Raw genomic sequence first — 227,413 nt, forward strand, 5'->3', positions numbered from 1 at the left:
CTTCGTCGGCAGCGTCAGATGTGTATAAGAGACAGGGCTTGGTCGGGGTGTGGGGGGATGTGGAGGGCGAGGATGTGGTAGTTGTCGGCGATTTCGATGCCGCATTCGCGGGCCATGGTGCTGGTGGGGTGGCCGCCGAGGAGTGCTGAGGTGAGGGTGTGGACGGCGTTGTGGTGTTCGGAGACGACGGCGCGGAGTTCGCGGACGTAGGCGCCGGAGACGGCGGTGGTCATGGTGTCGAGGATTTCGACGAGGAGTTTGGCGCCTTGGAGGAGGTTGGTGTAGTCGGTGTGGGTGAGGGTGAGGGTGGGTTCCCCGTCGCCTGCGCCTGTGCCGCTGTTGGTGCGGGTTTTGGTGGTGGCGTTGGTGACGACGAGGTCGAAGCCGATTTTGAAGCCTTCGTGGATGGCGTGGTGGATGGTGTCGATGGGGACGCCTTCGCGGGCCCAGGCGGCGGCGGCGTCTTTGAGGCGTTCGGTTTTTTCGGGGATGTCGCGGCCGTCGAGGAGGCTGATGGCGAGTTCGAGGCAGGTGCGGGTGATGGTGGTGATGTCGCCGTGGATGGCGTCGCCGGGGAGGGTGCCGCAGGGGGCGACGTTTTCGACGAAGTGGCCGACCATGTGCCGCGACAGCGACCACACATCCTTCAACGGCGACGACATCGGCCGTCCCGAAAAGGTGAGACTGGACCGGTTGGAGCTGTCGACGGTCATCACTGACTCCTTCTACTCCCGAACTATCTGTTCCGGCGGTTAACGCTAATCAGCAGGCCGGGAACCGAGGGTGCTTCGCGAATCGTCTGTGCGGAAATCGAAGCAGGTCGGCGGGCCGTTGTGATCGCTCACAGTCGCCAGGACGCGGATCGATTCCTCAATGCCACAATCGGCGGCAGGGCAGCGGTCGCAATCCGGGCCGGACCATGCCGTCCACGGTGACGGCCAGCCCGGAGTGCACCGCGGCGGCGGCGAACTCCCAGGCCTCGGCGCGGGTGGCGGCGTATTCGAGCACCATGTCGGCCTCGGGGCCGGTGCCGCCGAAGTAGACCGTGATCCGGCGAGTGGGAATGTCGGGGACCGTATCGGAGATGTCCATAGCCGTGCTCCTTTGCATCGGTGCAGGAACGAAGCTACGTACTCGCGGGTAACCCGAACAGGTTTCAGTGGGTAATTCATCGCGTAACACAGACCGCCGCGCGGCAAACTTGTGATTTCTCAGGACCGGCGGTGCCGATTTCGGGTTGCCTCGCGCGCGCGATAATCTCTTGGCTCATGGGCCATATCGCGGTCCGGCGGGCGCTGAGTGTCGCCGCCGGCAGTCTGCTGCTGTTCGCTGCCGCCACGACTTCCGCACCGGCGCAACCGATCTACCCGGCGGCGGATCCGGATCCGTTCTACGCCGCGCCGGCCGACATCGCCGAGCACAAGCCCGGCGACGTGCTTGCGACGAAACCGCTACCGCCGCTGGATATCTTCCCCGACACCGACATCACGCTGATCAAGTTCCGCTCGACCAATTCCGAGGGCAAGCCGATCGCGGCGACCACCACGGTCCTGACCCCGCACAAGCGCGCGGCAGACGGCCCGCTGCTGTCGTATCAGACCATCATCAACGGACTGGGCACCGATTGCGGTGTCTCCCATGTGCTCTACACCAAGAACCCGGATCTGATGGTGCGCGAGGCGCCCGCCTACAACGTGGTGTTGCAGCGCGGCTGGAGTATCGCGATGCCCGACCATCTCGGGCCGCAATTCGCCTACGGCGCAGCGCGTCTGGGCGGCCAGATCACCCTGGATGGCATTCGTGCGGTGCAGCACGCCGCCGATCTGAAACTCGAGCACAGCCCGGTGACGATGGCCGGCTACTCCGGCGGCGGCATGGCCACCGCGTGGGCGGCCGCGCTCGCGCCGGTCTACGCGCCGGAACTGCGCATCGCCGGGGCCGCGGCCGGCGGCGTGCCGATGAACATGGTGAAGATGCTGGAGGGCCTGGGCTACGGCTCGCATCCGGCCTTCGGCCTGGCGATGGCGGCCGGACTCGGCCTGGAACGCGAATACCCGGACCGGTTCCCGCTGTCGGAGCAGCTCAACGACAAAGGTCTGGCGGCGCGGCAGGTGATGGCCAACAGCTGCACCAACGGCCTGCTGGCCGCGGGCGCGGGCCACGGAGTGACCGAGTTCGCCAGAACCACATCGATGACCGAGGATCCGACCGCGCGCAAGGTGGTCGAGGACAACAGTCTCGAGCTCTACACCGACAGCGTGCCGAATATGCCGGTGTTCGAATGGCATTCGCCCATCGACGGCCTGATTCCGGTGGACTCGATCATCGAAACGGACCGGCGCTGGTGCCAGGCCGGGGTGTCGGTCCAGTCGGAGGCCATTCCGGTACCCGACCACCTCACCGCGGCCGTACTGGGCCTGCCGCAGGTCCTGAACTGGCTGGACGGTCGCATGCACGCTCAGCCGGTGCCGAGCAACTGCTGAGCGCGCCACCCCCACACCGCTCGCGCGCCACGAATTCGATATCGATGCGGACTCGCGCCGCACACGATCCGAACACGCCGCCCGGGCAACCGGATTCGCGCCGGTAGTCTCGAAACACCTGGTTCAGCGCCGAACTCGGGTTGGCAGCGCACGGGGACCAGCGGTGAGCTTCAGTGGGGTGCGTCATGCGAATTCGGCATGTTCTGGTCACGGTATTGCTACTCGGTTGCGGTCCCGTCGCGGGTACCGCGGCGGCACAGCCGCCGATTCCTCTGCCTCCCTTGCCCTTACCGGCGGTATCGTTACCGGGGCTGCCGACGCAGCCGTATGCCCAGGATCCGGCGGCCTCGAATCCGCCCGCGCCGGGTCTCGCGCAGTTGCAGCAGTGGATCGACGTCCTGATTCCGCCGCCGCCCATCCCGGTGGCCGATCAGGCGGCCGCGGGGGAGACCGGTGTCACCGCCGATCTGGCCCGGCTGCAGACGGCCGTCATGCCCTCACCGGTGGGCGATCCGCTGCTCGACGACTGGCCGTCCGATCTCGCGGGGCTGCGCCCCGGTGACGTGATCGCGACCCGGGACGTGACGACAACCGCCGCTCCGCTGCTCGTAGTGCCCGTGCGGCAGGCGCTGCAGCTGAAGTACCGCACGACCGACGCCCACGACGCGCCCTCGTACGCGACTGCGACACTGGCGATTCCGGCCGCGCCGTGGACGGGTCCCGGATCGCGGCCGGTGCTGGTCAACAATCTGCCGATCGACGCGCTGGGCCGGACCTGCACGCCCGGCTACACGCTCGCGCACGGCTTCACCGGCGATACCGGGACCACCGATTTCGTCCCGCCCACCACCCAGCTGGCGCTGCTGCGCGGGTACGCGGTGCTGATTCCCGATCACGAGGGCCCGCGGATGGCGTATGCCGAGCCCTTCGTGGCCGGTCACGCCGTGCTCGACGCGATCCGGGCGATGCGTGCGGCGCTGCCCGCCGAATTCGGCGCCAGCCGGTACGCCATGCACGGCTACTCCGGTGGTGCCATCGCCACCCGTGGTGCGGTGGCGCTGATCGATTCCTACGCACCGGAATTGGCGCCGGCGATCGTCGGTGCGGCACTGGGCGGGGTGCCGGCCGACTATCAGATCCTGTCGCAGAGCATGAACGCCAACTTCGCGTCGGGAGTCTTCCTGGCGGCCACCTTCGGGGTGGGGCGCGAGCGGCCGGAGATCCTGGCCCGGATGAACAATCTGGCCCGGTGGGCTGCCCTGTCGCCGCTCAAGGACACCTGCGCCGGCGTTTTCGCCGTCCCCGGCGTGCTGTCGCTGCCGATCGACATCGCCGCCGACACCCCCGATCCGCTGCACAGCGCGCTGGCCGACGACATCTACCGGGTGACGCGGATGCAGGGCATGAAATCCGCTGTGCCGCTGTACGTCTACAACGGCGAACAGGAGTTCTGGATTCCGGCGGCCGGCGCCCGCGAGTTCTATCGCGACCAGTGCTCGCTGGGAGTGGCGGCGGTGTACCGCAGCGTGCTCGGCGAACACATCATCGCGGCCGGATTGGGATATCCCGAGGCGATGGGCTGGGTCGATCAGCGATTGCAGGGTGTGCCGGCCCCCAGTGAATGCTGAACGGCCGCTTCGTTCATTCGCGCTGTCGTCGCGGAGAATTTTGTGCCGCGACCCCAGCCGCCCCCCGGGCGATTCATGAATTGTCATCGGATCGCCGGTGTTTCGGGTTCGAGGCGATTCCGTGGCCGTACCGTGACGTGAACGCGGCACCGGTTTTTGCGCGGACGGTGCCGCGTTCGGCAACCGGCGCACCCGCACCTTCCGGAAGGAGAGGAGGTCGGCACTGCGGACGCCGGACCGGCCACCGGTGAGCGGCTCCCGACTCGAAGCCGCCGCTCACGGCGCACAGCTCGACCCGCGGCACCAGGACTTCCAACCCCCTCCTCGACGCGGTCACTGTGCGTAGCAGTGGAACCGCCCGCCGGGTGCATCCTCACCCCAAGGCATCCGGCGGGCACACTTCGCGCGGGGACAGATTCTGGAGCGACCCGATGACACCATCCGCACCCAGCCTGGCGGCGACTCTGACCCGAAGCGTGCGCATCGAGGCGCCGGCGTCACATTCCGACACCACCGCCGAATTCGGCGCGGGGGTGCGCGAATGTCTGGCCCTGGCCGCCGATATGGTCGCCGAACCCGACCCGGAACCGGCGGATGCCGCGCGTCTGGCCGAACTGGTCGGCCGGGCCGGTGCGTGGGCGCGCGAGGGCATCGACCTCGACACCGTGCTGCGCGCCTACCACGAGGCGGTGCGAAACGCGTTCAGCGATATCGCCGGTGGCCGCGGTGACGGCGAGACACTGGTCGCCGACGCCGAGCAGGCGCTGCGCCTGCTGGAGACGGTGACCGTGGCGACCTCGGCCGCCTACCTCGACGAACACCGCTCGGCCGCACGCCATCATCAGACCGCGGCCCAGACCCTGGTCACCGCGCTGCTCAGCGGTCACGGCCGCGCGGCACTGGCCCGCCGCACCGGGATCGTGGTCGCACCCGCCTATCAGGTGGTGGCACTGTCGATCGCTCCCCACCCCGGCGAATCCGATCCGCGCCGCAACGCCGAAACCGTGGCGCGCCGCAAACTGCGCCGGCTGCAGAGCGCGCTGGCGCCGGTGCTGGGCTCGCGGGCGCTGTCGCTGCTCTCGGTCGACGGCGGCACCGTACTGGTGCCGGTCGAGGACCCCGATGCCTCCGCCCGCATCGATGCCCCTGTGCTGACCGCCGACACCCTGGATGTCCTGTCCGCGGCGGCCTCGGTGCCGCTCACCGCGACCGTCGTCGCGGGTCCCACCGCACGCATCCCGGAGCTGGCCGCCGAAGCCCACGAACTGCTGGAACTGGTGCGCGCACTGCGTCGCCCACCGGGCCTCTACGGGATCGCCGACGTGGCGGTGGAATATCAGCTGACCCGGCCCGGCCCGGCGCGTGCGCACCTGGCCGCGGTGCTCGGTCCGTTGCGGCCGCATCCGGAGCTGCTGGAAACCCTGCGCGCCTATGTGGATTCGGGCCTGGACCGCAAATCGACCGCGGTGCGACTGGCGATCCATCCGAACAGTGTGGCGCACCGGGTGCGGCGCATCGAGCGGTTGACCGGCATCGAGCTGGCCCGGCCGGACGGTATCGCGCGGGCGAGCCTGGCGTTGCTGGCATTCGATCTCGGCACCGATTCGCGCATCGAGGAGTACGCGTGAGAGTCGCCGATCGCGATCTGCTCCGCGAGCTGGAACCCGTCGCCGAACGCTGTCTCGCGGACCATCTGCGCAAGTCGCGCGCCTGGCATCCGCACGAATACGTGCCCTGGAGCGAGGGCCGTAATTTCGCGGCGCTGGGCGGAAACGATTGGGAGCCCGAACAATCGGCGTTGCCGGAGGTGGCTCGGGTGGCGCTGGTGACCACTCTGCTCGCCGAGGACGAGCTGCCCTCCTGTCATCGTGCGATCACCGAGACCTGCGGCGGCGACGGCGCGTGGGGACGGTGGGTGGGGTGCTGGACCGCCGACGAGAACCGCCATGCCATCGTGATCCGCGACTACCTGGTGGTGACTCGCGCGGTGGATCCCGTTGCGCTGGAACGCGCCCGGATGACGCGGCTGACCAGCGGCGTCGCCGGCTCGCAGGCCCCGCGGTTGCTGCGCGGGTTGGCCTGTGTGACACTGCAGGAGCTGGCCACCCGGATCAGTCACCGCAACACCGGCATCGCCTGTGGTGAACCGATCGCCGACCGGATGCTGTCGCGCATCGCCACCGACGAGAACCTGCATATGATCTTCTACCGCAACATCTCCCGGGCCGCCCTCGAGCTGGCCCCGGACGCGATGATGCGCGCGATCACCGAGGCGGTCACCGGTTTCCGGATGCCCGGCTCGGCCCGGCCCGGCTTCCGGCGCCACGCGCTGCTGCTGGCCGCCCACGGCATCTACGATCCGGCGCAGCATCTGGAGATGGTGGTGCGTCCGGTGCTGCGCAACTGGCACGTGTTCGAGCGCACCGATCTGACCGATGCGGGGGAGCGGGCCCGCGACGAACTGGCCGTCCATCTGGCCGCTCTGGAGAAGGCGGCCGACCGCTTCCGGGAACGGCGGGAACGAGCGCGCGCCCGGGAGACGGCGTTCGCGGACGCTTCGGCGGTGGTGCAGCGGTGATCACCCGTGCGGCGCTGGGCGCCGCTCTGGCCGTGGCCGCCGGCGCGATGGCGGCCGCTCCGGTGTGCGCCGATCCCGCCGCGCCCCCGCCCACGGCCCCGCCGGCGATCGATCCCGCCGTGACACGAACGGAACTGGTGCGCACCGAAACGCGCAAACCGGGCTGGGACCGGCTGTACGTCGCATCCGCCGCGATGCATCGGGTGGTGCCCATCGATGTACTGCACGGCGGCGGGAGCGAACCCCGGCCCACCCTCTATCTGCTCGACGGTGTCGAGGGCGCGGCGACTTCCGGGTGGCTCACCGACGGCGAGGCCGCGCGCTTCTTCGCCGGCAAACCGGTGGACGTGGTGCTACCCGGCGACGGCGTCGGCAGTATGTACGCCGACTGGGACCACTACGACCAGAACCTGGGCCTCAACCGCTGGGAGACCTTCCTCGTCGACGAACTGCCGCCGATCGTGGAGAAATATCTGCATTCCGACGGACGCCGGGCGATCGCCGGAGTGTCGATGGGCGCGCAGGCGGCGATGATGCTGGCCCAGCGTCACCCGGGCTTCTATCGCGCGGTCGCGGGTATCAGCGGCTGCTATTCGACCGCCGACGAGGTCGGCCAGGCCGTCACTCGCATCACCGTGGCCTCACGCGGCGGGAACCCCGAAAACCTGTGGGGCCCACCGAATTCGCCGGAATGGGCGGCGCACGACAGTTATCTGGGCGCCGATACCCTGCGCGGTACGCCGATCTATCTGTCGGCGGCCACCGGCCTGCCGAGCCCACCGGATCTGACCGCGATCGCCACCGCGCACGATGTCGCCGGTGCGCTGCGGTCCGCGGGCGGAGGCATCGCGCTGGAGGCGGGAGCGCGCACGTGCACCGAACGGTTCGCCGCGCGGCTCGCTGCGCTGAACATCCCGGCCACCGTGCGCTACATCCCCGCGGGGACGCATTCCTGGCCGGATTTCACCGCGGCCCTGCCGTCGGCGTGGGACGCGCTGGCCGCCGGACTCGGTATCGCGCGGACCTGGGGCCCGCGCTAGAAGGCCGGCGGCTCCGGATTCACTGCTGTGGCGGATTCACTGCTGTGGCCCGAACACCTCCAGCACCACCGGCGGCAGATCCTGCGGGCTGACCGTGCCCACCACCGCCACCCCCGCGTCGACGAAATCGGCTACGGCACGGGGCATATGGTCGGCCGACGTGACGACCACCGCATCGCCGGCACCCAGGGTGTGCATCATTTCCGCGGAGTTGACGGCGTTTTCGACGGTATCGCTGGCGCGTGACTCGATGTGGATCCGCTCCGGGGCGATGCCGTGGCCGACGAGCCAGCCGGCCATGGCGTCGGCTTCGGTGGTGCCACCGCGGGGATTCCCGCCGGTGACGATGATCGGCGAGGCCGGCGACACCATCGCCTGTACGAGCGCCGCCTGCAGCCGGGCGACGAGTTCGGGTCTCATACCGCCGTCGGGCAGCAATCCGTAACCGAGCACCACGATGGCGGTGCTCGGCCCGTGCGGGGCGGGCAGCGGCGGCAGCGGATCACCGACGGCGCGCAGCTGTTCGATGACGCCGGCCGCATCGGTGAGCGGATCGGCGGCGGCGGTGGGGAAGGCGGCCGCGGTGAGTGCGCCGACGGCCAGAGCGGCGGCGGCGAAAAAGCGAAAACCCTTGGGCCGCAGTGCAGTACGAAAGCCGAGCATCAAGACTCCAGACGACGTGGGGCCGTGCCACGTAGTCACGTGGACCGGACCGGACGGACAACTCCAGTGAGAATCCGATATCTGTTCGTGATTGCGTCGTAATTGGTTGTATCGCTGGATATTTCACGGTACGGCCGACATTGCTGCTGTGACTGCGCCGATATCGGGAAAAGCCTGACGCCACCGGGCAATTCGCCCGGCTGTGCAACTTCACTGCGGTCGGTTCGGCGGCTCGTGAGATTCCGAAGAGACTGTCTTTGTCCGTATCGGCGGCTCGTCGGCGACTTTAGCGTCTGAGTTCAGTTTCGGCCGCGCGGCTCGCTGTCGCGCATCGCAACAAAGAACGCCGATGTTCTGACGAAAGGTTCACCCATGAGACCAAACACCCGCCGCAGGTCGCTGAGCGCCGCGGTCGTCGTGGGGGTTTCGCTGTTGACAATGGGCTTCGCGGGGATCGGCGCCGACGCCGAGCCGGCGGTGGCGTCGAACGATCAGCAGCAGGAGCAGCAACTGGTCGACTTCATCGACCAGGGACTGAAGAATCCCGCCGCCCACCCGATCGCCGATTCCGGCAGCTCCGGCACCGGTTCGGCCTGCACCTCGGGCAGCGGCGCGGGATCCGGCAACGGGTCGGGCGACTGCTACGGCGGTTCCGGATCCAGCTCGGGCTCGTCGGGTGGAACCTCCAGCGACACCATCGGCTACGGCCCGGCGCAGAGCTCGTTCCTGGCTGCCTTCGGATACGGCCTGCTGCATCCGGACGTGGCCCCGCCGGGAACCAACGACTGGAATTGCAAACCCACCGCGGCGCATCCGGAGCCGGTGGTGCTGGTGCACGGCACGTGGGAGAACGCCTACGACAACTTCTCCTTCGTCAGCCAGCCGATCAAGGACGCCGGCTACTGCGTATTCACGTTCAATTACGGCAAATCCAATCTGATTCAGGGCGGCGGCCTGGGATCGGTGCTGCCGGGGGCGAACGGCACCGGGTTGATTCAGGATTCGTCCAAGCAGCTGGCGCAATTCGTGGACCGCGTGCTGGCGGCGACCGGGTCGCAGAAGGTGAATCTGGTCGGCCATTCCCAGGGTGGCGCGATGTCGCGGTGGTATCTGAAGTTCGACGGTGGTGCGGCGAAGGTGCATCACATGATGACCTTCGGCGCCACCAACCACGGCACCACCCTCGACGGCATCGGCGCATTGGGCCGGGCCATCAACAACTTCGGCATCGATGTGCTCGGACTGGTGGAGATCTTCGTCGGCCACTCCGGCATCCAGCAGACGGTCGGTTCGGATTTCGTCAACCAGCTCAACGCCGGTGGTGACACGGTGCCGGGTGTGGACTACACGGTGGTCGGCACCCGCTACGACGAGGTGACCACGCCGTACGATCTGACCTTCCTGCAGCCCGGGCCCGGTGCGACGGTCAAGAACGTCACCCTGCAGGACGGCTGCGAACAGGATCTGTCGGATCACCTGACGATGATGTATTCGCCGCGGGTGCTGTCGATCATCCTCAACACTCTCGATTCGGCTCAGACTCCCGCGCTGACCTGCAGCTTCAACCCGTGGCTGCTGGGCGGTGGCGGCAAGCTCTGAGTCGTCCGACCTGCCCGCCGGAACGCGGAAACCCTGAATTCCCATCGTGTTCCGGCGGGCCGCACGCCGCCGTGGGGTCCGGCACGGACCGAGGTACGCCGGCCTCGTCTCCGCGCACAGGAGTGCACACACCCACGGTGGTGGTCCCGCCGGGCGATGTCCTCACACAGCATCGCCCGGCGGGCCTCGTCGTCTCCGCGGCGATCGTTCTGTCACGAAGGAGTTCTCATGTTCGGAAAGGTGCTGCGCGGCAGCATCATTCCCGCCGTTCTGATGATGGCGGGCGCGGTGCTGGGGGCCGCGCCCGCCGGTGCGCAACCCGATCCGGTTGCCGCGGACGGGTCGGCGATCACCGGTAGCTGGCGGCTCGATCCGCGGACCGAGCAGTTGCGGGTGCATTCGGAGGCGATGAACACCGACATCATGGTGAAGGTGCAGACACCGGCCGACGACCAGTCGGCCGCGCCGGTGCTGTATCTGCTCAACGGTGGTGGGGGAGGCCAGGATTCGGCCACCTGGGAGCGCAATACCGATGTCGCGGGTTTCCTGTCGGCGAAGCAGACCTATGTGGTGCAGCCGGTCGGGGGCCGCTGGAGCTACTACACCGACTGGCGCGCGCCGGACCCGAAACTCGGTGTGTACAAATGGAAGACGTTCCTCACCGCGGAACTGCCGCCGCTGATCGACGGGCGTTACCGCACCACCGGCGCCAACGCGCTGGCCGGGTTGTCGACGTCGGGGACCTCGGTGCTGCAGTTGCCGATCGCGGCCCCGGGACTGTATCGCTCGGTGGCCGCGTATTCCGGATGTGCGCAGATCAGCGATCCGATCGGCCGGGAATTCGTCAAAATGGCGGTGCAGACGTGGGGCGGCGGTGACGTGGAGAACATGTACGGCCCCGACGACGACCCGATGTGGGCGGCCAACGACCCGTACGTGCACGCCGACGGCCTGCGGGGACTGAATCTGTTCATCTCCACCGGCACCGGTGTACCCGGGATGTACGACGTATACGGCGGTGACCACATGCAGCCCGGCCCGCGCGGATATCTCGATCAGCTCGTGATCGGCGGGGTGATCGAGGCCGCGGTGAACTGGTGCACGCACAATATGTCGACTCGCCTGGGGGAGCTGGGAATCCCGGCGACCTTCGACTTCGAACCGACGGGCACGCATTCGTGGGGCTACTGGCAGGACGCGCTGAAACGCTCGTGGCCCGTACTCGCCGCGGGACTCGGCATCGCGCCGTGAACCGGCATGTCACGCCGTGAAGGCGACGACGTCGGTGGGGCCGGTCTGCGCGTGGGGCACGCCACACCGGCCGGTACGGTGGCCCGGCAGTCGTAGACTGTGCACGAACCACATGACGAGGGGACGGTCGCAACGAATGATTCGGGCAGGTGAGTGGGTGACCAGCGGAGTCCTGCGGTGACGGCGGCGGCCACCGAGACCGCCTCCGGACCGGGCGCGGGGGAGACTCCACCGCAGCCGGTACCGGCGCTGGAGAAATTCGGATTCGCGGAGTTCCGCCGTACCGCCGCGATCGGCACGACGATCGGCAGCAGGGTGACGCGCCGCGTGCTGCGCCAAGGTCTGCGCCCGGCGAAGCGGCGACGGGCGATGGCCGAGGGGACGGTCGACGGCTTCGAGGCGCTGGGTCCGATGTTCGTCAAGCTCGGGCAGCTCATCGCGTCGTCGCCGGCCTCGTTCCCGGACGAACTCGCCGACGCGTGCCTGCGCTGCCTCGACGACGTCCCGCCGTTTCCGGCCACCGACGCGCGCGCGGTGATCGAGGCCGACCTCGGCGCCCCGATCGACCGATTGTTCCGGGAATTCGACGACGAACCGCTCTCGGCCGCCTCGGTGGCTCAGGTGCATGCCTGCGTCCTCGCCGACGGCCGCCCGGCGGTGCTGAAGGTGCAGCGTCCCGATATCGCCCGGCGCATGATCGTCGATCTGCGCGCCGCGTACCGGCTGGCCGGCAAACTGACCAAACGTTCGGAGAACGCCCGCATCGCCAACGTCGAGGGTGTGGTCCGCGATCTGTACGACACCACCGTCGCCGAGCTGGACTTCCGCAACGAGGCCCGCAATCAGGCGCAGGCGAGGGCCGATCTCGCCGCCTTCGGCGACAACACCGGTGTCGTCGTGCCCGAGGTGTACTGGGAGTACTGCGGACCGCGCGTGCTGTGCATGGAGCGGATGCGCGGGATGCCGCTCGACCGCTTCGACGACATCCGCGCCGCCCACCCCGATCCTGAGCTGCTGATCCGCCGGCTGGTCAAGGCGTGGGTGGAAAGTGTTGTGGTGCACGGCCTTTTCCACGGCGACGTGCATGCCGGAAATCTCTGGCTGCTCGACGACGGCCGGGCCGCCATGCTCGATTTCGGCATCGTCGGCACCATGACGCCGCAGTGGCGGGCGTTCGTGCGCGCGCTGTTCCACGCCAGCGCCATCGACGGTGACTTCCGGCCGGTCGCGCGGGCACTGCGGGAACTGGATCTGCTCGACGGCGACGACGGTGACGACGCCACCATCGGCCGGCAGCTGGCGACGGCGCTCGCGCCGGTGCTGTCGGGCAAACTGGCGCAGCTGGATATGGGCAAGGTCGCCGCCCGGCTGGTGGAATTCGGCAAACGCCGCGGCGCCTCGGGCCCGCAGCAGTTGCTGCTGATGGGCAAACAGCTCGGCTACTTCGAACGCTATGCGGTCGCGCTGGCTCCGGGCTGGCGGCTCGGTCAGGACCTGTACCTGTTCCGCAACATCTTCCCCGAGGAAGTGACCGCCAAGGTCGCCGCCGAGGGGATCGAACTCCCCACCGACTGAGCTCACCGGCGGGATCGGCACCACGAGAAGGAGTGCGCAGATGTCGCCGGAGCAGATGTCGCCGGAGGAAATGCCCGCGGTATTTCTCGGCCACGGCAACCCGATGAACGCGCTCGACCGCAACCGCTACACCGAGGCGTGGGCGGCCGTCGGGCGCGCCGCGCCGCGTCCGCGCGCGATCCTCGTGATCTCCGCGCACTGGTACACCAACGCGACCGCGGTCACCGCGATGCCACGCCCGCGCACCATCCACGATTTCTACGGATTTCCGGACGAGCTGTTCGCGGTCGAGTATCCGGCGCCGGGTCTGCCCGAACTGGCCGAACAGGTCGCCGATGTGGCCCGTCCGCAGTGGGTGGGCTGCGATACCGACAGCTGGGGGCTCGATCACGGCACCTGGTCGGTGCTGGTGCACGCGTTTCCGGATGCCTCGATTCCGGTGGTGCAGTTGTCGCTCAACGCCTTCGAACCACTGGACTACCACCTCGAACTCGGCCGCAAGCTCGCTCCGCTGCGCTCGGACGGGGTCCTGATCGTCGGCAGCGGCAATATCGTGCACAATCTGCGCGCGGTCGATTTCGGGCAGCCGGATGCCGGTTACGACTGGGCCGTGCGTTTCGACGAGGCGGCCCGGGAGGTGCTGATGCGCTCACCGACCGAGGCGGCCGCGCTCGACGCGCATCCCGATTTCGCCGCGGCCGTCCCGACTCCCGATCACTACCTGCCGCTGCTGTACATCGCGGGCCTGGCCGACACCGAACCGCTGGTGCCGATCGTCGACGGACATTGTGCCGGTTCGATTTCCATGGCCGCCTACCAGCTCGGCGGCACCTGCCCGCCGCAGTCTTCGGGCAGTGGCGCACCGGGGTTGCCGGCCGGAGTGCCGGCCCTCGACAGCAATATGTGACCTTTCACGCCCGGCGTTCGCCGAGAAGCAGGGCGACGACGGCCAGAGCGGTGTCGATGCGTGGTCGATCGCCGCCGAGCAGTGGCGCGTAGAGGTGCGCGTCGCAGATGCGGACGATGGCCTCGCCCAGTACGTCGGCGGCCAAGGGGAGCGCCAGATTTCCCTGCCGCTGTTCGCTGTCGAGCAGTTCGGCGACCATGCGCGCCGACGTCGATTCGATCCTGCCGGGAAGCAGCGCGAGCCGGATGAACAGTGCCGGTTCGCGACTCGTGAGGATTCGCAGCGGTTCGGATTCGGCGACCGCGACCATCACCCGTTCCAGGGTGTCGAGAACCAGTGCCGCACCGGATCCCGCGGCGTCGGCGAACACTTTGCGGTAGGTGCGTTCGGTGGCTTCGGCCAGCACGGTCGCGATGAGGTCGTCCCGGTTGCCGACGTGCCGGTACAGCGTCGCGCGTCCGATGCCCAGCTCGCGGGCGAGCACCGACATGTCGAGTTGTTCGCCCGCCAGGTACAGCTTCGTCGCCGCGTCGACGGCGCGACGTCCCTCGGAAGTAGCGATCATGTCGTCCATCTCCTCATACCGAGGCATGCCGTGCCGGCTCGGCGGCCGTATCGAGCTGGTTGACGAATCCTCGACTCTGAGACACACTTGCGCAGTGTCTCACACGGGATGGCGTGGATCACATTCTTCCGACTGCATTCATAGCCGTCCTGCTCGCCGCTGATACCCCGAGGAATTCGATGTCTACCGTTGAAACCGTCCGTGGACCCCTCGACACCGCCGCCCTGGGCAAGGTGCTGATGCACGAACACGTCTTCGTGCTCGGCGAGGAGATGCGGCAGAACTATCCTGACTATCCGAATCGGTGGGATGAGGACGCGCGGGTCGCCGATGCCGTCGCGAAGTTGCGCGAATGCGCCGCCCGCGGCATCGACACGATCGTCGATCCGACGGTGATCGGGCTCGGTCGCTACATTCCGCGGATTCAGCGGATCAACGAGCAGGTCGACATCAATATCATCGTGGCGACCGGCCTCTACACCTACAACGAGGTGCCGTTCCAGTTCCACTACACCGGCCCCGGCCTGCTGTTCGACGTCGCCGAGCCGTTGGTCGAGTTGTTCGTCAAGGACATTCGCGAAGGGATCGCGGGGACCGATGTGAAGGCCGCGTTCCTCAAATGCGCGATCGAGGAACAGGGCCTGACGCCCGGAGTCGAGCGGGTGATGCGTGCCGTCGGCCAAGCGCACGTGGAGACCGGGGCGCCGATCACGGTCCACACGAACGTCCACAACCAGTCCGGCCTGATCGCGCAGAAGGTGCTCGCGGAGGAGGGAGTGGATCTCGGCAGGGTCGTCATCGGGCATTCGGGCGACAGCACCGATCTGGACTATCTGTGCGCTCTCGCCGACGCCGGCTCCTACCTGGGCATGGACCGCTTCGGACTCGACGTCCTGCTGCCGTTCGAGCAACGAGTGGACACCGTGGTGCGACTGGTCGAGCGCGGCTACGCCGAGAAGATGGTCCTCGCCCACGACGCGGCCTGCTTCATCGACTGGTTCTCCGAGGAGGGCAAGGCCGCCGCGGTGCCGAACTGGAACTTCACCCACATCAGTGACGACGTGCTGCCGGCGCTCCGCGAGCGTGGCGTCACCGACGAGCAGATCGACACCATGCTCGTCCACAACCCGCGGCGTTATTTCGGTGCCTGAGTTCCGCTTCTGCGCGGGCCGTGATGTGTTGCGCGCCCAGCGAATTGCGAACACGGCCGATCGAGGAGATGTACTGATGACAATCGAACCCGCGGTGATCGAGATTTCGCGCCACGCCAATCCCTTTCCGCGAACCGGCGTCACCGAGCGCGACGGTGTCGCGCACTACACCGACCTTCCGGCGACGCTGCTGGAGATGCTGCACGCCCAGGTGGAGAGGCGGCCCGGCAGTGAAGCGGTCGTCGAACTCGCCGGGGATCGCCTGACGTATCGGCAGCTGTGGGAGCGTGCCGCCCGGGTCGCCGGGGGTCTGCGTGCGGCGGGTTTGGAACGCGGAGGCCGTGTCGCCGTGCGTTATCCGGCCGGCGTCGACTGGGTGCTCGCCTTCTGGGGCACGGTGATGGCGGGCGGCATCGTCGTCGCGGTCAACACCCGCTCGGCCGGGCCGGAGGTCGATTTCGTGCTGACGGATTCGGGCGCACGGATCGACCTCGCTCCCGGCGTACCGCTTCCCGACGGCGGTCCGGTTGTGACGCAAGATCTTTCGGCCGACGATATCGCGGCGATCTTCTATACCTCGGGCACTACGGGCCACCCCAAGGGCGTACCCACCACGCACGAGGCGTTCGTGACCAACGCCGAGAACATGGTGCGCTGCATCGGACTTCCCCGCGATATCGGTGAGGGTATGCGGACGCTGATCTCGGTTCCGCTGTTCCATGTGACCGGCTGCAATTCCCAGCTGCTGACCGCCGCCCACCTCGGCGGCACCGCGGTGATCATGCCGGCGCTCGGCGTTCCCGAGTTGATCGCCGCGCTCTCGACGGAACGGATCTCGTTCCTGGTGACGGTGCCGGCCGTCTATGCGCTGATGGTGCGGCACCCCGACTTCGGGGCGGCGGACACCGCCGCGGTGCGCTGGGTGGGCTACGGCGGCGCGCCGATCGCACCGTCGCTGGTGCTGGCATTGAAGGACGCGTTTCCCAACGCCGAGGTCTTCAACGGATACGGCATGACCGAGACCGCATCCCTGATGACGGTGCTGCCCGACGGGGACGCCGTCGACCACGCCGATTCGGTCGGTTACGCGGTGCCGTCCGTTCAGCTGGGTGTTGTCCCGCTCGGCGACGAGCCCGGCGTCGGCGAACTGGTGGTGCGCGGGGCGAATGTCACCGGCCGCTATTGGCATCGTCCCGACGCCGACGCCGCCACGATCGTCGACGGCTGGCTGCATACCGGTGACGTGGTCCGCGTCGACGACGCCGGGCGGGTGCACATCGTCGACCGGATCAAGGACATCATCAACCGTGGTGGCGAGAACGTCTCGAGCGTCGAGGTCGAAGCGGTTCTGCTCGCGGCGCCGGGCATCGCCGACGCCGCCGTCCTCGCCGTACCGGACGCCGTCATGGGAGAGAAGGTCGGCGCCGTCGTCGTCGCCGATCGTGACGGCATCGACATTCCCACGCTGATCGAGCACTGCCGGGAACGGTTGGCCGACTTCAAAGTGCCGCAGTACGTGACCGTGGTGGGTGAGCCGTTGCCGCGCAACGCGGGCGGCAAACTGCTCAAAGGCGTGCTCCGGGAACGGACGACGTGGGGCGACCCCCTGCGGTGAGGAATGCGAGACTGCCCACTCGCGCACGCGGAACTTCCTCGCCTAGCCGCACGCGATGTCCTGGCGGCGCTCACTACCTCGGCCCGGTGACGCCCGGCGGTGGCACTCCACTGTGATGACCGCCCGAAGTTCGGGCGCCGGCACGCCTGGGGCGCCTTGGCGGCCGGCCGTTTCGGCCCGGTGCGGCGGGGGTACTGCCGCCTCATGGGTTTCGAATCGGCGAATGTCGTGGACTTTCCGCAGGCAGACGTCTTCGAATGGTTCACCCGGCCCGGTGCGCTGACCAGGCTGGCGCCGCCGTGGCAACCGGTACGGGTGGTCCGCGAAGCGGGATCGCTGAAGGACGGGCGCGCCGAACTGGCACTGCCCGGCAACCTGCGCTGGGTGGCCCGGCACGATCCGGCCGCCTACGATCCGCCGCACCGGTTCGCCGACGAACTCGTCGCCGAGGGCCCCGCCTCGGCCTTCGCGTATGTGGTGCAGTGGCGCCACACCCACGGCTTCGAAGCCGTCGACGCGGGACGCACCCGGATCGTCGACGAGGTGGACACGCCTGTGCCCGCCGCCCTGCTGCGGCCCATGTTCGAGTACCGGCACCGGCAGCTCGCCGGTGATCTGGCGGCTCACGCCCGTGCCGCCGAGAACGGTCTGCGGTCGTCGACCATCGCGATCACCGGCGCCTCGGGACTGGTCGGGACGGCGCTGACCGCGTTCCTGCGGACCGGCGGGCACCGCGTGATCCGGCTGGTGCGCGGGCCCGCCCGCGAACCCGGCGAGCGGCAGTGGGATCCGTCCGCGCCCGCCGCCGATCTGCTGGACGGGGTGGACGCGCTGATTCATCTGGCCGGGGCGCCGATCGCGGGCCGGTTCACCGACGAGCACAAACGCCGCGTCCGCGACAGCCGCGTGGAGCCGACCCGCGCGCTCGCCGAACTGGCCGCGCGGACCGGACTGGCGACCTTCGTCGGGGCGTCGGCGATCGGCTACTACGGCTACGACCTCGGCGATCGCCCGCTCACCGAGGACAGTCCGGCCGGTGACGGATTTCTGGCCGAGGTGGTCTCGGCGTGGGAGGACGCCGATCGGCCGGCCCGCGAGGCCGGGGTGCGGGTGGTGCGGGTGCGAACCGGTCTGGTGCAGTCGCCGGCCGGTGGGCTGCTGCGCTTACTGCGGCCGTTGTTCGCAGCCGGACTGGGCGGACCGATCGCCGGTGGGCGGCAGTGGATGTCGTGGATCGGCATCGACGACATGATCGACATCTACCACCGCGCGCTGTGGGATACCGCTCTGGCGGGTCCGGTGAACGCGGTGGCGCCGCATCCGGTCCGCAATGCCGAATACACCCGCACGCTGGCCCGCGTCGTCCGACGGCCCGCGATCCTGCCTGTTCCGCAGGCCGGTCCGGCGCTGCTGCTGGGCGGGCAGGGCGCGCGGGAGCTTGCAGCGGCGAGCCAGCGAGTGGAGCCGACCCGGTTGCTGGCCGCCGGCCATCATTTCCGCACCGACCGTCTCGAGCCTGCCCTGCGGCACGTACTGGGCCGGCTCGAGGCGCCGGGGGAGTAGGCGGCGGGGAGCGGGGACAGCTGCCTCAACCCACCCAGAGCAGTCCGATGACGGCCGCGCAGCCGAAGACCAGCCACGCCGCGTAGTCGCCGACGTGCCCGCTGTGCAATCGGTGCAGTCCGTGCCGCACCGCGATCACTGCGGACGGTCGAGAATCGCTGTCGCCCAGCATATTACGATGATGGATGCCGAGCAGTGCCAGGGCCACCGCGGCACCGGCCGATACCAGGCCGAGGATCGTTCCGTGCAGCGTCCAGCTCAGATCCGGGGCCGACCGCACCGGGACGGCTCCCGACAACGCGCGGTCTCGATAGCCGATCCGATCGCAGAACTGCGCGGCCGCCGCGGCCACCTCACGGCCGAAGCGTCCCGGAAGTCCGCTCAGCACACCGGCACTCAACAGTGCGAACACCGCTGCGAGCATCGTCGCCGGAATGCGGCCGGGTGGGGTGTCGGCATCGGGAGTCTCGTGCGCGCCGGTGGTCTCGTCCGCCTCCGACGCCGGCCGCGGTGGACGGCCGACGCCGAAGAACACGCGCAGCCCCACCCGCAGCACCGCGGCGCCGGTCAGCGCCGACACCGCGATCACCAGCACAGTCAGCGGTACCGAATGTGCCGATTCCTCCAGCAGCGATTTGCCGAAACCGGTGCCCGACAGCGGAATTCCGCTCAACATGAGGCCGCCCAGCACGAATGCCGCTCCCACCACCCGGTGCCGCCGGGCGCGACCGTACAACCGCACCTCGTCGAGAGATCGATAGCGCGACAACAGGATTCCCGCCATCAGGAACAGCGCGCCCTTCACCGCGGCGTGCCCGGCCAGATATACCGCCGAGGCCGCCACGCCTTCCGGAGTCAGTGCGGCCAGGCCGAGCAGGAACAGTCCGATGTGCGCGATGGTCGAATAGGCGAGCAGTCGCTTGATATGGCGCTGCAGGACACACATCACGGTGCCCAGCAGCGCGGTACACACGGCCAGTACCAGCATCATGCGATGGACGCCCGCGGCCGGCAGCACGGTGTCGAACACCGCCCAATAGACCCGCGCCACACCGTAGATGCCCAGCGGCGCCATCGCGCCCGAGAACAGGACACACACCGGCGTGGGAGCGACCGCGTGCGCGTCGGCCAGCCAGAAATGGAACGGCACCGCCGCGGCTTTCACCAGCCAGCCCGTCGCGATCAGCCCGAACGCGATGAGTACCAGCGCATCCGGCGGCCGCTGCGACAGTGCGAGGCTCAACTGCGGCAGACCCAGCCGACCGGTCCGCGCGTAGAGCAGTCCGATGCCGAACAGGCACAGATAGGCGCCCAGCGAATTGACGACCGCGAAGTTCAGGCCGCCCTGCACGGCTTCGGGCTCCTCGATCTCGAGTCCGGTCAGGGCGTAGGCGGCCACGCTCATCAGCTCGAAGAAGACGAACATGTCGAACAGGTCGCCGGTGAGGGCATAGCCCGCCATACCCGCGGTGAACAGCAACAGCAGCGCCGGATAGTGCGCGCGCACGCTGTCGAAGTAGCGCCAGCCGAACAAAAGGGCCGTGGTCGCGAGCACGGCGATCAGCAGCACCATGGCCGCGCCCAGCCGGTCGGCGACCAGCACGATGCCGACCGCGAATCGCGGTCCGGGCCGCCACCCGCCGACCCAGGTCACCACCGCGCCCGACCCCGTCGCGGCAAGCAGCCACCCGGCCAGGATCGCGGTGACGAGGGCGGTGACCAGCGCGAGAGCGTCGATGAGGCGGCGGGGAGCGATCCGTCCGAGAAGCAGCAGCACACAGGCGCCGGCGATCGGCACCGTGACGATCAACGGCGGCAGCGCGCTCGCGGAACCGCCCATCAGCCGCGCAAGGCGTGCAGCTCATCGGGGACCACGGTGCCGTGCCGTTTGGCCACCTGGATCACCAGCGCCAGCAGCAGCGCGCTCACCGTCGCCGACACCACGATGTCGGTCAGCGCCATGGCCTGCACCACCGGGTCCACCACCGGCGAACCGGGCGGATTGGCCTGCCCGAAGATCGGTGCGCTCGCCTTCTGCTGATATCCGACGGCGAGCAGCAGCACATACGTACTCGACTGGGTTACCGATACGCACACCACGGTGTGGACGAGATGGCGGCTGCGCACCACGCCGAACAGCCCCATCAGCAGCACCCACGCCGCGACCAGATACGGGAATACGCTCATCTCGCCCCTTCGTCGGCACCCAGATACTCGTCGAGGAACTGGGCGAGCAGTACGACGATGCCGCTGCCCACCGCGATCCCGACCGCGCAGCTGAACAGCGCGACGGTGCCCGCGGAAAACAGGTGCCCGCTCGTGCCCTTCGGCAGGAAGTTGGACAGGAATCCGGTGCCGGCCGCCAGCCCGGCCGCGCCCAGTGCGAGGACCGCGCCCATGCCGACGGCTTCTCCCGTCTCGTACCAGACCAGCGGCCGGACCCGTCGCAGTGCCTGATAGTCGCCGGCCACGTACAGCAGATGCAGACCGGTGGCCAGCACCACGCCGCCCTGGAAGCCGCCGCCGGGGGTGAGGTGGCCGTGTACGACGACATCGGCGCCGATCAGCAGCGTCACCGGCAGCAGGATGTACCCGGCGAGGCGGGTGGCGGCCAGCAGCGGTGGACGCGAGGACGAGGTGATCGCCGGCCGCGGCGGCCGAGGCTGGGAGGTGCGCCGCAGCAGCGTGGCCGCCCCGACCACCGCCGCCACCAGAATGGCCTCCTCGCCGAGGGTGTCGAATCCGCGTTGATCGAAGTTGATGGAGGACACCACATTCGGACTCCGGCGCTGCAGCGCCTCCGCCGCTGTGGCGTCGCGATAGGGATGAAAGTCGTTGCCGAAGTCCGGAATTCGCAGCACCGCGAGGATCAGCGCGCCCCCGAGGCCGAGGGCCCCGGCGGCGAAGACCAGCAGGCGCGTCCGGGTGCTCACGAGCGTCTCCGCCTGCGCACCGACCGCACCGCCAGCAACACCATCAGCGGCACCACCGCGGTACCGACCGCGATCTGCGACAGCGCGACATCGGGGGCCCCGAGCGCCAGGAACAACGGCGACAGCAGTGCGCCGTAGACGCCCAGCGTCACCGCCTGGCGCTGCGGGTTCTCGGTCCACACCACGACGGTGGCCGCGACGGCCACCAGGACCAGCGCGAGGATGATCAGTACATTCATTCCCGTTTCCGTTCGGCCAGAACGACATTCAGCTTGCCGATCGCCGCCGTCGACACCGGTGCGGTGACCCACAACAGTGCCGCGGTGAGGGCGACGATCGCGGTGGTGAGACCGGGGCCGTAGTCCAGCAGCACCGCCAATGTCAGCAGCGGCCCGGTCACCGACGTGAGCATGCCGGGATAGTGCAGCCGCGCGTATACCCCGCGCGGTCGCAGCGCCGCCCACGACGCCGCCACCGCCACCACGACCGCCACGCCGAGGACGAGGGCGGCCGCGATCGCTGCGGGATCAGTCATCGCCCGCCCCGATCAGCCGGGTGAACACCAGGGTTCCGGCGAACGCCAGCAAGGCCAGCACCGTCGCCACGATCAGATAGTCGGGACGGTGGGCGGCGAGGCTGATGGTGATCAGAACCAGCACCGTCACCGTCCCGACCATCTGCATGCCGACCAGCCGATGGGCCGCGATACCGCGAGCGGACAACCAGATCCCCGGCGGCAGGGCGCCCGCCAGCAGTGCGATCGAGGCGACGGTCCACATCAGCGTCGCCGGTCCGGGGCGCGCACCGCGCGCTGCAGCGCGGACTCGGGCAGCGGCAGGGTGTGCAGCCTGATCCGGGAATGTTCGGGATCGGAGTAGACCACCAGGGAACCGGGGGTCGCCGACAGCAGAATCGTCGCGACGGCTTCCCGTCCGTCGCGCTGGGCTGTCGAACCGGTTGCGGGCAAGGGCAGTTCGGTGAAACGGCCGGCCGGCCGCCGACCCCGCGCCACCAGGGAGAGCGCTCCGGCACTGTCGCGCACCACCGCGAGCGCGGTCCGGGCCACCCACCGCGGCAGGTGGGCAGGCGGGCGCCAACTGCCGCCGATCGCGCGTCGCGCCGCACAGGCGGCCACCGCGCACGGCAGGGCCGGCACCGCGGCAGCGATCACCTCCTCCCACGCGGCGACGGTCACCGTGGCCTGCCAGATCAGCACACAGATCAGCCACCAGGCCGCCGCTTCTGCCACGACACCGCCGCGCCGCATCCGCACCTCCTGCCTCGGGGCCGCACATACCCGCTCGACCTGCGGGTACCCGGGGAAGTCGTGGCCAATCGCGAACTGCCGCCGACCCGGTACCCGGATGACGTTTGGTTCCCCGGATGCCCGGGTATCGGCGACGACGAGCGGTAAATGCGAGACGCGCCTGCGGGGCGGAAGGAGAGGACGTGTCCTTGAGCGAGTGGATTTCGCCAGCGACGGACCCGGCGCCCACGGGTTCGGTCGTCGGCGTGCGAGTACTCGCACAAGCGCGCCAGTTGCTCATGCTGCGCGCACTGGCCGAAACGGTCGCATTGATGGCCGAATTCGCACTCGACGAGGTAACCGACATCCGGGTGGCGCTGGACGAGATCGCCACCGCACTGATCGAACGCGCCGTCGCCGGATCGTCGATCGAATGCGATTTCGGCTACGACGGTGACCGGATGTCGGTCGCGGTGACGGCGGTCGCGGTCACCCCCGAGGCGTTGCACCGGGACGGCCTGGGCTGGCATGTGCTGACCTCGATCACCGACTCGCTCGAGGCCACCACCGCACCCTTCGATTCGGCGGTCGCGGGATATCCGGTGACGGTGGAATTCCGGCGATCGCGCCGACACGGTATCACCGCGTAAAGCCGCGGCGAGGGCCCGGCAATCACGCTGCCGGACCCTCGTATTCCGCGCCGGCGGTCCGATCGACCGCCGAATGTCACTTCGCCGGAGACAATTCGCGCATCGGGGTATCGAGTTCACTGCGATAGAAGTCGATGAATCCGTCCGGATCGGGTCCGGCGTTCTGCATCACCAGATGGTCGAATCCGGCGTCCACATATTGCTGTGCCACTTCCAGATAGCGTTTCGGATCGGAACCGCAGGCGAATTGCTCCAGAATGTCGTCGCGGCGCACGGTGGACGTCGCGGCGTCGAAATTCACCGGATTCGGCAACTCGCTCATCACTTTCCATCCGGTGAGCGCCCAGCGTGAGGTTTCCAGTGCGGCCTGCGCCGCGGTCCGTTCGTCGGCGGCCCAGGCCATTCCGACTTCGGCGTAGCCGCCGCCGCGCCCACCGGCACCGCGGTAGGTGTCCACGAGCCGCGCTTCGGGGTCGGTCGCGAACAGTCCGTCGCCGAGTTCGGCGGCGAGCCGGGCGGCGTCGGGACCGCCCGCGGCGACGATGATATCGGGCAGCCGCTCGGGCAGATCGAACACCCGCGCATCCGAAATCGACAGGTACTCACCGCGATACGTGCGATACCCGCCGCGCCACAGCAGCCGGATGATCTCGAGGGCTTCGCGCAGCATGCGCTGGCGAATATCGATCGGCGGGAATTCCCGGCCCACCACATGTTCGTTGAGCCGCTCACCGGATCCGACGCCGAGATCGAAACGCCCGTCCGACACCAGCGCCAAGGTGGCGGCGGCCTGCGCCACGATGGCCGGGTGATACCGGATGGTGGGGCAGGTGACACCGGTGACCAATCGGATGCGCTCGGTGCGTTCGGCGATGGCTCCGAACACCGTCCAGGTGAACGGGGAGTGGCCCTGATTGTCGAGCCACGGGTGATAGTGATCGCTCATTTCCACGAAGTCGAATCCGGCTTCCTCGGCGCGAATCGCCTGTCGGATCAGGTCGCGCGGTCCGTAGCCTTCCGACGCCAGTTTGTAGCCGATCTGCATTGCGGGGGCTCCTCACGTGCGTAGGACAAGTCGATTCCCGGCTACCCAGCCGCGCGGTCCGCAACCGTATGCCGACGGGCTATACAGGCCGCTCCGTCTTTGTTAGAAAGGTGATAGCGGGATTTGCCTCGAGAAGCGGGGCAATTCACATGTCGATTTTCGCCTGGGAGATCGCACATGAAGACCAACGCCACATTCCGAATCGGTCATCACCGTTCGCTTCCCGTCCCGGGTCGCGCCGAGGCCCGGCTCAGCGCGGTCATGCGCACCCACGGGGCCGCGGTGGTCTTGTCGGTACGCGGGGAGGCCGATGCGTGCACTCTCGATGATTGGCGACGTCTCATCCACGAGGGCGCGGCGCTGGCCGCGGCCCACGGCGGGCCGCTGGTCATCGATACCGGCGGGCTCGGCTTCCTGGGCTGGCGCGCACTGGTGGTGGTGGCCGAGGAGGCCGCCGACCGGCGTGGGCGTGGAGTCGTGATATGCCTGGTCAGCCGCACGCCGACGATCGCGCGGATGGCGGCGGTGGATCCGCTGACCGCCGAGTTGGCCATTCACACCACCGTTGTCGGCGCCCTGAGTCACCTGTCCGCCCCGCCCGCCGACGCGAAGTGAGCCGACACAATCGTTGTCGGAGCCGCAAGATCGTCGTAGCGTCGCTGGGGTGAGTGTTCCTCAGCATCTGCCCGCCACCGCGGGCGAACTGCGCGCCGCCGGTTATCAGCCGCGCGGAGTGAAATCCGAAATCCGCGAGAATCTCCTCGCCGCATTGCGATCCGGGACCGATCCGTGGCCCGGCATCGTCGGCTTCGACCGCACCGTCGTCCCGCAACTGGAGCGGGCGCTGCTGGCCGGGCACGATGTGGTGCTGCTCGGCGAGCGCGGCCAGGGCAAGACCCGGTTGCTGCGCACCCTGGTCGGGTTGCTCGACGAATGGACGCCGGTGATCGACGGCGCCGAACTCGGCGAACATCCGCTGGCGCCGATCAGCCCGGCGGGCAGGCGGCTCGCGGCCGAACTGGGCGACGACCTGCCGGTGGCGTGGCGCCACCGCAGCGAACGCTACGCCGAGAAACTCGCCACCCCCGACACCTCGGTCGGCGACCTGATCGGCGATGTCGACCCGGTGAAGGTGGCCGAGGGCCGCAGCCTGGGCGATCCGGAGACCATCCACTTCGGGCTGGTCCCGCGCGCTCATCGCGGCATCGTCGCCATCAACGAACTGCCCGACCTCGCCGAACGGATCCAGGTCGCGCTGCTGAACGTCATGGAGGAACGCGATATCCAGGTGCGCGGCTATACGCTGCGGCTGCCGCTGGATGTGCTGCTGGTCGCCACCGCCAACCCGGAGGACTACACCAACCGCGGCCGCATCATCACTCCGCTCAAGGACCGGTTCGGCGCCGAGATCCGCACCCACTATCCGCTCGACGTGGAGGCTGAGACCGCGCTGGTGCGCCAGGAGGCCGATCTGGTCGCCGAGGTGGGTGACCCACTGCTCGAGGTGCTGGCGCGCTTCGTGCGCCAGCTGCGGGAATCGCCGGCCGTCGATCAGCGCTCCGGCGTCTCGGCGCGCTTCGCGGTTGCCGCGGCCGAGACCGTGGCCGCCGCCGCACTGCGCCGGACCGCGCTGACCGGTGAACATCCCGCCGTCGCCCGCCCGGTGGATCTGGAATCGGTGCCCGCGGTGCTGCGCGGCAAGGTGGAATTCGAATCCGGTGAGGAGGGCCGCGAAACCGAGCATCTCACCCATCTGCTGCGCCGCGCCTTCGCCGAGACCGCACGCCGGCGCCTGGCTGGGGTGGATCTGCGGCCGCTGGCCGAGGCGGTGAGCGCGGGGCATCCGGTCACCACCGGCGAACGGGTGCCGGGCCAGGAGGTGCTCTCGGCGCTGCCCGAGCTGCCGGTGCTGGCGCGGGTGGCCGAGCGGCTCGGCGCCGAGTCCACCGATTCGCCGGCGCGGATCGCGGCGACCGTCGAATTCGCTTTGGAGTCACTGTATTTGAGCCGCCAGCTGGCCAAGGACTCCGACGACGGCACGGCGACCTACAGCTCATGACGACCCCCGACCGCTATTCCTACGGGCCCTATCACGACGGTCCCGACCCGCTGGCGCCGCCGGTCGATCTGCGGGAGGCGCTGGACCACATCGGCCGCGACGTGATGGACGGCAGCTCCCCGCGCACCGCCCTGGAGGAGCTGCTGCGCCGCGGCACCGGCCGCACGCCCGGCCTGGACGAGCTGACCCGGCGGTTGTGGCAGCGTCGCGCCGAGCTCACCCGGCAGCACCGCCTCGACGGCACCCTGCAACAGGTGCGCGAATTGCTCGACCAGGCGTTGGAGGCCGAGCGGACCGCACTGTTCCCCGACCCTTCCGACGATGCCCGCTTCGCCGAGGCCGAACTCGACGCGCTGCCGTCGAGCACCGCCGCCGCGGTGACCGAACTCGCCGACTATCAGTGGCGCTCGGAGACGGGCCGCGCCAACTACGAGCAGATACGGGAACTGCTCGGCCGCGAACTGCTCGACTCCCGCTTCCAGGGCATGAAGCAAGCACTCGAGAACGCCACGCCCGAGGATGTCGAGCGGGTGCGGCAGATGATGTCGGATCTGAACCAGCTGCTCGCCGCCCACGCCCGCGGTGAGAACACCGAGCAGCAGTTCGCCGAGTTCATGGCCGAACACGGCGAGTTCTTCCCCGAAAACCCCCGCAACACCGAGGAATTGATCGATGCGCTGGCCGCGCGCGCGGCCGCCGCGCAGCGGATGATGAATTCGCTCTCGCCGCAGCAGCAGGCGGAGTTGAGTGAACTGATCGGCCAGGCCTTCGGCGATCCGCGTATCGCCGAACAGGTTTCGGCACTCGATGCCGCGTTGCGCGCACTGCGCCCCGGCGAGGATTGGGATTCGGGGCAGCGGTTCCGCGGCCAGGACCCGCTCGGCCTCGGCGAGGGCGCACAGGCGATGCAGGATCTGGCCGAAATGGACGCACTGGCCGAACAACTCGGCCAGTCCTATCCCGGCGCCCGGCTCGAGGATATCGACCTCGACGCCCTCACCCGCCAGCTCGGCGCCGCCGCCGCCGTCGATGCCGCCCGCCTGGCCGAACTGGAACGCGAGCTGCGCCGCCAGGGCCTGTTCGAACGCGCCCCCGACGGGTCGCTTCGCTTGACGCCCAAGGCGTTACGCCGCCTCGGCGAGGTGGCGCTGCGCGATGTGATCGGGCGGCTGCGCGCTCAACGCGGACAGCGCGAGACGGTGACCGCCGGAGCGGCCGGCGAACCGACGGGCGCGACGCGGCCGTGGCGCTTCGGCGACACCGAGCCGTGGGATGTGTCGAAAACCGTGCGCAACGCGGTCCTGCGGTCGGCGTCGACCGGCAGCCGCCGGGTGTCGCTGTCGGTCTCCGATGTCGAGATCACCGAAACCGATCAGCGGTCCCGCGCGGCGGTGGCCCTGTGTGTCGACACGTCGTGGTCGATGGTGCAGGACGGACGCTGGCTGCCGATGAAGCGGACCGCGCTGGCCCTGCACCAGCTGATCAGTACCCGATTCCGTTCCGATGCACTGGAAGTCGTGACGTTCGGCCGCCACGCCACCACCGTCGACATCGCGGAGCTGACCGGTCTGGAAGCGGTGTGGGAACAGGGCACCAACCTGCACCACGCCCTGCTGCTCGCCGCCCGCCACCTGCGCCGACACCCCGACGCGGTCCCGGTGGTCCTGGTGGTCACCGACGGCGAACCCACCGCGCACCTGGAGCCGGACGGCAGCTCGTACTTCAACTGGCCACCCGACCCCCGCACCCTCGCGGTCACCATGGCCCAGGTCGACAATCTCGCGAAACTCGGTGCCTCGGTCTCGGTATTCATCCTCGGCGAAAACCCCAGGCTCGCAGCCTTCGTCGACCTGATGGCCCGCCGCAGCGGCGGCCGGGTGATCGCCCCGGATCTCGACGGCCTGGGCGCGGCGGTGGTCTCCGACTACCTCAGCGGCCGGCGCCGATAGCGTCGCCGAGGTGCGCGGTGGGCGAGGGCCGCGCACAGGTCACCCGCAACGGGTGAAGCGCCACCCGGGCCCGGGGCGTGAACTTGTCGCGTACCGCGGTCGCTGCTGTCCGGCAGGGAGCATGCGGTGGCGGGAAGCCGTTCGGAGGAAGCCGGACGCTGTCATCGAGGAGACGTCATGCCCGTGTGGGATGTGTTCTGGCTGATCATCATGAGTTTCGCGTTCGCCGCGTATCTGATGCTGCTGTTCTGGATCTTCACCGATCTGTTCCGGGATCGCGGCATCTCGGGCTGGGTGAAGGCGATCTGGGTGGTGTTCATGTTCGTGCTGCCGCTGCTGACCTCACTGGTGTATCTGATCGTGCGCGGTGGCGGCATGGCTGAGCGGTCGGCGCGGGCGGCGAAACAGGCCGAGCAGGCGCAGGACGCCTACATCAAGGAAGTGGCCGGAACCAATTCGGCCACCCAGATCGCCGACGCCAAACGACTACTCGACGAGGGCACGATCACCGCACAGGAATTCGAGCAGCTGAAGAGCCGAGCCCTGGCCTGAGCCGTACGGCGCCGGCGATCGAGAGGCGGTGCGGTGCGCTACGAATTCTCCGTCGACGGTGAGTTGTCCGGCGACATCTGCGCCGAATTCCCCGAACTGGCCCGCAGCGCGGTGGCCGCGCCCGGCACCACCACGCTGTTCGGCCCACTCGAGGACTACACCGCGATGCGCAGCGTGCTGGCGCGCATCGACGCCCTGGGGCTGACTCTGATCGAGATGCGACGCCTGCCGGATTGAGGCGCGCCCGTTCGAGGGGGCCGATCAGGAGTGGCCGTGGCCTACCTGCGGGCTGATCCGTCGCCATTCGCGTTCCCATTCGCCGGCCCGGCGCCGGTCCAGCGCGTAGCCGGCGCATCGCGCCAGCCCGTAGGCCAGGGCCCAGCAGGCGAGCAGGGCGGCGGTGCCGGTGGCGATGCCCTTGGCGACGGCGGCGTCGTCGGCGATCGGTGGCGTGGTGGGATCGCCCTGGGTGGTGAGCCACAACGGGATTCGGTCGCCGCGATGGGTGGTGCCGTCGACGTCGACCATCGCCTGGCCGGGATGCCCGTCCCGGCTCCACTGCGCCTCGGCTCGGAGCTGGTCGGCGAACATGGCGTTGGGCGCCGGCATCCGGATCGGATCGCTCGTAACCTCGGCTGTCACAGCCGTTTTCGTGGCGTTGTCGGCGTGGATGGCGGCGAGTTCGGCCCGGTACTGCGCGGTGCCGGCGACGACGGCCAGCAGGACCGCGGCGAGCGCGCTCACTACCAGTGCGAGCCGCAGCGCCTGTTCGACACGGTCGGCAGGGCGCATCAACGGCGAACGCGTCCAGGGCGCGACCCGTCCGGCCCGCAGCACCGCGAAGGTAGTACGCACCATCTTCACTCTCCCACCACGACCGGCAGAGGCACGCTCGGAGAATAACCGTTCGCCGCCCCGGCAAACGGCGTTCGGAGTGGATCTTCGCCACGCTCGGCCGCAGGTTTGACCCGGAGCTGCGGGGATATCGCTTGGTTGCGACCCGCATCGTGCGGGTGGTCCGGCAGATTCGGAAGGAGCACGGTATGAGTGGCATCGATAAGGCCAAGAACAAGCTCGAGGACGTCGCCGGTCAGGCGAAGGAGAAGCTCGGCGCGGCCACGGGCGATCCGGACAAGAAGAACGAGGGCAAGGCCGACCAGACCAAGTCGAACCTGAAGGACGCGGGCGAGAAGGTCAAGGACGCCTTCGACCACTGATCTCGTCTGCGGATCCACCTCGTCGCGAGGCCCGGACCGGTGCAGCACATGCGCCCGGTCCGGGCCTCGTCGCGTTCCGGGGCCGCTCGGGGCCTACGCGCTGGACCTGGGCTTACGCCGTTTCGGCTGTACAGACCGCTGCGTCTCTGTTATGAAGGTAGGGCGGGTCGATCTTCATGTGGTAGGACGCCCGCAGCGGGCTCGTGCCCGTTGCCCTCGGCTCCGGTTGGAGACCTCAATGAGCTCGAGCGCCGAATTACGTCCCGTACCCCCCGCCGATGAATCCGGCGCCCCCCACGTCGCCGAGGCACGTCTGTCCGCAGTCGTACGCACTCGCGGCCCGGCGTTGGTGCTGTCGTTCCGCGGGGAGGCCGACAGCTACACGATGCCCGGATGGAGCAAGCGCATCCGCTCCGCTGCCGAAAGCGGGATGCGCATCGTCGTCATCGACACCAACTGCCTCAGCTTCCTGTCCTGGCGTGCACTCTTGACGCTGGCCCGCGAGGCGGAGCGCTACCGGTCCGCCGGTGTGCATCTGTGCCTGGTCACTCAGTCGCGAACGATCATGCGGATCGCCGCGCTGGATGAGCAGACCCGGCAACTGCCCATCCATTCGACGGTCGTGAGTGCGGTCAGCCGCGCCACCTACGACGCGGCCGGGCCCGCGATCGCCGCTACCCCCGGTTGAGCCGCTACTCGTCGGGGAGCGGGAAGTAGGAGTCGTCGTCGGTACCGGATTCGCGCCGCACGATCTCCTCGACGGCTTCGGTGTCACTGGGGCCACCGGGTGATCCGGTGCGGATCGAATCCAGGCCCTCGGTCGCACCGGATTCGGGCAGCGTCGGCTCGGCGGAAGGCTTGGTCCCCACATCCGGTTCCTCTTCGGCCAGTCGTTGGGACAGTGGGCGTTCCGTGCGCTGTTCGCCGGCCGTCATGCCGTAGCTGTCGACGCCCGACCAGTCGTCGGGCGGTTCCACGATCTCGTCGCCGTCGTCGTTGCCCACATCGTCGGAATCCAGTCCCTCGGTCGAGGTGAGCAGATCTTCGTCGGGTTCGTTTGCAGCCATGTGCTTCGCGTGCCCGCAATCGCCCGCGGCAAACCGCCGGCGGCGCGCCCGATTCGTTTGGTCACCCGGGCGGCGGGTAGGCCGACGGTGGCCGTATCCAGCACAGATGCAGATCGAGGTGACACGATGAAAGCAGTGACGTGGCAGGGCCGCCGCAAGGTTTCGGTGGATGAGGTGCCCGACCCGCGGATCGAGGAACCGACCGATGCGATCATCGCCGTGACCTCCTCGGGGGTGTGCGGGTCGGATCTGCACCTCTACGAGGTGCTCGGCCCGTACATGAGCGCCGGTGACGTGCTCGGCCACGAACCGATCGGGGTGGTGGTCGACGTCGGCTCGGAAGTGCGGTCGCTGGCGGTGGGCGATCGAGTGGTGGTGCCGTTCCAGATCGCGTGCGGGCACTGCGTCATGTGCGATACCGGCTTGCCGACGCAGTGCGAGACCACGCAGGTGCGCGAATACGGCAGCGGCGCAGCCTTGTTCGGCTATTCCAAGCTCTACGGGCAGGTGCCCGGCGCCCAGGCGCAGTACCTGCGGGTTCCGCATGCCGATTTCACCCACATCCCGATTCCAGCCGGTCCCGACGACAGCCGCTTCCTGTATCTGTCGGACGTCCTGCCGACGGCGTGGCAGGCGGTGGAATACGCCGGCGTGCCCGACGGGGGCTCGGTGGTGGTGCTGGGACTGGGCCCGATCGGGGATATGGCGTGCCGGATCGCGGCCCATCGGGGATATCGGGTGATCGGTGTCGATCGGGTGCCGGAACGACTGCGCCGGGTGGCCGATCGCGGTATCGAGGTGGTCGACCTGGAACAGATCGGCGCCTCGATCGGCGATGTGATCCGCGACCGCACCGACGGACGGGGCTCCGACAGCGTGATCGACGCGGTCGGTATGGAGGCCCACGGATCGCCCGTCGCGGAGTTGGCGCAGCGTTCGGCCGGCTATCTGCCGTCGATGGTGTCGCAGAAGCTGATGGACACCGTCGGTGTGGACCGGCTGGCGGCATTGAACAGTGCGATCGACATCGTCCGCCGTGGCGGCACCATATCGCTGTCCGGGGTCTACGGCGGCATGGCCGACCCGTTGCCGATGCGCATCCTGTTCGACAAGCAGATTCAGCTGCGGATGGGTCAGGCCAACGTCAAGCGGTGGGTCGGCGACATTCTTCCGCTGTTGCAGGACGGTGATCCGCTCGGTGTGGAAACCTTTGCCACTCATCGGCTTCCGCTGTCGGAGGCGCCGCGGGTGTATCACGACTTCCAGCGCAAGGCCGACGGCATGGTGAAGGTGGTTCTCGATCCGGCGGCCGCGTGAACGCGCGGCGCGAGTGGGGCCGAAATGCCCGAAACGACCGGTGCCGCAAGATATTTCCGAGTCTGACCAGGACGTACGCAATCGTTCGCGAGACCGGTGCATAGACCCGGGAGGCCCGGGTAGTGCCTCTGATGTGACCGGGAAGTACGCCGGTCGCGATCGAGAAAAGTCCCTACTGCGAAGGAGGTCCGCAATGGCCGACCAGAACAATCCCGGACAGTTCGGCAACCGCAGCGACACCGAGGAACAGGCTCGCCGCGGCGGCCAGGCCAGCACGGGTAGTTTCGGCCAGCGCAACGCCGCCGATCCGCACGAAGCGGGGCGCAAGGGCGCCCAGGCGCAGCCGACCACGGCCAAGCAGGCCGGTGGTCAGCACAGTCACGGCGGTCGCTGACCCGAATCGCGACACACGGACTCGACAGCGTAGGCCGGATCAGAGGATCCGGCCTACGCGGCTGTCGAGACCCGTGCATCATGCGGTTGCGACGGGTGTGTGACAATGTCCGGGCTCGGATTTCCGCCACCCGAGGGGCAGCGAATCCAGAGCCCGGCAGCTATCGAATCAGCTGCCGCCCGCAGCGGGCGTCGATCGCGGAATTATGACGTTCTCGAGATTGTTCCACTTTTGTGGTTAACATCTGGCACTCAGATTTCGATGCTAGATATGTCGTTGATTGTGACGGCAGCGATCGGTCGGTTCCAGCGGCTCGGATCGGGTATCACGCGTTCGGCCGCGAGCATCGGCGCTCTGTGGCACAAGGATTGACCAGGCGGTTCGGCGACGTAGCCGATTCTCCGCGTAGGTAACGACTATCCCGCGAAACGAAACGGTGTGCGATGGACATCGATCAGCGTTACCGTCAGAGCAGTTCGACCACCATCACGGCAGCGGAACTGGCTACCTTGCTGCACAAGTCCGCGGCGGGGGACGCCGAATCCTTCGCGGCCTTCTATCGCAGCACCAACGCCCGCCTGATGGCCCGGTTGACCGCGATTCTGCGCAGTCCCGGTCTGGCTCAGGAAGTGAGCCAGGAGGTCTATCTGCAGGCATGGTCCGCGGCCGGTGATTACGACGCCGGGCGGGCCAGCCCGATGGCGTGGCTGATGATGTTCGCGCATCGGCGTGCGGTCGACCGGGTGCGCTCGGAGCAATCGCTGGCGGATCGGGAGCGCGCGTTCGGGCGCGGTCAGTATCAGCCCGAATGTGATGTGGTTTTCGACGAGGTGACGCAGCGGCTGGACGAGCGGTCGGTCGCGGGGGAGGTGCACCGGCTGGGGCATCGGCAGCGGGAGGCGATTCTGCTCGCCTTCTACGGGGGCCGCACCTATCCGGAGGTGGCGCAGGATCTGGGGATCCCGCTGCCCACCGCGAAGGCCCGGATCCGAGCCGGATTGAAAACGCTCGGTTCCAGACTTTCGGAGAAGTCGCGCGACGAGAAGAAGTGAGGACGCCGCTTCCCGGTAGTTGGCGTTTCTACCCCCTAGGGGTATATTGCGAGGTGTCGCCCAGCTGGCGGCGCCCGCCTCTTTCGGCGGTTATGATCTACTAGTTGCGTACGTAAGTAGTAGATGTTATCGAGCCTGTGGTCGCGTTCCCCAGCGGTGGGGTGACGTTCGGCTCGATGCTCGGCAGCACCGTGCGAAGGTGTTGCGCGACAGTGGCGATCGTGGCGAGGAGGCTGGGTTGGTGGATCGGTGTCCGACCCGGCGTGGACTCCGCCCTCCGGGCTGTTCGCCGCTGCGGTCGGTCGAGCGGCGGGCGCGGCTGCGGTGAGCTCCGTCCTCCGGTCGCGGCGGGGTGTCGCGGCCATGATCTTCGTCGCCCTGCTCACTCTCGTTGCGCTGCATACCGACTGCGTGGTCGCCGATGCCGAGACGGCCGCCACTTCCGCATCGTCCGCTGCCGCGAGATCCACACTGGCTCATCTCGGTTCGCATCTGCCCGGCTGGGACGACTGCTGTGCGCACGACAGGCACGTCGTCCTGGATTCGGTGCTTCCGGCGGATCCGGTGAAGCTGTGGCCGCCCGGTCACGTGTGGGATGCGGTGGCCGCGGTGACCCCCGCCCGATGGCACCATCACGCGACCGCCGTGCGCGGCCCGCCGGGTCCGCCGCCCCGCACCGGTCGCGACATTCTGACGCATCTCGGTATCGCCCGCCGCTGATCGGTCAGCGACAGGCCGCCTGCCCCGTGCCGGCGGCCGGTGTCCGCTGCCCGCATCCGTACCGCCCACATCGGGCGGAGATACCGAAAGCGACAGTCATGGACGACATCGTGCTCGACCACCCACAGCCGATTCCGGCAGCGCCGATCCCGGCGCACCGTCCGCGCGGCCTGGTCGGCAATACGCCGGTGCTCTGGATCGGCGAACCGCTGAGCGGCCACGGCCGCGGCTTCTGGGCCAAACTCGAAGGCGCCAATCCGGGCGGCATGAAGGACCGGCCCGCGCTGCACATGGTGCGCAGCGCCGAACGCCGCGGAGATCTGCGGCCGGGTGCGCGCATCGTCGAATCATCCAGCGGCACTCTGGGATTGGGGCTCGCGCTGGCGGGGATGGTGTACTCGCACCCGGTGACCGTGGTCACCGACCCCGGAATGGAACCGATGGTGGTTCGACTGCTGCGCGCCTACGGCGCACGGGTGGAGACGGTCACCGAACCGCATCCGGCCGGCGGCTGGCAACAGGCACGCCGCGATCGGGTCGCGGCGCTGCTGGCCACCGAACCGGATGCCTGGAGCCCCGACCAGTACAGCAATCCCGACAATGTGGACGGCTACGAATCGCTGGCGCTGGAGATGGTGCAGCAATTGGGCCGCGTCGACGTCCTGGTGTGCGCGGTCGGAACCGGCGGACACTCCGCGGGCGTGGCCCGGGTGCTGCGCCGCAACAATCCGCGGTTGCGGCTGATCGGTGTCGACACCGTGTCCTCGACGATCTTCGGCCAACCGGCCGGGCCGCGTCTCATGCGCGGACTGGGCTCGAGCATCCACCCCCGCAACGTCGACTACGACGCCTTCGACGAAATCCATTGGGTGGCACCCGCGGAAGCGGTGTGGGCATGCCGGACACTGGCCGCCACCCACCACGCCAGCGGCGGCTGGAGTGTCGGCGCGGTGGCGCTGGTGGCGGGCTGGGCCGCGCGCGTGCACGACACCGGCACCCGAATCGCCGCCGTTTTTCCCGACGGGCCGCACCGCTACGCCGACACCGTCTACAACGACGCCTACTGCGACGAGCACGGCCTGCTCGATGCCGATCCGCCCGTCGAACCCGACACGATCGGCCATCCCGCCGAGCGCGTGGTGACCTCGTGGACGCGCTGCACCACCGTCGTCGACCCCCGCACCCTCGACCCGGAGCCCGCCGCATGAGTGTCCTCGCCCGATTCCGCAGCTTCGACCCCGCGGCCCGGTTGCTGATGATCAACCAGTTCGGCATCAACCTCGGCTTCTACATGCTCATGCCGTACCTGGCCGGATATCTCGCCGGTCCGATCGGCTTGGCGGCGTGGGCGGTCGGGCTGGTGCTGGGCGTGCGCAACTTCTCCCAGCAGGGCATGTTCCTCGTCGGCGGGACGCTCGCCGACCGGCTCGGCTACAAACCGCTGATCGTGGCGGGCTGTCTGCTACGCACCGCGGGATTCGCGCTGCTGATTTTCGCGACGTCGCTGCCGATGCTGCTGATCGCCTCGGCCGCAACAGGTTTCGCCGGTGCGCTGTTCAATCCGGCGGTGCGCGCGTATCTGGCCGCGGAGACCGGTGACCGTCGCGTGGAGGCGTTCGCGGTATTCAACATCTTCTATCAGGCCGGCATCCTCGTCGGGCCGCTGGCCGGACTCGCCCTGCTGGTCACCGACTTCCGGGTGACCGCCGCGGCCGCCGCCGTGGTCTTCGCCGTGCTCACCCTCGCCCAGCTGTTCGCATTGCCGCCGCGGCGGGCGAGCGAGCCCGCGGTGCGCACGACGGTGCTCCAGGATTGGCGCACCGTACTGGCCAATCGCCGTTTCCTGGCCTTCGCGGTCGCGATGATCGGCTCGTATGTGCTGTCGTTCCAGGTCTATCTGTCGCTACCTTTGCAGGCCGAATATCTCAGTCCCGGCCACGCGCAGGCGCTGACCTCGGCGTTGTTCGTGGTGTCGGGTGTGGTCGCGGTGGCCGGGCAGCTGCGCATCACCGCATGGTTTCGACGCCGGTGGGGGACCGGCCGCGGCCTCGTGGTCGGCATGGGGGTGCTGGCCGCAGCCTTCCTCCCGCTGCTGCTGGTACCGGGCCCACGGCCCTTCGGCACGGTGGCTGCCGTTGCCGCGCTGCTCATTTCGGCGGCGATCCTCGCGGTCGGAACCGCGGCGGTGTTCCCGTTCGAAATGGATACGGTGGTCTCGCTGTCCGGCGGCGCGCTCGTGGCCACCCACTACGGGTTCTACAACACGGTGGTCGGAGTCGGGATCTTGACCGGCAACCTCGTCACCGGCGTAGTGCTGGACGCCGCCCGCTCGGCCGTACTCGACGCCGTGGTGTGGGCCGGATTCGCCGCCATCGGGGCACTAGCGGCGTTCGCGTTGGCCGCGCTCGACCGGAGCGCACGCGCGCAATCGGCTGGGGAAGAAAAAGTTCCGGCGGAGTCGGTGCGCGAATCCGCGTGACCTGCGCTGGCGGGTACTCGTCCGCCGCCACGGTGGCGGACGAGTACCGGGTCGGTCAGGCGCGCCGCAGTTCCAGCACCGGAATGGTGCGGATCCCTTCGGTTTTGCGGGCGTAGCCGGCGAATCCGGGATAGCGGCGGGCCTGTTCTGCGAAGATCCGGTCGCGGCGCTCACCGGTCACCTCGGTGACCGCCGCCGGGTAGCGCTCGGTGCCGCGTTCGATCTCCGCCGTCCCGGCGGTGGTCAGGTTGTAGTACCAGTCCGGATTGGTCGGAGCGCCGGCCTTCGACGCGAAAACATAGATGCTGTCCGGGTTCTCGTCGTCGGCCAGGTACATCATCGGTGTCACCAGTTCACGGCCGGATTTGCGGCCGCGGTGATGCACCAGCACCATCGGCGCGCCCTCGAAATCGCCGCCGACGCGTCCCTCGTTGGCTCGAAATTCCTCGATGATCGCGGTGTTCCAATCGCTCATGAGCTGCATTCTGCTGTCGAACCGGTGGCCGCGGCGGGAGGCGCGCACGTGGGAATACCGGCGGTGGCCGGTATGCGATGATCGGTCCGGTGTTCGTGATCCGATTCGTGGCGCGGTGCCATGGCTGAGCTGTACGGGCGGGCGGCCGACACCGCGGCGATCGCCGCCCTGCTGGACCGGGCCCGCGCGGGGGAGAGCGGTTGGCTGGTGCTGCGCGGCGAACCCGGAATCGGTAAGACCGCCCTGCTCGACCACGCCGCCGATCTCTGCGCCGACCTGAAGGTTCTGCGCGGCGCGGGGGTGGAGATCGAGGCCGAACTTCCGTTCGCCGGATTGCAGTTGCTGCTGCGGCCGGCGGTCGCGCATCTGCCCGCCCTGCCCGCGCGCCAGCGGGCGGCACTGGAGGCGGCGCTGCGCCTCGGCGACGATCCCGGCGGGGATGCGATGCTCGTCGGATTGGCGGTGTTGTCGCTGCTCACCGAATACGCCGGCGATACCGGGCTGGTCTGTCTGATCGACGACGCGCAATGGCTCGACCGGGCCTCGCTGGACACGATCCTGTTCGCCGCCCGGCGGTTGTACGCGGAGGGGGTCGTGATCATCCTCGCCGCCCGCGACGGCGCCGCGTTCGCGCGGTCCGCGGATCTGCCCGAACGCCGCATCACCGGGCTCGACTCCGACGCCGCGGCCGCGCTGCTCGACCGCCGCGAACTGCCCGCAGGGGTGCGCCGCCAGGTCCTGGCCGAGGCGCAGGGCAATCCGCTGGCGTTGCTCGAATTGGCCGACGCCGCACGCGACGACCGTCCCGGCGCGGCTCATCCCGGTGCGCTGGCGTTGACCGACCGCCTGCAGCTGGCCTTCCACGGACAGGTCAGCCGTCTGCCGAAATCGACGCAGGACGTGCTGCTGATCGTCGCGGCCGAGGAGTCCGGCGAAGTGTCGGCGGTCCTGCGCGCCGCGGCCGCCGTCGGTGCCGGAATCGACGATCTGGCCCCGGCCGAGGAGGCGGGACTGCTGGTGCGCGGCGAGACGGCGGAGACGATCGCCTTCCGTCATCCGCTGCTGCGCGCCGCCGTCTACCAGCGAGCGCCGCTGGGACAGCGAGTGGCCGCCCACCGTGCGCTGGCGGCCGCGCTCGACGGCCCCGCCGACGCGGACCGCCGTGCCTGGCACGCGGCCGCGGCGGCCACCGGCCCGGACGCGGAAGTCGCTGCGGCCCTGGAGGATACCGCCGCTCGCGCGCTCGCCCGCAGTGGCCACGAGGCGGCCGCCGCGGCCTACGAACGCGCCGCCCGGCTCACCGCGGACCCCGGACTGCGCGCGCATCGTGAGGCGCTGGCCGCCCAATCCGCGTTGAACGCGGGCGATCTGGAACGGGCCGCGGGGCTCGCGCGCCGGGTGGCCGGAAGAGCCGGTGCAACAGCGGAATTGCGGGCTCGGGTCGCGCACGTCGAAGGGCTCGCCCACTTCTGGCAGGGCCGTTTCGCCGAGGCGGACGCGCTGCTGCGCGCCGGCGCCGCACAGGTCGCCGACCGCGATCCCGCGCTGGCGGCGACGATGCTGATCCAAGCCCTGCACACCGGCTGGTACCTGGGCGAACGGCATGTCCGCGACTGTGTGGCGCAGTTGACCGCGGTGCCACTGGCCGGCACCGATCCGCTGCACCCGGTCGTGACCTATATGGCGAGCGTCCTGGATCGCCGCGACACCGCGGGCGCACCACCGGAATTGACACTGACATTGGAAGAGTCCGCGCGGCGGGGCCAGGTGCCGGACCAGGTGCGGCTGATGCTGTGTGGCGTGGCGATGGCAGGCGGCCAGGACGCCGACGTCTACGGGCCCGCCGAGGCGCTGAGCCGGGAGTATCGCGACGCCGGTGCCGCCGGCCGGCTGCCCACCACCTTGTTCTTCGCCGCCGAGGTCGAGATCTTCACCGGTCGTCTGCGCGATGCGCGAACCACCGCGGCCGAGGCATTGACCCTGGCCGCAGATCTGGGCCAGCGCCAATGGGTCAGCCAGCTCAGCAGCGTTCTCGCGCATATCCATGCGGTCGAGGGCGACGAGGAGCGGTGCCGCCACTACGCCGAGGGCGGACTCGCCGACAGCACGCCCGGATCCGTCTCTCCCGGTGCGGCGTGGGCGCATTGGTCGCTGGGGTTGCTCGAACTGGGTTCGGGCCGGGCCGAATCGGCGCTGTCGCGCTTCGAGCGGCTGACCCGGGATCCGCTGCGCCATCATTTGTGCGCGATGCGCTCGATCCCCGATCTGGTCGAGGCGGCGGTGCGGGTCGGCGCCGCCGACCGCGCCGAACCCCACGCCGATCGGTTCGCCGACTGGGCCACCGCGGTGCGGCGGCCGTGGGCCGAAGCGCTCGTATTGCGATGTCGCGCACTGCTGTCCGACGACGACAGCGCCGAGACCCACTACACGCGGGCGCTGAAACTGCACGACCGTGAGGCGCGTCCGGTGGAATACGCCCGCACCGCACAACTCTACGGCGAGTGGCTGCGCCGGGCCCGCCGCAAGAGCGAGGCGCGAACGGTACTGACCGAGGCGCTGGACATGTTCGACCGCATCGGCATGCGCCCCTGGGCCGAACGCGCCCGCAGCGAACTCGTCGCGACCGGTGCCGCGCCGAGCGGGCCTGGCGGGCAATCGGATTCGCGGTCGAGCGCGGCGGTCACCGGGCTCACCCCGCAGGAATTGCAGATCGCTCGCCTGGCTGCCCAGGGCCTGTCCAATCGCGATATCGCCGCCCAGCTGTTCCTCAGCCACCGCACCGTCGGCTACCACCTCTACAAGGCGTACCCGAAACTCGGAGTGACCTCGCGCGGTGAACTGAAAACCATTGCGGATCAACTGCGTTGACAACCGCGGACATGCCGGAGCCCCGGTGGTGACCACCGGGGCTCCGATCTCTACTTCCGTACGCGTGTGGCGGGGAGTAGTTGCACCAGTGCGGCGGTGAGCAGGCACAGCAGCGCCATCGGCACCAGGCTCGCGACGAACGCCGACACGAATCCGCCGGGCGCTGCGAGCCGGTCGTAGAAGACGATGCCGACCACCGCGATTCCGACCGCGCCGCCGACCTGCTGCGCGGTGGCCAGCACGCCCCCTGCGGCGGCGGCGTGCTGCGGCGTCACACCCGCCAGCACGATGCCCGGCATTGGCACCAGCGCCAGACCCATTCCCGCTCCCGCGACGATCATCCCCGGCAGCAGGTCGAGCACCGAGCCGTTGCCGCCGAGCTCGTGCGCGGTGATCGTGAGCAGCAGATATCCGGCGGCCTGGAGCACCGCGCCGACCGCGACGACCTGCCGGCCGAGGCGGGCGGCTGCCCGCTCCGACAGCATCGAGGTGAGCAGGTAGGCCCCGCCCAGGGCGAGGAACAGCAGGCCCGACCCCAGGGCCGACAGGCCGCGTCCCTGTTGCAGATACAGCGCCAGGAACAGGAAGAACGATCCCATGGTCATCTGGTAGCTCAGCGCGATGGTGGAACCGACCGCGAACGAGCGTTCGGCGAACAGGGCGGGATTCACCAGCGGTTCCCCGCCGCGGGCCGCCGAGCGCCGGGCGGCGGTGACGAAGACGGCGATCAGCACGGCGGCGGTGGCCAGTGAGAGCCAGGTCCACAACGGCCAGCCCTGCTCTCGGCCCTGGATCAGCGGCAACACCGCCGCCGCCAGCGCGGTCGCGATGAGGCCGACGCCGAGCCGGTCCAGGCGGGTGCCGCCGTCTCCGCGTGATTCGGGGACCAGCCGTGTCAGCACGGCGAGGGTGAGCGCACCCACCGGCACGTTGATCCAGAAGATGGTGCGCCAGCCCAGCCCGAACAGATCGGCCTGGATCAACAGCCCGCCGATGAGCTGGCCGAAGACCGCGGCCAGGCCCATGGCCAACCCGTAGGCGGCGAAGGCGCGCACCCGGCGCGCGCCGGTGAACACCACGCTGATGATGCCCAGGACCTGCGGCATCAGCAGCGCCATCCCGGCCCCCTGCGCGATCCGGGCGACGACCAGTTCGGCGGCGTCACCGGCCAGCGCGCAGGCCAGGGAGGCGAGGGTGAACACCGCCATGCCGAGGCCGTAGAGCCGGCGGCGGCCGTACAGGTCGCCGAGCCGCCCGCCGGTGATCAGCCCGGCCGCGACCGCGAGGCCGTAGCCGGCGACCACCCACTGCATGGTGGCGCTGCTCGCCTGCAGATCGGCCTGGGTGTCGGGGATGGCGACGTTGACGATGAAGAAGTCCAGTGTGGCCATGAAGATTCCGGCCAGCAGGACGAGCAGGGTGGCCCGTGCGGGCGGTGCGCTCGCCGGGCGGGTGCCACGGACGAGCAGGGTGGGTGTGGACATGGGTGTTCCTCGGGGATCGTGCTGCGGGACAAGGGGTTCGCTCAGCCCTTGACGAATTCCAGGAGATCGTCGTTGAACTCGGCAGCGTGCGAGGTGTACAGACCGTGACCGGCGGTCGGGTACTCCTTGTACACCGCCTCCGGCATCAGCTCGGCGGTGCGCCGGCCGGTGACCTCGGCGGGTGCGGAGAAGTCGAGGGCGCCGTGCACGATGAGCGCGGGAACAGTGATGCCGCGCAACGCTTCCCGGTTGTCGCAGTGGAAGACCGCCTGCTGCATCTGCAGCGTCGCCCACGGCGCGGTCGACAGGCACTGACGGTAGGTGATGTCGATGTGTTCGGGGGAGACGTCCGGATTCAGGTGGCTGTTGAAGTAGATCTGCGACTGCCGGGCCAGCCACCGGCCGCGGTCGGTGCGGATGCTGGCCACCAGCGCGTCGAGCATGGCTTCCGGGATGCCGCCGGGGTTGTCGTCGGTGGCCTTCATGAAGGGCAGGATCGCCGCGAGGAAAACCACTCGGGCGACACGGCTTTCACCGTGGCGGGCCAGATACCGGGCGATCTCCGCGCCGCCGGTGGAGTGGCCGACCAGGGTGGCGCCGCGCAGGTCGAGATGATCGAGCAGGGCACCGAGATCGTCGGCGGTGGTGTCGATGTCGTAGCCGGTGGACGGGCGGTCCGAGCGGCCGTGGCCACGGCGGTCCAGGGCGATGCAGCGGTAGCCACGCTCGGTGAAGTACGGAATCTGGTACTCCCACATCTCGGTGTTGAGCATGGCGCCGGCGACGAAGACGATCGGTTCGCCCGTGCCGTAATCCTCGTAGGCGAGGGTGGTTCCGTCGGTGGTGGTGAAGTACATGATCTGTCCTTTGCGGGGGTGAGTGTCGGGTGCCGGGAGGGGGATCAGGCGCCGGTGGGCACCTTGTCGAGGAAGCCGAGGATCTGGCGGATGCGGCCGTCGTCGCCGAGCGCGGCGACGTCGAAGCCGATCACCAGCGGCTCCTCACCCGGCCGGCCCAGATGCCAGGTGAAGCGGGCGATGCCGTGGTGGCTGTCGATCGGGCCGCCGAGCGTGAATTCCAGTCCGGCGAACTGCTGCTGGACCGCGGCGACGGCCGCGTCGAGTCCGGCGTGGCCGCGCACCGACACCAGCGGATCGGTGTATTCGGCGTCGTCGGTGAGCAGGTCGGCGATCTGCGCGGCACGGGCGGCGGAATCGGTCTCGTTCCAGACGGCGAGGTAGCGTTCGACCAGGTCGTTGATGTCGCTCACGGGATTCTCCTTCGTGGTGGTGACGTTCCGACCACAAAGTTATGGAGTTCCGGGCGACGGGGAATCTGTCGCGCTTAAGTACTTTCGACGGTAGTGCCGGGCGGTGTCCTACCGGTCGGCGGCGGGATCGCCGAGCCGCCGCGACGGGTCCAGGGTGGCGGCGGGTTGTCCGGTGGTGATGCTGTCGGCGAGCGTGGCGCCCAGGACCGGGGCCAGTTTGAACAGATTGTGCCCGGCGAGGAAGGTGGCGCCGCCGTCCTGCCAGGCGGCCAGCCCGTCCTCACCCCACGGCAGCCGGGTCACCCAGCAGTGCACATAACCCTCCGGTTCGGGTGCGAGTCCGGGTAGTGCGCGGTGGACGTAGCCCGCGGCGCGTTCGGCCAGCCCGGCCAGCGCCGTGGGATCGACCGAGCCGCCGTCGTTGCTGGGCACGGAATCGCTGAGTCCGAGCGCGTAGTGGGTGTTGCCGGGGAACGCGGCGGCATAGATGCCGGTTTCGCCGAATTCGCCGCTGCTGTCCTGCAGCGTGGCCAGTGTGGCGGGCGGCGCCGATCGCGGGCGGAAGGTCACCCGGACGTGCGCGGACAGCTGCACCGGCAGGGCGAGACCGAGCGTCCGAGCCAGCGGCGCGGTGCCGCGGCCCGCGCAGACGACGACGCTGCCGAAGTCCGAACAGGTTGTGCCGGTGCGTAATTCGACCGTTCCGGCGGCGGTGTGCCGCAGGGTGAGGACGTGGTCGGTGACCAGCGAATCGCGCAATCGTTCGGTGAGAGCGTCGATCGCGGCGACGGTGCGGATGGAGCCGCCGGTCGCGTCCAGCATGGCCGGTCCGTCGTAGTCGGCCAGCAGCGGCAGCCGGGTCGCCAGCTCCTCGGCGTCGATACCGCGGGCGTCGATTCCGGGCGTTCGCCGCAGGATCTCCAGCTTGTCGGCCACGCCGGCCCCGAGCGCGACCGCCCCGTCCCGCGAGATCAGTTCGGTGCCGAATTCGCCTTCCCAGTCGCGCCAGACGCGCCGCGCGGCCACCGCCATCTCGACCAGCCGGGGATCGGTGTGCGCATGGCGGAAGATGCGGGATTGACCGGCCGACTGGCCGCCGCCGGGCAGGCCCGACTCGTACACGGTGACCGACAACCCGGCCCGGCGTAGTGCGTGCGCGGTGGACAGGCCGACGATTCCAGCTCCGACCACGGCGACATCGGTTGCGGCACCCATCTTCGCGGACTACCCGCCCACACAGCCCGCAATCCCGGCCGGTGGTCGCGGGCTCAATACCCGCCGAGCAGCGCGCGGAGCCGGCCCAGTTCCTCGGGGCCGGCGGTACTGTGCCAGCGCGTCGGGTCGGCCGGTCGTCGACCCCACAGGAACAGCGCGCGCACGGCCGGATCGCTCTCCACCGTCGCCTGCCCCTCCGGCGGTACCAATTCGATGGAGTTGCCGTCCGGCTCGGCGACGACCAGGACGTCGTCGGTGCCCGGCGCCCGCAATCTGCCCTCGATGCGGCCCTCGGGACCGAAATCGATATTCCTGCTGCCGCGCGCGAGCAAGGGCAGACCCACATCGCGCACGCTGTGGCGAGTTATCCACGGCTGCATGAGCATATCGATCGCCGTGGCGTCGTCGCCGGTCATATCCCAGCGGTGCAGCACCATCTCCTGACGCATGTGCTCGAGAAAGAAGTCCGGGGCGACGGTTCGCCCGGTCCAGCCGATCGCCTCCAGCGGAGACAACGTGTCGATCACCTCGGCGGTCTCGACGAGTTGTTCGCACCGGTCCACGAACGCCGCCCACAACTCGGCGTCGGGCATCGCGCGGTAGGGCGCCTCACGCTCCTCGAAACCGCGGGTCGGCACCGGGCTGCCCGCCGCGTGAGCGGCGAGCACCCGCGCGAGTTCTTCCGCGTTACCGGTGTTGTGGATCAGGACATCGCGGACGGTCCAGCCCTCGCACCAGGTGCCCGCGTCGGGCCGGCGCGCCTGCACGGCACGGGCGAAGGCCTCCCATTCCGGCAACGCTTCGGCGGCACTGTGTGAAACCATCGGCATCTCCTCCGACCGGGCCCGCGGCGCCCGGCTGTCGTGGCGGACCCGTCCTGATTGGCGCATACCCCGCCGCCGCCGGAAGTCACCCGGTGATTCGCCGCTGCGGTCCGTATTCATCGATGATCCGGACTATTTCGGCCGCGACCAACCCCGGACGCTGGGTCGGCACCATATGTCCACAGTGCTCGGCGACGACATGCCTGCCGTGCGGCCGTGTCGCCCGCCGCCGATGTGCGGCATTGATCGCGGCACGCGACCGGGCCGAGATACCGAGGGAGGCGGAGTCGGCGGACACGATCGTGACGGCGATATCCCGGCGGTCGGGCCCGGCGTCGCGCAACTGTTCGAGATCCGCTGTGTGGCAAGCGAGTTCGGCGGCACGGGTACGCATCGCCGCCGTTGTGAAGCCTTCGGCGCGGAAGTCGGCGCGGGCGTCGGCGGGCAGCGCGGTGAGGGTGTCACGGTAGGCCAGTGGCAGTGCGCCGACCCGTGCGAGTGCGGCGCTGAGCCGCTGTCCGGTTCGTGCCGCCCGCCGCGACGCCGCGGTGAACAGATCGTCGCAGAATTCGTCGGTCGGGTCGAGCAGGACCGTGCCCGCGACGCGGTCGGGCCGGTGCGCGGCGGCGACCCGCACGATCGGACCGCCCCAGCTGTGGCCGACCAGCACGAACCGCGGTGCGGCGAAGCGTTCGGTGAGGTGATCGAGCAGATCGACGAGGTCGTCGGCCAGGCGTCGGAGGCCGCGCGGTGCGCTGTCGGGGGCGCTGCGGCCCAGACCGCTGCGGTCGTAGACCACGGTCGGCGCGTAGTCGTCGAATTCGCGCTGCACCGCCGCCCAGTAGGAGCGGGTGCAGGCGAGTCCGCTCTCGAAAACGACCAGGGCCGAAGGATTGCCGTCCCGCCCCGGCCGGTGCATGTAGTACAGCCGGCGTTCGTCGCGGGTGGGCGCCGTGCTCGCCGTGCCCTGGCTGTGCGGTGCGACCCGAGTCCCCTGCGTGCTCCCAATCACATTGGTTAGCCTAACCTCTCGCCGCCGACGCGCGGACCTTGACCCGCCTCGCGCACCCGCACCTGCCGCTCGTCCTGATCGGCCATTCTCTCGGTGCGGGCACCGCGGTGGTGGCGGTGGCCTCCGATGCTGCGGCGGTCGCGCACATTTCCGGAGTCGTTCTGCTCGGCACTCCGGAACAGGCTCCCGCACAAGGTTTCTCGACACCGCCGGTGCCTACCCCGGTACTGCACGGTGTCGACGATCGACGCGCGCCGCCGGCACCCATCCGCGCGTGGACGAATGACGCCCGCGACTGCCGGACCGTCGAAGTCCCGGATCCCGGGCACGATCTGCTGCACGAACCCGCCCCCCATCGGGTAACCGCGAGATCGTCGACTTCGTCCACGCCTGCGGTGCGGTGATGAGCGGGTCCCTCGCCACTTGGGCGCGACCCCGATCGGATCGGGTTCGGCGGCGCGATCCTGGGCACTCGCCAGGAGACCAGGAAGGGTGTCGATGGGATGAACCAACTGCAGGATCTCGTCACCGGCGCGGCCGGGTCGCCGTGGGTGTACTTCGCGCTGCTGGGCGTCTGCATCATCGACGCCTTCTTCCCGCCGGTCCCCAGTGAATCGGTGATCGCCGCACTCGCGGCCATCGGCAGTTCGACCGGGAAGCCCTCCGTCTGGTTGCTGATCGTCGCCGCCGCGATCGGCGCGATCATCGGCGACAACCTGGCCTACACGATCGGTCGCGCGATCGGCACGGATCGTTTCGCGTGGATGCGCAAGCCGAAGATCCGGCGGGCATTCGACTGGGCGCGCGGAATGCTCGACAAGCGCGCGGCCCTGCTGATCATCACGGGCCGCTACATCCCGGTCGGTCGCATCGCGGTCAACATGACCGCCGGGGCGACCCGTTATCCGCGCCGGAAATTCGTACCGCTGACGGTGATCGGAGGCATCAGCTGGGCGGCGTATTCGGTGGCGATCGCCAGTGCCTTCGGGCGCTGGCTGCGTGATCAGCCGCTGTTGGCGGCCGTGATCGGCATCGCCTGTGCGATCGTCCTCGGCTTCCTTGTCGACCGCATCGTGCGGCACTTCTTCCCGGGCACCGACGAGGACCGATCCGGCGCCGAGCACGACGACGACAGCCTGGGCGGGGACGACGCGGGGGAGAGGGCGGAAGCGCAGCGGCGACAAGCGTCGTGACTGCGCCCCGGGTCGGTCACGAAATCCGTCCGCGGGCGGATGAGCGCGGCCCCTGCGGCCCGTTACTGTCGGCACCGCGTCGATCGGCGCCGCGCTCGCGGCGGCGACTTGTTCGCGCACAGTCAGGGGAAGGCACGGACATGGACACGTTCACGCACGCCGGATTCGTCTTCGACGTCACCGACACGCCACCGCCCTCGGGCAGCGCGACGCCCGAAACCGTGGTGCTGCTGCACGGCTTTCCGGAGGATCGCCACTGCTGGGATGCGATCACGACGACCCTCACCGCGGGCGGCTATCGCGTACTGGCACCGGATCTGCGGGGCTACTCACCGGGGGCGCGCCCGGCCGCGCGGTCGGCGTACGCCACGGCGCGCATGACCGGTGACGTGCATGCCCTGGCCGACGCGGCCGGCGTCGAGCGCTTTCATCTGGTCGGCCACGATTGGGGTGCCGCGCTGGCTTGGTCCGTCGCCGCCGAGCGGCCCGACCGGCTGATGTCGCTGACCGCCCTGTCGGTGCCGCATCCCATGGCCTTCGCGCGCGCCATGGTCACGAGCAGCCAAGCCCTGCGGTCGTGGTACATGGCCGCCTGTCAGCTGCCGTGGTTACCTGAACTCGTGCTCTCCGCTCAGGGGGGCCGGGCGATGCGGCAGGCCCTGATCCGCGCCGGGCTCGATGCGGAGTCCGCGAACCGATACGCGGCACGCGCGGCGCATCGACGGGACATGCGCGGCCCCGTCAACTGGTACCGGGCACTGCCGTTCGCGCTGCGCGGCCCGGTCGGCCCCGTCGATGTTCCGACGCTGTTCTGCTGGGGCACCGCGGACCGTTACGTCACACGGGCCGCAGCCCAGGCGTGCGGCCGTTACGTCACCGGCCCGTATCGCTACGAGGCCCTCGACGGCGGCTCGCATTGGCTGCCCGAACAGGCCTCCGACCAGGTAGCCGCGCTGCTCCTCGAGCATCTGCGAGCGCCGGTCGCCGGCGCAGCCGGCCGTTCCTGACCCAGCTGCCGTTGCGGCGCCGATCAGTCGGGTGGTTCCTGGGCGTTCTCCTCGGTGCCGACGTCGTCGGCGACCTCCCGGGTCGCCATCCCGCCGTTGTCGCCCTCGTCCACCGGTCCGGGCCGCCCACCCCGCGGTTCGTCGGTGTCGTCGTCGTTCCGATGATTCGGATGGGACATGAATTCGTCCTTTCTCGAGGTTCGTAGCGGACTACCTCGACAGCCGTGCGGCAAACGCCTGCGGCGGAATGCACTCCGCCGCCGTGTGGACGAAAGATGCGTTCGGACCGATTGTCCTGGCTGGGGCGGGGTGGGAGGTATGTATGTGCACCGGAGCGAAATTCGCTCGCCGATCGAGTCGTTCTGCGTCACGCTCTCCCACATGGAAGAACCGCAACGCGGGATCCGCGCGCTCCACACGGCATCCACCGTCACCGTCTACCAGGCATACTCCCCGGGCATCGGCAGGCCCGCCATCGGCGATGGCCGCTTCCCGGCGGCATGGAAGCGGGACCGGATGACGTGGATCAAGCCGTCGTTCCTGTGGATGATGTACCGGTGCGGCTGGGGTATGAAGCCGGGTCAAGAGACCGTCCTCGCCGTGGAGATCTCACGCGGCGGCTTCGAATGGGCATTGCAGCATGCGTGCCTGTCGACCTACAAGCCTGGGCTGCATCCCGACCGCAGCACCTGGCAACGTCAACTGAAACGTTCTCCCGCCCGCGTCCAGTGGGATCCCGATCGGGATCTGTACCTGCAGCCCCTTCCGTACCGCTCGCTGCAACTCGGGCTCTGCGGTGACGCCGTGCGACGCTACGCCGACGAGTGGACAGTCTCTATAAGCGACATGACTCCGCTGGCTCGCGAGATTCATGGGCTGGTCAGAGACGGCGACCTCGAGTCCGCTGCCCGATTACTGCCTCGTGAACGCCCGTACCCCGTCGCGGACGAACTGCTGGCACATCTTCGTTCGTGACTGCGGATTCGCAAGCACGGGTGGGTGGGCCCACGCCTCGGGCACCAATCGTTCGATGGCGGCGAAATCGGCTGTCTGGCAAGTGATTTGCGCGGCGTTGGCACGCGAAGCGACAACCACCCCTCGGAATAAGTCGTCTAGAGCGAGATCAGTAGTACGCCGGCCGCGACGATCAATGCGGCCCAGACCATCAGGACGAGGACGGCGGACCGGGCGTCCTCGGTGTCGTTCGGCGCGGCCCGGCGGCGACGGTGGGAAGCGGTGATCGAAACGTTCACGAGCTCTCTCCTTCCGCGATCGGTCGGTACTCCAGGCCTACCCCGAACCTCAAGCGCCACAACATGTCTCGCAGAAGCGGCGTATGGGTTGTGTCACAACATCCGCGAACCCGATGGCTTCGAACGTCGTCCGGCCGGGTCGCCGATCTCACCAGCCGTTGATGTGCAGTACCGAGTCCAGATCCACACGGGGGCCGGGCCGGAAGTCGGTGCCCTTGGTGTAGGCGACCGGGAGTAGCACACCCTGGCGGACGTCGTCGGGAATGCCGAGAATCTTCGCGACCTCGCGCTCGTACTGCAAATGCAGTGTGGTCCAGGTGGTTCCGAGGCCCCGCGCGCGCAATGCCAGCGCCAGGCTCCACGCCGCCGGAAGCAGCGAACCCCACAGACCCGCCTGATTGTCGGGCAGCGCCCCGCTGGTGCCCGTGCTGATCGCACCGATCACCAGCACCGGGACCTCCGCCATCACCTCACGCAGATAATCCGAACTGGTGGCGATGCGGGCGGCGCTCTCGTCGGCGGGTTCGCCCCCGGCCTCCCGGTAGGCCAGATGTGAGCGCCGGTAATACTCCGCGACCTGGGCCTTGACCGCCGGATCGGTGAGCACGATCCAGTGCCAATGCTGCCGATTGCCTCCGGACGGTGCTTGCAGGGCCACCTCCAGCGCCTCGCGGATCACCTCCAGCGGCACGGGCCGCGTCAGATCCAGACGGCGGCGCACGGCACGCGTGGTGGTCAGCAATTCATCCGGGGTGAGCGGAAGCAGTTCGGTCACTACGGGTCTCCTTCTGGATCGGCGTATACCGTCCAAGGATGCCCGACCCGGGTTTTGTTCCCCGGATGTGCCGACGCGAAGGATCCGCACAGACGAATGGCGAAGCGCGCACTCCCGCCACACGGTGGGAGTACGCGCTCCGGAGAAAGGAATTCGCTGCCGCTAGTAATAATGCGCGCGGCCGGCGACCGGACGTCCGAACGCTCCGAGCAGGGCGAGAATCGCGCCGATGACGACGGCGATGATGCCCAGGGTCCAGAGGATCGGGATGCTGAAAACGAACCCGAGAACGAGGAGGATGACTCCCAGAATAATCATGTGAAACTCTCCCTTTGCCTTTTGTTATCCAGGCGCTGCCGCGTTCGGCCGTACTTCGATAACAAATCGCAGATACCCGGCTTCGACGGGCGTAAACAGAACGTATCGGGAGAGAATCCGGCCTCAGGGCGCTCGCGCCAGCCACCGCCAGCGCGGCAGTTCGGTGCCGACCGTCGCGACCGCCAGCGCGGTGACGAGGACGGCAACCCAGGCCGGCCAGGCGAACCAGGCGCCCAGCACCGCCGCGGCGATCAGCACCACCATCATCGCGATGGTGGCCCAGCCCGGAACGGCGACGAGCACCTGCTTCTTGTCACCGCGGGTCACGAAGATCGACGGCACGCCGATCAGGACGACCACCGCGATCACCGCCGCCGCCACGGACCACGACACCAGCGCCCACGGCGCCGCGACCCAGGCGATCAGTTCCGTGGCGACTCGTGCGATGGCCGGGCCGCGGCCCTGTTCGGTGAGATTCGGTGAGACATCCGCACGTTCGGACATGTCCCTCAGCCTCGCACGCCCGTATCCCGCACGCACGGCGAATGCGGTGCGACCGGCTCAGCCGGGCGTTCGCGCCCGGGAAACATGACAGGACTGATCAGGTAGGGGCGGCGGTTCGGGCCGGGACCGTTCCCGGTGACCGAGGCGAGGACGCGGCGGAAACCGTCGAGCATCGTGTTCAGTTCGTCGGGTGAAAGCCACAGCGTGCCTTGGCGGTAGCCGACCGAGTCGGCGACCGGATCGGCGCCGGGCTCGTCGAGATAGGCGTCGAATTCGGCGATCAGGACGGCCATGGCGGTGGCGAATCCACGGCGGTGGTCGTCGAGGGTCATGGCCGCGGCCGCCTTTTCGTCGATCGCGGGGCGGTCGGCGCGCAGCCGATAGGACCGCTCGACCGCACCGCGGACCCGCCGCTCATCGGCGACCTCCAGGATGCCGCCGTCGACGAGGAGACCGAGGTGCCGGTAGATCGTCGTCCGGGGCACATCAGGCAGACGGTCGCACAACTCGCCCGCGTTTCGCGGGGTGTTCCCGGACAACGCATGCACGATGCGCAGCCGCACCGGATGCAGAAGGAGGTCGGCAGGATCCATGGCTCAACTATCCCATTATTGGTACTATTTCCAAAGTTGGGATTGATTGAGAGGGGGCCCGGATGCGGGACGTGCCAGGCGAACGAATGACGGTGCGCGGCATCGAGTTATATGTCGAGCAGGGTGGCGCGGGGCAGACCTGCGTGCTCTTCGAATCCGGCGCCGGCGCCGGGCGGACCCTGTGGGATCCGGTGGTGTCCGTGCTCGGCGATACCGTGCGGACCGTCGCCTACGATCGGGCCGGTCGTGGCCGCAGTGCCCGGATGCAGCCGCCGCAGAGTCTCGACGAGATGGCGGCCACCCTGGTCGCGCTGGTCGAGGTGCTGGCACCATGTCGGCTGATTCTGGTCGGGCACAGCATGGGCGGGCTGATCGTGCGTCGCGCCGCGGAAAGTCTTGTGCCGCAACCGATCGGATTGGTTCTGGTCGATCCGACGCCGGAAGCGGCTCCCTTCTACGCGGACTGGGCGGCCACGGCGACGAGGACGGATCGTGTGCTCGCGGTGCAACAGTCGCTCGCTCGCTTTCGCCCGGTGATGCGCGCGCTGACCGGGTCCTACGGTCGCATGTTCCCTGCCGACACCTACGAGACCATGCTGCGGGAGGATTTCACTGCCGCCGGCATCACTGCCACCCGAAGCGAATTCGATGCCTTCGCCACCGGTATCGGCCCGTTCCGGGACAACCCGCCGCGGCCGCCGGGCGGCGAGGTCGTGGTCATCTCCGCGCTGCGGGCCGACCGGTGGCACGCTCGGCATCACGACACCATCCGCGAATACCAACGCCGATTCACCGATCGGGTGAACGGCCGGTTCGAGGACGCGGACTCCGAGCACATCGTGCCGGCCGAATGCCCGGATCAGGTCGCCGCCGCGGTGCTGCGGATGGCCGGAGCGCCGGAGCGCGCGGTGTGACGAACGGTGCTCAGGAACCGAACAACCGCGACAGCACCGTCACGACGCCGTCCTCGTCGTCGGCGGGTGCGAGGTAGCGGGCGCGGGCGCGAACGTCGGGGTGGGCGTTGGCCATCGCGAACGACCACCGCGCGGCATCGAGCATCTCGAGGTCGTTGAGGTAGTCGCCGAACACCGCGGTCCGGGCCGATGGGATGCCGAGTGTCTGCTGCAGTGACCGCACCGCGCGCCCCTTGTCCGCATCGCGGCTCATGATGTCGATCCAATGTTTACCGGACACCACGACCTGCTCGCGTGCGGCGATGGATCCGAAAACGTGCTCGGCTGTCCGCTCGGCGTCGGTGAAGTCGTAGATCGCCAGTTTCAGCACCTTGTCGGTCACCGCGGTGAGATCGTCGACGCGCTCTAGGCGGGCGTAGTACTTCGCCGCCTCGGCGACGAACGCCGGATCCGTGCGCTCGATATAGGCACTGTCCAGGCCGCACACCACCAAGCCGAGCTCAGTGGCGCCGGGTGCTTCCCGGACCGCCTGCACGACCTGTCGCACGATATCGACATCGAGGCAGGTCGCGGACACGGCGACGCCGGAATGGACTACCAGACAACCGTTCTCGGCGATGTAGGACACCTCGTCCGCAGCCCGCTCGAACAGCGCGGCGAGCGTCGCGTACTGCCGCCCGCTGGCCGGCACGAAGGTCACTGCGCGCGTACGCATCACCTCGAGCAGCGGCCAGAATGTGTCGGGCACGGTCCCGGCCTTCGTGAGCAGGGTGCCGTCCATATCGCAGACGACCAAGCGCACGCCGTGGTCGCCGGGCGGGATCGAGGACCACGACGGTGGCGCCGGGGCGGTCGAACCGCCCAGGGGGCCATCGTTTTCCGGTAGTTCGTCGCTCGCCGATCCGCTGCGCACCTATCCACTTTCGTCATGGACGACACCGCGGGCACGGTCGTCTCGCCTCTACTTGACCTGGTCAGTATGTACGGCGCCGGCTCGGCGGCGCGAAGCCCCCCGGCCGACCGGCGACCCGTGCCGCCGGTCGGATACGTCCCCTGGGGAGGTGCACAAAACCCTAATCTGTAGGGAAGTCAGGCGTTTTCACCATCCGGTGCACGCCGCCGCCCGAAGATACGGTGGAGCGCGGCGAGCACTGAGCCGCAGCGCCGCGCTCCATCTCGGCGGCGGCGCTCGTCGAGTGCGTCAGCGGGCCGGCATATGTGCGCGATAGGCGCGGGCGACCAGCGCGGCCCGGACCTGCAGCAACCCGGAGGGCGAGGTCGGGTCCACTCCGATCAGCCGGCCGATGCGTTTGAGCCGGTAGTCGACCGTATTGGTGTGCACCCGCATCTCGTGCGCGGTGCGCTGCCGATTCAGCTCGTTACCGCAGTGCCGCACCAGCGTCTCGGTCAGTTCCGGATGGTCGTCGAGCGGGTCGAGGAGGGTGCCGAGGATTTCCAGCGCCGGTCCGGGCCGCGTGAGCTGGTATTCGAGGGCGAGGTCGCGCATGCGGTAGAGGCCGGGCCGGCATCGCAGTGCGTGCACGGTGTCGAGCAACTCGTGCGCTTGGGTGGCCGCCGCGGGGACAGCGGCACGGGCGGCGTGGACCGCCGTGGCGGTGATCGGTGTCCGCGTGGCCGCGGCCAGCGTGTGCACGACGTGATCGAGACAGCGGTCGGAACCGACGACCGGATAGGGGACCAGCGCGGTGCCGCCGCTCGGCGACAGCTGGAACAGCACCGCGCCGTTGTTCATCCGTTCGAGGACGGCGCGGGCACGGCGCATGGTCCGTCGCGCCTGGACCGAAACGTCGGAACGGGGGCTGTCGCCGGACTGGGTCGGGAACGACATCGCCAGCACGTGGTAGCGGTCGGCGAGTTCCACTCCGCATTCCCTGGCCGCCGCGGCGGCGGATCGCCCGCCGAGCAACGCGGAGGTCACCGCGTCGCTGCTCGGCCGGTAGTCCTCGGCCGCGTCGGGAACCGCTGCCGAATAGGCATCCGCGATACCGGTTGTCACGATTTCCAGGGCGTCCAGCACGCGATCGACCGACGTCACGATCGTGTCGACGTCGTCGCCGGAAGTCCGCAGCGACCCCAGGTGCAGCCGGAATGCCTCGAACACCGTGTGCTGAACGGTCTCGAGGCTCAGCCCGCACCGGACCCAGCTGTCCGCGGCGGCGGTCAGCCGCGCGGCCGCGCCCGAACAGCTTCCGCCGAAGGACAATTCGTCCAGAACGTCGTGGCACCGGCCGGCGATCTCGTCCACCTCGACGGGCAGCTGCGCGACGGACGAAGGGGCCGCGGCAATCTCGACACCCATGGCAACCTCCACCTGCGTTCCGGTGCACATCACACGCGACCGGCTGTTCGACTCTGTCGCTGCCGACCCGGTGACACCACGTCGGCAACGGCGAGTATGTTACTGCACATTCACATGTTGCGGTAGCTGCGGAAAGCTTCATCAATCCAGGTGAAAGCGCAATTTGCTGTGTCAACGTGCGTGGCAAGTTATCATGAACTCGTCCAATGCCGCCGCCGGGGACGAATGGTCTCGCCGGTGGAATCCCTGGGCCGACGGCCACCGTCCGAGCGGCTCCGGCGCACGAACGGAGGTTCCGATGGGTTCGTTGAGTCCGACCCACTGGCTCATCATCGCACTGGTGGTCGTGGTGTTGTTCGGCGCCAAACGCCTGCCCGACACCGCCCGCGGCCTCGGCCGCTCGCTGCGCATCTTCAAAAGCGAAATGAGCGAGATGCACTCCGAGGATTCCGGCTCGCCGCGTCCCACATCGGCGCCCGCGGCTCCGCTGCCACCCGCGCAACCGGCGAATCCCGCAACCTCTGCCGTCGAGGATCGCCACCCGAGTTGACCACTATCGGCCGCGGCTCGTCGACGCGTTGTGGCCGCGCGAAACTGCGGGGGCGGGCATCATTCAAGGATGCGGTTACAGCAGTCGAGCGCTGCGGCCACGACCGAAGGGCGCCTCCGGCAGTGCGCGACATCCTCGCGGCGCTGACCTCCGTCTGGCGATCCGGTGGCACCGCCGGTGTCGCCACGGTGGTCCGCACCCGGGGATCGGCGCCGCGACCTGTGGGTGCGGCGATGGTTGTGGCTCCCGACGGCACCGTGGCCGGATCGGTCTCCGGTGGCTGCGTCGACGCCGCCGTCTACGAGCTGGCCGCCGAGGTGGCGCGGACCGGGCGGTCCCGGCTGCACAGCTACGGAGTCGATACCGATGAACTGTTCGGTACCGCCCTCACCTGTGGCGGTGAGATCGACATCTTCGCCGAGCCGATATCCCGGAAGACTTTTCCGCATCTGCCGGTGGTGATCGCCGCTGTCGCCGCGGACCGCCCGGTCGCGATCGCCACCGCCGTCGCGGATGCGGACCGCGCGCGGCGGGGCCGGCGGCTGATCGTCACCCCGGATGCGGTCCACGGCTCGCTCGGATCCGCACGAGCCGACGCGGCGGTGGCCGAGCGGGCTCGCGAACTGCTCGCGGCCGACCATGCCGAGCTGATCGGCCGCGCGTCGCTGGAGGCCGGCACGGACGTCTTCGTGAACGCCTTCGCCTCCCGCCCGCGGCTGCTGATCTTCGGCGCCATCGACTTCGCCGCCGCGCTGGCACAGCAGGGCGCGCTGCTCGGTTACCGGGTGACGGTCTGCGACGCCCGCCCGAGGTTCGCGACTGCCGACCGTTTCCCGGCCGCCGACGAGGTCGTCGTGAACTGGCCGGATCGCTACCTCACCGCACAGGCGCAGCGGAACACCCTCGACGGCCGGACCGTCGTCTGCGTCCTGACCCACGACCCGAAATTCGACGTCCCCTTGCTGCGGGTGGCGTTGCGGCTCCCGGCACTCGGTTACATCGGTGCGATGGGATCCCGGCACACCCACGACGATCGGCTGCGCCGGTTGCGCGCGGCCGGACTCACCGACACCGAATTGTGCCGGCTCGCCAGTCCGCTCGGTCTCGACCTGGGCGCTCGCAGCCCACAGGAAACGGCGGTGTCGATCGTCGCCGAGATCATCATGCGCACCCACGGCGGCGCCGGTCACCCGCTGACCGAGATCGGAGGACGGATCCATCACGACCACACCCCGTGACCATGGTCGAATACCGTTGTGTCACAACGAAACAACGCCGTGTCGCTCCCCGAACAGCCGGTACACCTCCACGGCATCGGCGCGCGGCAGATAGCGCATCGGCAGTCGCCGCTCATTCCAGGGTTTGGCGAACTCGGCGTAGAAGGTGGCCGGTTCGAAGTACTTGTCCTTCCCGCCCGCCATATACGGCGCGCACTCCTCCCGCGTGGCCAGGAAGACGACCTCGTCGGGCGCGCAGTGGTACAGCGCCGCCAGGCACATCGGGCACGGGTGGGCGATGGCGTAGACCGTGCAGCCGGTCAGATACTCGGTCCCCAATGTCCGGCATGCCTCCCGGATGGCGTGAATCTCCGCGTGATCGGTCGGATCATGAGTACGGGCAACACAATTGCTGCCCTCGGCGAGAATCGCGCCGTCCTTGACGATCACGGTCCCGAACGGCAGTCCACCCGCGGCGACACTGTCGCGAGCGATGTCGACGGCACGCTGTGCGAAATCCGCGGAACTCGTCGCCTCCGGCATCAGCGGACCGGCTCCGGGCGGATCGGGCATCCGACATCCTCCAGCCGTGCCGGTCCGGTTCCCTTGGCGGGGTCGGTCTTCCACGGCCAATCGTCGGAACGGAACGGCGCCAGCGGCGGCAGTATCGGTTCCCTTCCGCGCGCGGCCATTTCGCGTTCGATGGCCGCGCGCCCGCCGCCACCGAGCAGTTCGACGTCCATCAGGTAGTAGTCGCGGAAGAACACCATGCCCAGCGAGCGGTCGGCGACGATGCGGCCGAGCACGTCGAGCAACTTCTCGGGTGTGGTCTCGAATTCGGTCGTCTCGACCAGCAGCAATCGGTCGCCCATCGTCTCGGTGCCCATGAATTGGACGAGAACGCTGTAGAGGATGTTGTTCTGCCGCGCGACGTACAGCGAGTTGCTCACCGCATAGGTGCGCTCCCAGTCCTCGCCGAGGCTCGCCTTCCATTCGTCGAGGACCGACATCCAGTGGCCGACCTGAGCTCCCGAACCGATGCCGATCGACCGGGCCGAATACGGTTCGGTGTCGCGAATGAATTTTTCGACGTCGTCGTAGCTGTAACCGCCGCGGTCGAGGCATTCGTCCATGAAGGTGAGGTTGCGGTGCAGGATCTCGTGTAGCACCGCGCGGTCCTCGTCCGAGATCTCCAGCGCGCCGAGGCTGTCGAAGGCGGTGCGGTGCTGTGCCCGATACATCTCCAGCGGCGGACGCCACAGCTGATTCGCATACGCGTTGGAGATGTACGGTGCGACGATCTCGTAGATCGCCATGGTGCTGTGGCCCACCGACTTCGCGAGCTGGTAGACGATCGGCACCGGCGGTGCGACCTCCGGTTCCCGGCCGGGCCGGTACAGGATCATCTGCCCGCCCGCGCCGGTGAACAGCGCCAGGATAATGGGCACCTGATCGAGCATGTTCTGTTTGAATTTCTCCAGCGATGCGTCGTACAGCTGCAACATGGCTGTGTTCAGCGCCAGCACCGACTGTTCGGCGACGGTGCGGGCGCTCGCGGGCGGCTCGTCGGCGATCACCGGGCGCATGAAGGCCGGGACCGCGCTGCCGTTGGATTCGGTCATTGTCGTCACTTCTCCTTCTCGGTTGTGGGCCGGTGTCACGGCAGATGCCAGAACACGGAGGTCACCAGCCAGAACAGCACCGTCCAGAACGCCATCACGGCGGTGATGAGCACGGCGCCGCGGATCTCGATCGCCTTGCGCGGCGACCCGGGGGCCGGCTGCAGCCAGCGTTCGAGCAACGGATTCACATAACGCGGCATCGTCACGAACGTCATGACGAAGCTGGACAACAGATTTCCGATCAGCATGCCCAGCCACAGCGGCATTCCCGCGGGCGCCAATGCCAGCGAGAGCAGCACGACCGTCGGATACAACCCGACCCACACCGCGATCGACGTCTTCGTCTGCGACGGTGCGTGTGCGGGACCGTCCTCGTCGAAGGCGAACCAGCTGCCGAACGAGTTGTCGATCGTGCGTAATCGGAAGTCGCTGAACCGTTTTCCCTCGTCGAGCAGTCGCTGCCGCTCGCTGGAGGTCAGCCAGCGGTCCAGGTCGGCGGCGCTGTCGTAGCGGTAGAGCATCGTCCACTCGTCCTGCACGCCCTCGATCGGCCGGAAGATCTCCGAACCGCGGAAGCCGGGAAACCCGTTCTCCGCGTGGCGAAGTCGTTCCTGCCACGCCAGGAACTCGTCGATCTGCTCGGGAACGACTCGATGGGTCACCACCGCGGTGACGAGGGTGTCGGGCGGCGCGGCCGCGCCGGTGACGATCTGCTGCGTGGGCGGGCCGTCGAGATAGCGCCGCCCCTCGGCGAGGCTGTCCTGGCGGGTGGCGCTGTTGATCCACGCGCGCAGATTCGGAATCGAGTCGAACCGATAGATCAGCGACCACTGCGCCTGCGGGTGCGCGGGCGGATCGATCTCCGCGGCAATGAATCCCGGATACTGCGACGCCATGCTGTTGAGCCCGTGCTGCCAAGCCAGGAACGCCTCCTCGCAGCCGGGACGAACCTTCTCACCGATGATGACGGTGGCGGCGTGACCGGCCGGCGTCTCGCGGGGCATCGTGGTCTCCCGGCTCAGCCGGTGGAGGTCAGCCGGGATGCCCGCAACGCCGGGAAGATCCGGTCGGGCGTCAGCGGTAGCTCGCGGTAGCGGATGCCGGTCGCGTCGTGCACCGCGTTGGCCAGTGCGGGCGCCACGGGATTGACGCAGGATTCGGCGATGCCCTTGGCCCGCACCGGTCCCGCCGAATCGGTCGAGCCGACCAGGATCACCTCGGTGCGCGGAGCGTCGGCGTAGGTCGGGATGCGGTAGTTGCGCAGCGTCGGATTGGTGACGACGCCGTTGGTCATCAGATGGTGTTCGGTCAGGACGAAACCGACGCCTTGGACCACACCGCCTTCGATCTGCCCGCGGACCTGCTCCGGGTTGATCACCACCCCGGCGTCGATCGCCTGCACGCTGTAGAGGATGCGGATCTCGCCCGTCACGCGGTGCACCGCGATCCGGAATCCGTGTGCGTTGCAGGACAGGCTGCGCGGCGAGCCGTATGCCTTGCGCGATTCGGTCAGTCGCGCGCCCCGGCTCCGGGCGGCCACCGCGAGGTCGGCCAGCGGGACGCGGGTGTCACCGCAGCGCACGGCGTCGTCGTCCATGGCACACGATTCCAGGGCGACACCGGTGTGGGCGGCGGCGAAACGCAGGATCCGATCGCGCAACGCCGCCGCGGATCGCGCGACGGCGTTGCCGGCCACGAAAAGTCCCGCGCTGGCGAATGCGCCGGTGTCGAAACCGGTTCTGTCGGTATCGGATTGGACGAGCCGGATCCGCGCCGGGGTGGTTCCCAGCTCGGCCGCCGCGATCTGAACGTGCGCGGTCGAGGTGCCCTCGCCGAATTCGACTGTGCCCACGGCGATTTCGTAGATTCCGTCGTCACCGAGGGTGGCCAGCCCGACCGAGATGTGTTCGGTCGGGGGTGCGGTTTCGTGTATCGAGGCGGCGGTGCCGACGCCGATGGACCAGTCCGCGCCCAGCGCCTGCCCGTCCGGGTGCGCGCGCAGCGCGGCGTCGACGCGGTCGATACACGCGCCCAGCCCGTCCTCGGTGAAGGCGACGTCGTCGGCCTCGTCGTGTATCGACAGCAGCGCGTCGCCCGGGCGAACGATGTTGCGGCGCCGCAATTCCAGCGGATCCATGCCGAGCGCGACGGCCAGTTCGTGCATCGCCGATTCCATCGCGAAGACCGGCTGGGTCATGCCGTAACCGCGCAAGCCGCCGCTGGGCAGGGTGTTGGTGTAGACCACGTAGCCGTCGAACTTCTTGTTGGGGCAGCGGTAGGCGGCGACGGCCGAGCCCCCGGCGAACAGCGTCTCGCCGCCGTGGTTGCCGTACGCGCCGGTATTGGAGACGTTGCGGAAGTGGATCGCGGTCAGGGTGCCGTCGGCGCGCGCCCCCAGCTTCACGGTGATCTTCATCGGATGCCGGGTCGGGGCGCTGGTGAACTCCTCCTCACGGGTGTATTCCAGGCAGGTCGGCCGGCCGGTGTCCAAGGTTGCCAGCGCGACCAGGTCTTCGCTGAGCACCTCCTGTTTGCCGCCGAAACCACCGCCGACACGTTCGCAGAAGACCCGGATCTGATCGGGACGCAGGTCGAACAGGTGGGCGAGTTTGCCCTTGGCGACCCACGGCGATTGCGAACTGGTCCGCACGTGCAGCCGGCCCGCGTCCATCCAGGCGATCGATCCGTGCGTCTCCAGATGCACGTGCTGCACCCGTGGTGAGAAGTAGGTGCCTTCGTGAACGACGTCGGCCTCGGCAAAACCCGCTGCGGTATCGCCGATTTCGTCGTGCAGTTCGACGAGGATGTTGTGGGTCGGGTCCTGGACGAACGGATCGTCGCAGCCGTGCAGTTGTGGCGCGCCGAAGCCCATCGCCTGCTCGGGATCGAACACCGCGGGCAGCACCTCGTACTCGACGACGACCCGGCGGCAGCCCTCCTCCGCCGCGGCGACCGAATCGGCGAGGACCGCGACGACCCGCTGGCCGACGAAACGCACGACGTTGTCCAGGATGTAGGTGTCGTCGGGGTCGACGAGGTGGTCGGTGTGGACGGCGGTGGTGAACAGCTTGCGCGGCACGTCTTCCCAGGTGTAGACGCGTTGTACGCCCGGCACGGCCAGCGCCGCGGACTTGTCGACGGAGACGATGCGCGCGTGCGCATGGGGGGAGTGCAGCACTTTCAGATGGAGCATGCCCTCGGGTTCGGTATCCATCGTGTACTCGGCGCGGCCGGTCACCACGCCGGTGGCGGCCGGTGCGGCGACGCTGGTGCCGATGACGGCGCCCGGTTCCGCCACCTCGACCGCGCAGACGCCGTTGATCGCGTCCTCGACGGCCCGATAGCCGGTGCAGCGGCAGAGATTTCCCTTCAGCGCGTGTGGCAGGTCCTGCTTCTGTTCGTCGGTCAGGGCCGCCGCGGTCATGATCATGCCGGCGGTGCAGAAGCCGCACTGGAATCCGGGGGCGTCGCGGAACTGCCGCTGCATCGGATGCGGATTCTCGGGCGTCCCGAGCCCCTCGATCGTCGTCACCTCGTGCCCGTCCGCGCGGAATGCCGGTGTGATGCAACTGTGCACGGGACGCCCGTCCAGCCAGACGGTGCAGGCGCCGCAATCGCCGGCGTCGCAGCCCTTCTTCACCCCGAACCAGCCCAAATGCCGCAGGAAGGTCCGCAGGCACTGTCCGGGCCGCGGCTGCTGGGAGAACGTCTTGCCGTTGACGACGAAGCTCATCTCGCGCCTCCGAGTTCGGCCCGGAGTTCCTCGGCGTAGTGCCGGGCGAGGTGTCTGCGGTGCTCCGGTGTGCCGTTGGGGTCGGCGAACCATACGTCCGCCGGGATCGCGTCGATACGGTCCCGCACGGTGTCGGCGCCGGGCGCGGAATCGAAACGCAGGACAATCGGATATGCGGTTGCCGCTGTGATGCTGAGGGTCAGGTCGTCGGTGCCCGGCGTTCGGGTGGCGACCATGAATATCGTGGACCTGCCCAGCTTGGTCAGCGTGAATCGCCGGTGCGCGTACGATTTCCGTAACGCGTCGGCAGGGATATGAATGCTGCGCAGTATTTCGCCCGGCCCCAGCGCATTCAGGTGATCGCCGCCCACGAAATTCTCGGCCGCAACCGTTCGCTCCGTCCCGTCCGTCGCCCACAAGCGATAGGTCGCCTCGAGTGCCACGCTCATGGTGATCATCGGACCGGCCGGCAGCGACATGCAGATGTTGCCGCCCACGGTGGCGGCGTTCCATACCTTGAACGACGCCAGGAACGCATCGCAGCTGGTACGCAGCAGACTGCCGGCGGACCAGTCCTCCGGCGGAGCGAACTCGTGCAACTCCCTGATCGTGCACGTCGCACCGATTTCCAGACCCTCGTCGGCAGGCACCAGGGCGGGCCAGCCGAGCGCGGTGAGATCGACGAGCCGGCGCAAGGTAGGCTGCGGTTCGGAGAACAACCACGTCCCCCCGGCCAGCCACGCATCTCCGGCGTGCCAGTCGGAACCCGGTCGGGACGAGGGCCGGCGAATGACGTCCTCGACGGTGTTCAGATCCATACGAGCCTCCAAGACCCGCGACCGGCTCTGCTGGACATATCGACTCTAGAGTTTTACTCCGATACCGGTGGCGTTTCGCAATATTTCGCATTTGCCGATAAATTGCTTGGTATTTTCTCGCATATCCGATCAATGGTCTGTCGCGACGGATCGCCGAAACTCACGTCGCGATTCCGCCCGCGGGCCCCAGGAGCAGACCGCCGCGCCGCAATCCCTCGCCCGCGGCGAGACGGTGGCAGCGAGGCGGTGTCGAGTCCCTCCACCGCAGGCTCCGGGCTCATCCGAAAGTGGTTGGGCTCGGTCGGTTCCGGCGGACGCGCGGAGCCGCGCGTCCGAAGTCCCTTGCCGAGACGGTTGTTTGACGGCCCGAAAGCCGGTTATTTCCGAACTACAACAGTCCATCGATGTTGAGAATCGGTAGTAGCCATGATTGTATTCATCGGATTGATCATTCTGTTCGCCGCAGTGGTGGTCGGAATCGCCGCAGCACTGGCCAATTCTGGCGACACGCACGTGCTGGCGACCGAATTCACCGTCTTCGGAGCCCATTTCACTCCCACTCAGAACGAGCTGTTCGCCGCCGGCGCGGCCCTCGGTGCGGTCGGCATGCTCGGCTTGGGCATCGCCCTCACCGGGGCGTTCTCCTCGGCGCGCCGCCATGCGGAGATCCGGCGCGAACTGCGGCACTCGCGCCGCGAAATGACCGCCACCCGTAGGGATCTCGCGAAGACACCGCCGGCCCAGCCGGCCGTCGCGAAGACAGCGCCCGCGCAGCCGGCGGCCACGCCGAAACCGCGCCTGCGCAATCCCTTCACCCGGCGCGGCGCCGGAGTGTCGGGCACCGCACAACCGCAACCCTGACGCCGACTCGCCTCGGCGGTCACGAACGAAGGAACAGGCCTGGGATACGGTGCGTGCCAGCGTATCCCAGGCCTTCGTGCGCTTCCGGCGACTCACAACTCCGTTACGGACGCTTCGAACAGGAGGCGAGTGTGTTCGTCTCCGTCATCGCCCGCCGTGTTACGAACGCTGCACGAACCTGAGATAGAACGCGGCGAACACCAGCACGATGCCGACATTCACCAGCAGTCGTTCCCGGAAATGGTGCCGGAAGAACAGGATGTCCACGCTCACCACGACGGCCACGAGCGCGAGCACGTAGACAACGACGGCTGCCTGCCTTCCCATGGTCTCTTTCTACGCTTGGTTGCCGCGGCAGGAGGAAATTTCGGGGGAGGCCTCCTCGCTCCGCGTTTGCTCCGCGTCCGTGTTTCGACGCCGGGCGGTGGCCGGGGCGGCGTGAGTCGCTCGGGCAGTTGGCGGCTGACAGCCGCCGGTCGGCGGGACAGCTAATCAGCGGCATGCATAGCCGTGTTCCATCCTGGGCTGTGTGGATGTGTCGCGTGTCGCCCGCCACCGATGGACTGCCACAAATTTGCCAAGTCGCGTCGGTGGCTGCGCCCGCAGCTCGTGTTCGAGGTTTCGAAACCGGAAATCGTCATTCGATCGACGCACATGGATTCGACGTTTCTTCACTGTCCGGTCCCGGTTGGAGCTTAAACTACCTCAGCTGCAACGTGCACCACCATGCGAGAGGGTCGGGACAAACTCGAAGATATACACCCGGGAGGTGTGAAATGCCGGAGACTGGTCATCGGCGCATGTCACGTCCACTGTTGATTGCGAGCATGTTGCCGCTTGCGGTCTTTTTAGGCACGGGAGTGGCCACCGCGTCTCCCGGTGATCTCGTTCTCACTCCGGCCGATGCTGCGCATGCGCCCGCTGTGCCGCCGCTGGCAGTGGACTGGCAAACGGTGGCGCACGACGTGCAGGGGTTACTTCCCTTCCCGCTGCCATTGCCGCCCGCCGAGGGACCTGTCGTTCAGGACAATTCGGCTGTCGCCCCGCAGAACGCACCCGTCGACGATGCTTCGGCCCCGGCTGTGACGGCTGACGCACTGGCCGCCGCCACCGCGGCCGCGGTACCCGTCGATCCGGTGGCCGCCACACCGGTCCCGGTCGCGGATGCGCTGCCCGTCGAGGATCAGCATCCGATCGAGACGTTCTGCGAACAGGTTCCGGCCGATCCCGATCGCTGCGCCGCGACGGTGGTCGACGCGGGCGTCGGCGCGGCCATCGGCGCCGGCATCGGTGCGGCGGTGTCCGCGCCGCTCGCGATCCCGGCCGCGGCACTCGGTGCGGCCGCCGGCTTCGTCGTCGGTCTCCCGTTCCTGCCGACCGGCGTGGTGGTCGGACCGCTGGTCGGCGCTGCCGTCGGCGCCGCGATAGTCGCCGGTCCCGCGGCCGCGCTCGGCGGGGCACTCGGCGCGGCGGTCGGCGCGATCGTCGGGCTCACCGCGCCCCTCCCGCCGAACCCCGCCCCGACCGACGCGCCCGTTCCAGCCGACGCGCTCGTCTCCGCGGCGTAAGGCACTGTCATCGCTCCGGTCTCATCCCCCCGTGGTCGTCCCGACCGCGGGGGGATGAGGTATGCAGAGTCGCAGGGGAGACGTCATGCCAGAGGACATCGCCGGGTTGAGGATTCCCGACACTGCTGCGGTCGTCGAAGCGACCCGGCACATTCGGGAGACCACCAGCCCTCTCATCTATCACCATTCCAGGCGGGTATTTCTCTTCGGCCTCCTCCACGCCGACAGGCTCGCCCTGACGCCCGATCCGGAACTGTTGTACCTGGCGGCCATATTCCACGACAGCGGCCTGCTGACCCCTTTTTCCGACGCCGTTCAACGTTTCGAGGTCGACAGCGCCGACCACGCACGGAAGTTCCTTGTGGCGCACGGATTTTCGACCACCGCAGCCGAAAGGGTCTGGACTGCGGTCGCGCTGCACACCACGCCGGGCATTCCGGCTCGGATGGCGGCGGAGATCGCGGCCACGCACCTCGGCGTCCTCACCGATGTGGTGGGCTTCGGCATGGACGTACTGGACCACGACCAGCTGAGCGAAATCCTCGCGGCCCACCCGAGGGGGGATTTCAAGAAGGAGTTCCTGCGAACCTACGTCGACGGACTCCGGAACCGTCCGGAAACTACCGACGGCACAGTGAATTCGGATGTGCTCGAGCATTTCATCCCCGGCTTCCGGCGCACGACAACGGTCGAGAGCATCCTCGGCTCGCCGTGGCCGAGCTGACCGGCCGCCGCCACGGGCGACGCCCCGGAAAGGACTCCAGCATGCGAGCGATCACCGTGCGCGACCGTGATTCCGGTATCACCGGGCTCACGTTGACCGACATGCCCTACCCGCACGCCGCGGAGAACGATGTCGTGGTGCGGGTGCACGCCGCCGGCTTCACGCCCGGCGAACTCGAGTGGCCGACGACCTGGTCCGACCGCGCCGGTCGCGATCGGACGCCCACCATCCCCGGGCACGAGCTGGCCGGGGTCGTGGTCGAACTCGGCTACGGAACCACCGGTCTCGCCGTCGGCCAGCGGGTTTTCGGGCCGACCGACTGGGCGCGCGACGGATCGCTGGCCGAATACACCGCGGTGGAGGCTCGCAACCTCGCCCCGCTCGCGGCCGATATCGACTACACCGTGGCCGCCGCGCTGCCCATTTCGGGCCTGACCGCATGGCAGGGGTTGTTCGACCACGCGCACCTGACGTGCGGGCGGACGGTCCTGATCCACGGCGCCGCGGGCGGTGTCGGCTCGATCGCCGTGCAGCTCGCGCGCGAGGTGGGCGCACACGTGATCGGCACCGGCCGAGCCGGCGACCGTGACATCGTGCTCGGACTCGGCGCACAGGCCTTCCTCGACCTGGACGGCGACGACCTGCGGGACGCCGGTGCGGTGGACGTGGTATTCGACGTCATCGGCGGCCGAATCCTCGAGCGATCGACCGAATTGGTCCGTCCCGGTGGCACTCTCGTCACCATCGCCATGCCGCCCACCACGCAGCCCAGGGACGGGCGGGCCGTCTTCTTCGTCGTCGAACCCGACCGCGCGCGCCTGGCCGACCTCGCCGAGCGGGTCAGGAAGGGGCGGCTCGAGCCCATCGTCGGCTCCGTACGACCGCTCGCCGAGACCGCGTCCGCGTTCGCCCGCCGCCATCGCACGCCCGGCAGAACGATCATTCGGATCGCCGACGAATAGCGCCGATGTGCCGAGGAGCGCATTGACGTATTGACTGGCCGGTCATTAGTGTTGACTGCATGGTCAATAAGACGTCCGACGCACCGGTCGAGCCCGACCGTCTCGGCATGCTGGTGTGGGCCTATCTCGTGACTGCGGTCGCAACCGTTGTCGCCCTGGCGATTCTGTCGGTGACGGCCCCGCACGAGGCACCGCGCGAGGCGTGGGGGCACGCGGTGATCGTCGCGGCGTTCGCGGTGCTGCTGCCCTTGCGGTTCCGGTCCGCACGTCGTGGCAGCGTCACGGCGCTGCGTGCCGTCGGCGTAATCGCGGCCGCGCTGTTCCTGGTGAACGTCATCGAGGCGTTGCTACCGCACTTCGTCCCCGGGTGGATGCGAGTGGAGATGCTCGGCATCGCCGTGCTGATGGCACTGATCATCGTCCTGGTCGTTCGCGAGCGGATATGACGGCCGCGAATCAGCGCGCCCGGCAGCGGCTCAGCGCCGAGGCCCGCCGCCTCCAGTTGGAGACCGCCGCGATCGAGATCGTCGGACGGGACGGGCTGGCCGCGGCCACCGCCGATGCGATCGCACGCGCCGCCGGGGTGTCGAAAGGCTTGCTCTGGCACTACTTCACCGACTTCGACGACCTGATGGCACACGCCGCCCGGCGCGCGTTCACCTCGCTCGAAGCGGACGTAGCGGCCGATATCGACCTCGACGCCGATGTCGACGATCTGCTGCGAGCGGCGATTCGGCGCGCGGCGCAACTGCCCGCGACGCATGGCGCCGAGCTGCGAACGATCCGCCAGATCGTGCTCAATCTGGGCGCGTTCGGCGGCGGTGCCGCGCTTCGCGACCGCGAGTACAGCGCCCTGTATGCCCGGCAGGCCACACTCCTGCGGCGCGGTCAGGAACAGGGGCAGCTGCGCGCGGATCTCGATCCGCACCTGCTGGCGGTGACCTACCAGGGGATGGTCGACAGCATGCTCGAATACCTCGACACGAACCCGGACATCGACCCCCTCACCTACGCCGACCACGTCGCCGACGTACTCCTGGCCGGGATCACCCCGACGCGGAAACGATGAACCGGGCACGTTCCTCGTCGGATCACGAGACGGCAGCAACTCGGCAGCGCCGTCGAAACCCTCTCAGCGCATCGACCTAGCCCGCGACCGCACGCCGATAAGATTGCTGCGCTGAACTACGAAGCCGCCACGGCGCTTTACGCTCCGCCGACCGAGGCAGGCGCAACGCCCTGACACCTGTGGCCCTGGTGATCCGGGCCTCCGAGTTCGAACCCAAAGGTAGGAGCATTCATGAAAGTCTCCGTCATCGGCACCGGACTGATCGGCTCCCAGGTCATCGAGCGTCTCACCGCTGCGGGAAACGAGGCGACCGGACACTCCCGCTCGACCGGCCTCGACCTGCTCACCGGGCAGGGCCTCGACGGCGCGCTGGACGACGCCGAGGTCGTCGTGAACGTAACCAACTCGCCGACCTTCGACGACGCGTCCCTCGACTTCTTTCGCACCACGGTGACCAACCTGCTGGCCGCCGCGCAGGCCGCCGGTGTCGGGCACCTGGTGACACTGTCCATCGTCGGCGTCGACCGGGTGCCCGCCCTTGCCTACTACCGGGCGAAGACCCTGCAGGAGAACCTGGTCGAGGCAGGCCCTATCCCGTACTCGATCGTGCGCGCCACCCAGTTCATGGAGTTCATCGCGCCGACGATGGATTCGACCACCGAGGGCGACGCCATCCACCTGCCCGCCACCCCGATCCAGCCCATCAGCTCCGCGGAGGTCGCCGCCGAGGTCGCGGCGGTGGCCACCGGCTCACCGCTGCAGGGCATTCGCAACATCGCCGGCCCCGACGTCTTCGCTCTCGACGAACTCGGCCGCCTCACGCTGGAAGCCACCGGCGACCACCGCCACGTCGTCACCGACAACACCGCGGGCCTGTTCGCCGCGGTCGAAGGCGACGAGCTGACAGCGCCCCCCGACGCCCACCTGGCCGCCACCCACTACCGCGACTGGCTGCGCTCGCACTGACCGAATGCGCCTGCCGGGCGGAGATGATCGGCGCTCGTGGGTATTCCGGTGGCAGGTGCGCACCTCCGGCTTCCCGTCAGGCCCGGTCGGCGCGGTAGGCGTCGAGGATCGGTGCCAGTTCGTCCGGGGTGGCGCCGTGCAGAATGACTCGGTCTGCGCCGTCACCGAATTCGTCGCGGATGCGCCGGACGCACTGCTCGGGTGTGCCGGTGGCGGCGGAGGCGAGCCACTCGTCGGGGATCAGGCCGGCGATGTGTTCGATCTGGGCGGTGGTGGCCTTGCTGTCGATTCCGCCGCCGATCGACTGCACGATCGGGTCGTCGCGGAAGCGTTGCAGCACAGCGGGATCCCAGTCGTTCGTGCGGACCAGGAGGTCGCCGTAACCCTGGAGGTAGGTCGCGAGGCGTGCGACGGTCTTCTTCAGTCGCAGTTCCTCGGGGAGGTGGTCGCCGACGGGCAGGACCACCCCCGCACGGCGCCCGCGCTCCGCGCCGGCTATGCGACCCAGAAGTCGATCTCGCGGATCTGAGGGCTGTCGGGCTTCAGGTACCAGCTCTGCCAGGAGTCGCTGTCGACCAGGCCCTGCCATCGCAGATTCGGTGGTTGCAGGTGCCGGCGGAAGCGCCACCGGTACTGGTTGTAGACGGACATGATGTTCGTCGCGTACGCGTCGGCCAAGCCCGGCGTATCGCGAATGAGGAGCAGGTTCTCGTCGTTGGTCCCGCTGGCTTTCGGGCCCAGGTTGTGCGACCCGGTGAGCACGACGGGGTTCGCCCCGAAGGGGTCGATCACGATGACCTTGCTGTGCACCATCGCGAATGCTCGATCCAGCTTCTTCAATTCTTCGCGGAAGAACATGGTCGGCGCGTCGATGGCTGCGGGGAGCACGACGTCGAAGTCGGCCTTCTCGGTGTTGTCCTGATCGAACAGGTGCACCGGATTGGCCGTGGTGCTCGGGTCCTGATTGAGGACGCCGCGAATGTAGAGACGCCGGTCGTCGGGTCGTCCCGCGCGAGCCGTGTCCAGAATCGTGTTGAGCAGGGTGTCCTTCGGTCCCGGATTGAACATCAGGAAGAGGATGCCGGTCTCCGCGCCCGTGATGAGCGTGCGTGCGTCGTCGAGGTCGACCTGTCCGACGGTCGGGGTGAACCACAGTCGCACCCGGGCCGGATCCACCGTCTCGTCCCGGGGTGTGCTGTTGTCGGTGCGCAGGCTCGCCGGTGTGGCATCGCCCGCCTGCTCGAGCAGGTCCCACTGGTGCCGATACTGCTCGGCGAGGTCCGGGTCCTCGATCAGGAGCGAATTGTTGGCCTGAGTGCACAACCCGGTCATGGTCCAATTCTGGCTGCCGGTCCACACCCATCGCGGTGTGGATTCCTGGTCGCAGACGACCAGGAACTTGTTGTGTCCCAGAGCGCGCGGCGAACACATGCGATCGTGCAGGTCGATCTGCCCACGCAGTTTGTCGCGCGCCTCGGCGTTCTGATCGTCCCCCTTCTTCTTCACGCTCCCGTTCGCCAGTACGACGTGCGCATGCTCGCCCAGCTCGGCCAGGGCGGCTTCCAGCTGAGGATCGTCGAGTTCGTACAACGCCGCGTATACCTCGGATCCGTCCCCGGCGGCCTTGTCGAGCAGCGTGAACAACCGCGTGCCCAGTGGTCCGGCGAGGTAGTTCCGAAGTGGATCGCCGGTGGTCTCGAGTACGGTTTCCAGCTTCGCGTTCTGCAGTTCGTGGCCGGTGACCCCCAATCGGCGCGAGACCCACTGTGCGGCAACGATTCCGCGGTTGAATACCGCCTCGATATCGGGCGATGCCATATGCGTCAGGGTGATCTCGTCGGTCCAGTCGCTCGCCGCGTCCGGGTCGGGGCGCAGGTTGGCTTTGTCGTCCCCGACCATCGGCAGGACCCGATATGCCACCTTGTCGCCGGGATCGGCCATGTAGTCGGTCCATTGATATTTCTGAATCGGCCAGTTCGTGGACGCGCGACGTTCGCCGGCGGTGGCCTGGTCGTCGGTGAAGCCGACCCAAGTGCTGACGACCTCTTCGATGCCGTTGCGTCGCCGCATGAGCGCGAAACCGCGGCACCCCGGAATGAACCCGTCGGGTTTCCATGCGATCAGTGCGTCGTCGCCGTTGTGATGAATTCGTACCAACATGTCTTTCGCCCTTCGGAAGAGGATTACCAGGGCGAACAGATAAACGTAGTTCACGCCGGGAGTTCGCTTGTGGGGCGTAGTCGAAACCCGCCGTCGTCATCCGGACGCAAATCCCGGAAACCGGATCACCCGGTGATCCAAAAGGTGTGGTGCCCTTGAATTTTAGTGGCTGTCACACAGTGTGGGGAGAGCCATTTATACTCGAATCCGCCTGATATTTCCGTTTGAATCCGGGTAGCGTTCTACCCGAGATTTCGACCGTTCCGACTGTCATAGTGGGAATGGCGTGCGGTGCCGGGCGCCCCGTGCCGAGCGGTGCTATTTCGGGGCGATACCGGGTGATTCACATTGGGCGTCGCCGGTTAAGCTCTCATCGGGGCGAAGGTAGTTCGAGTACGCGGTTGTCGTAGGGGTTCGTTACGTACAGGTTGTGCGCATCATCTACAGCGATGCCCTGCGGCCGCTTGAGTCCGGTCATCTCCACCCTCTCGGGGTCGGTCGATCCGGCACGAAGCTTCACTACTCGGCCGTTCCAGGCGCAGACATACAGGGTGTCTTCCGCGTCGACGGCGATCCCGCTCGGTTTGTCGAGGCCGTCCAACGGCAGTGCCGTCGCGACCGTTGATCCTATGGTCAACTTCAATACGCGATTGCGGCCGGCTTCGACGGCGTACACGGTTCCCGCGGAGTCGATCGCGACACCCGTGACGTGGACGAGTTTCGGGAACGGAAGAGCGATCGCGGTCATCGACCCGGCCGGCAGCTTCCAGACGATACCGGTGCCGTTGTCGGAAACGTAGACGTCGCCCGATTCGCTGACGCCCAGGCCGAAGGGCTTCACCAGTTCCGGGAAGGGCAATATCGCCGGGACGATCGATCGTGGGCTCAACTCGAGAACGTGATGTCTGTCGCTGTCGGCGATATAAAGATTGTTTGCTCGGTCGACCGCCAGCGTGAACGTTATTCCGAGGTCGGCTATTTCGAGCATGGATGGCGCCGGCTCATCCTTCTGCCATCGCCACAGCCGGCCGAGGGCGGCGTTCTTGTCGACGACGTCGCCGCTCTTCTCGAACGTCGTGCCGGCCACGTACAGCGTTCCAGCGTGGTCGGCCGCGACACCGAGAGGTATGGAAACATCGTCGAAGGGAAGTGTGGCCGCGTTGGTCCGCGCGAGCGACTCGCGGCGTTCATACGCATGGTGCACGAGCGCGGCAACAGACGACAGCGCCAGGAACACGGCGGCTGCGAGGACGAGTGCGGTGTGTATTCGGCTGTGCGGGAAGGGCCGTCGCCCGTCGGCGGCGAGCCGGTCCTGCAACAAGGCATGCCGGAATTGGTAGACGCTGCCGACTTGGCGCAGCACGCCGCGGCGGTGGGCGACGCGGTAGAACTCCATGTCCCGCAACGGCATTCGACCGGCCAGCCACAACCAGACGGAGGTGATCGTGTGCCGGCCGGAGGCCGTGAGGAAATAGGAGATCACGAAGAAGGCGACGGCGAAGACGCCGATGTCCTCGGCGCCGAGCGTGGCGGTCCGGCTGATCGCGGTGTGGAGCCAGGTGGCCGCGCCGGCGGCGACCGCATAGGCGAGGCTGTAGACGACGGCCGCTCGTCGATCCAGTCGTAGCGACGCCAGCGGTCCGATCGGTCGGTCCAACGTGACCGGCCGATCCAGCGCGACCGCGAGTATTCCGACAGCGAGGCCGAACGGCAGACCGACGAGGAGGCAGTCTCGTGCCTTCTCCCCGGCGTCGGAAAGGTCGGCCGCGAACCAGAGCGCCACCGTTCCCGCCGCCCCGGCGATCGTGGAAACGATGAGCAGACGCAGGAGTCTGCCTCGCAGTCGCAGCTCCAGGCTCATCGGCCGCGGTTCCCACGGCAGGAATCCCACAACGACTGCGGGGCCGAGGGCGAGCCGGATACCGGCCTTCCCAGTGCGCAGAACCGGACCCCATCCGGCCGTGCCGCTGAGCAGCATGTCTTTAGCGAACGGTAGTACGACCGCGCCGGCGAGGGCCCCGGCCATGGTGACCGTGACCGCTGCGAAAATCCGGGGCTGGCAGAGCGTTGTCCGTACGGCGCCGGCTTCGAAGACCGGCCGCAGAATGTGACGGGCGAGTTGCACCGCGACTGCCGAGCAGATTCCGACGGTCGACCCCACTGCCAGCCACTCGCGCAGTGCGACGAGAACTGCTTCGCGTACGGACTCGTGCTTCACCACAACATGTTCGGTATACACGCCGATCGCAAAGATGAGTCCGAAAACCACCCCGACCACGGCCGCCGTGCCCGCGAACGGTCCGATCCTCGCCCGGACTCGCCGGGCGGCGGTGTCGGTGATGCGGGGCGATTCTCGAAGAGCAGCAGCCGGCGACCGTGCCGGCGGCACGCGGAGAAATCCGACGACGAGTGCGATGAGCAAGAAGCTTTCCGCGACGTATTGTCCAACGGCGACTGCGCTCTCGACCATCGCGGATCGATAGCTCACATCGGCCCATGCCCAGTAGCTCAGCCCGGTGGCGGTGAAGGCAGCGACGAATCCCAGGGCCATCACCATGGTGAAGCGTTCAGCCTGGCGGCGGAATCCCGGCCGCTCGCGGTCGAGGTCTGCCGGGCCGAAGAAGGCGATGACGACCGCGGCGAGCAGTCCCAGCCGAACTGCCCACTCGACACTCTCGTCCCATCTCATCGATGCGAAGCGATGGGTCGGCCATGACGCCACGATCGTCACTGCCATCACGAGTACCCCGACCGCGAGTCCCGACACCGCCGCGAACAATGGCGTCGGAATGGCGAGATGCCGCTTCCACCAGGCTAATTCGCGTTCGCCGGACCGATCGAGGTCGCCTGCCAGGAAGCGCAGTCGACGTTCGGCCTCGACCACCGCGTCGCCGTTGCGACCCGCGGGCGAGCTCTCGCTCGCATAGCCGGCGGGGATCGCCTGGTCGAGGAGGTGAGTCTCGACTGCCTCCCGGGAATCGAAGGCGGTGGCGTCGAGCAGCTCGCCGGGATCGGCGCGTCCGTCACTGTAGGCGGCCCGCGCCAGCGAGGTCATCAACGGTGTCGTCAATACCGAGGCCAGGCGATCCTGCGGATGGTCGTGGAGATGGGTGAGGATGGGATCCCACTTGTTTGCTCCCCGCCGCGGCGCCGACGTGACCCGCAGATAGGCCGCGACCTCCTCGAGTCCGAGCGGGGTCAATTCGATCACCGCGGCGGCGGTCACGACGTCGCCGGCAGCGTCGACCGCGGCCTCGTACTCCGCCGAGCGGCTGGTCAGCAGGAGCGGGTCGCCGACGGTGAGGGTGCGATTCAACGCGGTGATCACCTCGCCGCGCAGCTCTTCGGGGACTTCGTCGAGGCCGTCCAGAACCGGCCAGATCCGGCCCCGGATGATCAAATCGTGCGCCAGCGTCGATCCCGATGCGCCGCGGCCGCCGAGCAGTGGATAGTCCACGCACAACCGCGCTTCCATCCACGCCGCCAGGCTCGCCTCGCCCGGATTCCACGAGGCGACCGGCATCAATACCGGGACGGGATCGCCGGGGCTTCGGCGTCGCACCGCGGTGAGGGTGAATTGCATCGCGAGCACGGATTTGCCCGATCCGGGTTCGCCGAGGACCACCAGCCGCCGTGAGGGGATCCGCTCGAAGACCTCGACGATCTCGCAGAGCCGTCCTCCCAGTTCGATCGGGGTGTCGCAGCCTTCGACGCCGCGGATCACCTCCCAGTAATCCATCACCCCGTCTCGTCGACAGTTCTCCCAGTGCAGTTGCAGCGGCCGCGGGTCGGGCAGCCGGCGCAATCTCTCCTCCGCCTGCCACTGCTCACGCACCGCGCCGGCCAGCGCCTCCAAGGCGGCATCGGGATCGACGGTGGTCCGCTGTCCCGGCCATCGTGCCGCCACCGCGGTCAGCACGCCGATGACCGCGGTGATCAGGCCGGCGACCTTTCCGATGGTTTCCCATCCGGATGCGAGCCAGACCCACAGCAGCAGTCCGGTAACTCCGATCAGGGCGATTCCGGCAGGCAGCCGGCGCGCCCACGTGGTACCCACGACACCATTCCCTCGTTCGGAAAGGCCACCGGTACGTCCGAGCCGGCGGCTCGCCTCGGTGTGAAGCAATGTGCTCAGCGTGGCTCGCCCGCGTGTGTTCCACACGAGTAGTCCGCTACCTCAATCGCTCGCCCGGCCCTTCGCCCGGGCCCCCGACCGCGATCCGGTGTTCCGATGAGTAGGAGACTCAGGTCACAAATGCGGGCCGAGCCGCCAAGCTGGGCCGTATGTCCAACACAGTGATCGGCAGTATCGACAGCATCGCCGAGGAGATTCGCAACGGGGCCGACGAGGGTGATTCGCTGGGCCGGCTGCCCGACGATATGGCCAAAGGGCTGAAGGACGCCGGCGTCATCCGGATGCTGCAGCGCAAGAAGTACAACGGCTACGAGTCGCATCCGCGCGAATTCGCCGAGACGGTGATGAAGACCGCGAGCCTCTACGGATCCGCGGGCTGGGTGGCCGGGATCGTCGGCGTGCACCCGTGGCAGCTCGCCTTCGCCGATCCGAAGGTGCAGGAGGAGGTTCTCGGCGAGGACACCGATACCTGGATGGCCTCGCCGTATATGCCGGGCGGTGTCGCGGTGCCGGCCGACGGCGGATACGTCATGAGCGGGCGCTGGCAGTTCTCCTCCGGCACCGACCACTGTGACTGGATCTTCCTGGGTGCTCTGGTGGGCGATGCGGACGGCAAGCCGGTCATGCCGCCGCAGCCGCTGCATGTGATCCTGCCCCGCTCGGACTACGAGATCGTGGCGGACTCGTGGGATGTCGTCGGGTTGCGCGGCACCGGCAGCAAGGACATCGTGGTGAAGAACGCGTTCATCCCCGAGTACCGGGTGATGGATCAGGGCAAGGTCATCGACGGGAGCGCGGCCGCGGAATACGGCGTCACGGAAACGCTGTACAAGATGCCGTGGTCGACCATGTTCCCGCTGGGGATCACCTCGGCGACGATCGGCATCTGTGAGGGCGTGCTGGCCGCCGGCATCGACTATCAGCGAAATCGGGTGGGGGCCACCGGAACTCTGGTCAAGGACGACCCCTACGTCCTGCACGCACTCGGCGAATCCGCCTCCGAGATCGATGCCGCCCGGCAGCAGTTGCTGGCCAATGTCGACCGCATCTGGGACCTGGTCGACGCGGGCAAGGAGATCGATTTCGAAATGCGCGCCCGAGTGCGCCGGGACCAGATCCGGTCGGCGTGGCGGGCGGTCCGCGCCGCCGACGACATCTTCGACCGCGCCGGCGGCAACGCGCTGCGCATGGACAATGCGCTGCAACGATTCTGGCGCGATGCCCACGCCGGGCTGCACCACGCCATTCACGTCTCCAGCACGACCTATCACGCCGCCGCCATGGCTTCGCTGGGTGTGGAAGTGCCGCAGGGTCCCCTGCGCGTGATGATCTGACCGAGCCCGAACAGAACGCGAGTTATCTCATGATCGAAAGCGGTTGTCCATGACTGAAATCAAGGGGCTCGGCTATGTCCGGGTGCTCGCCACCGATATGGATCGCTGGCGGGAATTGGGCTTCGATGTGCTGGGATTCGCACCGGGATTCGGAGACGAGACGGATGCGCTGCATTTCCGCATGGACGAGCGCCCGTCGCGGATCACCGTCGAACGTGCCGATGTCGACCGGGTGAGCGCGGTCGGCTGGGAATTGCGCGACGGACCGGCGCTGCGCCGGCTGGAAGCGACATTGCGCGACGCCGGATACGAATTCACGCCCATGTCACAGGAATTGGCCGACCGCCGCAAGGTCGAAGCCGGTATCTGCATGACCGATCCGGGTGGCACACCGCTGGAGTTCTTCCACGGACCGGTCCTCGAACACAGTCCGGTCGTCACCAAGTACGCGCAGCGATTCGTCACCGGCGCACAGGGGCTCGGTCACGTGGTGATGCCGACCGCCAACTTCGAGGAGTCCTACGCCTTCTACACCGAAACGCTGGGCTTCCTGTCCCGCGGCGCATTCCGGATGCCCTCGCCTCCGGGGACCGGGCCGTTGCGCATCAGGTTCCTCGGCGTGAATCAGCGCCACCACAGCCTGGCGATCATGCCCGCGCCGGAAGGTCGCGACCCCGGGCTGATCCACGTAATGGTCGAGGTCGATTCGCTCGATGCCGTCGGACGGGCCCTCGATCAGGTGATGGCACGGGATTTCCCGGTGTCCTCGACGCTCGGCCGCCACACCAACGACAAGATGATCTCCTTCTACGTCGGGGTGCCCGGCGGCTGGGATATCGAATACGGGACCGCGGGCGAACTGGTCGACGAGTCCTACTACACCGCCGAGGAGATCACCGCCGACAGCTATTGGGGCCATGAATGGTTGTGGGCCAAGCAGATGAAGCAAGCATGAAAGGCCGATCGGCGATGAACTCCAGCGAAAACCACACAGCCGAGACGGACCACTCCGATGACATTCATGTGGGCCGACGGCTACTCCGACTATCACCCCGAACTGCCGGGCGGATCGGCGGCGGGACGCACCTGCGAGTGCAAGCCGTTCGACGCTTCCCGGCTCGGTGCGCACCGGTCGCGGCTGCGTCCCGGGGTGATGGAGGCATCCGGGCTGCCGATGCCGGTGACCGGCGCGGATTACAAGTGGCTCAACCTGATCGCGCGCACCCCGCGCAAGGCACTGTGGCGCGGCATGAAGGACATGGCGATCGGCGTGGGCGGGCTCGTGCTCAAACGTGAGTACATCGCGGAGTCGCGTGCCGCGTGCGTGGAACGTCATGCCGCCGGCGCACTCTCGGACGCGGCGATGCGAGACTGCTCGCAGCTTCGTGAATCGATCCGGTCCGCTGCGGAATCCGGAGATCTACGCGTGCTCGACAGCGCGGCGCGCTGAGCGGATATCGAGACACCGGGCCCCTGCCGTCATTCGACGACAGGGGCCCGTGCGGTATCTCTTCGATCGGTTCATCGGACCGGTTCGGTGTGCATCGCCTGTGTGCCCACGACCGTGAGCAGCGCGAGCTTCTCGGCGGTGTCGGTCCCGGCGCGTGGGGTGAACCAGAGCAACCGCTGGCGGCTGTCCTCGCTGAAGAGGCTGAGGCAGGTGAGGTCGAGCATGCCGACGGTACACGGTGACGATCCGCCCGATCGGCCAGCCCGCCTGATTCCAGGGGGCGGCGTGCGCGCAGGTGTTTCGCCCGCGAAAGTACCTGTGCCGCACCGCTACTCGTGACGGTCAGACGCGCACGGGCTGCGGACCCCGCCGCGGCGCCGCCAGCGCCACGCGCCGGATCTCGTTCGCCGCCAGCCGTACGTCCGAGACGACCGCGCTGGTTTTGATCGAGCGCGTCGGACCACACAGGGACACCGCCACGCGCCCGCGGTCGACATCGATGTCGAGCGCGGCCGCGACCACCGTTACTCCCAGCGCGCAGCCCTGCGAGTCCACCGCGACTCCGCTGCGATCGCGCACCTTCTCCAGTTCACGCTCCAGTTGCCGGCGAGTCCGCATGCTGTAGCAGGTCGGCGCGCTGGCAAAGGCGAGCTCCGGCCACTGCTCCGGTTCCATCGCTGCCAGCAACGCGTGCCCGGCCGCGGTGAACTCGACGGGCTGGCGAGCGCCGACCGCCCACTGGCGCCCCAGCGTCGGCCAGGCGCCCACCCGGTTCAGATGCAGGATCTCCGCGCCGGACAACAGGCTCAGATGTGCGGTCAGGCCCGTGCGCCGGTGCAGTGCGGTCATGACCGCCATCGCCACGTCGTTGACGCTGCGCTGGCGCACCACCTGCGACCCGAGCTCGAACATCCTTATGCCCAAAGCGTATTCGAAGCCGTGGCGTTCCACCCAGCCGAGTTCCACGAGCCGCTGCAGGATTCGATGCGCCGACGAGCGCGGGAGATGTGAGCGCCGGGCGATATCGGCCAGCGTCATGGGTCGCTGCCCGACGAAGGCCTCCAGCAGGGACGCCACGCGATCGATCATCGCGTTGGGGGTTTGTTCGAGCTGCACCGTTGCCACCTGTTGCCTCCAACCGCCGGACATGTGCAGAATATGACTACCTGTCAGATTCTGACAGGTCCGAGTCTAAGGAGGGCGCAGATGGATGTAAAGCAGATCACATCGATGTGCTCGAACGGATCGACGAATGCGAACCCCTCCAGGCGTTTTCCCGACCGCGTTACTGTGGATTGCGATCAAGGAGGAGAGAGGTCGTGAGCAAGTCGTCCAGGCCGACGCTGACCGAACGCCGCGCGGAGGAGTTGCGCCTGGCCATCGCGAATACCGCGCGCGATATGTTCGTCGCCGACGGTGACACCTCCGCGACCGTGGAACGCATCTGCGAGACGGTCGGCATCGCGCCGAGGACCTTCCACCGCCACTTCCCGGTGAAGGAAGACGTCATGGGGCCGCTGTTCCGGCGCAGCCAGGCGATCATCATCGACTTCCTGAAGAACGCGCCGGCCGACGCCGACGTCGCCGAAACACTGGCGCGCGCGTTCACCACCGAGGTGTACAAGCGCCGGACACCCGAATCCGACCGCAAATTCATGACGCTGATGATCCATACGCCGCAGTACCGTCTGCGCTGGCTGGAATGGGGCGAGCAACTCTGCGAGCCGATCACGGAATTCCTTTCGGCGAGAGTCGAACTCGGTGACGATCCGTTCCTGCGCAGACTCCCGGCGGAGCTGATCGTGCACACCAGCCGCCAGGCCTACATCCAGTGGGTCGACGAGGAGGTCGGCGGCGATTTCTCCGAGGTGGAGGCCCTGCAGCTGCGCGGTATGAAGATGCTGCTCGTCGGTCTGCGGGCGGTGATGGCGCAACCGTCGGTGCCGGTCCCGTAATCGCACGGCGGAACCGGCACCGATGCGGTGGCTAACGGGCGAGAAACGCCGAGACGGTCGCCTCCCACGCCTGCTTCTGCTCGATCATCACCCAGTGTCCGCAGTTCGGGAAGATGTGCACCTCGCCGTGGGGCAGGGTCCGCATCGCGATCAGCGACATGTCGACCGGGCTCACCCGGTCGTCGCGCCCCCACGTGATCAGCGTCGGAACGGAGATCCGGCGCAGATTCGCCCAGCCCGGCGTGACATCGGCGGCGCGTGCTGCCTCCGCCATGCGCGCCAGCGCCGCGCGGCCGTACATCCGCCGTGAATTCTCCAGGACGCCGGGTTCGGTGGCCTGCTCCCAGCGCTGCTCGATCAGTTCCTCGGTGAGCAGCGCCTGGTCGTAGACCATCGAGCGCAGCCAGGCGACCAAACTGTCGCGGGTCGGATTCTCGACGAACTCACTGAGCCGGATGATCCCCTCGCCCGGCTGCGGACTGAAGATGTTCGTGCCGATGCCGCCGATGGTGACCAGACGTTCGACCCGCTGCGGCGCGGCGAGAGCGAATTCCGTTGCCACGAAACCGCCCATCGAGTTGCCGATGATCCGGACGGTCTCGAGTCCGAGCCCGTCCAGGAACGCGGTGACCGCCAGCTGCGCCGACATCATCGGATGTGCCGCACCGAAGTCGTCGCTGACCCCGAATCCGGGGAACTCGAGCACCAGCGTGCGGTAATGCCGGGCGAAGGTCGGCACGTTACCGCTGAAGTTGCGCCAGCCGGTGACACCGGGCCCGGATCCGTGCAGCATCAGCAGTGGCGGGCCCTCGCCAGTGTCGCGGTAGCGCAGCACGCCGTGTTCGGTGGGCAATTCCAGTAGTTCGGGTACCGAGCGGGTATCGACGGAGGTCATATTCCGAGCCTGCCATCGCCGCGACGCGGCACTGCCGACATTTCCCGGTCAGCGGTCGATCGACGCGGACACGTGGCACCCTACGAGGATTGTGCGGTCGGCGATCGGGGTGAGACCGGAACCTTCCCCTGCTTCAATGGCCTCATGAAACCGGTGGAGCGGTGGGCGAGAGTCCTTGCGGGAGTGGGCAGTGTGGTTGCCGTCGGGCTCGTGGTCCTGTACGGGCTCGCGGTGTTCCTCGGTGGTATGCCCGACGAGGGCGCCCCGCCCGTCCCACAGCGGATCATTCTCGTCGTCAAAGCCGTCGTCATCGGTGTCGCGTGTATCGCGCTGTCGACCGGTGCGATCATCGGGCGGCCGAGGTCGATCCTCGCCGGGTGCGTGTTGTTCGTCGCGGATTTCGTTCTGCTGTACGTCTGGTACTCGAATGTTCTCGTTCCGCCCGAAAGCTTGCCCGTCGAGTCCGAGACCGGGGGATATCCACTCGAGTTCGTGCTCGCGGTATGGATGGTCTGGATGGTGCTCCCGATCGTGACAGCGCTGCTCGTCGTCGCCTGGAGTGGGGTGGCGCGTAGGCCGTCGTTTCGGTTGTCGGCGTAGATCGGCGACCCTCGCGGGCTCGGCCGAACCGTCATGGCGGTCGCCGTAGATCGCGTCCCCGGGCCCGGCGATTGTGCTTGAATGTGTCTAGAACCTGTTTCAGTCAGCGATGACGGCCCGGTGGTTGATATGCGTGCGACACGTCCCGATATCCCGGCGAATTTCGATGTCACGGATCCGGATATGTGGGCCCGGCGGGTGCCGGTCGAAGAGCTGGCGGAACTGCGTCGTGCGGCCCCGATCTGGTGGAATTCGAAGCCGCCGCACAGCGACGGTTTTCCGGACGACGGATTCTGGGTGGTGACCAAACACGTCGACGTCAAAGAGGTGTCTCGGCGCAGCGATGTGTTCTCCAACGCCGAGAACACCGCGCTGCCGCGGTACGGCGTCGAACTCACCCCCGAGCGGATGGAGATGCAGCGGCTCGTTCTGCTGAATCAGGATGCGCCGCAACACACCAGGATGCGCAAGCTGATCTCGAAGGGATTCACCCCGCGGGCCGTCAACGGGCTGCGCGCGGAGTTGTCCGCCCGCGCCGAGGCCATCGTGGCGGCGGCCGCCGAGGCGGGCGCGGGTGACTTCGTCACGCAGGTGGCATGCGAACTGCCGTTGCAGGCGATCGCGGAATTGATCGGCGTGCCGCAGGAGGACCGGATGAAGATTTTCCGGTGGTCCAACGAAATGATCGGTTACGACGACCCGGAGTACGCCGGCGTCGACCCGCTGGCCGCTTCCGCCGAACTCCTCGCCTACGCCTGGCAGATGGCCGAAGCGAGAAAGGCGCGGCCGGCCGACGATATCGTGACCGAACTGGTCCACGCCGACGTCGACGGCGAAGCGCTGACCTCGGAGGAATTCGGCTTCTTCGTCATCCTCCTGGCCGTGGCCGGCAACGAGACCACCCGTAACGCGATCACGCATGGAATGATCGCATTCCTCGAAAACCCCGGCCAATGGGAACTTTTCAAGTCACAGCGACCCAAGACCGCCGTCGACGAGATCGTCCGATGGGCGACGCCGGTGAGTACGTTCCAGCGAACCGCGCTCGAGGACACCGAACTCGGCGGCGTGCGCATCCGGAAGGGGCAGCGGGTACTGATCGTCTACCGATCCGCGAATTTCGACGAAGAGGTCTTCGACGCTCCGTTCACCTTCGACATCACCCGGGATCCCAACCCGCACTTGGCCTTCGGCGGAACAGGAGCGCACTTCTGCATCGGCGCCAACCTGGCCAGACTGGAGATCGACCTGATCTTCAACGCCGTCGCCGACCATCTTCCCGACATCACCAAGCTGGGCGACCCGCGGCGCTTGCGGTCGGGCTGGTTGAACGGCATCAAGGAATTCCAGGTGCGCTACCGGGGCGAGTGAAGGGTCCGTCTCCGACCGGCCGGATGGCATGGACGCACCGACCGTCGATGATTTTCGGCCGCACGCATCGTCTCTTCTGCGACTCGACAGAATGGATGAACCGATGCAGATCCTGGCCCGCCTGTGTATGACCGCCGATGGTTACGTGACGACTCCGGACGGCTGGCCGCCTCAGGTCATCGATCCGGTGCACGGTCCGGGCAGTCACGGCATCGCCGAATTCCTGCGTACCTGTGAGGCCGCGTTGATGGGCCGTACGACCTTCGAACCGGCGCTGTCCGCCGATCGCTGGCCGTGGCCGGATCTCGAGGTCTTCGTGCTCGGTTCGCACCGGCCCGAGGGCACCCCCGACGATGTGATCGTCGACGACGATCCGGTGCGGTTGCTGGAGAAGGTGCGTGCGGCCAATCGCGGCGGCGATGTCCATCTGATCGGTGGGCCCGCCACGATCGAGACCTATCGCGCGCTCGGTGTCCTCGACAAACTCGAGCTCGTGATCCTGCCGTTCTTCGTCGGCGGCGGCATACGCCTGACCGACTCGCTGGATCCGCGGACCGATCTAGAATTCGAGAGCTCGCGGCCGTTGGACGGTGGTGGCGTGGAGATCGTCTATCGAGTGCTGCCGGCCGCCGAACAGCCGTCGTAGCCCGGGGTCCTCAGGCGTTTCCGTATCTGGCGGGGCCCTCGTCGGCGGACTCGGCAGCGTGAACGGTGTGCAGAATCCAGTTGCCGCGGGCGCCGGATTTGGCGTCGTACAGCGAGGTGTCGGCCGCGTCGAGCAGCCATTCCGGGTCCTTGCCCGCGACCGGTGTGACGACGGCGCCGATACTGGCGGAAATGTGGAGCCTGTGCCCACCGACGATGAGGGGATGCGACAGCGCGCCGCGCAGGCGATCTGCGACAGCGGAGACCCGTCGCGTGTCGGCCGGGGGCGGGATGAGGGTGACGAATTCGTCGCCGCCGATCCGTGCGACCAGGCATCCGTCGTCCTGCAGGCTGTCGTGCAGGCGACGTGCGACGGTGGCCAGCACCTGGTCGCCGACGCCGTGACCGTATCGGTCGTTGACCTCTTTGAAGTGGTCCAGGTCGGTGAAGCACAGCCCCATCTGGTCGCTCTCGCCGGCTGTGGAGATCACTGCTCTGAGCGTGTCGAGCAGGTGGCGGCGGTTGGGCAGCTCGGTGAGCGCGTCGTGGCGCGCCTGGTAGTGGAGCTGCTCCTGGAGTTGGTGGCGTTCGGTGACGTCCTCACCGATGGCGAGCAGATAGTCCGGGCCGAAGGCGCTCCGGACATAGGTGATCGCGAATGTGGCCCAGCCGGTGCTGCCGTCCGCGCGCTGCAGACGCCGTTCGATCTTCGCGGTACCCGCCCTGGCCGGCACCAGGTCGTCGTAGACCATCTGGCGGATCGCGGCCTGATCATCGGGGTGGGCGAAGTCGTAGACGCTGATTCCGCGTAGCGAGTCGACCGGTACGCCGATCATGTCGGCCAGATGTGGATTGGCTTCCAGCAGAACACCGTTGGTGTCGCCGATAGCGATGGCGATGGAGGCGTGGTCGAACACGAGCCGGAACCGGCGCTGGCCTTCCTCGACATCCTCGGCCCGGATCGCTTCGGCCAGGAAGTGGTGGCCGTGTCCGAACGCGACGAGCAGGGCGGCCATGCGCCGGCCGGTGTCGGGGTGGTCGCTGAATTCCGTGAGCCTGTGCAGTACCGGGGCGGACACGACCGGTACCGCCGGATCGGTGAGCTGGGCACCCGCCAGCGCCGCTCCCGCTCGGGATCCGGCGGCCGCGTCGAAGATCTCCGCGGTCAGACTGGCGTGGAATTCTTCCAGCAGATCACGCAGAAACGAAATTTCTACATCGGCGTAGGAAGGGTGGGCGGTGATCGTCGCGAGCGCGCGCTCCCATTGCTGGGCGAGTGCCGTGCTCAGATCATCCACTCCAACTCCCCATGTCCGATGCGCTTGTGCTGCTACTTCGGGTGCCCGGCGATAGTCCCCCGGCTGGTACTGCTGATCGAGACGCTGCAGTCAAAGGTACTGCATGCCCGATTCGTCACGTCATCGGCGGACTCCTATGGGTGGTGGGCCTCGGCGAATATCGACCGGCCCTTGTAGCGCGAGGTGACGCATTGCCACACCCAGCTCGCCTGCACGCATTGGTCGAGGTCGTCGGCATAGTCGGTGACGGCGGTGGAAAGCGGCGGACCGAGTGTGGCGCAGCGGTCGAGCAGGTCGCGGCGCAGCCCGCGGAAGTCTGTGAATCGCTCGCGCACGATCTGCGCGGCGTCGAGTACGGCGTCGGCCAGTGTCGCCCCGGGCGTATTGAGCAGCAGAATCGAGATGAGGTTGAAATCGGAACGGTCCACGATGACCTCCTTCTCGAAGGAGAAGACATCGTTCATCAGGGCGCCGACTTCGGCGGTCAGGCGTTCCAGCGTGCGCAGGTCTTCGGCGAGGCCGGCGGCCGCGAGCTGCTCCCAGGGCAGGGTGGTGTCGCGTGCGAACTCGCACAGCTGGATCGCGGGGTACATTCCCGAGACTTCGTTGCGCAGGGCGATGTAGTCGTCGACGCTGAGCAGGTCACCGCGCGCCCCGACGTTCTGATCGCGGATCGCCGAGCGCAGATGGTCGATCGTCGATGCGCGGAATCGCTGCAACCAGACGGGCTCGGCTTGTTCGGTGAGGGTCGTCAAGAATTCGAGGCTCGCCTCGACGATGGGCGTGGAGTTGTCCGGCCGGATTCGGCCGGACTCGAATAATCGACACAGATGGTCGACTTCCCGCTGTGCCTGTGCTCGTTCGTCCTCGGACAGATGGCTGAACTTCTCGCGGCCCACCGTGTCGTTGAGTGCGAACAGGATCGCGTTGTAGACACCGATCGTCGTCATCCGCGGCAGGTCTATCGTGCGCGGATGTAGGTAGGGTGTCATCGAATTGTAGGCGGCACCACCGCTTTCCAGCCAGATCCGGTGTCTGCGACAGAACGTCTCGACCGCCTCGCACGCCTCCGCGCCGAACCGGTTCGGCGCGAAAGTGCCACAGTATTCAGCGATATCGCAGTCATCGGTGCTGAACAGAGTGCGCAACGACCATCGATCCCCGTGAAGAAGTGACCGGTACTCGGTGTGCATGGCGGCGATTTCCGATTCGATATGAGGCATGTACTGCACGAACGTCTCCCAACCAAGAACGGCATCAGCCGACCCGAAAGTGTCGCCGACAGTTGGCGATACCCGGTACCAGTATTTCATCGGACACCGGCCGCGCGAAGCGGATGCGTTTCAGAATTCGACGCTCTCGAAGAGGGAGGTCGACCCCGGCTCCCCATCGGGGGATGTGCTGAATACTTCGACGAATGGTTGCTCCCACCCTGTTCGACACACCGTTGCTCCATCGCCTTCGGCACTGCGAGCGGATTCTGATCGCCGGTGCCGGTGGTGGGTTCGACCTGCTCAGCGGTCTGCCGATAGCCTTCGCGCTGCACGAACACCTCGAGACGGTCTTCCTGGCCAACCTCACCTTCACACCCATCACACGCACCGACGCACGACCGGTAGCGGCTGGAGTGTTCGAAGTCGACGCCGTCACCGACTGTCCGATTTCCTACTTCCCGGAAAAGCACCTCGCGGTGTGGTTACGCGACCACGGCTACCCGGACCGGGTGTTCGCGATCCGCAAAGGCGGACCCGCCGACATCCGAGCGGCCTACGCATGGTTGGCCCGCGAGCTGAGCCTGGACGCAATCGTTCTCGTCGACGGCGGGACCGATCTACTCATGACCGGTGATGAAGCCGGACTCGGAACGCCGGTCGAGGACGTCACCAGCCTGCTGGCCGCCCACGCCCTCGACTTGCCGGTCAAACTCGCGGTCTGCGTCGGATTCGGTGTCGACACCTACCATGGCGTCTGCCACGCGCATTTCCTGGAAAACGTTGCCGCCCTGTCCAAAAGCGGCGCCTACCATGGGGTGTTCGCTCTCCTGCCCGGCATCGCCGCCACCGATGCATGGCTCGACGCCGTCGACTGGGTCCAGCGCCGTACTCCCGGCCGGGAGAGCATCGTCTGCGCGTCGATCACCGACGCCTCCCGGGGCGAATACGGGGACCACCACTCACTGACACGTACGCGTGCGAAAGGCGCCGAGCTGTTCATCAACCCGCTGATGTCGATGGTCTGGGGATTCGACCTCGACGCGGTCGCACACCGCGTTCTCTACCGCCACGACATCGCCCACGCGACAACACCATTCGAAGTCGCCGCCGCCATCGAAGCGTTCCGTGACCACATACCGCTGCGGCCACGGCGGACGATACCGGCTTGACTTCGCGGCCGCCTCTCGACTTCCGAAAGTCATTTCGCTCCGATCGCGTCGGTGGTCGCGAGTGGTGGGGGTCACTCTTGACCGTTCGAAGTCGGTGACGTTAGTTTCGAATCGACATGAACTTGGGGGGTGAAATGTCTTCTTCGACAGGACGTTTCGTTAGCAAATCAGTAGCTGTTCTTGCTGTCGTCCTCGGCATCTTCGGGATGCTGGCGGTCGCGGCGCCGGTAGGGTCCGCCGATCCGCTGGACTGCGGGGCGGTCGCTGCGCGGATCGAGGCGCACAATCAGGCTGCCGCGGTCCACAACGCGAGTCCGCCGAATCCGTCGGACGAGGCGGCGGTGGCGGCCTACAACGCGGAGGCCGAGCGCGGCAATGCCGAGATCCCGGAATTGCAGAGCCTGGCCGAGCAGTGCCGGGCCGAGGGGCACGACGTTCCGCAGGTCGGTGCGCCGCCGAAACCCGATGCGCCGCAACCGTGCCCGGCCGCGCTGATCATCGCCGCGGCCGCGCCCAACCCGAGCTGCCCACCGAGCCCTGCACCGGGGCCCGCGCCCGCGCCTTCGCCGAGTCCGGCGCCGGCGAATCCGCGCACGCCGTCGGTACCGTTGCCGCCGCGCTCATCGACCGGTCCGGCGCTACCGAATCCCGCAATGGCGTTGCCGCCGTTGTCGCGGATCATCCGCAATCCCGCGATCCCGCAAGGTGGCAGCTACAATCCGTCGACGTTGATCGGGAACCCCGCTCCGGCACAGCCGGTCCTGCTGCCCAACAGCATGGTGAACGGCCCCAACGCCTTCCGTGTCCTGCCCGCACCCGCGAATCCGTTGCAGGCGCCCGGCGCTACCGGTGGGATCGGGCCGGCGCCGGATATGACGGCCATGCAGCAGGAGTTCTTCGCCAACGCCTTCCAGATCCAGCGGGCCGCGCAGGGTGTGCCGCGCCCGAGCAACGCCACGCCGCAGGTGTTCGCGCTGCCGAACCCGGACGGCACCAGCCCGGTCGCCGACCAGACCCCGGTCGTCCTCATCGCCGGCGATGGCGGCAATGTGCTGGCCTCGCCGCTGGACGACTACAACCGCTCCGGCGGCCTCGTCGGCTACATCACCCCCGCCATGGTCGGCACCGGCGGTTCCCCCTCGATCAAGATCCCCGGCGCTAGCAGGCCGTATCAGCGTGGACATCTGTGCGCCAACGTCAATGGCTGCCCGGGGGACCTGCCTCAATTCCTCACTCCGGAACTCGGCGCGATCAACACCGGCATCATTCGCGACTGGGACGTCGAGATCAGCAAGGTCGTCAGCGGCGCCAGAGTTGCCGACGGGATCCCGCAGCAGAACGTATCGCTGGGCAAGATCCCGCTCTACGTCGGCGACAACGCCATCCCCGACTACATCCTGATGTGGGCGATCGGCGACAAGGGATGGAATCCCGGTCCCGTGCTGATCCAGAATTTCTGACAGGATCGAGACGATGACCGCCTTCGACGAGCTCACCACCCTCCTCCCGCCGCCACCGGCACGGCCGCCGGTGACCTGGGAAGCGACCGAGGCCGAGCTCGGCGTCGAGCTGCCGGCCGACTACAAGCGGCTCTACCACGCCTACGGTGATGTCCTGTGGTGCAACGCATTCCGGTTGCTGGGCCCCGCGCCCGACGAATGGGACGATCTCGCCGCCCGCACCCACCGGGCCCGCGGCGACCTGCTGCCCCCGGAACAGTTACTGCCGCAATGGCAGCCTCCGGTGCCGGCCGGGGTGTCGATCGAACCGGCACAGCTGATCCAGTGGGGCGCTCACGAGGGCGGGGACTATCTGCTGTGGTACCCCGGACCGGATCCGGCGGTGTGGACGATCATCCTCACCAACGTCCATCAATCCGCATGGTTGTTCACGGCCATGCCGGTCACCGACTTCCTGCTGGCCTGGACCACCGGGACCCTCGACCTGGCCGGCAACGACTACTTCGACGTCGGCCACTACCTCGACGGGGAGCCGCCCTACTACGAGATCGACAATCCCGCAGGAGATCTCGCGGACGGTGAGTCGATCCGGGTACAAGCCACACCCTGAACCGGCACTCCTCGTGTCGTATGCCGGGTGCAGCGCCGCGGGCGGCGCCATTACCTCATCCGTGCAACGATCACCCCGTGCGCCGACTCGCTTCCCGATAAGGTGCCGGTGTGGACGCCTACTCGAGTTCGGACGCGATGGCGCTGGCTGCTCTGGTGCGGTCGGGTGAGGCCGAGCCGGCCGAGCTGCTGGAGGCGGCGCGGGCGCGCGCGGCCGAAGTCAATCCGCGGATCAACGCGATCGTGGCCGACGTCGATCCGGCCCGTGCTGTCGAGGTGGACGACGCGCCTTTCGCTGGCGTGCCGTTCCTTATAAAGGACCTTCATCAACATCTCGCCGGCTATCCCACCAGTGGCGGTTCGCGGTCGCTCGCGTCGGTCCCGGCGACCGAGAATGCCACGGTGGTGCAGCGGTGGCTCGATGCCGGGCTGGTCATCTTCGGTAAGACCAATACCCCCGAATTCGGCGCCAAGGGAATCACCGAACCCGAGTTGTTCGGTCCGGCGCGCAATCCGTGGAACACCGAGCACACGCCCGGCGGGTCCTCAGGTGGCGCCGCGGCGGCGGTGGCCGCGGGCATCGTGCCGTGCGCGGGAGCCAGCGACGGGGGTGGTTCGATCCGAATTCCGGCCTCGGCGTGTGGGCTGTTCGGGCTCAAGGCTTCTCGCGGTCTGATCCCGGCCGGTCCCGTGCACGGTGAGTATCTGGGTGGAACCGCCGCCGATGGTGTCATCTCTCGTTCGGTGCGAGACACCGCCGCCATGCTCGATGTGCTGGCGGGCCCGACTCCGGTTGCGCCGTACCTGGCGGCACAGGGGCAAGGGAGCTATCTCGCGGAGGTGGAACGCGCCCCGGGGCGTCTTCGGATCGGCGTCTGCACAGCCAGTTCGGTCAATCCGGCGCCCCATCCGGAGGCTGTGGCGGCGGCGAACGGAGCGGCCGAACTACTGATGAGCCTCGGCCATGACGTGGTGGAGCTGCCCCGCGCTCCCTTCGATGACGCGGCGTTGGCCAAGGATTTTCTCACTACCTGGTTCGTCGAGTGTGCCTTCTCGGTGGATGAGGCCAAAGCCGCTGGGGGCGTGGGGGATTCGGGATTCGAGCTCGATACCCGGCTGATGGCCGCGCTGGGACGCGCGACCAAGGCTGTCGAGTTGACTCGCGCCGTCGAGCGGCGACACCAGTACGTGCGACGGCTGGCGGAATTTCACGAGTCCTACGACCTGCTGCTCACTCCGACCACAGCCACCCCGCCGCCTCGGATCGGGGCATTCGACCTCGCGCCTGCGCTGCGCACGGCACAGCGATTGCTGCTGACCGCCCGCGTCGCCGGGCTGCTGCGCTGGACACCGATCGTCCACCAGTTCATCAACGACAACCTGAGCTGGGTTCCCTACACCCAATTGGCGAACATCACCGGCCGTCCCGCCATGAGTGTGCCACTGCACTGGACTCCCGACGGGCTGCCGATCGGCGTCCAGTTCGTCGGCCGCCTCGGGGCGGAAGGACAGCTCATCCGGCTGGCCGCGCAGCTCGAGCAGGCCCAGCCGTGGGCCCACCGCCGCCCCGACCTCTGACCCGGCGTCTGCCGCCAGAGGCGGTGACCGTCTGTCGGCACGCCATCCGACGACATCGTCGGCCCGGAGAGCGGTAACTGCCTCGGGGGTACGCGAAGATTCCGATTCCATACCGGGGTTCGACGGTTCCGGGGAGCCCGAGGGCTATCGCAGAGGGTGTCGACTCTGTTTGAATCGATGTATGTGCCGGTGGATGGCGTACTGGGGCGAGCCGATCCTTGTCGAGGATCTGTTGTTTCGCCCCGAACATTCTCTGATCGACCAGAGTCTGCACTCTCGTCTGGGAGAGACCACCACCAACGGGGACGGCTTCGGTGTCGGCTGGTATGGCGAGGGTGCCGAACCCGCGGTGTACAAGGGGATCGAGCCGGCCTGGAACGATAAGAATTTGCGGGAGATAGCTGGTCAGGTGCGCACGTCGAGGTTGCTCGCTCATGTGCGGGCTTCGACTGGGACCGCGGTTCAGCGCAGCAATTGTCATCCGTTCCGGCACGGTCGATGGTTATGGGTGCACAACGGCGCCCTGCGTGGTTTCAGTGAAATCAGGCGCGATTTGTTGATGGCCGTGGATCCTGGGCTGTTCTCCGACATCGAGGGCTCAACGGACACGGAAGCATTGTTCTACCTCGCCCTGACCTTCGGTCTCGCCGATGACCCGCTCGGTGCCGTCGCGCGGGCGGTCGGCTTCGTCGAGGACGTTGGGCACGCACACGGTGTCGAGCATCCGGTTCAGATGACAGTCGCGACGACCAACGGTCAAAACCTCTGGGTCTTCCGGTATTCCAGCGAGCGCCGATCGCGGTCGCTGTTCTTCTCGACCGAACTCTCTCAATTGCGGGCGTTACATCCCGAAGTCGAGGTTTTGCGCGAACTGGGCGGTGAGACCCGCTTCGTGGTGTCGGAGCCGCTGCGCGATCTCGAGGGGGCGTGGAACGAGGTGCCCGAATCCTGTGCTGCGGTAGTGGGATCCGGCGCCGACGCGATCCGGCCCTTCGCGCCGATCTCACCCGTCTGAGGTCGGCACAGGCGCTGATGAGCGTCTGGTTCGTCACGCCGGCTGACGGACTTCGGTGGCGGCGCATCCTTCGGTGGTCGATCGTGCCATCTGCTTCAAGACCTGAGTGGGGCCTCCGATGCGCAATGCTTCGCGTTGTCGGACAGCGCCGTTGCCGTTCCGCAGAACTGTTGCCAACGCGCCACGCGTGAATTCGTAGTCGCCGGACTGTTCGAGAGCGGGGCGGATATGGGAGAGCAGATGTGCGATGGAGGCGGGCTTGGGCACGGAATGTCCTGTAGCTCTGCGGAACTGCGGATCGGACAGGCCGTCGTGGGCCGCGCGCCGGCATGCCGCCCGCAGATATGCCAGGTCGACGGGGTCCGATGTCCGTCCGCTGTCCACTGCCGCCACGGAGGTGATGACCAGTGCCCGGACGAGACTCGCCAGAAGTGCCGTTTCCTCGACCGTGGCCGGAACGTCGCTGATGCGGATCTCGATCGTGGGCAGATGCGAGGACAATCGCACATCCCAATAGACCATCGCTGCGTCGAGGATGTGCCCGTCCTCGACGAGCTTGGTGACCGTGTCGTCGTATTCGGCGGCGGACCGCAGGTACGGGGGCGGCCCGGCGCTGGGCCATCGCGCCCACAGTAGGTGGCGCCAGCTGGCGTATCCGGTGTCGATACCACTTGTGATCGGGGAATTCGCCGTCAGCGCCAACAGGGTCGGCAGCCAAGGACGCAGGTGATTGCTGACCTGCACCGCGACGTCGCGGTCGGGCACGCAGACGTGGACGTGGCAACCGCAGATCACTTGCTCGGCCAGTTCGCCGAAATGCGCCGCCATGCGACGGTATCTGGGAGTGTCGGTCATGGACCCGGGCGGCGGTCTCCAGATCGGCACTCCCACCGCCAGTGGCAGCGATCCTGCGCATGTCGCGGCCTGCGTGACCGAGAGTCGCGCCCGTCGAACTTCGCGGTGCAACTCCGGAATGCTCGCGCAGACCGGTGTGCAGGTCTCGATCTGGCACTGGGACAGTTCCAGTTGCAGTTCGGCATCCGGGGCGCGTGCCGCGACGTCGGTGTTGTTCAGCGAGGGGAGTCCGGTGGCCGGATCGACAAGAACGAACTCCTCTTCGACGCCGACGGTGAATGGGCGAATACTGTTGCTGTGCAATGGATCACGTGGCTCACTCGACACCATGGACGCCACGGCCACCTCCCGGATTATTGCCTGTCGATTCATGCGCGCTCGCCGAATTCGCCGCATCGTTCACTGCCGACAGTTCGGATAACCTGAGTGCGACTGTTCCTGATTCTCCGAGTGCGGTCTGTAATGCTACGAAGTTCGGTTGAACGGGTGTTTGAAACGAGTCCTGACGCTGATTCTCCGCTTCGTCGACCAGCGTGACGGCCACGCTGGTGGAATTTTGTCCTCCAGCTCCGGAATGTGAGGAACTCGAAGTTTACCGGAAAATTGCCCGTCAAACAGTGGGTTGGTTGAGGTCGTGGATTCTTCTTCGCCGAACTCGACCCGACTCCATCCCGCCTGGACGCCGAAGAACCCTGGGCGGCCGGTGCGGTAGGAGCGGTGCGAGAGGGTGTGGTTCGCCGGCATCTCGGCATATCGATCGCAGCTCAGCCGATCGTCGTTGTGGTCTACCACAATCGCCTGACGGCCGCTGATCCCAAAGATCACGTGACCCGGAGTAGTACTTCCTCACGAATCCTGCCCTGGTTACGCTGGTGAAATAGCCCAGCTAACCGGGGAGGAAGGAAGTTCGATCATGCCTGTCACCTCTCCATATCAGCAAGGCCTCACTGTATCCGGTCGGCCCGTATCGTTGCCGCTGAAAGACGTGCGGGCCTTGTCGCGGCAGATGGTCAGCCACTTCGTCGAAACCGTCGCGCCCTGTGGCACCTTGCCAGGTGACGCAATCCACGGCGACATCACCATCATCACCCGCGTGTGCCTGGAGCTGGCGGTCAGCATGCTGGACGGCAGCAACATTGCGGAAAAGACCGGGCAACTGAAGGACGCCGCGGCTCAATGGGCTCGCGAAGGTGTGCCCATCGGGACCATTCACCACGCCATTCACGAAGGCTTCAAGATCGGCTTCGACCTGGTGGTGTCCACCGCCTTGGCCAAGCAACGTGCCTCCGGCTCGGCCGATGCAGATCCGATGCTCAGCACGGCCGACTATCAGAGCATTCTCGATGCCGCCAAACTCGTCGTCGAGATGCTCGACACCATGACTACGGCGGTCTCGGTGGCCTATGTACGCGAATTGCGCGCAGTCGTGTCGGAGCACCACACCGCGGTGCATACGCTCACCTCGGCACTGCTCGGCGGGCACCCCACCTCCACGATGGCCCGCGAGTGTGGCATCGACATCGCCGGCCGCTATCGCGTATTGGCCCTCGCCATTCCGTCCCACCCCGACGAATCCAACCCGACGCTGAACGCGAAAGTCGTTGCCCGCCGCAAACTCCGGCGCCTGCAGGCAGAACTGGCCACCCACTGCGACGACACCGTGCTGTCACTGCTGTCGATCGACGGCGGCACCGTGCTCATCCCCGCCGATCGCATCACCAAGGGAGCCCTGGAAGAACTCATCGGGAATCTGTCGCGGGCGGCGCGCGTGCCCATCACCGCCACCATGGTCACCGCGGCTACCGACACCCTGCCCACGGCCGCGGATCAAGCCCACGAACTGCTCGACGTCGTGTCCCGGCTGGGATCGGTGCCGGGCCTGTATCACTTCGACGATCTGGCTCTGGAATACCAGCTCACCCGTCCCGGCCCGGGTCGCGACCATCTCGGGTCGCTGCTCGATCCGTTGGACGAGCATCCGGAACTGCTGGAGACATTGCAGGTCCATATCGCGCACAACCTGAACCGCCAACGCACTGCGCGGCTATTGAACGTGCACATCAACACCGTGGACTACCGGCTCAAGCGGATCGGGCAGCTCACGGGGTTCGATTCCACTCAGGCGAGCGGGCTGTGGCACCTGCGTTCGGCATTGGTTGCCCACACTTACCGCACGTGAGCACAGTGCCGGCGAGCGCAGAGTTACTCCGGTGGGTCGGTATCGACACCGATCGAAAATATATTGAAAAAGGCTCGACGCATTGGAAACAACATATGGATGACACCCGAAGAACCGAAGTCGACGGATTACGCGCGACATGGCTCTTGTTTCAGAACCACCTGATCTCCATCGTAGCCGTCCACGGGGCCTCCGGCGCCCCGCCGATTGTCTCGTTCGGCCCCGAGGAATTTCCGGATCTCGCACAAGCACGAGAACTTCATCCCGAATTGAATACATTGTGGGACGCGGTACGCCACGAATTCTGGACCAAACTGATTCCGCCACACCCAGGGTGCCGACACTGGCGATGGACGTGATCCTCGACAGACTTGCCTATTGACAGGCGGATCGCAACCGCATGCCGAACCGGTCCTTCCGAATGCCCGTTTCAGGTGTGGGTGCTCGACACCCCGCCGCCCGGCAACGACGCCGATGACGGCCCACAATGGCGTGGATCTCGAAACGGGCCCAGGTCATGTCTCCCACATCCACCGAGGCGTTCGCACCTTTTACGGTAGGCCACCTGGTCGGATCGTTGGGGTATGACACTGCGGATCCGTTTGCGACGCCGTAGGTTCCGGTTCGACGCTGCCCGGTCGCCGCGGGTTTCTCGTCCTGGCATTCCGCGTGGCCCTGGAGCCCCGCCGGCTCTCGACGGGATTCGTCCTGCCGGCTGCGGTCACCCTGCCGGGCGTCGGTGGCGCGAGCGCGGTCGTCGGACTCGGCCCCGACGCGCCTTCGTCGTTCGACGTCGCGCATTCTCGCGCGTGGGAATCGCACGGGCGGCGGCTGGATCTACTCTCATCGCGTCGATCGAGTGCGCCGCTGCGTCCCCGAATCCCGCACCCGGACTCCAGCGGCCGGGATATGAGGAGTCGCGGTGACCCGAGGCGATGTTCATCTGTGTGGCAGTGTGCCGCTGCCGGATGCGGAGGCCGTATTCGGTGCGGCCGCGCGGCGGCTGGGACCGTGGCTCAGCCGCATACCCGACGGCGAGACCGGCGAGCGGGACAACTTCACGGTCTGGCAGTTGCCGCGCATGGGGGCGCATCCGGATCTGGAGACGGCGCCGCCGCCGAGCCCGGAATACGGGCCCAGTGAGCGGGTGCGGCCCAAACCGGGCGTGGATCCCGCATCGATCGATTTCGGTGAGCTGGGTTACGCGCAGGCAGCGCTCGAGTCCTGGGGAGTGTTCCGCAAGCTGCGCGAACGCGGCGACATCGATGCCGGGGTGCGGTTCCAGGTCTGCCTGCCCACCCCGATCTCGGTGGTGGGCGCTTTCGTCGGCGATCCGCAGGACATCCTCGAACAGCGCTACGAGGCGGCGCTGCTCGCCGAACTCGGCCGCATCGCCGCGGAGATCCCACACGCCGATCTCGCGGTGCAGTGGGATTGCCCGGTCGAGTTCGCGATCTTCGAGGGGGTGTTCCCGTCCTGGTTCGGCGCCGACGACGACACCCGGCTGAGTGAGATCGTCGCCCGGCTCGTGCGCCTCGGCGCGGCCGTGCCCACGGAGATCGAACTCGGATATCACTTGTGCTACGGCGATTTCGGGCATCGGCACTTCGCCGAGCCCACCGACACCGGTCGTATGGTGACGGTGCTGTCGGGTGTGGTCGCGGCGCTGCCGCGCCAGGTCGACTGGGTACATATGCCGGTTCCGCGCTCACGCACAGACCGCGAGTACTTCGCACCGCTCGCCGGACTGCACCTGCCGCCGCGAACCCGGCTGTACCTCGGACTGGTGCACGCCACCGACGGCCGCGACGGGGCCCTGCGCCGCATCGCCGCCGCCCGGGAAATCGTCGACGCCTTCGGTATCGCCACCGAATGCGGATTCGGCCGCCGGCCCGCCGAACAAATCCCGGATCTGCTGGATCTGCATGCCGAACTGGCGGCCACGCTGCCGTGAGACCGCCGGCCGGACGGCTGCGGGGCCCGAATAGCCTGGGCGAGAGCACTTCCCACGCTTGGGAGCCAGATCCGCAAACCTGGTGAAACGGATCATATTCAATATCGGCGGGCATCGCACCGCTCCGCGTGCAGCCCGTTGAGAACGGAGTCACGATGTCGACAACCGAATCCTTCGATATCACGTCACCAGCGTTCAAACACGCCCCCTTCGAAATCCTCGCCGACCTGCGCAAGGACTCACCGATCGCGAAGGTAGCGCTGCCCGGCGGCGAATCCGGCTGGCTGGTCACCCGCTACGACGATGTGGAGGCGTTCTTTCGCGACTCCCGCCTGACCAACAACCCGGCCGACGTGTATCCGCCGGAGGTTCTCGCCATGGTGTTTCCGCACGGCGAATTCTCCGATGCGCTACTGCATTCGGTGATCTTCCAGAGCGACCCGGTCCACCACGCGCGCCTGCGCCGACTGGTCAGCGCGTCGTTCACGCCGCGATTCATCGAGACCTGGCAGCCACGCATTCAGCAGATCACCGATGCCCTGATCGACCGGCTGCCCGAACACGGTGAGATCGACTTTGTGCAGGAGATCGCCTTCCCACTGCCCATGCAGGTGATCTCGGAAATCCTCGGCGTACCCACCGCGGATCAGGAGAAGTTCCGGATCTGGTCCAATCTGTATGTCGACGCCATGGGCAATCCTGCGGCTGGGATGCAGATCAAGGACGAGATGCAGGAGTTCCTGCACTACCTGCACGCCCTGCTCGAGGCCAAACAACAGCAGCCCGCACCGGATCTACTAAGCCGTCTGCTGCAGGTGGAGCTCGAGGGAGATCGCCTGTCCCGCAAGGAAATCATAGGCATGGCCCAGCTGCTGATCCTGGCCGGTAACGAGACAACGACCGCGTTGCTCAGCAGCGCGATGCTGACCTTCTTCCAGCATCCGGAACAGGCGGAGGCGGTGAAGAGCGATCCCGCACTGCTGAAACAGGCGATCGAGGAGGTCATCCGCTACCGCGGTCCGCTGATGAACGCCAACGACCGCTGGGTGGCCGAGGACTTCGAATACCAAGGGCAGCAGCTGAAGAAGGGCGATCACATCTATCTGTGCGTCACCTCGGCGAATCGTGACGAATCGCGTTTCCCGGATGCGGCGACCTTCGACATCCGGCGCGAGGACAGTCAGCGCCACCTGGGCTTCGGCAAAGGCATGCACTTCTGCCTGGGCGCCCCGCTGGCTCGCCTGGAAGCATCCGTCGGCCTGAGCACGGTGCTGCGACGCATGCCGGATATCGCGCTCGCCGTCGGGATGGACGAAATCACCTGGCGCCCCGGAATCACCTCCAGCACTCTGGAGAAGTTGCCCGTGCGCTTCTGATCTCACTCGGTTGTGGGTGCCGGTGCTGATCGCTGAACCGGGCGGGCCAGGCGCGTCGGGGTGAGCCGGCCTCGCAGGGTCACCGATTCGCCGAGTTGCCAGTGCTCGGCTTCGGTGGCTGCGGCGGCGACAACCGTCTTATCCGAGGTGAGTAGCAGGGAGTCGCGTTTTGCCAGTTCACAGAGCCGGGCGGCTTCGTTGACAGCGTCGCCGATCACCGTGAATTCATAGCGCTGCCGAGCGCCGACATTGCCTGCGACGACCCGGCCCTCGGCGATACCGATCGCGGCGACGAAATCCGCGGCGTCGGTATCGAGCCGGGCGCGAATCGCGCGACCGCACGCCAACGCGGCACCCGCTGCGTCGGGAAGCGTGGCAGGCGTGCCGAATACGGCCAGCGCCGCATCCCCTTCGAACTTGTTGAGCAGGCCGCCGTGGCGCTCCACCTCGTCCACCACCACACCGAAGAAGCGATTGAGAATCGCGACCATCTCGGGCGCGGGCAGGGACGCGGCCATGGTGGTGGATCCGACGATATCGATGAACAGTGCGGCCGCCTCGACTTCGACACCGCCGAGCACCGCCTTCCCCGCCAGTGCGGCGTCGGCGACCTCGCGCCCGACATGCCTGCCGAACAGGTCCCGGATCTCCTCGCGTTCGCGCAAACCACCGACCATATTGTTGAACCCGCTCTGCAGTTCGCCCAGTTCGGTGCCGTCGTAGACCGCGAGCTCGAGATCGAGATCGCCCTTCTCCACCTCGCGCATCGCCCGGCGCACACCACTGATCGGGGCGACGGTCGCGGCCAGCGTCTGCGTCATCAGCAGCGAGCCGATCAACAGGGTCGCACCGCCCAGCGAGAGCACGCACACCGCCAGCCGGGCCGTGCTCACATAGTCGGTGCACAGCGCCAGCACCGCCAGCACCATCAGTCCCGCCACCGGCAGACCCGAACCGACCAGCCACATCAACAACGATCGCCCGAACACGCCGATTCCGCTGCGGGGGCGCGACTTTCGCGCCGAGAGCACCCGTGAGGTCACCGGTCGCAACGCGAATTCGATGATGAGGTAGGTACTCGCGCACACGACGATCGCGCTGAACGTGATCCCGAACGCGACCTTGGCGATCAGCCCGGGCTCGGCGAGTCCGGCGAGCAGCGTGAGCACGACCACTCCGCCGAACCAGAGCATCGCCTGGATCCGCACCAGTCGCCACGGCACCGCCGCGGCGGCGGCCTGTTGCCGCTCGGTGGGCACCACGTCCGGGTCGAGGGCCCAGCCCAGCGCGCGCAAACCGCGCACGGTGCCCCACCACACGCCGATCAACACTGCGACCACGGCGTACACCGGGGCGGCGACGGCATCGACCAGAACGATCTTCTCAGCGAAGACGGAAGGCCCGGGGAGTACGAAACCGATCAACGTGATCGACACGACGACACCGGCCAGGTTGGCCAGCACGATCGGTACCGTCAACAGCAATTGCACACGTAGCCGCCGAGTTCCCACGGCTTCGTCCTCGCGTCCCAGTAGTCGCGATCCCCATGGCGCTGCCGCGAGTGGGTTGTTGCTGCGCGCCATTCTCGGCCAGCCCTTTCCGTATCTATGTCGCACCGAGGGCCGGGTCGCCCGAAAACAGACATACCCTGCCTCGGCTTCGCCTTCTCGCGCTTTCCGGTGCAGGCAGGCCTCGTCACAGCACGACGCACCTGCCTGGGCGGCGAAAGCCTCTGCGGCACAGTGTGTTTCTGTGGCTCAACCGCTGCTCGGCAGGTTGCGGGGTAGTGCGGACTGTCTGCGCGGCGGGCCGTCGTGGTGTTCGGTTTCCCACGCCGTCCCCGGTCTCGCCGAGACGGTACTGGACCGGCGCGGATCCGGCTACATCCGCAGGTTCCCAGCCGCTAGCTTCTTGCTGACACCGCGGCGTAACGGGGGCTGATACGGCTCGATATGCATGCGAACGGTTGCGGTATCGGACTCGAGGGGGACTCATGCGTACCAAGTCACTGATTGTTGCCGGCTTCGCGGCGAGCATCGCCATCACCGTCAGCGGTTGCGACCCTGCCTCCACTCCCGGGTCGCTGTCCACAACCACTCCGGCGGCCCGAACTTCGCAGTCGGCAGCACAAACCGGGCAACCCGCTCAATCGAGACACGCGATCGAGCCCGGCGGCAGCGTCCCGGAGACGCCCGAGGCTACCGCCGTGCCGGCGACCGGAACCGCTGCCGCCGACCCGGCTACTCCCGCCGACACCGCATCCCCGAAGTGCGTGACCGCCCAACTCCGCCTGGACAAGGGGGTCGGCGGCCCGGTGGGAGGGGACTGGTTCCTGAGGTTCATCAACTCCAGCTCGCGAACCTGTGTCCTGCAAGGTTTCCCGGGCGTCTCGCAAACCAACGGCCCCAGCGATGACCCGGTGGGCGAGCCCGCCGTGCGGGACGAGGGTCCGCAGGCGCCCAAGCCCGCTCCGGTCACGCTCGCACCGGGCGGGGCAGCACAATTCGAGTTCATCACCTTTCCCAAGCAGATCAACGATTGCGAAGCCTTGCGCACCACCACCCTGCGCGTCTACCCGCCCGACAACACCGAATCGCTGTGGCTGCCCTGGGACAACCTGATCTGCCCGAGCCCACAGCGCATGCTCGTCGTCCGCGCGATCACGCCGCTGTAGGCGCCCCGAAGAAGGCCACCGTCGATGTCGGCGTACTTGTACCGCGTCGTGGGTCGGAAAACGAATTTCCCGGCGCGCCTTCGAGACTCGCGCCGCCTCAGGGCGCGCGGCGTCGTCTCCGGGCAGGACGACGGGCTGGTAAGCAGGCGGCCTGCCGATGCGTGCGTGCGTCAGTGGTCCGATCGGTGGACTCGCCATGTGCGTAGGGGTGCGCCTGTGAGCACGTCACCGTGGCCGACGCAGACGACATCGACGTCGAGTTCGGCCAACCGGCGGGCCGCTGTGTCGACGGCGGTGCTGTCGAGGTTGAACACACCCGGCATGGTGACACCACGCACATTGGCGAGCGTGTCGCCGGTGAACAGCACACGGTGTTGCGACAGATGGAGCGCCAGACTGCCCTCGGTATGGCCGGGAACTGCCAGAACCTCTGCGCCGCCGCCGAAATCGAGCACTTCGCCGCCGCGTAGCTCGCGGTGCACCGGGGCCGGGCGCGGGGGTGGGCCCGGTTCGAGAGCCTCGGCGATCGGGCGTTCCCACTCGCGCAGGACCGGAGCCGGCTGCGGACGTTCGCCCCGCACGATGTCGGCGTCGGCATGGTGCACCCAGATTTCGGCTCCCCACTCCGCGAGGTCTGCCGCCGAACCGATGTGGTCGTCGTGGGCATGGGTGAGAATTACCCGCTGCACCTGGTCGCGGGTGAATCCGCAAGTGTGCAGGCCCTTTTCGATATCCCTGGCGGTTCCCGGCAGACCGCTGTCGATCAGAGTCACCCCCTCGGGGTCGCTCCACACGTACACATTCAGGTCGTTGACCTGGGAAAACCGCAACGCGGTCAGCTGCGGCAGTACGGATACGATCTCCATGCACGGCACCCTATCGAGAGCCGACGGAGCCTTCCCACCTGATCTGCTCTGGGCAGAAATACCGAGCATCTCGAGGGCCCGCAGTACTGTTCCATTCCGGCGTTCTGTTTACGGAACGACGAGGCGGGATTCGTATTCGAGGGGAAGCGATCATGACCCGGAAACTCACTTCACCGCAGGCTGTCGCCGAACCGACAGTCGGACCTGGGGCTGACTTGACCGGCCAGGTGGCGCTGGTCACCGGCGGCTCGTCCGGACTGGGGCGCGCCATCGCAACGGGACTGGCAGCCGCCGGGGCAGCGGTAGTTGTCGCCGGGCGGCGCCGCGAGGCAAGCGAACGGGCCGCAACCGAGATATCCACTCGCACTGGCAAAATCGCCGAGGGTGCGTCCTGTGACGTGACCGACGAGGAATCCGTTCACCACGTCGTCCGGACCATACTCGACAGTCACGGGCGCCTGGATGTGCTTGTCACCAGCGCGGGTATCCAGGCCCGCGGCGGCCTCGACACGCTCGACGCCGGTACCTTGCGCGACTGTCTCGATGTCAATGTCGTCGGCACATTTCTGGCCTGCCAGGCGGTGGTGCCGACGATGCGACAAGCCGGATATGGTCGCATCGTCACTCTCGCCAGCGCCCTGGGACTGGTCGGAGCCGCAGGCCGTGCCGGCTACGCGGCGAGCAAGGGTGCGGTGGTCCAGCTCACCCGTAGCCTCGCCGCCGAACTGGCGGGTACCGGAATCTGCGTCAATGCATTGGCGCCCGGCCCGTTCCGCACAGCGTTGAACGACAACATCGACGACGATCCCTACGTCCGAGAATTTCTCGACCACCAAGTCCCGATGCGCAGGTGGGCTGACCCGGAGGAACTCGTCGGTGCGGCAGTCCTGCTCGCCAGTCCGGCAGCGTCCTATCTCACCGGTGCTGTACTACCGGTCGACGGTGGATGGACCGCGCACTGAGCACGTCATCCACTGATGAAGCCGCAATGCGCAGGCCGCTCGCCGGTTCGCGGGCGAGCCAGTCGAACGCATCCGTCGGGTGTGGTGTCGGCGCCGCACAGGGCGGACGCCGACATCGTTATCGACTATCGCCGGCCGGCCACCGTGCGATAGCAGGCCAGGTGCTCGCCCTCGGGGCCACGGCTCTCGCCCACCAGGTCGAACCCGGCCTTCTCCAATACCCGCACCGATGCCGGATTCACCAGTTCGACATTGGCGAAGACGGCGCGTACTTCCGGTGCGGCCAAGGCGAATTCGGTCAAGGCCCGAGTCGCCTCCGAGGCATAGCCCCGGTCGCGCCGCGAAGCCACGACGCCGTAGCCTATTTCGAGCTGCCCGTCATCCGGCGGCCAGAACAGTCCGATCCCACCGACCACCAGCCCGGTAGCGCGTTCGATGATCAGCCGCATCCCATAAGGCCCCAGCCAGGCCGGATGCTCGGCGAACAGGGCGGGGATCACCTTGTCGCCCTCGGAGGGAAAATCGTCCGCCCAGTCCGACTGCCGGTGGTCGCCGAGCACAGCGGCGGCTTCCGCGCTGGTCCATGAGCGCAGCACGAGACGGTCGGTGGTCAGACTTGTCGGATCGTTGGTGAGAATGCGAGACACGTACGGGTCCTTGTCATTCGAAGTGTGACCCGGCCCGCGCGTTTCACCCTAGGGCGGACCGGAAATAGACATGCTGAAACGGCTTGGGACAGCCATATTCATCAGCCTCCGGACACCTACTTGTGCGAATCTCGCGGAACCAAGATTAGCGCACACGCCGATCAGTCGAAGGCGCCGGCGGACGCACCGTCCGGCCGAGAACGGGCCACGCTCATCCGCCGAACGGTCACCACAGGGAGCGAATTCTCGAAATGGCGGCGGATCCCCTACGTCACCGCCGAACATTCTGAGACTCCGGCACGAGTTCTGAAACCCACAGGGTGACAGTGTGACTCGATCGTGCCGCAGCCTTTGGGGGAACCACCGTCGAGGACGCCAGTCGCGTCATCTGGGCATCGGCCCATGCGACGGTGCCCATCGCCGGAGGGATGGAAGATACCGCGGGTGCGTCACCGCCGACCCATGGTTACCGGAACCAGCACGCTCGCAACCGCTCTCGACGGGCTGACCGGACAGTGGGGCACCGGGGTCCCGGTCGTGAACGACGTGGCCGCCTAGGTGTGGGAGGTCCTCATGGTCCGGTGGGGCATGCTGCGGTGGTTACCGGCCTCGGGCGCATCCAGGCCCGTGTTAGTTTCTTGGCCGTGAGCCTCGAACCGGCCGCTGGCATCGAGCAGCGTCTGTCCGATTCCCCGTATGTGGAGCGGATATATCGGGCTGGGCCGGTCGCTGGGGTGGTGCCGGCGCGGATGCGATCGGTGGCGAATTCGAATTGGGAACTCGTCGTCTGGAGCGACCGTGGGGAGACGCATGTTTCGGTCCGCGGCCCCGAAACCAAGCCCACGGTGCTGGAGTTGGGGCCGAGCACGGGTGAAACGTTCGGGATCATCTTCCGGCACGGTGCGTTCCTGGCGCCGATGCCGGTGCCGGGGCTGGTCGACACTGCGGTGTCGAGTCCGCACACCACGGCCCGCTCGTTCGTGCTGCAGGGCGAGGAATGGGAAATTCCGGCCTACGACAACGCCGATGTTTTCGTCGACCGACTGGTTCGCGCGGGACTGCTGGTGCGTGATCCGCTGGTCACCGATGTCCTCCGCGGTGACGGGACCACATTGGTCACTCCGCGATCGGTGCAGCGGCGGGTGGCTGCGGCGACGGGGCTGACGCAGGGCGCGATCCGCCAGATCGAACGAGCCAGGCAGGCGGTGCTGCTGCTGCGGCAGGGGATGCCGGCGATCGAGGTCGCGCAGCGAACGGGGTACCACGACCAGCCGCACCTGGCGCGCTCGCTGACCCGGTTCACCGGCCGCACGGCCTCACAGCTGCGGCGCGCCGACAGCGAAGAGATGCTGTCGCTCCTGTACAAGACCGAGGTCGAGGTGCGCCCCTAGATTTTCTGGTGTCGCCGGGAGCGCCCGGCACACCGAATATGGGAGGCACGTCATGGCATTCACACAGATCTACGTCAACCTGCCGGTCACCGACCTGGAGGCGAGCAAGAAGGTGTACACGGCGATGGGGGGAACGATCAACCCGGACTTCACCGGGGACACCTCCGCCCAGGTGGTCCTCGCCGACGCGATCGTGGTGCAGTTGATGACGCGCGAGACGTTCGCGACCTTCACCAAGCGAGACACTGCGGACGGTCCCATCGAGGTGATCAACGCGCTGGCTGCCGGGACGCGTGAAGAAGTGGACCGCCTGGTCGACGCGGCGCTGGCCGCGGGTGCCACCGAACCGCGGGAGGCCCAGGACATGGGCTGGCTGTACAACCGGGCGATCGACGACCCGGACGGCCACTGCTGGGAACTGCTGGCCTACAACCCGGCCGGCGGGGGCGACGAGGCCATGACCGGCGAGAACTGACGTCGGCGGCGAGATCGAAAGACGACGCGGTTCTCATCACGCCCTGACTGGGAAACCGTGGACGCGCCGGGTCCGTGCTCATACTGGTGGCCGATGCGACTGCTCATCCCTCGGACGGAACCGCCCGGCGCAGTGAGGTCCCGACACCGCTGCGCGCGCACGCCCACGCATCGGCGTTCGGCTTCTACGGAGAGACCGAGGTCCCGGCGGTTGTGAGCCGCCGGGCTCGGCGTCTCGACCCGCCGCCGCGTCCTGCGTCCCGAACTCGGTGAGCCCCGAGGAGTTCGGTCCTGGCTCGCCCCACATCCGATGTCGCCCTACCGTGAAATCACCCGCCCCGTCGTCGAATACATCAAACGGGTCCGCCGCTCACGGCCCCGACGTCCGGACGACGTGGCTGATCTCGTCGAATTTCTGGCGTCTCCACGTGCCCGCCACATCACCAGCCAGACCATTCACCTCAACGGCGGCGCCTACACCACACGCTAGGTGGGGCGAGGCGGACCCACCGAGCTATACACCGCCGCACCCACCCTCGCTCGCCGACGAAGAAGCCGGTCCGCCGGCGACCCTGATCATCACGAGGCTTCTGGCCGCTGCGGCCGTCCGCCGGCCCGGGCGCGAACCGCAGCGGGGTCCTGGCTCCCGACTTCGTTCTTATCGGAGGCAGGGACGGCGTCGGCTGCTCGACAGCACTCTCCCGATGAACGGAATCCGGGACTCGTGTGGGCGTCGGCGACTCCTAGCGTGGCGGTGTCGTGGCAGGCGCGGCGTCGTCGTTCGCAGCAGGAGGTGGAAGTTGTTCTCGGAGCGGGCCTTTTTCTCGTTCATCGAATTGACCGATTCCGATCGGCATCGGGAATACAACGAATGGCATCAGCTGGACCATCGTCCGGAGAACCTTCTGCTTCCGGGGGTGGCATGGGGTGATCGCTGGGCTTGCCGTAACGGCGGCACCGGGGCGGCCGCGGAATTGGCGGGCACCGATTACGTGGCCATGTACTGGTTCCGGCCGCCGTACGAGGAGAGTGTCGCCGAGTGGACCAAGTTGGGGGAGGACTCCTTTCAGTGGGGGCGGGGCCCGATCATTCCGGGTGTTCGCCGTACGCTGCTGGCGTTCTTCACGCCGGTGAGAGGTTATGTCGCGCCGCGCGTATTGGTGTCGGCGGACGCGCTGCCGTTCCGGCCGAACCGCGGGCTGCATATCACCGTCAGTCACCTGGCCGATTCGCACAGTGTGCAGTCGCACGAGCAGTTCCGGTGGCAGGATCAGGTGCGGATTCCGGATCTGCTGGAATGCTCCGGGGTGGCGGGAGCGTGGACATTCGCCCTGCACACCGTGCAGAAGCACCCCACGCTGCCACTGGCCGAGTCTCGCCGGGAGTATTCGCCCGGTTCGTTGCGCATTCGGTTGCTGTATCTGGACGGCGATCCCGACGTCGTCTGCCGTGAGATCGCCGATAAGGAGCAGCAGTGGGATGGGTCGGGCCGTGGGGCACCGCGGCCGGAGGCCGAAGAGCTGATGTTCAGTGCGCCGGTGCACACGATCGTGCCTTGGCAGGACTGGTAAATGCTCCGGTTGCCGCCGAAACGGGAACCGGCGACGGCGGGGAACAGGGCCGACTGATGCGCATCGGAATCGTCGATGCTCTCCGAGCATTGTGCAGTGCGCTATCGGTACCCCTGCCTTGCGTTCGGCGACCCACCAGGGGTTCATCGCCGGAGGCTGCGCCCACTTCCAAGGGCCGGTGCACGTGACGGTCGAGGGTGACGTTGCGACAGGTCGGAGAGGGCCGACTTGCCGAATTGGCGTGATCAACTTCCGGCGCGACCGATTCGTCCGCCGGCCACCCGGTCGATGAAAGACGCTGCGCGTGACAATGCTTCGGTGGCTTCCAGGCATGCGATGCCGCGATCTCGGTCGACCTCGATGCCGCCGTGCTCTGGCTCGCGAGCTCGCCGCCGAGCGCGCGATGTCGCTCGAGAACGACGGCAGCCTGCTTCAAAGCAATTCGAGGTGTCGCAGCGGTCCTGTCTGCGACTCCTCGCACGTGCTAGCGTGTGGTCTCGGAGGTTCGGCGACTTCGCTCGCTGGACTCGTTACGGGAGGTGATCGGCGGTGCCGGCGGCGAAGCAGCGTGTCACGGCGTCCGACGTCGCCCGCTCACTCGGTTTGTCGCGCGCCACCGTCGGTTTCGTTCTGAACAACACCCCGGGGCAGACGATCCCCGAGAAGACCCGGCGCCGCGTGCTGGAGGAGGCCGAGCGACTCGGGTATCGGCCCAATCGCGCCGCGCAGACGCTACGGCGGGGCAGCAGTCATCTGGTACTGCTGGTGTTGCCGGACTGGCCGGTCGAAGACAGCGTCGCCGACTATCTCGACGAATTGGCCGTCGCGCTCGACGTTGCCGGATATTCGTTGATCACCTACACCCGCCGTCCGGCCGACCGGTCGCGGCCGTTGTGGGAAACGGTGACGCCGGACATTGTGATCGGGGTGGCCGATTTCGATGCGGCCGAGCAGGATTCGCTACGCGCGAGCGGTGTCCGCCAGATCGTGACCGGCACGGTCGCGGCCTCCGAAGCCGCGGTGGCCGGCGTGGCTCTGCAGGTAGAGCACCTGCACGCGCTGGGCCATCGCCGCCTGGCCTATGCCGCCGCTCGTGACGATCGGCTGGCGGATCTGGTGCGGGCCCGCGCCGCCGAAGCCCGAGCGGTCGCGGCGAGGCTGGGACTCGAACCTCCTGCGGTTGCCGAGGTCAGCCCCGGCGACAGCTCCGCGGTCGAGCAGGTGCGGCGCTGGCGTGACGACGGCATCACCGGCGTGGTCGCCTATAACGACACCGTCGCCGCGATCGTCGTCGGTGCGGCCCTGCGCGCCGGTATCGGGGTTCCGGCGCCGCTGGCGGTCATCGGGCACGACGATACCCGGCTGGCGGAGGCCTTCGTGCCGTCGCTGTCGAGCGTGCGGATGGATGCCGCCGCTCTGGCCCGGTACACCGCGGCGGTGGCTCTGCATACAGTCGGCCGCATTCCGGCGGCGCCGGAGCCGGTGTTGCCGACAATGACGGTGCGGCGTCGCGAATCGAGCTGAGCGCTCGCGAATTCGCTTGCTGGACAGTAGATTCGCTGTCCCGACCCGAGCGGTCCAACCATGCCTGCGTGCCCGGAGAATCGGGCGACCATGACGTGGTGCTCCTCCTTCGGCCGCCGCGCTGCACGCCACGCATGTCGTGCCGACATATCCACGCGCCCAAGCTGATTCGCTCGCTCGCCGGGCGAATCCGGACCGGTCCGGACCGGTGTGCCGCTCACCGGGAACTCGGAGTCGGTAGCCGCCGGGGCGATGACAGGCTCGCGGCATGAGTGCAGCTGTCGAAACCGATGCGATCCCCGAACTTCGTGAACTACGCACCGAACACGGTGTACTGCGCTATCGGGAAAGTGGTGACGGTCCACCGTTGTTGCTGCTGCACGGCTCCGGCCCCGGGGTCACCGGTTGGCGTAATTTCCGCGGCAACCTGGACACCTTCGCGCAGCACTACCGGACCTACGTGCTCGAATTCCCCGGGTACGGGGTCAGCGACGACTTCGGGGCCCCGCACCCGATGGTTTCCGCCCGGACCGCGGTCACGGCATTTCTCGACGGTCTCGGGCTCGACCGGGTCCGCATCATCGGTAATTCGATGGGTGGTTTCGTCGCGACCGAGTTCGCACTCGCCGTACCCGAACGGGTCGAGCGGTTGGTCACGATCGGCGGCATCGGGACGCCGGTGTTCAGCCCGCAGCCGGGGGAGGGGATCATCCGGCTCAGCGAGTTCGTCGACAATCCCAGCAAAGAGGCCCTCATCGCCTGGCTGCGGTCGATGGTGTTCGACCAGGCGCTGGTGACCGACGAATTGGTGCAGGAACGCTGGGACCAGGCCACCGATCCGGCGACGCTGGAGAATTCACGCCGGATGTACGGCGGTGCCGCACTGGCGCGCATGGCCGAGTCCATGCGCTCGGCGGAGGTGACACCGGGATGGGCCGAACTGCGCCGGCTCACGGTGCCGACCCTGGTGACCTGGGGTCGTGACGATCGCGTGAGCCCGGTCGATATGGCGCTGATCCCGATGCGCCTGCTGCCCCACGGTGAGATCCATATCTTCCCCAACTGCGGGCACTGGGTGATGATCGAGCAGAAGCAAGCGTGGGAGGCGGCGGTCCTAGCGTTCCTTCGCCGCTGACAGTGCGGTCGGCGTCGTGTCGGAGATGACCGGCGCCGACATCGCGCAGAAGCTGTGGCACACACGGTCTTTCACGATGTGCTCGGGGCATTCCGGATCGAACCACCGGTCGACATGTCCCCAGTGCACCGGATGATTCATATAGGGCCCGAGCAGCGTGTCGATATCGGCGAACTCCTGCTCCCACACATGGGTCCAGGCCGTCGACCCGGCAGCGTGGGTGACGCGGCTGAGCTGCCACGCGCGGATTCCCGGCAGCTGTGCGGGCATCTGCAGCATCGCGTGTTCGAACCGTCGCAGTTCCGCGGGCGACGCGGAATCGTCCACGCGCAGCAGCAACGTCCGGTACACCGACGCCGGGTCCGGCGATCCCCGGCGTCCCGTACGGTCCTGCCCGGGTGATCCACCGACGTATTCGGCGGCGTCGACGTGGCGGATGGAGCTGTCGGTGGTCGCCGCGTCGATCGGTGCCCGCCAGCGCGACCACTCCGATTCCGACTCGAATTGCAAGTGGACGAGGATGTCGCCGCCGTTGCGTGCGCCGGGCAGGGTGGGCGCGACGAGACCGTATCGAGCGGGGATGGAATCGGCCGCGCCGGTGACAGTGCGCAGCACCGCTGCCCGGTCGCCGGTGCCGTTCACATGCAGTAGGCGGGTCACCTTATACATGGCACAGTCCTTCCACAGCGTCGGCCGCGGCGGCCATGGACCGGGAGCGTTCGACGATCATGGGGGAGACCGACTGCCACCATTGCGCGTATCCGGGATCGTGGCGTCCCTGCACCGCCGCGGCCCACCACTGCTGCGGGCCCTCGACGGTCCAGGTCGCGGTGACGACATTGCTCTCCGCATCGATCCAGGCCGGCGGACTGACCAGCACGCGGTCCAATGTCAGACCGCGTTGCCGCGCGCCGGGGGCGTATTCGCTCAAATACGCGTCGATGAAAGCGCGCGCGTGGCCGGGTTTGAGCACTATCCGGTCGATGATGTAGATGGTGCTGTCGCTCATGGTGTTCAACGTAAGCGGTGCGCTGCCGACTCGGTGATCTCGTTCCCGTCAGCCGGGAGCGGGCGGGGGCAAAGGGCTCGGAATGGCTTGTAAGCTCGGCCATTATGGGTGCTGACGTCGATTCCTATCCCAACTTGCCGGCTACCAGCTGGGCGGTGCTGGGCATGTTGTCATTCGGTGAGGAATTGACCGGCAACGAATTGAAGAAATGGGCGGACTGGAGTATCGGATTCTTCTATTGGAGCCCCTCCGTCAGCCAGATTTACGGTGAACTGAAAAAGCTCGAGGAGTTGTCGCTGGTGCAGTCCCGGCTGGTAGCCGACGAAGGCGTGCGCAACCGGCGGCTGTACCGGATCACCGAGGCCGGCCTGCGCGCGCTGCGGAACTGGTCGCGCGATTCCGAGGTCGATATGCCGGTACTCAAACATGGTGTGATGCTTCGCCTTTGGATGGGACACCTGCACGATCCGGAGCAGTTGAAGCGCATCGTCAGGACCCATATCGACAACCTCCGTGAGCGTGCGCGGCGGGCCGGCCGGCACGCCGACCGGTCGGATCCGGAGCCTGGGTGGTCGTTCACCCAGATGAGTCTGCGCTGGTCGCAGCGCTATTTCGAAGCCGAGATCGAACTGGCCGAGCAGCTACTCGCGGATATCGACGCCGCGTCCGAGCGCTATCGCTCCTCGGTCGTGACCGATGAATACGGACTTCCCGTGCCGCGTCATCCCGGAAGCTGGCGTGCCGTGGGCGCCGACGACCCGGATGCGGAGACCGCGCCCGACCGGTCACCCTTCGGCGAGGACGGAGGGAGCGGTCGGTAGCGACCGCAGAATGTTCTTGCGCTGCAACGTCGGAGTCACGAATCGGCCGGCGTTGAGGCTGCGCACGATCGCGGCAGCGGTGAGTTGCACCGGCGTGGTCATTCGGCTGTCGAACGACATCTTGTTCAGTGGACCGCAGATCGATACCGCGGTCCTGGCCTCGCCCACCTCTCCGATCGGTGCGGCGATACACCCGAAACCGGTCGGTGCCCCGTTGCGTTCGACGGCGTAACCCAGTTGCCGGACCAGCCGGCCACCGGGCTCGTCGTGGCTGTCGTATGCCAGCAGAGCCTTGCCCAAGGCCGTGCGGGCGGCGGGCACGCGGCCGCCGATGCGCGTCGGAACCTGCGCGGCCAACCGGCCGCCGATCTTGTCCAGATACACCACATCGGCCCCGTCGAGCACCGCGAGATGCACCACCATCCCGGTGGCCCGGTAGAGGTGATGCAGGTGTTCACGCGCCGCGGCGTGCACCCGATCCTGGTGGACTGCCAGCGAGCCGAGTTCGACGAGCCGGATTCCCAAGCTGTAGCTGCGGCCCTGGCGCTGCAACCAACGCAGGCGGACCAGCCGATCGAGCATCCGGTGCGCCGACGAGCGGGGCAGTCCGGTCCGGGACACGATCTCGGTGAGGCCGAGACTTTCGTGTCCGTCGAAGGCGTCGAGGACGAGAGTCAGCCGGTCGAGGATATTGCTGGGGGTGTTCGCCTCGGCCGCGTGAATCTCCTGTGTAACGGTCATGCTGTGCTCCTCGTTGACCACGGCAACGATCTGACGTGCCTATTTCAATTAGAAAATAGTGGCACATCCGCGTCGATCTGTGAAGCGGCTCACGGAGTTTGCTGCCGTTCGCAGCGGCGTGCGGAAATTTCTGCGAGCCGTTGTCCCGGTGAACGGGAACCGTCGTCCGCGACCGGGGGATCGATCCGCACATAATCGCCGCTGACATCGATATGTGATGCACATCATGCGAGGAGCCCGGTGTGCCGACGACCACTTCGGCGTGGCTCCTCCTCGCAGAAGGAGATCTCGAATCATGAAACTCGGCGGACTTGCTCGCCACCGGCGAACACTTGCCGGAATCAGCGCGTTGGCCCTGGTAGGGGCCCTGGGTGCGAGCGCATGTAGTAGCGACGACACGTCGAACAACAGCGCGATCGCCGGTGCCTCGACCACATCGCTGCCGGATAACCCGGCCTCCGGCACACCGGTGAAGATCGGATTCGTCTCCACCGAGGGCGGCGCGGTCGTCTCGATTCCGGAGATGCGTCAAGGGGCCGAGGCCGCGGTCCAGTATGTGAACAAGAACGCCGGTGGGCTCGCCGGTCATCCGATCGACCTGGTCGTGTGCAAGCAGCAGGAGGAACCCACCTCGGCGACCAAGTGCGCCAACGAACTGGTCGAACAGAAGGTGGCGGCCGTCCTGTCGCCGGGTACCTCGCAGGGCGCGGCCATCGTGCCGATCGTCGCGGGAGCGGGGATCCCCTACGTCACCCTCAACGGTGTGTCGCAGGTGGAGCTGACCTCGCCGGAATCATCGTCGCTGTCGGCCGGGCTGCCCGGAACGATCACCGCGATGGCCCAGGCGGCCAAGAAGCAGAACATGAAGACTTTCACCATCTTCGCCAGTGACGGCGGCGGAATCGGCGCCATGATCAACGCGATGGGTGCCCCGATCTTCCAAGGGGCCGGTGTCGACCTGAAGGTGGTGCCGATCGCCCTCGGTGTACCGGACCCGACCCCACTGGTCACCTCGGGACTGTCCGCCAAGCCGGACGGTGTCAGCGTCATCGCCGATGCCGGAACCTGCACCTCGGTCTACAAGGCAATCCAGACCGCCGATCCGAACGTGCAGAAGGTCTACATCCCGACCTGCCTCGATCCGTCGGTCACCACCATCATCGGAATGGACACGGTCAAGGGCAGCATCGGCATCACCGCCACCGACTACCTGTCCGATCGCCCGGATTCGGTGCTCTACCGCTCGGTCCTGCAGCAGTACGCGAAGGATCTGAACGTCACCGGCGCGGCGTCCTCCGGTTACCAGCTCGTCATGGCGCTGGTGGGCGCCACCAAGAATCTGCAGGGACAGACCGATGCGGCGAGTATCAAGCAGGCGCTGAAGTCGGCCCAGAACGTCGAGATGCCGGCCGGCGGCGGGATCACCTTCACCTGCAACGGCACCGCGGTGCCGCAGATGCCGTCGATCTGCTCGCGTCAGATGTTGATCGGCACGATCAACGACAAGGGTGTCCCGGTGGACCTCCAAGTGACCGGATAGGTCAAGGGTAACAACGGGATTCGGCCAGAGAGATCGCCATGACAGACCACCTTTCCTACCTCGTACTCGGCCTCGGAAACGGGGCCGTGTACGCGGCCATCGGACTCGCGCTCGTAATGACGTTCAAGAGTTCCGGTGTGGTGAACTTCGCGACCGGCACGGTCGCGCTGTACACCGCGTACACCTACGCCTTGCTCCGCAAGGGGGAGTTGCTGGTCCCGATACCGGGACTGCCCAAGTCCGTCCATCTCGGTGGGCCACTGGGTGTCGCCCCGGCCATGGCGATCTCTCTGGTCTTCGCCGCCGTCCTCGGCGTGCTCTGCTACGCGCTGGTGTTCCGGCCGATGCGGACTGCGTCGGTGGTGGCCAAGGCGGTGGCATCGATCGGGTTGATGATCGTGATCCAGGCCCTGATCGCGCAACGGGTCGGCACCGGACTCGTTTCCGTCCAGCCGATTTTCGCGCTCGACACCTTCCGGATCGGGGACCGCACCGTGCCCACCGACCGGATCTGGCTCGCGGCCTCGATCATCGGTATCGCGATCGTCGCGACGGTCGCGTTCCGCTTCACCCGCTTCGGTGTCGCGACCGAGGCGGCCGCCGAATCGGAGAAGGGGGCCTACCTGACCGGACTGTCCCCGGACCGGATCGCGTTCAGCAACTGGGCGCTGTCCTCGGTGGTCGCGGGCCTCGGTGGCATTCTGATCGCGCCGCTGGTGGCGCTGAATCCGGTCGCTTATTCCATGTTCATCGTGCCGGCGCTGGCGGCCACCCTGGTGGGCAATTTCAGTTCGATCTGGCTGACCGTGGCCGCGGGCATCGTGATCGGTGCCCTGCAGGCCGAGGCCACCAATCTGCAGGGGCTCTACACCTGGATGCCGAAGTCCGGTACGGCCGAAGCGATTTCGCTGCTGCTGATCCTGGGATTCCTGGTCGTGAAGGGCCGTCCGCTGCCCGACCGCGGCAGCATGGTGCGCAAGGCCCTCGGGCGCGCCCCGCGCCCCGATCACATCGCGATACCCGTCGCGCTGTCGCTGGTGGCCGCCATCGTGGCGCTGACCGTGACGTCCGGCAGCTACCGGGCCGCCGTCGTCAGCAGCATCATCTTCGGCGTGCTCGCCCTCTCGCAGGTGGTGGTCACCGGGTATGCCGGTCAGATCTCGCTGGCCCAGCTCACGCTCGCGGGTGTTTCGGCCTATGCGTTGAGCGTGCTGAATCAGCATCTGGGGACACCGTTTCCGTTCGCGCCGATCCTGTCAGCGCTGTTCGCGACCGTTGTCGGTGTGGTGGTCGGCCTGCCGGCGCTGCGGGTGCGTGGCCTGCCGCTCACCGTGGTCACGCTCGCGCTCGCGGTCTTCGTCGAAGCGTTCTGGTTCCGCAATTCCGATCTCAACGGCGGTGTCGCCGGTGCGCCGATCGACAATCCCCGGCTGTTCGGCATCGACCTCGGAATCGGTGCGGGACATGCCTATCCGCGCATCGCGTTCGGTGTGTTGTGCCTCGTGGTCCTGACGGTGGTCGGACTCGGTGTCGCCTGGTTGCGCCGCAGCAGCCTCGGCACCGACATGCTCGCCGTGCGCGCCAACGAACGGTCGGCGGCGGCCGCGGGCATCGACGTGTCGCGCACCAAACTGATCACCTTCGCGATCGGCGCGTTCATCGCTGGTTTGTCGGGTGCACTGCTCGGCTATCAACAGACTCTCGCCACGCCGGAGCCGTTCGCGGTGTTCGCCGGCATCGGGCTGTTCGCGATCATGTACGTCGCCGGCGTCACCTCGATCACGGGCGCGATCCTGGCCGGCCTCATGGCTCCCGGCGGGGTGGTCTACCTGCTGGTCGACCGCTTCCTGCACATCGGTGACTACTACGCCGTACTGAGTGGGATTCTGCTCATCATCACCGTGATGACCAATCCCGACGGCATCGCCAGCCGCCTGCCGCGGGTGTCGTGGCCGGCGCTGCGCCGCGGCGACCGCACCCCGTCCGATGAGGTGGCGGTAGCCGAGCCCGCACCGCCGCGCGCCGCCGAGGTCCCGCTGCTGTCGGTCGACGGGGTCAGCGTGTCCTACGGTGCGGTGGCCGCGCTGTCGGATGTCACCTTCGAGGTGTTCCCGGGCGAGATCGTCGGCCTGATCGGCCCGAACGGCGCCGGAAAGACCACCCTGATCGACGCCGTCACCGGCTTCGCGTCGGCGAGCGGTGCCGTCACACTGGACGGCACCGCCATCGCCGGTGCACCGCCTCACGTCCGCGCTCGATCGGGCCTGGGTCGCAGCTTTCAGGATGTGGAACTCTACGACGACCTCACCGTCGCGGAGAACGTCCGGGTCGGTGCCGCCCGATCGCAGTCGAAAGTTCCTGTTGCTCAGCTGGTTTCCCGCACGCTGGCGGTACTCGGACTCGATGACATGGCCGATGCCGCGGCGGCCTTGCTGTCGCAGGGGCAGCGGCAACTGGTCTCGGTGGCACGCGTGCTGGCCGCCGCCCCCGCGGTGGCACTGCTCGATGAACCCGCCGCGGGCCTGGACAACAACGAAAGTCGTTGGCTCGGCGAGAAATTGCGTTCCGTCCGCGACAGCGGCACCGCGATTCTGCTGGTGGATCACGATATGGAGCTGGTGCTCACCATCTGCGATCGAGTGATCGTGCTCGATCTGGGCAAGGTGATCGCCAGTGGCCCACCGGAATCGATCCGGACGAACACGGAGGTGCTGCGCGCCTACCTCGGCGTCTCGTCCGACACCGTCGAGGTGGATCCCGAAGCAGTGCCCGAATTGCAGTCCGGCGCTCTGACCACGCAGGAGGCATAGCCATGACAACAGTGCTGGAATGTCGCGACCTCAGTGCCGGCTACATCAAGCAACGACCATGCCTGCGCGGTGTGGACCTGGACCTGCACCCCGGCGAGATCACCTGCCTGCTGGGGCCGAACGGAGCGGGCAAAACCACGCTGCTCTCGACCCTGGCCGGACTGCTGCCCCGCGCGGGCGGTGCGATCCGGGTCGAGGGCGCCGACATCGTGAGCGGACGCCCACGAGCCGCGGTGCGTGCCGGAGTCGTATTGGTGCCCGACGACCGGGCGCTGTTCCGGCAGTTGAGTACCCGGCACAATTTGCGCCTCGCGGTGGGGGAGCGCGCTCGGCGCCGGACGGCGATCCCCGAAGTGCTGCAGTACTTCCCGGCCTTGGAGAAGCGGCTGTCGGTCGACGCCGGGCGCTTGTCGGGCGGCGAGCAGCAGATGCTGGCCATAGGCCGGGCGATTCTGCAGCGTCCCAAGGTGCTGCTCATCGACGAACTCAGTATGGGACTGGCCCCGGTCATCGTCCGCGAAATCCTGGACGTGCTGCGGGCACTCGCCGACGACGGAACGAGTGTGCTGCTGGTCGAACAGCATGTGCACCTGGCCCTGGGAATCGCCGACCGAGCCGCGATCCTGGTGCACGGCACGGTGGCCGATTCCGATACCGCCGAAGCGCTGCGTGCCGATCCACGCCGGATCGAGCGGGCATACCTCGGTGAAGCAGCCGAGGATTCGGCCGCGGCAGCGGTCTCCTGAGTCGTTCTCGGACCGTCCGGCCCCGCTGTTCCGTTCTGCGGGATGGGATCCGCGGTCGCCGGTAGGTTCGAGGAAGGATTTCGGTACTACCGTTGTCACGCTGTGTGCGCCGGCGGTGTCGTCGTCGAGGAAGGCCGGGTATGCGCGGGATCAATCACGTCGTGCTCTACGTCTCGGATCTGCGGCGCAGCCTGGACTTCTACGAGGGCGTCCTCGGGTTCCGGCGGCTTCCCGGCGCATTTGCCGGTGCCGCCTTTCTGCGCCACGCGGACTCGGCCAACGATCACGACCTCGGTCTGTTCCAATCCCGGAACCGCGCGACGCCGGTGCCCGGCGCTGTCGGCCTCTATCACATGGCGTGGGAGGTCGACACCCTCACCGAACTCGCGGCACTGCACGAACGTCTCGTGGCGGCACGGGCATTGACCGGCGCCGGCGACCACGGTTCCACCAAGGCTCTCTACGGGCGCGATCCCGACGGGATCGAATTCGAGGTGTGCTGGCTGGTGCCCGACGAGTGTGTCGAGCAGGCTCTGGCACCGGGCACGCCGCCGACCGCTCCGCTCGATCTCGCCGCCGAGATCGAGCGCTACGGCGCGTCCACTCCGGGTGGTCCCCGCACCGACCCGACCGTGTGGGAGCGCATCGCGGCGCGGTACGCGGACGGGTTCTGACGACCTCTCCCGCTGAATGGGAGGGCGTCGACTGGCGCCGATCGCGGAAACCTATCGTCCTGTCATGCCACGTGCTTGTGACCCAGTTCACCGCCGTGAACCGGGTGTACCTGGTCTCTCGGGCCACCGCCTTCGCATCCGTCGGTAGTCGTGGCTCACGTGGGCTGTGGAGCCGAGAATGCCACGGCTGCAACAACTTTCCGTCCCTATCACCGTTGCTGGAGGGCCTCACAATGACCAATCCCGTCGACACCGTCGCCGCCGCCGTCGAGGCGGCGAAAGCTCCGACCTACGAGGCTCGCAGGATCTCGACCGGATACTCCTGGCCGGAGTGCCCCCGCTGGCACGAGGGCACCTTCTGGTTCTCGGATATGTACACCGGAACGTTGAAGACCCTCGACGGGGCCGGCAACGCCACCGTCGTCGTCGACGCGAACGCACGGGCGGCGAAAACCGACGTTCCGATCGTGCTGGGCGGATTCGGCTGGTTGCCCGACGGGCGGCTGATCGTGGTGTCCATGCACGAGAAGCTGGTGCTGATCCACGGCGGGGGCGGGCCCGAGGACCTGTCGGTGTACGCCGACATCTCCGAGCACTGCTCGGCCGCGGCCAACGACATGGTCGTCGACGCCGACGGGCGCGCCTACATCACCCAACTCGGCTTCGATCTGTTCAAGGGCGAGGATCCCGTTCCGTCACCGCTGATCGTGGTGGAACCGGACGGCACCGTCGGCACTCCCGAGAAGGTCGGTCCGTTGTTGTGCGCCAACGGGATTGCCGTCAGCGCCGACGGGACCCGGGTCTACACCGCCGAGGTGATGGCTTTCAAGATCACCGTGATGGATCGCGCCGCCGACGGCACACTGTCGAATCCGCGCGAGTTCGCCACCTGCCCGTTCATGCCGGACGGTATCGCCCTCGACGCCGAGGGCGGGGTCTGGGCGGCCATGCCCGGCGGCGGATATGTCGCGCGGTTCACCGACGAAGGCATCACCGACGCCGTCTCGCTGCCGTTGGAGAACGGCATCGCCTCGGCCTGCCTGCTCGGCGGTCCCGAGCGCAGCACCCTGTACTTGACCGCCGGTTACGAGGTCTTCGATTTCGAGAAGTCCGCTCGGGAAGCGCTCGGTGGTATCTGGGTGGCGGACGTTCCGCAGCACGGCGGCGACACCCGTCCCTGAATCCCGCCGATACCCACCGAATTCACAGAGCTCGAGGAAAAGATTATGGCAACACTGGATTTCAGCGATCGCGTCGTCATCGTGACCGGCGCGGGCCGGGGTATCGGCCGCGCCCACGCGCTGCTGCTCGCCTCGCGCGGCGCCTCGGTCGTGGTCGGCGACCTCGGTGCGAGCATCGACGGCTCCGGCGTGGACGGTGACGATCCGGCCGCGCAGGTGGTCGACGAGATCACCGCCGCCGGCGGCACAGCGGTGGCATGCGCCGCCGACGTGTCCACCGAGGACGGCGCCCGCGCCCTGGTCGAGGCGGCGGTCTCGGCCTTCGGCGGGCTCACCGGCGTGGTGAACAACGCGGGCATCGTCCGCACCGCGCCGTTCGACGAGGTGCCCGACGAGGAGTATCAGCGCCACCTCGACGTCCACTACTTCGGCACCCTGCGCGTGTGCCGGGCGGCCTGGCCGCACCTGCTGCGGGCCGATTCGCCGCGGATCGTGAACACCATTTCGCAAGCGATGCTGGGTAATCCGGGGATGTCGCACTACGGCGGCTCCAAGGGCGCGGTGTTCGGCCTGACCCGCAACCTCGCCCTCGAAGGGCTGGACAAGGGCATCAAGGTGAACGCCATCGCTCCCGGGGCGGGTACCCGCATGGCCGAAGCGGCCGCCGACACCTTGTCGCCGGAAATCATGGAATACATGCGCACCTCGCTGCTGCCCGAGCACATCGCACCGGTGGTGGCCTACCTGCTGCACCCGAGCTGCGATGTCACCGGTGAGGTGTTCAACGTGGCCGGCGGCATCGTGAACCGGCTGGCACTGGTCAACACCGTCGGCATCCACGACCCCGGCCTGACGACCGAAAGCGTCGCCGAGCGATTCGACCAGATCATGGCGATCACCCCCGACGCCTTGCCGCAGGTCGTCGCGCCGGCCCAGATGCCGGTGTCCTGAACACCTTCGACAGCCCCCGACTGGAGTCTGCTCATGAGCACAACCGAAACGGTCAGCCCGACCGACTACCCCTTCGATCCGGTGCCGCCGAAGGACGCCATCGATCGCTACCGGGCCATCGCCGCGGACCGGCCGATGACCAAGATGACGATGCCTTTCGGCGGCGACGTGTGGGTCATCCACCGCAACGCGGCCGCCCGCGAGATGCTCAGTGACGGGCGGTTCGTGCGCGAACCGTTCCGCACCGGCGAACGGGTGGTTCCCTACTTCGTGGAATTCCCCGACTTCCTCAGGACGACACTGCAATTCGAGGACCCGCCGCATCACACCAAACTGCGCAAGCTCGTGCAGCGCTCGATCTCGCCCAAGCGAGTGAAGGCGATGCGGGATTCGGCCGTCGAGTTCGCCAACCATCTCATCGACGAGATGGTCGCCAAGGGTGCGCCCACCAACCTGGTCCACGACTATGCCGTCGCCCTGCCGATCCAGATGCTGGCCAATCTGCTCGGGGTACCGCCGGAGGACCGCCCGAAATTCCAGAAGTGGAGTTCGGCGACTCTCGCGGTGGCGAATATGCCCGAGGAAGACGTCGTCGCCAACATGACCGAACTGGTCGTGTACATGATGGCGCTGATCGAGGAACGCCGGAAGAGCCCGCGCGAGGATCTGCTCAGCGACCTGGCCAATGCCCGCGACAAGGACGACAGCCTCACCGACGGCGAAATTCTGCCGATCGCGCTGGTGCTCATCATCGGCGGATTCGACAACACCGCGAATTTCATCTGCGCCGGTGTGCTGTCGCTGCTGCGCAACCCCGACCAGCTCGAGTTGTTCCTGCAGGATCCGGACGGCATGGCGCCCACCGCCGTCGAGGAGATTCTGCGCCACGGTCGAATGGCGTTGGGGGACAAGGTCGCCGGTGGTGGCGGCCTGGTGCCGTTCGTCGCCACCGAGGATGTGGAAATCGACGGTCAGCTGGTCGCGCGCGGTGAGGCCGTGATGGTCGACCCGGCGGCGGTGGCGCACGACGGTGTGGCTCTCGAACACGACGACGTCTTCGATATCCGGCGTAGCAACAACCCGCATCTGACGCTGAGCTACGGGCTGCACCACTGCTTGGGCGCGCCCCTGGCCCGGATGGAGATGCAGGTCGGGCTGGCCGAGCTGTTCAAGCGGCTGCCCGGGTTGACCCTGCACGGTGAGGCGATCGTCGACAACGACAACCTCACCCAGCCGATCGTCGATCTGCCGGTCACCTGGTAGGAGCGTGCCGATGCCCAAAGTGTTCTACACCCAGCCCGACGGCCAAGTGCGGGTCGTCGACGGCGCCGTCGGCGATTCGGTGATGTCGACCGCGGTCCGCAACGGTGTGAACGGCATCGTCGGCCAATGCGGCGGAACGTTGTCGTGCGCGACCTGCCACGTATATCTCGAGCCAGGCGAATTGGGATACTTCGCCGATCCGTCCGAGGACGAGGACGAGATGCTGGACTGCACGGCCTCCGATCGCGAGGACAATTCGCGGCTGTCGTGCCAGCTCACGTTGTCCGACGGCGTCGATCTGCACGTGACCATTCCCGACGAACAGGTCTGACGATGACCGAATCGCAGAACGGGACCGATGTGCAGGCGCCGCCCCACAGCGTGGTGGTGGTCGGCGCCGCACATGCCGGGGTGCAGCTCGCCGATCGCCTTCGCGCCGGGGGCTACACCGGTGAGCTCACCCTGATCTCGGATGAGCCACATCTGCCGTATCAACGCCCGCCGCTGTCGAAGGCGTGGCTGAAGGGTGAGGCCACCGGTGACTCGGTGCTGTTGCGCGAGCCGGACTATTACCGCGACCAGAAAATCGAACTGCTCATCGGTGCCCGGGTTACGCACCTGAGCCGCACCCCGGCCGGCGTCGAGGTGCGGTTCACCCGCGACGGTGAGAATTCGATCCGGGAATTCGACCGGCTGGTGCTGGCCACCGGCGCTCGCCCGCGGCGTTTGCCGCTGCCCGGCGCCGATCATCCCGATGTGCTGGTGCTGCGCGACCTCGACGATGCCCGTTCGCTCGCCGCGCGGGTGCCGGCCGGGCCCGTCGTGGTCGTCGGCGGCGGCTTCGTCGGTCTCGAGGTCGCCGCGACGGCGCGGGCACTCGGAGCCGAGGTGACGGTGATCGAGGCAGGGGAGCGGCTACTCGCGCGGGCGGTGGGCGCCGACACCGCCGCGGCCCTGCTCGCCGCTCACCGGACGATGGCGACCGACGTGGTGCTGGGAGCGCTGCCGGTGTCGATCGAGCACCGTGACAACAGGATTCATGCGGTGCGGCTCGACGACGGCCGCGAAATCCCGGCCGCGACGGTCCTCGTGGGGATCGGGGCCGAGGCCCGGACCGAGCTGGCCGAACAACTCGGACTCGACTGCGACGGCGGCATCCTCGTGGACCGGCACTGTCTGGCATCGGACGGGTGGACTCTCGCCATCGGCGACTGCACCACCCATGTATCCGAGTCCGGCGCTCGCTACCGGCTCGAATCGGTGGACAATGCGGTGGAGCAGGCCAATGCGGCTGCTGCGGTGCTGCTGGGCGAACCATGCCCGCAGCGGCCCGCCCCATGGTTCTGGTCGGATCAGGGCGATCAGAAGTTGCAGATCGCCGGCCTCATCGGTGGGCACACGTCGATGCTGGTTCGTACCGACCCGCAGCGTCCGCATCGGCGGGTAGCGCTGTACTTCACCGACGATGCGCTGACAGCCGCCGAATGCCTCAACTCCCCAGCGGATTTCGTGGCCTTGCGATCGGCGCTGAGCCGCGGGCATCGGCCGGGGCCGAAGGACCTGACGGACACGGCCGTCCCGCTCAACAAGCTCCTGGCTCCCATCCGGAGTTAGGTATGCGCCGCGGTGCCGGTGAGGGGGCGGCCACAAGCCCTCCCTCACCGGCGCCGCCGACACCTGTCCTACGGGTGATGCTCCTGAGAATAGAGCAGCCACGCACCTCGCAATTGTTCGGAAATGTGTTATGGCAAAGCTGATCTCGAGCCACGGCCGAGTGATGTCGCGGTTGCGTCACATCCGCATCGAAGCCGGTGCGTTGAGGCTCGACTACAAGGCGAGCGCTGAGCAGGCACGCGACGTGGCGTGCGCGCTGACGCAGCTGTCGCCTGATGTCATGGTCACCGTCGACGACGACGTGTGCCGCGATCTGCCGCCTTTGCCGTGTGCTGGATTGTGGTCCTGAGCGTCGTGGCACACCCGCCGTGAAGGCCATTGCGGGCCTGTAGCTCGGCGCCGGACTCGTCGAAACATCCCATCGCCGAGAGGTTCTCGGCGATGGGAGATCTACCGAACGTGTCACACGGGCAGACCGACTGGCTTCGCGTCGGTGCCATCGCTCCGGACGTCGGTGCTCACCAACGGGCAACGCGTGCCGGTGAAGATGCTGGCTGCGCACAGGTTGCAGTGGACGCACAGCGACTTCTTCGACGACTCCGCTCGGAGGCGATTGATCAGATCCGGCTCACGCAGCAGCGCTCGCGCCATCGCCACGAACTCGAACCCGTCGCTCATCGCGGTGTTCATGTCGGCGAGGTCGGTGACTCCACCGAGCAGCACCAGCGGCATGTCCAGCTCGTTGCGGAACTGGCGCGCGTAGTCACGGAAGTAGAGGGGTTCGTACGGGTAGTGCTCGAACACGAAGCGGCCGAACATCTTCATGCCCAGTTTCACCAGACCGCTTTGGGTCTCGGCCATTTCGCGGATCGGTACATCGCCGCGGAACAGGTACATCGGGTTGAGTAGCGAGGACCCGCCGGTCAGCTCCAACGCGTCGACATGGCCGTCGTCCTCCACCATCTGCGCGAAGACCAGGGATTCATCGAGCCACAGACCGCCGGGAACGCCGTCGGCCATGTTCATTTTCGCCAGCACCGCGATCTGTCCGTCCGCTGCCCCGCGTACCGCCTGCAGAATTCGGCGGGCGAACTCCGCGCGACGGGGGAGCGGGCCGCCCCAGGAGTCCTTGCGGCGGTTGATCTTCGGGCTGAGGAACGAGCTGGCCAGATAGTTGTGACCGAGGTGGACCTCCACCGCGTCGAATCCCACCTCGATCGCGTACCGCGTCGCGCGAGCGTGATCGTCGATGATCCGCCGGATATCCGCTTCGGTTGCGGCGCGATCCAGGCTCATCGACAACGGATTCGGTCGCGTCGACGGGGCCAGCGAGGGCAGACCGGTGGAACGTGAGTTGGCGACCGGACCCGCGTGCCCGATCTGCGCGGATATCGCGGCGCCGGTGGCATGCACCGCCTCGGTGAGTCGTCGTAGCCCGGGAAGTGCCTCGGGGCGCCAGTAGATCTGGTCGTGTTCGGTGCGGCCCTCGGGCGAGACCGCCAGGTAGGCGACGGTGGTCATGCCGGCCCCACCCGCGCCGACCGCCACGTGGAAATCGATCAACGCGTCGGTGACCAGGGCGTCGGTGGTGACCCCCTCGAAGGTGGCGGACTTGATCACGCGGTTGCGCAACCGGATCGGGCCGAGGGTGGCCGGCGCCAAAGGATCCGGGGGTGTGGGCGCGGGCATGGGGGTGACGGACATGGTGGAACTCCTTGTCAGGGCTGGTTGGTGGCGGGAGTGCTGCGGTCGCCCCGGACATCCACGGGAGCGTGAATATCCATCCAGCGCAACATCTCCTCGACCACATCCGCGCAGTCGCCCTCTGCGCCGGCATCGGCCCATTCGACCAGTGCGGCGAAGGAAGCGGCCTGGTAGGCGGTAGCGAGCGCGCGGCAGATCGCCAGTGGTGCATCCGGGAGGACACCGGAGATGTATGTCGCCAGAGTGTCGATCCAGGGCCGGTAGGCCAGCGGCGCGATGGCGGCGAGCTCCGGTTCGGCGGAGATCAGGCGCAACCACTGTGGCGCGATCCGGCTGATCCGCGGGTCGTGCGAGACCGATTCGACGACTGCTAGGCGGATGACGGCCGAGGGGTCGCCTTCGTCCGTTGCGTTGTCGAGGGCATCGCTAAGCCTGTTCGTAGCCGGTTCGACACCCAGGTAGGCGATATCCGAACGAGATGTGAAGTGGCGCAGAAGGGTTCGGGCGCTGATTCCGGTTGCATCCGCCAGATCGCTCCAGCTCGTCGTCGAGTATCCACGCTCGGACCACAGGCGAAGCGCGCTTTCGGCGACGGCGTGGGTGTCCAACACGGACGGACGCCCGCGCCCGCGCCTAGCTGCGGTGTTCGGGGGCATGGTTCAAGTTCACCATTTTTGGCATAGTGTGTCAATATTGCGCGGAGTCGCAGAAGTGGTAGTAGGCAGAGCGGAAAGCAGGCAAGCGATGGGTGTCTATGTCGTGACCGGATCGGCATCGGGAATGGGACGAGCGGTGGCGGAGAAGCTTCGTCGAGATGGCCACACCGTGGTCGGGGTCGACCTGCGCGACGCCGACGTGGTCGCCGATCTGTCCAAGACCGAGGGCCGGCGCGCGGCTGTCGATGGCGTTCTCGCCGTGGTGGACGGCCACCTCGACGGTGCTGTGCTGGCAGCCGGGGTCGGCCCTGCTCCGGGTGCGGACCGCCCGCGCCTGATCTACGAGGTGAACTATCGCGGCGTGATCGAATTGCTGGACGGCTGGCGGCCGCTATTGGCTGCGGCGACCGATGCCAAGGTTGTGGTCTTCGGTAGCAACGCGACCACGACTACGCCCGCGGTCCCTGGCCGGGCGATCCGCGCGCTGCTGGCGGGGGATACCGACAAGGCTCTGCGCGCGGTGCGGATATTCGGCCGGAACGCGCCTTCTTTCGCCTACGCGGCGTCGAAGATCGCGGTGAGCCGCTGGGTCCGGCGCCACGCGGTCACCGCCGCTTGGGCGGGCGAAGGGATCCGGCTCAATGTGCTGGCGCCGGGCGCCATCTTGACGCCGCTGCTGGAAAAACAACTCGCCACTCCACGGGAAGCCGCGGCCATCCGCCAGTTCCCGGTGCCGATCGGCGGTTTCGGCGACGCCGGCGACCTGGCGGATTGGGTGCTGTTCATGCTGTCGGATGCAGCGCGGTTCCTTTGCGGCAGCGTGGTTTTCGTCGACGGCGGCAGTGACGCATACTTCCGGGCCGACGACTGGCCGCGCGCCGTACCGGTCCGGAAGATCGTCGGCTACCTCCGGCGTTTCCGCGGGTTCAGCGCCCGCTGACCAGCCTGAAATGGCCCCGCCGCATCAACGGGATTGCCGGAAGCGGGCAGCGACGAGCGCGCCCACTTCCGCGATCGCCGCCCGCCCCCGTGCCACCGACGGCGCTTGCATCGCGAATCCGTGTCCCACACCCGGATAGCGCAGTTGCACAGTCGGCACGCCTGCCTCTCGGAGCCGGTCGCCGTAGGCTTCGACGCCGTCGCGGATCGGGTCCGCGTAGCCTACGGCGATGATCGCGGGGGGCAGGTCGGCGAGCGTATTCGCCAGTGCCGGAACGCCATAGGCGTCGTCGGTCGAGGGATCGGGGCCGAGGTAGAGGCTCTTCATCCAGTCGATGTCCTCGGCGGTGAGGAAGGGGGAGCTGCCGAACTCGCGCATCGAGGGGCGGTCGGTGCGGCGCTCGACGCCGGGGTAGAACAGCACCTGCTGCGCGATGGCCGGGCCGTTGTCGTCGCGGCTGCGCAGTGTCGTGGCGGCGGCGAGTCCGCCGCCGGCGCTGTCTCCGCCGACGCCGATCCTGGTCGCGTCGACGCCCCAGTTCGATGCGGTGTCGACGGCCCAGCACAGCGCCGCGTACGCCTCGTCGTTGGCGACGGGATAGCGGTACTCCGGTGCGAGGCGGTAGTCGACGTTGAACAGCACCGCTGCGGTCGCGTCGGCGATATCGCGGGCGAGGCGGTCGAAGGACTGCAATGTGCCCATGATCATGCCGCCGCCGTGGAACCACACCAGGGCGGGCGCATCGGATTCCGGTGCGGTCAGAGGATGGTAGACCCGCACCGGGACGGCACCGTGCGGGCCGTCGAAGGTGGCGTCGCGCACGGTGCGCATGTCGGGGCCGGGCGGACGCACGATGGATTCGAGGGACCGGCGTGCGGCGTCGACTCCGGCGGCGTGCATGGGGCCCGTCTTGTTCGCGCGGACTCGCTCGAGAATCACTTCGACGTCGGGATCCCAGGCGAACTGGTAGGGCTTGTACCCGCTTGATGCGGTCACGGTTCACTCCTCGGGAGGTAGGGGAGGCGCGCCGGTTCGAGTAGCGCGCAACATCATCCCGGTGCTGGTCTCCCCGCCGCGGCGGTGCTCGTTCATCAACTCGACGAGCCGTTCGTTGTCGTGGCGGGTCAACGCTTCGATCATCTGGTCGTGTTCGGCCACGACGCGGGCGCGCGCGGCCGGGTCGTACAGATAGGCGGCGTGGTAGGGCATCGCGAGAGTCCACAGCCGGCGGATCTCGGCGACGACGAGATTCAGTGGGGATCGTTCGAAGATCACGAAGTGGAAGGCGTGATTGTGCATCCGCATCGCGAGTACATCACCCTGTTCGGCTGCTTCGACCACCTGGTGCGCGGCGCGGGTGGCTTCCGCGAGAGCGTCGGCGGAAAAGGCGGGCAGCGACAGCAGTACCTCGCGTTCCAGGGCGGCGCGCATCAGGTAGATCTGGTCGAAGTCCGACTGCTGCAGCCGCGCGACCGTGTAGCCGACATTGGGCTCGTGTGCCACCAGGCCTTCGGCGGTCAGATGGCGCAGGGCTTCGCGGATGGGCAACCGGCTGACTCCGAGGCGTTCGGCCATGAGTACTTGGCGGATCGGCTGGCCGGGCAGTAACTCCCCGGTCACGATCAGCCGCTCCAGTTCCGCGACCACCCGCCCGGCGGCTGGGCCGACTTCGCGGCTCGTCGGGGCTGGGCTTTCAGTCGGTTTGCTCACGGGTCACCGAAGATACCAGCCGAGCGCCAGACACCGATTCGCTCAGCGGGGTAACCCATCGCGGTCAGCACCGATATGGTGTCGGCGCCGCGGGCGACCGCGGGGCGGGGGCGGCGGTGCGGCGACCGGCTGAGCGAGATCGGTACCCCGACGCCGCGATAGTCCGGCGCCTCGATGAACAGCTCGCGGTGCCGGGCCTGCGCCGACTGCAATGCCTCGTCGACAGTGTTCACCGAGCTTGCCGCAACACCGGCCTGCTCCAGCCGGGTGGCCAGTTCGGCCCGGGGCCACGTCGCGATCCGTTCGCCGAGCAGTGCGACGAGTTCCTCCCGATGCGCGTACCGCTGCGCGTTGGATGCGAAGCGTGGTTCGTCGGCGAGCTCCGGCACACCGAGAGTCTGTGTCAGCGAACGGAATTGGCGGTCGTTGGCCGCGCTGACGAAGAAGTCGCCGTCGGCGGCCCGAAACACCTGATAGGGGACCACGGTCGGATGGAAATCGCCGGTCCGCCGGGGGACGGATCCGCTGGCGATCCAGTTGGCCGCGTGCGGATGCAAGACGGAGATGACCGCGTCCAGCAACGCCATATCGACCAGTTGCCCGTGCCCGCTGCGGTCGCGCTCGAGTAGCGCCAGCAGGATGCCGTTGACGGCCAGGTTGGCGGTGACGATATCGACGATCGGCACGCCGACACGCAGGGGGTTCCCGTCGGGATAGCCGTTGATACTCATCAGCCCGCCGAAGGATTGCAGCACCGCGTCGTAGCCGGGAAGTCCGCCCATCGGGCCGTCGACACCGAATCCGGTGATCCGGCAGTAGATCAGCCGCGGATACCGCCGGCTGAGCACGGTGTCGAAATCGAATCCCCAGCGTGCCATCGTGCCGGCCTTGAAGTTCTCGACCACCACGTCGGCGCCGGCGATGAGGTGACCGAGTATCTCGCGTCCTTCGGGGGTGCGCAGATCCAGGCAGATGTTGTCCTTGCTGTGGTTGAGGCTGCCGTAGTAGGCACTCGTACCGGAATCCACGAACGGTGGCCCCCAGCCTCGGGTTTCGTCACCGGCCGGCGCCTCCACCTTGAGGACCTCGGCGCCCTGGTCGGCCAGCATCTGCGCCGTATACGGTCCGGCCAGGACACGGCTGAGGTCCAGTACGCGCAGCCCGGTCAGCACTCCGTTGCCGGTCGCGGTGTCGGCGGCACGCCATGCCGCCCGGCCGTCGATGCGCAACTCGTCGTCGGCCTCGACCGGGGCGGGTGGGGTGATGCTCATCGGGAATTCCCTTCTGCGACAGTGGGTTCGCCGGTCGACTCGGCGCCGACGACGACGTCCCACAGGTCTGTGCCCTCGTCGAGGATCTGCCCGGCGAGGACCTCGGACCAGTACTCTTCGGAGCCGTAACGGTCCCGCCAGGCCCCCAGCGCCGTGGTGAACCGTCCCAGGTTGTGTTCGCTGGTAAATCCGATCGCCCCGTGGATCTGGTGCCCGGCGGCCGCGACTTCGCGAGCCGATGCCGAGGTCACCGCCTTCGCCGCGGCGATCGCTGCCCGGCGCAGGTGCGGGTCGGCCACGGGTGCCTCGGTCGCGGCGGTGGCTGCTGTCTGCATCAGCGCGGCGCGGGCGGCGAGCCCCGCGAGGCGTTGCTGAACGGCTTGGAATTTCGCGAGCGGACGTCCGAACTGGGTACGTTCGCCGGCGTAGCGCAGGGTTGCCTCGCGCACCGTACCGGCTACGGCGGCCAGGACGACAGCATAGGACAGGGCGCCTCGCTGCTCGAGTTCGTCTGCGCCGATGGGAGATTCGGCAATGAGATCGACGGGTGTCGCGTCGAACCGGTAGTCGTCGAGGGCGGCGCCGAGCAGATCGGTGCCGGGCTGCACCTGCACGCCCGTCGCGTCGGTGGCGACGATCGCGATCGACGGGAGCGCGGCCGGGGTCGGCGGCTCGAGCAGGACGACCAAACGGGCTGCGTCACGACCGTGCACGACATCGGTGACGATGCCGTCGAGGACGGTGGTGCCGTCCACTTCGCGTGTGCCGCAACGATCGTCGGCGATCACTACGGTGCTGGGCTCGGCGGCCGTGGTGCCGGTGCAGTGCGCGAGCAGCGGGCTTGCCAGCAGGGTGTGCTCGATCAGGAGGGTGATCGCGCCGCGCTCGGCTGCGGCGTGCGCCACCGACAAGGCATCGGCGGATGTGCCGCCGCTTCCACCCTGGGTCTCGGGGATGCCGATCTCGGTGAAGCCCGCGTCGGCCAGTGCGTCCCAGACAGCACGGTCGGGTGCGGCAGCGGGCGTGGTCGTCTCGATGCCGATGCGGTCGATCATGTCCGTGACCGCCGCGATCAGTTCGGTATTCGGATAGGTCATCGCAATCCCATTCCGCGCGCGACGATTCCACGCAAGATCTCGTTCGTGCCGCCGCGCAGCGTGAATGCCGGTGTATGCAGCACACCGGTCGCGAGCAACCGGGCGAAACCGTCGCCGCCGCTGCGGCGGGGTTCGCTATCCGTGCAGGCGCGAATGGCCTCCACCACATCGCCTTCGAAACTCGAGCCGAGATCCTTGACGATCGCGGCGAGCACATCGGGTTTGCGTCCGGCCGCGAGTTCGGTGGTCACGGCCAGCGACATCCGCCGCAGGGCCCAGGCCTGCGCGGTGAGCGCGCCGAGGGTGGTCCGTTGCCGCGGCGTGGCTCCCGAGCGGCGCAGTTCCTCGGCCCATGCGCGCAGCAGCGGCATGGTCGACAGATAGCGCTCGGGCCCCGAGCGCTCGTAGGCCAACTCGCTCATCACCTGCGCCCATCCCGCGCCGCGTTGCCCCAACAACGCGTCCGCGCCGACATGCACGTCGTGAAAGACCACCTCGTTGAAGTGCCGGCCGCCGTCGATGCTCTGTAGTGGCCGCACCTCGATGCCGGGCGTGGACAGGTCCACCAGGAACTGGGACAGTCCGCTGTGGCGGTCACCGGGACCACCGTCGGTGCGGGCCAGCAGGACCATGGCATGGGCGACGTGTGCACCGGTGGTCCATACCTTCGTGCCCGAAATCGTCCACGCGCCGTCGGGACGCTCCACCGCCTTCGTGCGCACGGCGGCCAGATCCGAACCGGCGTCCGGTTCGCTCATACCGATCGCGAAGAACAGCTCACCTGCAGCGATTCCGGGCAGATAGCGCTGCTTCTGCTCCTCGGTGCCGTTGGCGAGGATGCCCGGCGCCATCTGCCGATCGGCGATCCAGTGCGCGGCGACGGGCGCCCCGTGGGCCAGCAGTTCCTCGGTGACGACGAAGCGTTCGAGCAGTGAACGACCGTGTCCCCCATAGCGTTCGGGCATGGTCATACCGAGCCAGCCACGGCGGCCGAGTTCGGCGCTGAACGCGGGATCGAATCCGCTCATCCAGTTGTCGGGCGCCGGGGTGAACACGCCGCTGTCGAGTTGTTCGCGCAGGAACGCGCGCACTTCGGCGCGCAGCCGCGCCGCATCGGCGGGACGGACCTGGGACCGGCTGCCGGCAGCGGCGGTCATCGTCCCGGTCCCCGCGACGACCAGGCTCCTTCGCCCTTGCGCGACATCGACCACATCTGCACGCCCCGTTCGATTTCCAGCGCCGAGGCCCAGCTCACCGCGGGAGGCCCGAGTTCCAGGCGTGCACTGGCCATGATGCGCCGAGTCAGCTCGGGGTCCGCGGCCGGCGGGCCGGTGAGCTCCGCGATTCGAGCGTCGAGATCGGCTTCCTCCGCCACCAGGTGCGCGAGCCCGCGCTGCACCGCTTCGGTTCCGGTGAGCGAGTGCCCGCACGCCGCCAGCGCGATGGTGCCCGACCATCCGACCGCGCGGCCCAGCAACGCCAGATGTCCACCGCCCGGGTGGATTCCGCGGGCCAGGAAACCGCTGTCGAGCCGGGCCTGCGGGGTGACGGCCATGAGATCGGTGGCGAGTGCGAGATTCAAGCCCGCGCCGACGGCGCCGCCGACCACGCGCGAGATGGTGGGAACCGGCAGTGATCCCACCCGGACGAAGGAGCCGTAGACCGCGGAGGTGCGGCGCACCGCCTCCGGCGAGGCCGGATCGGCCGACGACGCCGCCAGATCGCGAGTATCGGCCCCGCTACAGAAATACGTACCGGCCGCACGCACCACGACCGCCCCGATATCGGCGTCGGTCTCCACGCGCGCGCAGAAGTCGTCGATGAGCGCGGCCATCTCCAGGCTGATCGCATTCTTGCGCCGCGGATTGTTCAGGGTCAGAGTGGCGACCCCGTCGGTGAACTCGGTACGGACCGGCGGTTCGGACGGGGCGCCGACGGGAATGTCGGACGTCATGCGGGACACGCTAGCAGATTGGATCCAAAATAAGATCCAATAATGATTGACAATCTGTACCCCGCTCGGCGAGTGTGCAAAGGACAGGTCGCCATCCCTGAGATGTGGTGGCGGTATCGACGAAAGGTGAACTCGTGTTCGAGTTGGATGGGCGAATCGCCCTGGTGAGCGGGGCGGGACAAAGCGTCGGGGAGGGAATCGCGACGGTGCTCGCGCGTCAGGGGGCGACGGTCGTGGTGAACGATCTGCACGCCGAGCGCGCGGAGCGTGTGGCCGCGGCCATCGCCGAGGAGGGCAACAAGGCGATCGCCAGGGCATTCGATGTCACCGACTATCAGGCGACGGTCGACGCCGTGCGCTCGGCCGAGGCCGAGGTGGGCGGGCACGTGAACATCCTGGTCAACAATGCCGGGATCGCCGAGGCGCGGGTCGCCAAGCCGTTTCGGGAGCTGACCCCGGACCAGTGGCCGCCATCGATCGAACTCAACATCTACGGCGCGATGAACTGCATCAAAGCGGTGATCGACGGGATGTGCGACGCGGGCTGGGGCCGCATCGTGCAGATTTCGTCGGGCAGTGCGCGTACCGGCCAGAACATCAACGTCTCCATGTACGCGACCGGCAAAAGCGGTATCGAGGGGTTCATCCGCCATCTCGCCGCCGAGACCGGCCAGTACGGCGTCACGGCCAATATCGTCGCGCTCGGCCTGCAGGCCAACCTCGTCGAGAAGATGGCGCCCGACTACCTGGAGCGACTGATCGCCGGCATTCCGATCGGACGCCTCGGCGACCCCATCGAGGTCGGCGCGTTCTGTGCGTACCTCGCGTCGAACGAGGCCGGGGGCATGACCGGACAGACCCTCGACTTCAACGGTGGGTCGCAGACTCGATGAGCGGCACGCCCACGGCTCCTGTGACTCTCTCCCTCACCGCGATCCGCGTGACCGATCTTGTTCGGTCCACGCAGTTCTACAACGCGTGTGGGTTCGTCGAAGAGACGTCGTTTTCCACCGACACCTTCGACGCGGTGATTCTGCGGGCCGGAACAGCAGGGGTCGAACTCATTGCCCCGCACGGTAATCCCGCGGCACCCAACCACGGCACGATGTTCACGAAGCTGGTGGTCAACACCGAGGACGTCGCGGGGTTGCTGATGGCGGCATGCGCCCACGGCGGCGCCGAGGAGATGCCGGCGACAACTCTGGCTCGATTCGGCGGCCGCACGATCGGCAAGGTCCGCGACCCCGACGGCTACCTCGTCGAGGTCGTCAGCTCCACCGGGAAAACATCCGACCGCTGAGCGGGAAGGCCGGGCGTGACGGTTCCGCACGCCGTCTAGCGTGGCGCCGGTCACGCCCGGACCGGAGAGATGGAGTGCAGGTGGCGATGAGCTGGGGCAGTACCTATGACGCTGTGGTTGTGGGATCGGGTGGCGCCGCGCTGGCGGGTGCCTTGGCCGCGACGCACCGTGGGCTGTCGGTGTGTGTGATCGAGAAGACCGACCGCTTCGGAGGCACCTCCGCGTATTCCGGTGGGAGCGTGTGGCTTCCGGGCAACCACGTGTTGGAACGGCAGGGAGTGGACGATTCCGTCGAGAAGGGCCTGACGTACTTCTCGGCACTGGTCGGTGACCGCACCCGCTCGGAAGTGCAGCGCGCGTATCTGGAGACCGGCCCGGTTGTCGCCGATTTTCTGGAGAACACCGTCGGGATCCCACTGGAGCATCGCCCATTTCCCGACTACTTCGACGCACCGGGGCGAAGTGCCAACGGGCGCAGCATTTTCGCGCATCCGATCGCGGCGGAGGAGGTCGGCGACCGGCTCGACGACATCCGGCCGATGGTGCCTGCCGACCAGTTCGGGATCGACATCGATCGGTCGATGCTCGATGGCGGCCAGGCCTGGATCGCCCGCATGATTCTTGCCCTGGACGCCTCCGGACGCGCCGAGCTGAGGTTGTCGACCCCTGTCACTGCTCTCGTCCAGGATGAGGACGGTCGGGTCACCGGCGTCGTCGTGACCGGCCCGGACGGCAACCAGAGCCGTATTCAGGCGCGGGCCGGGGTGCTCTTGGCGGCCGGCGGTTTCGAGCGTGCACCGCATTTGCGGGCGAAGTGGCAGGACATGCCGACCGCCGACTGGAGTTCCTCACACCCCGACACCGGTTCCGGAGATGCGCTCACGCTCGCCGAATCCGCTGGTGCCGCAACAGATCTGCTGGACCAATCATGGTGGTGCCCGGCCACGTTGTTCCCCAACGGGCACGCCGCATTCACGCTCGGGGTGCGGGCCGGAATCATCGTCGACAGCACCGGGCAGCGCTTCGCGAACGAGATGCTGCCGTACGACCGGATGGGCCGGGCGATGCGCGAGCGGATGCAACTCGGGCACGGCGATGCGTTCTGGTTCGTGTTCGACAACAGCTTCGGCGATGACCTGCCCGCCATCTGTGTGCCGGCCCCCGGCCGAGAGGAGCTGACCGACGCGGGACTGTGGCACACGGCCGGCGACATCGCCGAACTCGCCGCCGCCATCGACGTGGATTCCGCGGCCTTGGCGTCCACGGTGCGCCGGTTCAACGAGTTCGCCGAGCGCGGCCGGGATGAAGATTTCAGCCGCGGCGAGGATCCGTTCGGCCGGTTCTTCGTCGGCGCGACAACATCGGAACCGTGCCTGCGCCCCCTCGACGGATCCCAGCTGCACGCGGTCCGCCTGGTGCTGGGCGATCTCGGCACCAAGGGCGGAGCGGTCATCACCACGGAAGGTGCTGTCGAGCGACCGGACGGGACGGTCGTCCCGGGCCTGTATGCCGCGGGAAACTCCGCTGCCTCGGTGGCCGGGCCGGTCTATCCGGGGCCGGGCGTGCCGCTGGGCTCCGGCATGGTCATGGCCTATCGTGCCGTGGCCGAAATGGCCGACCGGCTCGACGGCGCGGAGTCGACCGCTTCCTGACCAGTGGTGGGAGCTCGCCACTTCCTACCGCGGCGGCCCGGCGTAATTGGCCCAAGTTCTGTTGTATCCGGGGCTGGATCGAGACATGGGCGCCGCGTCGATCGTGTCGATGCCGGACGCGCCGATGTCGTCGCGCAACAACATCGGCGCGATGTTGTTGCGCGACGACATCGATTACCTGCACGAGCTGGCCGACAGTGGCAGCAGCTCGGGTCCGCTCGATCAGTACCGAATCCCTTCCTATGCAACAGATTTGACGGGCCTTCCGCAGGCGATCGTCGGTACCGTTCCGGTGATCGTGCCTCAGTGCGACGCCAGGTCGGCGGCGACGCAGCGGTCCCAAATCTCGCGCGCTGCCACCCGGACCGGACCGACCAGCTTGCGGTAGTCGAGCGCGGTCACCGACGCACAGACGGAGATCCCGGCGAGGTTGCCGTAGATATGGTCGGCCGGGCCGATGGATACCCCCACACAACCGAGCCCCGCGAAAGCCTCTCCGCGATCGAACGCGGCACCGCGCTCCCGGATGGCGGCAAGTTCCTCCTCCAGCCGGGCGTCGGAGGTGATGCTCTGCGCAGTGCGCCGCACGAGTTCACCGGTAGACGTGTGCTGCAGGGCTTGCACGATGTGGGGATTGTTCGTCGCCTCGCCGAATGCGATCTGTGCCTTGCCCACCGCGGTCAGATGGGCGGGCACCCGCTGTCCCACGGCGGTCGGGGTGGGCCCGGACGCGCGTCCGTTGACTTTGGCGAGGTAGACGGTGTCACCATGGTCGACCACGCCCAGCTGAATGGTGAACCCGGTCTGCTGAGCGAACGCCTGCATCACCGGGCGTGCCCCTTGCAGCAGACGATTCTGGTTCAGGGCCGCCTGTCCCATCTCGTAGGCTTTGACGCCGAGTTCGTAGGTTTGTTCGGGTGAGCGCGCGAGCCAGCCCGCGCTCGCGAGTTGTTCGAGCAGCCGGTGCACCGATGATCGGGGCAGACCGGTGCGGGAGGTCACCTGGGACAGGGTCAGCGGCCCTACTCCATTGAAGGTTTCCAGCACCAGCGATACCCGCTCGACCACTGACACCGGGACCCCGGCAGTGCTTGTTGTTCTCACCAGACCTCCCACCAGCCACGTTGCTGTGATGCTCGCCACGGTACTACCACGTGCATGTGCACGTCGAACAGCCCGTGACGAGCGCGGGCCCGACGATCGCACGGATACGGGATCGGCATCGACCCACCTTCCCGATGAGCGAGAAATCGCGTCTTTCGGACGATTTTCGCGGCATAGCCTTCCGTGGCCCGGGTCTCGCATCCGGGCGCGTAGTGCTGACCACAACCAGGAGTGCGAATGTCCACGCAGACGAGTTCCGATCCGGCGTCCCGCGCCGATGCGGCGGAAGCTACGGCGGAAACTCGCACCGCCCGGGTCCGGATCGCCGAGATCGTCGAAGAGACCGCCGACGCGCGTTCGTTCGTCGTCGAACCGCTGGCCGGCACGATGACAACGAACTATCGCCCGGGGCAATTTCTCACCGTCCGGGTTCCGGATATCGGTACCGGCTCGGCGCGGTGCTATTCCCTGTCGAGTTCGCCGCATACCGACTCGGCGATGAAGTTCACCGTCAAACGGGTCATGGGCGGCCACGGGTCGAATTGGCTCTGTGACACGGTGCGCATCGGTGACGAACTGGAGGTGCTCCCGCCGGCCGGCACTTTCGTACCGGCCTCCCTCGACGAGTCCGTGGTCCTGGTGGCGGGCGGCAGCGGGATCACGCCGGTCATCGCGATCGTGAAATCGATCCTGGCCGGGGGTGCGGGTGACGTGGTCCTCGTCTACGCCAATCGCGACCAGGATTCGGTCATCTTCGCGGCGGAGCTGCGCGAGCTGGAAAGCTGTTTTCCTGAACGGTTTTCGGTGATCCACATATTGGAGTCGGTGCAGGGCTACCCGAGTCGCCGGGCGCTGTCGATACTGCTGCGCCCGCTGCGCCACCGATCGGTCTACATCTGCGGCCCCACACCGCTGATGGACCTCACCGCCGACGTATGCGCGGAAGCGGGATTCCCTGCCGCGCGCGTGCACTCCGAGCGCTTCCTGTCCCTGCAGCGCGATCCCTTCGCGGCCGATGTTCCGAACGAGTCGGCCGGCTCCGGCGAGGTCGTCTGTCAGGTGCACGTGTCGATCGACGGTGCCGACCATCAGGTGCCGTGGAGGGCCGGGCGCACACTCCTCGACGCCTTGCTCGCGGCCGGGATCGAGGCGCCGTATTCGTGTCGCGAGGGGGCGTGCAGCGCCTGCGTTTGTTCACTGACCGAGGGGCGGGTGAACCTGGCGCACAACGAGATTCTGACCGACGACGACCTCGCCGACGGCTACATCCTGGCGTGTCAGGCCGAACCGGTGAGCGACGAAATTTCGATCGAATACTGACCGGAGGCGCGCCGGCTCGGCGTCGTCGCCGGATCGAGGAGAAAACCGTCCCATTCAGCAGGAGACCCACGTCACATCATCCCTGCCGCCTGCGACGCTGATCCCACCGCGAAAGGTTGCCTGATCGCAACCGTCTGACCAGGAGGTATCGTGTGAATTCCGCGACCGACGCCAAAGACAAGATCCGCGTCATCGACAGCGGTGTACCGCCGCAGCGATTCGCTCGCGGCTGGCACTGTCTGGGTCTGGTCCTCCACTTCGACGACGGGCAGCCGCACCAGATCTCGGCCTTCGGCACCGAACTGGTCGTGTTCCGCGGTGAGGATGGAAAACTCAACGTGCTCAACGCCTTCTGCCCGCACATGGGTGGAAATCTGGCCCAGGGCACGGTGAAGGGGAATGACATCGCCTGTCCGTTCCACGACTGGCGCTGGCGCGGCGACGGCAAGTGCGCGGGCATTCCCTATGCGCGGCGGGTTCCGCCGCTGGCGCGGACCAAGGCGTGGCCGACCAGGGAGATCAGCGGCCAGCTGTTCGTCTGGAACGACCCGCAGGGCCGCACACCGCCCGCCGAGCTCGAGGTGCCGGAGGTGCCGACCTATGGCGATCCGGGCTGGACGGACTGGGTCTGGAACCACGTGGACGTAGAAGGCTCGCACTGTCGCGAGATCGTCGACAACGTCGTCGACATGGCTCATTTCTTCTACGTCCACTACGGCATGCCGACGTATTTCCGCAACGTGTTCGAGGGACACACCGCGAACCAGCTGATGCGTTCACGGCCCCGCGCCGATGCCGTCGGAGTCAGTCAGAGTACCAACTACAGTCTCGAAAGCCAGTCGGACGCAACGTATTACGGACCGTCCTACATGGTGGACAAATTGTGGAGCGGAGGGGTGGATCCGGGCAGTGATCCGAATATCTACCTCATCAACTGCCACTACCCCGTCACCCCGACCTCGTTCCGGTTGCAGTACGGGGTGATGGTGCGCAAGCCGGTCGGAATGGACGACGAGGCCGCCAACCAGATCGCGGCCGCGGTCGCCAAGGGCGTGGCGATCGGCTTCGAGCAGGACGTCGAGATCTGGAAGAACAAGGCGCGCATCGACAATCCGCTGCTGTGTGAGGAGGACGGGCCCGTCTATCAGCTGCGCCGCTGGTACGAACAGTTCTACGTCGACGTCGAGGACATCAAGCCGGAAATGGTCAACCGATTCGAATTCGAGATCGATACCGAACGCGCACTGCGGAACTGGCAGGCCGAGGTGGACGCCAACCTCGCCGCCGGACGCAGTGCCATCGCCCCCAAGTTGTCGTCCGGCCGCTCGGAAGCGGTTACCGGTTCCTGAGCCAGATTCAGCCCTTCCAGCTTCGACCAGGAGTACCTCAGATGTCCTACGCAGTGCTCGACAACATCATCGCGATCGCCGACGAGATCCGCGCCGGCGCCGAAGAAGGGGAGTCGCTCGGCCGGCTGCCCGACGATATGGCCAAGGGCCTCGAGGATGCCGGACTGATCCGGCTGTTGCAGCGCAAGAAGTACAACGGTTTCGAGGCGCATCCGCGGGTGTTCGCCGAAACCGTGATGAAGACCGCCAGTATCTACGGTTCCGCCGGCTGGGTCGGCGGCATCGTCGGGGTTCATCCGTGGCAGTTGGCCTTCGCCGATCCGAAGGTGCAAGAGGAGGTCCTCGGCGCCGATGGTGACACGTGGCAGGCGTCGCCCTATATGCCCGGCGGCGTGGCGGTGCCTCGCGACGGCGGCTATGTCCTCAACGGCCGGTGGCAGTTCTCCTCCGGCACCGATCACTGCGACTGGATCTTCCTCGGCGCGCTGGTCGGAGGCGACGACGGCAAGCCCTTGATGCCGCCACAGGGCTTGCATGTGATCCTGCCCCGGTCGGACTACGAGATCGTTCCGGACTCCTGGGACGTCGTCGGATTGCGTGGCACCGGCAGCAAGGACATCATCGTCGAGGACGCGTTCGTTCCGGACTACCGGGTGATGGATTCGGCGAAGGTCATCGACGGCACGGCGGCCAAGGAGTACGGGGTCACCGAGACGCTGTACAAGATGCCGTGGTCCACCATGTTCCCCCTGGGCATCACGTCGGCGACGATCGGTATCTGCGAAGGACTCCTGGCCGCCGGGATCGACTATCAGCGCGACCGGGTCGGCGCGGCGGGCACACTCGTCAAGGACGACCCCTATGTGCTGCACGCACTTGCGGAGTCCGCGTCGGAGATCGATGCCGCCCGCCAGCAGCTGCTGGCCAACGTCGACCGCATCTACGACATGGTCGACGCCGGCGAGGAAATCGACTTCGAGACCCGGGCGAGGGTGCGGCGCGACCAGGTGCGTGCGGCCTGGCGTGCGGTCCGTGCCGCCGACGAGATCTTCGACCGGGCCGGCGGCAACGCCCTTCGGATGGACAAGCCCTTGCAGCGGTTCTGGCGGGACGCACATGCCGGCCTGCATCACGCGATCCACGTCAGCAGCACCACCTATCACGCGGCGGCGATGGCCTCGCTGGGTGTCGAGGTGCCGCAGGGCCCGCTTCGCGTGATGATCTGACCCGTTTCCGGAAAGGAACACCTGCACCGATGACCGAAATCAAGGGACTCGGATACGTCCGAGTGCTCGCCACCGATATCGAGCGCTGGCGCGAATTGGGTTTCGACGTATTGGGATTCGCTCCCGGCTTCGGAGTCGAGGCCGATGCGCTGCACTTCCGGATGGACGAGCGGCCCGCGCGCATCACCGTGGAGCATGCCGAGGTCGACCGTGTGAGCGCGGTCGGCTGGGAGGTCCGCGACGGCGCCGCGCTGCGGCGGTTGGCCGCGACGGTGGAAGCGGCCGGATTCGAGTGCACGCCCATGTCGCAGGAGCTGGCCGATCGGCGCAAGGTCGAGGCGGGCTTCTGCATGGAGGACCCCGGCGGCACGCCGCTCGAGTTCTTCCACGGGCCGGTGCTGGAACACAGTCCGGTGCTGACGAAGTACCGCCAGCGCTTCATCACCGAGGCGCAGGGCCTCGGGCATGTCGTCATGCCGACCACCCACTTCGAAGAGTCCTACACCTTCTACACCGAAACGCTGGGTTTCCTGCCGCGGGGCGCCTTCCGGATGCCATCGCCGCCGGATGCGCCGCCCCAGCGGATCCGGTTCCTCGGTGTGAACCAGCGCCATCACAGCCTGGCGATCATGCCGAGCCTGGAGGGCCGAGACCCCGGTCTGATCCACGTGATGGTCGAAGTGGACGAACTGGATGCGGTAGGACGCGCCTACGACCAGGTGATGGCCCGCGACTTCCCGGTGTCCTCCACGCTGGGCCGGCACACCAACGACAAGATGGTGTCGTTCTACGTGCGGGTGCCCGGCGGCTGGGATATCGAGTACGGCACCGGCGGCGTACTGGTCGACGAGACCTACTACACCGCCGAGGAGATCACCGCCGACAGCTACTGGGGCCACGAATGGATGTGGGCCCGGCAGCTGAAGGAGGCTCAGCAGGCCGAAGCGCAGCAGGCGTCCGCCGCCGTATGACGGGCAGCGACCGGCGTCGCGACAGGCGTGCGCTGGTCGATGTCGCGCACGTCGATCCCACTCAGCGGTGTTGCGGGCCCGGCCGGCCCGCTGGGTGGGAACGCGTCGTTTCCGGGGGAAGTACGCCACTTACGGTGTGGCTCAATCGATCACCTCTTCGAGGGAAGTGAATCCAGTGACAAATCAGGACAGCGATTTCGACGCCGTGGTCGTCGGGGCGGGGATCTCCGGGCTCTACGCGGTGTACAAACTGCGCAGGCGCGGCATGCGCGTGCACGGCTTCGAATCCGCCGAGGGCGTGGGCGGAACGTGGTACCACAACCGATACCCGGGTGCACGCTGTGATGTCGAAAGTATCGACTACTCATACTCTTTCGACGACGAACTGCAGCAGGAGTGGACCTGGTCGGAACGGTTCGCCACCCAGGCGGAGATCCTGCGCTATCTCGAACACGTCGCCGACCGGCACGATCTGCGCTCGGCCTACGACTTCCTCACTCGGGTGACCGCGACCGTCTACGACGAGCGGACCCAGCGCTGGACCATCTCCACCGACACCGGCCGCACCGTGACCGCGCGCTTCTGCATTCTGGCGACCGGGGTGTTGTCGGCGACGAACAAGCCCGACATCCCGGGCCGCGACACCTTCGCCGGGGAGAGCTACCACACCGGCGAATGGCCGCACGATCCGGTTGATTTCACGGGTAAGCGGATCGGCGTCATCGGCACCGGCTCCTCGGGCATTCAGGCCATCCCGGTGCTCGCCGAGCAGGCCGAACACCTGTATGTCTTCCAGCGCACCCCGAACTATTCGATTCCGGCGGGCAATCGGCCACTGGACCCGGACTTCGTGGCCGAGGTGAAGGCCAACTACTCCGAACGGCGGCGACTGTCGCGCAGCAGCGGTGGCGGCACCCCCAACAGCCCGCACCCGAAGGGGGCGCTCGAGGTCGACCCCGCGGAGCGGACCAGGATCTACGACGAATGGTGGCAGCGCGGCGGCTATCTGTTCGCCAAGGCCTTCCCGGACCAGACGACGAGCCTGGCCGCCAACGACACCGCACGCGAGTACGTCGAGGCGAAGATCCGCGAGATGGTGCGCGATCCGCAGGTCGCCGATCAGCTGATTCCGAACGACCATCCGATCGGCACCAAGCGGATCGTCACCGACGACGGCTATTTCCACACCTACAACCGCGACAACGTCACTCTGGTGAATTTGCGCAACACCCCGATTGCCGAGATCACCGAGACCGGTGTCCGTACGACCGAGGCGTCCTACGACCTCGACGTGCTGATATTCGCCACCGGGTTCGACGCGATGACCGGTTCGCTGGCGCGCATCGACATCCGCGGCCGCGGCGGCCGGGAGCTGCGCGAGGAGTGGGCCGCGGGGCCGCGTACCTACCTCGGGCTGGCAGTGGCCGGATTCCCGAACATGTTCATTCTCGCCGGGCCCGGAAGTCCCAGCGTGCTGGCCAATATGGTGTTGATGGCCGAACAGCACGTCGACTGGATCAGCGACTGCCTGGACTACCTCGACGAGCACGGTTTCACCACGATCGAGGCCGATGAGGAATCGGTCGGCGAATGGGTGACCGAGTGCAACGAGGTCGCCGCGCGCACGTTGTTCCCCACTGCCAACTCCTGGTACATGGGCGCCAACATTCCCGGCAAGCCTCGCGTTTTCATGCCCTACATCGGTGGTTTCGGCAAATACAACGAGATCTGCGCGGAGGTCGCCGCGGCCGGCTACAAGGGCTTCGAACTGAACGGCGGCCCTGCCCCGGCCGCCTCCTGATTCCGGCCGCAACTCCGCGAACGGCGTGAGCGTGCCGTCGCGTACCCATCGAACGAAGTAAGGACGTGGTCCCTATGGACGGACAACGACGGTCCGACCTGCATCCGGAGGTCGAGGCGATGCTCTCGGCGCTGGAATCGTTCCCGGACGTCACCCAGCACGACCCCGCCGAATTGCGCGAGATCATCGCGTCGCGGCGGGCTCCCCTGACACATCTGCCCGCCATGCGCGTGGCCGAGGACCGGGTGATCGCGGGTCCCGGCGGAGACCTGGCGCTGCGTGTGTACGTGCCGGAAATCGATGTGCCGAAACAGATTCCGGTGGTCGTGTTCGCTCACGGCGGTGGATTCGTCTTCTGCGATCTCGACAGTCACGACGAGTTCTGCCGATCGATGGCGCAAGCGGTCGGTGTCGCCGTGGTGTCGGTGGACTACCGGCGTGCCCCCGAGCATCCCGGCCCCGCGGCGATGGAGGACATGTACGCCGCGGTGCAGTGGACCGCGGCCCATGCCGGCGAATTCGGTTCTGACGCAAGGCGTCTCGTCGTCACCGGCGACAGCGCCGGCGGCAATCTGGCGGCGACGGTGAGCCTGGCCGCGCGCGATCGCGGCGGCCCGCCTATCACGGGGCAGGTCCTGCTCTATCCGGTGATCGACGACGATTTCGGCACCGAGTCCTACCGGCGCTACGGTGAGGGGTACTACAACACCACCACGGCCATGCGCTGGTACTGGCAGCAGTACGCGCCGCACGGCACCGGCAGTCCGTACCTGGTGCCGAGCCGGGCCGAGTCCCTGGCCGGATTGCCGCCGGCGGTGGTGGCCACCGCCGAATTGGACCCGCCGTGCACGGCCGGTGAGGATTACGCCCGCCGTCTCGCCGACGCCGGTGTCGCGGTGACCTCCCACCGCTTCGACGGGCTGTTCCACGGATTTCTGACCTTCCCGAGCCTGTCGCTGACCGAGCCCGCGCGCCAGCGACTTTGGCACATGATGCGTGAGCTTCTCGTCTCGGTGAACGTCCCCGATTCACTGTCCCATTGAGCGGAAGCAGTGGCCGAGCGTGACGGTCCGTCGGCCCACGATGGATCGCGGGTGTGAACCCGGACACAGCGAATGCGGAAGGTAAGCATGATACAGCGACTCAGTGGCAAGAAGGCCCTGGTCACCGGCAGTAGTCGCGGAATCGGACGGGCGATCGCGCAGCGTCTGGCGGCGGAGGGCGCGACGGTGGTGGTCACCGCGCGCTCGCATGCGCCGAGCCCCTCGGTGCGTGCGGGCGCAACCCATCTGCTTGCCGGTTCGCTGGACGAAACCGTGCAGTTGATCGAGGCCGCGGGTGGCCGCGCGGTGGCGATCCCCGCCGACCTGGAGGACGCCGGACAACGCGGCGGACTGGTCGACAAGGTCGTCGCGGAACTCGGCGGCATCGACATCCTGGTCAACAACGCCGGTTTCGCCGATTACAGCTCGATCGAGCAGATGAGCGACGCGACGTTCCACCGGACCGTGCAGCACTATCTCGAAGTGCCGTTCGTACTCAGCCGTGCGGCGATTCCCCATCTGCGCAAACAGGGGGCCGGCTGGATCGTCAACATCGGTTCCTCGACCGGACTGACTCCGATCCGGCCCTTCCGGGAGTACAACAAGACCTCCGGCGATGTCGTCTACGCCTCGGCCAAGGCCGCACTGCACCGCTTCACCCAAGGCCTGGCGGCGGAGTTGCTCGACGACGGGATCGCGGTCAACGCGGTCGGCCCGTCGACGGCGATCATGACTCCGGGTGCGTCGGCACTGCTGCCCGAGGGGTACGACACCGAGCCGGTGGAGTACCTGGCGCAAACCGTGCTCGAGATGTGCACGGCGCCGGCGGCTGAGCGCACCGGCCTGGTCGCCTTCAGCCTCCATTACCCCTATGCGACGCACACTCCGGTGATGTCGCTGGACGGCAGCACCGAATTGCCGCGCCGAGAACCACCTTCGTGGGCGAACCCCAACATTCAGCCGGAGGGCGTGTGATGACCACGACCGCCCGGGAACGATTCTCGCGGGGCACCGCAGTGGTGACCGGCGCGGCGGCCGGTATCGGCCGTGGCCTGGCCCAGCATCTGGGCAGCCTCGGTATGACCGTGGTCGTCGCCGATATCGACGCCGGCCGTGCCGCGGAGGTCGCGGCCGCGATCGTCGCCGAGGGCGGCACTGCCGAAGGGTACGGGGTCGACGTGGCCGACGAGGCCGCGGTCGACGCCATGGCGGCCGCGATCTTCGACCGGCACGGCAGCGTCGAACTGCTGATCAACAATGCCGGTGTGGAGTCCTCGGGACTGCTGTGGGAGATCGACCCAGCCCGGTGGCGGCGAGTGATGCAGATCAACGTCGACGGCGTCTTCTACTGCTTGAAATCCTTTGTGCCGCATATGATCCGAGTGGGCTCGCCATCGTGCATCGCGAACCTGTCCTCGGTGGGCGGCCTCAACACCGTCGCCGTGCAGTCGCCCTACATCGTGAGCAAGTTCGCGGTGCAGGCGATGACGGAATGCCTGCATCAGGATCTGTCGATCATCGGCGCACCGATCCAGGTCAGTGCCGTGGTGCCGCATTCCATCCGCAGCGAGATCTTCCTCGCGGCCCAGCGCGAGGCACCCACCTCCGCCCCCACCGCCAATGCCGTGTTCGCCGCGATGCAGCGCGACAATGTCGACAAGGGACTCGACCCGCTCGCCGCGGCCGAGCACATGATCGAGCAGATCGCCCGCGGGCAGTTCTGGGTCTTCTCCGACGACGAGATGTGCACAGCCTCGGCGACCAGGCGTGGTGAACAACTGCTGAATCTGCGCCCGCCCGCGAATCCACGAGACATGCTCGCCCGGATGGGCGTGCCACTCCCGGAAGGTAACTCATGACAGACACCATCGTCACCGGCGTAGCAGCCTCCTCCGACGCTACCGCTGCCGCCGACCGAGAGGCCGCATTCCACCGGGCGATCGACGAGTGCGAGGTGGCGCCGCTGCTCATGTCGATGGTGCACGTAACCGGTGATCTGGGACTGCTCGACGAATTCGGTCCGCGCCTGACGATCGAGGAGCCGGGCAATCACTACCGCACCGGCACGCGTCCGACGGTCCCGCCGGGCACCTACCCCGACGACGTCGCCGCGGACATCCGTGCCCGCGCGCGCGAGGTCTTGACGCCGGATTCGGTTGCAGCCCTGGATGTTCCGGACGACGAGCTGTTCCAACGCATGGCGACGGTCTGCACCGCGCAGCGGGTGGACGCCGAATTCGTGCCGATTCTGCTGGAACAGGCCGGATTCACCAAGGACCGGCGCCACGTCCCGGTGACGGTCACCCCGCCCGCCGACTTCGACGTCGTCGTGATCGGCGCCGGAATCGTCGGCATCAACGCCGGAATCAAGTTGGCGGAGGCCGGTTTTCCGTTCGTCATCTTCGAGGAACGCGACGATATCGGCGGTACCTGGCAGCGCAACACCTATCCCGGCGCGGCCGTGGACACCCCGAGTCACTACTACTCCTACTCGTTCGAGCTGAACCCGAACTGGTCGCGGTATTACCCGACCGGACCGGAATATCAGGACTATCTGCTCGGTGTGGTCGAGAAATACCGGCTGCGCGAGCACATCCGATTCGGCACCCGCGTCCGCTCGGCCACCTGGCTCGAGCAGGAGAACCGCTGGGAGGTCGTCACCGAGGATCGCGACGGTGAGCTGACCCATCACCGCGCCCGCGCCGTGATCACCGCGCTCGGCATGCTCAATGCCCCCAACATTCCGGATGTGCCGGGAATGGACACCTTCGCCGGGACGCTCGTGCACACCGCCGAATGGGATACCGAGATCGATCTGCGCGGCAAGCGCGTGGTCGTTCTCGGTACCGGCTGCACCTCGGTGCAGGTCGTCGCGAGCATCGTGGACGAGGTCGACACCCTCGACGTGGTCGTGCGCAGTCCGCACTGGCTGGTCCCGGAGAAGACGGTCGGCGGCGACGTCCCGGCCGGCGAGAAGTGGGCGATGGCCCATCTGCCCTTCTACGACAAGTGGTTCCGGTTGCGCACCTACTGGTTCGCCTCCGACAACCTGTACCCGCTGCCGCGTATCGACAAGGAATGGGCAGCCACCGACCTGTCCGCGTCGCCGGCCAACGACATGGTCCTGCGCACCGCACAGGAGTATCTGCGTAACAGCTTCCCGGACCGGCCGGACCTGGTCGAAAAGCTGACCCCCGATTTCCGCCCCTACGCGAAGCGGATCGTCAAGGACCCCGGATTCTTCAAGGCGCTGAATCGTGAACATGTGCACCTGCACCGGGCCTCGTTCGAGCGGATCACACCCGACGGTGTCGTAACCACCGAGGGCGCCGTCATTCCCGCCGACGTGATCATCCTCGCGACCGGATTCGAACTCCAGTTCACCACCACGATCGACATCGCCGGCCGCGACGGCGCGACCCTGGCCCAGATCTGGAAGGGCGGCGAGGACCCGCGGGCGTACTTGGGAGTGCAGGTTTCCGGATTCCCGAACCTGTTCATCACCGCCGGGCCGAACTCCGCGCCCAATCACGGTGCGGGACACAACATCACCGGCGAGGAGCAGGTCCACTACATCATCGAGTGCCTGCAGTACCTGCTCGAGAACGATCATGCCGCGATGGACGTCGACCAGCAGGCGCAGGACGAGTACAACGAGCGCGTCGACGAGGCGCTCGACGAGACCGTGTGGGTGCATCCCGGTGCACAGGTCAACGGGTACTACCGCAATTCCGCGGGCCGTGCGGTCGTGCCGTGCCCGTGGCGGCTGGTCGACTACTGGACCATGCTGCGGGCACCGCACCCCGAGGATCTGACCTTCCTGCCGCATCGAAAGGCGCTGTCGTGACTGTGAATCCGATTCCCGATCCGATTCCCGATGTTCTCGCTCCGGCTCGGCTGGGTCCGGTGTTGCTGCGTAACCGCACCATCAAATCCGCGACCTTCGAGCACATGGCCCCGGGTGCGCTGGTCAGCGATCAGCTCATCGACTTCCACCGGCAGGTCGCCGCCGGGGGAGTCGGGATGACGACGGTCGCCTATTGCGCGGTGGCGCCGGAAGGGCGCACCGAGGCCGATCAGATCTGGATGCGCGACGAGGCGGTGCCCGGCCTGCGCCGGCTCACCGACGCCGTCCATGCCGAGGGGGCGGCGGCGTCGGCCCAGATCGGTCACGCCGGGCCGGTGGCGAACGCCAAATCGAATGGCTACCCGGCGTTGTGCGCGTCGCGGCGGATCAGCCCGATGGGTCCGCAGGTCACCCATGCCGCGACACTCGCCGATATCGCCCGGATCCGCACCGCCCACGGCACCGCAACCCGGCTGGCGATCGAATCGGGATTCGACGCCGTCGAAATCCACTTCGGGCACAACTATTTCGCGAGTTCGTTCCTGAGTCCGGCCCTGAACCGGCGCAAGGATTCCTACGGTGGCTCCCTGCGCAATCGCGCCCGCCTCGTTCGCGAGGTCGCCGCCGAGGTGCGCGAAGCCGCCGGCGACCGGATCGCGGTACTGGCCAAACTGAACATGGACGACGGAGTGCCGGGCGGGTTCTGGCTCGACGAGGCGATCCAGGTCGCGCAGTGGCTGGAAGCCGACGGCAGTCTGGACGCCATCGAACTCACCATCGGCAGTTCGCTGCTGAATCCGATGTATCTGTTCAAAGGCGAGGCACCGCTGAACGAATTCGCCGCGGTCATGTCGCCGCTGATGCGGTTCGGCGTGAAGGTTGCGGGCAAATTCTTCCTGCACGACTATCCGTACGAAGATCTGTTCATGCTCGACGCGGCGCGCCAGATCCGTGCGAACGTCTCGATGCCGCTCGTGTTGCTGGGCGGAATCACCGACAAGTCCGCTATGGACACCGCGATGGCCGAGGGATTCGAATTCGTCGCGAGGGCGCGCGCCCTACTGCGCGAGCCGGATCTGATCAACCGGATCGCGAAGGATCACCAGACGAAGTCGTTGTGCATCCACTGCAACAAATGCATGCCGACGATCTTCTACGACACGCACTGCGTATTGGCCACACCGCAAGCGGCCCCGCGATGACCATGCGTCCGCTCGACTGTGAGCAGTGCGGCCAACGCGTGCTGATCGAGAAGTTCAGTGCGGCACACACGTCGGTTCAGTGGACCGGTGAGGCCGGGCGGTGCCCGGTGATCGCAGCTCAGGGCCGGGGTGTGGGGCATCAGGAACGCGGCTGCGATGTCCTGCGCCGACGGATCGACCGCGCGGTGCGCGAACACGCCCTGCCGGAATCCAGAATTCAGCTGCCGACCGGTGACGATATCCCGCGGCTGCACTGAGAGACGCGCGCCGGGTGAGCCCGCGACTACGCGGGCGCATCCGGCTTGAGCGCTTACGAGACGGAGTCCGGTTCTGCTGCGGGCAGCGCCTGTTTGCACCATGCCAGCTCGGCCTCGCTGAGAGTACCGAGTTCCATGGCACGCCGGCACCACTCGGGAACGAGCCGGACGAATTCGGCGGGATCGTAGATGTCCTCCTCCTTGGAGAACTTTCCGTTCCCGGCGTAGGTGAGAATGCTGATGTTGTCGGCGCCCATCTGCGAGCCGTCACCCGGATCGCGCATCAGATTGTTCAGCTTCACCACGATCACGCCGTTGACGTCGTCGATCAGATGCCAATAATCGGGAAACGAGGTCATCGCGGAACCCGGAAACTGCGCGAGGGTCGGCTCGGCCCAGGCCCAGATGGCGTCGGGTCCTTTCAGAACTCCGACCATTTGCTCGTGATATTCGGCGTCGGGGGTGAACAGGTCGACGAATTCGCGCCAGCTGCCCGCGCCCGAGGCCGCGCGAGTGACCGTCGCATGCCAGGTCTGAAACGCCGATTCCAGTTCTTCTCTGTTCCACGTATTACTCATGCCCGGACGCTAACCGGGCACCGGCCGGTGCGGCAGAACCCGTTTCCGCTCAGCGGAATTCGCGGGCTCTCCCACTGAATGGAAGACCAGCTTCGACTGCCGTTCGCGCAAATCTAGGTTGGGGAAATCCGTCCCACCCCTGAGAGTGGAGTTTCGAATCATGGCGAAGAAGCCGATGCCCCCGCTCACGACCGCCCACGAGGTGACCGTCGACCTACTGGTCGTCGGTTCCGGCACCGGTATGGCCGCGGCGCTGGCGGCCCACGAACAGGGGCTGTCGAGTGTGATCGTCGAGAAGACCGCTTATGTGGGTGGTTCGACCGCGCGGTCCGGTGGTGCGTTCTGGATTCCGGGCAACTCCAGCCTCCCCGATTCGGACCCTGATCTGGCCGAGGCGCGAGCCTATCTGCGGTCGGTCGTCGGTGAAACCGCACCTGCCGAGCGAGGGCAGGCTTTCCTCGATGCCGGTGCCGCGGCGGTCGAGATGCTCGAGCGGACCACGCCGATGCGATTCTTCTGGGCGAAGGGCTATTCGGACTACCACCCGGAAGAGCCCGGCGGGCGGGCGGAAGGCCGGACCTGTGAATGCCGCCCGTTCGATGCCTCGATTCTGGGTGAGCAGCGTCCGCGCCTGCGTCCCGGCGTCATGGAGGCCCCGGTGCCGATGCCGGTCACCGGCGCGGACTACAAGTGGATGAATCTTGTTGCGCGCAAACCGATCAAGGCGTTCTCGCGCATTCTGCGGCGGGCGGCCCTCGGTATCGGCGGCATGGTGATCGGGCGCGAATATCTGGCCGGGGGGCAGGCCTTGGCAGCGGGTCTGTTCGCGGGCGTACTACGGGCCGGCATTCCCGTGTGGACCGAGACCAGCCTGGTCCGGCTGATCCGTGAGGGTGACCGCGTCGCCGGCGCGGTGGTGCGCCAAGGTGAGCGTGAGGTCACGGTGACGGCGCGTCGAGGGGTGGTGCTGGCCGCCGGAGGCTTCGATCACGATATGGCCGCACGGCACAAATTCCAGTCGCCGCGGCTCGACGACGACGCCAGTCTGGGATCCGAGGGCAACACCGGTGACGCCATCACCGTGGCCCAAGAACTCGGTGCCTGGACCGCCCTGATGGATCAGGCATGGTGGTTCCCCGCGTTCGCGCCACTGCCCGGCGCGGCGCCGCTGGTCATGCTCGCCGAACGCTCGCTGCCCGGCTCGTTCGTCGTCGACCAGACCGGCCGGCGCTTCGTGAACGAGGCGATGGACTACATGTCGTTCGGACAGGCGCTGCTGGCGCGGGAGCGGCGAGGAGATCCGGCCGAACAGATGTGGCTGGTCTTCGATCAGCGCTACCGCAACAACTACATCCTTGCGGGACAGTACTTTCCCCGTCAGCCCCTGCCGCAGGCCTGGTTCGAGGCCGGTATCGCCCATCGCGCCGACGATCCCGCGGCGCTGGCACGGGCCATCGGGGTCCCCGAGGACGCGTTCACCGAGACGTTCCAGAATATGAACCGCTACGCCGAGACCGGAACAGATCCGGAGTTCGCGCGCGGAGCCAGCGCCTACGACCGCTACTACGGCGATCCCACCGTGACGCCGAACCCGAATCTCGCACCGCTGCGGAAAGCCCCGTACTACGCGGTCAAGATGATCCTCAGCGACCTGGGCACGTGCGGCGGTGTCGTCGCCGACCGGGACGCGCGCGTGCTGCGTGAAGACGGCGGTGTGATCGAAGGGCTGTACGCGATCGGCAACACCGCCGCGAACGCCTTCGGCGCCAGCTACCCCGGCGCCGGGGCGACGATCGGCCAGGGCCTGGTCTTCGGATACATCGCCGCACGCCACGCCGCAGGGGAGACGACCGAGTCGGCCTAGCCGCCCACCTCACCGGGGGCCGTCGAATGCAGTGGCCCTCGGTGAGCTGTTTTGCGGCGGGTTGCCATCGGTCCGTGATTTCTGTTCCGCTGATTGAGATTTCGTGGTTGCGAATCCGATGGCGGGTTCTACCGTCGTCGGCACCGAGACGATCGAACGCGACGGCACGAGCAGGACGCGTGCGGAGCTCGGGACCACACGACGGGGTGTCCGCTGCGGGGGAGCGTCCGAGATCAGGAGAACGCTTCCGTCTGTTGCAGCCCAAGCGTTATGGCGGTCTCGAGCGCAATCCGGCTGAACTCTACGAATCCGTGCGCGCCATCGCGGGTGCCTGTCCGTCGACCGGCTGGGTCGCGTCGGTGCTGGGCATACACCCCTGGCAGATCTCACTGTTCGAGGAGCGAGCGCAGGACGACGTGTGGAAGGCCGCTCCGGATGCACTGGTGTCGTCGTCGTACGCGCCGACCGGCGAACTCGTCGAAGTCGAAGGCGGGTACCGGCTGTCGGGATGCGGGCGTGTACCGAAGACCTTCGGCGCTTGCGCTGTTGTGACCGGCACGCGTGCGGAATCCGGGCACCGTTGGTCGCGACGGTGCCCGGATTCGTATCCTAGGTGCGTTCAGCCCGGCGGCGCTTCGTCGAGCACCGGTAGTTCACCGGTTCGCGCTGCCGCCCAGATGGATTCACGCAATTGCGAGCAGTGCGGTAGCGGCTTGCCCGACAGCGCCTCGGCGGTGTGGCGTTCCACGCAGGCCGCAGCGGACGCGGCATCCCACTGGATGCTGGTTTGTGCCCGGCTGCTCTTGCGTGCCAGCACGCGGGCGCCGCACTGGGCGCAGTGCACCGGCCGCATCGGGGTCGCGCGCAGCCGCTCGTCCATCGGGAGCGTCATGAGGGCGCTCCGGCGGATTCGGTACCGCGGGCGAGATTCGCCTGGACCTCCCGCTGCCACGCCTCGAGCGGCCGGGTGGTGTCGAGTTCGAATTCGAATCGGTCGACCATTTCCGGGGCCACCTCGGCGGCGTCGACGTAGAACTGCTGGTACCAGCGCCGCAACTGATATACCGGGCCGTCCTCCTCGCACAGCAGCGGATTGTCGATGCGCGCCTTACGCTTCCAGATCGCGACATCCTGCTCGAAACCGATCTTCACCCAATCGCCCAGCGCCACCGCGGTCGCGATGGCCTCGTCCTCGGGCAGCCCCTCGGACTTTTCGACGATGATTCCGTACTGCAGTACGAACGAATTCTCGTCGATCGGGTAGTGGCAGTTGAGCAGAACCGTCTTGTAGTCGCCGTTCTCGTAGTGATAGACGAGGTCGTCGATCATGAAGGAGGGACCGTAATACGACGCGACCGACGTCGTCCCCAGCAAGGCGGGCTGTCCCTCGGGGCCCGGAAGATCCGCCCGCGCGCCACTCTCGAAGTACTGAGTGGCGATATGCCCTTCGAAGACGTTTTTGAAGTAGGTCGGCAGCGAGCCGTGGATATAGAAGAAGTGGGCCATATCCACGACGTTGTCGACGATCTCGCGGCAGTTGGTATGGACGACTGTGGTGTACCAGTGCCAGTCGGTCCAGGAATCGCTGCCGGCACCTTCTATCCGCGGGATCGTGACCTCGGCCGGCGGCGGGTTGCCCTCGGGGTCGTTCCAGACGAACAGCATCCCGTCCTGCTCGAGGGTGGTCCAGGTGCGGGTACGGGCCAGTGGGGGCACCCGCCGGGCATAGGGGATCTGTTTGCAGCGGCCGTCCCCTCCCCACCGCCAGTCGTGGAACGGACAAGCGATCTCATTACCCTTGACCTCGCCGTCGGACAAATCACCGCCCATGTGCCGGCAGTAGGCGTCGAGGACGTTCAGTTTCCCGTCCTCGCCGCGGAAGACGACCAGCTTCGTTCCGAACGCCTGAATCGAATGCGGTCTGCCGTCGGCGAAATCTTTGCTCAACCCCAGGCAGTGCCAGCCTCGTGCGAACCGCTTCGGCGCGGCTTCGGCTTCGATCCGGCGTACCTCATCGTGCACCGTTGTCATCTCGACCGTCCTCCAAACCTGTCTGTGTGGAAGCAGGCTGAATGTCCGCGGTCGCGGACCACTCCCACGCGTAAACCGTTGTAACACCGAGGTTCCCGGTCATGATCGGACGAATTTCACTGGATGGAATTAGTCCCCGGGAAATGATCTGTGCCTCATCGCCCCGGCCGGATGCGTGTACCACCGCGACCCGGTCGGACAGGTGATCGAGCTGGTGGACCGCGGTGTGGCACAACGCTTGTCGGCCCCGCGCGCCGCTGCCGCGCACCTCGGGTCCCAGGACGAGGGGGCGGTACTAGATGGGTGAGGGTGAGCAGAGGAGGGTCACGATGCCGATCGCGGTGAGCGACGCGCGAGTTCACGAGATACTCAACTACTTCGGCAAATGCCCGGACTGTGGGTACGCCGCGCGAGGGGCGATCATCGCGACCAGGTACGTCGACGGCAGTATGGACAGCCGAGTCGTCGCTACCTGTGACTCGCCCTGCGGATGGTCGGGGCCGGCCGATGGCTCCTTGATGACCGGAACGAATGCGGTGCTTGCCTGAGAACCCGTAGCTTTTCGCCTACTCGGCGACCTCGGACGGGGACAACAACGTCGCGGGGATGGATACGACCGCGCTTATTCCGCCGTACTCGGATTCGGTCAGCCGCACCGAAAGTCCATGCTGCCCGGCGAGGGCGGGCACCACGAACAGGCCGAGGCGGAAATCACCGGTGAGTGCGGCGATGCCGAAATCCGGTGCCGCCGCGAGGAGTTCGTTGCTTTGCACCAGCGCTGCGGGCTCCATGCCGAGCCCTTGGTCGCTCACCGAGAGGCGCACCCAGCCATCGACGGCACGGCCGTCGACGCGAACCCGCGACTGTGGTGGGGAGAACGCGGTGGCGTTGTCCATCAGTTCTGCCAGCAGATGAACGACGTCGGCGACAACATGGCCGGCGACTCGCACATCGGGCAGCCGGGTGAGGTCCATGCGCTGGTAGTCGGTGGTTTCGGCCGCGGCGCTGCGTACGATGTCGAACAGCGACACCGGATTACGCCAGCGCCGCGCGGGTCGTTCCCCGCCGAGAATGATCAGGTTCTCGGCATTGCGTCGGGCGCGGGTCGCGAGGTGGTCCAGTGCGAACAGGGTCTGCAGATAGTTCGGATCATCGGCCTCACGTTCCGCCTGGTCGAGCACCTCGAGTTGGCGGTGCACCACCAGCTGGCTCCGATGGGCGATGTTGACGAACACAGCCCGGACACCGTTGCGAGTCGCGGCCTCCGCGGCAGCGGCCGACACGGCCGCGAACTGTGCCTGATTGAAGGCGGCGGCCACGTCCCCGATCTCGTCGGCGCCCGGATCGAGCCGGACGACCTCCTGGTCGATCTGCACCTGCTCGCCACGCCGCAGCCGGCTCATGAGGGCGGGCAGGCGCCGCTCGGCCAGGTCGGTGGTGTCGGTGCGCAGGCGCACCAGCCGGCGTGCCAGCCGGTCGGCGGCGACGAGCGCGGCCGAGACCGCGATCACCGCGATGGCGACCGCGGCGAAAGCGGCGAGGATCGAGCCGTGCGAGATTCGGTCGCCGGCGTCTTGCGCCGACTTTCCCGCGGCCGCGTTCTGCGCCCGCCAGAGCTCGAGTAGCCCGGATGTTACGTGTGCGGCTGCTTCCGAGGTGGCGTCGCCGGCGGTGCTGGTTCCAGGCGCGGCAGCGATCAGTGCGTCCTCGGCCGCGACGGTCGTGTGCCAGTCATCGCTATCGGTCAACGCACGCAGCCGATCTCGCTGCGGACCGGAAAGCTGCGCCGCCAAGTGATCCAGCGCGATCCGGTAGTAGCCGACCTCGCTGGTGAACCGCTGCAGCTGTTCGGCGGTCGATCCGCGGGCCGCGGCCGCCGCGGCAAGTGCGTGGGCCCGCGACATCGCCTCCACCGCACGAAACATGGACAGCCCGGTGCTCAATTCTCGCGCGGTGGCCGTATCGGGCGCGCGCTGTGCGGCGACGGCCGATCCCGTGGTGATGACCTCGACTGCTCGGTTGTAGTAGTCGTAGGCATCGCCGGCGCTCAGCGTGCCCGCGTCGACGCCCGAGCGAGTGGCCGGCAGCTTCTCCAGTACCGTCACGGAGTTGGCGAGGACGTCGCGAAATCCGGTGGGGTCGATAGCGGCCAGCGCCTCGCCCATGGGCGTCAGGTCGGCAAGCGCGTGGTCGACGTGCTCGCGTGCCGCCGCCAGTGTCGGGACCGGCTGTGCCCGCTGGGCGGCAACCATGGTCAGTTGCCGTTCCTGTTGCATCGCTTCGACCATGGTGACCACCGGCTCGAGTGCGCGACCGTTCTGGGCCGCCCAGTCGCGGGCGTGCTGGCCGGTTTGCAGGAAGTGGCCAGCAGCTCCTACGGCGACGAGCAACAACGATACGCAGGGAATGGCCGCCACCGCGACGACGCTGGTGCGGATGCCGATCCGGGGCCTGAACACGGCCGAACGCTAAGGTGGCCGCGGCGGCTCCCGGAGCCGGAATCCCGTTCAGCGGAAGCATTTTCGAATCGCTTCCGACCCGACTGTCACATGTGCGAGCCGCCGTCGATGCGCAGTTCGGCACCGGTGACGAAGTAGGCGTCGGCGGAGGCGAGCATCGCGACCACGGCGGCCACTGCGTCGGGCTGGGCGAAAATCGCGCCGTCGGGCAGCGGCAGCATCGGAGCGGCCTTGCCGAACAGGGCGAAATCCGCGTCGGCGGGCAGGCCGGGCCCCACGCTCTGCTTGGCTTCGCCGGTGCCATCGGTCATACCCGACGAGATCGAGCCCGGCTGCACGGAATTGAAGCGGATGCCCTGCTTGCTGAATTCCATGGCAAGCGCGTGGGTCATCGCCTGGATGCCGCCCTTCGAAGCCGCGTAGGCCGACATGTACGGGTGCGCGAACTGCGCCGAGGTGGAGCTGAAGTTCACCACCGCCGGCCCCGTACCCTCGCGCAGCGCCGGCAGGGCTTCCCGGATCACCAGGAAGGTGCCGATGAGATTGATCCGGATCACTTGTTCGAAGTCGGCCACAGTGGTCTGCTCGAAGTGGGCAGAGCGCAGAATCCCCGCCGCGTTCACCAGCGCGTCGAGGCCGCCGAGCTCCCGGACTGCCTCTGCGACACCGGTTTTCACCGAGTCCTCGGCACCGATGTCCATGACGACGGTGGTGAGGCGCTCCGCGTCGTCGCCTGCCTTGGTGTGCGTGTGCTTCAGGCCGTCGGCGCTGATGTCCGCGGCCGCGACCCGCCCGCCCTCGGACAGGATGCGCAGAACGGTCGCCTGACCGATGCCGGAACCGGCGCCCGTCACCAGGACGCGGCGGTCGGCGTAGCGCTGCAGGGTAGTCATGATGGTGTTACTCCTTTGTTGGTCACCGATGCGCTCAGCATGCTCAGGCGCAGCGATTCTTCAATGGGGTGATTTCACTGATTGGGATATTGATTGCGATCCGGCCGCGATCCAGGCGGTGATCGTGCGGATCGTCGCGGGGAAGGCGGGGTGGTCGGGCCGGTTCAGGCGGTGATTCCACGGATCAGACATCTCGACGAGGCCAAGGTCGGGCAAGCGGCGCTGTGACGCCGGCGGCGGCCGAGCCGCCCGCTCGGGTCGCTAGCAGGATTCCGATGCCGTGAGCAAGGGTTCGACGCGGTCGAAATCGGCGGCACCGAAATCGATGTAATTCAACGTGCAGGTCCGATAAGGGCCGATCCCGCTTCCGCTGAGCGGGAACTTCGCTGAGTGCCTTCGTAATACGCCGGTAACGTCCGCTGGGCGAACAGATTCGGGAGGTCGCATGGTTGCAGAGGCAGCAGTTTTCCGTTTCAGCAAGATTCTCGTCGAGAACACCGAAGCGCAGTTCGGCTTCTATTCATCGGTACTCGGAATGATCGAGAAGTATCGCGTCCGCACCGGCGAGGGAGACGACGCTCTCGAAGAGATCATCATGACGTCGGCGCACGGTGGCGATCCCGCACTGGTGCTTCTGCACTATCTGAATCGCCCTGCACCCCGTCCGGGAGAAGCGGTACTCGGCTTCAATGTGGACGATGTCGATGCAGTGGTCCGCGCCGCGGAAGAGGCCGGAGGTACCGTGGCCGTCCCGCCGAAGGAAATGCCCGAATTCGGCATCGTGGTCGCGTTCGTCGAGGACCTCGAAGGCCATCGCCTCGAACTGGTCCAGCGTCTGCCGGCCGCAGCAGAACCGGCCTGAGACCGCCTGTAAACCTTGCGCGCCTGCCATTGGCTCGCATTCGCCGCGCCGGCCGATGCGCAGCGACACATGGAAGGAACTCCGATGGGCACGTCGACACAGCAGCATCCGATGACACCGGTCGCGCCGCCGAGCCTGATCAACGATCTGTACACCCCCGCCGAGGTCGATGCCTTGTTCGGCTTCATCCGTCGCGGTGCCCCCTGGCAGCTGGTACTTGCCCAGCATTTCTCCTCGACCGAGGAATACCTGGCGATTTCGGGGGCCGAGGACCGCAATCCGAACGCGCGACTGGCCGACTTCACGGCGCCGGTCTTCCGCGGCTATCTGGCCAAGGAAGGCATTGTGATGGACGACTCGATCCATGACATCTACTTCAGCCGGAAGCTGCTCGATCCGGTCAAGCACATGCACGGTGCCCGTTATGGATTCGCGCATCACATGCTGTTCAACACGGGCGGACCGTCCCACAGTTTCGATGCCGGGCACTTCGACGGGCGCAGCTGGCGCGGTCGCGGGCTGATCAATACGCCGGTGTGGTTGATGGGTGTCATGGCGAAGTCGGGCCTGTTCGATTCGTGGGAAGTCAAAACCGGTCAGGTCATCACCTACTTCTACGACTCCGATATCGACGGCGGATTCACGTACTGGCCGGAAGGGCCGGACCGCGCACCGTCCCGGTTCCGGGCACCGTTCCGGAACACCGCGATCCTCACCGATAATTCGCGCATGTATCACCGGCGTGAGGGGAACGGACCCCGCGATCGTCGCGATGCTCCAGGGCTCGAGATGCACTCCCTGCTGCACCGAGACAACGACGAGTGGGTGATCCGCAACGGTGACACGCAGATCGCTCGTTACGGAGATGAGCAGTCCCGCACGCTGTTCCACTACACAGCGTTGGTTTTCGACGATGCGGCCGAGGTGAACCAGTACCTCGACCACACCGACGATCTGTCCCTGGAGACCGTGTTCGACATGCTGTTTGCGGATCTGCGGGCCCGTGGGATCGCCTACAGCGAGCCGACGGACCCGCTCACCGACCCGGCCTTCATCGCGCTGCTCACCGATACCTATGCGATGGCGCCGCAGGAGTATCCGGCCGAGGCGCCGCTCGACATCCCTGTCTCCCAGCCGTGAACGCAGTACCCCCGGACGGCGCGGCAACTTCGCCTCGCTGATCGTTGCGCCTGTGTTCTCGGCGCTTGTCGGACCGGGTCGGCCGTCGTGTCGATCTAGCGGATCAGCGAGACTCGCGGAATGGATCTCGCTGTGCCCGAACCGGACACGGATATCGCTGCTCGCAACACCGTGCGGTGAGCGGCCGCTCGATCGGCGGCTCCGCCGTTCGCCTGAGAGTCGAATGATGGACAAGAAGGAAGGTTGCCGATGAGTGTCGTCCAGAGGACCCCCGCCCCGGCGGCGGCGCCACCCAAGCCCGATGCAGGACCGCTGGTGGTCGACGGCCCGGGAGGCTTGCGCGGTGCGGTCGGCGCCGTACTCGGGCCTACGGATTGGATCATGATCGATCAGCAGCGCATCGACGGCTTCGCTGACGTGACAGGCGATCATCAGTGGATTCACGTCGACGTCGAGCGCGCGAAAAGCTCACCGTTCGGGTCGACGATCGCGCACGGTTATCTCACGCTGGCGCTGTGCAATCTGTTTCTGCCGCAACTGATCAGCGTGCAGAACGTGTCCATGGGCGTGAACTACGGTGCCGACCGCGTCCGGTTCCCGGCTCCGGTGCCGGCGGGGTCGCGCGTACGCGGTAGCGGCGAAATCCTGGCGTGCACTGATGTACCAGGAGGCGTCCAGTCCACTATTCGAGTCACTGTGGAAATCGAAGGATCAGCGAAGCCGGCGTGCGTAGTCGACAAACTGAGCAGGTGGATCGAATGACGATGCGTTGCGGGCCCGGCCAACGCGCGGGTGACGATTCGATCGAAGGAGAGTCCTTTGCAGCAAGTGTCACACCGAATTTCGACGTTGTAGGACGCGAGACGACGTGACTCCGGCGCCTTGGGTGAGCGCGGATCGCCAGCTGTGGTGAATTGATACAAACACCCGATCCGTACCTGCTGGATCTGCTTTATGCGGCCGCGTACTCAACATGTCCATCGTCGGTGCGGTTCGCAGTGAAACCGTCGCAGCGTGAACTCTTTTGGGGTCGAGGGCTATCTGCGCGGCACCGTCGCACGCGAACGTCACGGGATTTCTTCTCGCTGAGCGGGATCCTCGGCCTTCCTCGGATTCGCCGCCGACGATACTGGGCGCGATCGAGTTGCTGAAGACAGGAGCGGGTGACTCACTGCGCGTGTTCGTGCGGACCCGGCCGAAGTCCGATCGGCGTTCCGCGTACTCGTACCGGACCGTCATCCCTCTCGTGCGCGGACGCACTGCGGCCATCGACAACTGCCCAGTTGACGAGGCTGCACCGGATTTCTCGGCGTCGCCGATCAGCGGCGAGTTCGTCGTCGTAACACGCGGAATGCATCGCCGGCCTCAATGAAGAGGAGAGAACAATGTCGGACATCGGGAGTGTTCGCCCCGAGCACGCTGCTGCGATTGCCGAATGGGATTACGAGGCCGACGTGGTCGTCGTCGGATACGGCGTCGCCGGTGCGAGTGCGGCGATCGAGGCAGCGCGCACCGGCGCGGACGTCTTGGTGCTGGAGCGCACCGGTGGCTGGGGTGGTGCGGCAGCGCTCTCGGGTGGATTCATCTATCTCGGCGGAGGCACTGCGTTGCAGAAGACTCTCGGCTTCGAGGACACCCCCGAGAATATGGAGAAGTACATGACGGCCGCGCTCGGGCCGGGTGTCGACGAGGCGAAGATCCATGATTACTGCCAGGGCAGCGTCGAGCACTTCGATTGGCTTGTCGCCCAGGGTGTCCCCTTCAAAAAGGAGTTCTGGGGCGAACCGGGCTGGGAGCCGCCTGCCGATCAGGGCCTGATGTACTCCGGCGGCGAGAACGCCGCGCCGTACAACACCATCGCTATCCCGGCACCGCGTGGACACCTCCCACAGATGGCGGATAAGCACGCCGGGGACAAGGGCGGCGGTTACATGCTGATGAAGCCGCTCACCGAAATGGCCGAGTCTTTGGGTGTGCGCGCCGAATACGATCTGCGTCTGCAGCGTTTGATCGTCGACGAGGCCGGCGGGGTCGTGGGTGTGGTCGCCAAACGCTACGGGAAGCTGGTGCACGTCCGTGCGCGCAAGGGTGTCGTGCTGGCCACCGGTAGTTTCGCGTACAACCAGGACATGATCGAGGCATACACCCCGCTGCTGATCAACAGGCCCGCGGCTGCCATCGAAGAGCACGATGGCATCGGTATCCGCGTCGCTCAGGCGCTCGGCGCCCAGCTGGCCCACATGGACGCCATCGAGGTTGCCATTTTCGCCGATCCTCAGGTGATGGTTCGGGGAATCCTCGTCAACGGGCGCGGACAGCGCTACATCCCCGAGGACTCGTACCCGAGCCATATCGGGCAGGCGACCCTGATCCGCCAGAGCAACGAGGCGTTCCTGATCATCGATGAGTCTGCTCTGGAGGAAGCCCAGAACACGGTCTCTTCAGCAGCCGCGATGCGGAGCCAGCCGCCCACCTGGGTAGCGGAATCCGTCGAAGAGCTGGAATCCGAAATCGGATTTCCCGCGGGGGTGCTGCAGGCAACCGTGGAGGTCTACAACCACCATGCCGAGGACGGCAGCGACCCGCTGCTCGGCAAGAAGCCCGAGTGGGTCAAGCCGATCGGAACGCCTCTGGCGGCTTACGACCTGCGCAACCGCACCGGTGGTTTCACCCTCGGCGGGCTGAAGACCGACCTCGACTCCCGAGTGCTTCATGTCTCCGGTGACCCCATCCCGGGTCTGTTCGCTGCCGGGCGGTGCACCTCGGGCATCTGCGCCGGCGGCTATGCCAGCGGTGCTTCACTCGGCGACGGGAGCTTCTTCGGACGCCGCGCAGGGCGCGCAGCTGCCAAGTCCTGACTGTGCGGCAACGGCAAGATGTGATTGCTTCGGTGGGCGAGGCGATTGCCCGCCCACCGAGTCCTATCTCAGGAGTTGTCGGTCTGAATCATTTGCGAAACGCGCCCTCACCAGGCGATCTACAAGCTACGCCCGATAATGAGTTTCATGATCTCGTTCGTCCCGCCGTAGATCTTCTGGATCCGCGCATCCGTGAACACACGCGAGATCGGATATTCCGCCATATATCCGTACCCGCCGAACAACTGCAGGCATTCGTCGGCGACGCGGCATTGTTGTTCGGTCAGCCACCATTTCGCTTTGGCAGCGGTGGGGATGTCGAGTTGGCTGCGGAGGTGTTTGGCGACGCAGTCGTCGAGGAAGGCCCAGGCGACCGAGGCGATGGTGTCGCATTCGGCGAGGGTGAACTGGGTGTTCTGGAAGTTGAAGATGGGTTTGCCGAAGGCCTGGCGTTCCTTGGTGTAGGCGACGGTCATCTCGACGGTCTTCTCGATCGCTGCCGCGGCGGCGACGGCCAGGATGAGACGTTCCTGGGGGAGTTGCTGCATGAGCTGGATGAAGCCGGTGCCTTCGGAGGCGCCGAGGAGGTTGGTCTTCGGGACGCGCACGCCGTCGAAGAACAGTTCGCAGGTGTCCTGGCCGTGCTGGCCGACCTTCTCGAGGTTGCGGCCGCGCCGGAAGCCGTCGCGGTCGGTTTCGACGGCGATCAGCGAAACCGATTCCGCGCCCTTGCCTTCGGAGGTCTTGGCGGCGACGATCACCAGGTCGGCGAGCAGGCCGTTGGAGATGAAGGTCTTGGCGCCGTTGATGACGTAGTGGTCACCGTCGGCGACGGCCCTGGTGCGGATGCCCTGCAGGTCGGAGCCGGTGCCCGGTTCGGTCATGGCGATGGCGGCGACGATCTCGCCGGAGGCCATCTTCGGCAGCCACGCCTGTTTCTGTTCCTCGGTACCGTAGGCGTTGATGTAGTGCGCGACGATCGTGGAATGCACCGGGTTGCCGAGGCTGGGCGCCATGGCCCGGGTCTGCTCGATCGCGATCACGGCCTCGTGGGCGAAGGTGCCGCCGCCACCGCCGTACTCCTCGGGGATGGAGATGCACAGCAGGCCCAATTCGCCTGCGCGATTCCAGATTTCGCGGTCCACGTGATGCTGGCGACCCCACCGATCCTCGTTCGGTGCGCATTCCTTCTCGAAGAATCGGCGCGCCAAATCGGTGAGCGCGTCGAGATCTTCGTCCATCCACGGGGACCGATGCACCGGCACGGGGGAACTCCTCTGGTCGAAAACAGTGTTCGTTCGCCAAGGTAGGAGCGTGCCGCGCGGCAGCCAATGACCGCAGCGCTCGATCTTGTGACCGGATCGCTCAGGGTGCGGCGGCGGGGCCGCGATAGGAGCCGGGGGAGCTGCCGGTCCAGCGGCGGAACGCGCGGGAGAAGGCGCTGGGTTCGGAGAAGCCGAGCCGTCGCGAGACCGCCGTCACCGTCTCGCCGCGCACCAGGGCCGCGATCGCGGCATCGCGCAGGATCTGCTCGCGGATGCGACTGGGTGAGGTGTGTTCGTCGCTCAGTTTGCGGCGCAGTGTCGCGGGACTGACGGCCAGTTCGGCGGCGATCTGCTCGACGCCGGGCCAGTGTCGTGGTCCGCCGCGTTCCAGGATCCGGCGTACCTGCGCCGCGGTGGACACCGCATCGTCACCGCGGCCGATCACGGCCTCGGGTGCGTTACGCAGGAAGCGCAGCAGATCGTCCTCGTCGCGCACGAGGGGTGCGGTGAGGACGGCGGCATCGAGGACCAGGGCCGGATCGGGTGCCGAAAAGCGTACCGGCGCACCGAAGATCAGGTCGTAGTCGTCGAGATCGTTGGGCGGATAGGGGACTTCGACGCGCAGCAGTCGCAGCGAGCCGCCGACCGACCAGTCCAGGAAGCGGTAGACGACCATCAGCATGGTGTCGATGATCAGGCCGTGCGGATGGCGGATATCGCTGAGGTCGAACGCGATTCGCGCTTCGTCGGCGTCGGTGCTCAAGCGCAGCGGCGGGAATCCGGGCAGGGCCTTCTGGAACATCCGGAACCGGTGCAGCGCGGCGGCGATATCGCGGGAACCGAGCAGGGCGAAGCACACCAGACGGAAGGTGCCGCGCGGCATCGGATGGCCGCCCAGTCCGAGTAGTTCGTCGTCGGTGCTGCGCCACAGTTGCTGCACCAGGTGCACGGCTTGTCCGACGGTGACGCGGGCGCGTCCCTGATCCAGCAGTTGCGGCGCGATCCCGGCTTCGGCGAGCAGTTCCCCGGTGTCCCAGCCGCGCCGGCGCGCGAGGTCGACGATCGCGTGCACCCGCCCGATGGGCAGGGTGAAGGCGGTCGACGGCGCGGGCACGCAGCGACGCTATCAACGCCGCGTTCCGGTGGTCGTGACCGCCTCGGCAGCCGGATACGCCGGGTTCGTCGGTGTGCGGGACTACCATCGATCTTCCCGCCGCGGCGCGGGCGTTCCGGTGTCGGAAGGAGTGCGATGAATCCTGCGACGATGGCCGTCTGGCAGGTGGTGCGGCCAGGCCCGATCGACGAATCCCCGCCGGTCCGCACCCGGATCCCGATTCCGGAGCCGGCCGCGGGCGAGGTGCTGGTGCGGGTGCTGGCCTGCGGGGTGTGCCGCACCGATCTGCATGTCGCGGAGGGGGATCTGGCGGTGCATCGGCAGCGGGTGGTGCCCGGCCACGAGGTCGTCGGGGAAGTGGTCGCGGTGGGTGAGGGAGCGATGGCCGTCGCGCCCGGTGACCGGGTCGGTATCGCGTGGTTGCGCAGCACGTGCGGGGTGTGCCTGTACTGCCGGCGCGGCGCGGAGAATCTGTGCCCCAATTCGCAGTACACCGGATGGGACGCCGACGGTGGTTATGCCGAATATGCCACGGCGCCTGCCGATTACGTGTATCCGCTGCCCTCCGGATACGCCGATGCGGAGTTGGCCCCGCTGCTCTGTGCCGGCATCATCGGCTACCGGGCGCTGCGGCGGGCGTCGCTGCCGAAGGGGGGACGGCTCGGCATCTACGGGTTCGGCGGCAGTGCGCATCTGGCGGCGCAGGTCGCCCTGGCTCAGGGCGCCGAGGTGCATGTGATGACCCGCGACGCCGCCGCGCGGGAGCTGGCGCTGGCGCTGGGCGCCGCGTCGGCGCAGGGGGCGGCCGATCCGCCGCCGGTGCCGCTGGATTCGGCGATCCTGTTCGCGCCGGTCGGTGATCTCGTCCTGCCCGCGCTGGCGGGGCTGGATCGCGGTGGTGTGCTGTCGATCGCGGGAATCCACCTCACGGACATCCCGGTGCTGAACTATCAGCGCCATCTGTTCCAGGAGCGCGAGATTCGTTCGGTCACGGCCAATACGCGGGCGGACGGACGCGAGTTCCTGGAGTTCTGCGCTCAGCACCGGATGCAGGTTCGCATCAACCCCTATCCGCTCGAATCCGCCGACCGGGCCCTGGCCGATCTGGCACACGGCCGGTTCGCCGGTGCGGCGGTGTTGCTTCCCGGAGCCCGGTGACGGCGCCGGGACCCGGTACCATCGAATTGGAACGTGTTCTAATTCATGACCGGGCCGGCGATGCGGGAGGATGCGATGGCGGCAGAGCGGCAGACGGCGGGCAATGGTCGCGGGGCGGCCGGCGGGCGATTCGGCACCCGCGTATCGCGCACGAACTCGGTGCCGGCGGGCCGGATGGTGGATCTGCCCGGGCGCGGGCGGACCTATCTGGTCGATATTCCCGGGCCCGAGGGCGCGCCGACGGTGATCCTGTTGCACGGCCTGGTGACCACCGCGATGCTGAACTGGTTCCCGGCTCTGGCGGAGTTGTCCGAACACTATCGGGTGTTGCTGTTCGACCAGCGCTGGCACGGGCACGGAATCCGTTCGCCGCGTTTCGATCTGAACGACCTCGCCGACGACGTCGTCGCGGTGGCGGAGATGACCGGCGTGGAGCGGCCGATCCTGGCCGGGTACTCCATGGGCGGTATCGTCGCCCAATCGGTGGCGCACCGGCGGCCGGACCTCGTCGGCGGCCTGGTGCTGTGCGCGACGACCTACCGATTCCGGGAGAAATGGCGTGAGCGGCTGTTCCACGGCGGTATGGCGCTGGTGGCCGGGGTGATGACCGAGACGGCCGGTCGCCGAGTGGCGGAGGCTGCGACCAAGCTGCCGCATATGCCCGAAATATCCTGGGAGACAGGGCGAATGGATCGGTGGGCGCTGGCCGAGCTGCGCACCACCAGCGGGTGGGCGATGACTCAGGCGATCGCCGAACTGGGGCGCTTCGATTCCTCGCCGTGGCTGTCGAGCCTGGATGTGCCCACGGGCGTGGTGATCACGACACACGACCACGCGCTGCCGGTCTACCGGCAGCTGGAAATGGCGAAGATGATTGCCGGAGCGGAGATTTTCCTCGTCCCGGCCGGACATGCGGCCTGTGTACTCGAGGCGGACGCCTTTGTCCCTGTACTCCTCGAGGCCTGCGCGGCGGTGGCCGCTCGGCGGGAGAGCTGACGCGCTCAGCGCTGGGCGTGTGCCGCCTTCAGGAGCGCTGAGATGCTGTCGTGGACGGCGTCGGCCATCCGGTCCGGATCGGGGACCAGCTCACGGCAGGCGATGAAACCGAAATCGAGGTCGCCGTTGGCCGACAGCACCGTGACGTTGAGTCCTGCGCCGTGGAACACCGGGCCGAACGGGAACAGCGAGTCGATGCGGTGGCCGAGGAAGTACAGCGGCTGCTGTGGTCCGGGCACATTGGAGATCACCAGGTTGTGCACCACCGGATGGCGTTCGGCGAGTTTGAACGACGAATAGGCGCGCACCGCGATCCGGAAGGTGTTCGGCGGGGCGTACTCGGCCCAGTCCTGCAGGAAGTCCGCGCCCAGAACCTCGTGTTCCTCTTTCGCGCCGACGTTGGCCTCCGCGATGAGCCGCAGCCGTTCCACCGGATCCTCGACGTCGGTGTAGAGCTGCGCGAACAGGGTCGACACCTTGTTGACGCCGCGTTCGTGCCGTGAGGTCTCGTGGGTGGAGACGGGTACCGAGGCGATCAGTGAGGTGTCCGGCAGTTCGTCGTGTTCGCTCAGATATTGCCGAAGTGCCCCCGCGATGACGGTGAGGACCACGTCGTTGATCTTCACATCGAACGCCGCCCGGATCTCTTTGATGTCGGCGAGCGGGGCGGTGGTGAAGGCGACGCTGCGATGACGGGTGATGGTGCGGTTGAACGGCGTACGGGGCGCGGTGAACGGCAAGGCCATGCCCTGTTTGTCGGCACGCCGGCGCTGCACCATCCCGCCCAGCTTGCCCAGTGTCTTCGGCACCATGCCCACCACGCCGAGTTTCGCCGGCATCCGCACCAGTCCCTCAGCGGCGAGGGCGAGATCGTTGGGCTCGTCGGACTCCGTGTGGTTCTCGGCCGGCGGATCGGGGTAGCGCACACCCGGTTCGGCGTCGCATAGATACGCCATCATGTTGGCGCCGGTGACGCCGTCGACGGCGGCGTGATGGTATTTCGAGACCACGGCGACCTTGTCGTCGGCCAGGCCCTCGATCACCCACATCTCCCACAGCGGCCGGTCGCGGTCCATCGGTTGCGCGGCGATGTCGCCGACGAGTTCGGCCAGTTCCTTCGGGCCGCCGGGGGAGGGCAGCCCGAGGCGGCGGACGTGCCGGTCGAGGTCGAAGCCGGTATCGGTGACCCAGACCGGGTGGTCGAGGTCGAACGGGACCCGATGGACGCGGCGGCGCATGGAGGGGATCAGGTGCAGGCGGCGGCCCAGTTCCTCCTTCAGTGCGGTGAATTCGTAGTTCGTCCCGTCGGCGGGCGGGTCGAGAATCAGCAGCGCGCACACGTGCAGCAGTTGGGTGTCGGTCTCCAGGTACAGAAAGCTGGCATCCAGCCCGGTCAATCGCTCCATACCTCTAGACTATTAGAACACGTTCTAGTTTTGGCCGAAACGGCCGGGGAGTTCGGTCACATTCCGGTGGGTTTCGTGCCAGCGATCAGTTGCGAGACGGTCACGAAACCGTAACCGCGCGAACGGAGTTCCGCGACAATGCGCGGAATCGCCGCCGCTGCGGCCGGTTGGTACATCGCATGTAACAAGATGATCGATCCCGGCCGGGCGCGGTTCACCGTGTCCGAGACTATGGCATCGGTGCTCGCGCCACCGGTGGAATCGGATTCGACATCCCACATCACGGTGGTGCGATCGTTTTGGGACAGATACCAGGGCAGCGCGACCAGCTTCTTGCCGTACGGCGGGCGGAAGGTCGCCGGCCCGTGGTATCCGGTGCGCTCGATTTCGGCATCGGTGCGTTCGACCTCGTCGCGGACCGCGGCGGGAGTGACGAATACGAGCCGTCGATGGGTGTAGCTGTGATTGCCGAGTTCGTGCCCGGCGGCCGCGATCTGCGCGCCGTAGTCGCGATGGGCGGCCAGGTCACGGCCGACTAGATAGAAAGTGGCCGGAATGTGTTCGGCGGCAAGTGTTTCCAGGATCGCCGGGGTGGCATCGGTGGGGCCGTCGTCGATGGTCAGCGCGACGACCTTTTCGGTGGTGTCGATGCGGTGGACCAAGCGGCCGGCGACCTGGAAGGTGCGCGAATTCATCAGGACGTAGGTGCCGGCCGAAAGCACCGCCGCGAGGACGAGAACGAGCGCGCCGCCGAGCAGAAGCCTGCGTTTCACCGGCGAAACCTACCACCGGACACCGGGTCCGGTGGTAGGTGCGGATTCACCAGTGCAGGCCGGGCAGCCGGTTGATGATCCGAGCCGCGGGGGTGGGCAAGCCCATCAGTGGCTGCACCACCGGTGCGAGCGCCAGCAGCGGGCTGCGGCCGCCGGTCTCGGTCGTGTCGCTCGGTGCGGTGCGGCCGTGGCGGGCCGCGGCGGATTCGCCGGTCCGCCGGAAGCCCTGGTGCAGAATGGCTTTCTTCACCGAGGGCATCACCGTGTCGATGACCTGGGCGAAGGTGCCGATCGGTGTGTCGATGCGCGCGGGGCGCTCCTCGAGGGCGCGCACCACGATCGCCGCCGCCTGTTCGGGGCTGTGCACCGGCAGTGATCGGTACATCTCGGTCGGCGCGATCATCGGGGTGCGCACCAGCGGCATCCGCACCGAGGTGAAGGTGATGCCGGCGTCGGCGTTCTCGACCGCCGCGATCTCGCTGAAGGTGTCCAGCGCCGATTTGCTCGCCACGTAGGCGGCGAAACGCGGCTGTTTGGTCTGCACCGCGATCGAGGAGATGTTGACGACGTGGCCGAAGCGGCGTTCCCGCATGGCCGGCAGCAGGGCCAGGATCAGCCGCACCGCGCCGAAGTAGTTGACGGCCATGGTCCGCTCGAAATCGTGCATGCGATCGGTGGAGTTCAGCACGGAGCGACGGATGGAACGTCCGGCGTTGTTCACCGCGTAGTCGACGTGGTGATGGTCGGCGAGCACCTGCTTGACCAGCAGCTCGACGGCCTTCTCGTCGGTGATGTCGCACGAATAGCTGTAGGCGTCGCCGCCCTGTTCGCGCACCTGGGCCGCCGCCGCCTCGAGTTCGTCGATCCCGCGCGCCACCATCAGCACCGTCGCACCGCGGCGCGCCACCGCATGCGCGGTCGCCAGGCCGATACCGGAGGAGGCGCCGGTGATGAGCACGATCCGGCCGCGCAGCCGGTCGCCGCCGCCGTGCCGGCGTGCCCGGTCGGGATCCAGATGTGCGCGCCAGTACCGCCACAGATTCTCGGCGTAGGTGTCGAAGGCGGGGACCTCGAGGTCGATGCGGCGCAGCAGCGCCCGGGTGGAATCGGAGACGAATTCCGACGCGAACGACGTGTGCGGGGCGACCTCGGCGGGAATACCGAACTGGCTCAACAGGAAATCACGCGCCGCGGTGACACCGGGCAGGCGGTTCAGCGTCGCCAGTGCGGTATGACTGCCCGGAACCGGGCCCACGCCACCGGGTGCGCCGGCGGCCCGCGAGAGCGCGCTGTAGATCTCGGTGAACGGCTGCGGACGCGGATTGACCAGGTGGAAGGTGCGCTTGTTCAGACCCGGGCGGCCGATCAGTTCGACCATCGCCTGGGCGACGTAGTCGACCGGGACGATATTGGTCGCGCCCAGATCCGGCAGCGGCAGCGGCAGACCGCCCGGCAGTGCGGCCAGCCGCGCGATGGCGGGGAAGAAGTAGTACGGACCGTCGATCTTGTCCATCTCACCGGTGCGCGAATCGCCGACGACGATCGCCGGGCGATACACCCGCCAGCGCAGTCCCGTGCTCTCGCGAACCAGGCGCTCGGCGGCGAATTTCGTTCGGTGATAAGGAGATTCGAGGTTCTGGCCGAGGTCGAAATCGTCTTCGAAGAATTTTCCGCGATGGTCACCGGCCACTGCCACCGACGAGACGTGGTGGAGCATCGCACCCAGTTCGGTCGCGAGCGCGATCACCGCGCGAGTGCCGTTCACGTTCGCCGCATAGGCGGATTCCTCATCGGCGGTCATGTCGTAGACCGCGCCCAGATGTACCACGTGCTGCGCGGCCGGCGGTTCGTCCACCAGCCCCAGACCCTCGGCCGTCAGGTCTCCGACCAGCGGAAACACTCGGTCGGTGGCATTCCATCGGGTCGCGAGCTCGGCCAGTTTGGCCGCCGAGGCCTCACGGACGAGCACGTGCACCACGGCGTCGGTATCGGCGGAGAGGAGTCCTTCCACCACGCGCCGTCCCAGAAAACCCGTCCCACCGGTCACGATATAGGTAGCCACTACCCCTCCTTGCATGTCGAACATGTTGTCGCACAACGTTGTTCGTCCGACATGCGTCGGTGGATGCGGACTGAACGAAGCGGCCTCTATCAGAATCGAGGGCGCTGTAGGAACCCCTGCGTGCCTAACTGGTGAGTAACTTTAGCTGGCGGCGACTTGTGCCCGCAACCAAACGGCGCCCCCCTGTGGTGTGGGACTGGTCACCACGTGGGAGCGCCGATCGGTATGTGTAACAACGATTTTGATGTAACTCGGAGACGCATCTGGCTACCGACTAGCAACCTTCCGGTCGGCTGTCCAGGAACGCCGGGGGTGGGTTCAGCCCTCGCGGCGGACCGGGAATTCGCTTGCCAGATCGGCGAATACGGCACTGTTCAGATCGAAGGCGCGCCGGCACTCGCCGAGCACCCGCTGCTTCTCCAGATCGTCAACGGCCAGTTCGTCGAGCAGGGTGCGGTAGCCGCGCTTGAAGGCGGCCGGATTCGCGATCTGATCGAAGACGTAGAAGCGCACACCGTCGCCCCGCTTGGGCAGCTGCCACAGCTTCGCCGCGGTGCCGCGAATGACCTGACCGCCCGACAGATCGCCCAGATAGCGGGTGTAGTGGTGGGCCACGTACCCCGCGGGCCAGTGCAGCGCACACTCGGTGATCCGGGCGGCGTACTCGGCGGTGGCGGGCAGGGCGGTGATGTCGTCGCGCCACTGCGGCCCGCCCAGATGTGCCAGATCGTCCTCGAGATGGGCCAGGCGCGCGAGTTCGGGCCGGATGAACGGACCGGCGACCGGATCGTCGGCGAGCACGTCCCAGTGCGCCTCGAGTGCCTGGTAGATGTGCCAGAGCTGGCCGGTGTAGCGATAGAAGGCATTGACGTCCAGAGCGCCGCCCAGCATGTCGCTCATGAAGGTGGAATTCTCGGCGCGCTCGTGCTGTTCGGCGGTGGCGGAGCGGATCTGCGCGGAGAACGGCACGGGCTGCTCGGTAGAGGTGGCGTCCGGCATGATCGGAGATTTCCTCGCTTCGTAGGACTGCAAGTATGGGTAACCTAACTTCGCCTCCGACGATACCGGCCCGAGAGCGCGACGGAATCAAACTTTCGGACGAGAAACCCACGCGGCTGTGCGCACGGCGACGGCGGCCGCCGACGAACTGCCCTTTTGTCGCCGACGGCGGACGGGTGAACAAATCGTGCAAACCTCATAGACTTTGCGAGTTTTCCGCTATTTTCGCGGAGGTTTGCACGAAAAGTTCAGCACGACCGCCTCCGGCCGTGTCCTGTGTCGATCGGCGCGCCGCCCCGGCGGTGGACATGGATCGCTCGTGAGCGCGGTCTTCCCGCTCGAGCATGCGATGCCGTGGCGCGGCAGAACCCTTGCAGATCAATCGCTTTGGGGCGGGCGGTCGAACTTCTCGATCGTGGCTTTCGATGTCGATCGGTCCTGCAGGACCAGCTCCCACGGCCCGACGTTCACGTCGAAGTTCTTGCCGAAGCCCACCCACTTGCCTGCCAGCCGGGTGGCGGTGAGTTCCGACAGCAGCTGGATCGCCCCGAAATACCGTGCGCCCTTGTAGTAGCCGCTGGGGGCCGTGGTTTCCGACCAGGTGGTCGTGAAAGATGTGCTCCCGGTCGCGCTGGGCTGGGTGCATCCGGAGTCGCCGTGTCTCGACTGGGATATCGCTCAGGTGCGGCGGCTGGCGGAGCGGCTGGGCTATCGGCCGGTGTGGGTGCCGGAGGCGAGTCGGATACCGCTCGCCGATCAGGTCCGCGCGGCCGGTGCCGAAGTGGTAATCGCACCGTCGACAGAGCATTTCGACTTCCTTGCGCTGAATTCGGTGATGGCGGTCGCCGACGTCGAGACCGTTAACCCGCGGCTCTCGTTCTCGCGATGGGCTACCGGATGGCAACCCGGCCGGGAGCCGAAGTAGGGGCGGGGTGACGATAGGGGTGGCGGCGCGTTCCGTCGGCGCGGGTTCGGTGCGGCGGAACCGGTGATTTCCGGGCGTTCCCCCGCCGCGGGCGAACAGAACTATTCGGTCGAAAGCGGCGAGTTCGGACAAGCTCGGACAAGTCGGGCGCAGGGTGGCGCGTCCGAGAGGCCTTGTGTTACAACGGTTTTACGCATCGTTCACTAAGCTAACTAAATTTTGGAGAGGCGGCGGAATGTGCGGAATCGCGGGCTGGGTGGCGTTCTCGGACGACCTCACCCGGCAGCAGGGGGTTATCGACGCGATGACCGAAACCATGGCCTGTCGCGGGCCGGACGGGCGAGGCACCTTCGTTCGTGAACACGCGGCACTGGGGCACCGGCGACTGGCCATCATCGACCTGCCCGGCGGCGCGCAGCCGATGACCGTGCCGACCCCGGCGGGCGACGTCGGCATGGTGTACTCGGGCGAGGCCTACAACTTCCGGGAATTGCGCGACGAACTGCGCGCTCTCGGGCACATCTTCGACACCGACAGCGACACCGAAGTGGTGCTGCACGGCTACCTGCAGTGGGGTGAGTCGGTCGTCGACCATCTCAACGGCATGTACGCCTTCGCGATCTGGGACGAGCGCCATCAGAAGCTGGTCATGGTGCGTGACCGGATGGGAATCAAACCGTTCTACTACTATCCGACCCCCGACGGCGTGCTGTTCGGCTCCGAGCCCAAGGCGATCCTCGCCAACCCGCTCGCGGCCAAGGCGGTCGACCTCGACGGCCTGCGCGAGCTGTTCGCCATGACCAAACAGCCCGGCTGGTCGCTGTGGAAGGGCATGGAGGAGGTGCTGCCCGGCACGCTGGTTACCGTGGACCGCAACGGAATTCGCACCCGCACCTACTGGCGGCTGCATGCCGTCGAGCACACCGACAGTCAGGAGCGGACCGTCGCGCGGGTGCGGGAGCTGCTGACCGATATTGTCGATCGCCAGCTGATCTCCGATGTGCCACGCTGTGTGCTGCTGTCGGGCGGGCTGGACTCGAGCGCGATCACCGGACTGGCCGCAGCACGGCTCGCCCGCGACGGCGAGCAGTTGCGCACCTTCTCGGTGGATTTCGCGAACCAGGAGCAGAACTTCGTTCCCGACGAGATGCGCGACACCCCGGATTCACCATTCGTGCGGGAGGTGGCGGCGCTGGTGCGCTCGGCCCATCGCGACGTGATGCTGAATCCGGCCGATCTGGCCGATCCGGCGGCGCGGCGCGCGGTGGTCACCGCCCGCGACATCCCCGTCGGTTTCGGCGATATGGACACCTCGCTGTATCTGCTGTTCGCGGCCATCCGGCAGCAGTCGACCGTGGCACTGTCGGGGGAGTCGGCCGATGAGGTGTTCGGCGGGTATCGCTGGTTCCACGACGAGGTGGCGCTGAAGGCGGACAACTTTCCGTGGCTCGCGTTCAACAGCGCCCTGACCGGCGACGCACGCTGGCAGATCCTGAACCCGGCCCTGCGTGAACGGCTGCGGCTCGAGGAGTTCGTGGCCGACCAGTACAGCGCGGCGGTGGCCGAAGTCGAGCACCTCGACGGCGAATCCGAGGTCGAACACCGGATGCGGACCGTCTGCCACCTGCACCTGACCCGATTCGTGCGCACGTTGCTCGACCGCAAGGACCGCGCGTCGATGGCGGTCGGCCTCGAAGTGCGGGTCCCGTTCTGCGACCACCGCCTGGTCGAATACGTCTACAACACCCCGTGGTCGCTGAAGACATTCGATGGCCGGGAGAAGAGCCTGCTGCGGCATGCGGCCGAGCACGTGCTGCCGGAATCGGTCGTGCAGCGGGTCAAGAGCCCGTATCCGTCGACGCAGGATCCGGGCTACGCGGCGGTGCTGCAGCAGCAGGCGAAACACGTTCTCGCCGAGAGTGATTCACGGCTGTTCGAGCTCATCGACCGGCAGTGGCTGCAGCGGGCGGTTGCCCTCGACCCGGCGGGCCTCGACAGCGCCGTGCGCGCCGGATTGGACCGCATCATCGATCTGCACACCTGGCTGGAGCTGTATTCTCCGCAACTGCAGCTGGATTGAGCGCTCTCTCCGGGCCGGCCCAGACCTCGCGTCGAGGCCGGCCCGGACGCGGTCCGTGCTGTTCAGAGGTGGTGCCGGAGATTTGCTGGGATACCGGAACAAGCTCGTGAACATTATTTACTAATAGGTGTTCACAAAACGGGTGTGGTGTGGTTCACTCCTAGGAACGTGTTCCAAAGGAGGTACCGTGTCCGCGCCGTCTCTGCCGTCCATCAGTCACGATTTCGATTTCACCGACCCCGATCTGCTCTCGCAGCGCCTGCCCGTGGCCGAATGGGCCGAACTGCGCCGCACCGCCCCGGTGTGGTGGGTCGACCAGCCCAACGGAGTGAGTGGCTTCGACGACGGCGGCTACTGGGTGGTGAGCCGGCTCGACGACATCAAGGAGATCTCGAAGAACTCCGAGGTCTTCTCCACGCAGGAGAACACCGCGGTGATCCGCTTCAACGGCGAGATCACCCGCGAGGAGATCGAGATCCAGCGGGCCATGCTGGTCAACACCGATCCGCCGGCGCACGACAAACTGCGCCGCATCATCTCGCGCGGCTTCACCCCGCGTGCGGTGGAGAGTCTGCGGGCCGCGCTGCGCGAGCGCGCCGAGCGGATCGTGCACGAGGCGAAGAAGACCGGCGGTGGCGACTTCGTCCAGCAGGTGGCCTGTGAGCTGCCGCTGCAGGCCATCGCCGAACTGCTCGGCGTGCCGCAGGAGGATCGCGGCAAGCTGTTCGAGTGGTCCAACCAGATGATGGGCTACGACGACCCGGAGTACGCCGACAGCTACAAGATGGCCAACGCCCAGGTCATGGGCTACGCGTGGAACCTCGCCGAGGAAAAGCGCAAATGCCCGGCCGACGACATCGTCTCCCAGCTGCTCAACGCCGACATCGAGGGCGAGGCGCTGGGCTCGGAGGAGTTCGCGTGGTTCGTCATCCTGCTGGCCGTGGCCGGTAACGAGACCACCCGCAACGCCACCACCCACGGCATGAAGGCGTTCGTGGACAATCCGGCGCAGTGGGAGCTCTACAAGGCCGAGCGGCCGCGCACCGCGCCCGACGAGATCGTGCGCTGGGCGACCCCGGTGATCGCGTTCCAGCGAACCGCTCTGTCGGACACCGAAATCGGCGGCCAGGCCATCAAGAAGGGCCAGCGGGTCGGCCTGTTCTACTCCTCGGCGAACTTCGACGAGGAACGTTTCGACAAGCCGTTCGAATTCGACATCATGCGAAACCCGAACCCGCACGTGGGATTCGGTGGCACCGGCACCCACTACTGCGTCGGCGCCAACCTGGCCCGGCTGCAGCTGGATCTGATCTTCAACGCCATTGCCGACGTGATGCCCAACCTGCGTGAGGTTTCCGAGCCGGTCCGGCTACGCTCGGGCTGGTTGAACGGAATCAAGAGCTGGCAGGTCGCCTACGAGTGAGTGCCGCGGCCGCCGGGGCAGCGCCCTCGGCGACCCCGGTCTCCGGCGGCCCAGGACACAGTGTGCGCACCGGCCTCGACGTACCCGTGACGTCGAGGCCGATGCGCACACGACGAAGGACGACGCATGACAGCCGCACGACGGGGCCGGATGCCCGCGGTCAGCGACGCCGATATCCGGCGCGTGGCCCGCACGCTCCTGGTGGAGCAGGGTCCCGAGGCGGTGACCCTGCGCGCCATCGCGCGTGAGTTGGGTATCACCGCGCCCGCGTTGTATCGGTACTACGCCTCGCGCGACGATCTGGTGGGTGCGCTGCGCAGCGATATCTGCGCCGACCTGGCCCAGGAGCTCGCCGAACAGGTGGCCGAGCTGCCCGAGGACGGCATGGTCCAGCTGTTCGCCATCTGCAAGGGTTTCCGGCAGTGGGCTTTGGCCCATGCCCACGAGTTCACGCTCGTGTTCGCCTCGCCGGCCGGTGGTTCGGCCAGCGCCATGCGGCAATTCGACGAACCGTTCGGCCGCATCTTCCTGGAGGCCGCGGGCCGGCTGCTGACCACCTACGACATCGTCACCCCGCCGACCGACGTGATTCCGCACGCGCTGCGCGAAGACCTCGTCGGATTCCAGACCGAACTGCTCGCCGTGCTCGCCGAATCGGGGCAGAAGTTCCCGGCCGAGAAGCTGGACCTGGGCGTCACCTATCTGATGATCCAGTTCTGGGCGCGGCTGTACGGGCACGTCACGCTCGAAGTGTTCGGCAACTACCCGATGCCGGTGGGTAATCCGGACGCCCTGTTCGATGCGACGCTGGCCGATCTGGCCCGCTCCATCGGATTCGCGGCCTGAGGAATCCCGGGCGACATCGATCCTCCGGCTCGGGGCCGCGGACCCGGCGGTCTCAGGTGAAGTCGTCGGGGCGCACCCCGGTGACCCGCCGCAGTATCCGCGGGCGGCGCAGCCACCGGGCGAACCACTCACCGAGCGTGATACCGCCGCCGAGGGCACAGCCGACCACGAGCGCGGCGAACATCTGATTCAGCCCGACCAGCAGATCGTCGTTGATCAGCGCGAACAGGCCCCGGTAGACCTTGAGACCGGGAAGCAGCGGAGTGATGCCCGCGATGGCGACGACCAGCGGGGGCGTCACCGCACGGCGGGCGAGCAGACCACCGGCGAGACCGATCGCGGTCGCCGAAACCGCGGCGGCGATCACCGGACCGAAACCGGCGTGCTGCACGAACAGATAGCACACGGTGATCCCGGCACCACTGAGGGCGGCGACGGTGAGGGCCCGGCGCTCGGCATAACAGGCGAGGGCGAAGGCCGCCGCCGCCACCGCACCGGCGGTGATCTTCAACGGCAGATTGGTGATGTCGTAGGACGGCGACATGTCGATCGGCGGCACCTGCGCGCCGAAGGCCTGGGCTCCGCGCAGCGCCAAACCGACACCGCCGATGATCGCACCGGTCATGACCAGTACTTCCAGCATGCGGGCCGCAGCGGTGATCGGTGCGCCGGTGATCGCGTCCTCGACCGCACCGACCAGCTGTAAACCACTGAGCAGCACGGTGATTCCGGCCGCGACGATCAGGCTGGGATTGGTTTCCAAACCCTCGGCGAAGGTTTGCAGCAGGATCGCCGGCAGGGTGGCGATGATGCCGCCCATCATGTTCTGGAAGAAGAAGGGCAGGCCGCGCTTGTTCAGCTCGCGGTTGCAGCGGTCGATCAGCAACGTCGTGGCGAAACTCACGACCGCGACCAGCGCGCCACCGCCCAGCAACAGCGCGATCGACGCCGCTAGCAGCGACCAGCCGAAAGTGGCGATCCACCGGTTGTACGGATGCGGCGCGGTGGTGATCGCGTCGAGCGCGGCGTGCGCCTCCTGGGGTGGCACCACCTCGCGGCGGATCCGCCGGGTGAGACGGTCAACGGCCGTCAGGCGAGTGAAGTCCAGCGAGCGGTACTGCACCACCCGCATGGTGCTGGCGGGTGGCAGCGACGGACCGCGGTCGGCGGAGATGCGAATCGAGTTGTAGGTCACGTCGATATCGCATTGCGCCAAACCGTATGTCGCGGCGATGAATTCGACCTGCGTGCTGGTGTCGGTCACGGCGGTGCCCGAGGCGAGCACTACCTCGCCGACCCGTTCGGCCAGGTCGAGTACCTCGGTTACCGCGGCGTCGTCGGTGAGATCGATCGGCTTCAGCGGGGCCGGTGCCTCGACCACCGAGTCCACCGTGGCGCGCCGCTGCGCGACCAGCCGATCGGTTACCGCTCCCATCGCCCGATGCCACAACGAACTGGGCTGGGTCTCCGGCCCCGTGCGGACGAGTTCGGGCTCCAACTCATCTGTCACACGACACACCGTAGTCGGCGCCGATAGGCGGACGCGGATCAGCTCCCTCTCCCCGGCGGGAGTGGCGAGCTGGGCAATCCGCTGGTTATCACCGGCGTGTCTGCACTCCCGCTACAGTCGATAACCATGGGCACCGATACGGCTACGGGTACCGAAGCAGCAGATTCCGTGAGATCGAACTCCGCGCAGCCGGAGGCCGGGACATCGAACACCGGACCGTCGAAGACCGGGAAGTCGACCGCCGACCATTTGCGGGCCGCGCTCGACGGCCCGTGGCGTGAGGTCAGGGAGCAGGCGCGCCGGCAGCTGGTCGACGACCGGTTGTTCGGCGATCCCTATCTCGACTACCGCCAGGCCCGTGCGCGGGTGCTGGAACAGATGCGCCTCATCGCCGAATTCGGTTATGCGGAAAAAGGTTTCAGCCTGGAACACGGGGGTACCGGCGATCCCGGCGGTGCTGTCACCGGCCTGGAAATGCTTGCCTACACCGATCTGTCGCTGTGGGTGAAGGCCGGTGTGCAGTGGGGGCTGTTCGGCGGCGCGGTGGAAAATCTCGGCACCGACCGCCACACCGACGTCGTCAAACGACTGCTGTCGCTGGATCTGCTCGGCTGTTTCGCGATGACCGAATCCGGCCACGGCAGCGATGTGGCGAATCTGGAGACCACCGCCACCTACGACCCGGCGACCGGCGAATTCGTGGTGCACAGTCCTACGGCCTCCGCCCGTAAGGACTACATCGGCGGCGCCGCCGAACACGCCCGCATGGCGGCGGTCTTCGCCCAGCTGATCACCGGGGGTGAAAGCAAGGGCGTGCACTGCTTCCTGGTGCCCATCCGCGACGAGGAGGGCAACGACCTGCCCGGCGTGACCACCTCGGATTGCGGTCTCAAGGGCGGTCTGCCCGGCGTCGACAACGGCCGCATCGAATTCGACCACGTCCGGATCCCGCGGGAGAACCTGCTCAACCGCTACGCCGACGTCGACGCCGACGGGACCTACCGCTCCGATATCGAGAACCCGAGCCGCCGGTTCTTCACCACCCTGGGCACGCTGGTGCGCGGGCGGGTCAGTGTCGGTGGCGCGGCCGCCGCCGGTGCGCGGGTGGCGTTGAGTATCGCGCTGCGCTACGGCGACAAGCGCCGCCAGTTCTCCGATCCGGACGACGGCAGCGAGACCCTGCTGCTGGACTATCGCAGCCATCAGCGCCGGCTTTTTCCGCATGTGGCGCGCGCGTTCGCGCTGTCGTTCGCCCAGAACGATCTGGTGCGTCGCATGCACCTGGTGCAGACCGGGCAGAATCTGGACCCGGAAGCGCAGCGCGCGCTGGAGAAGCGGGCCGCCGGCCTGAAGGTCGCGCAGACCCGTCACGCCACCCGATCCATCCAGGAATGCCGCGAATGCTGCGGCGGCGCAGGCTATCTCACCGAGAACCGGCTGGTCACCCTGAAGGCCGACACCGACGTGTTCACCACCTTCGAAGGTGACAACGTGGTCTTGACCCAGCTGGTGGCCAAGGAACTGCTCACCGCCTACTCCGACGAGGTGCGTGATCTCGACGCTCTGGGCTGGGTGAAGTTCGCGGCCACCATGGCCCGCGACGTGGTGCGCGAGACCTCGGGTGTGCGCCAGCTCATCCAGCGTCTGCGCGACCGCTCCGACGACGGCGTCGACGAGGGCGATCTGGCCCGGCGTTCGGTGCAGCTGCAGTTGTTCGCCGACCGGGAGGACTATCTGACTCGTACCGCCGCGCACCGGCTGCGCGCGCGGGCCGAGGAGACCGGCCCGTTCGAGGCGTTCAACAACGCGCAGGACCACATCCTCGCCGCCGGTGAGGCGCATATCGACCGGCTGGTGCTGGAGGCGTTCATCGAGGGCATCGCCGATATCGAGGATCCGGAGGCGCGAGCGCTGGCCGACACGGTCTGCGATCTGTTCGTGTACTCCACCATCGAACAGAATCAGGCCTGGTACATCATGCACCGCTTCATGTCGGTGGATCGGGCCAAGTCGGTGCGCCGCGGTGTCAACGAACTCGTGGACCGGTTGCGCCCGGAGTCGGCCACCCTGGTCGAGGCGCTCGGCGTGCCCGAGGCCATGCTGCGCGCGGCGATGCTCGACGACGCGAGCGTGCACCAGGGCGCGTGAAGCCGTGCTCGATATCGGCGGCCGGTGAGGGTGGGGCAGTAGCCGGACGCGGCTATGGTCGACAGGTGTCCGCTCCACCGCCGGTCGCTCGATATCGAGCGCGTCTCGTTGCCGCCGCCGTCACCCTGATCGGCCTGCTGATCACCGTGACGGTCCCCCTCAGCTTCCCCGCCGGCGGGGGACCGACCACGTTCGACAGCGCGATCGGTGACGAGGTGCACGAGGGCCTGGACGCGCATCGGGGTGTCTACGACGCGCTGGTGGTGCCGAGCAACGCCTATATCGTGTTGCCGCTGTTGCTGATCGGCGTGCTCTACTGCCTCCGGCGGCGCGACTGGTGGGGTGCCGGCTTTCTCGTGGTCGTCCCCGAGCTGGTGGTCGCGGTCAACACCTGGGCGCTGAAACCGCTGTGGGACAGGCATTTACAGCACTACCTCGCCTATCCGAGCGGGCACACCGTCCAATTCGTCGCCATCGCGACGGGTGTGCTGCTCGTCGCCGCCACCGTGTGTTGGCGCATCGTCATCGGCGTGCTCGCCGCGCTCGCGCTGGCGGCCGTGGCGGTGGGCATGGTCGGGCGCGGCTATCACTATCCGACCGATGTCGTGGGCGGCACCGCCTTCGCCATCGCGGCGGTGACCGCGTGCTGGACGGTGACGACGACAGTGCGCCTGCGGTACGACAACCGGCGGCTTCGGGCAGAGGACGCCGACGAGACCGGCGCCGCCGGACAGGCGGAACCGGGTGTCGGGGACACCGATCGCACGGCGGGCACGCCCGCGGCCTGAGCCGGCGGGCGCAGCCGGTCCGGCTCAGCCGGGCCCGAAGTTCAGGACCAGCGTGATCACGAACCACACGACCCAGGCAGCCCCGACGAGCATGCCGATCGCGAGCAGGATGCGCAGCACCGCCCGGCCGGGATCGATCCGGTCGGCCTCCTTGGGATACAGGTTCCACGGGCTGTACCAGGGCATCGTGATCGCGGCCGGGAGCCCGTAGGGCTGATCGGCGTGGGCCTGTTCCTCCATGAACGCTTCCGCCTGCGCCTGCTGAGGTCCGCCGTACCACAGTGTGGTGTCCACCGGTCCGCCGAAGCCCTCGGCGACGAGATCCTGCGGGGCGGGCAGATACGGCAGGATGCCCAATCCGCGGAAGGTGAGTGCGACCTCGTTCACCGTCCACTGCGCCCGGCCCTGCGAGGTGAGCGCGGTCAGGCAGTCGGCCAGCCGCTTGGGGTCGTCGCCGAGCACCACCTGGAAGCCGGGATCGTTCCACAGTTGACGGATCGTCGGGTTCGCGCCGTGCGGTGGCACCACCACGACCACACCCTGCACCACGCGCTGGCCCAGCCCGCGTTCGGCCAGCCAGTTCTGCAGCGCGTGGGTGTGCTCGCGGGAGCGGTCCAGCGGTGTGCCGCGCTCGCCGCCCTCGAAACTCACCACGTGCCCGCCGACCCGCCACGGCCCGTTCAACGGGACCTCGAGGTCGCCGCTGACCCGCTCGACCAAGGCCTCGGCCTCGATCACCACGCAGGTGGTCGGCGTCCAGATCACCGCATCGAACTGATGCAGCCGGTCGGCGTAGAACAGACTGCAGTTGACCGTTGCCACCCCTTGGGGGTCGTCCGGCCCCTTCCAGGTGCGCAGCCAGTCGATGAGGACCCGCTCGGCCAGGGTTCCGGCCGCGTTCTGCACTCGCACGAGCATTGGCGACCGCCCTTCCGTCGACACTCGATACCGGAAAGCATAAGGGGCACTACGGGTCCGGGGGAGACTTCGACGCGCCGGTGTCGGCGGTCAGCGTTCGGCGGGCGCGGGATCGATCGGCGCGATGGGCAGTCGCAGCGCGCCGGGCGCGCTGTCCGGCACGGTGGCGTAGTACGGGGCGACCGGGTCGATACGGCGGTAGGCCGCGCCGAGTTCCGGCCGCGGGTCGGCCTCACCCTTGTTGGGCCAGAACGCCATCGCGCGTTCGGCCTGCGCGGTGATCGTCAGCGACGGGTTCACCCCGAGGTTCGCGGTGACCGCGGATCCGTCGGCGATATGCAGTCCGGGGTGGCCGAAGACGCGCTGGTACGGGTCCACCACACCGCTCTCGGGCCCTTCGCCGATCACGCAGCCGCCGATGTAGTGCGCGGTGGCCGGGATGTCGAACACATCCATGACGAGGCCGTGTACGTCGCCGTCGACCTTCTCGCCGAAGCGGCGGCCGACCTCGTGCGCGAGCGGAATCCAGGTCGGATTCGGTTGTCCGGTGCCCTGCCTGGTCTTCAGCTGCCCCCAGCGGCGGAACGAGGTCAGCGAATTGTCCAGTGACTGCATCACCAGCAGGATCACCGACTTCTCCGAGGCATGGCGGGCGTTGAGGCTGCGCGCGAACACCAGCGGGTGCAGCACGATGGCCATCAGGAAGCGCAGGAATCGGAATGCGCCGCCGTCGACGATCGGCACCGACATCGGGAACAGCGCGTTCTGTCCCTTGCCGTAGTGGCAGACCTCGATGTGGGTGTCGGGCTCGGGGTGGATCGAGGAGGTGATGGCGATGCCTTCGGCGAAGTCGCGCCGCTGCCGGCTGACCACATTGAGGATGGCCTCGGAATTGCTGCGGGTGAGCTCACCCAGCCGGGGCGAGAGATTCGGCAGCACCTTGTCGTCGCGCATCTTGTGCAACAGCTTCTGGGTGCCCAGCGCCGCGGCGGCGAAGACGACCTGTTCGGCGGTGAAGGTCTTGCGGCCCTTGCGAACCCAGCGGTCCGCACGCTGCGTTTCGATCGCGTAGCCGCCGCCGACCATCGGCCGGACGCGGGTCACGGTGGTCAGCTCGAAGACCTTGGCGCCGGCCTGTTCGGCGAGATACAGGTAGTTGGTGGGGGTGGTGTTCTTGGCGTTGTGCGGGCAGCCGGTGAAGCAGCGCGCGCAGTGGATGCAACCGCTGCGGCGCGGGCCGGCGCCGCCGAAGTACGGGTCGTCGACCTCGACACCGGGTTGCTCCTCGTTGAAGAACACGCCGACATTGGTGGGGTGATAGGTATCACCCACGCCGAGATCGTCTGCGATGGAACGGATCACCTCGTCGGCGGGCGTCACACGCGGATTGGGCGCCACGCCCAGCATCCGCTTGGCCTGGTCGTAATAGGGCGCCAGTTCGCTGCGCCAGTCGGCGATATGAGCCCACTGCTTGTCGGTGTAGAAGTTCGGCAGCGGTTCGTAGAGGGTGTTGCCGTAGATCAGCGAGCCGCCGCCGACGCCCGCGGCGGAGAACACCGCGCACTTGCCGAGCAGGCTGATCCGCTGGGGGCCGGTCAGGCCCAGGCGCGGCGCCCAGATCGACTTGCGCACATTCCAATTCGACTTCGGAATGGACTCCGCGGGCCAGCGCCGGCCGGATTCCAGCACGGCCACCCGATAGCCCTTTTCGGTGAGGCGCAGCGCACTGACGCTGCCACCGAAACCGGAGCCGATCACTACCACGTCGTAGTCGAAGTCGGGCATGTCTTCCTCTCGTCACCGCATTCACAATGAAACGAATTACGACTCATTGTGTCACTCGCTAGTGTGCCACCCGGCCGGATGCGACTGATAAACCTATCGTGCCGCCGCACCCGTCGCGGCGTGCCCGAATGGCGCGGCGCGATCGGTTCGGGTAAGCAACAGGCGTGAGCAACCGACCGGCCGGCGGGTCCGGCCCCGACCATCAGGCCTCCGAGCGTTCGGAGCCCGCGCGCGAACCCGCGGACGGCGCGGCCGGCGCGGAGACCGACCGCATTCTCACCGTGCCGAACGTGCTGAGTGTGTTGCGGCTGATCGGCGTGCCGGTCTTCCTGTGGCTGTTGCTGGTCCTGCATGCCGACGGCTGGGCGTTCGCGCTCCTGGTCGCCAGCGGCGTCACCGACTACCTCGACGGCAAACTGGCCCGGCTGCTCGACCAGTACTCGCGGCTGGGCGCCCTGTTGGACCCGTTGGTGGACCGGTTGTATCTCATCGCCACCGTGCTCGGCCTGCTGGTGCGCGGAATTCTGCCGTGGCCGTTCGTGGTCGTACTGATCGGGCGCGACCTGATCCTGAGCGCGACGCTGCCGATCTATCGCCGCCGCAACCTCGATCCGCCGGAGGTCATCTACCTCGGCAAGGCCGCCACTTTCGCGCTGATGTCGGCGCTGCCGTGGTTGCTGGCCGGCCAGATGGATTGGGCGGCCGCCGGTTTCGGCCGGGCCTTCGGCTGGGCGCTGCTGTGGTGGGGAACCGCGGTCTACGTGTGGACGGGTCTGCTGTATCTGCGCAAGGCCTTCGCGGTCGCTCGGACCATACCTGTTGCGCCGCGAGCAACTTCGTAGCGGGTGTGGCGATCCGCCGTGTCGGTCCGGGTCGATAGAGTTGTGCCGAACGCCGGTTGGCCGACGCCCTGAAAGGACGCCCCGTGAGAGGAATCAGCCTGTGACCAACCTTCCCGAGGACCTTCGCTACACCGAGGAACACGAATGGGTGCAGCGGATCGCGCCGAACCGTGTCCGGGTCGGTATCACCGACTACGCCCAGTCGCAGCTCGGTGATGTGGTGTTCGTGCAGCTGCCGGCGGTCGACACCGTGGTGTCTGCCGGCGAGGCGATCGCCGAGGTCGAATCGACCAAGAGCGTCTCGGAGATCTATGCCCCGCTGAACGCGAAAGTCGTTGCGGCGAACGAGGATCTCGACTCCGAGCCGGAGTCGTTGAATACCGACCCCTACGGTGACGGCTGGATGTTCGAGCTGCAGATCGACGACGCCGAGGCGCTCGAAACCGCCCTCGGCGCATTGCTCGATGCCGCAGGTTACCAAGGAGTTATCGAGGGCTGAGTCAGCCTTCCCAGTTCTACCTGCACGGGTGCGGCCCAGCAGGGTACGGTCAATGCCAACAGATGTGCCGGCGGCCGGTGCCGGGAACTCTGCCGGAACTTGCCGGTGACACCTGACAGCGCGACAGCCGGTCGCGATGGGTGGCGCGGGTCGAGGGCAGTGCGCTCGGAATTGGCGCCGGATACCGGTACGGAAAATCGGTTCGAGGAGGAGAGCAAGGGTGAGCGAGAACAAAGACCCGGGATACGGGGAGAGCGCGGCCGAAACGACTTCGGTGTTCCGCGCTGACTTCCTCAACGAGGTCGACGCGTCGCGCTCCGGTGAGCAGACCGGCGAACAGCCGGTGCAAGGGGTCGAGGGGCTGCCTGCGGGTGCCGCCCTGCTGGTGGTCAAGCGCGGTCCCAACGCGGGGTCGCGGTTCCTGTTGGATCAGCCCACCACGTCGGCGGGCCGTCACCCCGACAGCGACATCTTTCTCGACGATGTCACCGTGTCCCGTCGGCACGCGGAGTTCCGGCAGGACGAGGACACCTTCCAGGTCGTCGACGTGGGCAGCCTGAACGGCACCTACGTCAACCGCGAGCCGGTGGATTCCTCGGAGCTGCAGAACGGTGACGAGGTGCAGATCGGCAAGTTCCGGCTGGTCTTCCTGACCGGTCCGCGGCCGCAGGTCAACGAGCCGAGCGCATAAACGGCCGAGGCGGATTCCACTGATGACTGGCGCAGCGCAATGGACACGCGGAGGAATGTCGATCGGCTCCGTGCTGGACCTGCTGCGTCCGGATTTTCCGGACATCACCATTTCCAAGATCCGCTTCCTCGAATCCGAGGGGCTGATCCGCCCGGAGCGCACGCCTTCGGGATATCGCAGATTCTCGGTCGCCGATGTCGAGCGGCTGAAGTTCGTGCTGACCGCGCAGCGGGATCAGTATCTGCCGCTGAAGGTGATCAAGGAGCAACTCGAAGCGATCGACCGCGGCGCGGCGACCCTGGGTGTGCGCGAAGCGCGGGCCCGGGCCGACGGCGCCGGTGTGGACGGCTCGGGGCGTGCGCCCGAGTCCACCCGCACGGTGGGCGCCCCCGCGGCGCCCCGGCGGCTGGGCGTCGTGCCCGGTGAGGTGTCGCCGGACGAATTGCGCCTCGATCACGAAATGCGCGTCACGCGTGCCGATCTGCTGGAGCAGGCCGGGATAGATGAGAAATTTCTCACCGAACTGATTCGCGCCGGGCTCATCACGCCTGGCGCTGCCGGATTCTTCGACGCCGAGGCCGTCACCTTGGCTCGCACCGCGCAGGCGATGAGCGAATTCGGTTTGGAGGCACGGCATCTGCGGGCGTTCAAGCTGGCAGCGGACCGGGAGGCGGCGATGATCGCTCAGATCGCCGCGCCGATAGCCAAGAGTCGCGACGCCGATGCCCGGGCCCGCGCGGAGGAGACGGTACGCGAGTTGGCGGCGCTGTCGCTGACGCTGCATACCAGCTTGGTGAAGACGTCGGTGCGGGCTTCCCTCGGCGGCTGAATTCTTCGCCTAGACTCGGTGATACGGCCTGCCCAGCTGGGCTCGTGCGGGCGGCCGGCGAGTATGGGAGGCCAGTGCGATGAGTGAAATGCGTGTGATCGGCATCCGGGTCGAGCAGCCCCAGAACCAGCCCGTGTTGCTGCTGCGTGAAGAGTCGGGCGACCGTTATCTGCCCATTTGGATCGGTCAGGCCGAGGCGACCGCCATCGTGCTCGAGCAGGAGGGGGTGACCCCTATCCGGCCCCTGACCCACGACCTGATCAAGATCTTGATCCACGACCTCGGCCACACCTTGAAAGAGGTGCGAATCGTGGATTTGCAGGAGGGAACCTTCTACGCCGACCTCGTCTTCGACAACGACGTGCGAATTTCCGCACGTCCGTCGGACTCGATAGCTATCGCCTTGCGGGTGGGTTGCCCGATCTACGCGGAGGAACCGGTCCTCGAGGAAGCCGGGTTGGTGATGCCCGACGAACGCGAGGACGAGGTGGAGAAGTTCAAGGAGTTCCTCGAGTCGGTGTCACCGGACGATTTCAAGGCCACCGACAGCTGAGCTGTCTCGAGGCCACCGACAGCTGAGCTGTTCGGAAGTCCGGCTTGATCATCGGCCACCGCGCGCGGCGGTGAGATGATCTTGGACTGTGCTCTATACCTCACGTAGAGGGTGAGAAACACGCCGCACGCGGAGTTTGGCTCCATGCCCGTGCTGCCGAGACAATCGACAGAGTAGCCTCGACAGTTAGGCCGTTGTTCTTCTTCGGCGATGCAGTGAGGGAGTAGCAGTGGGAGACCGACCGCAGCAACCAGCACCCGACCCGCGGCCCACCGCGGTCGTGCAGCCAGGGCTGTTCCCTGACGACACGGTGCCCGACGAGCTGGTCGGTTACCGCGTCCCCAGCGCATGCCAGGTGGCCGGTATCACCTACCGGCAGCTCGACTACTGGGCCCGCACCGGCCTCGTCGTCCCCTCGATCCGCAGCGCCACCGGTTCCGGCAGCCAGCGTCTGTACTCCTTCAAGGACATCCTGGTCCTCAAGATCGTGAAGCGGCTGCTCGACGCCGGTATCTCACTGCAGAACATCCGCATCGCCGTCGATCATCTGCGCAGCCGCGGGGTCGAGGATCTGGCCGGGATCACGCTGTTCTCCGACGGCACCACCGTCTACGAATGTTCTTCGCCGGAAGAGGTCGTCGATTTACTGCAGGGCGGGCAGGGCGTCTTCGGCATCGCCGTCAGCGGAGCCATGCGCGAGCTGACCGGCGCGATCGCCAACTTCCCGGCCGAACGCGCCGAAACCCACGAGGCGAGTGACCGGCCCGAGGACGAACTGGCCTACCGCCGCAAGGCCCGCGAGAACCGCAAGACCGGATAATCCTCCCGCGCCGAATGTGACGGAGCCGACTGCGCGCTGAGCTGGGTCGGCAACATGGCGTTTACCGCGCACCGCTTAGACTGAGGGTGCGTCGCCGCCGTGCGGGAGAGTTCCGGGTTTCGTCCCGGACGCCGAAGGAGCAGCACCTCCCCGTCAATCTCTCAGGCATCAGGGACCGTACGGAGTTCGACGCCTCTGGAAAGCGGCGGCCGCACACAATGCGGGCCGCCCGCCCATGGGGAAAGGGATCGCGCGCGACCCCGAATCTCTCAGGCGCCACGACAGAGGGGGAGGGCCGACAGTCGTCGACGGTGGCACCCGGGGTGCCGGTCGACCCGCCCGAGCCTTGGAGCTGCCGTGACCCGTAGTTTCGCCGACCGCCACATCGGACCCGACACCACCGAACTCGATCGGATCCTCGAAACCGTCGGCGTCGGGTCGATGGACGAACTCGCCGCACATGCCGTTCCCGCGAGCATTCTGGATACCGCCGGCGAGACCGGGCTGGACGTGCTACCGCCCGCGGTCTCCGAACACGACGCTCTGACCGAGCTTGCGGCGCTGGCACATTCGAACACCGTCGCCACGTCGATGATCGGTCTCGGTTACTACGACACCCTGACCCCGCCGGTGCTGGTCCGCAATCTTCTGGAAAATCCTGCCTGGTACACCGCCTACACGCCGTATCAGCCCGAGATCAGCCAGGGCCGGCTCGAGGCGCTGCTGAACTTCCAGACCATGGTCTCCGATCTGACCGGGATGGAGGTGGCCAACGCCTCCATGCTGGACGAGGCGACCGCCGCCGCCGAGGCGATGACGCTGCTGCAGCGCGCCAACCGCAAGAGCACCTCCCAGCGACTGCTCGTCGACGCCGATCTCTTCCCGCAGACCCGCACCGTGCTGACCACCCGGGCCGAACCGCTCGGCATCACGCTGGTCGAGGCGGATCTGAGTTCCGGCGAGCTGCCCGAGGGCGACTTCTTCGGCGTCGTCCTGCAGACGCCGGGCGCCTCCGGCCGCATCGCGGATCCGGCCGCGGTGATCGCCGCGGCGCACGATCGGGGTGCGCTGGTCGCGGTCGGCGCCGATCTGCTGGCGCTGACGCTGATCGCCCCGCCCGGGGAGCAGGGCGCCGACGTCTGCTTCGGCACCACGCAGCGATTCGGTGTCCCGCTCGGCTTCGGCGGTCCGCACGCCGGATATCTCGCGGTGCGCACAGCGCACGCGCGGCAACTGCCCGGCCGCCTGGTCGGCGTCTCGGTGGACGCCGACGGCGACCGCGCCTACCGGCTCGCGTTGCAGACCCGCGAACAGCACATTCGCCGTGAGAAGGCGACCTCGAACATCTGCACCGCGCAGGTGCTGCTGGCGATCGTGGCCGCGATGTACGCCTCCTATCACGGCGCCGACGGGCTGCGCGCGATCGCGCGGCGGGTGCACGGCCATGCCGAGCGGCTCGCCACCGGCCTCGGCGACGCGGTCGTGCACGAACGGTTCTTCGACACCGTGCTGGTCTCGGTGCCCGGCGGAGCCGAGGCCGTGGTCGCCAAGGCGAAGGGACGCGGGATCAATCTGCGCCTGGTCGACGCCGATCACGTCTCGATGGCCTGCGACGAGGCGACCACCGAGGCCCAGGTCGCGATCGTGCTGGAGTGCTTCGGCGCCGACGGGGTGCCGGAGACGGCCGCGCTGCCCTCGATCGAGACCCGGACCTCGGCCTATCTGACCCATCCGGCCTTCACCCGCTATCACACCGAAACCGCGATGTTGCGGTATCTGCGGCAGCTCTCGGACAAGGATATCGCCTTGGACCGCAGCATGATTCCGCTCGGTTCGTGCACCATGAAGCTCAACGCCACCGCCGAGATGGAGCCCATCACCTGGCCCGGTTTCGCGCGGCTGCATCCGTATGCGCCGGTGGAGGACACACCCGGGATGCTGCGCGTGATCGATGATCTGGAGCATTGGCTGGCCGCGGTGACCGGCTACGACCGGGTGAGTCTGCAGCCCAACGCCGGTAGTCAGGGTGAGTACGCGGGATTGCTCGCGATCCGCCGCTATCACCTCGACCGTGGCGACACCCACCGCGACACCTGCCTGATTCCCTCCAGCGCGCACGGCACCAACGCCGCCTCGGCGGCCATGGCCGGACTGCGGGTGGAGGTCGTGAAATGCCGGGACAACGGCGACGTCGATCTGGACGATCTGCGAGCCAGGATCGCCGATCACGCCGACCGGCTGGCCTGCATCATGATCACCTATCCGTCCACCCACGGCGTGTACGAGCACGAGGTGGCCGAGTTGTGCGCGCTCGTGCACGATGCGGGCGGGCAGGTGTACGTCGACGGCGCGAATCTGAATGCCCTTGTGGGACTTGCCCGTCCGGGACGCTTCGGCGGTGACGTCTCGCATCTGAACCTGCACAAGACCTTCTGCATCCCGCACGGCGGCGGCGGTCCCGGTGTCGGTCCGGTCGCGGTGCGCGAACATCTGGCGCCGTATCTGCCGGGCGATCCGCTGCAGCCGGATTCGCACGCGGTGTCCGCGGCGCGGTATGGGTCGGCCTCGATCCTGCCGATCACCTGGGCCTATATCCGGATGATGGGCGCCGACGGCCTGCGCCGGGCCACGCTGACCGCGATCGCCTCGGCCAATTACCTTGCGCGACGGCTGGATCCGCATTTCCCCGTGCTCTACACCGGCGAGAACGGCATGGTCGCCCACGAGTGCATCCTGGATCTGCGCGAGATCACCAAGCGCACCGGCGTGACCGTCGACGATGTGGCGAAACGCCTGGCCGACTACGGTTTCCACGCCCCGACCATGAGCTTCCCGGTCGCCGGCACGCTGATGGTCGAGCCCACCGAGAGTGAAAACCTCGACGAGCTGGACGCTTTCGCCGACGCGATGATCGCGATCAAGGGCGAGATCGACGAGGTCGCCGCCGGAACCTGGCCGGTCGAGCAGAGCCCGCTGCGCGGCGCCCCGCATACCGCCGCCGCCCTCGTCGGTGATTGGAACTATCCGTACAGCCGGGAAACCGCCGTCTACCCGTTGGGTGTGCATTCCGGCCGCGCCAAGGTGTGGCCCGCGGTCCGGCGCATCGACGGAGCGTTCGGTGACCGCAACCTGGTGTGCTCGTGCCCGCCGCTCGAGGCCTACACCGACTGAGTACGGGCCGGCGCAGGCGGTCACTCTCCGGCGGCGACCGCCTGCGCGTAGGCCTCGGCGAGGCGTTCGGTGGCGGTCGGACCGCCGGTGTCCTGGCGTGCGACGCCGAGATGGCGTTCGCGCAGTTCGTCCATGAATTCCGCCCACAGCTGCGGGCCGCCCGCCTCGAGCAGTTCCGCGCGGACCCGCAGTTCGTGGGTTGTCGGACGGTGTCGCAGTCCCCAGGAGCCCAGGGCGACCAGTACCGGAACGAGCTGGATGGCGGGTTCGGTGAGGCTGTAGGTGGCTCGCTGGCCGCGGCGGACCTCGTCGCGGGTCAGCAGTCCGGCGTCGACGAGGGCTTTGAGCCGGTCGGCGAGGATGTTGGAGGCGATGCCCTCTTCCGACTGTGATTGCAGCTGCCGGAAATGGCGGCGGTCGCCGAACATGATGTCGCGCAGGACCAGCATCGTCCACCGATCGCCGACCACCTCGATGGCGGCGTTGATCGGGCAGCCCGACCGCTGTTGTGCCGGCAGCTGTTCCCCCGGCCGCTGGTCCTCGGACACCGCACCTCCTCCGTCAACTGCTTGCATCCTACTAGCACTAGCGGCTGGTGCCGCCGAGCGCTAGTGAATGGCAAGCACTCAACGCGCCGGAGCGCTACGGCGTGGTCAGCGCATGGTTGACGGCGGTGCCGAAGGTCATGTCGTCGGAGGTGGTGACCTTGGTGTAGGTGCCGCCGGTCTTCTGGGCCAGGTTCTGCAGGGTCTGCGCGCCCTGGCCGCCGATGACGATCACGTCCACCCGGACCGGATGCGCGGCGTCGGTGGCGCCGGTGATATCGGAGATCAGCTGATCTCCGGTCACCGAGGAATTGTCGTTGGGACCGCCGGTGATGAGCAGAACCGAGTTCGTCTTCCCCGAGGAGTAGTTCTTCACCGCGCTGCGATAGGCGGCCTCGAGCGAGGGATAGGTCCGGTCGGTACTGGAACCGGCGAGCGTGACATTGCCCAGGGCCGTGGACAATTCGCTGCGATGCTGCGGGGTGAGAGCCTGGGTGGGCGCGACCATGCGATAGGGATTGCCGTCGGTCAATTGGTTGGCGTAGATCCAGGCGCCGGCGCCGAAATCCGGCGGCATGGTGTCGAGGGTCGACTGCACCGCGGCGAGAGCGTTGTTCAATCGCGACATCGAACCGTCGTTGGCGGCCATCGACGCCGAGGTGTCGATGAGGATCGTGGCCTGCACGCCCAGTACCGGGTGGGCGAGGACCGACTGCACGCGATCGAGAACCGACTTCGCCGGCACCGCGACGGGTGTGGCGGGCGCGGCGCCGAAACCGTTGTCGGTGAACAGTTTCTGTTGGTCGGGCGCGCGCAGGAAGTCGGCGAACACGCCGGCGACGAGGTTCTGGGTCTTGTCCACCCAGCTTCCGGTGAGCATCGCCGCGGGGTGATCGGCGACCGGCGCGGCGCCGGTCGGATGGAACAGCGCGACGTTAGGGCGCGCCTTGGCTTGCTGCTCGGTAACTGCCACGGCGTGGATGGGGGAGTTGGGGCCTTGTGCGGGATCGGCGACCGCGGCCAGCGCGGAGGCGGTGTCGCCGGATTCCGGTGCGTCGGCGGCCAATCCGGAGATGGCGGCGACGACCTGACCGGACGCGGCGGCCTCATCGGTCAGCGGATCGGAGCCGGAGACGGCCGACCCGACCGCCACCGCGGCGGCCAGCGAATCGTCACCCGGGGGCAGCGCCATCCGCAGCGGACCCCAGCTGGCGAGGCCGATATCGCCGAGCGACCCGCGCTGCAGACGCGCCAGATCCGACCAGCTGAGGTTGGCCTTCTCCATCGCCTGGGCCAGTGGGCCGGGAGCGGCCACCGCGATCGGGCTGACAGCGATCGACGCCGGCGTGCCCTGGACCAGTCCCGGCACCCGCATCTGCTCGACCGCGCGCGAAGAACTCGGAATCCAGAGACCGGGTTGCGGGCCCAGCTTGGCGTCCCAGTTCGGGGCGGTGAGCCCGGTCACCATCGCGGCGCTGGTGCGTTCGGTGACCGACACCTTCGCGCAGTGGTCGCGCACCTGGGGGTGCGTGGCGTTGTAGCGGTCGGCGGCGGCGCGCACCGGAGCGGCGATATCGGGATCGACGGTGACGGCGAGGGTCACCGGACCCTCGATGCACTGACCGGCGGCGCTACGGTTCTCCGATGCCGAGCGATTGCTGAGCCAGAACCAACCGGCGACCGCCGCGATCAGCAGCAGGACCGCTACCACGGTGATAACCAAACCTTTGCTGACGCCCCGTGATCCGTCCGCGCTGCGATGTGTGCCCACGATTTTCCAGTGTATGGTCACGCGAAAACCGGCGCTCGACCAGGATCGGTCGGGCGCCGGCTCGCGGATGTGGGAGTGGCGTGGACCACTCGCACGGTGTCGGTGTCAGTCGCGGATCAGCTTGCCGCGGTCGAATTCGTGACCGCCCCACACACCGGACTGGCCGGTGGTGGCCGCGAATTCCGCGCACTGCCGGCGGATGGGGCAGCCGGCGCAGATTCCGCGCGCGTAGTCGAAGTCCTGCGACGGGTACGGGAACCACGCATCGTGGTTCGGGTCACCCTTGCAGGCCGCCTGCTCCCAGCTCTGCGTATCCGAGACCGGGAGCAGATCCACCAGTGTGAGTGCCGGAGTCGTAGTTGTCATATCGGATCCCTCCTTTCTCGGGATATGGGGGTGTTCACTGTGCGCCGGTGGCTGTTCACTGTGCGCCTGCGGCGACGAGGTCCTTCCAGATCCGTCGCTGCCGCCGCTGCATGTCGGTGGGCGCCTTGGGTTCCCAGAGCAACCGCATCCCGGCCTCGTCCGGGGTGCGGTCGGCCTTGCGGGTGTTGCACGGTCCGCACGCCGCGATCAGGTTGTTCCAGGTGTTGGGTCCGCCCCGGCTGCGCGGGCGGATGTGGTCGACGGTGCGCGCCCAGCCGGCGCAGTATCCGCACCGGTGGTCGTCGCGCCGCAGCACGCCCGCGAGGGTGGCCCGGCTCTCGTCGTGTACGAGCACGCTGTGCTCGAGGTAGACGTAGCGCAGCAACCGAATCGTCTGCGGCAGAGCAATTTCCAGATGCTTGGAACGAATCGGGAAATGAGGTTGCCGCTCGGCCACGGTCTCGGCGGTCCCGCTGATCACCAGCACCACCGCGCGGTCGGCGCCGATGTCGGTCAGCGCCTCGTAGGAGGCGTTGAGGACCAGCACCTGGGCGTCTATCCAATTGTCGGGAGTGAGGGGTCTTTCGGCGTGACGAGACAGCATGGGAGTCACCATGTTTCGTGAAAGGCGGAACGAGAAGGAAGGCGGGAGCCGGTCAGGCGTGCTGGAAGAGGGGGCCGGATTCCCGGTCGGCATGCCGCAGCATGTGCTGCGACTGCTCGATGCCGGTCGAAAGTCGCTGCCCGGCAACACTGTTCATCTCGTCGCGCATACTCTTCGGATACATCGGCCACCTCCTCCTTCCCGTTACTCGTCGAGTGGTCCCGCTGTGCCGGCGGGACCGGTTGATCATCGTTGTCATGGTGGCACAGCGTTACCGCCGTTGTCGGCTCATTTTTTTGCCACCGCAGGCGATCCGGCGGCGCGTCAACCCCCTGGTGCGGTGATTACAGCACCGGCGGTATGCGAACTATTCCCGATCTCGCGAACGGCGAGTGTGCGCTCAGCCACGCCGGCGTCCCGAATCAGCCGGCGCGATGCAGCCCGAACCCGATCGCGTGGCGGCCCAGACCGTCGCGCAGTCGCAGGCTGCGGTCGTAGTCGCCACCGGCCTGGGTGCGGTAGGGAATCGGTTCGATCGCCTCGATCCGGCTCAGCCGTTCGCGCAGGTCGGCGGCGATATCCGCGAACCGTTCGGAGTCGACCCGGATGGTCCCGTGGACCAGGAACGGCGGCAGCACATCCATGCCGGGGTAGTAGAGGATGCCGTGGTGGATGGGAAAGAGCAGGTCGTCGATGTGGCCGTTGATGCCGCGCTCGGAATAGGCCGGCTCACGTCCGCCGATGGATACCACCAGCATGGCTCGACGCCCGCTCAGCGCACCCGCGCCGTATCGGGGCAGCGCGGTGCTGCCCGAACCGTAGGCGAAGCCGTTGGTGAACACCCGGTCCACCCAGCCCTTGAGGATGGCCGGCATCGAGTACCACCACAGCGGAAAGTGCATCAGCACCACCTCTGCCCAGCGCAGTTTGTCCTGTTCGGCCGTGATATCGGCTGTCAGTGTGCCGTTGCTGTACGCCTCGCCGGAGCCCTGCATGAAGGTGTCCGCACCGGTCTCGCCGAAATCGGCGGCATCGGCCTGCGCCTTCCACCCCATCGCATACAGATCACTGACCACCACCTCGTGACCGCTACCGCGGAGGTGATGCACCGCAACATCTTTGAGAGCGCCGGTGAGCGAATCGGGTTCGGGATGCGCGTACACGATCAGAATTCGCATATATGGCGGCAACGGTTCGATGCCGCCACGCATTCCCGAGCCGGAGCGCACGGCGGCGGCGAGAACCGACCTCGACACGTCGCGATCCCGGAGACAGCGCAACCCCGGTCGCCGATGACGACCGGGGTTGCGATGTCGGGCGAGTTCGCCGCGACAGAGTCGCGACGAGTCTCGGATCAGCCCTTCGCGGCGAGCGCCTTCGCCTCACGGCGGCGGCGGTGCAGGATGGGCTCGGTGTAGCCGTTGGGCTGGCAGGTGCCCTCGAGGATCAGTTCCTTGGCGGCCTGGAAGGCGATGCTGCCGGAGAAGTCGGGGGCCATCGGCTTGTAGGCCGGGTCGCCCGCGTTCTGCCGGTCGACGACGGGCGCCATCCGCTCCAGGCTCTCGACGATCTGCTCTTCGGTGACGATGCCGTGGCGCAGCCAGTTCGCCATCAGCTGGCTCGAAATACGCAGGGTCGCACGGTCTTCCATGAGCGCGACGTCGTTGATGTCGGGCACCTTGGAGCAGCCGACGCCGTGATCGATCCAGCGGACCACGTAGCCCAGGATGGACTGCGAGTTGTTGTCCAGCTCGTTGCGGATCTCCTCGGCCGACCAGTTGGTGTCGGTGGCGAGGGGGATCTCCAGGATCTGGTCGACGGTGGCGCGGGGGCCGCCCTTGGCGATCTCGGCCTGCCGCTTGAACACGTCCACCAGGTGGTAGTGGGTGGCGTGCAGGGTGGCGGCGGTCGGGGAGGGGACCCACGCGGTGGTGGCGCCGGCGCGCGGGTGGCCGATCTTCTGCTCGAGCATGTCGTGCATCAGATCCGGCATGGCCCACATGCCCTTGCCGATCTGCGCCTTGTGCTGCAGTCCGTCGGCCAGGCCGTTGTCGACGTTCCAGTCCTCGTAGGCGAGGATCCACTGCTGCTTCTTCATCTCGGCCTTGCGGATCATCGCGCCGGCCTCCATGGAGGTGTGGATCTCGTCGCCGGTGCGGTCCAGGAAGCCGGTGTTGATGAAGACCACGCGGTCCTTCGCGGCCGCGATGCAGGCCGCGAGGTTGACCGTGGTGCGGCGCTCCTCGTCCATGATGCCGACCTTGAGGGTGTTGCGGGCCAGGCCCAGCACATCCTCGACACGGCTGAACAGCTCGTTCGCGAAGGCGACCTCGTCGGGGCCGTGCATCTTCGGCTTCACGATGTAGACCGAGCCGGTGCGCGAGTTGCTGACCTTGGCGTTCCCGTTGAGCGAGTGCACCGCGATCAGCGAGGTGATCAGACCGTCGAGGATGCCCTCGGGCACCTCGTTGCCCTCGGCGTCGAGGATCGCGTCGGAGGTCATCAGGTGGCCCACGTTGCGCACGAACAGCAGCGAGCGGCCGTGCAGCGTCACGTCCTTGCCGTCGAGGCCGGTGTAGACGCGGTCCGGGTTCATGGTGCGGGTGAAGGTCTTGCCGCCCTTGCTGACCTCTTCGGCCAGATCACCCTTCATCAGGCCCAGCCAGTTGTGGTAGCAGAGCACCTTGTCCTCGGCGTCGACCGCGGCGACCGAGTCCTCGAAGTCCATGATGGTGGTGACCGCGGACTCGAGCACGACGTCCTTGACGCCGGCGTCGTCGGTCTTGCCGATCGGCGATTCCGGGTCGATCTGGATGTCGATGTGCAAACCGTTGTGGCGCAGCAGGATCGAGCTCGGAGCGGACGGATCGCCCAGGTAGCCCACCAGGGCCGAGGAATCGGCCAGGCCGATGTCGGTGCCGTCCTCGAGGGTGACCTCGAGTTCACCGTCGACGATCTTGTAGGCCTTGGAGCCGACGTGCGAACCGGTGATCAGCGGCACGGCGTCGTCGAGGAAGTTGCGCGCCCACTCGATGACCTTGTCGCCGCGGACCTTGTTGTAGCCGGTGCCCTTCTCCGCGCCGTTGGCTTCGGAGATGGCGTCGGTGCCGTACAGCGCGTCGTAGAGCGAGCCCCAGCGCGCGTTGGCGGCGTTGATGGCGAAACGCGCGTTGCTCACGGGCACGACCAGCTGCGGGCCGGCGGTGGAGGCGATCTCGTCATCGACGTTCTGGGTGTCGATGGCGAAGGGGGCGGGCTGCTCGCGCAGGTAGCCGATCTCGGTGAGGAACTGCTTGTATGCGGCCTTGTCGTAGCCGGCGCCGGGGTTCTCGGCGTGCCAGGCATCCAACTTGCCCTGGATCTCGTCGCGTTCGGCCAGCAGGGCGCGGTTGCGGGGAGCGAGGTCGTTGATGACGCTCTCCGCACCGGTCCAGAACGCGGCGGAATCTACGCCGGAGCCGGGGAGCGCCTCGTTCTCCACGAAATCGTGAAGAACCTTGGCCACCTGGAGCCCGCCGACCTGAATCCGCTCTGTCATCTACTGCCTCATTTCGAGAAAGCCGGATGGAAAAAGTACGCCTGTCATGTTACCCGTGGGTAGTTGCGCGGTCGTCGTCGGCATCGATTGAGCAGGGCCGATTGTATCGTGGGCCACAACTGCGGTCGGGTGCCCGGGGTCGGCATCCGGCCCGGGAATTCGGCAGTGCCGCGAGGCGTCGACGACCGGCGATCCGGGATGTCGGAGCTGTACAGCGGGTTCGTCACGCCGCGGGGAGCGTCCAGGCCAGCGCCATGCTGAACGGATGTCCGAGCAGATCCTTCCACTTCGGCTTGGCCGCGAGCCAGGCCTCCTCGACCAGCGCCTCGGCGGCCTCCTCCAGCCGCCAGCCCGCGTCGTTCCCGGCGGTGACGTGCTCGCTGAACATGTGCAGGTGGGTGTCGATCGCCAGCGGTTCACCCGACTCGCCGGTGTAGTGCGTGGGCATTCCGGTCACCATGAGGAACTGCGGGTGGTAGCTGACCAGGACGAAGGCGCCGCCGGGCGCTGCCAGCCGCCGGGCTTCGGCGTAGAGCGGGGTGAGGTCGGGGAGATGCTCATCGATGAGGGAGCAGATCACCAGATCGTAAGTGCCGCTGGGCAATCCGCTGTCACGCACGTCCGCATGGCTGAGTGTGGTGTGTGCCCCGCGGTCGCGTGCCACGCTGAGCATCCCCTCGCTCAGATCCACCCCATCGATGTGCGCGACTCCCCGCTCACGCAACCAGTGGCCGGTGCGGCCGGTACCGCAGCCCAGGTCGGCCGCGCGGCGCACGCGCTCCCAGTCCGGTCGGCGCAGCCGGTTCAGCAGTGCCAGATCCATGTCGTCCATGACGGTCTGGTCATAGGTCGGGGCCCATCCGTCGTATCCGATGGCGACGTCGACGGTGCGGTAGTTACGGCGATCGAAGTCCGCGAAGATCGGCATAACGCCAGTATTGTCCCCGCGGCAAGCGCTTTTTCGAGCTGGATTTCGCCCCACCGCGGGGGCTGACGCCGAGCTCGGCGATCGTGAGGGCTTCTGATTGCCCGGCACTCTCGCCGCTGCTCTATACGGAGCAGAAGCGCCGCACAAGTAACCGATGTCAACGGGCCGGGTTGGCGAGTGGGGACAATCACGCCGTTGGGGCGAGCTGTGCGGGTGCGGGGTCGTGCGCCTGCTCAGGGAGGTGGCGGGTGCGCCAGGGGAGAGTCGCCAGCAACAGTCCGCCCACCGCCCAGCAGCTCAGCACCACCAGCGCCGCTGCCGAGCCGGAGCCGCCGAAATAGGCGGTCGAGCGCAGCGCGGTAGCCGCCGCGCCGGGTGGGAGCAGGGTCCCGAGGGTGCCCCACCCGGTGGGCAGTAGTTCCGGTGCGGACATGGCACCGGAAAGCGGAATGCCCAGTGCGACAAAAGTTGCCGCGCCCACTCCCAGTCCGGCGATGCCGATGGCGGCGCGCAGGCCGAGTAGTGTCAATGCGGTCGCGCCGATCGCCAGGGCGATCACTCCGGCGTTGGCGAGGTAGTTCCCAGTCAGCACGTCGAGCCAGGTTTGCAGGACGGCGGTGACCGCGAATCCGGCGATGAGTGCGACGGCCACGGCCGCACCGATCCGCGTGGCGCGGCCCAGTGTCAGCAGTGAGAGGGCGGCGCCGGTCAGCAGGCCGCCGATGACCATCGGAACCAGGGTGAGGCCGAAGACCGCGCCGCGCGGGTCGGCGGCAGGTGCCGCGACCACATCGGTGATTACCGGTGTCGGCGAAAGCTGTTGCGGCGCAGGGGGTTGCATCCGTTGGCTCATGCTCCGGGCCGCCTCGCTCAGGGCCTGGGCGACCGCGGGACCGGCTGCGGAGGCCGTCAGCACCTCCGGCCCGTTCGCGCCGATCACGATGGCGCCGTAGATGTCGCGATCCTCGATGGCCTGAACGGCCGCGGGGCGGTCGGGATACGTCGTGGCGTCGATCGCCGAGTCGCCGAGGGCGCCGAGCCCCTGGCGTACCTGTTCGACGGCGGGCGCCGGGCCGGCCACGCCGACCGGGAGATGGCGTGGGGCCAGGTTGCTGGTCGGCCAGGCGAAGGCGGTGACCAGCACGGTGATCAGGGCGGACAGGGCCAGAACCGGTCCGAGAACGGTGGCGGGCGACGGTCGCATCGCAACTCCAAAGAGAAGGAACGTTCTTTTTGTGTTTCGAGCATGCGCCGAACGCGCCGAGATTGTCAAGAACGAACGTTCTTTTTATGATGCGGTGATGCCGCGACTGACCGAAGAGCGTCGTAACGCCCGGCGCGATCAGCTCATCGCCGCCGCCGTGCGGTGTGTGGCCCGGGAGGGATTCCACAAGACGACGATGTCCGCGGTCATCGCCGAATCGGGGATGTCGGCCGGCGCGGTCTACGGCTACTTCGCATCCAAGAACGACATCATCCGCGCGATCGCCGATTCCGTGCTCGGCCGGATGACCGCGAATCTGGCGCGGCTCACCGAAGGGGAAACGCCGGTGGCGCCGATCGACGCGCTGGAGTCGGTTCTCGGGCAGATAGCGGATCTGGCCCGCGACGGCGATATTCCGCGCGTCGCGGTGCAGGCGTGGGCGGAGGCCGGGCGGGACGAGGCGGTTGCCGGGATCGTCCGCGAACGGCTGACGCAGGTCCGGGCCGCCTGGCGGGAGCTGCTCCTGCGCGCCCGCGAGGCCGGATTACTCTCCGCGCCAACCGATATCGATGCGCTGGCCAAGATCATGCTCGGCGCGATGATGGGCTTCCTGCAGCAGTACCTGCTCATGGGCGACGTCCGCCCGGATTCCTACGCTGCCGCCTACCGCAGTCTGGCGGGTGCCCCAGAGTAGGCGAACGAACGGGAGACGGAAGAAACGCTACTGCCGGGGCTCGATCCACAGCGCTTCGGCCAGGACGCGCAGATCGCCTTTCGGCGTGGAAATGGCCACGCCGACAGTGTGTTTGCGTCCGGAGGTGGCGATCGGCCAGGACCACACGAGGTATTTCTCCCCGGCGCGCACCGGCCCGATGCGACGGGTGGTGAGGGCGGCCGTGAGGCCCCCGGGCGACATTCCGGACAGTTCGATGGCGGCCCAGCCGCCGGGGCAGTCGACGGCCGACCAGATGTTCTCCGTGGTCAGATGTCCACCGGGCCCGGCCAATTCGGCATCGGGAATCCAGGCGGCCGCGACGAGGTCCTGGTCGCGCAGCCGCCACGGATACAGCCGCAGGCCCCGGCCCGGTGTGTTCGTGGTGCCGCAGCCGTAGCAGTCGGGAATGGCACGGCCCGCGGCGAACGAATCCCGTGACGCGACGACCGCGTCCTCCCACGTGGGTGGCGGCGTGACGGCCAATTCCACCGAACCCGGACTCGCCTCGGCAAGGACCGTGCCGTCGGAATCGGTGAGGACGCTGCCCGATTCGGTATCGGTGATCTGCACCGGCGTCCGCACCGGAACACCGCGCCGGAAGTCGACGCGCACCTCACCACCGACACGATCGGCGAGCAGGCCCGCCACGTACCCGCCGAACGCCAGATCCGGATAACCGTGGATATGCGTGGGAATGGTGATCGCCGTACCGACAGTCATTCGCGTCCGAACCTCTCGATTGTGTGCCGCCCCAGCGACCATAGCGGCACCCGCCGACAGATATATGTCGGCCGGGTGATAATCCGAGCGCGGGAACACCTGACCAGCCGCAACCGGGTCGGGTGTGACGCACACAGGAAGTCAATGCCGACTGTCGAGATCGGTACGCAGTGCCTGGCCGAACCAGGTGAACACCGGTTCCAGATCAGGGAGCGGAGGCCAGCCGTTGATAGTGGCCACAAACTGCCAATACCGCGATACGCGTGGGTCGTTGGCGACCTCGAGCCGTTCGAGGATCCACCACTTCAACCGGTCGTCGTCGGACTTCCCGAAGGCTTCGGCGTAGCGTGCGCTGAGCGTGGCGACAATACCGCGGGCCTGCTCGGAGGCCGGGAGGATCCCCTCCGCCAGTGCACGGCCGGCCACCGAACGCACCGCCTCGGTCAGGTCGTGATGCAATCCGGTGGTGTCCCCGTCGGCGCGCTGGGCCGCCTGATACTCGGCCATCCGCCGCACCGCCGCCCGGAAATCGGTGTCCTGCACCAACTCCACCAGCTCTATCCATGCCTCGACCTGCTCGGCGGTGGCGTCTTCGGGTAGTTCCGGCATGCTCGAACGCAGCAGTTCGACCATGGCCGGATTGGCATCGACACCGCCGAAGGTGTCGTCGATGAAATCGTGGACGAAGCGGCTCCGTTCGGCATCGGACAGGTTCACCAGTTTGTGCATCAGATCCATCTCCTGAGGGTTCGATTCCCGGTTCGCTACCGCCGCCGACACCGCGCGCCGCAGGCGAAGCGCCCGGATCTGCACGTCGAGGGCCGCTGCGTGCGCTGCGGCGACCTCGGCCAGCGAGGTCTCCCGGGCCAGCACTCGCCTGACCGTGGCCAGATCGATGTCCTGCTCGCGGAGTGTGCGGACCAGTTCCAGGCGAGCCAGGGCGTTCACGTCGTACAAGCGGTAGCCGGCCGGGCTGTGACAGGTCGCCGGAACGATCCCCTGATCGGAATAGAACCGGATCGTCTTCACCGAAAGACCGGTTCGCGCAGCCAGAGCGCCGATCGTGAGGAGGTTCTCGTCGTCCATACGCACAGCCTGCAGTCTCCCCCTGATGGAGACTCAACCCGACGCCCCGCCACCGGCAGCATCCTCCGGCGAGCCCGACCCACCCCGATCACGAAGTCGGGCCGGAGAACTACGGCAGTGGTTGTGCCCCGCGCTGGTTCAGCATCAGCGCGATCAACCCGGTCTCCTGACTCTGGGCGACTAGCATGGCCCGGGCCTGCTCCTTCACCGGACCGGAGGCGATCTGTTGATCGGCGGCGCGAGCCATCGCGATACCGCCCTGGTGGTGGCGGTACATCAATTGCAGGAACAGGACTTCCGCATCGCGGCCGCGAGCGGCCGAGAGCCGATCCAGTTCGGCCATGGTCGCCATCCCCGGCATGCCGGGCGAGGCGGCAGTAGACGTCGTGCTCATCGAATGATGGTGAGCCGCAGTCGTATCCGCGGTCATCCAGGCCATCGGCCGGTCCGTTGTCGGAGCGGCGTTCGCCAGGCGCAGCCATCCGAGCATGGTGCCGATCTCCACCCGCTGTGACTGGTCGATCTGCTGCGCCAGCCGCGATACCTGGGGGTCCACCCCGGGATCCAGGCGCTGCACCATCTGGATCGCCTGCTGGTGATGAGCCGTCATATCCTGGGTGAACCCGATTTCGGTGGCATCGAGAACCGGTGCGGCGGTGTGCTTCTCGGGCAGGACGACCGGCCGCAGCGCGGCGCCGATCACCAGCAGGATCAACGCCACCGCCGCGTAGGATCCCCAGCGTAGCCACCGCGACATCTAGGACCCCACGATCGACTGCTGGTCGGCCGGTGGCGAATACACGTCGTTGTCCAGCTGCAACACCATGAATCCGTTGTCGTTGCAGGAGGTCCACAACTGGCTGCCGTGCCATTCCGGCGGCGCGAAACACCAGTCGGAGGACACGTCACCGAAGGCCAGCATCCCGGTGCGTGGCGACAAGGCCTGGGCCGGATCGAATTTGCCGTCCAGAATGGCGCGCGCCACCGAGAACCCTTCCAGCGCAGGCGGTCCGATCAGGGAACCCAGCGCGTGCGGGGAGTTCCACAGTTGCAGATTCTGTCCGGTGCGGGCGGGCGGATTGAAGTAGGCGATCTCGTGCACCCGGAACGGATCGCGCACATCGAACACCCGGATGCCGGACGATTCCCATCCGCAGGCCAGCGCCGTCGGATTCTCGGGACGGTCGGCCGCGCAGTAGTGCGGATCGTAGGAGAACACCGACCCGCCCATCGACGAGGCGAGCATGCTGTCCTGATTCTCCGGCAGATCGATCCGCAACTTGATCTTCTCGACGACCTTCGGGTTGTTCTCGTCGGAGACGTCGACCAGTTTCACTCCGCCGGCTCCCGCCTCGTCGACGGTGAACAGATACGGTGTGCCGTCGTAGCTGACCGGCACACTGTGCTGGGTCGCCCAGCCGTCGGTCCAGAACACCCGCCCGATGTGGTTGACCTGCGGATTCGGATCGCGACGCTGCACCGCGCTGATATCGAGCACGGTGAATCCGCCCAGTGCCGACAGATACATGCGGTTGCCGTCGGGGCTGATGCCGAAGCCGTGCGCCTCGATGCCGGTGAGCCCCTGCCAGATCACGTGGGGGTTCGCCGGATCGGTGAGGTCGACCGCGCTGACGAATCCGGGCGCGATGCCCGAGGCCCAGTAGGTGCGGCCGTCGGGGGAGAAGCCGCCCTCGTGGGTGGTGATGGGCAGGGGCATCGCCAGGTTGGTACCCGGCCCCGGGTTGAGCAGCCGCGGATGCGCACAGTCGGAGATGTCGTAGACCGACAGGTAGCCCGTGCCCTCCAGGAACGGAACTCCGGTGCCCACCAGCAGTTTCCGTGCGGCGTTGACCTTCAGGCTCTCCCAGGTGCCGGCCATCATCGCCGGTTCGGTGAGGGTGGTGCTCAACACCGGATGCGCCGGGTCGGAGGCATCGATCACCTGCACGCCCTGTGCGGGACCGAGCAGATCGCCGGGGAAGAACGAGCCGGTGTAGGAGCAGTGATCGTAGGTGGTCGAGGTGATGCCGGCGCCGTGCCCGGCATATCCGCCGACGAACGACATATTGCAGGTGTAGCCCTGCGTGCTGCGACCGGAGGCGCGGTCGGCGGCCGGAACGTCGCCCTGCATACCGGTTTCCGGCCGCGAACCCGGACCGCAGTCGGCCGGGGGCACCGCGACCTTGCCGATATCGAGGAATTCCTGCACCTGGGTGGCGATATCGGATTGCAGATCCGCCGACGCGCCGCCGACCGGCAGGATCGCGGCGGCGAGTACGGCGGCGGCCGCGGCGATGAGTGGTTTGGGCGTGCGTCTGCCAGAGCTCCGCGCCATTGCGGGACCCCCACTTTCCACAGTGAAACGGGCTGAGCGTCACCGCCGCCGAGATAGTCGGTACCACCGGTTGCGGACAACGCATCGAAACGGTAGCTCAGCCACCTTCTCATCGGGTCGGTTTTCGGAGAAAGCGGTCCGGGTGCTCCGAGCTGTTGCGCCGCAGCAACACGTGAGACAAACTCTGCGCATGGGAATGAAACACGTTGCAGTCATATCGGGTGCGGTGGCTGCCGCGTTGAACGCCGGAGTGGGAATGGCTGCGGCAGCACCGAATCCGGCCGATACGCCCCGGCAGGCCGTCGCCCGCGCATATATCGACGCGCTGGTTTCACACGATGCGAGTGCCGTGCCGTTCGCGCCGGACGCCACCCGTGTCGAAGCCGGGCTGAAAACGGGCTATTCGGGTCCGCAGCTTACTCAGGAGCTGAATCACGGCGTCCAATATTCGGTAATTCAGGATATTCGCGATGTGCGGATGACCGAATGCGGTGATGTGGTGACCGCACGCTATCTGCTCGACTCCGGTGTCGCCGGAGTGCGGTTGATGACCGTCGACATCACCGAAACCTTCGTCATTCCCGACGGCACCATCCACACCATCAACGCCACCATCGACCCGGTGGTGTGACCGCGCGCGGCGCGGGATCGGAAAGCACCGGAACCCAACCGGAGAGCGAGGAAAAGGTATGTCCGACAACGACGAACCGCGGGCGGTAGTGCTGCGGCTGTGGGCGGCACTGGCCCGGCGCGACTGGGACGCGGTGGCCGCATCGCTCACCGAGGACTGTATCTACCTCGACGTGCCGACCGGTCCCACGCTGGCGGCGAAGGGACCCGCCGACACCGTCAAGCGCCTGCGCATCGGGCTGGCGGGGCTGGCCGAATACACCAATCACGACGGTCTGCTGGTCGCCGAGGGGCCCGACGTGATCTACGAGCACTCCGAAACCTGGGTATGGCCGACCGGCGAGCGCGCCGAACTGCCCTTCGTCTCGGTGCACCGCGTGCGCGACGGGCGCGTCTCGCTGTGGAAGGACTACTGGAACTTCGAGACGCTCACCTCGGCGGCGCCGTCCACCTGGCTGGCGGATTTCGCGGCGGCGGATATGTCGTGGATCTACGACGCCACGGCGGAATTGAGTATCCGGCGCGCGAGCTGAGCCGCTCACCACGCGGTCAGAACGACGCGAGCAGTGCCCGGCAGCGGCCGAGTAGGTGGGTGCGCAGCGGCTGCGCCCGCCGGGCCAACTCGGATTGAGCGCGGACGTATTCCGCACGGCCGCCGGGGGTTTCGATGGCGATCGGCTGGTAGCCGTAGTCGGTGAGGTCGTAGGGACTGGCCCGCATATCGATTTCGCGGGCCGCGCAGGCGAGGGCGAGACAGTCCAGCAGCAGATCGGAATCGATCAGCGGCACCAGCTTGAACGCCCACTTGTACAGATCCATGCCCGCGTGCAGGCAGCCGGGCTGTTCCCGGCGGACCTGGTCCTCGCGCGTGAGTTGTTCGGTATTGCGCGGCGCGGCCTCGGGAGTGAAGAAGCGGAAGGCGTCGAAGTGCGTGCAGCGCAACGACATCGAATCGACCACGGCGTCGGTTCCGGCACGTCCGAGCCGCAGCGGGACCTGCCGGTGGCGCACGTCGTCACTGCGGTAGACCATCGCCCACTCGTGTAATCCGAAGCAGGACAGGTGCGCCGGCCGGTCCGCGGTCGCCGACAGCAGGGCCGCGACGAATTCCACGGTGTCGCGGCGGCGGTCGAGAAAGGCCGGGTCGGCGGTATGGACCGGTCCGCCGGGCGTCTCGACCCGGTGATAGCCGCGGCGCTGCGCGTACTCCTCGGCGTCGGCCAGCGCCACGCCGAAACCCGGATGCCAGCGGCGCAGCTGGGCCGGTTTGTGGCCGTAGTAGGTGAACAGGAAGTCGATCACCGGATGTGTGCCGCCGTGGGCGCGTTGGCGCAGGTACGGGCCGACCATCTCGTCGACCCGTTCCCGATGCGCCTGTGCCCGGGCCCGCCACCGGTCCGGCGGCAGGACCCGAAGCCCCTGCACCGCCGGTGTCGCGTCCACGGTCATTCCGCCACCCGGTGGGTGGCATCGCGCACGGTACCCACGAACTCTTCCACCAGATCCTCGAGCGCGACGATGCCGACGGTATTGCCGCGGGTGTCGATGACCCGGCCCAGATGGCTGCTGGTGCGGCGCAACCGGGCCAGTGCCTCGTAGAGCGTGGTGCCCATGCTCAGCGTCGGCAGCGGCCGGATATCGGTGCGCGGGATCGGCGTCGACGGTCCGGCCGAATCGTCGGCCACCTTGTCCAGTACGTCCTTGACGTGCAGATAACCCACCAGCGAGCCGTCGGAGGCGCGCACCGGATAGCGGGAGAAGCCGGTTTCGGCGACCGCGGATTCGATATCGCCGAGGGTGGTGCCGTCACCGCGCAGCGGCACACACCGCGTCTTGGCCAGCGGGACCATCACATCGGCGACGATCCGGTCGGTGGTGCCCAGCGCCTGGGTGAGGCGGCGGTGCTCCTCCTCGTCGATGAGACCTTCCGAGCGGGATTCGCCGATCATCTCCGCCAGCTCCACCGACGACACGGTGGCGTCGAGTTCGTCCTTGGGCTCGATGCGCAGTGCACGCAGCGTGAGATTGGCGGCCAGATTATACAGGCCGATCAGCGGGCGGGCCAGGCGCAACCACCACAGCATGATCGGAACCAGCAGCAACGCCACCCGCTCCGGCCCGGCCAGGGCGATGTTCTTGGGGATCATCTCGCCCATCAGCATGTGCAGGATCACCACGATCCCCAGGGCCAATGCGAATCCCACCGGATGCAGCAGCTGATCCGGCACGCCGACCAGATCGAACGGGCGCTCGAGCAGATGCGCGATCGCCGGTTCGCCGATGCGGCCCAGCAGCAGCGAGCAGATGGTGATGCCCAGCTGGGCGGCGGCCAGCATCATCGACAGATGCTCGGCCGCGCCGATCACCGTGCCGGCTCCCCGTTTACCTTGGGCGGCAAGGGTTTCCAGCCGGTCCCGGCGGGCCGAGATGAGCGCGAACTCGGCTCCGACGAAGAAGGCGTTGGTGCCGAGCAGGACGACGGTCAGCAACAGTCCGAACAGATCACCCATGGCTGAGCTCCCACGTCGTCACCGCATCAGCGTCCACCGGCTGCATCAGCACCCGGTCGATGCGTCGTCCGTCCATTCGTTCCACCCGGGCCAGCCAGCCGCCGTGGGTATGCGGTTGCATCCCGTGCCCGTTGGTCGAGCTGGGAGTGGGCAGCAACACCTCGTCGCCGGCCACCGGAATCCGGCCCAGGGTGGTCAGAACCAGTCCGCCGAGGGTGTCGTATTCACCCTCGGGCGCGTCGTAGCCGGTGGCCCGGGAAACCTCGTCGATGCGCAACAGGCCGGAACAGTTCCAGCCCAGGGCGGTGCGGCGCACGTCGAGTTCCTCCTCGTCGTGCTCGTCGCGGACGTCGCCGAGGATCTCCTCGATGATGTCCTCCATGGTCACCAGGCCCGCGGTGCCGCCGTATTCGTCGACGACCAGTGCGAGCTGCATCCCGTCGGCGCGCACCCGTTCCAGCACGGTGTCACCGTCGAGGCTGGCGGGCACGATCGGCACCGGCCGCGCGATCGAGGACAGCGCGATCGTGCCGCGCTGCCCGCCCGGATACAGGAACGCCTGTTTGACGTGCACGATGCCGAGGGTGTTGTCCAGATCGCCGTCGATGACCGGAAAACGCGACAGTCCGGTGCGGCCGGCGGCGGCGATGAGATCGGTGATGGTGTCGTTCTGATCCAGCGTTTCGATCTTCACCCGTGGCGTCATGAGGTCTTCGGCACTGCGCTCACCGAACAGCAGCGAGCGGTCCACCACGAGGGCGGTGCGCTGATCGAGCGATCCGCGCATGGCGGAGGTGCGCACCAGCGAACCCAGTTCCTGAGGTGAGCGTGCCGACCGCAATTCCTCGGCCGGTTCGATGCCCAGCCGGCGCACCGCCCAGTTCGCGGCGCCGTTGAGCAGTTTGATCAGCCAGGAGAAGACCGTGGTGAACACGATCATCGGACCGGCCGTCCACCGCGCGGTGGTCAGCGGTTTGGCGATCGCGATGTTCTTGGGGACGAGCTCGCCGTAGGTCATCGACAGCGAGGTCGCCAGCACCAGGGCGATCACCAGCGAAATACCCTGTGCCGTCCCGGGGCCGACGCCGAGTGCGGTGCAGATCGGCTCGATCAGCCTGGCCAGCACGGGTTCGGCGATATAACCGGTGACCAGGGTGGTGATGGTGATGCCGAGCTGCGAGCCCGACAGCTGAAACGACAGGGTGCGATGGGCGTGGCGAACCTGGCGGGCGCGACGGTCACCCTCGCGGGCGTGCGCCTCGACGGTGCTGCGCTCGAGTGCGGTGAGCGAGAATTCGGCAGCGACGAAGATCGCCGTGCCCGCGGTGAGCGCGATGAATCCCAGCAGGCTGACGATGGTGAGCACTACGGACACGATCGGCACCGCCCACCGGGTAACGGAGGATCTGCGGAGACGGAGGCGCCGGGTTGGTCACCCGGCTCGGTAGAGGAGCCCTCCTGTGTGGCGCCCTCGGACGCGGGTGACAACTGGTTCCTTTCGCAAGTGGACGAGCCGAACAAAAACGCAATGCCGGTCGGCGGAGCAGTCTCCGCCGGTCGGCACAGACTATGTTACCGGGATCCCCGCGGCCGCCGAGCGGCACGGCGCGCCGCGCCCCCTCCGGCGCGGTGAATCGGCTCGCGGCGGCCGCGGAGACGCCTGGTGTGTGGCGGGCTCCTCTTGGCCCGCCGTCCGCGAGCCGCGCCGCGTGGGGTAATCCTCACCACCCCGAGGGCAGCGGGCGTCCTTCCGCGAAACCGGCGGCCGACTGCACGCCGAGCACCGCCTTCTCGTGCAGTTCGGCGAGCGTGCGGGCCCCGGCGTAGGTGCAGGCGCTGCGCACGCCGGAGCAGATGTGGTCGATGAGGTCCTCGACGCCGGGGCGTTCCGGATCCAGCCGCATCCGCGAGGAGGAGATGCCCTCTTCGAACAGCGCCTTGCGCGCGCGGTCGAATCCGCTGTCGGCGGCGGTGCGGGCGGCCACGGCGCGCTTGGAGGCCATGCCGAAGCTCTCCTTGTAGGCGTTGCCGTCGCGGTCCACGCGCAGATCGCCGGGCGATTCGTAGGTGCCGGCGAACCAGGAGCCGATCATCACGTTCGACGCGCCCGCGGCCAGTGCCAGCGCCACGTCACGGGGATGACGGACGCCGCCGTCGGCCCAGATGTGCACGCCGAGATCCTTTGCCGCCGCGGCACATTCGGCGACCGCGGAGAACTGCGGGCGGCCCACGCCGGTCATCATGCGGGTGGTGCACATGGCGCCCGGGCCCACGCCGACCTTGACGATGTCGGCCCCCGCCTCGGCCAGGTCGCGGGTTCCGGCCGCGGACACCACATTGCCCGCCACCAGCGGTACGCCCAGCTCGAGATCGGCGACCGCGCGCAGCGCCTCGAGCATCTTCTCCTGATGGCCGTGGGCGGTGTCGATGACCAGGACGTCGGCGCCGGCGTCGACCAGAGCCTTCGCCTTCCCCGGAATATCGCCGTTCACCCCGACCGCGGCCGCGATGCGCAGTGCGCCGTGACGATCCACGGCAGGGGTGTAGATACCGTCGCGGACCGCGCCGGTGCGGGTCACCACACCGGCGAGGGTGCCGTCGTCGTGGACCAGCACCGCGAGACCGGCATGGGCGGCCTCGAGCCGGTCGAAGATCTCGCGCGGCGAGGCGGTGGCGGCGGCGCTGACGAAATCGGCGTCGGCGACGGTGCGTAGCCGTGCGAACCGGTCCACGTCGGCGCAGGCCGCTTCGGTGACGACACCGACCGGCTTGTCGTTCTCGACGATCACCACGGCGCGGTGGGCGCGCTTGTGGATCAGCGCGAGCGCGTCCGACACCGAATGATCCGGCCCGAGCGTGACGGGGGTGTCGGCGGTGAGCGAACGGCTCTTGACGAAGGAGATGGTGTCGGCGGCCGCGGTGATCGGCAGATCCTGCGGCAGCACCACGATGCCGCCGCGGCGCGCGACCGTTTCGGCCATGCGGCGCCCGGCGACCGCGGTCATGTTCGCGACCACGATGGGAATGGTGGTGCCGGTTCCGTCGCTGGTGGACAGGTCCACATCGAACCGCGACGACACATCGGTGCGATTGGGTACGAGGAAAAGATCGTCGTAGGTGAGGTCGTACGGCGGCGTGTGTCCTGGGAGAAACTGCACTCCGGCCATTGTAGGGGAACCGATCATGGCAGGGTGGGCGCGAAAGGACCGTCGAGAAAGGATCGCCCATGCCACGGATCGCGACCGCCACCGAGGTCGACCGGACCGAACTGCTCGACTTCGCCCGCGAGCGTCACCGCGGCGTCCTGGTCACCACACGCGCCGACGGCGCCCCGCAGATGTCTCCGGTGACCTGCGGCGTCGACGGCTCCGGCCGGATCGTGATCTCCACCCATCCCGGGCGGGCCAAGACCCGCAACGTCCGGCGCGACCCGCAGGTGTCGATCTGTGTGCTGTCCGACGACTGGGACGGCCCGTACGTCCAGATCGACGGGCGCGCCGAGGTGCTCGACATGCCCGAAGCGCTGGACGGACTGGTGGACTACTACCGCTGCATCGCGGGTGAGCATCCGGACTGGGACGACTATCGCGCGGCGATGGCGCGGCAGAACAAGTCGCTGATCCGGATCGAGGTGCAGCGGTGGGGGCCGGTCGCCACGGGCGGATTCCCGCCTTCGCAGGATTAGGCCGCGCCGGGGCGCTCGCGGCGGATCAGTCGGCGCCACCACGGTGGGCGGCTGTCCCGATGTCGCGTGGAAGTGGTTGCGGGAGAGGTCTTTCCGCTACCGGCGGGCAGCCGTTGCCGGATGCGCCGGTCGGCGCGCCAGCGCGCGACCACCTCGTCGGCTCGCGCCGGGGCGAGGCGGACGTGTGGTCCGTGCGGCATCCGGATCCATTCCACGATGCGCATGTTGAGTTCGGAGACGTAGGTGCGGACCTCGGCCTCGGAGTCCATCTCCGCAACCCGCTCGGGCAACCGCTCGAGATCGCGACGCAGCGTCAGCGAGGTCGGCAGCAACGCCTCACCGCCGACCCCCTCGCGACGCAGGTAGTTGTTCAGCCACCAGTTCTCGTCGTACGGGTCGCCCATGCCGGGCAGGGGTTTGCCGGTGCCGGCCAGATTGTCGAATTCGCCGCGCTCGGTTGCCTCGCGGATCTGCTTGTCGATCCAGGATTCGAATCCCATGCGGGCCGGTTTGCGTTCGGTCATGCGCGCCTCCCCGTGGTGTCGGAGTGCTTACCCGATCGTAACGCGTTGGGACATAACGGACATCGCAGGGTGCGGGCGCGGCGGTACGCTGGCAGCCACCACCGGCGGTGAGGGTGGACAGGACGCGCGTATCCGGAGGAGACCCGATGACGCGGTATCAGCAGACCCTCCACGGCCGGACCTACGCCTTCGACGGGCTGGTCGACCTGCTGGCGAAGGCGACACCGCTGCGCAGCGGCGACGAACTGGCCGGGTGCGCGGCGAGTTCGGACGCGGAGCGGGCCGCGGCGCAATGGGCGCTGGCCGAGGTGCCGCTGCGCGAATTCCTGAACGATCCGGTGGTGCCGTACGAGACCGACGAGGTCACCCGGCTGATTCTCGACCACCACGATCGCGCCGCCTTCGCGCCGATCGCGCACCTGTCCGTCGGCGGGCTGCGGGACTGGCTGCTCGCGGTGGCCGCCGGATCGGAGCCGGAACCACCGGCAGCGGTATTGCGTTCCGTGGCAGCGGGTTTGACGCCTGAGATGGTGGCGGCGGTGAGCAAGCTGATGCGCAATCAGGATCTGATCGCGGTCGCGCGGGCAGCCGAGGTGCGCTCCGGTTTCCGCACCACCATCGGACTGCCGGGGCGGCTGGCCACCCGGTTGCAGCCCAATCATCCCACCGACGATCCGCGCGGAATCGCCGCCGCGGTACTCGACGGATTGCTGCTCGGCTGTGGTGATGCGGTGATCGGCGTGAATCCGGCCACCGACTCGCCGCGAGCCGCCGCCGAGCTGCTGACGCTGCTCGACGACGTGCGGACCCGATTCGACATCCCGGTGCAGTCCTGCGTACTCGCCCATGTGACCACCACGCTGGGGCTGATCGAGGCGGGGGCGCCGGTGGATCTGGTGTTTCAGTCGGTCGCGGGGACCGAGGCGGCGAATGCGAGTTTCGGGGTGAATCTGTCGCTGCTGCGCGAGGCCGATGCCGCCGGTCGGTCGCTGGGGCGCGGAACCGTCGGCGACAACGTGATGTATCTGGAAACCGGGCAGGGCTCGGCATTGTCGGCGGGCGCGCATCTCGGTACCGGTGGCAGGCCCGTCGATCAGCAGACGCTCGAGGCGCGGGCGTACGCCGTCGCGCGGGAACTGGAACCGTTACTGGTCAACACGGTCGTCGGGTTCATCGGCCCGGAATACCTGTACGACGGCAAACAGATCGTGCGGGCCGGACTCGAAGATCACTTCTGTGGCAAACTGCTCGGCCTGCCGATGGGCGTCGACGTCTGCTACACCAACCACGCCGAGGCCGATCAGGACGATATGGACACCCTGCTCACGCTGCTGGGTGCGGCCGGCGTCGCGTTCGTGATCGCGGTCCCCGGGGCCGACGATGTGATGCTCGGCTACCAGAGCCTGAGCTTCCACGACGCCCTGTACGTGCGCCGGCTGCTGGGACTCGCGCCCGCGCCGGAGTTCGAGCAGTGGCTGGCAGGGCTGGGCATGCTGGACGCGGCGGGCGGTATCGCCGCGGTGGAACCGCTGAGCTCGCCGCTGCGGGAATTGGCGGGTCCCCGATGAGCGCGGAGCATCGGGATGGGAGTCGTGGTTGGGGCCGGGCGAGTGCGGAGGGGGCGGATGCGGAGAACGGGTGTGCGCCCGCGGGAAGTGTGGTCGGAGAGGGAGCCACCGGGATGCGTGCGGAGGCGATGGGTGCCGCCGGTACGGGTCGGGCCGGCGTCGGGCGGGCGCGCGGCGCCGGTCGAGCAGGTGCGGACAGCGAGCTGTTCTGGCGGGAATTGCGCGGGGCGACGCAGGCGCGGATCGGCCTCGGGCGGACCGGTGACGCCCTGCCCACCGCGCGGGTACTGGAATTCCGGGCCGCGCATGCGGCGGCGCGCGATGCGGTGCACACGTCCGTGGACGTGGATGCGCTGTGCCACCGGGTCGCCGCGCTGGACCTGGGGACGCCGATTCGGGTACGCAGCCGGGCGCGAGACCGCGCGGAATATCTGCGCCGGCCCGATGTCGGACGAGAACCCGAGGACTCCTCGGTGATACGAAATACCCTGTCGCCCAGTACCTTCGACGTGGGATTCGTGCTGGCCGACGGTTTGTCTCCGCGCGCGCTCGCGACGCACGGCCCGGATCTGCTCGCTGCCCTGGTCGACGAACTCGTCCCGCACTACGCGCTGGCCCCTCCGGTGATCGCGACCCAGGCACGGGTGGCGATCGGCGACCATCTCGGTGCCGCTCTCGGCGTACGCACCGTGCTGGTGCTGATCGGCGAACGCCCCGGCTTGTCGGTGGCCGACAGTCTCGGCATCTACCTCACCCACCACCCCCGCCCCGGCCGCACCGACGCCGAACGCAACTGCGTGTCGAATATCCACCCGCCGGAGGGGCTGGGATATCGGCAAGCCGCAGCCGTCGTCGCGGGCCTGGTCGCAGGTGCGCGCGCATTGGGACGATCCGGCGTGGACCTGAAGGACGGCTCGCACACCGAGGCGGTGAAATCCCCTGTGGTGGAAGCCATTCCGGAGGATTGACGGCGAAGTGACGGTGGCCGGCTCGCGCGCCGCCGCGTCGACGGGGTTCGGTTGTCCCGGTGGATGATTCAGTCGGCGCGACGCTTGCGGGAGCCCGGCGGCCGGATGTTTCGCCGGGGCCTTCCGGGCGTGTCGACTTCTTGCGTGTCAACCGTCGGAGGCGGGGCGGCGGCCGGATCCGGGACCGGGCGTCCGGTCGGCGTGCGGGCCCCGGTCAAGGCGGCGAGCCGGGGGTCGCCGGGTCGTACGCGCACGTGCTCGAACACCACCGCGGCAGCACGGAGCACGGTGTCCGTGCCCGCATCGGTGCCGATCGTGACGACGGTGCCGCTCGCGCCCGCGCGGCCCGTGCGGCCGGAGCGGTGCAGATAGTCCTTCGCGTCTGCGGCGGGATCGACGTGGACCACCAGCGTGACGTCGTCGACGTGAATGCCGCGCGCGGCCACATCGGTGGCGACCAGGACCGGTGCCCCTCCGGAGGAGAAAGCCGCCAAGGTGCGCGTGCGCTGCGCTTGGCTGAGGGCGCCGTGCAGCGCGACGGCGCCGACGCCCGCGTCCCGCAGCCGCCGCGCGAGTTTGTCCGCGCCGTACTGGGTGCGCACGAACAGCAACGTGCGCCCGTCCCGCGCCGCGATCTCCGCGACGACCGACCGCTTGTCGGATGCTCGCACCTGGAGGAGGTAGTGGGCGAGCATCGCTGTGCCGGAAGGGGAAAGCCCACCGCGATCATTTGCGGTGGATGCCCCGCCAACCGCGTCGGCAGGAGTGGATTCGACAGTCGTCGGCAAATGGGCCGAACCCTGCCGGACGCCGGAGGCGGACGGCCCCGGCCGGCCGACCCCGCCGGATGCGGGCTCGGCCGGTGCGGCAGCGCGTTCGGCGTGCGGCTCGGCGTGCCCGGGGGAAGATGGCCGCGTTCTCGCGCTGCTCGTGACGTCGTGAAGGACCGGGTCGTTCAAGTAGGTGTGCACCAGCGTGTCGACGGCGGCGTCCAAGGTTGCCGAGAAGAGCAGGTGCTGGGTGTCGGCGGGGAGGAGGTCGAGGATCGCTCGGATCTGGTCGATGAAGCCCAGTTCGGCCATGTGGTCGGCCTCGTCCACCGCGACCACGCGGACCGCGTCCACGCCGACCTTGCCCTGGTCGATGAGGTCGGTGAGCCGGCCGGGGGTCGCGACCAGCAGGTCCACCCCGCGGGCCAGGCGATCGGCTTGCCGTTTGATCGGTACGCCGCCGACGGCGGTCGCCACTCGCAGACCCAGCGACAGCGCCGCCTCGTCCAGGGCCGCCTCGATCTGCGCGGCCAGCTCGCGGGTCGGGGCGAGTACGAGTGCACGAGGACGATGTGGTGCGGACGCACCGCGCCGCAGCCGGACCAGCATCGGCAGGCCGAAGGCCAGTGTCTTGCCGGAACCGGTGGCCGCGCGTCCCAGCACATCGCGACCGGCGAGCACATCCGGAATCGTGGCGGCCTGAATGGGAAAGGCGGTCTCGAGACGTCCGCGCCGCAACGCCTGGACCAGATCGACCGGCAGGCCTAGTTCCGCGAATCCGGGCCCTGCGAGCACGGCCGGACCTGGAGAATTCTCGCTGCCGGGCGATGAGGTCGACAGTTCGGTGTCGCGCCCGGCTCGGCGACCGTCCTTCGGCGCCCGGTCTCCGGCACTCGACATGCGGTCCGATCGTCCCTTGGTCTCGCCCGTCGGCCGGCCGCCCGCGGTCCGCCCGGACCCTTCCGAGGATCGCGTGCCCCGGGGCCCGCCGCGTCCGAAGGGCTTGTCGCCGCGGTTGTTCGACTGCCGGCCGCGAGCTCCCGGTGAACGCCGTCGCTCAGGCACTCAGCAACCGGTTCAATTCGACCAGCCACGGAATCGCCACCGCGAGGGTCGGAACCACCAGGATCGCGGCGGCCGTCGCATAGGCCGCGGTCGCGATGCGCAGATCGCCGAGCGGACCGGTCAGGCGTTGGATGCGGATGAGCGTCGTCGGCCCGCCGGCGGCCATGGCTCCCTGCGGGGCGGTGGAATTCGAGCAGGTCACCAGGGCGCGGGCCAGCGGGGTCGGGCCGGTGACCTTGACGGCGGAATCGTCGGCGAGCAGTTCGATCAGCAGTTTCACCGAATCGAGCGCGGATTTGCTACGCACCACCCGTGGGAACGCCTCGTGCGCGGCGGTGAACGCCTCCAGCACCAGGTCGTGGCGCGCCCGCAGATGCGAACGCTCGTGGCTCACGATCGCGGTCAGCTCGGATTTCGACAGATTCGCGAACGTCCCTTGGCTGAGCACCACGCGCTGGCGCAGACCGGGCAGGCAGTAGGCGATGGGTTCGGCGGCGGCCAGGACGCGGATATCCGCGGCTCGGGTACCCGCCAGCGGTGAGGTCGCGATCAGATCGCCGTGGGTCGGGTCGCCACCCTGGTCGAGCAGGTCGACCAGCATCCGGTGCCGGGCGCGGCGGCGGCGGGTGTGCACGCCGACCCGGATCGCGGCATAGATCAGGCGCGCGCCGACCAGCAGGGTCAGTGCGAAGACGACGACGTAGATCAGCCAGAGCCCCAGACCGAGCGCGTCGATCTCCTTGGTCGGGGAGGTGGTGGGGCGGCCGTCGGGTCCCGGGACGAGCAGCAGGCTGGCGATGGCCAGCCCGGATCCGAACGCCGACAGCACCGCCGCCAGCGCGACCGCCTGCCACAACACCAGCGCCGCGCGGGGTGTCCGGTACGGCCAGGTGGCTCGGCTGAGCAGAGCCGGGACCGGTCCCGCGAGAAGCAAGGCGAGACCGGCGAAGACCGGCGCGGTTGCGTTCATACTCAGCTCACTGCGTTGTGGGGCCAGGGGCCCGAGATCGCGGCCGCGGAGAGCACCACGCAGCTACTGCGGCGGGGCGACTCCGTTGTCGTCGGACGCGGTGTTCTCGTCCTCGGACGGGTTGCGCGCGGTCTCGGTTGCTTCGAGCTTAGCGAGTGCATCCCGGAGTGCGGCAGCCTCATCCTTTCCGACCTGTTCGACGAAGTGCACGAGCGCGGCGCGCCGGGAACCGACTTCGTCGGCCTGCTGCAGCGCGTCGACCATCAGACTGGCCACGAGTTCGTCGCGTGTGTGCACGGGCGCGTATCGATGCGCCCGGTCGTCGCGCTGCTGCACGACCAGATTCTTCTTCGCCAGTCGCTGTAGCACCGTCATCACCGTGGTGTACGCGAGCTCGCGGCGCGCGGCGAGGGCTTCGTGGACCTGCCGTACCGTCTGCGGTTCATCGGCCGACCACAACTGGTCCATGACCGCTTTCTCGAGTTCACCAAGACCTGCCATCCCTCCAGCTTACGGAGGCAACGACACAAATGCGTACTACAGTTCGTCGTAACCGGTCGGTAGCTGTGTGGGATTTTTCATAGGGCGGTCGGGGAACTCGCGGAATCGGTCGCGCGTGGTCCGCCGATCGCGCCGATCACGTGCCGGGATCCGATCGGCACGATCATCGGCCGCTCCGACACCGGATCGGTGTGCACCTCGGCGCGCAGGCCGAATACCGTTCGCAACAGTTCGGTATCGATCACCTCCCCCGGCGCGCCGTGGGCGACGATGCGGCCCTCGCGCATGACGATCAGCCGGTCGCTGTAGCGGATGGCCAGGTTCAGATCGTGCAACACCATGACCACGGTGCGGCCCAGATCGTCGTGCAGCCGGTCGACGAGGTCGAGGACCTCCAGCGAGTGGGCCAGATCCAGATAGGTGGTGGGCTCGTCGAGCAGCAGGATGTCGGTGCCCTGGGCCAGCGCCATGGAAATCCACGCGCGCTGGCGCTGCCCGCCGGACAGTTCGTCGAGGGTGCGGTCGGCCAGTTCCGCCACGCCGGTCTGGGCGAGGGCGTGCGCGACCTCGGTTTCGTCGTCGGCCGACCACTGGCGCAGCCAGGATTGATGCGGATGGCGGCCGCGCGCGACCAGATCGGCCACGGTCAGGCCTTCCGGCGCGACCGGGGTCTGCGGCAACATGCCGACGATGCGGGCGACGTCGCGGGTTTTCATGGTGGCGATCGCCTTGCCGTCCAACAGGACTCGGCCCGCGTCCGGCCGCAGCAGGCGGCCCAGTCCACGCAGGAGTGTGGATTTGCCGCAGCCGTTCGGGCCGATCACGGTGGTGATGAGGCCGGGCTCGATATCGACGCTGAGGCCGTCGACGATGACACGGCCGCCGTAGCCGAGGGTGACGTTCTCCGCGGCGAGGCGGTGCGCGTCGTCGTGGCCGGTGCTCCGGTGCGGGGTTCGGGTGCTCACAATGTCGCCTTCCGGTTCACGCGTATCAGCAGCAACAGCAGGAACGGTCCGCCGAACGCGGCGGTGACCAGGCCGACCGGCAGATCGACCGGTACGACGGTGCGGGCCGCGACATCGGCGGCGACCACGATCAGCGCGCCGGTCAGGGCCGAGCCGATCACGGGCTCGCCGGGAGTGCGCAGCAGCCGGCGTGCGATCTGCGGCGCGGCCAATCCGACGAAGGCCAGCGGGCCGACCGCCGCGGTGGCCAGCGCGGCCGCCGCCACCGCGGCGCCGATCAGCACCAACTGCTGGGTCTGCACGCGCACACCGAGCGCGCGGGTGGTGTCGGAGCCGAAGCGCAGCGCGGCGAGGGTGCGCGCCGAGCCCGCGGCGATGGCGATCACGACGACGAGCCCGGCCGCCGCGGCCGCGGTCCGATTCCAGTCCGCGCCGTTGAGCGAGCCGGTGAGCCACAGTTGCGCCCGGGTGGCGTCGTCGAGGCTCGCCCGGGTGACGAGCCAGTTGATACCGGCCAGCAGCAGCGCGTTGACCCCGATGCCGATGAGGATGAATCGCATTCCGCTCAGCCCGGTGTCGCCGCCGCTGTTGCGGCCCAGCGCCAGGACGCCGATGAGAGCGGCCGTGGCCAGCCCGCCCGCCAGCGCCGCGAGCGGAACACCCAGCGAGGCCACGATTCCGGTGGCGGTGCCACCCGCTCCGGCCAGGACCGCCACCGCGGCGAAGCTCGCCCCGGAGGTGATGCCGAGGACGTCGGGACTCGCGAGCGGATTGTGCAGGATCGATTGGGTGATCGCGCCCGCGATGCCGAGCGCCGCCCCGGCCACCAGCGCTGTCACCGCTCGCGGCAATCGCGATTCCATGACGACGTAGCGCTGCGAGCGGGTCCCGCCGCCGTTCAGCACGTCCAGCACCCGCCCGAGCGCGATGTGATAGTCGCCGACGGAGATGTCGACCACGAACAGGACCACGATCGCCGCGGCGAGGGCCAGCAGCGTCAGCAGCATCGAAAGACGAAGCACCGCAGACATTCCGGCGATGCGCAGAGCCGGCCGAACCCGGGTCAGCTCCGCACCGGATAGGCCCAGGTCGGGAGCGTTCCTCGAGTCGCCGACGGAGCCGGACGCCGCCTCGGCGGCACTGGGAGAGTAGCCGCCGAAGCCGGATACCTCCTCCGTGCCGGCCTTCCCGGTCTGTTCGTCTCCGTTGGTCCCCGCCCCGGTACCCGATTGCGTGCCCGCGGCATCGGAAGTGCGGATATCGCTGCGCGCGTTCACAATTCGGCCACCTTCCGCCGGCGCACCAGGGCGATGAAACAGGGTGCGCCGATCGCGGCCAGCACGATACCGGCCTGCAACTCCCCGGGCGGGGCGATCACCCGGCCGACGACATCGGCCAGCAGCAGCACGATCGCGCCGAGCAGCGCCGAATACGGAATCAGCCAGCGGTGATCCGGGCCGGTGATCATGCGGCCCAGGTGCGGAACGACCAATCCGAGAAAGGCGATCGGGCCGACCGCGGCCGTCGCGGCGCCGGTCAGCAGCACCACCGCGGTGAGTCCGATCGCGCGGTTGCGCGCGATGTTCACCCCGAGTCCGCGCGCGACGTCCTCGCCGAGTCCGATCGCGTTGAGCCCGGGCGCGGCCAGGATCGCCAGCACCGCTCCCGCGAGGATGAACGGCGCCACCTGGGCCGCCACCGCCGGTTCGTGCCCGGCGGGTGTCCCGACCACCCAGAAGCGGTAGGTGTCCAGCGCGGCCGGATCGAGCAGGATCACCGCATTGGTCAGCGCCTGCAGCAGTGCGGTGACCGCCGCACCGGCCAGGACCAGCGTCAACGGGGTGGACCGGCTGCCGCCGGTCGCCGCGGCACCGAACACCACCACACCCGCCACCAGCGCCCCGGCGAAGGCGAACCAGATGTACTGGCTCGGCTGGGTGAGCGCGAACAGGTGAATACCGAGCGCGGCCAGGAACGCCGCGCCCGCGTTGAGGCCGAGCAATCCGGCATCGGCGAGCGGATTGCGCGTGTAGCCCTGGATGAGCGCACCGGCGATACCGAGTGCCGCGCCGGTGAGCAGTGCGAGAATCGTTCGGGGCAGGCGCAATTCGCGCACGATCCGATCGGCCTGCCCGTCCGCCGGGCAGGTGAACGGCACGCCGTCCGGACAGGAGACGGCATGCCAGATCTCGGCCGGGGACAGGGATTTCGCGCCGACGGCGAGTCCGGCCACGACGGCGAGCAGCAGCACCCCGGCCAGGAGTGCCAGGCCGCTCGCACGGCGACGGGGGGTGGTGACTGCGGCGGACACGGCGGCGAACGACTCCTGGGTGACGCGTTTCATGGCGATCGGGCACTTGCGCAGCGACCCGTCGCCGGGCAAGTCTGGTAAGCCTAACCTATCTTTCGTTGTCGACCGTAATGCCGAACGTTGAGGGGGTTCGATGTCCGAACCAGTGACGATTTTCCCGGCTCGCCGTCTCGAGCCGGCGTTCGAACAGATCTGCGTCCGGCTGCGCGCGCTGCAGCCCGGCCATCCGCGGGTGTACGCCATGGCGGCGATGGCCGAACAGGGTCGCCGGCGCTGGTGGCGACTGGCCGACGGGGTGCGCGAAGGTCGCATCGAGCTGATGTATCGCCGGCACGTGGCGGAGATGGTCAGCGCTGAGATCGCCGCCGAGGTGGTCGCCACCGCCCTGATCCATGCCGTGGTCGGCCGGGTGGTCGCGCTGGCGGTCTGCGACAACCGGGCCTGGGATCCCGGGCTCGAGAATTTGTGGGTGCACACCGACAACGACGGCGGACTGGACTGGGCGGGCCTGTCCGACACGACGATTCGCGTGGTGGCGGGTGATCCGCTGGCCGGCCGTCCGGGGGTGGTGACGCTGCCGTGTGATCGGGCGCTGTCGGTGTGGCTGGCGCATCGCTGTGAGGCGGCACTGACGCTGGTGTGTGAGAGCCTGTACCGCTGTGCCGGGCTGAGCCGGGCGCGATTCTGGAATCTGGTGGGCGAATCCATCGTCGGCGCTGCCACCTACGTGCCGGAACTGGCGCGGACCGGCGCGGATGCCGGGACCGAGCGCGGGCAGGCGCTGCTGCTGGCGCTGGCCGATCGAGGGTTGCCGGTGCGTCGCTCTTGCTTGGTTAGGTAAGGCTGACCTACACTCAACTCGGCGTCCGGATCGAGCGAGAGTCCCGAGGGCTGCGGTCGACTCCCCGATCCACTGCCCGCGGCGGGCCCTTCGTCAGGAGGGTCCGCCGCGTCGTTTTCCGAACATTCGCGCGCGAATCTAAATGTGCCGGTTCGTGTTTCGCAGACATGACGATGCCCGGCCCACCGCCGGGGTGGCGGCGAACCGGGCATCGGTGAGAACTAGTGCGTGGCGGCGAAACCGGTCCGCAGGTCGGCGAGGATGTCCTCGATCCCCTCGATGCCCACCGCGAGCCGAACCAGGCCCGGCGTCACACCCGCGGTCAGCTGCTCCTCGGGAGTCAACTGCGAATGGGTGGTCGAGGCCGGGTGGATGACCAGCGAACGCACATCACCGATATTGGCGACATGGCTGTGCAGGGTCAGCGCGTCGACGAACCTCTTGCCCGCGTCCACACCGCCGGCCAGTTCGAAGCCGACGATCGCACCGGCGCCCTTCGGCGCCAGTTCCCGGCCGCGCTCGTACCACGGCGACGAGGGCAGACCCGCGTAGAAGACGTTGGTCACCTCCGGCTGCTCGGTGAGGAATTCCGCGACTGCCTGCGCGTTCGAGACGTGCCGCTCCACCCGCAGGCTCAGCGTCTCGAGACCCTGGCTGATCAGGAACGCGTTGAACGGCGCTACCGCGGAGCCGAGGTCGCGCAGCAACTGCACCCGCGCCTTCAGCGCGTAGGCCGGCGCACCCAGATCGGCGAAGACCGCGCCGTGGTAGCTGGGGTCCGGGGTGGTGAAGCCGGGGAAGCGCGAGTTACCCTGCTCGTCGGTCACCGTCCAGTCGAACGTGCCACCGTCGACGATCACGCCGGCGATCGCCGCACCGTGGCCACCCAGGTACTTCGTCGCCGAGTGCACGACGATGTCGGCGCCGTGCTTCAGCGGCTGGATCAGATACGGGGTCGGCACGGTGTTGTCCACGATGAACGGCACACCGGCGGTGTGCGCGACCTCGGCCAGGCCCGGCAGATCCAGGATGTGGTTCTGCGGGTTGGACACCGTCTCGCCGTAGATCGCCTTGGTGTTCGGGCGGATCGCGGCGCGCCACTGATCCAGATCGTCGGGATCTTCGACGAACGACACCTCGATGCCCAGCTTCGGCAGCGTGTAGTGGAACAGGTTGTAGGTGCCGCCGTAGAGGCGCGGACTCGACACGATGTGGTCACCGGCGCCCGCGATGTTGAGGATCGCGAAGGTTTCGGCGGCCTGGCCCGAGGACAGCAGCAGCGCCGCCACACCACCCTCGAGGGCGGCGATGCGCTGCTCGACGGCGTCCTGGGTGGGGTTCATGATGCGGGTGTAGATGTTGCCGGGCTCGGCCAGACCGAACAGTGCCGCCGCGTGATCGGTGTCGCGGAAGGTGTAGGAGGTGGTCTGGTAGATCGGCAGCGCGCGAGCGTTGGTGGTGCCGTCGGGAATCTGGCCGACGTGAACCTGCTTGGTCTCGAAGCTCCAGTTCTGCGCCGGATCGTTCGGCTCGACGGAGTCGGTCATGGGTTTCAGCTCCAAAAGGTGTAGACGGGATGGGTCGTCGCGCATGGGGCGGCGGTGTGCCGCCCCCAAGGATGCCCGATTCGCGAAGAATCAGGCGGAAACTGTGGAGTTTTCCGATTCGGAAGTGATCAGTCTGGTCAGCACGGGCGTCGGCCCGGTGGAGATGTCGAGAACCGGGCAGTGGGCGTCCACGGCGGCCTGCAGTTCAGCGTAACGCTGCGCCGGCTCCGGGCCGTCGATATGCACAGTCACCCGGACCTGCTGGAATCCGGCGCGCACGGTGTCGTCGAGGCCGAAGAAGCCGCGCACGTCGAGGTCGCCCTCGGCGTCGATGCGCAGATCGTCGACGACGATGCCCAGTCGCTGCGCCCAGAACCGGTAGGTCACCACCTGACACGAGATCAGCGCCGCGAGATAGAACTCGACCGGATTGGGTGCCGTACCCGCGCCACCAAGTGCGGCCGGCTCGTCCACCCGGACCGTGTAGGTGCCGGCCGTGACGGCGCTGCCGACGGCGCCCTCCGTGATTCCGGCGGCGGAGAACAGGACCTGCGCCTTCGCCGGATCGCCGGCCACGGCCTGTGCGGTGGCGTCGACGATGTCGTTGAGCGGAGTGTCCGATGCGGCTGTCATGGCCGCCACGGTAGGGCTGCGCGGATGCGGGAGCGAGGGTTGCGTTCGCCGTGATCACAACCGTAGCCGGATCGCTGTGAGTGCGTATGCCCCTGCGGTACAAGGATTTTCACATGTTATCACCAGGTGTGCTGCTCGATTACCGGGCCCGCGCGCGCCCGGCGTGCGACACCGCCGTACCGGGCGGTACTCAGGTGGTGTAAGTGTTTTTCCATGACACAGCACGACCGATTCGAGGCTCGTTCCCTGGCGGATGTCACGCCCGAGCAGATGACCCGCTACAGCGAGGGGACTTTCACCGACCTCATCGGTCTGAAGTACACCGAGGTCGGGCCCGATCGTGTGGTCGGGGAGTGGGTGGTCTCGCCGCAGTTGCATCAGCCCGCGGGCATCGTCAACGGCGGGGTGTACTGCACGATCATCGAAACTTTGGCCAGCGTCGGCGGCGGCGTCTGGTTCGGCGACCGCGGACATGTGGTCGGCGTCAACAACAACACCGACTTCCTGCGCGCGGTCCGCGAGGGCAGCCTGCGCGGTGTCGCCACTCCGATTCACCAGGGCCGATCGCAGCAGCTGTGGCAGGTGCAGATCACCGACGAGCAGGAGCGGGTGGTCGCGCGCGGGCAGGTGCGGCTGCAGAATCTCACCGCGGACGGCGCGGCCAAGCGCTAGTCCCCAAGGCGAGCCGACACTCCGACGAGCGCACCCGGTACGGCCGTGCCAAGATATCGAGCACCGTACGCCCGAGCAGCCGAGGAGGCGATGTGCGTCTGTCACCGCACGAGCAGGAACGGCTGATGCTCAGCTACGCGGCCGAACTGGCGCGGCGGCGGCAGGCACGCGGGCTCAAACTCAACCACCCCGAGGCGGTCGCCGTCATCACCGACCACGTCCTGGAGGGCGCCCGCGACGGCCGCACCGTCGCCGAGTTGATGTCCTCGGGCCGCACCGTGCTCACCCGCGACGACGTGATGGCGGGTGTGCCGGAGATGATCCACGACGTCCAGGTCGAGGCCACCTTTCCCGACGGCACGAAACTGGTGACCGTGCATCACCCGATCGGCTGAGGGGCACCGATGAGCGCGATATCCGCCGAGAGCGGCCACGGCGCGGTGCCGGGAGAGTACCTGCTGGCCGCCGACCCCATCGAAATCAACGCCGGCGCCGACCGGGTCGAACTCGAGGTGGTCAACACCGGCGACCGGCCGGTGCAGGTGGGCAGTCACGTGCACTTCCCGCAGGCCAACACCGCCCTCGAGTTCGACCGGGTCGCGGCACACGGCCGCCGACTCGATATTCCGGCGGGGACCGCCGTGCGCTTCGAACCCGGCCTGGCGCAGCGGATTTCGCTGGTTCCGCTGGGCGGCAGCCGCGAGGTGTACGGGATCGGCCCGGATGCGCCGGGGCCGCTCGGCCCGGTGGTGAACCGGTCCGAGGAGACAGAAAGGCCGGTCGACTGATGGCAGAACTGTCCCGCGCCCGTTACGCCGCGCTCTTCGGTCCCACGGTCGGGGATCGAATTCGATTGGCCGACACCGATCTTCTGATCGAGATCACCGAAGACCGCTGCGGCGGACCCGGCCTGGCCGGTGACGAGGCCGTCTTCGGCGGCGGCAAGGTCTTGCGCGAATCGATGGGCCAAGCTCGCGCCACTCGCGCCGAGGGCACCCCGGACACCGTGATCACCGGGGCGGTGATCGTCGACTACTGGGGAATCATCAAGGCCGACATCGGCATTCGCGACGGGCGCATCTGCGCGATCGGCAAGGCCGGCAATCCGGAGACCATGGACGGCGTGCATCCGGATCTGGTGGTGGGCCCGTCGACGGAGATCATCGCCGGCAACGGCCGCATCCTCACCGCCGGCGCGATCGACTGCCACGTCCACTTCATCTGCCCGCAGTTGCTCGACGAGGCGCTCGGCGGCGGTATCACCACCCTGATCGGCGGCGGAACCGGGCCGGCCGAGGGCTCCAAGGCCACCACGGTCACTCCCGGCGCCTGGCATCTGGGCCGCATGCTGGAGGCCACCGACGGCTGGCCGGTCAACATCCTGCTGCTGGGCAAGGGCAACACCGTGCGTCCCGAGGCGATGTGGGAGCAATTGCGCGGCGGCGCGGGCGGATTCAAGCTGCACGAGGACTGGGGGACCACCCCCGCCGCG

The 227,413-nt window shown here is 67.6% G+C and carries 219 protein-coding genes, 5 pseudogenes and 1 riboswitch (1 of these 225 cut by a window edge); of the genes and pseudogenes, 124 read left to right on the plus strand and 100 right to left on the minus strand.

Annotated features, from left to right (window positions below; genetic code table 11):
- Positions 1-35: 35 nt before the first annotated feature.
- A pseudogene (locus C8258_RS04480) lies at positions 36-713 on the minus strand (PucR family transcriptional regulator); the annotation flags it as partial.
- A 157-nt stretch (positions 714-870) separates the two neighbouring features.
- Positions 871-1,092, minus strand: coding sequence for a hypothetical protein (locus C8258_RS04485; protein WP_233224874.1), 222 nt, complete (start codon positions 1,090-1,092; stop codon positions 871-873).
- A gap of 176 nt (positions 1,093-1,268) precedes the next feature.
- Between C8258_RS04485 and C8258_RS04490 the strand changes: the two genes are divergently transcribed.
- The 5 genes from C8258_RS04490 to C8258_RS04510 all read left to right on the plus strand — a co-directional run bounded on the left by C8258_RS04490 (position 1,269) and on the right by C8258_RS04510 (position 7,729).
- On the plus strand, positions 1,269-2,483 hold the full coding sequence (locus C8258_RS04490) for a lipase family protein (protein ID WP_106954071.1): 1,215 nt from the start codon (positions 1,269-1,271) through the stop codon (positions 2,481-2,483).
- Positions 2,484-2,668: 185 nt separating this feature from the next.
- Entirely contained in the window at positions 2,669-4,111 is a 1,443-nt protein-coding gene (locus C8258_RS04495; protein ID WP_106954072.1) for a lipase family protein, read from the plus strand.
- Positions 4,112-4,542: 431 nt separating this feature from the next.
- A complete protein-coding gene (locus tag C8258_RS04500) occupies positions 4,543-5,739 on the plus strand; it encodes a CdaR family transcriptional regulator (RefSeq protein WP_146161161.1) in 1,197 nt (398 codons plus the stop codon).
- Positions 5,736-6,689 (plus strand): acyl-ACP desaturase, encoded by a 954-nt coding sequence (locus tag C8258_RS04505; RefSeq protein ID WP_106954074.1) that lies wholly within the window; start codon positions 5,736-5,738, stop codon positions 6,687-6,689. Before C8258_RS04500 ends, C8258_RS04505 begins: the two co-directional genes overlap by 4 nt.
- Positions 6,686-7,729: an alpha/beta hydrolase family protein gene (locus C8258_RS04510; RefSeq protein ID WP_233224875.1), complete on the plus strand. Its 1,044-nt coding sequence runs from the start codon at positions 6,686-6,688 to the stop codon at positions 7,727-7,729. The genes C8258_RS04505 and C8258_RS04510 overlap by 4 nt, the downstream gene beginning before the upstream one ends.
- A gap of 36 nt (positions 7,730-7,765) precedes the next feature.
- Here C8258_RS04510 and C8258_RS04515 read toward each other — a convergent pair whose 3' ends face one another.
- Positions 7,766-8,392 carry a YdcF family protein gene (locus C8258_RS04515; RefSeq protein WP_106954075.1) on the minus strand — a complete coding sequence of 209 codons (627 nt, stop codon included), beginning with the start codon at positions 8,390-8,392 and terminating at the stop codon, positions 7,766-7,768.
- Between the two features lie 372 nt (positions 8,393-8,764).
- Here C8258_RS04515 and C8258_RS04520 point away from each other — a divergent pair, with 372 nt between their 5' ends.
- From C8258_RS04520 to ygiD, 4 genes are all read left to right on the plus strand, one after another.
- Positions 8,765-9,991: a triacylglycerol lipase gene (locus tag C8258_RS04520; RefSeq protein WP_233224876.1), complete on the plus strand. Its 1,227-nt coding sequence runs from the start codon at positions 8,765-8,767 to the stop codon at positions 9,989-9,991.
- Positions 9,992-10,219: 228 nt separating this feature from the next.
- On the plus strand, positions 10,220-11,242 hold the full coding sequence (locus tag C8258_RS04525; protein ID WP_369974707.1) for an alpha/beta hydrolase: 1,023 nt from the start codon (positions 10,220-10,222) through the stop codon (positions 11,240-11,242).
- Between the two features lie 177 nt (positions 11,243-11,419).
- Positions 11,420-12,817 (plus strand): AarF/ABC1/UbiB kinase family protein, encoded by a 1,398-nt coding sequence (locus C8258_RS04530; RefSeq protein ID WP_106954077.1) that lies wholly within the window; start codon positions 11,420-11,422, stop codon positions 12,815-12,817.
- 70 nt (positions 12,818-12,887) lie between these two features.
- Entirely contained in the window at positions 12,888-13,724 is an 837-nt protein-coding gene (gene ygiD / locus C8258_RS04535) for a 4,5-DOPA dioxygenase extradiol (protein WP_199195609.1), read from the plus strand.
- A gap of 4 nt (positions 13,725-13,728) precedes the next feature.
- Here ygiD and C8258_RS04540 read toward each other — a convergent pair whose 3' ends face one another.
- Complete coding sequence (locus C8258_RS04540) at positions 13,729-14,289, minus strand: QsdR family transcriptional regulator (protein ID WP_106954322.1); 561 nt, start codon at positions 14,287-14,289, stop codon at positions 13,729-13,731.
- 179 nt (positions 14,290-14,468) lie between these two features.
- Between C8258_RS04540 and C8258_RS04545 the strand changes: the two genes are divergently transcribed.
- The 3 genes from C8258_RS04545 (at position 14,469) to C8258_RS04555 (ending at position 18,618) form a co-directional block, all read left to right on the plus strand.
- Complete coding sequence (locus tag C8258_RS04545) at positions 14,469-15,440, plus strand: phosphotriesterase (RefSeq protein ID WP_106954079.1); 972 nt, start codon at positions 14,469-14,471, stop codon at positions 15,438-15,440.
- Between the two features lie 94 nt (positions 15,441-15,534).
- Positions 15,535-17,055, plus strand: a complete 1,521-nt coding sequence (locus C8258_RS04550) for a class I adenylate-forming enzyme family protein (RefSeq protein WP_106954323.1) — start codon at positions 15,535-15,537, stop codon at positions 17,053-17,055.
- Positions 17,056-17,259: 204 nt separating this feature from the next.
- Positions 17,260-18,618 carry a TIGR01777 family oxidoreductase gene (locus C8258_RS04555; protein ID WP_106954080.1) on the plus strand — a complete coding sequence of 453 codons (1,359 nt, stop codon included), beginning with the start codon at positions 17,260-17,262 and terminating at the stop codon, positions 18,616-18,618.
- 25 nt (positions 18,619-18,643) lie between these two features.
- On the opposite strand, the gene C8258_RS04560 is transcribed toward C8258_RS04555, so the two are convergent.
- The 7 genes from C8258_RS04560 to C8258_RS04590 are packed head-to-tail and all read right to left on the minus strand — an operon-like array spanning position 18,644 to position 22,818.
- Complete coding sequence (locus C8258_RS04560) at positions 18,644-20,458, minus strand: complex I subunit 5 family protein (RefSeq protein ID WP_106954081.1); 1,815 nt, start codon at positions 20,456-20,458, stop codon at positions 18,644-18,646.
- Positions 20,458-20,805: a sodium:proton antiporter gene (locus tag C8258_RS04565; protein ID WP_039782797.1), complete on the minus strand. Its 348-nt coding sequence runs from the start codon at positions 20,803-20,805 to the stop codon at positions 20,458-20,460. Before C8258_RS04565 ends, C8258_RS04560 begins: the two co-directional genes overlap by 1 nt.
- On the minus strand, positions 20,802-21,551 hold the full coding sequence (locus tag C8258_RS04570; protein WP_106954082.1) for an MnhB domain-containing protein: 750 nt from the start codon (positions 21,549-21,551) through the stop codon (positions 20,802-20,804). The genes C8258_RS04565 and C8258_RS04570 overlap by 4 nt, the downstream gene beginning before the upstream one ends.
- Complete coding sequence (locus C8258_RS04575) at positions 21,548-21,790, minus strand: DUF4040 domain-containing protein (protein WP_106954083.1); 243 nt, start codon at positions 21,788-21,790, stop codon at positions 21,548-21,550. Before C8258_RS04575 ends, C8258_RS04570 begins: the two co-directional genes overlap by 4 nt.
- Positions 21,787-22,086: a monovalent cation/H(+) antiporter subunit G gene (locus C8258_RS04580; protein ID WP_106954084.1), complete on the minus strand. Its 300-nt coding sequence runs from the start codon at positions 22,084-22,086 to the stop codon at positions 21,787-21,789. Before C8258_RS04580 ends, C8258_RS04575 begins: the two co-directional genes overlap by 4 nt.
- The gene (locus tag C8258_RS04585; protein ID WP_106954085.1) at positions 22,079-22,330 is read right to left on the minus strand and encodes an MrpF/PhaF family protein; all 252 of its coding nucleotides are present in this window, start codon (positions 22,328-22,330) and stop codon (positions 22,079-22,081) included. The genes C8258_RS04580 and C8258_RS04585 overlap by 8 nt, the downstream gene beginning before the upstream one ends.
- Entirely contained in the window at positions 22,330-22,818 is a 489-nt protein-coding gene (locus C8258_RS04590) for a Na+/H+ antiporter subunit E (RefSeq protein ID WP_106954086.1), read from the minus strand. Before C8258_RS04590 ends, C8258_RS04585 begins: the two co-directional genes overlap by 1 nt.
- A gap of 182 nt (positions 22,819-23,000) precedes the next feature.
- Here C8258_RS04590 and C8258_RS04595 point away from each other — a divergent pair, with 182 nt between their 5' ends.
- Complete coding sequence (locus tag C8258_RS04595) at positions 23,001-23,447, plus strand: ATP-binding protein (protein ID WP_233224878.1); 447 nt, start codon at positions 23,001-23,003, stop codon at positions 23,445-23,447.
- Positions 23,448-23,523: 76 nt separating this feature from the next.
- Here the strand turns inward: C8258_RS04595 and C8258_RS04600 are convergent, their stop codons facing one another.
- Positions 23,524-24,492: a TIGR03557 family F420-dependent LLM class oxidoreductase gene (locus C8258_RS04600; protein ID WP_106954087.1), complete on the minus strand. Its 969-nt coding sequence runs from the start codon at positions 24,490-24,492 to the stop codon at positions 23,524-23,526.
- 177 nt (positions 24,493-24,669) lie between these two features.
- Here C8258_RS04600 and C8258_RS04605 point away from each other — a divergent pair, with 177 nt between their 5' ends.
- From C8258_RS04605 to C8258_RS04625, 5 genes are all read left to right on the plus strand, one after another.
- Positions 24,670-25,107: an anti-anti-sigma factor gene (locus tag C8258_RS04605; RefSeq protein WP_106954088.1), complete on the plus strand. Its 438-nt coding sequence runs from the start codon at positions 24,670-24,672 to the stop codon at positions 25,105-25,107.
- A gap of 49 nt (positions 25,108-25,156) precedes the next feature.
- The gene (locus C8258_RS04610; protein ID WP_106954089.1) at positions 25,157-26,551 is read left to right on the plus strand and encodes an ATP-binding protein; all 1,395 of its coding nucleotides are present in this window, start codon (positions 25,157-25,159) and stop codon (positions 26,549-26,551) included.
- The gene (locus C8258_RS04615) at positions 26,548-28,500 is read left to right on the plus strand and encodes a VWA domain-containing protein (protein WP_106954090.1); all 1,953 of its coding nucleotides are present in this window, start codon (positions 26,548-26,550) and stop codon (positions 28,498-28,500) included. The genes C8258_RS04610 and C8258_RS04615 overlap by 4 nt, the downstream gene beginning before the upstream one ends.
- A 177-nt stretch (positions 28,501-28,677) precedes the next feature.
- Complete coding sequence (locus C8258_RS04620; protein WP_106954091.1) at positions 28,678-29,052, plus strand: PLDc N-terminal domain-containing protein; 375 nt, start codon at positions 28,678-28,680, stop codon at positions 29,050-29,052.
- 33 nt (positions 29,053-29,085) lie between these two features.
- A complete protein-coding gene (locus C8258_RS04625; RefSeq protein ID WP_106954092.1) occupies positions 29,086-29,289 on the plus strand; it encodes a hypothetical protein in 204 nt (67 codons plus the stop codon).
- Between the two features lie 24 nt (positions 29,290-29,313).
- Here C8258_RS04625 and C8258_RS04630 read toward each other — a convergent pair whose 3' ends face one another.
- Entirely contained in the window at positions 29,314-29,910 is a 597-nt protein-coding gene (locus tag C8258_RS04630) for a hypothetical protein (RefSeq protein WP_146161162.1), read from the minus strand.
- Positions 29,911-30,095: 185 nt separating this feature from the next.
- Between C8258_RS04630 and C8258_RS04635 the strand changes: the two genes are divergently transcribed.
- Both C8258_RS04635 and C8258_RS04640 read left to right on the plus strand, forming a co-directional pair.
- Entirely contained in the window at positions 30,096-30,269 is a 174-nt protein-coding gene (locus tag C8258_RS04635) for a CsbD family protein (RefSeq protein ID WP_106954324.1), read from the plus strand.
- Positions 30,270-30,507: 238 nt separating this feature from the next.
- Positions 30,508-30,957 carry an STAS domain-containing protein gene (locus tag C8258_RS04640; protein WP_158271223.1) on the plus strand — a complete coding sequence of 150 codons (450 nt, stop codon included), beginning with the start codon at positions 30,508-30,510 and terminating at the stop codon, positions 30,955-30,957.
- 4 nt (positions 30,958-30,961) lie between these two features.
- On the opposite strand, the gene C8258_RS04645 is transcribed toward C8258_RS04640, so the two are convergent.
- Complete coding sequence (locus tag C8258_RS04645) at positions 30,962-31,336, minus strand: hypothetical protein (protein ID WP_106954095.1); 375 nt, start codon at positions 31,334-31,336, stop codon at positions 30,962-30,964.
- Between the two features lie 126 nt (positions 31,337-31,462).
- Between C8258_RS04645 and C8258_RS04650 the strand changes: the two genes are divergently transcribed.
- The 6 genes from C8258_RS04650 (at position 31,463) to C8258_RS04675 (ending at position 37,298) form a co-directional block, all read left to right on the plus strand.
- A complete protein-coding gene (locus C8258_RS04650) occupies positions 31,463-32,653 on the plus strand; it encodes an alcohol dehydrogenase catalytic domain-containing protein (RefSeq protein ID WP_106954096.1) in 1,191 nt (396 codons plus the stop codon).
- A gap of 193 nt (positions 32,654-32,846) precedes the next feature.
- Positions 32,847-33,047 carry a hypothetical protein gene (locus tag C8258_RS04655; RefSeq protein ID WP_106954097.1) on the plus strand — a complete coding sequence of 67 codons (201 nt, stop codon included), beginning with the start codon at positions 32,847-32,849 and terminating at the stop codon, positions 33,045-33,047.
- A 443-nt stretch (positions 33,048-33,490) separates the two neighbouring features.
- Positions 33,491-34,099, plus strand: a complete 609-nt coding sequence (locus C8258_RS04660) for a sigma-70 family RNA polymerase sigma factor (protein WP_036504207.1) — start codon at positions 33,491-33,493, stop codon at positions 34,097-34,099.
- Positions 34,100-34,348: 249 nt separating this feature from the next.
- On the plus strand, positions 34,349-34,819 hold the full coding sequence (locus C8258_RS04665) for a hypothetical protein (RefSeq protein ID WP_146161163.1): 471 nt from the start codon (positions 34,349-34,351) through the stop codon (positions 34,817-34,819).
- A gap of 98 nt (positions 34,820-34,917) precedes the next feature.
- Positions 34,918-36,027: a PLP-dependent cysteine synthase family protein gene (locus C8258_RS04670; RefSeq protein ID WP_106954099.1), complete on the plus strand. Its 1,110-nt coding sequence runs from the start codon at positions 34,918-34,920 to the stop codon at positions 36,025-36,027.
- Positions 36,024-37,298 carry an MFS transporter gene (locus C8258_RS04675; protein WP_106954100.1) on the plus strand — a complete coding sequence of 425 codons (1,275 nt, stop codon included), beginning with the start codon at positions 36,024-36,026 and terminating at the stop codon, positions 37,296-37,298. The genes C8258_RS04670 and C8258_RS04675 overlap by 4 nt, the downstream gene beginning before the upstream one ends.
- A 55-nt stretch (positions 37,299-37,353) precedes the next feature.
- Here C8258_RS04675 and C8258_RS04680 read toward each other — a convergent pair whose 3' ends face one another.
- Positions 37,354-37,782: a nitroreductase family deazaflavin-dependent oxidoreductase gene (locus tag C8258_RS04680; protein WP_106954325.1), complete on the minus strand. Its 429-nt coding sequence runs from the start codon at positions 37,780-37,782 to the stop codon at positions 37,354-37,356.
- Between the two features lie 111 nt (positions 37,783-37,893).
- Here C8258_RS04680 and C8258_RS04685 point away from each other — a divergent pair, with 111 nt between their 5' ends.
- Complete coding sequence (locus C8258_RS04685) at positions 37,894-40,641, plus strand: AAA family ATPase (protein ID WP_106954101.1); 2,748 nt, start codon at positions 37,894-37,896, stop codon at positions 40,639-40,641.
- Between the two features lie 50 nt (positions 40,642-40,691).
- On the opposite strand, the gene C8258_RS04690 is transcribed toward C8258_RS04685, so the two are convergent.
- The 6 genes from C8258_RS04690 to C8258_RS04715 all read right to left on the minus strand — a co-directional run bounded on the left by C8258_RS04690 (position 40,692) and on the right by C8258_RS04715 (position 46,446).
- Positions 40,692-42,125, minus strand: coding sequence for an MFS transporter (locus C8258_RS04690; RefSeq protein WP_106954102.1), 1,434 nt, complete (start codon positions 42,123-42,125; stop codon positions 40,692-40,694).
- Between the two features lie 41 nt (positions 42,126-42,166).
- The gene (locus tag C8258_RS04695) at positions 42,167-42,982 is read right to left on the minus strand and encodes an alpha/beta fold hydrolase (protein ID WP_036507742.1); all 816 of its coding nucleotides are present in this window, start codon (positions 42,980-42,982) and stop codon (positions 42,167-42,169) included.
- Between the two features lie 44 nt (positions 42,983-43,026).
- Positions 43,027-43,395 (minus strand): nuclear transport factor 2 family protein, encoded by a 369-nt coding sequence (locus tag C8258_RS04700; protein WP_106954103.1) that lies wholly within the window; start codon positions 43,393-43,395, stop codon positions 43,027-43,029.
- 108 nt (positions 43,396-43,503) lie between these two features.
- Entirely contained in the window at positions 43,504-44,610 is a 1,107-nt protein-coding gene (locus tag C8258_RS04705; protein ID WP_106954104.1) for an FAD-binding oxidoreductase, read from the minus strand.
- Between the two features lie 53 nt (positions 44,611-44,663).
- Positions 44,664-45,434 (minus strand): maleylpyruvate isomerase N-terminal domain-containing protein, encoded by a 771-nt coding sequence (locus tag C8258_RS04710; RefSeq protein WP_106954326.1) that lies wholly within the window; start codon positions 45,432-45,434, stop codon positions 44,664-44,666.
- Between the two features lie 85 nt (positions 45,435-45,519).
- Positions 45,520-46,446 carry an alpha/beta fold hydrolase gene (locus C8258_RS04715; protein ID WP_199195586.1) on the minus strand — a complete coding sequence of 309 codons (927 nt, stop codon included), beginning with the start codon at positions 46,444-46,446 and terminating at the stop codon, positions 45,520-45,522.
- 503 nt (positions 46,447-46,949) lie between these two features.
- Between C8258_RS04715 and C8258_RS04725 the strand changes: the two genes are divergently transcribed.
- Entirely contained in the window at positions 46,950-47,639 is a 690-nt protein-coding gene (locus C8258_RS04725; RefSeq protein WP_106954106.1) for a DedA family protein, read from the plus strand.
- Positions 47,640-47,779: 140 nt separating this feature from the next.
- The gene (locus C8258_RS04730; protein WP_106954107.1) at positions 47,780-48,646 is read left to right on the plus strand and encodes an alpha/beta fold hydrolase; all 867 of its coding nucleotides are present in this window, start codon (positions 47,780-47,782) and stop codon (positions 48,644-48,646) included.
- 23 nt (positions 48,647-48,669) lie between these two features.
- On the opposite strand, the gene C8258_RS32800 is transcribed toward C8258_RS04730, so the two are convergent.
- Positions 48,670-48,825, minus strand: coding sequence for a hypothetical protein (locus tag C8258_RS32800; protein ID WP_199195587.1), 156 nt, complete (start codon positions 48,823-48,825; stop codon positions 48,670-48,672).
- Positions 48,826-49,027: 202 nt separating this feature from the next.
- Between C8258_RS32800 and C8258_RS04735 the strand changes: the two genes are divergently transcribed.
- The gene (locus C8258_RS04735) at positions 49,028-49,621 is read left to right on the plus strand and encodes a DUF4291 domain-containing protein (protein WP_106954328.1); all 594 of its coding nucleotides are present in this window, start codon (positions 49,028-49,030) and stop codon (positions 49,619-49,621) included.
- A gap of 137 nt (positions 49,622-49,758) precedes the next feature.
- On the opposite strand, the gene C8258_RS32510 is transcribed toward C8258_RS04735, so the two are convergent.
- The 5 genes from C8258_RS32510 to C8258_RS04750 form a co-directional block, all read right to left on the minus strand.
- Positions 49,759-49,899, minus strand: coding sequence for a hypothetical protein (locus C8258_RS32510; protein WP_158271224.1), 141 nt, complete (start codon positions 49,897-49,899; stop codon positions 49,759-49,761).
- Between the two features lie 148 nt (positions 49,900-50,047).
- On the minus strand, positions 50,048-50,674 hold the full coding sequence (locus tag C8258_RS04740; protein ID WP_106954108.1) for a nitroreductase family protein: 627 nt from the start codon (positions 50,672-50,674) through the stop codon (positions 50,048-50,050).
- Between the two features lie 162 nt (positions 50,675-50,836).
- On the minus strand, positions 50,837-50,992 hold the full coding sequence (locus tag C8258_RS32805; RefSeq protein ID WP_086007020.1) for a DUF6131 family protein: 156 nt from the start codon (positions 50,990-50,992) through the stop codon (positions 50,837-50,839).
- 123 nt (positions 50,993-51,115) lie between these two features.
- Positions 51,116-51,496: a hypothetical protein gene (locus C8258_RS04745; protein WP_199195588.1), complete on the minus strand. Its 381-nt coding sequence runs from the start codon at positions 51,494-51,496 to the stop codon at positions 51,116-51,118.
- Positions 51,497-51,501: 5 nt separating this feature from the next.
- Positions 51,502-52,089, minus strand: a complete 588-nt coding sequence (locus tag C8258_RS04750; protein ID WP_106954109.1) for a helix-turn-helix domain-containing protein — start codon at positions 52,087-52,089, stop codon at positions 51,502-51,504.
- A 62-nt stretch (positions 52,090-52,151) separates the two neighbouring features.
- Between C8258_RS04750 and C8258_RS04755 the strand changes: the two genes are divergently transcribed.
- On the plus strand, positions 52,152-53,003 hold the full coding sequence (locus tag C8258_RS04755) for an alpha/beta fold hydrolase (RefSeq protein ID WP_106954110.1): 852 nt from the start codon (positions 52,152-52,154) through the stop codon (positions 53,001-53,003).
- A 10-nt stretch (positions 53,004-53,013) separates the two neighbouring features.
- Here C8258_RS04755 and C8258_RS04760 read toward each other — a convergent pair whose 3' ends face one another.
- Together C8258_RS04760 and C8258_RS04765 are read right to left on the minus strand one after the other, a co-directional pair.
- Entirely contained in the window at positions 53,014-53,916 is a 903-nt protein-coding gene (locus C8258_RS04760) for a Cof-type HAD-IIB family hydrolase (protein ID WP_233224879.1), read from the minus strand.
- Positions 53,917-54,204: 288 nt separating this feature from the next.
- Positions 54,205-55,323: a CdaR family transcriptional regulator gene (locus C8258_RS04765; RefSeq protein WP_158271225.1), complete on the minus strand. Its 1,119-nt coding sequence runs from the start codon at positions 55,321-55,323 to the stop codon at positions 54,205-54,207.
- A 298-nt stretch (positions 55,324-55,621) separates the two neighbouring features.
- Here C8258_RS04765 and tatA point away from each other — a divergent pair, with 298 nt between their 5' ends.
- Positions 55,622-55,873, plus strand: a complete 252-nt coding sequence (gene tatA, locus C8258_RS04770; protein ID WP_106954112.1) for a Sec-independent protein translocase subunit TatA — start codon at positions 55,622-55,624, stop codon at positions 55,871-55,873.
- Positions 55,874-55,995: 122 nt separating this feature from the next.
- Positions 55,996-57,111: an XdhC family protein gene (locus C8258_RS04775; RefSeq protein ID WP_106954113.1), complete on the plus strand. Its 1,116-nt coding sequence runs from the start codon at positions 55,996-55,998 to the stop codon at positions 57,109-57,111.
- Between the two features lie 21 nt (positions 57,112-57,132).
- On the opposite strand, the gene C8258_RS04780 is transcribed toward C8258_RS04775, so the two are convergent.
- From C8258_RS04780 to C8258_RS04800, 5 genes are read right to left on the minus strand one after another with little or no spacing between them, the layout of a single operon-like run.
- A complete protein-coding gene (locus tag C8258_RS04780; protein ID WP_106954331.1) occupies positions 57,133-57,633 on the minus strand; it encodes a nucleoside deaminase in 501 nt (166 codons plus the stop codon).
- Complete coding sequence (locus C8258_RS04785) at positions 57,633-58,712, minus strand: hypothetical protein (RefSeq protein WP_106954114.1); 1,080 nt, start codon at positions 58,710-58,712, stop codon at positions 57,633-57,635. The genes C8258_RS04780 and C8258_RS04785 overlap by 1 nt, the downstream gene beginning before the upstream one ends.
- Positions 58,713-58,747: 35 nt before the next feature.
- A complete protein-coding gene (locus C8258_RS04790) occupies positions 58,748-59,716 on the minus strand; it encodes an antibiotic biosynthesis monooxygenase (RefSeq protein ID WP_106954115.1) in 969 nt (322 codons plus the stop codon).
- A gap of 14 nt (positions 59,717-59,730) precedes the next feature.
- Positions 59,731-62,445: a molybdopterin-dependent oxidoreductase gene (locus tag C8258_RS04795; RefSeq protein WP_106954116.1), complete on the minus strand. Its 2,715-nt coding sequence runs from the start codon at positions 62,443-62,445 to the stop codon at positions 59,731-59,733.
- Positions 62,442-63,263, minus strand: coding sequence for an FAD binding domain-containing protein (locus C8258_RS04800; RefSeq protein ID WP_106954117.1), 822 nt, complete (start codon positions 63,261-63,263; stop codon positions 62,442-62,444). The genes C8258_RS04795 and C8258_RS04800 overlap by 4 nt, the downstream gene beginning before the upstream one ends.
- A 426-nt stretch (positions 63,264-63,689) precedes the next feature.
- On the opposite strand from C8258_RS04800, the gene C8258_RS04805 reads away from it, so the two are divergent.
- Entirely contained in the window at positions 63,690-64,124 is a 435-nt protein-coding gene (locus C8258_RS04805) for a hypothetical protein (RefSeq protein ID WP_106954118.1), read from the plus strand.
- 159 nt (positions 64,125-64,283) lie between these two features.
- Here C8258_RS04805 and C8258_RS32810 read toward each other — a convergent pair whose 3' ends face one another.
- A complete protein-coding gene (locus tag C8258_RS32810) occupies positions 64,284-64,451 on the minus strand; it encodes a hypothetical protein (RefSeq protein ID WP_199195589.1) in 168 nt (55 codons plus the stop codon).
- Positions 64,452-64,984: 533 nt separating this feature from the next.
- Between C8258_RS32810 and C8258_RS04810 the strand changes: the two genes are divergently transcribed.
- The 6 genes from C8258_RS04810 to C8258_RS04835 all read left to right on the plus strand — a co-directional run bounded on the left by C8258_RS04810 (position 64,985) and on the right by C8258_RS04835 (position 69,413).
- Complete coding sequence (locus C8258_RS04810) at positions 64,985-65,692, plus strand: hypothetical protein (protein WP_146161164.1); 708 nt, start codon at positions 64,985-64,987, stop codon at positions 65,690-65,692.
- Positions 65,693-65,777: 85 nt separating this feature from the next.
- The gene (locus C8258_RS04815; RefSeq protein WP_106954332.1) at positions 65,778-66,416 is read left to right on the plus strand and encodes an HD domain-containing protein; all 639 of its coding nucleotides are present in this window, start codon (positions 65,778-65,780) and stop codon (positions 66,414-66,416) included.
- A 41-nt stretch (positions 66,417-66,457) separates the two neighbouring features.
- On the plus strand, positions 66,458-67,378 hold the full coding sequence (locus C8258_RS04820; RefSeq protein ID WP_106954333.1) for an NADP-dependent oxidoreductase: 921 nt from the start codon (positions 66,458-66,460) through the stop codon (positions 67,376-67,378).
- Between the two features lie 59 nt (positions 67,379-67,437).
- Complete coding sequence (locus tag C8258_RS04825; protein ID WP_106954120.1) at positions 67,438-67,824, plus strand: hypothetical protein; 387 nt, start codon at positions 67,438-67,440, stop codon at positions 67,822-67,824.
- Positions 67,821-68,447 (plus strand): TetR/AcrR family transcriptional regulator, encoded by a 627-nt coding sequence (locus C8258_RS04830; protein WP_106954121.1) that lies wholly within the window; start codon positions 67,821-67,823, stop codon positions 68,445-68,447. Before C8258_RS04825 ends, C8258_RS04830 begins: the two co-directional genes overlap by 4 nt.
- A gap of 231 nt (positions 68,448-68,678) precedes the next feature.
- Positions 68,679-69,413 (plus strand): SDR family oxidoreductase, encoded by a 735-nt coding sequence (locus C8258_RS04835; RefSeq protein ID WP_106954122.1) that lies wholly within the window; start codon positions 68,679-68,681, stop codon positions 69,411-69,413.
- Positions 69,414-69,489: 76 nt separating this feature from the next.
- Here the strand turns inward: C8258_RS04835 and C8258_RS04840 are convergent.
- The 3 genes and pseudogenes from C8258_RS04840 to C8258_RS04850 all read right to left on the minus strand — a co-directional run.
- Positions 69,490-69,867, minus strand: a pseudogene (locus C8258_RS04840) (TIGR03857 family LLM class F420-dependent oxidoreductase); the annotation flags it as partial.
- 41 nt (positions 69,868-69,908) lie between these two features.
- Complete coding sequence (locus C8258_RS04845; protein WP_106954123.1) at positions 69,909-71,573, minus strand: phospholipase D-like domain-containing protein; 1,665 nt, start codon at positions 71,571-71,573, stop codon at positions 69,909-69,911.
- A gap of 370 nt (positions 71,574-71,943) precedes the next feature.
- Positions 71,944-75,630, minus strand: coding sequence for an NACHT domain-containing protein (locus C8258_RS04850; protein WP_106954124.1), 3,687 nt, complete (start codon positions 75,628-75,630; stop codon positions 71,944-71,946).
- Positions 75,631-75,857: 227 nt separating this feature from the next.
- On the opposite strand from C8258_RS04850, the gene C8258_RS04855 reads away from it, so the two are divergent.
- The 3 genes and pseudogenes from C8258_RS04855 to C8258_RS04865 all read left to right on the plus strand — a co-directional run.
- Positions 75,858-77,042 carry an acyl-CoA dehydrogenase family protein gene (locus C8258_RS04855; RefSeq protein ID WP_106954125.1) on the plus strand — a complete coding sequence of 395 codons (1,185 nt, stop codon included), beginning with the start codon at positions 75,858-75,860 and terminating at the stop codon, positions 77,040-77,042.
- Positions 77,043-77,091: 49 nt separating this feature from the next.
- A complete protein-coding gene (locus C8258_RS04860; RefSeq protein ID WP_106954126.1) occupies positions 77,092-77,997 on the plus strand; it encodes a VOC family protein in 906 nt (301 codons plus the stop codon).
- A 42-nt stretch (positions 77,998-78,039) separates the two neighbouring features.
- A pseudogene (locus C8258_RS04865) lies at positions 78,040-78,360 on the plus strand (3-ketosteroid-delta-1-dehydrogenase); the annotation flags it as partial.
- 203 nt (positions 78,361-78,563) lie between these two features.
- Here C8258_RS04865 and C8258_RS32515 read toward each other — a convergent pair.
- A complete protein-coding gene (locus C8258_RS32515) occupies positions 78,564-78,716 on the minus strand; it encodes a hypothetical protein (RefSeq protein ID WP_158271226.1) in 153 nt (50 codons plus the stop codon).
- 118 nt (positions 78,717-78,834) lie between these two features.
- Positions 78,835-79,617: an IclR family transcriptional regulator gene (locus tag C8258_RS04870; RefSeq protein ID WP_106954127.1), complete on the minus strand. Its 783-nt coding sequence runs from the start codon at positions 79,615-79,617 to the stop codon at positions 78,835-78,837.
- Positions 79,618-79,811: 194 nt separating this feature from the next.
- Between C8258_RS04870 and C8258_RS04875 the strand changes: the two genes are divergently transcribed.
- A complete protein-coding gene (locus C8258_RS04875; RefSeq protein ID WP_039779670.1) occupies positions 79,812-80,447 on the plus strand; it encodes a TetR/AcrR family transcriptional regulator in 636 nt (211 codons plus the stop codon).
- 31 nt (positions 80,448-80,478) lie between these two features.
- On the opposite strand, the gene C8258_RS04880 is transcribed toward C8258_RS04875, so the two are convergent.
- Positions 80,479-81,342: an alpha/beta fold hydrolase gene (locus C8258_RS04880; protein ID WP_106954128.1), complete on the minus strand. Its 864-nt coding sequence runs from the start codon at positions 81,340-81,342 to the stop codon at positions 80,479-80,481.
- 144 nt (positions 81,343-81,486) lie between these two features.
- Here C8258_RS04880 and C8258_RS04885 point away from each other — a divergent pair, with 144 nt between their 5' ends.
- The 3 genes from C8258_RS04885 (at position 81,487) to C8258_RS04895 (ending at position 83,959) form a co-directional block, all read left to right on the plus strand.
- Positions 81,487-81,942 (plus strand): hypothetical protein, encoded by a 456-nt coding sequence (locus C8258_RS04885; RefSeq protein ID WP_146161165.1) that lies wholly within the window; start codon positions 81,487-81,489, stop codon positions 81,940-81,942.
- A gap of 924 nt (positions 81,943-82,866) precedes the next feature.
- Positions 82,867-83,313: a cytochrome P450 gene (locus tag C8258_RS33605; RefSeq protein WP_369974710.1), complete on the plus strand. Its 447-nt coding sequence runs from the start codon at positions 82,867-82,869 to the stop codon at positions 83,311-83,313.
- Positions 83,314-83,404: 91 nt separating this feature from the next.
- Positions 83,405-83,959 carry a dihydrofolate reductase family protein gene (locus C8258_RS04895; RefSeq protein ID WP_199195590.1) on the plus strand — a complete coding sequence of 185 codons (555 nt, stop codon included), beginning with the start codon at positions 83,405-83,407 and terminating at the stop codon, positions 83,957-83,959.
- Between the two features lie 10 nt (positions 83,960-83,969).
- Here C8258_RS04895 and C8258_RS04900 read toward each other — a convergent pair whose 3' ends face one another.
- Together C8258_RS04900 and C8258_RS04905 are read right to left on the minus strand one after the other, a co-directional pair.
- Positions 83,970-85,256, minus strand: coding sequence for a sensor domain-containing diguanylate cyclase (locus C8258_RS04900; RefSeq protein WP_106954131.1), 1,287 nt, complete (start codon positions 85,254-85,256; stop codon positions 83,970-83,972).
- 134 nt (positions 85,257-85,390) lie between these two features.
- Positions 85,391-86,206: a terpene synthase family protein gene (locus C8258_RS04905; protein WP_233224880.1), complete on the minus strand. Its 816-nt coding sequence runs from the start codon at positions 86,204-86,206 to the stop codon at positions 85,391-85,393.
- A gap of 467 nt (positions 86,207-86,673) precedes the next feature.
- On the opposite strand from C8258_RS04905, the gene C8258_RS04910 reads away from it, so the two are divergent.
- The 5 genes from C8258_RS04910 (at position 86,674) to C8258_RS04930 (ending at position 92,301) form a co-directional block, all read left to right on the plus strand.
- A complete protein-coding gene (locus C8258_RS04910) occupies positions 86,674-87,639 on the plus strand; it encodes a DUF1152 domain-containing protein (protein ID WP_106954132.1) in 966 nt (321 codons plus the stop codon).
- Positions 87,640-87,773: 134 nt separating this feature from the next.
- Positions 87,774-89,099, plus strand: coding sequence for a hypothetical protein (locus C8258_RS04915; RefSeq protein WP_146161166.1), 1,326 nt, complete (start codon positions 87,774-87,776; stop codon positions 89,097-89,099).
- A gap of 13 nt (positions 89,100-89,112) precedes the next feature.
- A complete protein-coding gene (locus tag C8258_RS04920) occupies positions 89,113-89,709 on the plus strand; it encodes an SMI1/KNR4 family protein (RefSeq protein WP_106954134.1) in 597 nt (198 codons plus the stop codon).
- 137 nt (positions 89,710-89,846) lie between these two features.
- A complete protein-coding gene (locus C8258_RS04925; protein ID WP_106954336.1) occupies positions 89,847-91,286 on the plus strand; it encodes an amidase in 1,440 nt (479 codons plus the stop codon).
- 193 nt (positions 91,287-91,479) lie between these two features.
- Entirely contained in the window at positions 91,480-92,301 is an 822-nt protein-coding gene (locus C8258_RS04930) for a class II glutamine amidotransferase (protein ID WP_106954135.1), read from the plus strand.
- A 33-nt stretch (positions 92,302-92,334) separates the two neighbouring features.
- On the opposite strand, the gene C8258_RS04935 is transcribed toward C8258_RS04930, so the two are convergent.
- Together C8258_RS04935 and C8258_RS32520 are read right to left on the minus strand one after the other, a co-directional pair.
- Positions 92,335-93,486 (minus strand): glutamate--cysteine ligase, encoded by a 1,152-nt coding sequence (locus C8258_RS04935; protein ID WP_106954337.1) that lies wholly within the window; start codon positions 93,484-93,486, stop codon positions 92,335-92,337.
- On the minus strand, positions 93,473-93,700 hold the full coding sequence (locus C8258_RS32520) for a hypothetical protein (protein ID WP_158271227.1): 228 nt from the start codon (positions 93,698-93,700) through the stop codon (positions 93,473-93,475). Before C8258_RS32520 ends, C8258_RS04935 begins: the two co-directional genes overlap by 14 nt.
- A 369-nt stretch (positions 93,701-94,069) precedes the next feature.
- On the opposite strand from C8258_RS32520, the gene C8258_RS04940 reads away from it, so the two are divergent.
- From C8258_RS04940 to C8258_RS04950, 4 genes are all read left to right on the plus strand, one after another.
- On the plus strand, positions 94,070-95,335 hold the full coding sequence (locus C8258_RS04940) for a CdaR family transcriptional regulator (RefSeq protein ID WP_106954136.1): 1,266 nt from the start codon (positions 94,070-94,072) through the stop codon (positions 95,333-95,335).
- Positions 95,332-95,694 carry a hypothetical protein gene (locus C8258_RS32200; RefSeq protein WP_146161167.1) on the plus strand — a complete coding sequence of 121 codons (363 nt, stop codon included), beginning with the start codon at positions 95,332-95,334 and terminating at the stop codon, positions 95,692-95,694. Before C8258_RS04940 ends, C8258_RS32200 begins: the two co-directional genes overlap by 4 nt.
- Positions 95,695-96,257: 563 nt before the next feature.
- Positions 96,258-97,289, plus strand: a complete 1,032-nt coding sequence (locus tag C8258_RS04945; protein ID WP_106954137.1) for a hypothetical protein — start codon at positions 96,258-96,260, stop codon at positions 97,287-97,289.
- A 155-nt stretch (positions 97,290-97,444) separates the two neighbouring features.
- Positions 97,445-98,665, plus strand: coding sequence for a cytochrome P450 (locus C8258_RS04950; RefSeq protein WP_106954138.1), 1,221 nt, complete (start codon positions 97,445-97,447; stop codon positions 98,663-98,665).
- Between the two features lie 2 nt (positions 98,666-98,667).
- On the opposite strand, the gene C8258_RS04955 is transcribed toward C8258_RS04950, so the two are convergent.
- Complete coding sequence (locus C8258_RS04955; RefSeq protein WP_106954139.1) at positions 98,668-100,248, minus strand: adenylate/guanylate cyclase domain-containing protein; 1,581 nt, start codon at positions 100,246-100,248, stop codon at positions 98,668-98,670.
- Positions 100,249-100,658: 410 nt separating this feature from the next.
- Between C8258_RS04955 and C8258_RS04960 the strand changes: the two genes are divergently transcribed.
- Complete coding sequence (locus tag C8258_RS04960; protein ID WP_106954140.1) at positions 100,659-101,339, plus strand: DUF4232 domain-containing protein; 681 nt, start codon at positions 100,659-100,661, stop codon at positions 101,337-101,339.
- A 170-nt stretch (positions 101,340-101,509) separates the two neighbouring features.
- On the opposite strand, the gene C8258_RS04965 is transcribed toward C8258_RS04960, so the two are convergent.
- The gene (locus tag C8258_RS04965) at positions 101,510-102,205 is read right to left on the minus strand and encodes an MBL fold metallo-hydrolase (protein ID WP_106954141.1); all 696 of its coding nucleotides are present in this window, start codon (positions 102,203-102,205) and stop codon (positions 101,510-101,512) included.
- Positions 102,206-102,420: 215 nt separating this feature from the next.
- On the opposite strand from C8258_RS04965, the gene C8258_RS04970 reads away from it, so the two are divergent.
- The gene (locus tag C8258_RS04970) at positions 102,421-103,167 is read left to right on the plus strand and encodes an SDR family NAD(P)-dependent oxidoreductase (protein WP_199195591.1); all 747 of its coding nucleotides are present in this window, start codon (positions 102,421-102,423) and stop codon (positions 103,165-103,167) included.
- Between the two features lie 125 nt (positions 103,168-103,292).
- Here C8258_RS04970 and C8258_RS04975 read toward each other — a convergent pair whose 3' ends face one another.
- The gene (locus C8258_RS04975) at positions 103,293-103,814 is read right to left on the minus strand and encodes a GNAT family N-acetyltransferase (RefSeq protein WP_106954143.1); all 522 of its coding nucleotides are present in this window, start codon (positions 103,812-103,814) and stop codon (positions 103,293-103,295) included.
- Between the two features lie 749 nt (positions 103,815-104,563).
- On the opposite strand from C8258_RS04975, the gene C8258_RS04980 reads away from it, so the two are divergent.
- From C8258_RS04980 to C8258_RS05010, 5 genes are all read left to right on the plus strand, one after another.
- Positions 104,564-105,205: a helix-turn-helix domain-containing protein gene (locus C8258_RS04980; protein WP_233224907.1), complete on the plus strand. Its 642-nt coding sequence runs from the start codon at positions 104,564-104,566 to the stop codon at positions 105,203-105,205.
- A gap of 52 nt (positions 105,206-105,257) precedes the next feature.
- On the plus strand, positions 105,258-105,680 hold the full coding sequence (locus C8258_RS04985) for a VOC family protein (protein WP_106954144.1): 423 nt from the start codon (positions 105,258-105,260) through the stop codon (positions 105,678-105,680).
- Positions 105,681-106,479: 799 nt separating this feature from the next.
- Positions 106,480-107,250 (plus strand): hypothetical protein, encoded by a 771-nt coding sequence (locus C8258_RS04995; RefSeq protein WP_106954145.1) that lies wholly within the window; start codon positions 106,480-106,482, stop codon positions 107,248-107,250.
- Between the two features lie 549 nt (positions 107,251-107,799).
- Positions 107,800-108,774, plus strand: coding sequence for a LacI family DNA-binding transcriptional regulator (locus C8258_RS05005; RefSeq protein ID WP_106954146.1), 975 nt, complete (start codon positions 107,800-107,802; stop codon positions 108,772-108,774).
- Positions 108,775-109,042: 268 nt separating this feature from the next.
- Entirely contained in the window at positions 109,043-109,909 is an 867-nt protein-coding gene (locus tag C8258_RS05010) for an alpha/beta fold hydrolase (protein ID WP_106954147.1), read from the plus strand.
- On the opposite strand, the gene C8258_RS05015 is transcribed toward C8258_RS05010, so the two are convergent.
- A complete protein-coding gene (locus C8258_RS05015) occupies positions 109,889-110,578 on the minus strand; it encodes a Dabb family protein (RefSeq protein ID WP_106954148.1) in 690 nt (229 codons plus the stop codon). The genes C8258_RS05010 and C8258_RS05015 overlap by 21 nt on opposite strands.
- Positions 110,571-110,918 (minus strand): hypothetical protein, encoded by a 348-nt coding sequence (locus tag C8258_RS05020; RefSeq protein WP_039778631.1) that lies wholly within the window; start codon positions 110,916-110,918, stop codon positions 110,571-110,573. The genes C8258_RS05015 and C8258_RS05020 overlap by 8 nt, the downstream gene beginning before the upstream one ends.
- 104 nt (positions 110,919-111,022) lie before the next feature.
- On the opposite strand from C8258_RS05020, the gene C8258_RS05025 reads away from it, so the two are divergent.
- Positions 111,023-111,739, plus strand: a complete 717-nt coding sequence (locus tag C8258_RS05025; protein WP_106954149.1) for a PadR family transcriptional regulator — start codon at positions 111,023-111,025, stop codon at positions 111,737-111,739.
- Here C8258_RS05025 and C8258_RS05030 read toward each other — a convergent pair.
- Positions 111,704-112,480 carry an IclR family transcriptional regulator gene (locus C8258_RS05030; RefSeq protein WP_106954339.1) on the minus strand — a complete coding sequence of 259 codons (777 nt, stop codon included), beginning with the start codon at positions 112,478-112,480 and terminating at the stop codon, positions 111,704-111,706. The genes C8258_RS05025 and C8258_RS05030 overlap by 36 nt on opposite strands.
- Before the next feature lie 295 nt (positions 112,481-112,775).
- On the opposite strand from C8258_RS05030, the gene C8258_RS05035 reads away from it, so the two are divergent.
- The 10 genes from C8258_RS05035 (at position 112,776) to C8258_RS05080 (ending at position 123,608) form a co-directional block, all read left to right on the plus strand.
- Positions 112,776-114,020: an ABC transporter substrate-binding protein gene (locus C8258_RS05035; RefSeq protein WP_106954150.1), complete on the plus strand. Its 1,245-nt coding sequence runs from the start codon at positions 112,776-112,778 to the stop codon at positions 114,018-114,020.
- A gap of 38 nt (positions 114,021-114,058) precedes the next feature.
- Entirely contained in the window at positions 114,059-116,830 is a 2,772-nt protein-coding gene (locus C8258_RS05040) for an ATP-binding cassette domain-containing protein (RefSeq protein WP_106954151.1), read from the plus strand.
- Positions 116,831-116,832: 2 nt separating this feature from the next.
- Positions 116,833-117,576, plus strand: a complete 744-nt coding sequence (locus C8258_RS05045) for an ABC transporter ATP-binding protein (RefSeq protein WP_106954152.1) — start codon at positions 116,833-116,835, stop codon at positions 117,574-117,576.
- 140 nt (positions 117,577-117,716) lie between these two features.
- Complete coding sequence (locus C8258_RS05050) at positions 117,717-118,250, plus strand: VOC family protein (RefSeq protein WP_106954153.1); 534 nt, start codon at positions 117,717-117,719, stop codon at positions 118,248-118,250.
- Positions 118,251-118,483: 233 nt separating this feature from the next.
- A complete protein-coding gene (locus C8258_RS05055) occupies positions 118,484-119,431 on the plus strand; it encodes an SMP-30/gluconolactonase/LRE family protein (RefSeq protein ID WP_106954154.1) in 948 nt (315 codons plus the stop codon).
- 45 nt (positions 119,432-119,476) lie between these two features.
- A complete protein-coding gene (locus tag C8258_RS05060) occupies positions 119,477-120,382 on the plus strand; it encodes an SDR family NAD(P)-dependent oxidoreductase (protein ID WP_199195592.1) in 906 nt (301 codons plus the stop codon).
- A 33-nt stretch (positions 120,383-120,415) separates the two neighbouring features.
- Complete coding sequence (locus C8258_RS05065; protein WP_106954156.1) at positions 120,416-121,645, plus strand: cytochrome P450; 1,230 nt, start codon at positions 120,416-120,418, stop codon at positions 121,643-121,645.
- A 10-nt stretch (positions 121,646-121,655) separates the two neighbouring features.
- Positions 121,656-121,976 carry a 2Fe-2S iron-sulfur cluster-binding protein gene (locus C8258_RS05070; protein WP_106954157.1) on the plus strand — a complete coding sequence of 107 codons (321 nt, stop codon included), beginning with the start codon at positions 121,656-121,658 and terminating at the stop codon, positions 121,974-121,976.
- 2 nt (positions 121,977-121,978) lie between these two features.
- Complete coding sequence (locus C8258_RS05075) at positions 121,979-123,259, plus strand: NAD(P)/FAD-dependent oxidoreductase (protein ID WP_106954158.1); 1,281 nt, start codon at positions 121,979-121,981, stop codon at positions 123,257-123,259.
- Positions 123,260-123,389: 130 nt separating this feature from the next.
- A complete protein-coding gene (locus tag C8258_RS05080; protein WP_106954159.1) occupies positions 123,390-123,608 on the plus strand; it encodes a hypothetical protein in 219 nt (72 codons plus the stop codon).
- Positions 123,609-123,721: 113 nt separating this feature from the next.
- Here C8258_RS05080 and C8258_RS05085 read toward each other — a convergent pair whose 3' ends face one another.
- The gene (locus C8258_RS05085; RefSeq protein WP_304598371.1) at positions 123,722-124,963 is read right to left on the minus strand and encodes an NADH:flavin oxidoreductase; all 1,242 of its coding nucleotides are present in this window, start codon (positions 124,961-124,963) and stop codon (positions 123,722-123,724) included.
- A 14-nt stretch (positions 124,964-124,977) separates the two neighbouring features.
- Positions 124,978-125,574: a TetR/AcrR family transcriptional regulator gene (locus C8258_RS05090; protein WP_233224881.1), complete on the minus strand. Its 597-nt coding sequence runs from the start codon at positions 125,572-125,574 to the stop codon at positions 124,978-124,980.
- Positions 125,575-125,707: 133 nt separating this feature from the next.
- Here C8258_RS05090 and C8258_RS05095 point away from each other — a divergent pair, with 133 nt between their 5' ends.
- A complete protein-coding gene (locus C8258_RS05095) occupies positions 125,708-126,559 on the plus strand; it encodes an SDR family oxidoreductase (protein WP_106954162.1) in 852 nt (283 codons plus the stop codon).
- 24 nt (positions 126,560-126,583) lie between these two features.
- Here C8258_RS05095 and C8258_RS05100 read toward each other — a convergent pair whose 3' ends face one another.
- The 6 genes from C8258_RS05100 to C8258_RS05125 are packed head-to-tail and all read right to left on the minus strand — an operon-like array spanning position 126,584 to position 132,591.
- Positions 126,584-127,555 carry an alpha/beta hydrolase gene (locus C8258_RS05100; protein WP_233224882.1) on the minus strand — a complete coding sequence of 324 codons (972 nt, stop codon included), beginning with the start codon at positions 127,553-127,555 and terminating at the stop codon, positions 126,584-126,586.
- Between the two features lie 3 nt (positions 127,556-127,558).
- A complete protein-coding gene (locus C8258_RS05105; RefSeq protein WP_106954163.1) occupies positions 127,559-128,269 on the minus strand; it encodes a GntR family transcriptional regulator in 711 nt (236 codons plus the stop codon).
- On the minus strand, positions 128,266-129,540 hold the full coding sequence (locus tag C8258_RS05110; protein ID WP_106954164.1) for a CaiB/BaiF CoA-transferase family protein: 1,275 nt from the start codon (positions 129,538-129,540) through the stop codon (positions 128,266-128,268). The genes C8258_RS05105 and C8258_RS05110 overlap by 4 nt, the downstream gene beginning before the upstream one ends.
- Positions 129,537-130,637, minus strand: a complete 1,101-nt coding sequence (locus C8258_RS05115; protein ID WP_106954165.1) for an acyl-CoA dehydrogenase family protein — start codon at positions 130,635-130,637, stop codon at positions 129,537-129,539. The genes C8258_RS05110 and C8258_RS05115 overlap by 4 nt, the downstream gene beginning before the upstream one ends.
- Positions 130,634-131,794: an acyl-CoA dehydrogenase family protein gene (locus C8258_RS05120; RefSeq protein WP_106954166.1), complete on the minus strand. Its 1,161-nt coding sequence runs from the start codon at positions 131,792-131,794 to the stop codon at positions 130,634-130,636. The genes C8258_RS05115 and C8258_RS05120 overlap by 4 nt, the downstream gene beginning before the upstream one ends.
- On the minus strand, positions 131,791-132,591 hold the full coding sequence (locus C8258_RS05125) for an enoyl-CoA hydratase-related protein (protein WP_106954167.1): 801 nt from the start codon (positions 132,589-132,591) through the stop codon (positions 131,791-131,793). The genes C8258_RS05120 and C8258_RS05125 overlap by 4 nt, the downstream gene beginning before the upstream one ends.
- A 134-nt stretch (positions 132,592-132,725) precedes the next feature.
- Here C8258_RS05125 and C8258_RS05130 point away from each other — a divergent pair, with 134 nt between their 5' ends.
- The 4 genes and pseudogenes from C8258_RS05130 to C8258_RS33105 form a co-directional block, all read left to right on the plus strand.
- Positions 132,726-133,484: an SDR family NAD(P)-dependent oxidoreductase gene (locus tag C8258_RS05130; protein WP_106954168.1), complete on the plus strand. Its 759-nt coding sequence runs from the start codon at positions 132,726-132,728 to the stop codon at positions 133,482-133,484.
- Positions 133,481-133,891: a VOC family protein gene (locus tag C8258_RS05135; protein ID WP_106954169.1), complete on the plus strand. Its 411-nt coding sequence runs from the start codon at positions 133,481-133,483 to the stop codon at positions 133,889-133,891. The genes C8258_RS05130 and C8258_RS05135 overlap by 4 nt, the downstream gene beginning before the upstream one ends.
- Positions 133,892-133,977: 86 nt before the next feature.
- Positions 133,978-135,543 carry an FAD-dependent oxidoreductase gene (locus C8258_RS05140; RefSeq protein ID WP_106954341.1) on the plus strand — a complete coding sequence of 522 codons (1,566 nt, stop codon included), beginning with the start codon at positions 133,978-133,980 and terminating at the stop codon, positions 135,541-135,543.
- A 49-nt stretch (positions 135,544-135,592) separates the two neighbouring features.
- Positions 135,593-135,829: pseudogene (locus tag C8258_RS33105) on the plus strand (hypothetical protein); the annotation flags it as partial.
- Between the two features lie 17 nt (positions 135,830-135,846).
- Here C8258_RS33105 and C8258_RS05150 read toward each other — a convergent pair.
- Positions 135,847-136,647, minus strand: coding sequence for an IclR family transcriptional regulator (locus C8258_RS05150; protein WP_106954342.1), 801 nt, complete (start codon positions 136,645-136,647; stop codon positions 135,847-135,849).
- 237 nt (positions 136,648-136,884) lie between these two features.
- On the opposite strand from C8258_RS05150, the gene C8258_RS05155 reads away from it, so the two are divergent.
- The 11 genes from C8258_RS05155 (at position 136,885) to C8258_RS05205 (ending at position 149,663) form a co-directional block, all read left to right on the plus strand.
- A complete protein-coding gene (locus tag C8258_RS05155; RefSeq protein ID WP_106954170.1) occupies positions 136,885-137,967 on the plus strand; it encodes a ferredoxin--NADP reductase in 1,083 nt (360 codons plus the stop codon).
- A gap of 152 nt (positions 137,968-138,119) precedes the next feature.
- Complete coding sequence (locus tag C8258_RS05160) at positions 138,120-139,316, plus strand: Rieske 2Fe-2S domain-containing protein (RefSeq protein WP_106954171.1); 1,197 nt, start codon at positions 138,120-138,122, stop codon at positions 139,314-139,316.
- A gap of 41 nt (positions 139,317-139,357) precedes the next feature.
- The gene (locus C8258_RS05165) at positions 139,358-140,542 is read left to right on the plus strand and encodes an acyl-CoA dehydrogenase family protein (RefSeq protein WP_106954172.1); all 1,185 of its coding nucleotides are present in this window, start codon (positions 139,358-139,360) and stop codon (positions 140,540-140,542) included.
- Between the two features lie 29 nt (positions 140,543-140,571).
- Positions 140,572-141,513 (plus strand): VOC family protein, encoded by a 942-nt coding sequence (locus C8258_RS05170; protein WP_106954173.1) that lies wholly within the window; start codon positions 140,572-140,574, stop codon positions 141,511-141,513.
- Positions 141,514-141,688: 175 nt separating this feature from the next.
- On the plus strand, positions 141,689-143,314 hold the full coding sequence (locus tag C8258_RS05175) for an NAD(P)/FAD-dependent oxidoreductase (protein WP_106954174.1): 1,626 nt from the start codon (positions 141,689-141,691) through the stop codon (positions 143,312-143,314).
- Positions 143,315-143,388: 74 nt separating this feature from the next.
- The gene (locus C8258_RS05180; RefSeq protein WP_106954175.1) at positions 143,389-144,357 is read left to right on the plus strand and encodes an alpha/beta hydrolase; all 969 of its coding nucleotides are present in this window, start codon (positions 143,389-143,391) and stop codon (positions 144,355-144,357) included.
- 87 nt (positions 144,358-144,444) lie between these two features.
- A complete protein-coding gene (locus C8258_RS05185) occupies positions 144,445-145,332 on the plus strand; it encodes an SDR family NAD(P)-dependent oxidoreductase (protein ID WP_106954176.1) in 888 nt (295 codons plus the stop codon).
- Positions 145,332-146,216, plus strand: a complete 885-nt coding sequence (locus C8258_RS05190) for an SDR family NAD(P)-dependent oxidoreductase (RefSeq protein WP_106954177.1) — start codon at positions 145,332-145,334, stop codon at positions 146,214-146,216. The genes C8258_RS05185 and C8258_RS05190 overlap by 1 nt, the downstream gene beginning before the upstream one ends.
- On the plus strand, positions 146,213-148,204 hold the full coding sequence (locus C8258_RS05195) for an NAD(P)/FAD-dependent oxidoreductase (protein ID WP_106954178.1): 1,992 nt from the start codon (positions 146,213-146,215) through the stop codon (positions 148,202-148,204). The genes C8258_RS05190 and C8258_RS05195 overlap by 4 nt, the downstream gene beginning before the upstream one ends.
- Positions 148,201-149,406 (plus strand): NADH:flavin oxidoreductase, encoded by a 1,206-nt coding sequence (locus tag C8258_RS05200; protein ID WP_199195594.1) that lies wholly within the window; start codon positions 148,201-148,203, stop codon positions 149,404-149,406. Before C8258_RS05195 ends, C8258_RS05200 begins: the two co-directional genes overlap by 4 nt.
- The gene (locus C8258_RS05205; protein ID WP_039778610.1) at positions 149,403-149,663 is read left to right on the plus strand and encodes a hypothetical protein; all 261 of its coding nucleotides are present in this window, start codon (positions 149,403-149,405) and stop codon (positions 149,661-149,663) included. The genes C8258_RS05200 and C8258_RS05205 overlap by 4 nt, the downstream gene beginning before the upstream one ends.
- 53 nt (positions 149,664-149,716) lie before the next feature.
- On the opposite strand, the gene C8258_RS05210 is transcribed toward C8258_RS05205, so the two are convergent.
- Positions 149,717-150,241, minus strand: a complete 525-nt coding sequence (locus tag C8258_RS05210) for a nuclear transport factor 2 family protein (RefSeq protein ID WP_106954179.1) — start codon at positions 150,239-150,241, stop codon at positions 149,717-149,719.
- A 160-nt stretch (positions 150,242-150,401) separates the two neighbouring features.
- On the opposite strand from C8258_RS05210, the gene C8258_RS05215 reads away from it, so the two are divergent.
- Positions 150,402-152,105: a 3-ketosteroid-delta-1-dehydrogenase gene (locus C8258_RS05215; protein ID WP_106954180.1), complete on the plus strand. Its 1,704-nt coding sequence runs from the start codon at positions 150,402-150,404 to the stop codon at positions 152,103-152,105.
- A 245-nt stretch (positions 152,106-152,350) separates the two neighbouring features.
- Positions 152,351-152,614 (plus strand): annotated as a pseudogene (locus tag C8258_RS33110) (flavin-dependent monooxygenase); the annotation flags it as partial.
- A gap of 110 nt (positions 152,615-152,724) precedes the next feature.
- Here C8258_RS33110 and C8258_RS05225 read toward each other — a convergent pair.
- Both C8258_RS05225 and C8258_RS05230 read right to left on the minus strand, forming a co-directional pair.
- Complete coding sequence (locus C8258_RS05225) at positions 152,725-152,997, minus strand: ferredoxin (protein ID WP_106954181.1); 273 nt, start codon at positions 152,995-152,997, stop codon at positions 152,725-152,727.
- On the minus strand, positions 152,994-154,136 hold the full coding sequence (locus tag C8258_RS05230; protein ID WP_106954182.1) for a Rieske 2Fe-2S domain-containing protein: 1,143 nt from the start codon (positions 154,134-154,136) through the stop codon (positions 152,994-152,996). The genes C8258_RS05225 and C8258_RS05230 overlap by 4 nt, the downstream gene beginning before the upstream one ends.
- Before the next feature lie 329 nt (positions 154,137-154,465).
- On the opposite strand from C8258_RS05230, the gene C8258_RS05235 reads away from it, so the two are divergent.
- Complete coding sequence (locus tag C8258_RS05235) at positions 154,466-154,684, plus strand: hypothetical protein (RefSeq protein WP_146161168.1); 219 nt, start codon at positions 154,466-154,468, stop codon at positions 154,682-154,684.
- 18 nt (positions 154,685-154,702) lie between these two features.
- Here C8258_RS05235 and C8258_RS05240 read toward each other — a convergent pair whose 3' ends face one another.
- A complete protein-coding gene (locus C8258_RS05240) occupies positions 154,703-156,595 on the minus strand; it encodes an ATP-binding protein (RefSeq protein WP_106954184.1) in 1,893 nt (630 codons plus the stop codon).
- Positions 156,596-156,681: 86 nt separating this feature from the next.
- Positions 156,682-157,488: an SDR family NAD(P)-dependent oxidoreductase gene (locus C8258_RS05245; protein ID WP_106954185.1), complete on the minus strand. Its 807-nt coding sequence runs from the start codon at positions 157,486-157,488 to the stop codon at positions 156,682-156,684.
- 445 nt (positions 157,489-157,933) lie between these two features.
- Between C8258_RS05245 and C8258_RS05250 the strand changes: the two genes are divergently transcribed.
- The 4 genes from C8258_RS05250 (at position 157,934) to C8258_RS05265 (ending at position 162,348) form a co-directional block, all read left to right on the plus strand.
- Entirely contained in the window at positions 157,934-158,350 is a 417-nt protein-coding gene (locus C8258_RS05250) for a VOC family protein (RefSeq protein WP_106954186.1), read from the plus strand.
- 84 nt (positions 158,351-158,434) lie between these two features.
- On the plus strand, positions 158,435-159,490 hold the full coding sequence (locus C8258_RS05255) for a hypothetical protein (RefSeq protein WP_233224884.1): 1,056 nt from the start codon (positions 158,435-158,437) through the stop codon (positions 159,488-159,490).
- Between the two features lie 249 nt (positions 159,491-159,739).
- Positions 159,740-160,252, plus strand: a complete 513-nt coding sequence (locus tag C8258_RS05260) for a MaoC family dehydratase (protein ID WP_106954188.1) — start codon at positions 159,740-159,742, stop codon at positions 160,250-160,252.
- A gap of 623 nt (positions 160,253-160,875) precedes the next feature.
- A complete protein-coding gene (locus C8258_RS05265) occupies positions 160,876-162,348 on the plus strand; it encodes an FAD-dependent oxidoreductase (RefSeq protein ID WP_106954189.1) in 1,473 nt (490 codons plus the stop codon).
- Positions 162,349-162,467: 119 nt separating this feature from the next.
- Here C8258_RS05265 and C8258_RS05270 read toward each other — a convergent pair whose 3' ends face one another.
- Both C8258_RS05270 and C8258_RS05275 read right to left on the minus strand, forming a co-directional pair.
- Entirely contained in the window at positions 162,468-163,589 is a 1,122-nt protein-coding gene (locus C8258_RS05270; protein ID WP_106954190.1) for an acyl-CoA dehydrogenase family protein, read from the minus strand.
- Between the two features lie 124 nt (positions 163,590-163,713).
- Positions 163,714-164,727 (minus strand): AraC family transcriptional regulator, encoded by a 1,014-nt coding sequence (locus C8258_RS05275; protein WP_106954191.1) that lies wholly within the window; start codon positions 164,725-164,727, stop codon positions 163,714-163,716.
- A gap of 150 nt (positions 164,728-164,877) precedes the next feature.
- Here C8258_RS05275 and C8258_RS05280 point away from each other — a divergent pair, with 150 nt between their 5' ends.
- Positions 164,878-165,885, plus strand: coding sequence for a zinc-binding alcohol dehydrogenase family protein (locus C8258_RS05280; protein WP_106954344.1), 1,008 nt, complete (start codon positions 164,878-164,880; stop codon positions 165,883-165,885).
- Between the two features lie 75 nt (positions 165,886-165,960).
- Positions 165,961-166,881 carry an alpha/beta fold hydrolase gene (locus tag C8258_RS05285; RefSeq protein WP_106954345.1) on the plus strand — a complete coding sequence of 307 codons (921 nt, stop codon included), beginning with the start codon at positions 165,961-165,963 and terminating at the stop codon, positions 166,879-166,881.
- 5 nt (positions 166,882-166,886) lie between these two features.
- Here C8258_RS05285 and C8258_RS05290 read toward each other — a convergent pair whose 3' ends face one another.
- The 4 genes from C8258_RS05290 to C8258_RS05305 all read right to left on the minus strand — a co-directional run bounded on the left by C8258_RS05290 (position 166,887) and on the right by C8258_RS05305 (position 172,121).
- Positions 166,887-168,287 carry a wax ester/triacylglycerol synthase family O-acyltransferase gene (locus C8258_RS05290; RefSeq protein WP_106954192.1) on the minus strand — a complete coding sequence of 467 codons (1,401 nt, stop codon included), beginning with the start codon at positions 168,285-168,287 and terminating at the stop codon, positions 166,887-166,889.
- 56 nt (positions 168,288-168,343) lie between these two features.
- Positions 168,344-169,060, minus strand: a complete 717-nt coding sequence (locus tag C8258_RS05295; protein WP_233224885.1) for a polysaccharide deacetylase family protein — start codon at positions 169,058-169,060, stop codon at positions 168,344-168,346.
- A gap of 46 nt (positions 169,061-169,106) precedes the next feature.
- The gene (locus C8258_RS05300) at positions 169,107-171,122 is read right to left on the minus strand and encodes an SDR family oxidoreductase (RefSeq protein WP_106954193.1); all 2,016 of its coding nucleotides are present in this window, start codon (positions 171,120-171,122) and stop codon (positions 169,107-169,109) included.
- A gap of 318 nt (positions 171,123-171,440) precedes the next feature.
- The gene (locus C8258_RS05305; RefSeq protein WP_106954194.1) at positions 171,441-172,121 is read right to left on the minus strand and encodes a heme oxygenase (biliverdin-producing); all 681 of its coding nucleotides are present in this window, start codon (positions 172,119-172,121) and stop codon (positions 171,441-171,443) included.
- Between the two features lie 319 nt (positions 172,122-172,440).
- Here C8258_RS05305 and C8258_RS32820 point away from each other — a divergent pair, with 319 nt between their 5' ends.
- The 5 genes from C8258_RS32820 (at position 172,441) to C8258_RS05330 (ending at position 177,395) form a co-directional block, all read left to right on the plus strand.
- On the plus strand, positions 172,441-172,692 hold the full coding sequence (locus C8258_RS32820; protein WP_199195595.1) for a hypothetical protein: 252 nt from the start codon (positions 172,441-172,443) through the stop codon (positions 172,690-172,692).
- A gap of 15 nt (positions 172,693-172,707) precedes the next feature.
- A complete protein-coding gene (locus tag C8258_RS05315; protein WP_233224886.1) occupies positions 172,708-173,046 on the plus strand; it encodes a hypothetical protein in 339 nt (112 codons plus the stop codon).
- Positions 173,047-173,281: 235 nt separating this feature from the next.
- Positions 173,282-175,126: an asparagine synthase (glutamine-hydrolyzing) gene (gene asnB / locus C8258_RS05320; protein WP_106954195.1), complete on the plus strand. Its 1,845-nt coding sequence runs from the start codon at positions 173,282-173,284 to the stop codon at positions 175,124-175,126.
- A 187-nt stretch (positions 175,127-175,313) separates the two neighbouring features.
- Positions 175,314-176,549, plus strand: coding sequence for a cytochrome P450 (locus C8258_RS05325; protein WP_039777921.1), 1,236 nt, complete (start codon positions 175,314-175,316; stop codon positions 176,547-176,549).
- Between the two features lie 126 nt (positions 176,550-176,675).
- Positions 176,676-177,395: a TetR/AcrR family transcriptional regulator gene (locus C8258_RS05330; protein WP_063013819.1), complete on the plus strand. Its 720-nt coding sequence runs from the start codon at positions 176,676-176,678 to the stop codon at positions 177,393-177,395.
- A 52-nt stretch (positions 177,396-177,447) separates the two neighbouring features.
- Here the strand turns inward: C8258_RS05330 and C8258_RS05335 are convergent, their stop codons facing one another.
- Positions 177,448-178,830 carry a threonine/serine exporter ThrE family protein gene (locus C8258_RS05335; protein WP_036500979.1) on the minus strand — a complete coding sequence of 461 codons (1,383 nt, stop codon included), beginning with the start codon at positions 178,828-178,830 and terminating at the stop codon, positions 177,448-177,450.
- 201 nt (positions 178,831-179,031) lie between these two features.
- Between C8258_RS05335 and C8258_RS05340 the strand changes: the two genes are divergently transcribed.
- Together C8258_RS05340 and C8258_RS05345 are read left to right on the plus strand one after the other, a co-directional pair.
- On the plus strand, positions 179,032-181,053 hold the full coding sequence (locus C8258_RS05340) for an acyl-CoA dehydrogenase (RefSeq protein WP_106954196.1): 2,022 nt from the start codon (positions 179,032-179,034) through the stop codon (positions 181,051-181,053).
- Positions 181,054-181,118: 65 nt separating this feature from the next.
- Positions 181,119-181,841, plus strand: coding sequence for a phosphatase PAP2 family protein (locus C8258_RS05345; protein WP_158271228.1), 723 nt, complete (start codon positions 181,119-181,121; stop codon positions 181,839-181,841).
- A gap of 24 nt (positions 181,842-181,865) precedes the next feature.
- Here the strand turns inward: C8258_RS05345 and C8258_RS05350 are convergent, their stop codons facing one another.
- The gene (locus C8258_RS05350; RefSeq protein ID WP_106954198.1) at positions 181,866-182,759 is read right to left on the minus strand and encodes a nuclease-related domain-containing protein; all 894 of its coding nucleotides are present in this window, start codon (positions 182,757-182,759) and stop codon (positions 181,866-181,868) included.
- 90 nt (positions 182,760-182,849) lie between these two features.
- The gene (locus C8258_RS05355) at positions 182,850-184,544 is read right to left on the minus strand and encodes a GMC oxidoreductase (RefSeq protein WP_106954199.1); all 1,695 of its coding nucleotides are present in this window, start codon (positions 184,542-184,544) and stop codon (positions 182,850-182,852) included.
- 272 nt (positions 184,545-184,816) lie between these two features.
- Here C8258_RS05355 and C8258_RS05360 point away from each other — a divergent pair, with 272 nt between their 5' ends.
- The 7 genes from C8258_RS05360 to gcvP all read left to right on the plus strand — a co-directional run bounded on the left by C8258_RS05360 (position 184,817) and on the right by gcvP (position 191,949).
- A complete protein-coding gene (locus C8258_RS05360) occupies positions 184,817-185,386 on the plus strand; it encodes a CDP-alcohol phosphatidyltransferase family protein (protein ID WP_036500985.1) in 570 nt (189 codons plus the stop codon).
- A 100-nt stretch (positions 185,387-185,486) separates the two neighbouring features.
- Positions 185,487-185,885: a glycine cleavage system protein GcvH gene (gcvH, locus tag C8258_RS05365; protein ID WP_036500942.1), complete on the plus strand. Its 399-nt coding sequence runs from the start codon at positions 185,487-185,489 to the stop codon at positions 185,883-185,885.
- Between the two features lie 220 nt (positions 185,886-186,105).
- The gene (locus C8258_RS05370) at positions 186,106-186,576 is read left to right on the plus strand and encodes an FHA domain-containing protein (protein ID WP_036500944.1); all 471 of its coding nucleotides are present in this window, start codon (positions 186,106-186,108) and stop codon (positions 186,574-186,576) included.
- 55 nt (positions 186,577-186,631) lie between these two features.
- Complete coding sequence (locus tag C8258_RS05375) at positions 186,632-187,405, plus strand: MerR family transcriptional regulator (RefSeq protein WP_104363541.1); 774 nt, start codon at positions 186,632-186,634, stop codon at positions 187,403-187,405.
- Between the two features lie 79 nt (positions 187,406-187,484).
- Positions 187,485-187,958 (plus strand): bifunctional nuclease family protein, encoded by a 474-nt coding sequence (locus C8258_RS05380; protein WP_030517724.1) that lies wholly within the window; start codon positions 187,485-187,487, stop codon positions 187,956-187,958.
- 229 nt (positions 187,959-188,187) lie between these two features.
- On the plus strand, positions 188,188-188,778 hold the full coding sequence (locus tag C8258_RS05385; RefSeq protein ID WP_051024556.1) for a MerR family transcriptional regulator: 591 nt from the start codon (positions 188,188-188,190) through the stop codon (positions 188,776-188,778).
- A gap of 92 nt (positions 188,779-188,870) precedes the next feature.
- A riboswitch (glycine riboswitch) is annotated at positions 188,871-188,966 on the plus strand.
- A gap of 169 nt (positions 188,967-189,135) precedes the next feature.
- The gene (gene gcvP, locus C8258_RS05390; RefSeq protein ID WP_106954201.1) at positions 189,136-191,949 is read left to right on the plus strand and encodes an aminomethyl-transferring glycine dehydrogenase; all 2,814 of its coding nucleotides are present in this window, start codon (positions 189,136-189,138) and stop codon (positions 191,947-191,949) included.
- A 20-nt stretch (positions 191,950-191,969) separates the two neighbouring features.
- Here gcvP and C8258_RS05395 read toward each other — a convergent pair whose 3' ends face one another.
- From C8258_RS05395 to C8258_RS05430, 9 genes are all read right to left on the minus strand, one after another.
- The gene (locus C8258_RS05395; RefSeq protein ID WP_233224888.1) at positions 191,970-192,497 is read right to left on the minus strand and encodes a helix-turn-helix domain-containing protein; all 528 of its coding nucleotides are present in this window, start codon (positions 192,495-192,497) and stop codon (positions 191,970-191,972) included.
- A 94-nt stretch (positions 192,498-192,591) separates the two neighbouring features.
- Positions 192,592-194,265: a substrate-binding domain-containing protein gene (locus tag C8258_RS05400; protein WP_199195596.1), complete on the minus strand. Its 1,674-nt coding sequence runs from the start codon at positions 194,263-194,265 to the stop codon at positions 192,592-192,594.
- Between the two features lie 105 nt (positions 194,266-194,370).
- Entirely contained in the window at positions 194,371-194,631 is a 261-nt protein-coding gene (locus C8258_RS05405) for a WhiB family transcriptional regulator (RefSeq protein WP_036500951.1), read from the minus strand.
- A 55-nt stretch (positions 194,632-194,686) separates the two neighbouring features.
- Positions 194,687-195,235: an HNH endonuclease gene (locus C8258_RS05410; RefSeq protein WP_106954202.1), complete on the minus strand. Its 549-nt coding sequence runs from the start codon at positions 195,233-195,235 to the stop codon at positions 194,687-194,689.
- A 52-nt stretch (positions 195,236-195,287) separates the two neighbouring features.
- A complete protein-coding gene (locus tag C8258_RS33485) occupies positions 195,288-195,419 on the minus strand; it encodes a hypothetical protein (protein ID WP_255420406.1) in 132 nt (43 codons plus the stop codon).
- Positions 195,420-195,657: 238 nt separating this feature from the next.
- Positions 195,658-196,413 (minus strand): NAD(P)H-dependent oxidoreductase, encoded by a 756-nt coding sequence (locus tag C8258_RS05415; RefSeq protein ID WP_106954350.1) that lies wholly within the window; start codon positions 196,411-196,413, stop codon positions 195,658-195,660.
- A 176-nt stretch (positions 196,414-196,589) separates the two neighbouring features.
- Positions 196,590-198,773, minus strand: coding sequence for a malate synthase G (locus C8258_RS05420; RefSeq protein WP_106954203.1), 2,184 nt, complete (start codon positions 198,771-198,773; stop codon positions 196,590-196,592).
- A gap of 223 nt (positions 198,774-198,996) precedes the next feature.
- Positions 198,997-199,701, minus strand: a complete 705-nt coding sequence (locus tag C8258_RS05425; RefSeq protein ID WP_106954204.1) for a class I SAM-dependent methyltransferase — start codon at positions 199,699-199,701, stop codon at positions 198,997-198,999.
- Between the two features lie 187 nt (positions 199,702-199,888).
- Entirely contained in the window at positions 199,889-200,905 is a 1,017-nt protein-coding gene (locus C8258_RS05430) for a hypothetical protein (protein WP_106954205.1), read from the minus strand.
- A 97-nt stretch (positions 200,906-201,002) separates the two neighbouring features.
- Between C8258_RS05430 and C8258_RS05435 the strand changes: the two genes are divergently transcribed.
- Positions 201,003-201,599 (plus strand): TetR/AcrR family transcriptional regulator, encoded by a 597-nt coding sequence (locus C8258_RS05435; RefSeq protein WP_106954206.1) that lies wholly within the window; start codon positions 201,003-201,005, stop codon positions 201,597-201,599.
- Between the two features lie 27 nt (positions 201,600-201,626).
- Here C8258_RS05435 and C8258_RS05440 read toward each other — a convergent pair whose 3' ends face one another.
- The 4 genes from C8258_RS05440 to C8258_RS05455 form a co-directional block, all read right to left on the minus strand.
- Entirely contained in the window at positions 201,627-202,340 is a 714-nt protein-coding gene (locus C8258_RS05440; protein ID WP_106954207.1) for a hypothetical protein, read from the minus strand.
- A 141-nt stretch (positions 202,341-202,481) separates the two neighbouring features.
- The gene (locus tag C8258_RS05445; protein ID WP_106954208.1) at positions 202,482-203,426 is read right to left on the minus strand and encodes a MerR family transcriptional regulator; all 945 of its coding nucleotides are present in this window, start codon (positions 203,424-203,426) and stop codon (positions 202,482-202,484) included.
- 109 nt (positions 203,427-203,535) lie between these two features.
- The gene (locus C8258_RS05450) at positions 203,536-204,183 is read right to left on the minus strand and encodes a DUF305 domain-containing protein (protein ID WP_106954209.1); all 648 of its coding nucleotides are present in this window, start codon (positions 204,181-204,183) and stop codon (positions 203,536-203,538) included.
- A complete protein-coding gene (locus C8258_RS05455; RefSeq protein WP_106954210.1) occupies positions 204,184-205,761 on the minus strand; it encodes an LVIVD repeat-containing protein in 1,578 nt (525 codons plus the stop codon).
- Between the two features lie 256 nt (positions 205,762-206,017).
- Between C8258_RS05455 and C8258_RS05460 the strand changes: the two genes are divergently transcribed.
- Both C8258_RS05460 and C8258_RS05465 read left to right on the plus strand, forming a co-directional pair.
- Positions 206,018-206,392 carry a hypothetical protein gene (locus C8258_RS05460; RefSeq protein ID WP_199195597.1) on the plus strand — a complete coding sequence of 125 codons (375 nt, stop codon included), beginning with the start codon at positions 206,018-206,020 and terminating at the stop codon, positions 206,390-206,392.
- 58 nt (positions 206,393-206,450) lie between these two features.
- Positions 206,451-206,924: a nuclear transport factor 2 family protein gene (locus tag C8258_RS05465; protein WP_036500964.1), complete on the plus strand. Its 474-nt coding sequence runs from the start codon at positions 206,451-206,453 to the stop codon at positions 206,922-206,924.
- 16 nt (positions 206,925-206,940) lie between these two features.
- On the opposite strand, the gene C8258_RS05470 is transcribed toward C8258_RS05465, so the two are convergent.
- The 4 genes from C8258_RS05470 to C8258_RS05485 form a co-directional block, all read right to left on the minus strand.
- The gene (locus tag C8258_RS05470) at positions 206,941-207,840 is read right to left on the minus strand and encodes a 3-methyladenine DNA glycosylase (protein WP_233224889.1); all 900 of its coding nucleotides are present in this window, start codon (positions 207,838-207,840) and stop codon (positions 206,941-206,943) included.
- Positions 207,837-208,901, minus strand: coding sequence for a hemolysin family protein (locus C8258_RS05475; protein WP_106954212.1), 1,065 nt, complete (start codon positions 208,899-208,901; stop codon positions 207,837-207,839). The genes C8258_RS05470 and C8258_RS05475 overlap by 4 nt, the downstream gene beginning before the upstream one ends.
- Complete coding sequence (locus C8258_RS05480) at positions 208,894-210,276, minus strand: hemolysin family protein (protein WP_106954352.1); 1,383 nt, start codon at positions 210,274-210,276, stop codon at positions 208,894-208,896. Before C8258_RS05480 ends, C8258_RS05475 begins: the two co-directional genes overlap by 8 nt.
- Before the next feature lie 346 nt (positions 210,277-210,622).
- Positions 210,623-212,059 (minus strand): GuaB1 family IMP dehydrogenase-related protein, encoded by a 1,437-nt coding sequence (locus tag C8258_RS05485; protein ID WP_106954353.1) that lies wholly within the window; start codon positions 212,057-212,059, stop codon positions 210,623-210,625.
- Between the two features lie 68 nt (positions 212,060-212,127).
- Here C8258_RS05485 and C8258_RS05490 point away from each other — a divergent pair, with 68 nt between their 5' ends.
- The gene (locus C8258_RS05490; RefSeq protein WP_106954213.1) at positions 212,128-212,586 is read left to right on the plus strand and encodes a PPOX class F420-dependent oxidoreductase; all 459 of its coding nucleotides are present in this window, start codon (positions 212,128-212,130) and stop codon (positions 212,584-212,586) included.
- On the opposite strand, the gene C8258_RS05495 is transcribed toward C8258_RS05490, so the two are convergent.
- Positions 212,583-213,110: a DUF1992 domain-containing protein gene (locus C8258_RS05495; RefSeq protein WP_106954214.1), complete on the minus strand. Its 528-nt coding sequence runs from the start codon at positions 213,108-213,110 to the stop codon at positions 212,583-212,585. The genes C8258_RS05490 and C8258_RS05495 overlap by 4 nt on opposite strands.
- A 146-nt stretch (positions 213,111-213,256) precedes the next feature.
- Here C8258_RS05495 and C8258_RS05500 point away from each other — a divergent pair, with 146 nt between their 5' ends.
- Positions 213,257-214,678, plus strand: a complete 1,422-nt coding sequence (locus C8258_RS05500) for an ethanolamine ammonia-lyase subunit EutB (RefSeq protein ID WP_106954215.1) — start codon at positions 213,257-213,259, stop codon at positions 214,676-214,678.
- Positions 214,679-214,791: 113 nt separating this feature from the next.
- Positions 214,792-215,646: an ethanolamine ammonia-lyase subunit EutC gene (eutC, locus tag C8258_RS05505; RefSeq protein ID WP_233224890.1), complete on the plus strand. Its 855-nt coding sequence runs from the start codon at positions 214,792-214,794 to the stop codon at positions 215,644-215,646.
- 68 nt (positions 215,647-215,714) lie between these two features.
- On the opposite strand, the gene C8258_RS33115 is transcribed toward eutC, so the two are convergent.
- The 6 genes from C8258_RS33115 to C8258_RS05540 form a co-directional block, all read right to left on the minus strand.
- On the minus strand, positions 215,715-217,316 hold the full coding sequence (locus C8258_RS33115; protein ID WP_233224891.1) for a DEAD/DEAH box helicase: 1,602 nt from the start codon (positions 217,314-217,316) through the stop codon (positions 215,715-215,717).
- A 157-nt stretch (positions 217,317-217,473) separates the two neighbouring features.
- The gene (locus tag C8258_RS05520) at positions 217,474-218,451 is read right to left on the minus strand and encodes a M56 family metallopeptidase (protein ID WP_036501017.1); all 978 of its coding nucleotides are present in this window, start codon (positions 218,449-218,451) and stop codon (positions 217,474-217,476) included.
- A gap of 63 nt (positions 218,452-218,514) precedes the next feature.
- The gene (locus tag C8258_RS05525) at positions 218,515-218,952 is read right to left on the minus strand and encodes a BlaI/MecI/CopY family transcriptional regulator (protein WP_051024559.1); all 438 of its coding nucleotides are present in this window, start codon (positions 218,950-218,952) and stop codon (positions 218,515-218,517) included.
- Between the two features lie 77 nt (positions 218,953-219,029).
- Complete coding sequence (locus C8258_RS05530) at positions 219,030-219,917, minus strand: ABC transporter ATP-binding protein (RefSeq protein WP_106954216.1); 888 nt, start codon at positions 219,915-219,917, stop codon at positions 219,030-219,032.
- Positions 219,914-220,948 (minus strand): iron chelate uptake ABC transporter family permease subunit, encoded by a 1,035-nt coding sequence (locus C8258_RS05535; protein WP_106954356.1) that lies wholly within the window; start codon positions 220,946-220,948, stop codon positions 219,914-219,916. The genes C8258_RS05530 and C8258_RS05535 overlap by 4 nt, the downstream gene beginning before the upstream one ends.
- Positions 220,949-221,190: 242 nt before the next feature.
- Complete coding sequence (locus tag C8258_RS05540; RefSeq protein WP_233224892.1) at positions 221,191-222,300, minus strand: iron ABC transporter permease; 1,110 nt, start codon at positions 222,298-222,300, stop codon at positions 221,191-221,193.
- 61 nt (positions 222,301-222,361) lie between these two features.
- On the opposite strand from C8258_RS05540, the gene C8258_RS05545 reads away from it, so the two are divergent.
- Entirely contained in the window at positions 222,362-223,069 is a 708-nt protein-coding gene (locus tag C8258_RS05545; protein ID WP_106954217.1) for a hypothetical protein, read from the plus strand.
- Between the two features lie 221 nt (positions 223,070-223,290).
- Here C8258_RS05545 and C8258_RS05550 read toward each other — a convergent pair whose 3' ends face one another.
- Both C8258_RS05550 and C8258_RS05555 read right to left on the minus strand, forming a co-directional pair.
- Positions 223,291-224,616 (minus strand): bifunctional o-acetylhomoserine/o-acetylserine sulfhydrylase, encoded by a 1,326-nt coding sequence (locus C8258_RS05550; protein ID WP_062997358.1) that lies wholly within the window; start codon positions 224,614-224,616, stop codon positions 223,291-223,293.
- A gap of 90 nt (positions 224,617-224,706) precedes the next feature.
- On the minus strand, positions 224,707-225,249 hold the full coding sequence (locus C8258_RS05555) for an OsmC family protein (RefSeq protein WP_106954218.1): 543 nt from the start codon (positions 225,247-225,249) through the stop codon (positions 224,707-224,709).
- A 213-nt stretch (positions 225,250-225,462) separates the two neighbouring features.
- On the opposite strand from C8258_RS05555, the gene C8258_RS05560 reads away from it, so the two are divergent.
- The 4 genes from C8258_RS05560 to C8258_RS05575 all read left to right on the plus strand — a co-directional run.
- On the plus strand, positions 225,463-225,921 hold the full coding sequence (locus tag C8258_RS05560; protein ID WP_199195599.1) for a PaaI family thioesterase: 459 nt from the start codon (positions 225,463-225,465) through the stop codon (positions 225,919-225,921).
- A gap of 92 nt (positions 225,922-226,013) precedes the next feature.
- Positions 226,014-226,316 (plus strand): urease subunit gamma, encoded by a 303-nt coding sequence (locus tag C8258_RS05565; protein WP_106954219.1) that lies wholly within the window; start codon positions 226,014-226,016, stop codon positions 226,314-226,316.
- Between the two features lie 9 nt (positions 226,317-226,325).
- Complete coding sequence (locus tag C8258_RS05570) at positions 226,326-226,709, plus strand: urease subunit beta (protein ID WP_106954220.1); 384 nt, start codon at positions 226,326-226,328, stop codon at positions 226,707-226,709.
- Positions 226,709-227,413, plus strand: partial view of an urease subunit alpha gene (locus C8258_RS05575; protein ID WP_106954221.1) — the start only. It continues 1,017 nt past the right edge of the window; 705 of the gene's 1,722 nt are visible here — the first part of the coding sequence; the start codon lies at positions 226,709-226,711; its stop codon lies beyond the right edge, outside the window. The genes C8258_RS05570 and C8258_RS05575 overlap by 1 nt, the downstream gene beginning before the upstream one ends.

The organism is Nocardia sp. MDA0666 (assembly GCF_003023875.1).
In the GTDB taxonomy this organism is placed as follows: domain Bacteria; phylum Actinomycetota; class Actinomycetes; order Mycobacteriales; family Mycobacteriaceae; genus Nocardia; species Nocardia aobensis.

Coding starts and splice junctions, on each gene's coding strand:
- C8258_RS05225 (WP_106954181.1), bottom strand. CDS start 152,997: ATGACGCTCCCGATGGACGAGCGGCTGCGCGCGACCCCGATGCGGCCG.
- C8258_RS04690 (WP_106954102.1), bottom strand. CDS start 42,125: ATGTCCACACCCACCCTGCTCGTCCGTGGCACCCGCCCGGCGAGCGCA.
- C8258_RS04785 (WP_106954114.1), bottom strand. CDS start 58,712: ATGACCGAATCCAACGGCAGCGCGGTCCCGGCCTTCATGCGCCCGGTG.
- C8258_RS05405 (WP_036500951.1), bottom strand. CDS start 194,631: ATGACAACTACGACTCCGGCACTCACACTGGTGGATCTGCTCCCGGTC.
- C8258_RS04495 (WP_106954072.1), top strand. CDS start 2,669: ATGCGAATTCGGCATGTTCTGGTCACGGTATTGCTACTCGGTTGCGGT.
- C8258_RS04705 (WP_106954104.1), bottom strand. CDS start 44,610: ATGGGTGCCGCAACCGATGTCGCCGTGGTCGGAGCTGGAATCGTCGGC.
- C8258_RS04915 (WP_146161166.1), top strand. CDS start 87,774: ATGTCTTCTTCGACAGGACGTTTCGTTAGCAAATCAGTAGCTGTTCTT.
- C8258_RS05380 (WP_030517724.1), top strand. CDS start 187,485: ATGAGTGAAATGCGTGTGATCGGCATCCGGGTCGAGCAGCCCCAGAAC.
- C8258_RS05140 (WP_106954341.1), top strand. CDS start 133,978: ATGAGCTGGGGCAGTACCTATGACGCTGTGGTTGTGGGATCGGGTGGC.
- C8258_RS04965 (WP_106954141.1), bottom strand. CDS start 102,205: ATGGAGATCGTATCCGTACTGCCGCAGCTGACCGCGTTGCGGTTTTCC.
- C8258_RS05420 (WP_106954203.1), bottom strand. CDS start 198,773: ATGACAGAGCGGATTCAGGTCGGCGGGCTCCAGGTGGCCAAGGTTCTT.
- C8258_RS04660 (WP_036504207.1), top strand. CDS start 33,491: ATGGACATCGATCAGCGTTACCGTCAGAGCAGTTCGACCACCATCACG.
- C8258_RS04725 (WP_106954106.1), top strand. CDS start 46,950: ATGAACCAACTGCAGGATCTCGTCACCGGCGCGGCCGGGTCGCCGTGG.
- asnB (WP_106954195.1), top strand. CDS start 173,282: ATGTGCGGAATCGCGGGCTGGGTGGCGTTCTCGGACGACCTCACCCGG.
- C8258_RS04650 (WP_106954096.1), top strand. CDS start 31,463: ATGAAAGCAGTGACGTGGCAGGGCCGCCGCAAGGTTTCGGTGGATGAG.
- C8258_RS04635 (WP_106954324.1), top strand. CDS start 30,096: ATGAGTGGCATCGATAAGGCCAAGAACAAGCTCGAGGACGTCGCCGGT.
- C8258_RS05440 (WP_106954207.1), bottom strand. CDS start 202,340: ATGACTGTCGGTACGGCGATCACCATTCCCACGCATATCCACGGTTAT.
- C8258_RS04695 (WP_036507742.1), bottom strand. CDS start 42,982: ATGTACTTCACCACCACCGACGGAACCACCCTCGCCTACGAGGATTAC.
- C8258_RS05020 (WP_039778631.1), bottom strand. CDS start 110,918: ATGAGCGACAGCACCATCTACATCATCGACCGGATAGTGCTCAAACCC.
- C8258_RS04845 (WP_106954123.1), bottom strand. CDS start 71,573: ATGTTGGTACGAATTCATCACAACGGCGACGACGCACTGATCGCATGG.
- C8258_RS05085 (WP_304598371.1), bottom strand. CDS start 124,963: ATGTCCGTCACCCCCATGCCCGCGCCCACACCCCCGGATCCTTTGGCG.
- C8258_RS04765 (WP_158271225.1), bottom strand. CDS start 55,323: ATGGGTGTCGAGATTGCCGCGGCCCCTTCGTCCGTCGCGCAGCTGCCC.
- C8258_RS04755 (WP_106954110.1), top strand. CDS start 52,152: ATGCGGGACGTGCCAGGCGAACGAATGACGGTGCGCGGCATCGAGTTA.
- C8258_RS04940 (WP_106954136.1), top strand. CDS start 94,070: ATGCCTGTCACCTCTCCATATCAGCAAGGCCTCACTGTATCCGGTCGG.
- C8258_RS05155 (WP_106954170.1), top strand. CDS start 136,885: ATGTCCACGCAGACGAGTTCCGATCCGGCGTCCCGCGCCGATGCGGCG.
- C8258_RS04630 (WP_146161162.1), bottom strand. CDS start 29,910: ATGGTGCGTACTACCTTCGCGGTGCTGCGGGCCGGACGGGTCGCGCCC.
- C8258_RS04935 (WP_106954337.1), bottom strand. CDS start 93,486: ATGGTGTCGAGTGAGCCACGTGATCCATTGCACAGCAACAGTATTCGC.
- C8258_RS05060 (WP_199195592.1), top strand. CDS start 119,477: ATGGCAACACTGGATTTCAGCGATCGCGTCGTCATCGTGACCGGCGCG.
- C8258_RS04490 (WP_106954071.1), top strand. CDS start 1,269: ATGGGCCATATCGCGGTCCGGCGGGCGCTGAGTGTCGCCGCCGGCAGT.
- C8258_RS05065 (WP_106954156.1), top strand. CDS start 120,416: ATGAGCACAACCGAAACGGTCAGCCCGACCGACTACCCCTTCGATCCG.
- C8258_RS05045 (WP_106954152.1), top strand. CDS start 116,833: ATGACAACAGTGCTGGAATGTCGCGACCTCAGTGCCGGCTACATCAAG.
- C8258_RS05180 (WP_106954175.1), top strand. CDS start 143,389: ATGGACGGACAACGACGGTCCGACCTGCATCCGGAGGTCGAGGCGATG.
- C8258_RS04485 (WP_233224874.1), bottom strand. CDS start 1,092: ATGGACATCTCCGATACGGTCCCCGACATTCCCACTCGCCGGATCACG.
- C8258_RS05445 (WP_106954208.1), bottom strand. CDS start 203,426: ATGGACGACGAGAACCTCCTCACGATCGGCGCTCTGGCTGCGCGAACC.
- C8258_RS05330 (WP_063013819.1), top strand. CDS start 176,676: ATGACAGCCGCACGACGGGGCCGGATGCCCGCGGTCAGCGACGCCGAT.
- C8258_RS04525 (WP_369974707.1), top strand. CDS start 10,220: ATGTTCGGAAAGGTGCTGCGCGGCAGCATCATTCCCGCCGTTCTGATG.
- C8258_RS04555 (WP_106954080.1), top strand. CDS start 17,260: ATGGGTTTCGAATCGGCGAATGTCGTGGACTTTCCGCAGGCAGACGTC.
- C8258_RS04780 (WP_106954331.1), bottom strand. CDS start 57,633: ATGCCGGAGGCGACGAGTTCCGCGGATTTCGCACAGCGTGCCGTCGAC.
- C8258_RS05285 (WP_106954345.1), top strand. CDS start 165,961: ATGGCGGCAGAGCGGCAGACGGCGGGCAATGGTCGCGGGGCGGCCGGC.
- C8258_RS05535 (WP_106954356.1), bottom strand. CDS start 220,948: ATGTCTGCGGTGCTTCGTCTTTCGATGCTGCTGACGCTGCTGGCCCTC.
- C8258_RS05545 (WP_106954217.1), top strand. CDS start 222,362: ATGTCCGAACCAGTGACGATTTTCCCGGCTCGCCGTCTCGAGCCGGCG.
- C8258_RS05470 (WP_233224889.1), bottom strand. CDS start 207,840: ATGACCGTGGACGCGACACCGGCGGTGCAGGGGCTTCGGGTCCTGCCG.
- C8258_RS04790 (WP_106954115.1), bottom strand. CDS start 59,716: ATGCCCCGCGAGACGCCGGCCGGTCACGCCGCCACCGTCATCATCGGT.
- C8258_RS05455 (WP_106954210.1), bottom strand. CDS start 205,761: ATGGCGCGGAGCTCTGGCAGACGCACGCCCAAACCACTCATCGCCGCG.
- C8258_RS05015 (WP_106954148.1), bottom strand. CDS start 110,578: ATGTATAAGGTGACCCGCCTACTGCATGTGAACGGCACCGGCGACCGG.
- C8258_RS05210 (WP_106954179.1), bottom strand. CDS start 150,241: ATGAGTAATACGTGGAACAGAGAAGAACTGGAATCGGCGTTTCAGACC.
- C8258_RS05350 (WP_106954198.1), bottom strand. CDS start 182,759: ATGCTCGTGCGAGTGCAGAACGCGGCCGGAACCCTGGCCGAGCGGGTC.
- C8258_RS05075 (WP_106954158.1), top strand. CDS start 121,979: ATGACCGAATCGCAGAACGGGACCGATGTGCAGGCGCCGCCCCACAGC.
- C8258_RS05465 (WP_036500964.1), top strand. CDS start 206,451: ATGTCCGACAACGACGAACCGCGGGCGGTAGTGCTGCGGCTGTGGGCG.
- C8258_RS04500 (WP_146161161.1), top strand. CDS start 4,543: ATGACACCATCCGCACCCAGCCTGGCGGCGACTCTGACCCGAAGCGTG.
- C8258_RS05500 (WP_106954215.1), top strand. CDS start 213,257: ATGACGCGGTATCAGCAGACCCTCCACGGCCGGACCTACGCCTTCGAC.
- C8258_RS04735 (WP_106954328.1), top strand. CDS start 49,028: ATGGAAGAACCGCAACGCGGGATCCGCGCGCTCCACACGGCATCCACC.
- C8258_RS05170 (WP_106954173.1), top strand. CDS start 140,572: ATGACCGAAATCAAGGGACTCGGATACGTCCGAGTGCTCGCCACCGAT.
- C8258_RS05490 (WP_106954213.1), top strand. CDS start 212,128: ATGCCACGGATCGCGACCGCCACCGAGGTCGACCGGACCGAACTGCTC.
- C8258_RS05190 (WP_106954177.1), top strand. CDS start 145,332: ATGACCACGACCGCCCGGGAACGATTCTCGCGGGGCACCGCAGTGGTG.
- C8258_RS04825 (WP_106954120.1), top strand. CDS start 67,438: ATGGTCAATAAGACGTCCGACGCACCGGTCGAGCCCGACCGTCTCGGC.
- C8258_RS05460 (WP_199195597.1), top strand. CDS start 206,018: ATGGCTGCGGCAGCACCGAATCCGGCCGATACGCCCCGGCAGGCCGTC.
- C8258_RS05040 (WP_106954151.1), top strand. CDS start 114,059: ATGACAGACCACCTTTCCTACCTCGTACTCGGCCTCGGAAACGGGGCC.
- C8258_RS05250 (WP_106954186.1), top strand. CDS start 157,934: ATGGTTGCAGAGGCAGCAGTTTTCCGTTTCAGCAAGATTCTCGTCGAG.
- C8258_RS32800 (WP_199195587.1), bottom strand. CDS start 48,825: ATGTCCCATCCGAATCATCGGAACGACGACGACACCGACGAACCGCGG.
- C8258_RS04805 (WP_106954118.1), top strand. CDS start 63,690: ATGATTGTATTCATCGGATTGATCATTCTGTTCGCCGCAGTGGTGGTC.
- C8258_RS05120 (WP_106954166.1), bottom strand. CDS start 131,794: ATGACCGCCGCTGCCGGCAGCCGGTCCCAGGTCCGTCCCGCCGATGCG.
- C8258_RS05125 (WP_106954167.1), bottom strand. CDS start 132,591: ATGACGTCCGACATTCCCGTCGGCGCCCCGTCCGAACCGCCGGTCCGT.
- C8258_RS05115 (WP_106954165.1), bottom strand. CDS start 130,637: ATGACCTATCCGAATACCGAACTGATCGCGGCGGTCACGGACATGATC.
- C8258_RS05280 (WP_106954344.1), top strand. CDS start 164,878: ATGGCCGTCTGGCAGGTGGTGCGGCCAGGCCCGATCGACGAATCCCCG.
- C8258_RS04520 (WP_233224876.1), top strand. CDS start 8,765: ATGAGACCAAACACCCGCCGCAGGTCGCTGAGCGCCGCGGTCGTCGTG.
- C8258_RS04745 (WP_199195588.1), bottom strand. CDS start 51,496: ATGTCCGAACGTGCGGATGTCTCACCGAATCTCACCGAACAGGGCCGC.
- C8258_RS32805 (WP_086007020.1), bottom strand. CDS start 50,992: ATGATTATTCTGGGAGTCATCCTCCTCGTTCTCGGGTTCGTTTTCAGC.
- C8258_RS04575 (WP_106954083.1), bottom strand. CDS start 21,790: ATGAATGTACTGATCATCCTCGCGCTGGTCCTGGTGGCCGTCGCGGCC.
- C8258_RS05030 (WP_106954339.1), bottom strand. CDS start 112,480: ATGACCGTTACACAGGAGATTCACGCGGCCGAGGCGAACACCCCCAGC.
- C8258_RS04675 (WP_106954100.1), top strand. CDS start 36,024: ATGAGTGTCCTCGCCCGATTCCGCAGCTTCGACCCCGCGGCCCGGTTG.
- C8258_RS04800 (WP_106954117.1), bottom strand. CDS start 63,263: ATGGATCTGAACACCGTCGAGGACGTCATTCGCCGGCCCTCGTCCCGA.
- C8258_RS05185 (WP_106954176.1), top strand. CDS start 144,445: ATGATACAGCGACTCAGTGGCAAGAAGGCCCTGGTCACCGGCAGTAGT.
- C8258_RS04925 (WP_106954336.1), top strand. CDS start 89,847: ATGGCGCTGGCTGCTCTGGTGCGGTCGGGTGAGGCCGAGCCGGCCGAG.
- C8258_RS04750 (WP_106954109.1), bottom strand. CDS start 52,089: ATGGATCCTGCCGACCTCCTTCTGCATCCGGTGCGGCTGCGCATCGTG.
- C8258_RS05255 (WP_233224884.1), top strand. CDS start 158,435: ATGGGCACGTCGACACAGCAGCATCCGATGACACCGGTCGCGCCGCCG.
- C8258_RS05305 (WP_106954194.1), bottom strand. CDS start 172,121: ATGCCGGACGCCACCTCTACCGAGCAGCCCGTGCCGTTCTCCGCGCAG.
- C8258_RS05555 (WP_106954218.1), bottom strand. CDS start 225,249: ATGACAGCCGCATCGGACACTCCGCTCAACGACATCGTCGACGCCACC.
- C8258_RS04620 (WP_106954091.1), top strand. CDS start 28,678: ATGCCCGTGTGGGATGTGTTCTGGCTGATCATCATGAGTTTCGCGTTC.
- C8258_RS05230 (WP_106954182.1), bottom strand. CDS start 154,136: ATGACAACGGTGCACGATGAGGTACGCCGGATCGAAGCCGAAGCCGCG.
- C8258_RS33605 (WP_369974710.1), top strand. CDS start 82,867: ATGATCGCATTCCTCGAAAACCCCGGCCAATGGGAACTTTTCAAGTCA.
- C8258_RS04960 (WP_106954140.1), top strand. CDS start 100,659: ATGCGTACCAAGTCACTGATTGTTGCCGGCTTCGCGGCGAGCATCGCC.
- C8258_RS05215 (WP_106954180.1), top strand. CDS start 150,402: ATGGCGAAGAAGCCGATGCCCCCGCTCACGACCGCCCACGAGGTGACC.
- C8258_RS05055 (WP_106954154.1), top strand. CDS start 118,484: ATGACCAATCCCGTCGACACCGTCGCCGCCGCCGTCGAGGCGGCGAAA.
- C8258_RS04590 (WP_106954086.1), bottom strand. CDS start 22,818: ATGCGGCGCGGCGGTGTCGTGGCAGAAGCGGCGGCCTGGTGGCTGATC.
- C8258_RS04830 (WP_106954121.1), top strand. CDS start 67,821: ATGACGGCCGCGAATCAGCGCGCCCGGCAGCGGCTCAGCGCCGAGGCC.
- C8258_RS05205 (WP_039778610.1), top strand. CDS start 149,403: ATGACCATGCGTCCGCTCGACTGTGAGCAGTGCGGCCAACGCGTGCTG.
- C8258_RS05335 (WP_036500979.1), bottom strand. CDS start 178,830: ATGGGAGCGGTAACCGATCGGCTGGTCGCGCAGCGGCGCGCCACGGTG.
- C8258_RS05095 (WP_106954162.1), top strand. CDS start 125,708: ATGGGTGTCTATGTCGTGACCGGATCGGCATCGGGAATGGGACGAGCG.
- C8258_RS05260 (WP_106954188.1), top strand. CDS start 159,740: ATGAGTGTCGTCCAGAGGACCCCCGCCCCGGCGGCGGCGCCACCCAAG.
- C8258_RS04920 (WP_106954134.1), top strand. CDS start 89,113: ATGACCGCCTTCGACGAGCTCACCACCCTCCTCCCGCCGCCACCGGCA.
- C8258_RS04540 (WP_106954322.1), bottom strand. CDS start 14,289: ATGATCGCTACTTCCGAGGGACGTCGCGCCGTCGACGCGGCGACGAAG.
- C8258_RS05450 (WP_106954209.1), bottom strand. CDS start 204,183: ATGTCGCGGTGGCTACGCTGGGGATCCTACGCGGCGGTGGCGTTGATC.
- C8258_RS04955 (WP_106954139.1), bottom strand. CDS start 100,248: ATGGCGCGCAGCAACAACCCACTCGCGGCAGCGCCATGGGGATCGCGA.
- C8258_RS05520 (WP_036501017.1), bottom strand. CDS start 218,451: ATGAACGCAACCGCGCCGGTCTTCGCCGGTCTCGCCTTGCTTCTCGCG.
- C8258_RS04980 (WP_233224907.1), top strand. CDS start 104,564: ATGCGATCGGTGGCGAATTCGAATTGGGAACTCGTCGTCTGGAGCGAC.
- C8258_RS05195 (WP_106954178.1), top strand. CDS start 146,213: ATGACAGACACCATCGTCACCGGCGTAGCAGCCTCCTCCGACGCTACC.
- C8258_RS04585 (WP_106954085.1), bottom strand. CDS start 22,330: ATGTGGACCGTCGCCTCGATCGCACTGCTGGCGGGCGCCCTGCCGCCG.
- tatA (WP_106954112.1), top strand. CDS start 55,622: ATGGGTTCGTTGAGTCCGACCCACTGGCTCATCATCGCACTGGTGGTC.
- C8258_RS05340 (WP_106954196.1), top strand. CDS start 179,032: ATGGGCACCGATACGGCTACGGGTACCGAAGCAGCAGATTCCGTGAGA.
- C8258_RS05070 (WP_106954157.1), top strand. CDS start 121,656: ATGCCCAAAGTGTTCTACACCCAGCCCGACGGCCAAGTGCGGGTCGTC.
- C8258_RS04605 (WP_106954088.1), top strand. CDS start 24,670: ATGAAGACCAACGCCACATTCCGAATCGGTCATCACCGTTCGCTTCCC.
- C8258_RS05135 (WP_106954169.1), top strand. CDS start 133,481: ATGAGCGGCACGCCCACGGCTCCTGTGACTCTCTCCCTCACCGCGATC.
- C8258_RS04615 (WP_106954090.1), top strand. CDS start 26,548: ATGACGACCCCCGACCGCTATTCCTACGGGCCCTATCACGACGGTCCC.
- C8258_RS05435 (WP_106954206.1), top strand. CDS start 201,003: ATGCCGCGACTGACCGAAGAGCGTCGTAACGCCCGGCGCGATCAGCTC.
- C8258_RS04640 (WP_158271223.1), top strand. CDS start 30,508: ATGAGCTCGAGCGCCGAATTACGTCCCGTACCCCCCGCCGATGAATCC.
- C8258_RS04685 (WP_106954101.1), top strand. CDS start 37,894: ATGGCTGAGCTGTACGGGCGGGCGGCCGACACCGCGGCGATCGCCGCC.
- C8258_RS04580 (WP_106954084.1), bottom strand. CDS start 22,086: ATGACTGATCCCGCAGCGATCGCGGCCGCCCTCGTCCTCGGCGTGGCG.
- C8258_RS04855 (WP_106954125.1), top strand. CDS start 75,858: ATGTCCAACACAGTGATCGGCAGTATCGACAGCATCGCCGAGGAGATT.
- C8258_RS05265 (WP_106954189.1), top strand. CDS start 160,876: ATGTCGGACATCGGGAGTGTTCGCCCCGAGCACGCTGCTGCGATTGCC.
- C8258_RS04835 (WP_106954122.1), top strand. CDS start 68,679: ATGAAAGTCTCCGTCATCGGCACCGGACTGATCGGCTCCCAGGTCATC.
- C8258_RS04565 (WP_039782797.1), bottom strand. CDS start 20,805: ATGAGCGTATTCCCGTATCTGGTCGCGGCGTGGGTGCTGCTGATGGGG.
- C8258_RS04815 (WP_106954332.1), top strand. CDS start 65,778: ATGCCAGAGGACATCGCCGGGTTGAGGATTCCCGACACTGCTGCGGTC.
- C8258_RS05430 (WP_106954205.1), bottom strand. CDS start 200,905: ATGCGACCGTCGCCCGCCACCGTTCTCGGACCGGTTCTGGCCCTGTCC.
- C8258_RS04795 (WP_106954116.1), bottom strand. CDS start 62,445: ATGAGCTTCGTCGTCAACGGCAAGACGTTCTCCCAGCAGCCGCGGCCC.
- C8258_RS04910 (WP_106954132.1), top strand. CDS start 86,674: ATGGTTGCTCCCACCCTGTTCGACACACCGTTGCTCCATCGCCTTCGG.
- C8258_RS04880 (WP_106954128.1), bottom strand. CDS start 81,342: ATGACCTCCGTCGATACCCGCTCGGTACCCGAACTACTGGAATTGCCC.
- C8258_RS04680 (WP_106954325.1), bottom strand. CDS start 37,782: ATGCAGCTCATGAGCGATTGGAACACCGCGATCATCGAGGAATTTCGA.
- C8258_RS05270 (WP_106954190.1), bottom strand. CDS start 163,589: ATGGACGAAGATCTCGACGCGCTCACCGATTTGGCGCGCCGATTCTTC.
- C8258_RS05355 (WP_106954199.1), bottom strand. CDS start 184,544: ATGCCCGACTTCGACTACGACGTGGTAGTGATCGGCTCCGGTTTCGGT.
- C8258_RS05425 (WP_106954204.1), bottom strand. CDS start 199,701: ATGCCGATCTTCGCGGACTTCGATCGCCGTAACTACCGCACCGTCGAC.
- C8258_RS32810 (WP_199195589.1), bottom strand. CDS start 64,451: ATGGGAAGGCAGGCAGCCGTCGTTGTCTACGTGCTCGCGCTCGTGGCC.
- C8258_RS04670 (WP_106954099.1), top strand. CDS start 34,918: ATGGACGACATCGTGCTCGACCACCCACAGCCGATTCCGGCAGCGCCG.
- C8258_RS05110 (WP_106954164.1), bottom strand. CDS start 129,540: ATGAGCATCACCCCACCCGCCCCGGTCGAGGCCGACGACGAGTTGCGC.
- C8258_RS05375 (WP_104363541.1), top strand. CDS start 186,632: ATGTCGATCGGCTCCGTGCTGGACCTGCTGCGTCCGGATTTTCCGGAC.
- C8258_RS04600 (WP_106954087.1), bottom strand. CDS start 24,492: ATGCAGATCGGCTACAAACTGGCGTCGGAAGGCTACGGACCGCGCGAC.
- C8258_RS05010 (WP_106954147.1), top strand. CDS start 109,043: ATGAGTGCAGCTGTCGAAACCGATGCGATCCCCGAACTTCGTGAACTA.
- C8258_RS04950 (WP_106954138.1), top strand. CDS start 97,445: ATGTCGACAACCGAATCCTTCGATATCACGTCACCAGCGTTCAAACAC.
- eutC (WP_233224890.1), top strand. CDS start 214,792: ATGCGTGCGGAGGCGATGGGTGCCGCCGGTACGGGTCGGGCCGGCGTC.
- C8258_RS05050 (WP_106954153.1), top strand. CDS start 117,717: ATGCGCGGGATCAATCACGTCGTGCTCTACGTCTCGGATCTGCGGCGC.
- C8258_RS04905 (WP_233224880.1), bottom strand. CDS start 86,206: ATGACGACGATCGGTGTCTACAACGCGATCCTGTTCGCACTCAACGAC.
- C8258_RS32515 (WP_158271226.1), bottom strand. CDS start 78,716: ATGCTCGACCTCACCTGCCTCAGCCTCTTCAGCGAGGACAGCCGCCAG.
- C8258_RS05570 (WP_106954220.1), top strand. CDS start 226,326: ATGAGCGCGATATCCGCCGAGAGCGGCCACGGCGCGGTGCCGGGAGAG.
- C8258_RS05035 (WP_106954150.1), top strand. CDS start 112,776: ATGAAACTCGGCGGACTTGCTCGCCACCGGCGAACACTTGCCGGAATC.
- C8258_RS05525 (WP_051024559.1), bottom strand. CDS start 218,952: ATGGCAGGTCTTGGTGAACTCGAGAAAGCGGTCATGGACCAGTTGTGG.
- C8258_RS33115 (WP_233224891.1), bottom strand. CDS start 217,316: ATGTCGAGTGCCGGAGACCGGGCGCCGAAGGACGGTCGCCGAGCCGGG.
- C8258_RS05235 (WP_146161168.1), top strand. CDS start 154,466: ATGCCGATCGCGGTGAGCGACGCGCGAGTTCACGAGATACTCAACTAC.
- C8258_RS04515 (WP_106954075.1), bottom strand. CDS start 8,392: ATGCTCGGCTTTCGTACTGCACTGCGGCCCAAGGGTTTTCGCTTTTTC.
- C8258_RS04560 (WP_106954081.1), bottom strand. CDS start 20,458: ATGGGCGGTTCCGCGAGCGCGCTGCCGCCGTTGATCGTCACGGTGCCG.
- C8258_RS04860 (WP_106954126.1), top strand. CDS start 77,092: ATGACTGAAATCAAGGGGCTCGGCTATGTCCGGGTGCTCGCCACCGAT.
- C8258_RS33485 (WP_255420406.1), bottom strand. CDS start 195,419: ATGTATCCGAAGAGTATGCGCGACGAGATGAACAGTGTTGCCGGGCAG.
- C8258_RS05415 (WP_106954350.1), bottom strand. CDS start 196,413: ATGCGAATTCTGATCGTGTACGCGCATCCCGAACCCGATTCGCTCACC.
- C8258_RS04895 (WP_199195590.1), top strand. CDS start 83,405: ATGGATGAACCGATGCAGATCCTGGCCCGCCTGTGTATGACCGCCGAT.
- C8258_RS05495 (WP_106954214.1), bottom strand. CDS start 213,110: ATGACCGAACGCAAACCGGCCCGCATGGGATTCGAATCCTGGATCGAC.
- C8258_RS05165 (WP_106954172.1), top strand. CDS start 139,358: ATGTCCTACGCAGTGCTCGACAACATCATCGCGATCGCCGACGAGATC.
- C8258_RS04820 (WP_106954333.1), top strand. CDS start 66,458: ATGCGAGCGATCACCGTGCGCGACCGTGATTCCGGTATCACCGGGCTC.
- C8258_RS04885 (WP_146161165.1), top strand. CDS start 81,487: ATGAAACCGGTGGAGCGGTGGGCGAGAGTCCTTGCGGGAGTGGGCAGT.
- ygiD (WP_199195609.1), top strand. CDS start 12,888: ATGCCCGCGGTATTTCTCGGCCACGGCAACCCGATGAACGCGCTCGAC.
- C8258_RS04545 (WP_106954079.1), top strand. CDS start 14,469: ATGTCTACCGTTGAAACCGTCCGTGGACCCCTCGACACCGCCGCCCTG.
- C8258_RS05560 (WP_199195599.1), top strand. CDS start 225,463: ATGACACAGCACGACCGATTCGAGGCTCGTTCCCTGGCGGATGTCACG.
- C8258_RS05410 (WP_106954202.1), bottom strand. CDS start 195,235: ATGCTGTCTCGTCACGCCGAAAGACCCCTCACTCCCGACAATTGGATA.
- C8258_RS05025 (WP_106954149.1), top strand. CDS start 111,023: ATGGGTGCTGACGTCGATTCCTATCCCAACTTGCCGGCTACCAGCTGG.
- C8258_RS04730 (WP_106954107.1), top strand. CDS start 47,780: ATGGACACGTTCACGCACGCCGGATTCGTCTTCGACGTCACCGACACG.
- C8258_RS04930 (WP_106954135.1), top strand. CDS start 91,480: ATGGCGTACTGGGGCGAGCCGATCCTTGTCGAGGATCTGTTGTTTCGC.
- C8258_RS04985 (WP_106954144.1), top strand. CDS start 105,258: ATGGCATTCACACAGATCTACGTCAACCTGCCGGTCACCGACCTGGAG.
- C8258_RS05080 (WP_106954159.1), top strand. CDS start 123,390: ATGGCAAAGCTGATCTCGAGCCACGGCCGAGTGATGTCGCGGTTGCGT.
- C8258_RS05290 (WP_106954192.1), bottom strand. CDS start 168,287: ATGGAGCGATTGACCGGGCTGGATGCCAGCTTTCTGTACCTGGAGACC.
- C8258_RS04710 (WP_106954326.1), bottom strand. CDS start 45,434: ATGGTTTCACACAGTGCCGCCGAAGCGTTGCCGGAATGGGAGGCCTTC.
- C8258_RS04645 (WP_106954095.1), bottom strand. CDS start 31,336: ATGGCTGCAAACGAACCCGACGAAGATCTGCTCACCTCGACCGAGGGA.
- C8258_RS05245 (WP_106954185.1), bottom strand. CDS start 157,488: ATGACTACCCTGCAGCGCTACGCCGACCGCCGCGTCCTGGTGACGGGC.
- C8258_RS04655 (WP_106954097.1), top strand. CDS start 32,847: ATGGCCGACCAGAACAATCCCGGACAGTTCGGCAACCGCAGCGACACC.
- C8258_RS05550 (WP_062997358.1), bottom strand. CDS start 224,616: ATGACCGACTCCGTCGAGCCGAACGATCCGGCGCAGAACTGGAGCTTC.
- C8258_RS05475 (WP_106954212.1), bottom strand. CDS start 208,901: ATGGGTGATCTGTTCGGACTGTTGCTGACCGTCGTCCTGCTCGGCACC.